At 61.0% G+C, this 230,686-nt stretch carries 170 protein-coding genes and 1 tRNA gene (2 of these 171 only partly in view); 73 read left to right on the forward strand and 98 right to left on the reverse strand.

Annotation, left to right across the window (positions count from 1 at the left end; genetic code table 11):
- The 4 genes from ABD937_RS20100 to ABD937_RS20115 form a co-directional block, all read right to left on the reverse strand.
- Positions 1-4,356, reverse strand: partial view of a nidogen-like domain-containing protein gene (locus ABD937_RS20100; RefSeq protein WP_345257712.1) — the 5' portion only. 1,599 nt of this gene lie to the left of the window's left edge; only the first 4,356 of its 5,955 coding nucleotides appear in the window; it begins with the start codon at positions 4,354-4,356; its stop codon lies beyond the left edge, outside the window.
- Positions 4,357-4,776: 420 nt separating this feature from the next.
- The gene (locus ABD937_RS20105) at positions 4,777-5,352 is read right to left on the reverse strand and encodes a pseudouridine synthase (RefSeq protein WP_345257713.1); all 576 of its coding nucleotides are present in this window, start codon (positions 5,350-5,352) and stop codon (positions 4,777-4,779) included.
- Positions 5,353-5,649: 297 nt separating this feature from the next.
- Entirely contained in the window at positions 5,650-7,032 is a 1,383-nt protein-coding gene (locus ABD937_RS20110) for a glycoside hydrolase family protein (RefSeq protein WP_345257714.1), read from the reverse strand.
- Positions 7,033-7,073: 41 nt separating this feature from the next.
- Entirely contained in the window at positions 7,074-7,736 is a 663-nt protein-coding gene (locus ABD937_RS20115; protein WP_345257715.1) for a hypothetical protein, read from the reverse strand.
- Between the two features lie 263 nt (positions 7,737-7,999).
- Here ABD937_RS20115 and ABD937_RS20120 point away from each other — a divergent pair, with 263 nt between their 5' ends.
- On the forward strand, positions 8,000-11,179 hold the full coding sequence (locus ABD937_RS20120) for a PAS domain-containing sensor histidine kinase (protein ID WP_345257716.1): 3,180 nt from the start codon (positions 8,000-8,002) through the stop codon (positions 11,177-11,179).
- Positions 11,180-11,929: 750 nt separating this feature from the next.
- On the opposite strand, the gene ABD937_RS20125 is transcribed toward ABD937_RS20120, so the two are convergent.
- On the reverse strand, positions 11,930-12,955 hold the full coding sequence (locus ABD937_RS20125) for a fatty acid desaturase (RefSeq protein ID WP_345257718.1): 1,026 nt from the start codon (positions 12,953-12,955) through the stop codon (positions 11,930-11,932).
- A gap of 344 nt (positions 12,956-13,299) precedes the next feature.
- On the reverse strand, positions 13,300-14,421 hold the full coding sequence (locus ABD937_RS20130) for an RtcB family protein (protein WP_345257719.1): 1,122 nt from the start codon (positions 14,419-14,421) through the stop codon (positions 13,300-13,302).
- Between the two features lie 238 nt (positions 14,422-14,659).
- On the opposite strand from ABD937_RS20130, the gene ABD937_RS20135 reads away from it, so the two are divergent.
- From ABD937_RS20135 to ABD937_RS20150, 4 genes are all read left to right on the forward strand, one after another.
- Positions 14,660-15,229 carry a dihydrofolate reductase family protein gene (locus tag ABD937_RS20135; protein ID WP_345257720.1) on the forward strand — a complete coding sequence of 190 codons (570 nt, stop codon included), beginning with the start codon at positions 14,660-14,662 and terminating at the stop codon, positions 15,227-15,229.
- 139 nt (positions 15,230-15,368) lie between these two features.
- Positions 15,369-15,839 (forward strand): VOC family protein, encoded by a 471-nt coding sequence (locus ABD937_RS20140; protein WP_345257721.1) that lies wholly within the window; start codon positions 15,369-15,371, stop codon positions 15,837-15,839.
- 290 nt (positions 15,840-16,129) lie between these two features.
- On the forward strand, positions 16,130-19,060 hold the full coding sequence (locus tag ABD937_RS20145) for a DEAD/DEAH box helicase (RefSeq protein WP_345257723.1): 2,931 nt from the start codon (positions 16,130-16,132) through the stop codon (positions 19,058-19,060).
- Positions 19,061-19,081: 21 nt separating this feature from the next.
- Entirely contained in the window at positions 19,082-19,675 is a 594-nt protein-coding gene (locus ABD937_RS20150) for a PhnA domain-containing protein (RefSeq protein WP_345257724.1), read from the forward strand.
- A gap of 103 nt (positions 19,676-19,778) precedes the next feature.
- On the opposite strand, the gene ABD937_RS20155 is transcribed toward ABD937_RS20150, so the two are convergent.
- The 10 genes from ABD937_RS20155 to ABD937_RS20200 all read right to left on the reverse strand — a co-directional run bounded on the left by ABD937_RS20155 (position 19,779) and on the right by ABD937_RS20200 (position 29,661).
- Positions 19,779-20,201: a response regulator gene (locus tag ABD937_RS20155; protein WP_345257725.1), complete on the reverse strand. Its 423-nt coding sequence runs from the start codon at positions 20,199-20,201 to the stop codon at positions 19,779-19,781.
- A gap of 4 nt (positions 20,202-20,205) precedes the next feature.
- Positions 20,206-21,840: an ATP-binding protein gene (locus ABD937_RS20160; protein WP_345257726.1), complete on the reverse strand. Its 1,635-nt coding sequence runs from the start codon at positions 21,838-21,840 to the stop codon at positions 20,206-20,208.
- Positions 21,837-22,853 carry a SpoIIE family protein phosphatase gene (locus tag ABD937_RS20165; protein WP_345257728.1) on the reverse strand — a complete coding sequence of 339 codons (1,017 nt, stop codon included), beginning with the start codon at positions 22,851-22,853 and terminating at the stop codon, positions 21,837-21,839. Before ABD937_RS20165 ends, ABD937_RS20160 begins: the two co-directional genes overlap by 4 nt.
- On the reverse strand, positions 22,846-23,259 hold the full coding sequence (locus tag ABD937_RS20170) for an anti-sigma regulatory factor (RefSeq protein WP_345257729.1): 414 nt from the start codon (positions 23,257-23,259) through the stop codon (positions 22,846-22,848). Before ABD937_RS20170 ends, ABD937_RS20165 begins: the two co-directional genes overlap by 8 nt.
- Positions 23,243-23,641 (reverse strand): STAS domain-containing protein, encoded by a 399-nt coding sequence (locus ABD937_RS20175; RefSeq protein ID WP_345257730.1) that lies wholly within the window; start codon positions 23,639-23,641, stop codon positions 23,243-23,245. Before ABD937_RS20175 ends, ABD937_RS20170 begins: the two co-directional genes overlap by 17 nt.
- Positions 23,642-23,647: 6 nt before the next feature.
- Positions 23,648-24,514, reverse strand: a complete 867-nt coding sequence (locus ABD937_RS20180) for an STAS domain-containing protein (protein ID WP_345257731.1) — start codon at positions 24,512-24,514, stop codon at positions 23,648-23,650.
- Between the two features lie 154 nt (positions 24,515-24,668).
- Positions 24,669-25,472: a PAS domain-containing protein gene (locus ABD937_RS20185; RefSeq protein WP_345257732.1), complete on the reverse strand. Its 804-nt coding sequence runs from the start codon at positions 25,470-25,472 to the stop codon at positions 24,669-24,671.
- Positions 25,473-25,802: 330 nt separating this feature from the next.
- Positions 25,803-28,040 carry a xanthine dehydrogenase family protein molybdopterin-binding subunit gene (locus ABD937_RS20190; protein WP_345257734.1) on the reverse strand — a complete coding sequence of 746 codons (2,238 nt, stop codon included), beginning with the start codon at positions 28,038-28,040 and terminating at the stop codon, positions 25,803-25,805.
- Positions 28,037-29,035 carry an FAD binding domain-containing protein gene (locus ABD937_RS20195; protein WP_345257735.1) on the reverse strand — a complete coding sequence of 333 codons (999 nt, stop codon included), beginning with the start codon at positions 29,033-29,035 and terminating at the stop codon, positions 28,037-28,039. The genes ABD937_RS20190 and ABD937_RS20195 overlap by 4 nt, the downstream gene beginning before the upstream one ends.
- Positions 29,032-29,661: a (2Fe-2S)-binding protein gene (locus ABD937_RS20200; RefSeq protein ID WP_345257736.1), complete on the reverse strand. Its 630-nt coding sequence runs from the start codon at positions 29,659-29,661 to the stop codon at positions 29,032-29,034. Before ABD937_RS20200 ends, ABD937_RS20195 begins: the two co-directional genes overlap by 4 nt.
- A gap of 250 nt (positions 29,662-29,911) precedes the next feature.
- On the opposite strand from ABD937_RS20200, the gene ABD937_RS20205 reads away from it, so the two are divergent.
- The gene (locus ABD937_RS20205; RefSeq protein WP_345257737.1) at positions 29,912-32,389 is read left to right on the forward strand and encodes a beta-glucosidase; all 2,478 of its coding nucleotides are present in this window, start codon (positions 29,912-29,914) and stop codon (positions 32,387-32,389) included.
- Between the two features lie 107 nt (positions 32,390-32,496).
- A complete protein-coding gene (locus tag ABD937_RS20210; RefSeq protein WP_345257738.1) occupies positions 32,497-34,770 on the forward strand; it encodes a VWA domain-containing protein in 2,274 nt (757 codons plus the stop codon).
- Positions 34,771-35,069: 299 nt separating this feature from the next.
- Here the strand turns inward: ABD937_RS20210 and ABD937_RS20215 are convergent, their stop codons facing one another.
- The 7 genes from ABD937_RS20215 to ABD937_RS20245 form a co-directional block, all read right to left on the reverse strand.
- The gene (locus tag ABD937_RS20215) at positions 35,070-36,875 is read right to left on the reverse strand and encodes a glycoside hydrolase family 2 protein (protein WP_345257739.1); all 1,806 of its coding nucleotides are present in this window, start codon (positions 36,873-36,875) and stop codon (positions 35,070-35,072) included.
- A 2-nt stretch (positions 36,876-36,877) separates the two neighbouring features.
- The gene (locus ABD937_RS20220) at positions 36,878-38,116 is read right to left on the reverse strand and encodes a glucuronyl hydrolase (protein WP_345257740.1); all 1,239 of its coding nucleotides are present in this window, start codon (positions 38,114-38,116) and stop codon (positions 36,878-36,880) included.
- A 144-nt stretch (positions 38,117-38,260) separates the two neighbouring features.
- Complete coding sequence (locus ABD937_RS20225) at positions 38,261-38,827, reverse strand: hypothetical protein (RefSeq protein WP_345257741.1); 567 nt, start codon at positions 38,825-38,827, stop codon at positions 38,261-38,263.
- Positions 38,824-41,169, reverse strand: coding sequence for a TonB-dependent receptor (locus ABD937_RS20230; protein ID WP_345257743.1), 2,346 nt, complete (start codon positions 41,167-41,169; stop codon positions 38,824-38,826). The genes ABD937_RS20225 and ABD937_RS20230 overlap by 4 nt, the downstream gene beginning before the upstream one ends.
- A complete protein-coding gene (locus tag ABD937_RS20235) occupies positions 41,166-41,591 on the reverse strand; it encodes a MerC domain-containing protein (RefSeq protein WP_345257744.1) in 426 nt (141 codons plus the stop codon). The genes ABD937_RS20230 and ABD937_RS20235 overlap by 4 nt, the downstream gene beginning before the upstream one ends.
- 80 nt (positions 41,592-41,671) lie before the next feature.
- Positions 41,672-42,004: a DUF2946 family protein gene (locus ABD937_RS20240; protein WP_345257745.1), complete on the reverse strand. Its 333-nt coding sequence runs from the start codon at positions 42,002-42,004 to the stop codon at positions 41,672-41,674.
- 127 nt (positions 42,005-42,131) lie between these two features.
- Positions 42,132-43,811, reverse strand: coding sequence for an alpha-amylase family glycosyl hydrolase (locus ABD937_RS20245; protein ID WP_345257746.1), 1,680 nt, complete (start codon positions 43,809-43,811; stop codon positions 42,132-42,134).
- Between the two features lie 14 nt (positions 43,812-43,825).
- On the opposite strand from ABD937_RS20245, the gene ABD937_RS20250 reads away from it, so the two are divergent.
- A complete protein-coding gene (locus tag ABD937_RS20250) occupies positions 43,826-44,068 on the forward strand; it encodes a hypothetical protein (protein WP_345257748.1) in 243 nt (80 codons plus the stop codon).
- Positions 44,069-44,093: 25 nt separating this feature from the next.
- On the opposite strand, the gene ABD937_RS20255 is transcribed toward ABD937_RS20250, so the two are convergent.
- The gene (locus tag ABD937_RS20255) at positions 44,094-45,419 is read right to left on the reverse strand and encodes a vanadium-dependent haloperoxidase (RefSeq protein WP_345257749.1); all 1,326 of its coding nucleotides are present in this window, start codon (positions 45,417-45,419) and stop codon (positions 44,094-44,096) included.
- Positions 45,420-45,642: 223 nt separating this feature from the next.
- On the opposite strand from ABD937_RS20255, the gene ABD937_RS20260 reads away from it, so the two are divergent.
- The 5 genes from ABD937_RS20260 to ABD937_RS20280 all read left to right on the forward strand — a co-directional run bounded on the left by ABD937_RS20260 (position 45,643) and on the right by ABD937_RS20280 (position 50,152).
- Positions 45,643-46,692, forward strand: a complete 1,050-nt coding sequence (locus tag ABD937_RS20260) for a sensor histidine kinase (RefSeq protein ID WP_345257750.1) — start codon at positions 45,643-45,645, stop codon at positions 46,690-46,692.
- Entirely contained in the window at positions 46,685-47,377 is a 693-nt protein-coding gene (locus tag ABD937_RS20265) for a LytR/AlgR family response regulator transcription factor (protein WP_345257752.1), read from the forward strand. Before ABD937_RS20260 ends, ABD937_RS20265 begins: the two co-directional genes overlap by 8 nt.
- A 213-nt stretch (positions 47,378-47,590) precedes the next feature.
- The gene (locus tag ABD937_RS20270; RefSeq protein ID WP_345257753.1) at positions 47,591-47,995 is read left to right on the forward strand and encodes a response regulator; all 405 of its coding nucleotides are present in this window, start codon (positions 47,591-47,593) and stop codon (positions 47,993-47,995) included.
- A 216-nt stretch (positions 47,996-48,211) separates the two neighbouring features.
- Positions 48,212-48,619 (forward strand): DUF1622 domain-containing protein, encoded by a 408-nt coding sequence (locus ABD937_RS20275; protein WP_345257754.1) that lies wholly within the window; start codon positions 48,212-48,214, stop codon positions 48,617-48,619.
- 240 nt (positions 48,620-48,859) lie between these two features.
- The gene (locus ABD937_RS20280) at positions 48,860-50,152 is read left to right on the forward strand and encodes an aminopeptidase P N-terminal domain-containing protein (protein ID WP_345257756.1); all 1,293 of its coding nucleotides are present in this window, start codon (positions 48,860-48,862) and stop codon (positions 50,150-50,152) included.
- Between the two features lie 468 nt (positions 50,153-50,620).
- On the opposite strand, the gene ABD937_RS20285 is transcribed toward ABD937_RS20280, so the two are convergent.
- Positions 50,621-51,139 carry a hypothetical protein gene (locus ABD937_RS20285; protein ID WP_345257757.1) on the reverse strand — a complete coding sequence of 173 codons (519 nt, stop codon included), beginning with the start codon at positions 51,137-51,139 and terminating at the stop codon, positions 50,621-50,623.
- 444 nt (positions 51,140-51,583) lie between these two features.
- Here ABD937_RS20285 and ABD937_RS20290 point away from each other — a divergent pair, with 444 nt between their 5' ends.
- Both ABD937_RS20290 and ABD937_RS20295 read left to right on the forward strand, forming a co-directional pair.
- Positions 51,584-51,772, forward strand: coding sequence for a hypothetical protein (locus tag ABD937_RS20290; RefSeq protein WP_345257758.1), 189 nt, complete (start codon positions 51,584-51,586; stop codon positions 51,770-51,772).
- A gap of 511 nt (positions 51,773-52,283) precedes the next feature.
- Positions 52,284-53,879 carry a PQQ-dependent sugar dehydrogenase gene (locus tag ABD937_RS20295; RefSeq protein WP_345257760.1) on the forward strand — a complete coding sequence of 532 codons (1,596 nt, stop codon included), beginning with the start codon at positions 52,284-52,286 and terminating at the stop codon, positions 53,877-53,879.
- A gap of 524 nt (positions 53,880-54,403) precedes the next feature.
- Here the strand turns inward: ABD937_RS20295 and ABD937_RS20300 are convergent.
- From ABD937_RS20300 to ABD937_RS20320, 5 genes are all read right to left on the reverse strand, one after another.
- Entirely contained in the window at positions 54,404-55,618 is a 1,215-nt protein-coding gene (locus ABD937_RS20300) for an aminopeptidase (protein ID WP_345257761.1), read from the reverse strand.
- A gap of 364 nt (positions 55,619-55,982) precedes the next feature.
- Positions 55,983-56,279 (reverse strand): RNA recognition motif domain-containing protein, encoded by a 297-nt coding sequence (locus ABD937_RS20305; protein WP_345257762.1) that lies wholly within the window; start codon positions 56,277-56,279, stop codon positions 55,983-55,985.
- 187 nt (positions 56,280-56,466) lie between these two features.
- Positions 56,467-59,322, reverse strand: a complete 2,856-nt coding sequence (locus tag ABD937_RS20310) for a type I restriction endonuclease subunit R (protein WP_345257764.1) — start codon at positions 59,320-59,322, stop codon at positions 56,467-56,469.
- A 115-nt stretch (positions 59,323-59,437) separates the two neighbouring features.
- On the reverse strand, positions 59,438-60,595 hold the full coding sequence (locus ABD937_RS20315; RefSeq protein ID WP_345257765.1) for a type I restriction enzyme HsdR N-terminal domain-containing protein: 1,158 nt from the start codon (positions 60,593-60,595) through the stop codon (positions 59,438-59,440).
- 4 nt (positions 60,596-60,599) lie between these two features.
- Positions 60,600-61,832: a PDDEXK-like family protein gene (locus tag ABD937_RS20320; protein WP_345257766.1), complete on the reverse strand. Its 1,233-nt coding sequence runs from the start codon at positions 61,830-61,832 to the stop codon at positions 60,600-60,602.
- A gap of 150 nt (positions 61,833-61,982) precedes the next feature.
- Between ABD937_RS20320 and ABD937_RS20325 the strand changes: the two genes are divergently transcribed.
- Positions 61,983-63,749, forward strand: coding sequence for an ATP-binding protein (locus ABD937_RS20325; protein ID WP_345257767.1), 1,767 nt, complete (start codon positions 61,983-61,985; stop codon positions 63,747-63,749).
- A 13-nt stretch (positions 63,750-63,762) separates the two neighbouring features.
- Here the strand turns inward: ABD937_RS20325 and ABD937_RS20330 are convergent, their stop codons facing one another.
- Genes ABD937_RS20330 through ABD937_RS20340 form a run of 3 tightly spaced genes read right to left on the reverse strand, consistent with a single transcriptional unit; the run spans position 63,763 to position 67,448 of the window.
- Complete coding sequence (locus ABD937_RS20330; RefSeq protein ID WP_345257768.1) at positions 63,763-64,911, reverse strand: restriction endonuclease subunit S; 1,149 nt, start codon at positions 64,909-64,911, stop codon at positions 63,763-63,765.
- Between the two features lie 9 nt (positions 64,912-64,920).
- A complete protein-coding gene (locus tag ABD937_RS20335) occupies positions 64,921-66,495 on the reverse strand; it encodes a type I restriction-modification system subunit M (protein ID WP_345257769.1) in 1,575 nt (524 codons plus the stop codon).
- 32 nt (positions 66,496-66,527) lie between these two features.
- A complete protein-coding gene (locus ABD937_RS20340) occupies positions 66,528-67,448 on the reverse strand; it encodes a GIY-YIG nuclease family protein (RefSeq protein ID WP_345257770.1) in 921 nt (306 codons plus the stop codon).
- 510 nt (positions 67,449-67,958) lie between these two features.
- On the opposite strand from ABD937_RS20340, the gene ABD937_RS20345 reads away from it, so the two are divergent.
- The 5 genes from ABD937_RS20345 (at position 67,959) to ABD937_RS20365 (ending at position 75,557) form a co-directional block, all read left to right on the forward strand.
- Positions 67,959-68,639, forward strand: coding sequence for a hypothetical protein (locus tag ABD937_RS20345; protein WP_345257771.1), 681 nt, complete (start codon positions 67,959-67,961; stop codon positions 68,637-68,639).
- 328 nt (positions 68,640-68,967) lie between these two features.
- Positions 68,968-69,339, forward strand: a complete 372-nt coding sequence (locus ABD937_RS20350; protein ID WP_345257772.1) for a hypothetical protein — start codon at positions 68,968-68,970, stop codon at positions 69,337-69,339.
- Positions 69,340-69,357: 18 nt separating this feature from the next.
- A complete protein-coding gene (locus ABD937_RS20355; protein ID WP_345257773.1) occupies positions 69,358-70,704 on the forward strand; it encodes a PAS domain-containing protein in 1,347 nt (448 codons plus the stop codon).
- 476 nt (positions 70,705-71,180) lie between these two features.
- Complete coding sequence (locus ABD937_RS20360; RefSeq protein ID WP_345257775.1) at positions 71,181-73,604, forward strand: PAS domain S-box protein; 2,424 nt, start codon at positions 71,181-71,183, stop codon at positions 73,602-73,604.
- A gap of 654 nt (positions 73,605-74,258) precedes the next feature.
- Positions 74,259-75,557 carry a sensor histidine kinase gene (locus ABD937_RS20365; protein ID WP_345257776.1) on the forward strand — a complete coding sequence of 433 codons (1,299 nt, stop codon included), beginning with the start codon at positions 74,259-74,261 and terminating at the stop codon, positions 75,555-75,557.
- Positions 75,558-75,676: 119 nt separating this feature from the next.
- Here ABD937_RS20365 and ABD937_RS20370 read toward each other — a convergent pair whose 3' ends face one another.
- Both ABD937_RS20370 and ABD937_RS20375 read right to left on the reverse strand, forming a co-directional pair.
- Positions 75,677-76,105, reverse strand: a complete 429-nt coding sequence (locus ABD937_RS20370; RefSeq protein ID WP_345257777.1) for a response regulator — start codon at positions 76,103-76,105, stop codon at positions 75,677-75,679.
- 29 nt (positions 76,106-76,134) lie between these two features.
- Complete coding sequence (locus ABD937_RS20375; RefSeq protein ID WP_345257778.1) at positions 76,135-76,314, reverse strand: hypothetical protein; 180 nt, start codon at positions 76,312-76,314, stop codon at positions 76,135-76,137.
- 231 nt (positions 76,315-76,545) lie between these two features.
- Between ABD937_RS20375 and ABD937_RS20380 the strand changes: the two genes are divergently transcribed.
- Positions 76,546-77,532 (forward strand): bestrophin family protein, encoded by a 987-nt coding sequence (locus tag ABD937_RS20380; protein ID WP_345257779.1) that lies wholly within the window; start codon positions 76,546-76,548, stop codon positions 77,530-77,532.
- Between the two features lie 82 nt (positions 77,533-77,614).
- A complete protein-coding gene (locus ABD937_RS20385) occupies positions 77,615-78,526 on the forward strand; it encodes an alpha/beta hydrolase (protein ID WP_345257780.1) in 912 nt (303 codons plus the stop codon).
- A gap of 335 nt (positions 78,527-78,861) precedes the next feature.
- Here the strand turns inward: ABD937_RS20385 and ABD937_RS20390 are convergent, their stop codons facing one another.
- Positions 78,862-79,257: a winged helix-turn-helix transcriptional regulator gene (locus ABD937_RS20390; protein WP_345257782.1), complete on the reverse strand. Its 396-nt coding sequence runs from the start codon at positions 79,255-79,257 to the stop codon at positions 78,862-78,864.
- Positions 79,258-79,358: 101 nt separating this feature from the next.
- Here ABD937_RS20390 and ABD937_RS20395 point away from each other — a divergent pair, with 101 nt between their 5' ends.
- Positions 79,359-80,222, forward strand: coding sequence for an SDR family oxidoreductase (locus ABD937_RS20395; protein WP_345257783.1), 864 nt, complete (start codon positions 79,359-79,361; stop codon positions 80,220-80,222).
- A gap of 269 nt (positions 80,223-80,491) precedes the next feature.
- Here the strand turns inward: ABD937_RS20395 and ABD937_RS20400 are convergent, their stop codons facing one another.
- On the reverse strand, positions 80,492-83,734 hold the full coding sequence (locus tag ABD937_RS20400; RefSeq protein WP_345257784.1) for a S41 family peptidase: 3,243 nt from the start codon (positions 83,732-83,734) through the stop codon (positions 80,492-80,494).
- A gap of 403 nt (positions 83,735-84,137) precedes the next feature.
- On the reverse strand, positions 84,138-86,432 hold the full coding sequence (locus ABD937_RS20405) for a PAS domain-containing sensor histidine kinase (RefSeq protein WP_345257786.1): 2,295 nt from the start codon (positions 86,430-86,432) through the stop codon (positions 84,138-84,140).
- Positions 86,433-86,659: 227 nt separating this feature from the next.
- Between ABD937_RS20405 and ABD937_RS20410 the strand changes: the two genes are divergently transcribed.
- The 5 genes from ABD937_RS20410 to ABD937_RS20430 all read left to right on the forward strand — a co-directional run bounded on the left by ABD937_RS20410 (position 86,660) and on the right by ABD937_RS20430 (position 91,468).
- A complete protein-coding gene (locus ABD937_RS20410; RefSeq protein WP_345257787.1) occupies positions 86,660-86,869 on the forward strand; it encodes a hypothetical protein in 210 nt (69 codons plus the stop codon).
- 247 nt (positions 86,870-87,116) lie between these two features.
- The gene (locus ABD937_RS20415; RefSeq protein WP_345257788.1) at positions 87,117-87,479 is read left to right on the forward strand and encodes a hypothetical protein; all 363 of its coding nucleotides are present in this window, start codon (positions 87,117-87,119) and stop codon (positions 87,477-87,479) included.
- Positions 87,480-87,494: 15 nt separating this feature from the next.
- On the forward strand, positions 87,495-88,820 hold the full coding sequence (locus ABD937_RS20420) for a PAS domain-containing protein (protein ID WP_345257789.1): 1,326 nt from the start codon (positions 87,495-87,497) through the stop codon (positions 88,818-88,820).
- Positions 88,821-89,159: 339 nt separating this feature from the next.
- Positions 89,160-91,061, forward strand: coding sequence for a PAS domain S-box protein (locus ABD937_RS20425; RefSeq protein WP_345257791.1), 1,902 nt, complete (start codon positions 89,160-89,162; stop codon positions 91,059-91,061).
- A complete protein-coding gene (locus tag ABD937_RS20430; RefSeq protein ID WP_345257792.1) occupies positions 91,058-91,468 on the forward strand; it encodes a response regulator in 411 nt (136 codons plus the stop codon). Before ABD937_RS20425 ends, ABD937_RS20430 begins: the two co-directional genes overlap by 4 nt.
- Positions 91,469-91,797: 329 nt before the next feature.
- On the opposite strand, the gene ABD937_RS20435 is transcribed toward ABD937_RS20430, so the two are convergent.
- Positions 91,798-93,090, reverse strand: coding sequence for an NAD(P)/FAD-dependent oxidoreductase (locus tag ABD937_RS20435; protein WP_345257793.1), 1,293 nt, complete (start codon positions 93,088-93,090; stop codon positions 91,798-91,800).
- Positions 93,091-93,534: 444 nt separating this feature from the next.
- Between ABD937_RS20435 and ABD937_RS20440 the strand changes: the two genes are divergently transcribed.
- The 3 genes from ABD937_RS20440 (at position 93,535) to ABD937_RS20450 (ending at position 96,668) form a co-directional block, all read left to right on the forward strand.
- On the forward strand, positions 93,535-95,373 hold the full coding sequence (locus ABD937_RS20440; RefSeq protein ID WP_345257794.1) for a UbiD family decarboxylase: 1,839 nt from the start codon (positions 93,535-93,537) through the stop codon (positions 95,371-95,373).
- Positions 95,374-95,551: 178 nt separating this feature from the next.
- Entirely contained in the window at positions 95,552-95,866 is a 315-nt protein-coding gene (locus ABD937_RS20445; protein ID WP_345257795.1) for a TlpA family protein disulfide reductase, read from the forward strand.
- Between the two features lie 103 nt (positions 95,867-95,969).
- On the forward strand, positions 95,970-96,668 hold the full coding sequence (locus ABD937_RS20450; protein ID WP_345257796.1) for a TIGR04283 family arsenosugar biosynthesis glycosyltransferase: 699 nt from the start codon (positions 95,970-95,972) through the stop codon (positions 96,666-96,668).
- 139 nt (positions 96,669-96,807) lie between these two features.
- Here ABD937_RS20450 and ABD937_RS20455 read toward each other — a convergent pair whose 3' ends face one another.
- The 3 genes from ABD937_RS20455 to ABD937_RS20465 all read right to left on the reverse strand — a co-directional run bounded on the left by ABD937_RS20455 (position 96,808) and on the right by ABD937_RS20465 (position 102,803).
- A complete protein-coding gene (locus ABD937_RS20455) occupies positions 96,808-97,893 on the reverse strand; it encodes a PepSY-associated TM helix domain-containing protein (protein WP_345257797.1) in 1,086 nt (361 codons plus the stop codon).
- Positions 97,893-100,265, reverse strand: coding sequence for a TonB-dependent siderophore receptor (locus ABD937_RS20460; protein ID WP_345257799.1), 2,373 nt, complete (start codon positions 100,263-100,265; stop codon positions 97,893-97,895). Before ABD937_RS20460 ends, ABD937_RS20455 begins: the two co-directional genes overlap by 1 nt.
- Positions 100,266-100,766: 501 nt before the next feature.
- Complete coding sequence (locus ABD937_RS20465) at positions 100,767-102,803, reverse strand: PAS domain-containing sensor histidine kinase (protein ID WP_345257800.1); 2,037 nt, start codon at positions 102,801-102,803, stop codon at positions 100,767-100,769.
- Between the two features lie 149 nt (positions 102,804-102,952).
- Here ABD937_RS20465 and ABD937_RS20470 point away from each other — a divergent pair, with 149 nt between their 5' ends.
- The gene (locus tag ABD937_RS20470; RefSeq protein ID WP_345257801.1) at positions 102,953-106,501 is read left to right on the forward strand and encodes a PAS domain S-box protein; all 3,549 of its coding nucleotides are present in this window, start codon (positions 102,953-102,955) and stop codon (positions 106,499-106,501) included.
- Between the two features lie 19 nt (positions 106,502-106,520).
- Here ABD937_RS20470 and ABD937_RS20475 read toward each other — a convergent pair whose 3' ends face one another.
- Positions 106,521-109,073 (reverse strand): PAS domain S-box protein, encoded by a 2,553-nt coding sequence (locus ABD937_RS20475; RefSeq protein WP_345257802.1) that lies wholly within the window; start codon positions 109,071-109,073, stop codon positions 106,521-106,523.
- Positions 109,074-109,398: 325 nt separating this feature from the next.
- Between ABD937_RS20475 and ABD937_RS20480 the strand changes: the two genes are divergently transcribed.
- The 6 genes from ABD937_RS20480 (at position 109,399) to ABD937_RS20505 (ending at position 115,494) form a co-directional block, all read left to right on the forward strand.
- Positions 109,399-110,007, forward strand: a complete 609-nt coding sequence (locus ABD937_RS20480) for a YdeI/OmpD-associated family protein (RefSeq protein WP_345257803.1) — start codon at positions 109,399-109,401, stop codon at positions 110,005-110,007.
- A 33-nt stretch (positions 110,008-110,040) separates the two neighbouring features.
- A complete protein-coding gene (locus ABD937_RS20485) occupies positions 110,041-110,394 on the forward strand; it encodes a nuclear transport factor 2 family protein (RefSeq protein WP_345257804.1) in 354 nt (117 codons plus the stop codon).
- A 181-nt stretch (positions 110,395-110,575) separates the two neighbouring features.
- Positions 110,576-111,166, forward strand: a complete 591-nt coding sequence (locus ABD937_RS20490; protein ID WP_345257805.1) for a Crp/Fnr family transcriptional regulator — start codon at positions 110,576-110,578, stop codon at positions 111,164-111,166.
- 307 nt (positions 111,167-111,473) lie between these two features.
- Positions 111,474-113,834, forward strand: coding sequence for a carboxypeptidase regulatory-like domain-containing protein (locus ABD937_RS20495; protein ID WP_345257806.1), 2,361 nt, complete (start codon positions 111,474-111,476; stop codon positions 113,832-113,834).
- 41 nt (positions 113,835-113,875) lie between these two features.
- Entirely contained in the window at positions 113,876-114,688 is an 813-nt protein-coding gene (locus ABD937_RS20500) for an SDR family NAD(P)-dependent oxidoreductase (RefSeq protein WP_345257807.1), read from the forward strand.
- A 44-nt stretch (positions 114,689-114,732) separates the two neighbouring features.
- On the forward strand, positions 114,733-115,494 hold the full coding sequence (locus tag ABD937_RS20505) for an SDR family oxidoreductase (protein WP_345257808.1): 762 nt from the start codon (positions 114,733-114,735) through the stop codon (positions 115,492-115,494).
- 141 nt (positions 115,495-115,635) lie between these two features.
- On the opposite strand, the gene ABD937_RS20510 is transcribed toward ABD937_RS20505, so the two are convergent.
- From ABD937_RS20510 to ABD937_RS20520, 3 genes are all read right to left on the reverse strand, one after another.
- Positions 115,636-117,978, reverse strand: a complete 2,343-nt coding sequence (locus ABD937_RS20510; protein ID WP_345257809.1) for a hypothetical protein — start codon at positions 117,976-117,978, stop codon at positions 115,636-115,638.
- Between the two features lie 98 nt (positions 117,979-118,076).
- Positions 118,077-118,502, reverse strand: coding sequence for a hypothetical protein (locus tag ABD937_RS20515; protein ID WP_345257810.1), 426 nt, complete (start codon positions 118,500-118,502; stop codon positions 118,077-118,079).
- A 109-nt stretch (positions 118,503-118,611) separates the two neighbouring features.
- On the reverse strand, positions 118,612-119,211 hold the full coding sequence (locus ABD937_RS20520; RefSeq protein WP_345257811.1) for a hypothetical protein: 600 nt from the start codon (positions 119,209-119,211) through the stop codon (positions 118,612-118,614).
- A gap of 889 nt (positions 119,212-120,100) precedes the next feature.
- Between ABD937_RS20520 and ABD937_RS20525 the strand changes: the two genes are divergently transcribed.
- From ABD937_RS20525 to ABD937_RS20545, 5 genes are all read left to right on the forward strand, one after another.
- Positions 120,101-120,421, forward strand: a complete 321-nt coding sequence (locus ABD937_RS20525) for a type II toxin-antitoxin system RelE/ParE family toxin (RefSeq protein WP_345257812.1) — start codon at positions 120,101-120,103, stop codon at positions 120,419-120,421.
- A gap of 63 nt (positions 120,422-120,484) precedes the next feature.
- Positions 120,485-121,588: a HigA family addiction module antitoxin gene (locus tag ABD937_RS20530; RefSeq protein WP_345257813.1), complete on the forward strand. Its 1,104-nt coding sequence runs from the start codon at positions 120,485-120,487 to the stop codon at positions 121,586-121,588.
- Between the two features lie 25 nt (positions 121,589-121,613).
- Positions 121,614-122,495, forward strand: a complete 882-nt coding sequence (locus tag ABD937_RS20535) for a nucleoside triphosphate pyrophosphohydrolase family protein (protein WP_345257815.1) — start codon at positions 121,614-121,616, stop codon at positions 122,493-122,495.
- A gap of 3 nt (positions 122,496-122,498) precedes the next feature.
- Positions 122,499-123,215 (forward strand): thymidylate synthase family protein, encoded by a 717-nt coding sequence (locus tag ABD937_RS20540; protein WP_345257816.1) that lies wholly within the window; start codon positions 122,499-122,501, stop codon positions 123,213-123,215.
- Positions 123,216-123,226: 11 nt separating this feature from the next.
- Positions 123,227-124,318, forward strand: coding sequence for a uracil-DNA glycosylase family protein (locus ABD937_RS20545; protein ID WP_345257817.1), 1,092 nt, complete (start codon positions 123,227-123,229; stop codon positions 124,316-124,318).
- Between the two features lie 85 nt (positions 124,319-124,403).
- On the opposite strand, the gene ABD937_RS20550 is transcribed toward ABD937_RS20545, so the two are convergent.
- Positions 124,404-124,475, reverse strand: a tRNA-Arg gene (locus tag ABD937_RS20550).
- A 146-nt stretch (positions 124,476-124,621) separates the two neighbouring features.
- On the opposite strand from ABD937_RS20550, the gene ABD937_RS20555 reads away from it, so the two are divergent.
- The 6 genes from ABD937_RS20555 (at position 124,622) to ABD937_RS20580 (ending at position 132,219) form a co-directional block, all read left to right on the forward strand.
- Complete coding sequence (locus ABD937_RS20555; RefSeq protein ID WP_345257818.1) at positions 124,622-125,209, forward strand: DUF2306 domain-containing protein; 588 nt, start codon at positions 124,622-124,624, stop codon at positions 125,207-125,209.
- Positions 125,206-126,063, forward strand: coding sequence for a YARHG domain-containing protein (locus ABD937_RS20560; protein ID WP_345257819.1), 858 nt, complete (start codon positions 125,206-125,208; stop codon positions 126,061-126,063). Before ABD937_RS20555 ends, ABD937_RS20560 begins: the two co-directional genes overlap by 4 nt.
- A 493-nt stretch (positions 126,064-126,556) precedes the next feature.
- Entirely contained in the window at positions 126,557-126,853 is a 297-nt protein-coding gene (locus ABD937_RS20565) for a hypothetical protein (protein ID WP_345257820.1), read from the forward strand.
- A 159-nt stretch (positions 126,854-127,012) separates the two neighbouring features.
- A complete protein-coding gene (locus tag ABD937_RS20570; RefSeq protein WP_345257821.1) occupies positions 127,013-129,541 on the forward strand; it encodes an Hsp70 family protein in 2,529 nt (842 codons plus the stop codon).
- Positions 129,542-129,707: 166 nt separating this feature from the next.
- Positions 129,708-131,345: a hypothetical protein gene (locus ABD937_RS20575; protein ID WP_345257822.1), complete on the forward strand. Its 1,638-nt coding sequence runs from the start codon at positions 129,708-129,710 to the stop codon at positions 131,343-131,345.
- 220 nt (positions 131,346-131,565) lie between these two features.
- Entirely contained in the window at positions 131,566-132,219 is a 654-nt protein-coding gene (locus tag ABD937_RS20580) for a tetratricopeptide repeat protein (RefSeq protein WP_345257823.1), read from the forward strand.
- A gap of 282 nt (positions 132,220-132,501) precedes the next feature.
- Here ABD937_RS20580 and ABD937_RS20585 read toward each other — a convergent pair whose 3' ends face one another.
- Positions 132,502-132,798: a DUF952 domain-containing protein gene (locus ABD937_RS20585; RefSeq protein WP_345257824.1), complete on the reverse strand. Its 297-nt coding sequence runs from the start codon at positions 132,796-132,798 to the stop codon at positions 132,502-132,504.
- Between the two features lie 230 nt (positions 132,799-133,028).
- Between ABD937_RS20585 and ABD937_RS20590 the strand changes: the two genes are divergently transcribed.
- Entirely contained in the window at positions 133,029-133,391 is a 363-nt protein-coding gene (locus tag ABD937_RS20590) for a BlaI/MecI/CopY family transcriptional regulator (protein WP_345257825.1), read from the forward strand.
- A complete protein-coding gene (locus tag ABD937_RS20595; protein WP_345257826.1) occupies positions 133,388-135,424 on the forward strand; it encodes an N-acetylmuramoyl-L-alanine amidase in 2,037 nt (678 codons plus the stop codon). Before ABD937_RS20590 ends, ABD937_RS20595 begins: the two co-directional genes overlap by 4 nt.
- Positions 135,425-135,656: 232 nt before the next feature.
- Here ABD937_RS20595 and ABD937_RS20600 read toward each other — a convergent pair whose 3' ends face one another.
- From ABD937_RS20600 to ABD937_RS20625, 6 genes are all read right to left on the reverse strand, one after another.
- A complete protein-coding gene (locus ABD937_RS20600; RefSeq protein ID WP_345257828.1) occupies positions 135,657-136,115 on the reverse strand; it encodes an SRPBCC family protein in 459 nt (152 codons plus the stop codon).
- A gap of 147 nt (positions 136,116-136,262) precedes the next feature.
- Entirely contained in the window at positions 136,263-137,795 is a 1,533-nt protein-coding gene (locus ABD937_RS20605) for an FAD-dependent oxidoreductase (RefSeq protein ID WP_345257829.1), read from the reverse strand.
- A gap of 297 nt (positions 137,796-138,092) precedes the next feature.
- Complete coding sequence (locus ABD937_RS20610; protein WP_345257830.1) at positions 138,093-138,398, reverse strand: hypothetical protein; 306 nt, start codon at positions 138,396-138,398, stop codon at positions 138,093-138,095.
- 10 nt (positions 138,399-138,408) lie between these two features.
- On the reverse strand, positions 138,409-139,173 hold the full coding sequence (locus ABD937_RS20615; protein WP_345257831.1) for a TIGR02757 family protein: 765 nt from the start codon (positions 139,171-139,173) through the stop codon (positions 138,409-138,411).
- A gap of 8 nt (positions 139,174-139,181) precedes the next feature.
- Positions 139,182-140,027 (reverse strand): alpha/beta fold hydrolase, encoded by an 846-nt coding sequence (locus tag ABD937_RS20620; protein WP_345257833.1) that lies wholly within the window; start codon positions 140,025-140,027, stop codon positions 139,182-139,184.
- 330 nt (positions 140,028-140,357) lie between these two features.
- Complete coding sequence (locus ABD937_RS20625; protein WP_345257834.1) at positions 140,358-141,497, reverse strand: cystathionine gamma-synthase; 1,140 nt, start codon at positions 141,495-141,497, stop codon at positions 140,358-140,360.
- 339 nt (positions 141,498-141,836) lie between these two features.
- Between ABD937_RS20625 and ABD937_RS20630 the strand changes: the two genes are divergently transcribed.
- Positions 141,837-142,277 (forward strand): hypothetical protein, encoded by a 441-nt coding sequence (locus tag ABD937_RS20630; RefSeq protein WP_345257836.1) that lies wholly within the window; start codon positions 141,837-141,839, stop codon positions 142,275-142,277.
- Between the two features lie 112 nt (positions 142,278-142,389).
- On the opposite strand, the gene asnB is transcribed toward ABD937_RS20630, so the two are convergent.
- From asnB to ABD937_RS20650, 4 genes are all read right to left on the reverse strand, one after another.
- Positions 142,390-144,228 (reverse strand): asparagine synthase (glutamine-hydrolyzing), encoded by a 1,839-nt coding sequence (asnB, locus tag ABD937_RS20635; RefSeq protein ID WP_345257837.1) that lies wholly within the window; start codon positions 144,226-144,228, stop codon positions 142,390-142,392.
- A gap of 6 nt (positions 144,229-144,234) precedes the next feature.
- Positions 144,235-144,867, reverse strand: coding sequence for a DUF2911 domain-containing protein (locus ABD937_RS20640; protein WP_345257838.1), 633 nt, complete (start codon positions 144,865-144,867; stop codon positions 144,235-144,237).
- Positions 144,868-145,353: 486 nt separating this feature from the next.
- The gene (locus ABD937_RS20645) at positions 145,354-145,935 is read right to left on the reverse strand and encodes a DUF2911 domain-containing protein (RefSeq protein ID WP_345257839.1); all 582 of its coding nucleotides are present in this window, start codon (positions 145,933-145,935) and stop codon (positions 145,354-145,356) included.
- Between the two features lie 56 nt (positions 145,936-145,991).
- A complete protein-coding gene (locus tag ABD937_RS20650; RefSeq protein ID WP_345257841.1) occupies positions 145,992-146,582 on the reverse strand; it encodes an acyl carrier protein phosphodiesterase in 591 nt (196 codons plus the stop codon).
- Between the two features lie 626 nt (positions 146,583-147,208).
- Between ABD937_RS20650 and ABD937_RS20655 the strand changes: the two genes are divergently transcribed.
- Entirely contained in the window at positions 147,209-147,652 is a 444-nt protein-coding gene (locus ABD937_RS20655; RefSeq protein ID WP_345257842.1) for a hypothetical protein, read from the forward strand.
- A gap of 478 nt (positions 147,653-148,130) precedes the next feature.
- Here ABD937_RS20655 and ABD937_RS20660 read toward each other — a convergent pair whose 3' ends face one another.
- Genes ABD937_RS20660 through ABD937_RS20670 form a run of 3 tightly spaced genes read right to left on the reverse strand, consistent with a single transcriptional unit; the run spans position 148,131 to position 151,023 of the window.
- Complete coding sequence (locus tag ABD937_RS20660) at positions 148,131-148,901, reverse strand: polysaccharide deacetylase family protein (RefSeq protein WP_345257843.1); 771 nt, start codon at positions 148,899-148,901, stop codon at positions 148,131-148,133.
- 40 nt (positions 148,902-148,941) lie between these two features.
- Positions 148,942-150,186: a glycosyltransferase family 87 protein gene (locus ABD937_RS20665; RefSeq protein ID WP_345257844.1), complete on the reverse strand. Its 1,245-nt coding sequence runs from the start codon at positions 150,184-150,186 to the stop codon at positions 148,942-148,944.
- Between the two features lie 45 nt (positions 150,187-150,231).
- A complete protein-coding gene (locus tag ABD937_RS20670) occupies positions 150,232-151,023 on the reverse strand; it encodes a glycosyltransferase family 2 protein (protein WP_345257845.1) in 792 nt (263 codons plus the stop codon).
- A 211-nt stretch (positions 151,024-151,234) separates the two neighbouring features.
- Between ABD937_RS20670 and ABD937_RS20675 the strand changes: the two genes are divergently transcribed.
- Complete coding sequence (locus tag ABD937_RS20675; protein WP_345257846.1) at positions 151,235-152,209, forward strand: deoxyhypusine synthase family protein; 975 nt, start codon at positions 151,235-151,237, stop codon at positions 152,207-152,209.
- 366 nt (positions 152,210-152,575) lie between these two features.
- Entirely contained in the window at positions 152,576-153,121 is a 546-nt protein-coding gene (locus ABD937_RS20680) for a tetratricopeptide repeat protein (RefSeq protein ID WP_345257847.1), read from the forward strand.
- Positions 153,122-153,273: 152 nt separating this feature from the next.
- On the opposite strand, the gene ABD937_RS20685 is transcribed toward ABD937_RS20680, so the two are convergent.
- The 7 genes from ABD937_RS20685 to ABD937_RS20715 form a co-directional block, all read right to left on the reverse strand.
- Positions 153,274-154,758, reverse strand: a complete 1,485-nt coding sequence (locus tag ABD937_RS20685; RefSeq protein ID WP_345257848.1) for a M28 family peptidase — start codon at positions 154,756-154,758, stop codon at positions 153,274-153,276.
- Between the two features lie 192 nt (positions 154,759-154,950).
- On the reverse strand, positions 154,951-155,406 hold the full coding sequence (gene rpiB, locus ABD937_RS20690; protein WP_345257850.1) for a ribose 5-phosphate isomerase B: 456 nt from the start codon (positions 155,404-155,406) through the stop codon (positions 154,951-154,953).
- 319 nt (positions 155,407-155,725) lie between these two features.
- The gene (gene tatC, locus ABD937_RS20695) at positions 155,726-156,586 is read right to left on the reverse strand and encodes a twin-arginine translocase subunit TatC (protein WP_345257851.1); all 861 of its coding nucleotides are present in this window, start codon (positions 156,584-156,586) and stop codon (positions 155,726-155,728) included.
- An 891-nt stretch (positions 156,587-157,477) separates the two neighbouring features.
- Positions 157,478-160,066, reverse strand: a complete 2,589-nt coding sequence (locus tag ABD937_RS20700; protein WP_345257852.1) for a zinc-dependent metalloprotease — start codon at positions 160,064-160,066, stop codon at positions 157,478-157,480.
- A gap of 512 nt (positions 160,067-160,578) precedes the next feature.
- Positions 160,579-161,847, reverse strand: coding sequence for a hemolysin family protein (locus ABD937_RS20705; protein ID WP_345257854.1), 1,269 nt, complete (start codon positions 161,845-161,847; stop codon positions 160,579-160,581).
- 225 nt (positions 161,848-162,072) lie between these two features.
- The gene (gene gmk / locus ABD937_RS20710; protein WP_345257855.1) at positions 162,073-162,669 is read right to left on the reverse strand and encodes a guanylate kinase; all 597 of its coding nucleotides are present in this window, start codon (positions 162,667-162,669) and stop codon (positions 162,073-162,075) included.
- Between the two features lie 54 nt (positions 162,670-162,723).
- Positions 162,724-162,990, reverse strand: coding sequence for a hypothetical protein (locus ABD937_RS20715; protein WP_345257856.1), 267 nt, complete (start codon positions 162,988-162,990; stop codon positions 162,724-162,726).
- A gap of 131 nt (positions 162,991-163,121) precedes the next feature.
- Here ABD937_RS20715 and ABD937_RS20720 point away from each other — a divergent pair, with 131 nt between their 5' ends.
- Positions 163,122-164,048: a winged helix-turn-helix domain-containing protein gene (locus tag ABD937_RS20720; protein WP_345257857.1), complete on the forward strand. Its 927-nt coding sequence runs from the start codon at positions 163,122-163,124 to the stop codon at positions 164,046-164,048.
- 41 nt (positions 164,049-164,089) lie between these two features.
- Positions 164,090-164,641, forward strand: a complete 552-nt coding sequence (locus ABD937_RS20725) for a hypothetical protein (RefSeq protein WP_345257858.1) — start codon at positions 164,090-164,092, stop codon at positions 164,639-164,641.
- A 49-nt stretch (positions 164,642-164,690) separates the two neighbouring features.
- Here the strand turns inward: ABD937_RS20725 and ABD937_RS20730 are convergent, their stop codons facing one another.
- From ABD937_RS20730 to ABD937_RS20740, 3 genes are all read right to left on the reverse strand, one after another.
- Complete coding sequence (locus ABD937_RS20730) at positions 164,691-165,077, reverse strand: MmcQ/YjbR family DNA-binding protein (protein WP_345257859.1); 387 nt, start codon at positions 165,075-165,077, stop codon at positions 164,691-164,693.
- 46 nt (positions 165,078-165,123) lie between these two features.
- Positions 165,124-165,621, reverse strand: a complete 498-nt coding sequence (locus tag ABD937_RS20735) for a DUF1579 family protein (protein ID WP_345257860.1) — start codon at positions 165,619-165,621, stop codon at positions 165,124-165,126.
- Between the two features lie 61 nt (positions 165,622-165,682).
- A complete protein-coding gene (locus ABD937_RS20740; RefSeq protein WP_345257861.1) occupies positions 165,683-166,228 on the reverse strand; it encodes a GNAT family N-acetyltransferase in 546 nt (181 codons plus the stop codon).
- Between the two features lie 176 nt (positions 166,229-166,404).
- Between ABD937_RS20740 and ABD937_RS20745 the strand changes: the two genes are divergently transcribed.
- Positions 166,405-167,325 carry a helix-turn-helix domain-containing protein gene (locus ABD937_RS20745; protein WP_345257862.1) on the forward strand — a complete coding sequence of 307 codons (921 nt, stop codon included), beginning with the start codon at positions 166,405-166,407 and terminating at the stop codon, positions 167,323-167,325.
- 340 nt (positions 167,326-167,665) lie between these two features.
- On the opposite strand, the gene ABD937_RS20750 is transcribed toward ABD937_RS20745, so the two are convergent.
- Complete coding sequence (locus tag ABD937_RS20750) at positions 167,666-170,134, reverse strand: TonB-dependent receptor domain-containing protein (protein WP_345257863.1); 2,469 nt, start codon at positions 170,132-170,134, stop codon at positions 167,666-167,668.
- Positions 170,135-170,693: 559 nt separating this feature from the next.
- On the opposite strand from ABD937_RS20750, the gene ABD937_RS20755 reads away from it, so the two are divergent.
- Positions 170,694-171,278 (forward strand): nitroreductase family protein, encoded by a 585-nt coding sequence (locus tag ABD937_RS20755; RefSeq protein ID WP_345257864.1) that lies wholly within the window; start codon positions 170,694-170,696, stop codon positions 171,276-171,278.
- A 163-nt stretch (positions 171,279-171,441) separates the two neighbouring features.
- Here ABD937_RS20755 and murA read toward each other — a convergent pair whose 3' ends face one another.
- Positions 171,442-172,746: a UDP-N-acetylglucosamine 1-carboxyvinyltransferase gene (gene murA / locus ABD937_RS20760; protein WP_345257865.1), complete on the reverse strand. Its 1,305-nt coding sequence runs from the start codon at positions 172,744-172,746 to the stop codon at positions 171,442-171,444.
- Between the two features lie 210 nt (positions 172,747-172,956).
- Complete coding sequence (locus ABD937_RS20765; protein WP_345257867.1) at positions 172,957-173,658, reverse strand: DUF4290 domain-containing protein; 702 nt, start codon at positions 173,656-173,658, stop codon at positions 172,957-172,959.
- A 516-nt stretch (positions 173,659-174,174) separates the two neighbouring features.
- Between ABD937_RS20765 and ABD937_RS20770 the strand changes: the two genes are divergently transcribed.
- The gene (locus ABD937_RS20770) at positions 174,175-175,320 is read left to right on the forward strand and encodes a glycosyltransferase family 4 protein (protein WP_345257868.1); all 1,146 of its coding nucleotides are present in this window, start codon (positions 174,175-174,177) and stop codon (positions 175,318-175,320) included.
- A 407-nt stretch (positions 175,321-175,727) separates the two neighbouring features.
- Here ABD937_RS20770 and ABD937_RS20775 read toward each other — a convergent pair whose 3' ends face one another.
- A complete protein-coding gene (locus ABD937_RS20775; protein ID WP_345257869.1) occupies positions 175,728-176,249 on the reverse strand; it encodes a 3'-5' exonuclease family protein in 522 nt (173 codons plus the stop codon).
- A 29-nt stretch (positions 176,250-176,278) separates the two neighbouring features.
- Positions 176,279-176,908 (reverse strand): hypothetical protein, encoded by a 630-nt coding sequence (locus ABD937_RS20780; protein ID WP_345257870.1) that lies wholly within the window; start codon positions 176,906-176,908, stop codon positions 176,279-176,281.
- Between the two features lie 71 nt (positions 176,909-176,979).
- Between ABD937_RS20780 and ABD937_RS20785 the strand changes: the two genes are divergently transcribed.
- Complete coding sequence (locus ABD937_RS20785; protein WP_345257871.1) at positions 176,980-177,642, forward strand: endonuclease III domain-containing protein; 663 nt, start codon at positions 176,980-176,982, stop codon at positions 177,640-177,642.
- Positions 177,643-177,864: 222 nt separating this feature from the next.
- Here the strand turns inward: ABD937_RS20785 and ABD937_RS20790 are convergent, their stop codons facing one another.
- The 4 genes from ABD937_RS20790 to ABD937_RS20805 form a co-directional block, all read right to left on the reverse strand.
- Complete coding sequence (locus tag ABD937_RS20790; protein WP_345257872.1) at positions 177,865-181,005, reverse strand: WD40/YVTN/BNR-like repeat-containing protein; 3,141 nt, start codon at positions 181,003-181,005, stop codon at positions 177,865-177,867.
- A gap of 468 nt (positions 181,006-181,473) precedes the next feature.
- Positions 181,474-182,028, reverse strand: coding sequence for a peptide-methionine (R)-S-oxide reductase MsrB (gene msrB, locus ABD937_RS20795; RefSeq protein WP_345257873.1), 555 nt, complete (start codon positions 182,026-182,028; stop codon positions 181,474-181,476).
- A 367-nt stretch (positions 182,029-182,395) separates the two neighbouring features.
- Positions 182,396-182,869, reverse strand: a complete 474-nt coding sequence (locus ABD937_RS20800; RefSeq protein WP_345257875.1) for a DinB family protein — start codon at positions 182,867-182,869, stop codon at positions 182,396-182,398.
- A gap of 100 nt (positions 182,870-182,969) precedes the next feature.
- Entirely contained in the window at positions 182,970-183,551 is a 582-nt protein-coding gene (locus ABD937_RS20805; protein ID WP_345257876.1) for an adenylate kinase, read from the reverse strand.
- A 229-nt stretch (positions 183,552-183,780) separates the two neighbouring features.
- Between ABD937_RS20805 and paaZ the strand changes: the two genes are divergently transcribed.
- From paaZ to ABD937_RS20825, 4 genes are all read left to right on the forward strand, one after another.
- Entirely contained in the window at positions 183,781-185,829 is a 2,049-nt protein-coding gene (paaZ, locus tag ABD937_RS20810) for a phenylacetic acid degradation bifunctional protein PaaZ (RefSeq protein ID WP_345257877.1), read from the forward strand.
- Between the two features lie 175 nt (positions 185,830-186,004).
- Positions 186,005-186,778 carry an enoyl-CoA hydratase/isomerase family protein gene (locus ABD937_RS20815; RefSeq protein ID WP_345257879.1) on the forward strand — a complete coding sequence of 258 codons (774 nt, stop codon included), beginning with the start codon at positions 186,005-186,007 and terminating at the stop codon, positions 186,776-186,778.
- A 321-nt stretch (positions 186,779-187,099) separates the two neighbouring features.
- Positions 187,100-187,732 carry a DNA-3-methyladenine glycosylase family protein gene (locus ABD937_RS20820; RefSeq protein WP_345257880.1) on the forward strand — a complete coding sequence of 211 codons (633 nt, stop codon included), beginning with the start codon at positions 187,100-187,102 and terminating at the stop codon, positions 187,730-187,732.
- A gap of 72 nt (positions 187,733-187,804) precedes the next feature.
- Positions 187,805-190,660 (forward strand): PAS domain-containing protein, encoded by a 2,856-nt coding sequence (locus tag ABD937_RS20825; protein ID WP_345257881.1) that lies wholly within the window; start codon positions 187,805-187,807, stop codon positions 190,658-190,660.
- 302 nt (positions 190,661-190,962) lie between these two features.
- Here ABD937_RS20825 and ABD937_RS20830 read toward each other — a convergent pair whose 3' ends face one another.
- Together ABD937_RS20830 and fabG are read right to left on the reverse strand one after the other, a co-directional pair.
- Positions 190,963-201,561 carry an Ig-like domain-containing protein gene (locus ABD937_RS20830; RefSeq protein ID WP_345257882.1) on the reverse strand — a complete coding sequence of 3,533 codons (10,599 nt, stop codon included), beginning with the start codon at positions 201,559-201,561 and terminating at the stop codon, positions 190,963-190,965.
- A 436-nt stretch (positions 201,562-201,997) separates the two neighbouring features.
- Positions 201,998-202,753: a 3-oxoacyl-[acyl-carrier-protein] reductase gene (gene fabG / locus ABD937_RS20835; protein ID WP_345257883.1), complete on the reverse strand. Its 756-nt coding sequence runs from the start codon at positions 202,751-202,753 to the stop codon at positions 201,998-202,000.
- Between the two features lie 85 nt (positions 202,754-202,838).
- Between fabG and ABD937_RS20840 the strand changes: the two genes are divergently transcribed.
- The 4 genes from ABD937_RS20840 (at position 202,839) to ABD937_RS20855 (ending at position 207,384) form a co-directional block, all read left to right on the forward strand.
- Positions 202,839-203,690 (forward strand): class I SAM-dependent methyltransferase, encoded by an 852-nt coding sequence (locus ABD937_RS20840; RefSeq protein ID WP_345257884.1) that lies wholly within the window; start codon positions 202,839-202,841, stop codon positions 203,688-203,690.
- A gap of 15 nt (positions 203,691-203,705) precedes the next feature.
- The gene (locus tag ABD937_RS20845) at positions 203,706-205,007 is read left to right on the forward strand and encodes a lipopolysaccharide biosynthesis protein (RefSeq protein ID WP_345257885.1); all 1,302 of its coding nucleotides are present in this window, start codon (positions 203,706-203,708) and stop codon (positions 205,005-205,007) included.
- Positions 205,008-205,102: 95 nt separating this feature from the next.
- Positions 205,103-205,939 (forward strand): GumC domain-containing protein, encoded by an 837-nt coding sequence (locus tag ABD937_RS20850; RefSeq protein WP_345257886.1) that lies wholly within the window; start codon positions 205,103-205,105, stop codon positions 205,937-205,939.
- Positions 205,939-207,384 (forward strand): O-antigen ligase family protein, encoded by a 1,446-nt coding sequence (locus ABD937_RS20855; RefSeq protein WP_345257888.1) that lies wholly within the window; start codon positions 205,939-205,941, stop codon positions 207,382-207,384. Before ABD937_RS20850 ends, ABD937_RS20855 begins: the two co-directional genes overlap by 1 nt.
- A gap of 444 nt (positions 207,385-207,828) precedes the next feature.
- Here the strand turns inward: ABD937_RS20855 and ABD937_RS20860 are convergent, their stop codons facing one another.
- Both ABD937_RS20860 and ABD937_RS20865 read right to left on the reverse strand, forming a co-directional pair.
- A complete protein-coding gene (locus tag ABD937_RS20860; protein WP_345257889.1) occupies positions 207,829-208,914 on the reverse strand; it encodes an ABC transporter permease in 1,086 nt (361 codons plus the stop codon).
- Positions 208,915-209,168: 254 nt separating this feature from the next.
- Positions 209,169-210,281, reverse strand: coding sequence for a glycosyltransferase (locus ABD937_RS20865; RefSeq protein WP_345257890.1), 1,113 nt, complete (start codon positions 210,279-210,281; stop codon positions 209,169-209,171).
- Positions 210,282-210,352: 71 nt separating this feature from the next.
- Between ABD937_RS20865 and ABD937_RS20870 the strand changes: the two genes are divergently transcribed.
- The 3 genes from ABD937_RS20870 (at position 210,353) to ABD937_RS20880 (ending at position 214,819) form a co-directional block, all read left to right on the forward strand.
- Positions 210,353-210,796: a MarR family winged helix-turn-helix transcriptional regulator gene (locus ABD937_RS20870; RefSeq protein WP_345257891.1), complete on the forward strand. Its 444-nt coding sequence runs from the start codon at positions 210,353-210,355 to the stop codon at positions 210,794-210,796.
- 190 nt (positions 210,797-210,986) lie between these two features.
- Positions 210,987-212,768, forward strand: coding sequence for an acyl-CoA dehydrogenase family protein (locus ABD937_RS20875; protein ID WP_345257892.1), 1,782 nt, complete (start codon positions 210,987-210,989; stop codon positions 212,766-212,768).
- Between the two features lie 578 nt (positions 212,769-213,346).
- Complete coding sequence (locus ABD937_RS20880) at positions 213,347-214,819, forward strand: outer membrane protein assembly factor BamB family protein (RefSeq protein ID WP_345257894.1); 1,473 nt, start codon at positions 213,347-213,349, stop codon at positions 214,817-214,819.
- 97 nt (positions 214,820-214,916) lie between these two features.
- Here ABD937_RS20880 and murI read toward each other — a convergent pair whose 3' ends face one another.
- From murI to ABD937_RS20950, 14 genes are all read right to left on the reverse strand, one after another.
- Positions 214,917-215,744: a glutamate racemase gene (murI, locus tag ABD937_RS20885; RefSeq protein ID WP_345257895.1), complete on the reverse strand. Its 828-nt coding sequence runs from the start codon at positions 215,742-215,744 to the stop codon at positions 214,917-214,919.
- A gap of 375 nt (positions 215,745-216,119) precedes the next feature.
- The gene (locus ABD937_RS20890; protein WP_345257896.1) at positions 216,120-216,680 is read right to left on the reverse strand and encodes an OmpH/Skp family outer membrane protein; all 561 of its coding nucleotides are present in this window, start codon (positions 216,678-216,680) and stop codon (positions 216,120-216,122) included.
- A gap of 82 nt (positions 216,681-216,762) precedes the next feature.
- Positions 216,763-217,278, reverse strand: a complete 516-nt coding sequence (locus ABD937_RS20895; protein ID WP_345257897.1) for an OmpH/Skp family outer membrane protein — start codon at positions 217,276-217,278, stop codon at positions 216,763-216,765.
- Between the two features lie 57 nt (positions 217,279-217,335).
- On the reverse strand, positions 217,336-220,065 hold the full coding sequence (locus ABD937_RS20900; protein WP_345257898.1) for a BamA/OMP85 family outer membrane protein: 2,730 nt from the start codon (positions 220,063-220,065) through the stop codon (positions 217,336-217,338).
- 335 nt (positions 220,066-220,400) lie between these two features.
- Positions 220,401-221,150, reverse strand: coding sequence for an undecaprenyl pyrophosphate synthase (gene uppS / locus ABD937_RS20905; protein WP_345257899.1), 750 nt, complete (start codon positions 221,148-221,150; stop codon positions 220,401-220,403).
- Positions 221,151-221,596: 446 nt separating this feature from the next.
- The gene (gene porG, locus ABD937_RS20910; protein ID WP_345257900.1) at positions 221,597-222,436 is read right to left on the reverse strand and encodes a type IX secretion system protein PorG; all 840 of its coding nucleotides are present in this window, start codon (positions 222,434-222,436) and stop codon (positions 221,597-221,599) included.
- Between the two features lie 335 nt (positions 222,437-222,771).
- The gene (locus ABD937_RS20915) at positions 222,772-223,662 is read right to left on the reverse strand and encodes an NAD kinase (RefSeq protein ID WP_345257901.1); all 891 of its coding nucleotides are present in this window, start codon (positions 223,660-223,662) and stop codon (positions 222,772-222,774) included.
- A gap of 22 nt (positions 223,663-223,684) precedes the next feature.
- Positions 223,685-225,145, reverse strand: a complete 1,461-nt coding sequence (locus tag ABD937_RS20920; protein WP_345257902.1) for a BamA/TamA family outer membrane protein — start codon at positions 225,143-225,145, stop codon at positions 223,685-223,687.
- 278 nt (positions 225,146-225,423) lie between these two features.
- A complete protein-coding gene (locus ABD937_RS20925) occupies positions 225,424-226,083 on the reverse strand; it encodes a CBS domain-containing protein (RefSeq protein WP_345257903.1) in 660 nt (219 codons plus the stop codon).
- Positions 226,084-226,112: 29 nt separating this feature from the next.
- Complete coding sequence (locus ABD937_RS20930) at positions 226,113-226,892, reverse strand: alpha/beta fold hydrolase (RefSeq protein WP_345257904.1); 780 nt, start codon at positions 226,890-226,892, stop codon at positions 226,113-226,115.
- A gap of 296 nt (positions 226,893-227,188) precedes the next feature.
- Positions 227,189-227,725, reverse strand: a complete 537-nt coding sequence (locus ABD937_RS20935; protein WP_345257905.1) for a CvpA family protein — start codon at positions 227,723-227,725, stop codon at positions 227,189-227,191.
- A gap of 186 nt (positions 227,726-227,911) precedes the next feature.
- Positions 227,912-228,364 carry a GatB/YqeY domain-containing protein gene (locus ABD937_RS20940; protein WP_345257906.1) on the reverse strand — a complete coding sequence of 151 codons (453 nt, stop codon included), beginning with the start codon at positions 228,362-228,364 and terminating at the stop codon, positions 227,912-227,914.
- A 129-nt stretch (positions 228,365-228,493) separates the two neighbouring features.
- A complete protein-coding gene (gene gldC / locus ABD937_RS20945; RefSeq protein WP_345257908.1) occupies positions 228,494-228,844 on the reverse strand; it encodes a gliding motility protein GldC in 351 nt (116 codons plus the stop codon).
- Between the two features lie 241 nt (positions 228,845-229,085).
- On the reverse strand, positions 229,086-230,686 hold the 3' portion of the coding sequence (locus ABD937_RS20950) for a CocE/NonD family hydrolase (RefSeq protein WP_345257909.1). It continues 712 nt past the right edge of the window; 1,601 of the gene's 2,313 nt are visible here — the last part of the coding sequence; its start codon lies off the right edge, out of view — the gene reads right to left on this strand; the stop codon is at positions 229,086-229,088.

The following is a 230,686-nucleotide window of genomic DNA, read 5'->3' on the forward strand; positions in this document are numbered from 1 at the left end:
GGTGCGGGAGATCGTGTAGTTGTAGTGAGCGGGGCTATTGACGTCGGCGCTCTGCGTGCTGACGTCGCTGTGCGTGATCGATACCGGCGCGCAGTTGTCGGTAGCCGTAGCCACGCCGTTGGCAGTGGTGGAGGCATCATCCTGGCAGTTCAGCGTCTTGTCGCCCGGGCAGGTCACCACCGGAGCTGTAATGTCCTGCACCGTGATCGTCTGCGTAGCCGAGGAAGTATTGCCTACATGGTCCGTAGCGGTCCAGGTACGCGTGATCGTGTAGTTGTAATGACCGGCTGCATTGGGGGCTGCATCCTGCGTGCTGGTCTCGGCCAGGGTTACGGCCGGGGCAGCGTCGCAGTTGTCGGTAGCGCCGGGCTGGGCAGCCGCAGGCACCGCATCACAGGAAACCGTAGTGCTGGCAGGAACATCCGTCAGTACCGGCTGCTCCGTATCGGCGATGGTCACGGTCTGCTGCTGTGTCGTCGAGTTGCCGTTGCCGTCGCTGTAGGTCCAGGTAATGGTATAAGTGCCTTGCTGCGTGTAGGTCACCGGGTCGGCCGTAGTAGCCACCACGGTGCCGGCGCAGTTGTCGGTAGCCAGGGGAGCCGTGGCCGTAGCGGAGCACTGGCCCGTAACAACGGGGAGGCTCGCCAGCTGGGGCACCGGCGCGATGGCGTCCAGCACCGTTACCGTAGAAGTACAGGTCGACACGTTTCCGTCGGCATCCGTCACCACGAGGGTCACGGCGTTGTCGCCGAGGTTGGAGCAGTCGAAGTCGCTGCTGGTGGAAACACCGGTGTAGTGGGCCTGGATCACGAGGCGCTTCACCGTGCCGAAGCAGGGATCGCCGAATACCAGGTTGCTGGCCTGTACCGAGAAGCTGTTCTGGTTGAGCGCGAGGCCTTCCACAACCGCTTTGCTGTTGCCGGCATGGCACCAGCCCTGCACGAAGTTGCCACAGCTGCCCGTGGGCGTGCCATAAGAGGCGAAGTCGATCCGGTCGATGACCGTACCGGCAGGCGCCTGGAGCGTAATGGTGCCGTTCTCTGCAGCGATGCCGCAGATGATGCCCGACTTCACCACCGACAGGCTCACGGGGCTGCAGTTATCGGAAGAATTGTTGTTCAGCTGTGCAGCGGTAACGGAGGCTTTACCATTGCCATCGAGATAAACCGTGGCGCTCTTGCAGCTGGCCACAGGCTTCACGTTGTCGACGACGGTAACATCGAAGGAGGCAGTTGCCGTGGCGCAGCCATTGGTCGCGGTCACTACTACATGCGTCACGCCCTTGTTGAAGGTGCGGCCGCTGCCGGTGCCATTACCCGAGCCGCTCGTAGCGCCCGTGAAGGAGTAGCTTACACCAGGCGCCGGGATGCCGGAGGCGGCAACCGGGTAGTTCACCACGGCGGTGCAGGAGTTGGCCGCTGTGAAGGCCTGCAGGTAGGGATTCACGCCGCTGATGGCCGGCGCCGTATTCTGCTTGATCTGCACCGAGGCCGGAGCGCCCGTGCAGCCGTTGCTGGTGCCGGTTACCGTGTAGGTGCCGGGGGCGGTCACCACGAGGGTAGCACCGGTGGCACCCGTATTCCATACATAGGTGTCGGCGCCGGACGCAGTGAGGGTCGACGAAGTGCCGGGGCAGATGTCGAGCGAGGAAGCGCTGACCGATGTTGTCGGCAGTGCCTTCACCGTAACGGTGACGGTGGCCGAAGCCGTGAGCTCGGGGATGCAGCCTTCAAGGCCGCCGTACTCCACCACGTAGCCGGCGATGTTGCCGCCTACGCTGTTGGGGAAGTCGTTCCAGATACCATCGCCGTAGAAGTGCGCGTAGTGCTCACCGCCGCGGTTTACGTTCATCGGATTGAACTGGCCCACGTTGGCACCGCAGTCGTTCGGCTCGCCGGCGGTGGCCCAGTTGGCGTAGTTGCCGTTGATGCCGGGTGCCCAGTTGGCGGAGCAGTTACCGGTTTTGCTCTGGTTGGAGAAGTGACGACCGGCGCCGTTGTTCTCGAGGCCTTCGGGGCCGGTGACCCAGCGCCACTGGCCTTCGAAAGCGAGGTCCGAAGCGCCCATCCAGCCGGAGCCCTGGAGCTTCGTGCGTACGAAGGTCATCTCGGCAGCCGAGGTGATGGTGACCAGGTAACCCTTGAGGCCGTTGTAGGTGCGGTTGGACGCTTGTGCGCGGGCGTTCGTCCAGGTGATGCCGGAAGAAGGCACCCACTCATAATAGTGACCGTTGCCGCTGAAGCCGATGGTGGCGTCGGAGGCTTTGGTGGTGTACGTAAAGGTAACCGGGCCCGAGTAGCCGGCGGGAGCCGTATACAGGAGCTTGTTGTCGGCGGTCTTCACCAGGGTGCCCACGGAGGGCGTAGCGAAGTCGTTCACCGAAAGGGAGCTGCCCTGAGGATGCGTGTCGTTGGCGAGCACGTCGATGGTCACGCTGCTGCCGCTGCACACCGAAGCGGCGTCGTTGCCGGCAACCGGGGTGATGTTGGGACGGGTGACCGTGAAGGTGCACGAATTACCCTGGTTTCCGGCGGCATCCTTGACCGTGAGCGTCACGGTTACCGTGCTGCCGGCGGCGATGGCGGTACCGGCTGCCGGCACCTGCGTGATAGTGAGGGCGCCTGCGGGGGTGCAGTTGTCGGAGGCTAGGGCGCTGAGGCCATAGGCGGGGATCGTTGTGGCGCAGCTGGCCAGCGTCTGGTTGCCGGGACAGGAGATGGAGGGCGGGGTGGCGTCAGTGGCGTTCACCGTAGCGGATGCCGTTCCCGAGCAGCCGTTAGTGGTGCCCGTTACCGTATACGTGCCGGTTTGGCCGGTGCTGATGGAAGCCGAAGTGGCGCCCGTGCTCCAGGAGTAGCTGTCGGCGCCCGAGGCAGTGAGCGTGACGCTGCCGCCGGGGCAGAAGCTCGTGGCACCGGAAGCGCCGATGGAAACCACAGGCTTGGGATGCACGGTCACGGTTACGGGATCCGAAGTGGAAGAGCAGCCGCCGGTGCCGGTTACGGTCACCGTATAAGTACCGGTCGCGCTCACGTCGATGGACGACGTAGTGGCGCCATTGCTCCAGAGGTAGCCCGCTGCTCCTGCAGGTGCGGAAAGCGTCACAGAGCCGCCGACGCAGAAGGTGGCCGGCCCCGAAAGCGTAATAGAGGCAGAAGGCGGGGGCAGTACAACTACGGTCAGCGTTTGCGTGGCTGACTTTGCTGGCGAGCCGTTGTCGGTGGCCGTGAAGGTGACCGTATGTGTGCCGACGTTGCTGGCCTGCCCGCTCACGGTGAGCGTGGCCGTAGACACGGCGCCATTGGTCACGTTGGCCGAAATGCCACTTACACCGCCCGTGTTGACCTCGGTAGTTACTACCTGGTTCACCTCGGGAGGCAGGGATTGGATAGTGAAGTTGGCCGTCTCACCGCAGTTCACCGTCACGGTGTTGCCCGTGGGGAAGCCGGAGAAGGACGGAGGAATATTACCGGCCGTGCTCACGTTGAACGAGAAGCACTGGTAGTCGAGGTAGTTGATGCCGTCGTTGGTGCCGCCGCCGCCGTCGTAGTTGGCGCCGTTGACGTTGAAGCGGCCGATCTGCACGTAGTTGACGTTGTCGCCCTTGTTGATGCCCACGGTGGCGGCGGTACCGCCGAAGCCGTTCTGCGAGCCCGAAGCCTGACCGGTGGTCCACTGCATGTCGCCGTAGTTGAACAGCACGTTCTGGCCGAGGCCGATCACGGGGTCGTTGGTGGTGCCGAACACCACCTGGAAGGTGTTGCGCATGCCGCACTGTACCGAGTAGTAGCCTACGTTTTCCCAGGTCACGATCATGCGGGTCGCTTCCTTTTTGTAATAGACGCCACCGCAGGTGCTCGTTTCCACGTCGGCCCAGAAAGGCGCGAGGATGGCCGTGTTGAACGGAAAGCCCGAGGCGTTGTAGGTGTTGAGCGCACCCGTGAAGGTGACGTTGCCGTTGGTGTTGATGTACACATTGCTGTACGACTGGCCGTAGAGGTCGAACGTAAAGCCGAGGGGGATCACGGCGCTGGAGTTGTCGTCGCCCACGGGGATCTGGATCCACGAGGCGTCGCGCGGGATGAGGCAGCTCTGCGAGGCGAGGCGCGCCGTGGCACTGCCCAGGCTTTTCGGAGCGGCCTTGGAGGGCGCTTCGGCCGTGGCGACGCTCATACGCGCCGCTGTCTGCCGCTTGGCCTGCGCATACTGCGCAAGGCCCTGCGCGTAGCGGGCCGAATCCTCGGTGGGGTTACCGGTGTCGGTGAACTGGGGATGTTGCTGTGCCGAAGCAGTCAGGGCACAACAGAGCAAGGGAAGCAACAGGCCATAAGCCCGCTTCTTGGTAAAAAAGCGCATAGTGCAATTTTTTGTGAACGAATGGTTTTTTGGTGGTATCGTTCGGTGGTTAGTTGTTGGTTAGTCGCAAGCAGTATGCATCCGGAAGGAGGCACAGCGCCGGATATTGGCGGTTTTAACTGGTAGGATGAGGGAGGAGGTGTTGAAAATAGATCACGCAGGAGCCGTGAAATAAGCGGTTCCGGGCAATAGCCGCAATAACCTATTTGGGGGATGCCGGGTATCCGAGGTAGGCGGCAGGGCCATTAACCCCCCTGAAACCCTGCAGGGACGGGCTTTTCTACGAATCAGGCCGGTGAATTCACTTAAGAATTCTAATCGACTTTTTAACTGTACTAAGTACAATTACTTAGAATTTCTGTCGCTACCTGATGACCGGAGCACTCGGCTGCGTCCTTTTTCCGGGTGCCAGCGGTCGGCTTACGAAAACTTTGGCGCCGCGATCGGGCGGACGGCGCCGGGTGCCAGGTCGCCGAGTTGCAGGCTGCCGATGGCGACGCGGATCAGGCGCAGGGTCGGGAAGCCCACGGCCGCCGTCATGCGGCGCACCTGTCGGTTCTTGCCTTCCACGATGCGCAGCTCGAGCCAGGACGTGGGGATGGCCTGCCGGAAGCGGATCGGCGGCTCGCGCCCGGGTACGGGTGGTGCGGGCTCCAGGAGCCGCGCCCGGGCGGGCAGGGTGCGGTAGGTGCTGCCGTTGACGCGGATGGTGACGCCCCGTGCGAGTTCCTCCAGCGCCGCGGGCGTAACGGCGCCTTCCACCTGTGCCCAGTAGGTCTTGGGCGTTTTGCTCTTCGGGTCGAGCGCGCGCGTTTTGAAGCGGTTGTCGTTGGTGAGCAGCAGCAGGCCCTCGCTGTCTTTGTCGAGGCGGCCTACCGGATAAACGTCGGGCGGGAAGGCATAGCCGAGATCGGCCAGCGTGCGGTCGCCGGGCGCGTCGGGCGTGAACTGCGAGAGCACGTCGTAAGGCTTGTAGACGAGGAAGTAGTGGAACATGCCGGGCCCGAAGGTCGGGGTTTCCGGTGGAGCATAGATACCACAAAGCGGCCCCGTTGGGGGCCGCTCGTCACTAGCTTGTAAACTGTCTCTTTTCTGAATGGCCGAGGTCGCAAGCGGCCTGTTCTTCGCGGCGAGGGGCGACGCAGCGAAGCAGCAATGTGACGCAAGTGCCGGTAAGCGTTCGTCGTCGCGCCGTCGCGTCGTTGTGCCGTCGCGTGCCAGAGGCCGCTTGCGGCCGACTGTTGTCGTGCTCCCGGATTATACTTTAACGTAACCAGACGCTACGCAAACGGATCACGAGAAATACAGGTCCGCCTCCTCGCCTCTCCGCTTCGAGAGCCCGTCGATCTCTACGAGCTTGCCGTCCACATGCGCTTTGTTCCACATCAGGAAGGCCTCGCGGATCGAAGGGTCGGAAGGGTTGGCGTTGACGCGCTTCAGCAGCGTGGACGAGCGCAGGGCGCCGGTGCCCACGTTGTAGGCGAACGACACGAGTGCGTCGAACTGGTTCTGCGTCAGCGAAGGGTTCTGGATCAGCTTGCGCACCGAGGCGCTTTTCTCTTCCACCTCCATCGCGAGCAGGGCCTCGGCCTTCGTCGGGTCGATCTGGTCGCCGGGCTTCACCGGGCTCTGGTCGGCATAGCGGATGGTGCCGTAGCCGATGGTCCAGATACCCGCCGAATCCTGGTAGGCTGTCAGCCGCAGGCCTTCGTGCGCCTTGATGAAGTCGATGCACCGCTTGTCCGGCTTGTATCCCGTCATCGGCACATTGTTCGTATTCGCCATCGGCGTTGCGGGACTCGCCCCCCCTTCCCTTTGGGAAGGGCTGGGGATGGGCGCTCCCCTCCCCTCCTGGGGAGGGGTCGGGGGTGGGGTCACCCCACCGCTCCAGCAATAGTTGCCGTTGCTGTCCTTGTACCACACGCGGTTGTTGTTCACGGGCTCGCCGTTGTCGACCCGAGCCACCACCCGGATGGGCGTGCGCGGCGGAAGCGTCTGCACGATGCCGCTCCGCGTGGCCGGCTGCTCGCGGATATTGAGCTTCACCGCGCTGAGCACTTCGGCAACAAACGGCACTTCATTGAACGTGGGCGCAGGCGCGGCGCCGGTGCAGTCGTTATACTCCGTCACCACGTCCTTGAGCAGGCGCTCATACGTGCGGCGGCTGTGGGCAAGGCCCGTCACCGGGTCGGTCTTGCGCTTCGGGTCGAGGAAGAAATGGCCCACCACGGAGGTGGCGGGGTCGAGCCCGAACTGGTGGCAGATCTTCGCCAGCACCCATACGTATTTCGCATAGGCCTTGTCGTCGTCGATGTTGCCGCCGTAGCACAGCTCCACGCCGATGGCGGCGTCGTTGGCATTGGCGCCATAGAGCTCGTTGTCCTTCGGCATGCGGTAGAGCACGTGCCAGGCCTTCTCAGGTGCGGCCGTCAGCGCCGGCACACACTCGAGGATCTCCTTATCGTCGACGAAGAGATGCGCCGAGGCGGTCTGCGCGGGCGGCACCGTCTGCGCCGTCTTGATATAGTAGTTGACGTTGGCGCGGGCCGAGGAGCCGGGGTTGCCGGTGTCGTGGGCCACGATGAACTTCACGGGACCGAGCATGGCGCCGCCGCGGCGGCGGGAGGGCTTCGGAAGATAGAGGGGGCTAACCGTGTATTTTTCCTTGAAGGGCATAGCAGTAAGGTTTTGGGGGTGAAGCAATCAAACGAACAGGATCAGCCGACGGCCGGCTCGATATCGAGATGCGCATCGGCGGCAGGCGCGGCAGGCGACGGGGAGGCCGCCGCAGCAGCCTCCTTGTTCTTCTTTTCCTGGTTCTCGGTGATCTTCAGCGCCGCATAGGTGGCCGAGGAGAGGCCCAGCAGCACGAGGTTGTTGTCGGTGATGACGGGGATCACCTTGTTGGGGAACAACGTCGGGTCGCCGAGGTTGGCCAGCACGTCGCGGATGAACCAAAGCCCGAACACGAAGTTGAACACGACGGTCTGGAAGCGCGAGATCGAGATACCCGAGTGATCGGAGAGGATGTCGAGGAAGAAGCTCTCCCCGCTGCCGTGCTGCGCCTGGCCACCGTTATTGTTGGCGTCGAGGGAGCGGGCGGCGATGGAGGTGAGGCCGCTGATGCCGAGCAGGATGATGGCCGACTTGTCGAGCTCCGGCGCGATGTAGAGCGTGCTGCCGTCTTTTAAGAACCCTTTCCACATCACGGCAATGAACGACGACAGCACGATGACGGTCCACCACGCGAGCTGCACGCGGCTCCAGCTGTAGGGTTGCGGCTTCGGCTGCGTGAGGTCGCGGAGCATGCACCACCGGCGCTCGCAGAACACGACGGCAAACGAGAGCAGGAGGAAGGGGATCCAGAACTGGTAATACATATGCAGGGTTTTTGGTTGCGGTCGGGAAGGCCCGGGCAGCGGGCGCCGCGGGTACGATAAAATTTGCACTTTCCCGACGACCGGGCAAGAGGGGAAACACGGTACTTTTTCTCCGTGTTTTTACGATGGCATTGAACCGGATCCCGGCTTGTTTGTTGAACCTTTTGCCTCCCGGAGCGACCCGGGGCTCAAACCCAGTAAAAATATAATATGAGAACGGCCGCGCTTGTCTGGAAATCAGTTTTATTTGTAGGCGCCTCCTCATGAACATACCTTCCCCCTTCAGCGGTACATCCCCGGCGAGCGATACCGAAAGCCTGGCACTCCGCACCATGGGAGGCAACGACCTTTCCGAACCAGGGGCCGGCAGGCCGACGCCGTCCCAGTTAGCAACCGCGCTGGAAGCCCTCTTTTCCGCTACTTTTCCCGCGCTGCTCTTCTGCGGTCCGGACGCCCGCTGCTTCTTCAACGACGCCTTTGCCACGCTCCACGCCCCCATGGGCGAAGCCCTCCCGGCCCCCGGAGCGCCCCCCGGCGAGCTGTGGCCGGAGCTCTGGGCCGCCACCGCCGCCCAGGTGCAGGCCATGCTGGCCGGCGGCCCCACCCTCCTGCTCGAAGACCTGCCCGTGCCGGCCGGGCGCCGCGGGCAAGCGCCCGACCGCTACTGGACCATCACCTTCACCCGCATCGGCGGCTGCCTGCTGGCCACCTTCCAGGAAACGACCCACAAGATGCACCTGCGGCAGCAGGTGGAAGACACCTCCGGCGACCTTCACTTTGCCCTCGAGGCCGGCGAGCTCGGCACCTGGGACCTCGACCCCGCCACGATGGTGTTCCGCTGCAACCGGCGCACCCGCCTGCTGTTCGGGCTCCCCGACGACGAAGCGGTAGACCTCGCAGCCGCCACCAGCGTCGTGCTCCCCGACGACCGACCGCGCGTGGAGGCGGCCATCACCGCCGCCCTCGCCGGCGCCAACGGCGGCAACTACGACATCCAGTATACCGTAGCCCACCCGGGCAAGCGGCAGCTCCTGCTGCGCGCACGCGGGCGCGCCTACTTCGATGCGGACGGAAAACCCTGGCGCTTCAGCGGCATCCTGCAGGATATCAGCACCGAGGCCGCCGCGCGCAAGCGCATGGAGAAGCTCCAGCAGATCATCGAGCAATCGCGCGACTTCGCCGGCATGGCCACCCTGGAGGGACAAATGGTCTATGTAAACCCGGCCGGCAGGCGCCTCATCGGCATCGCCCCCGACGCGCCGGTAACGGAGCTCCATATCCAGGATTTCTACCCGCCCTCGGAATTCGAGCGGGTGCGCGAGGTCATCGTCCCTGCCCTGTTCGAGCAGGGCCACTGGAGCGGCACGGTCACGCTGCGTCACTTCGCAACCGGCGAGCTCATTCCTTTCCATGGTGATTATCTCCTCGTGCGCGATGCCGAAACCGGTCAGGTCCTCTCGCGCGCCGTCACGCTCCGCGACCTGCGCCCCGAACTGGCCGCCCGCCGCGAGCTCCTCGACTCCGAGCAGCGCTTTACCAACCTCGTGCAGCAGGCCCCGGTGGCCACCAGTATTTATACGGGTCCGGAGATGACCATCCAGTGGGCCAACGACGCCATGATCCGCCTCTGGGGCAAAGACCCTTCGGTGATCGGCAACACCGTGCGCGAAGCCCTCCCCGAGCTCGAAGGCCAGCCGTTCCACGAGCTCCTCGCGCGCGTGTACCGCACCGGAGAAATGTACCAGGCTTACGAAGACCGCGCCGACCTGGTGGTGGACGGCAAGCTCCAGACCTTTTATTTCAACTTCTCCTATAAGCCCCTCCGCGATGCTGCCGGCAACGTGTACGGCATACTCAACATGGCCGTGGATGTGACCGAGACCGTGCGCATCAAGCAGCGCGCCGAGGCCAGCGAGTCCAACTTCCGGAACCTGATCATGAAGGCGCCCATCGGCATCTGCGTGCTCGGCGGGCCGGAGTACAGCGTCGACATCGTCAACGATCAATACCTGCGGCTCGTGGGCCGCGAGCGGTCCGTGTTCGAAGGACATTCCCTCTGGGATGTGCTTCCCGAGGCCCGCACACAGGGCTTTGAGGAATTGCTGGACGGCGTGCGCCAAAGCGGCCGGCCCTACTTCGGTGCCGAGCAGCCCGTGGACCTGCTCCACAACGGCCAGACGGAGCGCTACCACGTCAATTTCGTGTATGAGCCGCTGAAGGATGCCGACGGGCAGGTGCACAGCATCCTCGTGATCGTGATCGACATCACCCAGCACATCGAGGCCCGCCGCAAAATCCAGGAAGCCGAGAAGCGCGCCCAGATCGCCGTGAGCTCGGCCGACCTCGGCCCCTACGAGATCGACCTCGTTACGGGCACCGTGATCCCCTCGGCCCGCTTCCTCGAGCTTTCCGACGTGGACCCCGGAGCGGGCCACAGCGACTATATCGCCCGCGTACACCCCGACGACCTCGAGGCCCGGAAGCAGGCCCATGAGCGCATGATGGCCACCGGCCGGCTCGACTACGAATGCCGCGTCTGCCGCCGCGACGGCAGCATACGCTGGGTACAGATCGTGGGGCAGCTCATACGAAACGAGCGCGAGCAGCCGAGCCGCATCATCGGCATCATGCGCGACATCAACGCACACAAGCAGATGGAGCAGGAGCTCGAGCGCCGCGTACGCGAGCGCACCGAGCAGCTCGAGCGCCTCAACGAGGAGCTGCAGCAGTTCACCTACGTCTCGAGCCATGACCTGAAGGAGCCGCTGCGCAAGATCCACCTCTTCGCCCACAAGGCCTTCGAGGAGACCGCCGGCCTGCCCGACGTCCGCCGTAGCCTCGACAAGGTGATGGGCGCCGCCACCCGTATGACCCACCTGCTCAACGACCTGCTCCGCTACTCGATGCTGAGCGATCCCGACCAGCACTGGGAAACCATCGACCTCAACGACGTGCTCCACCGCATTACCGACGACACCGAGCTCCTCATCAAAGAGAAAGGCGCCCGCGTCCTGCATGGGGAGCTCCCGCCTATCGAGGGCATCTCCTTCCAGGTGACGCAGCTCTTCTTCAACCTGGTGGCCAATGCGCTCAAGTTCACGCGCCCCGGCGTGATTCCCGAGATCAGCATCACCGCAACGCTCCTCGACCCGGTCGAGAAGCGGCTCTATTACCCCCTCCTTCCCGACCTTACCTATTACAAGATCGAGGTGCGCGACAACGGCATCGGCTTCGATCCGGTGCAGTCGGAGCGGATCTTCGGGGCCTTCCAGCGCCTGCACGACCGCAGCGTCTTTTCCGGCAACGGCATCGGTCTCGCGCTGTGCAAGAAGATCGCCGAGATCCACCAGGGCAGCATCAGCGCCGAGGGTCGCCCCGGCGAAGGCGCCACCTTTACGGTGCTGCTGCCCGCGCGTCAGCAGGTGCTTGCCGCTACGCGATAAACCAGGCGTGCTTTCCGTGCGTAATGCCTACCCGATACACCCAACGAAACTTCTTGCGTATCCGCGCCAAAGATTTGCCGGCGTCGCAAGACCTTCCCGGACGACGAATGCATCCCGGATGCGTGCTTCCCGGATCGGTGCGTTACGCGAACGGATCGAAATGGGCACGGGGTATCCAGACAGCCCGCAGGGTGCGCGATCGGTAGAAACACGGTACGATCAAAGGAAACCGCACCCCGGAGGGGTGCCCGTCAAAGGTTTTGCGGAGGGCGTCATAGCACCGGACGAAACCCGCCACCGGCATCCATTCCGTTCGGATCGGCATATGCCATTATTGTTGGACCAACCCTATGGTGCTCGATTTTTGGTAACGCGCATCCCTCCGGGATGCTGACATATCGTGATACCTATGCATCGCTAACCCGGCATTGCATGCCGGGCTACTGAGCGCGCATCCCTCCGGGATGCATTAATCGCCAGCGCGTCGGTTGAGAAGGCGGCGCAGCTGATGACCGATCCCTTATAACCGCGGCGACGCCTTTGGCGCAGGCGTCCGGGATTTTCCCGTCGGCAGCGCGTCGGTTACGTTTATAGCGAAGGCATTGACCTACTTTCCCGGATTCCGCCATGCGCACCGGAACCGCTTACCACTCACCCCGGAGGGTTGGCCTCCCGGTTAGCCCGGACTGCAGTCCGGAGCATAAAAAAACCGGCCGCGATGCGGCCGGTCGATATCATCGGGATCCGTACTTATACAGCATCGGCAAGCACCTCGCGCGGGGCCGCCGTAAGGTCAGCGTCGGGCTTCGACACGTCGGTCAGCGGCACCTTGCCCCGGTTCTTGCGTACGATGCGCGAATACAGCGACAGCTCGCGGCTGAAGAGGAAGCGCAGCATCAGCAGCGTCCAGGATCGGTGCGACTTCAGCGAGTCGTAGTAGGGCAGCGCGGCCTGCTTGATCTCGGGGAGCTTGTTCCAGGGGATGGAGGGGAAGTCGTGGTGCTCGTTGTGATAGCCCACGTTGAAGGCGACCACGTTGAGCGGGCCGTAGTAGGAAAAGGTTTCCTGCTCCTCGTTGTGCGTGAGGTAGTGCTCCTGGATCCAGCGGCCACCCAGCGGGTGGAGGCCCACCGAGAAGAAGAACGACAGCGTGAGGAAGGCTACGGCCTTCGGACCGAAGAAATACCACATGGCGGCGGTGAACACGATCTGAGCGGCCCAGTTGGCGGCCGTCCAGGCGTCGAACGGCTTGATCTCCTTGAGGCGCGCCACGCGGAAGGCCTGGAAGATGGGGTAGAGCAGGAACCAGAGGGCCTTGCCTACGAAGTAGTTGTTGATGAGCTTCGCCTCCCACTTGTTCGGAAGGTCGGCATCGAGCTCGTGCACGCCCTGGAAGGAGTGGTGCTTGATGTGGTACTTCTCGAAGGAGATGGAGCTCGGGAAGATCTGGGGAAGGTTGGCGAGCATGCCGGCGAGGCGGTTGGCCACGGGGCTCTTGAACACGAGCTTGTGGGCGCACTCGTGGATCATTACGAAAAGGGCATGATCGGCAAAGGCGCCTACGAGGTAGGCCGCGCCGAGGATCCACCACCAGGAGGCGTCCTGCAGGAGAATGGCGCCGGCCACGAGGAGGCCGACGAGCCCGCAGATGACGAGAAAGGACAGCGGGTTCTTGCCGATGAGGTTACGGATCTCGGGGTGCTTGCGGAGGATCTCCTTGGTGCGGCCGCGGTGCGGCTCGGGGGCGTTGGAATAAACAAAGTCGGTACGCTTCATAAGTGGCTCCTGTTAATCGCCGGAAAATTACGCCAATCGGCGCAAACCGGGCGCTCCCGACCGTTAAACCGGCCCGATCAGGCGGTAATGACGCCCTTTAAGGTGTTGATTCCGAGCCAGCTCAACCGTAGAAAGAAGCGCGCAAAAGTTGGGTGAGGTGGCCGCAGGCGGCCTTAGCACGCGGCGGCGCGGCGGCGCGACGAAAGGTGAGGCAGGTGCTGCGCAAGCCCCCGAATGAAAAAAGCCCCCGCCAAAGGCGAAGGCTTTTGCTACCCAACTGAAGAAACCACCCTACCATAAGTACAGCGCCAACTTAAGTTCCCCCTTGGGGGGACAGGGGGCCGCTAGATCTCCGTGTACTTGATCGTGGCGATGGGCCGCGTGCGCGTCACGAGGCGCAGGTAGGGCTGGTAGCGGAAGATGTCGTCGTCGGGCTTGTAGGCGTAATCGAGCTCCTGCACCGTGCCCTTCGGGAACTCCCCGTTGTGCCCCAGCAGCTCGGGAAACTGCGCCCGGTAAGCCCGCCGCTCCTTTTCCTTCAGCACGGTGCGCCAGTGCTTCTGCGCGGCAAAGCGCGAGAGCTTGCGGCCCGCCCCGTGTGCGCACGACCAAAGCGCCTCCCCGGCGCGGCCGGTAGCCGTTACGAGGAGGGAACCGCGCGACATCGACAACGGCAGCACTGCCGTGCGGCCCGGCACGAGCTCGGTGCTGCCCTTGCGATGAAGCACCGTGTCGCCGTCGAAGCGCAGGTGGTTGTGCACCGAGTCGCCGAGCCGGTAGGGCGTGCCATGCAGCCGGCCTTCCTCGTCTCGCTCCGCAAACAGGCCCTGCCCATAATCCCGGGCCACCGGGCCGCTCGCCCCCACATACTGGGCGCCCTGCAGGAAGGCCATCGTTTGCAGGCAAAAGGCCTTGCGGCGCGCGTAGCCAAACCGCAGGGTGTCGGTATAATACGCCCGGAACGCATCATCGAAGCGACCGGCCGGCACCGACTCGCCATCGCCCCCCGCTTCCTGTGCGTACTGCCGGCACAGTTCCACGCAACGCTGGTACAGCGCGATGCCGCGGTTGCGCGTGCCGGTGTGGCAGATGACGTACACGGCCTCGTCGTCTTCCTCCAGCGAAAGAAAGTGATTGCCGCCGCCGAGGCCGTCGTCGGTCATGGCGCCGTGCGCCCGCTGCCAGGCGTCGAAGTGTGCGCGCTTGTCGAAAAGCTTGCGCCAATGCTCCTTGCCGATGCGGAGGTACATGACGCCGCAACCGATATCCTTCCCGGTAACCAGCGGAAAGACATGATTGGTAGCGGCAAAGGCAACGCCCACGGGCAGCGCCTTCTCGGCGCAGTAATGAATGTCGGTGAACGCGCGGAGCGCGCCGATCGCCGGCTGCTGTGCGTACCGCTGCAGTTCCGCATGTGCATGCGGCTCGATGCCTTGCGGATCGCAATAGTATCCAATAGAGGACATGTTCTTAGTGTTTACTAAAAAAATAAAAGGGAGAACAGGGGCTTTCGGAAACATCCGCCCCAGCAGGGATGTCAGCAGCCGGAGGAGATCCGGGACCACAAAAGTAGGGAATCCGTTCGTGTCGCAAAATTCCCCTGTCTTTGTCGCAGGCAGGGGCTGCCACCGCCGGCGCGAAAGCGTAGGTTTGCCCCATGATGCAGCCGGGAAACGGCAGCGCTCTGTGAAAAAGAAAACCATCATGAGAAAACTGAAGCTACAGGTACAAATGACGCTCGACGGCTTTATCGCGGGCCCGAACGGGGAAATGGATTGGGTATCCTTCAACTGGGACGATGCCCTGAAACAATACGTAACGGACCTCACCCAACCGGTGGACACGATCCTGCTCGGGCGAAAGCTCGCCGAGGGCTTCATCCCCTTTTGGGCCGGCGTAGCCGCCGACGATACGAACCCCGAGCAAGCCGCCGGCAGGAAGTTCACCGATACGGCCAAGGTGGTGTTCAGCAATACGCTGGAAGCCTCGGAGTGGGACAATACGCTGCTTGAAAAAGGCGACCTCGCAACGGCGGTCAATGCACTGAAGCAGCAGGCAGGCGGCGACCTCATCGCCTACGGCGGCGCCACCTTCGTCTCCTCCCTTATCCGCGAAAACCTCGTCGACGAATACCACCTCTTCGTCAACCCCGCGGCCATCGGCACCGGCATGCCCATCTTCCACACGCTCGAAGCCCGCCGCGACCTCGCACTCGTAACCGCCACTCCATTCGATTGTGGCATCGTAGTACTACAATACGCAGCAAAGCGATAAAAACCAGGAACACGCCCAAAGTTTCGGGGGGAACGGATAGAACCGACCGACACGGATCTGTCTTCATCCGCACCATCCGTTTCATCCGTGTTCCCGCTCTTCACGATAGCAAGACGTTCTTCTACTAAAACGATTCGATATGCCCCAGATCACGCCCTTTCTCTGGTTCAACGGCCACGCCGAAGAGGCCGCTACCTTCTACACCTCCGTGTTCCCGAACTCGGCCATCGGCCCCATCAGCCGCCCCGACCCTGCCGGGCCCGCATTGGTAGTTCCCTTCAGCCTCGACGGCAAAGCCTTCCTCGCCCTCAACGGCGGCCCGCAGTACACCTTCACCGAGGCCACGTCCTTCGTGATCTCCTGCAACACCCAACAGGAGATCGACCACTACTGGAACGCCCTCACCGAAGGCGGCACGCCCTCGCGCTGCGGCTGGCTCAAAGACCGCTACGGCCTTTCCTGGCAGGTAGTACCGGCACAGATGGGCGCGCTCATGAGCGATCCCGATCCCGCCAAAGCACAACGCGTGATGGCCGCCATGATGCAGATGGACAAGCTCGACATCGCAGCGCTCGAAGCCGCTAAAGCCGGTACCACAGAGGCAGTGTAAGGGTTCGCTCCGCTCACCGTCCGCCTGCGCCGAAACACGACGGCGCAACGAAACGACGGAGCAACGGGAGGTTCTTTGCCGCCCTTACGCTTCCTGCCGGGCCGGCCTCACTACAGGATCGGCGAATACCATTGACTACTCCTGTAACGAACAACCAAAGAACAGCCGGAACCAGGCGTCTGGCACTGACGTGATCTTTCGTCGTGCCGTTGCGCACTGCCGAAGGCAGACGTAAGCGTAGCGAACACCCGAACCGGCAACGCCGGAAAATCGCTAGCTTGGCGGCCTTCATGGCGCACACCTACTCCATCAAAGACCTGCAGGAAGCCCTCCTCGGCGGTGCTCCCCAACCCGCACCGGCCACCGGGGAGCGCGCCTTGCTGCTGGTGCTGCGGCACTACCGCTTTCACAAGGTGCTGAGCATCGAGCTGTACGAGGCCACGCTCACGGCCGCCGGCAAGCCGCGCAACCCGCTCCTGCCCGTCAACCCGCTCGACCGCATACCGCGCACCGGCGACCCCGCAGTACTACAGTTCCTCGCCGCCGTCAGCCGCTTCCAGAAAGACCCCACCGCACCACGTACCCCGGCCGATATCGAAGCCCTGCGCCTCGTGCTCCGCAACCCGGCCGGCCTGCCCATTTATGCACACGACGCCGGCTTTTCCGACAACCCCACGGCCGGCTCGCTGACCCCCGTCGGCTTCGGCGCCCCCATCACCGACGCCACGCTGCTCGTTACCCGCCGCGGCGACACCTACACCTGCACGCCGCAACTGCCGATCGGCGGGCGCATGATCCCGCTGGAGGAAACCGACATCGCCTTCGAGCACTTCGTGCGCGGCACCGAAGCATGGCACCTGCTTGCCTCCTTCCCCCTCTTCCGTCTCGTACGCTTCTTCCGCGGACTGCGCGGCCCGCTGCAACTGCCCGCCGCGCACTTTCCCGAGTTCCGCCGCCTCGTGCTCGACCCCCTCGGCGACCTGCTGACCGTGCACTACACCGGGGTCCAACCCGCCACCGAAGTCCAGCGCGCCGAAGCCGGTGGCGATGCCCCACCGGAGCGCTTCCTCTACCTCTCCGACTCTGGCGCCCACATCGCCCTCACGCCCGTAGCGCGTTACGGCAATACCGACGTGCCCGTGCTCTCGAAGCGGCAGGTATATGCGCAGGACCGCTCCGGGCAATGGTTCTGCCTCGAACGCAACGAGGAAGCCGAGGTCGCCTTCACGGCCCTCCTCCTCCGTCAGCATCCCGACTTCGAGCGGCAGCTCGACACCGATCCGCTCGCCTTCTACCTCCACCGCTCCCGCTTTCTCGAGAACGACTGGTTCCTCGGCGCCTTCGCCGACTGGCAGGAAGCGGGCATCACCGTGCTGGGCTTCGGCGACCTCAAAGGCATCCGCACGAGCCCCCACACGGCCTCTGTATCCGTTCAGGTGCGCAGTGGCATCGACTGGTTTGGCGCCACCGTGAAGCTGCGCTTCGGCAAACAAACCGCCGCCCTCAAGCAACTGCAGCAGGCCGTGCGGGCGAAGAGCCGCTACATTCCACTCGGCGACGGCACGCAGGGACTGCTGCCCGAAGCCTGGCTCGAGCGCTTCGCGGCCTGGTTCGAGGCAGGCGACACCGAATCCGAAGAACTACGGATCCCCAAAGTGCAGTTTGCCACGGTAGCAGAATTATTCCGGGAAGACGAGCTGGACCGCGAGGCGCTGGCGGAGCTGCGCTACTATCAGCAGCACTTCACGCGGCCGGAAGCGGTACCCAACGTGCCGGTGCCCGCCACCTTCCGCGGCACGTTGCGGCACTACCAGCAGGAGGGCCTCAACTGGCTGCAGCTCCTCGCCGCCGGCGGCTTCGGCGGCTGCCTTGCCGACGATATGGGCCTCGGCAAGACCGTACAGGTGCTTGCCTTCCTGCTCGCCGAGGCCGATACCGACGGGCCGCACACCAGCCTCGTGGTGGTGCCCAACTCCCTCCTCTTCAACTGGCAAGCCGAGGCGCAGCGCTTTGCCCCTACGCTCCGGCTGCACCTTCACTATGGCGAGCGGCGCCTCCGCCACATCCGCGATTTCGACCGCTTCGACCTCGTGCTCACCACGTATGGCACGCTGCTGCAGGATATTTCTTACCTGAAGAACTACGGGTTCCGCCACGTGTTCCTCGACGAGTCGCAGGCCATCAAGAACATCGAATCGCAGCGCTACGCGGCGGCCCGGCTCCTGCAAGCCCGCACGCGCTTCGCCATCACCGGCACCCCCGTGGAGAACAATACCCTCGATCTTTACGCCCAGCTCTCCTTTGCCTGCCCCGGCCTCCTCGGAAGCAAGCGCTCGTTCAAGCAGCTGTTCTCGATACCCATTGACCAGTTTCAGAGCAGCCGCCACGCCCGCCAGCTGCAGCAGCGCGTAGCGCCTTTCCTGCTGCGCCGCACCAAGAAGGAAGTGGCTCCCGAGCTGCCCGAGAAGACCGAGCTCCTGCTTTCGTGCCCGATGGACGAAAGCCAGCAGCGCATCTACGACGCCTGCGCCCGCGAGCTGCGCGACTTCATCGAGGGGAAGGCCGACGACGAGCTGAAGCGCTCCTCCGTATTTCTACTGCGCGGGCTCACGCGGCTCCGCCAGATCTGCAACGCACCGCAGCTGCTGCCCGAGGAAAAGCAATGGAACGGTACCTCTTCCAAGATCGAGGCGCTGGTGGAAGGCATCGTCAACAATGCACCGGGGCATAAGATCCTCGTGTTCTCGCAGTTCGTGTCGATGCTGGACCTGATCCGCGCCGAGCTCGAAAAGCGACAGATCCCGTCGGAGGTGCTCACCGGCAGCACCCGCGACCGCGCCGGCGCCGTGCAGCGCTTCGAGACCGACGAGCGCACGCGCGTCTTTCTGATCTCGCTTAAGGCCGGCGGCACCGGCCTCAACCTCACTTCGGCCGATTATGTGTACCTCGTGGATCCCTGGTGGAACCCCGCCGTCGAAGACCAGGCCATCGACCGCGCCTACCGCATCGGGCAAGACAAGAAAGTGGTGGCGGTGCGGCTGTATTGCCCGGGTACGGTGGAAGAGAAGATCCGCCACCTGCAGGCGGCGAAGCGCGCGCTCTCCGGCGAGCTGATCGGGGGAAGTCCGGGCTTTCTCGCGAGCATCACCCGCTCCGAATGGCGCGAGCTGCTCGGGCCCCTGGCGTCACCCACCGGAGGAGGGGGCCTCACGAAACGCTAACTTCGCGGCCAAAAACCGGCAATGATGAAACTGGAAGAGGTAGTAAAGGCGCGCAGCGGTGGCACATGCGAGCTCTGTACTGCAGTGAGCGACGTGCAACTGTTTGAAGTGCAGCCACAGGACGGCCGTGACGCCGACAACTGCATTGCGGCCTGCGCCAAATGCCGTGCGCAGGTGGAGCGGAAAGAGGAGTTGGATGCCGCGCATTGGCGGGTGCTTGGCGAAACGATGTGGAGCGAAGTGCCGGGCGTTCAGGTTACGGCCTGGCGCATGCTCAGCCGCCTCCGCAACGAAAGCTGGGCAGCAGACAGCCTCGACCTGCTCTACCTCGACGACGAGCGTCTCGCCTGGGCCAAAGCGACAGGCGACCATGAAAGCGACGGAACCGTGCACCTACACAAAGACGCCAACGGTCATGTACTTCAGAACGGCGACTCGGTAGTCCTCGTAAAATCGCTCGACGTGAAAGGCGCTTCCCTCACCGCGCGTGGCGGTACCGTAGTAAAAAACATCCGCCTCGTAGCTGATAACACGGAACAGATCGAAGGCCGCGTGGAAGGACAAATGATCGTAATCCTGACCAAGTACGTGCGGAAGCAGGGCGCCGGCGGGTGATCACGATAAAGCTAAAAAGTCAATAGCGCCAGCGATGCCAGGTTAGCGCAGGTAGCTGCGTTCGCCGGCGTCAGCCTTGGACGTTTGAATTTTTACTTTTGAATTACACCCCGCTTCGCAGGCTGCCCGCGAGCTCGTAGAATCGCCGCGCCACGTGGAGCGACTCCTTGAATGAGTTGGGCTTGACCTCGTAGGAGTGCGCGCCGAGCGTCAGGCACTCGTCGCGCTCGATGGGGTTGAGCGAGGTGGAAAAGATCACCACGGTCAGGTGCTGCAGCTCGGGGGAGGCCTTGATCTGGCGCAGCGTTTCGCGGCCGTTGAGCTTGGGCATGTTGAGGTCGAGGATCACGAGTGTGGGCAGCGCGCCGGAAGCCCGGGCACCGGCGAGGTAGCCCAGCGCTTTTTCGCCGTTGTCCTCGAAATGAATGCACTTACCGTAGCCCAGCTCGTCGAACGTGTCCTGGAGCAAAAACCGGTCTTCTTCATCATCGTCGACCATCAGGATCAGGGTATCCTCTGTGTTCATAGCGTCATTGATGGAGTGGCAAGGTAAGGATAAAAGTGGCGCCTTCGCCTACCTGGCTCTGCGCCCGGATGCTGCCGTGGTGTACCGCCACGATCTTCTGGCAGATGGCGAGGCCGAGTCCCGTGCCTTCGTATTTCTTTCCGGAATGCAGGCGCTGGAACAGCGCGAACATCTGCGGCAGGTATTTCTCGTCGAAGCCGATCCCGTTGTCCGCCACGCAGATCGTGCATTGATCGCCGTCCACCTCGGCATATACGCGCACCTGCGGCGGAAGGTCTTCGCGCGCGTACTTGAGTGAGTTGCTCAGGAGGTTCTGGAATAGTTGGTGCATCCTACCCGGGTCGGCATCGATCGTGGGCAGGTCAGCCACCTCCACGGCCGCGTGCTTCTCGGCGATGGGCAGCTCGAGGCCCTGCACCACCTGCTGTACGAGCTCGTTGAGGTTCACAGGCTTGAAGGTGATGCCCTCCCGCTCCACCTGGGCAAAGGCCAGCAGGTCGTTGATGAGGGTCCGCATGCGCCGCGCCGCCCGCTGCATGTGCCCGAGGTAGTCGCGTCCCTTCGGATCGAGCTGCCCCTCGTACTTGTTCAGGAGGTAGTCGCTGTAGAAGGAGATCTTGCGCGTGGGCTCCTGCAGGTCGTGCGAAGCCACGTAGGCGAATTCCTGCAGCTCGCGGTTGCTGCGGTTCAGGTTCGAGATGTTGGTCTCGAGCGCATCCTGGTGCTCGCGCAGCTGCTGCTGGGTCTCTTTCAGCTCCTCGTTGTTGCGGAGCGTCGTTTCCATCATCTTCTGCGCGTTGATGTCGACCAGGTAGCCGATCCAATACTGGAGGCGGCCTTCCTCGTCGCGCAGCGGTGAGATGGAGGCGAGGTGCCAGTAGTACTCATCCTCCGACCTATGCCGGAGGCGGCACTGGGTTTTGATGGTAGCGGCGCCGAGCGGCGGGTTGTGGTTGATGAGCAGGGCAAAGGAGTCGTAATCCTCGGGGTGCACCACGCCCCGCCAGCGCGTCTCGTTCAGCTCGGCGATGCCGGCGCCCGTGAAGCGGCGTAACCACTCGTTGGCGTATACCAGGTTGCCGGCCTCGCTGAGCGTAAAGATGATGAGCGGAAGTGCGTTGGTGAGTGTTTTGTATTGCTGCTCGCTTTCCTTCAGCTTCTGCGCCAGGTCCTGCAGCTGCTCGTTCTTGCGCTTGATCTCCTCGTAGGGCGAAAGCGCCGGCTCTTCGCGGAACTGCAGGCGCCAGCTGTCGATCCGGCGCGCGTCGAGCTTATCGGACAAGGGGATGTAGTAATACAGCTCGATCGATGTTTCGTTTCCCGAGGTGCTGATGTTGTACTTGCTTACGAGGCGCTTCGCATATTCGAGGCCCTCGTATTTCTGCAGCTGGGGCTCGTCGTCGTTGATGCGGGCGATGATGTATTTCTCCTTTTGCCCGGTGGTGACGCTGAGCACCAGACAGCCGTTCTTACCATGGTCGATGGTGTTGCGCGCCACTTCGGAAACGGCTGTGGCAAAGGTCGTTTGCGCCGACAGCGACAGGCCGGCGAGCTCTCCGAGCCGCATGCTCCGCTTGTGCGCGAGGATGAGGTCCATCTCGTTCTGCAGCGTCACCCGGATGATCTCCTGCGTTTTCATACGTTTATTTTACAGCTCGCCACCGACATGTCGTCGGTCTGGCGGGCAAATTCTTTGAATAAGGCGGCATTGAGCAGCGACAGGTCGTAGCGCTGAATGCCCGTAAGCCGGAGCAGGTCCCACTTCGACTTGAAGCCGTCGCTGCACATCACGATGGTCTGGCCTTTCTCGTATTCGAGCACCTGGTCGTTCATCGTGTTGGGCATGTTGAGACCGACGATACCGTTATATGGGTTGTGGTTGCGGGAGGCCATGGAGCTGTGCAGCCGCGTGGCGATATTGCCCACGCCGCAGATGCGCCACTGCTTTTGCTCCATATGGAAGATAGCCACGGTTGCCACGAGGCCGCGCGTTTTTTTGACGGCGCTGTTGATGAAGCGGAGGTTTTCCACGGCACTGTCTTCGGGGCAGGCCTTGAAGGCGTCGATGGCCGTGCGCACCGCATGGGCCGCTTCCGGTCCGTGTCCGAGGCCGTCGCCCAGAAACAGCTTCAGGTGCTCCGGCGTTTGCTTGAAGTAGAACCCGTCGCCGCATTCCGTTTCACCGGGCTTGGGCACCACCAGCGACCGTACTTCTACGGGCCCGGGCTTTTGCGCGGCGGTGGCGGCCCTGTTGTAGACGCGCACCAGCTGGAGGGTGCCCCAGTCTTTCTGTGTATAGATCTGCAGGAGGTCGGAGAGGCGGCGGATGGCGCCTAGCCCCTGTCCGAGGCTGTCCTTCGTGCTCGCGCCGTCCTGCATCATGCCCCTCAGGTCGCCGATGCCGGGGCCGCTGTCGATGGCGATGAGCTCGAGGCCCTGCCGGCCGTTGTCTTCGAACAGCTTGGCAAAGATCTCTCCGCCGCCGGCATGCCGCGCGAGGTTGGAGACGAGCTCCGCCACCACGATGTCGATCTCGGCGATCCGCTTCGCGGAAAAGCCGCCCTGGGCCGACAGCGCGTGCACTTCCTTTTTCAGGATGGCGAAGTAGCTGCGGTCGGCTGCGTTGAGCCGGAGGTTGACGGCGCTAACCATTTTTCCATTTTATGATCGTCACCTTCGTGCCTTTGCCGGGTTCACTCTCGATGTCGAATTCGGATACGAGGCGCTTGGTGCCGGGCAGGCCGAGGCCGAGGCTCTTGCCCGTGCTGAAGCCGTCTTTCATGGCCTGCGCAATGTCTTTGATGCCGGGGCCCTTGTCAGTAAAGGTCAGGCGCACGCCGCTCTCGCGGCCCTTGCTCACGACCTCGATGAGCGTGATGCCGCCGCCGGCGTATTTGAGCATGTTGCGCACGAGCTCGGATGCGGCCGTAATGAGCTTTGTCTGGTTCACGAGGCCCATGCCGATCTTCACGGCATACTCCTTCACGCGGTTGCGAAAGGGCACCACGTCCTGTTCTTTTTGAATGGGAAGACTGTCTTTGTTAAGAACCACGATCATCCTCGTCCTCCTCCGTGTCCTCTTCGGGACCGATTTTGGTTTGCAGGAGGGCCATGCCCCGCTCCACGTTCAGTGCGGTGCTGACGCCCTTCAGCTCGAGGCCAAGTTCAATGAGCGTGATTGCCACGGCGGGCTGCATCCCCACCACCACGGTCTCGGCATCCATGATCTTGCTCATGCTGCCGATGTTGCCGATGATGCGCCCCATGAAGGAGTCAACGATCGACAGGGCGGAAATATCAATGAGTACGCCGCGGGCGCCGGTCTTGTTGACCATCTGCACGAGGTCGCTCTCGAGGTTGAGAGCCAGGCGGTCGTAGAGGTCCACCTGGATGGTAACCAGCAGGAAGCGCCCCATTTGCAGGATCGGTATTCTGTCCATAGCAGGTTACATACTGTGTTTATCGCGCGATGCCTTGCGTACTTCGAGCTGAAGCATCGTGAACGCGTACTTGAGGGCGCTCGCCAGCGAGGCCTTCGTAATGATGTTGGAAAGGTCGATGCCGAGGTGCACCACCGTTTGGGCGATCTCGGGGCGGATGCCGCTGATGATGCATTCCGCGCCCATGAGGCGCGTGGCGCTCACGGTCTTGATGAGGTGCTGCGCCACGAGCGAGTCCACCGCGGGCACACCCGAGATGTCGAGGATGGCAATGGAGCTGCCCGAGTCCACGATCTGCTGCAGCAGGTTCTCCATCACCACCTGCGTACGCGCAGAGTCGAGCGTACCGATGATGGGGAGGGCGAGGATGCCGTCCCACACGCGGATCACCGGCGTCGAGATCTCGGAGATCTCGTCGGTCTGGCGCAGGATCACTTCCTCACGGCCTTTGATGAACGTCTCGAACGTGCCGATACCGAAGGTGTCGATCAGGCGTCCGATCTTCATGGATACGGTATACAGGGAGGCGGGATCGCTTTTGAGCTCTTCCTGCAGTACGCTGAGCAGGGCCTCTTTGAGGCCGAACACGTAGATGCCGGTTTCGCGGGGCGAGAATCCCTGGCGGGCCCGCGAGATCGAGATGCCGGAGAGGATCTCGAGCACCGGGTCGAAATCCGAAGACTGCACGTCGGTGAGGTTGCGGTCGTTGATGGTTTTCACCAACACGTCCACGAGTTCCTCCGACTGTGCACGCAATTCATCGTTGCTGAGCAGGTCGTCGCGGAGCCCCTCGTCGGCGAGCTGCGTATTCATCCAATGTTCTAAAACTTGCTTTTTCCTCTTGAGGAGGATCTTAGAAATGTCTGCTTTCATGTGTAAAGCGGTGGTTAAGTGCGGCTGTGTGGAATGAAATAAGGCGTAAAGTACCGAATATCCGGACAGCGCGACCGAAAAAGGACGCGCCGGAGCACAATTCGCCCCCAAACCGTAAAAACACGGTAGCAAGCTCTTCCGGAAGGGACAGCCCTTACCCGGCATTATCCTGGCGGAGGCTGTGCGCGATCACCAGCACGCCATAGATGTGCCCGCCATAGTCGAGGGGAAGAATGGACAGGTCGCAGTGCCCTTCCTTTAGGATGCGCGGAACGTTCTGCAGCTCCGTGCGCTTGCCGTCGAAGGCTGCATAGATGTATTCCAGCTGCGACGTCCCTGCGAGCGCGGGAAAGCAATCCAGTAGCCCCTGCCCTACCAGGTCGGACGCAGACCGGCCGCAATACTCCTGGAGGGCCTTGTTCCCGGCCGAATAGCGCAGGCCCTTGTCCACCACCATGATCAGGTCGCTGCTGGCGTCGATGATGGTCTCGGCCATCCGGGCGCGGCTCCCGAGCAGGAGGTCGCGCTCGAGCAGGGCCTGCTCCAGCGCGGTGATGCGTTCCTCGTGCCTGGCCGTCTCGCGCAGCACGCACAGCACCCCGTGGGTACTTCCGAACTTATCGGTCATGGGCCACAGCTGCCACGAGAGCCGGCGGCGTCCGTGCTGAAGGGCGCGCGCACCTTCCGGGCGCTCGCCCCTTAAGGCGGCACCGAGGTACTCGAGCCCGTCGTCGTCGCCGAGCTCGGGCAGCAGGTGAAAGAGGCTCTGCCCCAGCACCGCGCCACGCGTTTTGTGCAGGATGCGCTCCGCCGCATCGTTGAACAGTACGACCCGGAAACGGGTGTCGATGGCCAGCACCGCGTCGGCACTCGCTTCGAGGAGCAGCCCGCACAGGTCGGTCAGCGCGAACATAAATTCGGGCGCACCGTAAATGGTTTTGTCAGGTGTGTTTTTCATAGGCGCACATTTTCGTTGCTTCGTTGCCGGTAGGTCGCAAAGAGTTTGCCTCTTCCGGACGAGCGGCGATGGCGTTCCTTCTTTTTTAACACTTGTGCCCCACCGTTGGACACGGCGGCAACAGCTCCTGGCATGTAAAGCCCTGAGCCACACCGGTGCCCGGACGGACGCAAAAAGCGCGTTAAACCGGCACAGGGGTGACCTCGATTTAGTAAATGAAAATGCGTGCCAGAATTCCGGCGCCGGCATCCGCAGGTTGTGCACAACCGGTAGCACCGCCCGCAAAAAAGGCGGCCACAGGGCCGCCTTGAAAGCTAGTGCCGGTGCCCGCTAGCGCAGCACCTTATCGGGTGTGATCGGCAGGCTGCGGATACGCTTGCCCGTGGCATGATGCACGGCGTTGGCCATCGCCGCCGCAAAGCCGATGAGGGCGATCTCGCCGAGCCCCTTGGCGCCCGTAGGATTGAGCAGCGGGTCGGGCTTGTTCACGAACAGCACTTCAACCGGCGGTACGTCGGCATGCACCGGCACATGGTAGTCGGCGAAGTTGTTGTTGACCCAGCGGCCGTAGCGGTGATCCACCACGCCCTCCTCGGTCAGCGCCATGCCGAGGCCGCCCACGGCGCCCCCGATCATCTGGCTCTCGGCCTGCCGCGGGCTTACGATGGTGCCGGCATCGGCGGCGATCACGATGCGGTCGGTACGCACCACGCCGGTGCGCGGGTGCACCCGCACCTTCACGAAATGCACGGAGTAAGAGAAGGCGGAGTGATTCTTCATCGTGTCGCCGCCCTTCGATTCCTCCGTGGCTTCCAGCTGCGCCAGGCCCGCCGCCTTCAGCGCATCGCCATAGGTGATCCGGCGCGCCGGGTCCGACGCGAGCACAATGGCACCGTTCTCGAAGCGCAGGTCGGCGAGCGTTACGCTATGTACTTTATCGGTATGGAACACGGGACTTTCCTTGACGAGATCGGCGAGCTTTTGCTGCAGCGTTCTACAGACGTCGAACACCGCCGAGCCGAGCGTGGAGGTGGTGGTGGAGCCGCCCTGCGTGGGGCCCGGCGGCAGCGAGGAGTCGCCCAGCTGGAAGGTGACCTTACCGGGGGCAATGCCCATGCGGTCGGAGGCGATCTGCGTCATGGCCGTGGCCGTTCCCGGCCCGCTGTCGGCCACCGCGCTCTGTACCAGCAGCGTGCCGTCGGCATAGAGCCTTGCAGCAGCCTTCGCCACGTTGCGCGAGGCATGAAAGAGGCCGGTACCCAGGCCGTACCCGACGAGCCACCCATTCTGCTGCATGGAGCGGGGCGCCGGGTTGCGGTCCTTCCAGCCGATGCGGTCGGCCCCGAGCTGGTACGCTTCTTTGAGGAACTTGCTCGAGAAGGGCAGGTTGCGCTCCGGGTCGGTATCCGTATAATTACGTAGGCGCAGCTCCAGCGGGTCGATGTTGAGGCGGTAGGCGAGCTCGTCGAGCGCGCTCTCGAGCGCGAAGGCGCCGGTAGCCTCACCGGGGCCGCGCATCCAGGTAGGCGTGCTCAGCTCCAGCGGGTATACCTTGTAACGCGTGGTCACGTTGGGGCAGGCATACAACGAGCGGGAGATATTGACCGTGCCCTCGGTGAAGGTCTCGTAGTTGGAGGTCTGGCTCGTAGCCTCGTGCGTGATGCCTACGAGCTTGCCGTCGGGCGTGGCCCCGAGGCCGATGCGCTGCCGCGTTTCGGGTCGGTAGCCCACGAGCGTGAACATCTGGTCGCGGCGGAGCACGAGGCGCAGCGGGCGGTTCACCATCTTCGCCCCAATGAGGGCGGCGATAGCATGCGGCCAGGTGCGCAGCGCCGATCCGAAGCCGCCGCCCACATAGTGCGCGTACACCTGCACCGACGACTCGGGCAGGCCGAAGGCCTGCATGATGCTGCGCTGCGTGGACTTCACGCCCTGCGTTTTTTCCCATACCGTCACCTTCTCGCCCTCCCACTGCACCGTGGTGGCGTGCAGCTCCATCGGGTTGTGCACTTCGAGCGGCTGGAAGTATTCTGTCTCGAGCACCACGGGCGCCGTCTTGTACGCGTCCGGGATGCCGCGGATATTGTCCTTGAACCGGGGACCCTCGGCTGGCGTGCGCGTAGCACGCGCGCCTTCGAGATCCGTGAGGAAGGCTTCCTTGTCGTATTGCGCCTTCACCAGCGAGGCGGCATGCGTGGCCCGCTCGAAGGTGTCGGCCACCACGAGCGCGATGGGCTGTCCGTTGAAGCGGATGATGTTGTCGTTGAAGACCTGCAGTCCTGCACCGCCGGTGCGTCCCTTTGCGGGGTTGCCGCCCTGGTCGTAGCCGGGTACCTTGATCGAATTGACGTGCGAGATCACCGCCAGCACGCCGGGCGCCGCGAGTGCCGCCTTCGTATCGATAGCTTTGATCGTACCCTTGGTCACGTTGCTGCCCACGAGTACACCGTACACGAGGCCCGGCAGGTCTTTCTCGGCGGCATATTCGGCTGTGCCGGTCACCTTGGCCTTGCCGTCCACGCGATCGAGATCCGGGAGGCCGCTATTGTCGAAGAAAAAGGAATTCATCGTTGCTGGTTTTGGGTGGTGAGGGAAAGGAGGGTATCCATCAGCGCGCTCTCGGCCATCGGAATCTTGAAATCGTTGTGTCCATACGTCCGCGCATCTTTGAGTGAAGCGCGCACGGCCGTGTAGAACAGCTCCTCCGAAGGGGCCTTTCCTTCGAGCAGGACCTCGGTGGGCTTCAGGCGCCAGGGCTTGTGCGCCACGCCGCCCATGGCGATGCGGGCATTACGGATGCGGCCGTTGCCGTCGAGCGGCACCACGGCAGCCACCGACACGAGGGCAAAGGCATAGGAGGCACGGTCGCGCACCTTCAGGTAGCGGACGCGTTGTTCGCCGAAGTTGTTCGCTTTGAGCTCTACGCCCGTGATGATCTCGGTGCGTTGGAGGTTGTTGTCGATCTGCGGCGTATCGCCGGGCAGGCGGTGAAAGTCGCCGATGGGGATCCGGCGCTCGCCCCTGGGGCCCTGCACCAGCACCATGGCATCGAGCGCGGCAAGACCTACAGCCATATCGCTTGGGTGTACGGCGATGCATTTCTCGGAGGTCCCGAAGATGGCATGCATGCGGTTATATCCCTGGAGCGCGCTGCAGCCGCTCCCGGGCTGGCGCTTGTTGCAGGGCAGCGCCGTGTCGTAGAAGTACGGGCAGCGCGTGCGCTGCATCAGGTTGCCGCCCACGGTGGCCATGTTGCGCAGCTGCGCCGACGCTCCCGCCTTCAGCGCCTCCGCCAGCAGTGGGTACTGCGCCTTCACGATCGGGTGCTCCGCCACCTCGCTATTGAGGGCAAGCGCACCGATCCGCAGCCCGCCTTTATGCACCTGGATCCCTTTGAGCGGAAGCCCCGTGATGTCGATCACCCGCTGCGGCGTCATCACCCCGCGCTTCATCAGGTCCACCAGGTTGGTACCGCCGGCGATGAAGCGCGCGTTCGGGTCCTTGCCGATCGCATCGAGGGCGCCCTTCAGGCTCGTGGCCTTCGTGTAGTTGAAGTTGATCATAAGGCGCCTCCTTTCTGTTTGACCTCGAGGATGGCATCCACGATGTTGGGATAAGCACCGCAGCGGCAGATGTTCCCGCTCATGTACTCGCGCACCTCTTCGGCGCTGCCGGCATGTCCCTCGCGGATGCAGGAAATGCCCGACATAATTTGTCCGGGCGTGCAGTAGCCGCACTGGAAGCCGTCGTGCCTGATGAACGCTTCCTGCATCGGGTGCAGCACGTCGCCCTTGGCGAGCCCTTCGATGGTGGTCACCTTCTTCCCGTTTTGCATCACGGCCAGCGACATACAGGAAAGCACCCGCTGCCCGTCTACGTGCACGGTGCAGGCACCGCACTGGCCCCAGTCGCAGCCCTTCTTGGTGCCGTGCAGGTGCAGCTGCTCGCGCAGCAGGTCCAGCAGCGTTACCCGTGGTTCTACAGACAACCGGTGCGGCGTGCCGTTGACCTCGATGGAGAGGTTCATCTTTTCGAAAAAGCCGGCGGCCGTCTCGTCGAGGCCTTTTTCGGCGGCCTGCACTACGGCGGGCGGGGTGGCGGCGAGCGCCGCAAGGGCGGCCGACCGCTTCAGGAAGCTCCGGCGCGAGGCGCTACCGGGCGCGGGGTTTGTTTCGTTGTCGTGGGACATAGGTAAGTGGTTAGAGCAGAAGTTGTTTCCAGATCGATCACTTCGCTGCTGGTCGTCAGGCGTGAGGCATCAGGCGTGAGAGGACTTCTCCGGCAGGAAAAGCTTGCTGCTCACGCTTCACGCCTCACGCATCACGACTATTGATGTAGAGTCGGCTTCTGGTCCAGAAAGATAGGCATTTACCGGTGGCGCGCGGCTGCCGGTGTTGCATCAGGTGGATGTTGTACTTTGAGCGTGCAAATCCCTGTTTATGCGTTGCCTGGCCGTTCTGTTCCTGCTCCTCCTCTCCGCTTCCGCCTCCGCGCAAGTGTACCGCGATCCGAAAGCACCCGCCGACGACCGCGCGGCCGCGCTGCTGAAGGAAATGACCCGCGATGAAAAGATCGACTACATCGGCGGGTACAACGATTTCTACATCCGCCCCATCGAGCGCCTCGGCCTGCCCGCCATCAAGATGACCGATGGCCCCGTGGGTACGCGCAACGACGGGAAGACGACTGCCTACCCGGCCTCGGTGCTGACGGCCGCCTCCTGGGATACGGCGCTCGCGTATCGCCTGGGTGTAGCGCTGGGCAGGGATGCGCGCGCCCGCGGCGTGCACATCCTGCTCGCGCCCGGCGTCAACATCTACCGCGCGCCGATGAACGGCCGCAACTTCGAATACCTGGGCGAAGACCCCTACCTCGCCGCCTGCCTGGCCGTACCCTACATCAAGGGCGTGCAAAGCCAGCGCGTGGTAGCCACGGTAAAGCACTATGCCGCCAACAACCAGGAGTGGGACCGCCACCACGTTTCTTCCGATATGGACGAGCGCACGCTGCAGGAGCTCTACCTGCCGGCCTTCAAGGCGGCGGTGCAGGAGGCCAACGTGGGCGCCGTGATGAACAGCTACAACCTCGTGAACGGCGTGCACGCCTCGCAGCACGCTCACCTCAACAACACCATCCTCAAAGGCAAATGGGGCTTCGGGGGCATCCTCATGTCGGACTGGACCTCGACCTACGATGCGGTAGGCGCAGCCAACGGCGGCCTCGACCTCGAGATGCCCTCGGGGCTGTTCATGAACCGCAAGAACCTGCTGCCGGCCATTCAATCCGGCAACGTATCGGAGGCCACCATCGACGATAAGGTGCGCCGCATCCTCCGCACGATCTTCCGCTTCGGCTTCTACGACGGGCCCCAGAAAGACTCCACCATCGCCCTCAACGATTCGGCCAATGCCGCCGTGGCCCTCGACCTCGCGCGCGGCGGCATCGTGCTGCTGAAAAACGAGGGCGGCCTGCTGCCGTTCACAAAGAACATCAGGCGGATCGCACTGTTCGGACCCAACGCCGACCGCTACGTGGCGGGCGGCGGATCGTCGCAAACGGAGCCTTTCGCTTCCATAAGCCTGCGCACCGCACTACAGGCCCTCGGCGGATGGAGTACCCGCGTGCAGCTCGTGAAAGGCACCGGGGGACCCATGGAGGAGCACGTGCAAGGCTCGCCGTTCTATGTCGGTGCCGGGTCGTCCGAAAAAGGATTGAAGGCCGAGTACTTCAATAACCAGGACCTGTCCGGAACGGTCACAGCATCCCGGAACGAGCCTTTCGTCAACCACACCTGGGGCGATGCCCCCGATGTGCCCGGTATCGGTGCCGACCATTTCTCGGCCCGCTATACCGGTGTGTTGCGCCCGGCGAAGAGCGGCGCCTACAAGCTCGCCGTACGCGGCGACGACGGCTTCCGCCTCTGGGTGGCCGAACAAAAGGTGATCGACCTATGGAACGACCACGGCGCCACGCTCCGTACCTATACAATGGACCTGGAAGCAGGAAAGGAATACCCGGTGCGGCTCGAGTTCTACGAGAACGGTGGCTCGGCGCAGATCGCGCTGGCTGCCTTCATCGAGACCCTCGACTTCAGCGCCGCCACAGCTGCCGCCAAGGCTGCCGATGTGGCCATCGTGGCCGTCGGCTTCGATCCCACCTCCGAGAGCGAGGGCTTCGACCGTACGTTTACGTTGCCGGAATACCAGGACACGCTGATCAACGCCATCGCCAAAGCCAACCCCAACACCATCGTCGTGCTCAATGCGGGCGGCAACGTCGACATGCGCCGCTGGCTCCGCAACGTGAAAGGCCTCGTGCATGCGTGGTACCCCGGGCAGGCAGGCAACCAGGCCGTGGCCGAGATCCTCTTCGGCGACGTCAACCCGAGCGGCAAGCTGCCCGCCTCGTTTGAAAAGGCCTGGGAAGACAACCCCGTGTTCCCGTATTACTACGATGCCGATGGCGACAAGCGGGTGACCTATGGCGAGGGGCTCTTCGTGGGCTACCGCCATTACGACCGCAGTAGCGTAAAGCCACAGTTCCCCTTCGGCTTCGGGCTGTCGTATACTACGTTCGCCTACTCCGGCCTTCAGGTAACGCCCGGAGCGAAAGGCACTGCCGTGGTCAGCTTCACGGTGCGCAACAGCGGCACGCGCGACGGCGCCGAGGTGGCGCAGGTGTATGTGCGGCAGCCGAAGGCGCCGGTAGCCCGCCCGCTGAAGGAACTGAAAGGGTTCACCAAGCTGCAACTGAAGGCCGGCGAGTCGCGCACGGTCACAATCCCGCTCAGTGCCGATGCGTTCTCGTACTACAAGACCACAAAGGGCGATTTCGGTTACGACCCCGGCCGCTTCGAGATCGGGGTCGGGCCGTCGTCTGACAAGATGCTGCTGACGCAGGAAGTGACGATCCGCTAGCATCAATCCCGCACTCACTTGCCGCCCCGGTTTCCGCACCGATACTACGGGCGGCATTTCTGCGTTCTGAAGGAGGCGCCCTGCGCTCACTACCAAAAACCAACGCCATGCATCTTTGCTACCGGTTGCTACCCGCCCTGCTGCTCCTGATCCTGCACGTGCGGGTAAACGCCCAGACCAGCGTCGAAGTCGAGCTCTCCCTCTCCGACCCGCGCCAGCAGCCGCTGCGCGGCGCCGAGGTACAGCTCACGGAGCTGGGCAGCCGCGCATCGTTGAAAGGACGCACCGGCAACGACGGCACGGTGAAGCTGAACATCACTTCGGCCGGCGCCTGGGAGATCTCCGTCAACGGCACCCCGATGAAGCGGGAGCCCATCCGCGTAGCCCTCAACGAGACCAGCATCGTGCAGCAGGCCTTTACGGTAAACCCCGAGCTCGACGCCCGCATCCGTCGCCAGTCGTTTGTGCGGCTGGGATTCCGCGCGGGAGATGCCACGGCGCCACCCGACCCTCCTGCCGAAGGGTATAACCTCCTCACCATAAAAGTGGCAGGCAGCGACCGGCGCCCGGCAGCCGGCAAGACCGTGCGGCTGGTTGACCTTAAGGGACAACGTATTTATACAGCTCAAAGCGACGCGCAGGGGAATGCCCGCTTCCACGTGCCGGGGCGCACGCCCTACGACATCGACGTGGAGGAGCAGCTGAATGCCGGCTTCGTGCAGATGGACGACAAGGTGAACATGACCATCTTCCAGAGCGTGATGTACGATGCCTACGATATCGTGGAGACGCGCCGCAACGATACCGTGACTCAAGCGCTCCCGGCCAACCTGACCCAGCGGGCCTCCCGTGCGCGCTACCAGGTACAGGTGCACAAGGGCGGGCGGCCCTGGTCGTCCGGCACCGTGTACCTCGACGAGATCGGGAGCACCACGGTATACACGGCGCGCACCGATGCGGCGGGCGCCGCAACCTTCGTGCTGCCCTTCGGGAAGCGCTACATGATCCAGTTTCCCTACCAGCGCGATGTGGACGTCATCAACCTGGCCGATGTGCGGCAGCGCGGCTCCGGCAGCCGCACACTGTACTACGAGCCCGATCCCGCCCTCGAGTTCCCGGAGCGCTATATCCCGCCACCCGGCCGCCTCGTACTTACCGACTTCCCGTATTACCACCGCCTTCCGTACCCGCCGCCGGCCGATGGCGGCACACCCGGCATCACGCTGCGCACGGGGCGCGGCGCAGGCCCTGAAGCGCTGCTCGAGATCGGCCTCGCCACCGGCATCCCCGCCGGCCGCAGGCGTGCCCCCGTCAACATGTCGTTCGTGCTCGACGTCAGTGGCTCCATGGCGGGCGATGAGCGCCTCGAAAGCCTGAAGCGCGGCCTCCTGCAGCTGCTGCAGCTGCTGCGCGAAACGGACGTCCTCTCCATCGTGCTCTTTGCCGATGGGCCCCAGCTCCTGCTGCCTGCCCAGCGCCTCGGCCGCGACCGCGAGCGGATCAGCGCCCTCGTGCAGGCCATCGAGCCGCAGGGCGGCACCGATATGCGCGAAGCCCTCGACCGCGGCTACCGCGAGGCGCTGCGCTACCACGACCCCTCGGGCGCCAACACCGTGGTGCTCCTTACCGACGGCTACGACAGCAACCCTGTGGACACCCTGCTCGCCGTACAGGCGCGGTACCGCGGACGCGTTGCCTGCCGCGCCATCGGCGTAGGCAAAGACTACAACTACGATCTCCTGAAGAAGCTCGCTACCGAGGATGGAGACCTGCTGCAGCAGGCTCATGAGGGCAAGGAGCTGGAAACCCTGTTCGGCACGCGCCTCCTTGCACGCGAGCTGCCACTGGCGCGCGGCGTACGCATCACGGTACGCCATGGCGATGAGCTGCTGCTGCAATCCGCCTACGGCATTCGCGACGTGCAGCGAGGGGCGGGGCAATTCAGCGGCACGCTGGGCGCCCTCTTCCCGGAGCAGCAAGTACCCTTGCTGGCCGCCTTCGTTCCGAAAGGCGCCGTGCCGGCCAACGACTCCTACCCCGTTACGGTGGAACTGGCCTACACCGATCCCGCAACCGGCAAGCCGGCGCGGGTCACGCAACAAACGGAATTGCGCTTCGCTGCCGCGGGCACCGATGCGGCGGCTGCGGAACAGAAGAAAATGTACGCCGTAGCCTTCGCCAACAGCGCCCTGCTGCGCATGGCCACCGCCTTTGAAAAGGGAAAGACCGCCGAGGCGCAACAGGCCGTGGAAGCGGGCCTGGGCGGGCTCCAGCATTTGTACGGAACACCGGCCGACGCCGATATCAAGGCGCTTGTGGCGCAGCTATCCCTCTATCGACGCGCTTTGAAGAACGTAGTGAATAAGCAGCGCTTGAAATAGCGGTCGTTTCTGAGTTGATCTATCCGCTGGTGGTCGTGAGGCGTGAAGCGTGAGGCGTGAGGTGCCCCGTAAACGTCTTTGGGCGTGCAGCGTCCGGTCATTGCGAGCGCAGCGAAGCAATCTCCTCCGTTACGCAGAGTGACCAAAAAGGCCGTGGCTACAGGAACACTACGCAAGTTGTGGAGGTTGTCCCGAGGCTTCGGGACGCTACGCTCGCAATGACGGCGCCCGACTGCTACCGGCCTTGCTGACGACAATGGCAACTCAACACCAGCAGATCTTGTAGAAGTACGGAACATCTACCGGCGACTCATTTCCTCGTAATAGGCCTTGAGCACGTAGAACGCTTTCTTCTTCCGGCCTTTCTGGTCGTACAGGCCCTTGTTGTTCCAGCCTTCCTGGTATACGGGATGATTGCGGCGGGGCGAGCGGAAATCGTTCAGGATCCAGGGTGAGATCCCCACGTATTGGGGCGGCATCCGCTTCATCATGGCCACCTGCTCGCGGTAGAACCACTCCTGGTACTCTTCGCTCCAGCGCGTGAGGCTGTCGCCATGAAATCCGTGCAGGGCCTCGGCACCCGTTTCGCTGAAGAACAGCGGCTTGGCGTAGCGTACGTCCCACACGGCCTTGCGGGCATCGGAAGGCAGCCCGCCATACCAGCCCAGGTACTCGTTCACCGCTACGATATCGGTCTCCGCCCCGAGCGGATCGTCGATCGTGTGCTTCCCGTTGATCATATGCACCTCGAGCGCCGCGGAGATAAGGCGGCTGCTGTCGAGGGCACGGGCTGTGCGCACCAGCTCGGTCATGAAGCGGGTACGGGCAGGGTGCACCGGTGTTTCGTTGCCTACCGACCAGATGATCACCGAGGCGCGGTTGCGGTCGCGGATCACCATGTCGCAGAGCTGCGCCTTTGCTTTCCCGAGCACGAGCGGACTGTTGAAGTCGATGGTCCAGTATACGGGGATCTCCGACCACACGAGCAGGCCCATCGAATCGGCGGCGCGCACCGTGTGCTCGTTGTGCGGGTAATGCGCGAGCCGCACCATGTTGCAGCCGAGTTCCTTCGCCTGTCCCAGCAGCTGCAGCGCATCGGCGCGGCTGTGGGCGCGACGCGCCTGCTGGGGAATCTCCTCGTGCACCGAGATGCCGCGCAGGAACAGGGGCTTTCCGTTGAGCAGGAGGCTGCTCCCCTGTACTTCTACGGTACGGAACCCGATCTGATCCTCGACCCGGTCGCTCCCGTTAGAGAGAAGCACCCGGTAGCGCTTCGGCCGCTCCGGCGACCAGCGCTGCAGTCCTGCCGCCCGGAATCGGAACGCCGTACTGTCGCCCGTGGCGCGAAGCTCCTGCCGCAGGCCCAATTCGGGGATCTCGATCCGTACCGTGCTGCCCGGCGTCGCACGCACCCAGCCACCAATTTCGTCGACGGGTCCGCTGCCCCGCAGCAGCTGCAGCGAGTAGTCCTGGATAAACGACCGCGGCACGAGCACCAGCGACACGTCGCGCGTAATGCCCCCGTAGTTCCACCAATCGGTATTGAGCGTGGGCACTTCCTGCGCGCTCCGCTTGTTGTCGACCTTCACCACGAGGTTATTGCCCTTCTCTTTCAGGGCACTGTCGGCCACTTCGAAATGAAAGGGCGTGAAGCCGCCTTTGTGACTCCCGAGCTTACGCCCGTTGAGGTATACGTGCGCCTCGTAGTTCACCGCGCCGAAATGAAGGAACACGCGTCCGCCCCGCCCCTTCGGGTCGAAGTCGAAGGTGCGGCGGTACCATACCGTGCCCTCGTAGTAAAGGAATTTCGGCTGCTGCGCGTTCCAGTCGCCCGGCACCTGCAGCGTGTACTTATTGCTCCATCCGTGCTCCTTGCGGTCGGTGCGGTTGTCGGGCACGTCGCTGTTCCAGTAGGCCTCGCGGTCGTTGTAGGCGCGCTCCTGGTAGCGGTAGTTGTAGAAGCCGGTCTCGTAGGGGTCGACGATATAATTCCAGCGCCCGTTGAGCGATACGGTGCGCCGACCGGGAATATTGGCGAGCGACAGCTCCTGCGCGGCGGCGGCACCGCAAAGGAAAGGAAGCAGTAAGGAGTAAAGGAAGCGCATACTTATTTTTTTCGGGGGTGGTAAGTAAGGGCATCGCGGTAGCGGAGGAGCGCTTCCACGTAGTAATAGTCGGCATAGGTGATGGCCACATCTACCTCCGACTTCGCCGGCAGGTGGCCTACGCTGTGCCTGAGGAGAAATCCGCCGTTGGTACCCGCTGCCGCACGGTAGGCATCCGACGACAACGTGACCAGTATTTTCTCTGCGGCCTGTACGTATCGCGACGCGTTGAACGAGCCGTCTGCATAGAACCGTAACTCCAGCAAAGCCGAAGCCATGATCGCTGCAGCCGATGCATCGCGCGGCGCGTCCGGGATAGCCGGTGCGTCGAAGTCCCAGTACGGGATGCCATCGGCAGGCATCCGCGGATGACCGAGCAGGAAATCGGCGATGCGTACCGCCTGGTCCAGGTAGCGCTGGCCCTTCGTTTCGCGGTACAGCACCGTAAAGCCGTAGAGTCCCCAGGCCTGCCCGCGCGCCCAGGCCGATGCATCGGAGTAGCCTTGCGCCGTGCGCTTCTGCTTCACGGCACCCGTCTTGTCGTCGTAGTTCAGCACATGGTACGAGGAGCCGTCGGGGCGGAAGTGATTGGCGATCGTGGTATTGGCGTGTGTGAGGGCGATGTTGCGGAATGTGGAATCGCCTGTATGCTTCGACGCCCAGAACAGCAATTCGAGGTTCATCATGTTGTCGATGATCACGAGGAACTCGTCCTTGTTCGAATCCCAGGAGCGGATGCTGCGGGTGACGGGGCTGTAGCGTGTGGCCAGCGAGCGTGCCGACTGTACGAGGATGTCTTCGTATCCCGGCTTCGGCGCAATGCGGAGCGCGTTTCCGAAAGAGCAGAACATCATGAAGCCAAGGTCATGCGTGCCGGTGTTGTGCTGTTCCTTTTCGAGCAGTGGCAGCATACGGAGTGCCTCGCGGTAAAGGGCAGTGTCCTTCGTGCGCTCGTATAAATACAGGAGCGTGCCGGGATAGTAGCCGCTGCACCACCAGTCCGATCCGCTCGTATTCAGCTTCCCGGCCGCCGGGTCCCAGTTGCGCGGGAAGCGCCCGGCGGGCAGCTCCCGGGCAAGCAGGCGGTACTGCGCGGCGGAGGCCGTGAGGATGGAATCGATGCGGGATACGGGCAGGGGCGCAACGTAAGTAGTGACAGACCGGGAAGGACCGCAGGCAGCGAGCAGCAACAGAAGCGCCGGAAGGAAACAACGCCGGAACAAAAGACCTGGAAACAGCATGGAGAAAGCCGGGTTTAGGGCCCCTCAAGATACCCATTCACCGGTTACAGGCAGCAACGCTTTGCGGCAACAGGAAGGTAACAAAATGGAAGCAGGCCCCACGACAAGGGCCCGCAACCGGTGTTTGATACACACACAAAAAACTTATTGGATCGTGACGGGGAAGCTGGCCTCGATGTCGGTGGCCGACTTCGGACTGTTCACGGGATCGTTGGCGGCTTTGTTGGGCGGGTTGCCGGGGTAGTGCCGCAGCGTTACCTGCACGGTGGCGGCGCCGGCGGCGCCGGTGGTCCAGGTGCTGGCAAGGCCGAGGGGCAGCCCCGCGCCATCGGTGTCGAGGTTCGTGACGGTTACATTACCCGCCGGCACATAGTAAAAGCGGTGTGCTTCGCTCTCTTCTTCCACTTCGCCCGTCAGGTCCTCATCCGGGTTCGCCAGCTTGTTGAGGATCCGAGCCGACACATTGTAGGTGGTATTGGGCGCGAGCGAGATGGCATCGGTGGTAGGGTTGCTGCCGCCGGGACCATCCGGATCGTCGTAATCGAAGGTGAGCGCCGTGCCGCCGCCCTGCGGGGTGAAGGTGAGCTCCAGCGTGGTGATCACCTCTTCGTCGTTCGTTTCGCCGTCGTCGTTGTCCTTCTTGCAGGAGGCGAGCGTGAGGGCAGCTGCGCCGAAGGCGAGCAGCCCGAATTTCAGGAATCGTTGTTTCATGGTTGTACCGTTTTATGTGAGGATTTGGGTTGCAGGGAGATCTTGATCCGCAGGCTCAGGTTGCGGCCCATCTCGTCGGTGAAGTAGCGGAACGCATTGAGGTAGTCGCGGTATACCGTGTTGAGCAGGTTTCTTCCGGTAAGCCCTATCGTTATGGGATAGCGACCGGCCCGGACCGTGGTCGACAGGTCGGCATGCAACAGCGTGTAGCCGGGCGGCGGCGCCTTGTAATCGCGGGGGCCGGCGGCCTCGCCGGGCACGCGGGTCTGCTCCCATACGTGCTGCAGCTCCAGGGCAAGACGCGTATCCGAGAAGCGTGCGCCCTCTTTCAGGGTCCAGGCCACTTCCTGGCTGAGGCGGTCCGAAGGCATGCCGATGATCCAGTCGTTAGCACGCAGGTCGCGGGCACGCAGCAGCGCATAGCGGGTCGTCAGCGCAAGCGGGTCGAGGGGCCGTACTTCTACGGCGGCATCCACGCCCTGCAGGCGGGCGTCGGTAGCGGTATACGCCACCTTCCGGTAGATGCCACGGATCGTATACACCGGGTCTTCGGGCCGCGGCTCGGCATAGATGAAATTGTCGATCCGGTTGTGGTAGGCCGTTATGTCCACCGACAGCTTTTTGCTGCGACTGTCATAGTGCTGGTTGAGCGAGAAGCGCAGCGAGCGCTCCGGCTTCAGGTGGATGTCGCCCACCTCGAAGGTCGCCGTGCCCTGGTGGACGCCGTTGGCCAGCAGCTCGTTGACCTGCGGCGCGCGCGTGGCCATCGAGGCGGCTGCTTGCACGCGCCAGCCGGGAAGGATGCGGTAGCCGGCATGCCCGGCGGCGGCCAGCGTCGAGAAGTCGAAGCCGTAGTTGGTCAGCACGCGGCTGCCGGCCTCGATGCGGCGGGTATCGATGGTCTTGTGGTCGAAGCGGAGGCCGGCCTGCAGCTCCCAGGCATCCTTCTGCCATTTCTCGAAGGCCCAGGCGCCGAAGGTCCGTCCCGTATAATTCGGGATCAGGTAGCGACCGCTGTAGCGGTTCTCCTGCTGCTGTGCGGCAAGGCCCACGGAGCCGCTGAGCCGCGCGCTGCGCGGATGCTCCCAGGTGATCTCCTGCGACAAGGTAAGCAGTCGAAGGTCGAGCTGCGCGCCCTTCGTGGCGGCGCTGCGCACGATGTCATATTCGGCGCGGCGGTTGTATTGCGCCGCCAGCAGCACCGTAAACTTATGGTTGCCCGCGTCGAAGCCGGTGCGCGACTTCAGGAGGTCGTGCGTCACCTCCTGCCTTGGACGGCCGATGGTGTAGGAGTCCTGACCGGTGAAGGTGGGGTCGGGGCGCTCCGCGGCGATGGCGTTGTTGAAGTCGTTGAAGTTGCCGGTATGCGCTGCCGTGAAGAGGCCGATGCGCGTATGAAAGCGGCTGTAGTACAGCTCGGTGCGGAAGTGCTCGCGCTGCAAGGCGGCCGTGGCCGACCCGTTCAGCTCCGCGAGCGCCGTGTTGTTGAGGCGGTAGTGCGGCGTGGTCAAGTTGGCCCCTCTCCTGCCGGTGCCCTGCAGGCGCCAGCTGAAGTCGGACAGCTGCTGCGGGCGCCCTTCCACTACTGCCGAAGCGAGGTATTGCCGGTCGTTGGAGGAGTAGCCGAGGGTGGCTTCGGCCGCGGTGCCCGTGGCGGCGCGCAGCGGGCGCGGCTCCACCAGCACGGCGCCGCCGATGGCGTCGGAGCCGTAGCGCAGCTCCTCCACGCCCTGCACGAGCGAGAGCTTGCCGGCGATGAAGGGGTCGATCTCGGGCGCATGCTCGTTGCCCCACTGCTGCCCTTCCTGCCGCACGCCGTTGTTGATCACGAGCAGGCGGCTGCTGTGGAGGCCGTGCACCACGGGCTTCGTCACCGAGTTGCCCGTTTGCAGGAGCGTAACGCCGTTGATGCGCGACAGCGCCTCGCCGAGCGAGCGGCCCTGCGCCGCCTCGAGCGCGCGCCCCGAGAGCTGCGGAGGCGTCGGGATGCCGGGCCGCTGCGCCAGGATGCGCACTTCGCGCAGGAGCCCTTCGCCGGGCTTCAAATCGATGTCGAGGTGCAGCGGCTTGTCCAGCACAATGGTGCGCTGCACGGTATCGTAGGAGGTATGCGAGAGCAGCAGGGTATAGGTGCCGGCACAAAGCGAGTCGAACCGGAAGTCGCCGTTGGCGTCGGTGACGAGCGTCAGCGGCCGGCCGTCGAGCAGCACCGTGGCGCCCGGAAGGTTGCTGTGGTCGGCGGAACTGTGCACATGCCCGGAGAGCCGGAACGTACAGGATTGGGCCCGCACCGTAGAACTACCGGCGCCAAGGAGGAGGAAAACGTACAGTAGGTGCTTCATAGGGAATGGGGTTGGGTTGACCGGACGACGGGCAGGGCGCGCTGCGCAAGCCGGCTGTTATGCAGGTGGGCCATGATCAGCAGTAATGCCCCGAGGGCCTTGCCGGCGATCTCCACGCCCTCATGCCGGCTCCACCCGGCGAGCACGCACAGCCCGAGGCCGACACCAAACAGGCCCGCCGCGGAGCGGTGCCCGTGCCGCCGGTAGCCGCGGCCGATGGCCACGGTGCCCGCGATGGCCGACAGCAGGAGGGTGCTGCCTTCGATCCAGGCGTCGGCGCGCGGGTTCAAGGTCAGGAACGGGAGAAAAACGAGGGCGAGGGGCAGCAGCACGCAATGCACGAGGCAGAGCGCCGAGGCGAACATGCCGATGCGGTCGGCCAGCGCCCGGTACGCGGACGCCTGCGGAGAAACAGGATGCATCAATTGGAGTTAAAGGGCGAAGGGAATACCGGTGCGGAAGCACCTGCAGGGGAGGGACGGTAGTACGTCAAAAAAGGCGATCAGGAAAGCGCCGGTGGTCCCCGGTCGGAGGCGACGGGGCCGATGGAAGAATGCAGGCGGAGCGGCAGCGCTGCTGCAAAGGAGGGGCGGAGCGGCTCCGGAAGGTCATGGGTAGCAACGGCAGGAAGGAAGGAGCTTTCGTTTGCAGCCAACTGGTCGCACAAGGGGCAATCGGCCTCATCGGCAGACAGTTGCACGGCCGCTGTGCTGAGGGCAACAGACCGGCCGCGCTCGTGCCCGTGCAGCGCCCGCGCGCCCTGTGTGCACAGAAAAACCAACAGCAGCACCAGGGCGCTGACGAACTGCAGGGATATGGTCTTTCGTGCGTTCACTACCCCGAAGATAAGACGGGAACCAATAAATGCAACATAGTAACAAAACTTTTTGGTCCGGACAACAAAACGCCCCGCCTGTTTCTGTGGAGATCCAGGCGGGGCGGTTATTGTTTCAGAGACGTCTTTAATTCCGGAGCACCAGGTACCCATAGGCCATCAGCGGCACCTGCGTGGTCAGCGAGAGCGACGCGCCGGTCATCGCGTTGGTCCACGTACTGTTTTGCAGCTCCGCGGGCAGGTTGAGCACCTGGGCGCTGTTGCGCAGGTTTGCCACCACGAATACCCGCTCAGCACCGAGCACCCGGGTAAAGGCCGCTATATTGCTGTTGCTGTAGTTCGTGAGCGCACCGCGGCGCAGGGCCGCACTGGCTGCGCGGTAGCTGAGGATCCGCTTGTATTCCTCTTTCAGCAGCGGGTTCAGCGTCCAGTCGATATCCTGGCCGGTGAAGGGGAAGGTGAGCCGGTAGGGCAGTCCTACTTCCTGGCCGTTGTAGACCATGGGCACGCCTTTCATATAGGCGGCTACCACGAAGGCGGCCATCGACCCGGCCTGTCCGCCGAAGAGCTCGAGCGGCGTGCCGTCGGAGCCGTTGATGTCGTGGTTGCTCGTGTAGCGCACCACCTGCTGGTCGGCCGTGGCGCCCTGGTACTCGGTGGCATTCACGGCGTCGAGGCCGCTGCCCACGGCGCCGCCGCTGAAGATGTTGCGGAGCCTTCCGTAGAAGTTGAAGCCGAAGGTGTAGTCGAAGCCGGCGCTGTAGTGGTCGGCACGGTCGCCCTCGGCCAGGAGGATCAGCTTGTGCGTGGTGATGGCGCGCAGCGAATCCACGGCCTGGCGCCAGAACGAAGCCGGCGGGCCGTCGGAGTAGTCGAAGCGGAAGCCGTCGATATTGGCCGTATACACCCAGTACTTCATGCTCCGGATCATGGCCACGCGCATGGCGGCACTGTTGAAATTGAGCTGCGCCACGTCGGTCCAGTTGGTGCCGGGCGGGTGGATGATGACGCCGGTGTTATCGGTCTGGTACCAGTCGGTATGCTGCGCCAGCCAGGGATGATCCCAGGCCGTGTGGTTGGCTACCCAGTCGAGGATGACGCTCATGCCGCGGCTATGGGCGCCGTCTACGAGGGTACGCAGGTCGGCGAGGCTGCCGAACTCGGGGTTCACGGCGCGGTAATCGCGCACGGCATAGGGCGAGTTCACCCCGCGGTGTACACCCACCGGGTAGATGGGCATGAGGTAGATGACGTTGATGCCGAGGGCCTTGATGGAGTCGAGGCGGGCGGTGACGGCCGAGAAGGAGCCCGGGCCGCTGAAGGCGCGCATATTGACCTGGTAGATGGCCGCGTCGGGGCGGTCGGGAACGCCGGCGAAGGGCGTGCCGTACTGGGTGAAGTTGCCGTCGGCGCCTACGGTCAGCGAAAAGGAGCAGGATTGGCCGCCGAAGCTGACGGAGAATTGCGCGACCCCTTCGGATGCGGGGGTGCCCGTGATGGTGTAGGTGAGCGCTCCGCTGCCGCTCACGAGCGTGCCGCCCTGCAGCGTAGCGCTGAGGCCGGTGACGCCGGTTGACGCGACGGCCACGCCGGGTCCGTAGGAAGCGGCATTGCCGCCGGAATACGGAAGCGTGCCGGTGGCCGTAAAGGCAACCCCTGCCGTGGCCGTGCTGCTGAGGGTGGCCGAGGCGCAATTGAGGGCAGCTACCGAAGCCGTAGACGGCGGAGGGGTACCCGCATCATTGGCAGGCTTGCTACAGCCGAAAAGCAGGCTGAGGGAGAGGGCGAAGAGGAAGTGTTTGCTCACGGGTACGTTTTAGAATGTCAGCAAAGATCGGCGATTGCCTGTTGGCCAAACGTCAAAATTCAAAAGCCGGAAGCCGCAAAGCAAAAGTCGAAAGTCAAAAGCGCAAGCGCGGCCGGCAGGTACCAGCGCTGCGCGTTCAGCAACAACCGGCAACGAAACCCGAAACTGCCGGTTTGGAACGTGCGGCAACCAATATAGCGTCGATACACAAACGGGCGCTACCTGTAGGACACCGTGGATTAAAGCGGCGCTTTTGACTTTTGACTTTTGAATTCCGTATTTCTACCTGCCGGCCCAAAGCGGTGTACGATCCGCGCCATCGGCCTGCACCCGGCGCAGCACGGCATCCGCCACCCGACGGCCCAGCTCCAGGCCGGCCTCGTTATCGGTCCGGAAGTGGATGCCCGCCTGGAAGCGCGACTCGGCACCGTCCTTCGCCTTCTTTTCGAACAGCGCCTTCTCGGCGGGGAAGAAGTAGCTGTACAGGCCGCTCACCATCCCGCCCATCGCCGCATGCCCCGACGGGTAGCCCGGGAACGGAGGCGCCGGCATGAGGGGCTGGTAGGTAGTATCATATTGTTCAGGGCGCATCCCCCAATAGGCATACTTCGCGTCCCAGCAGGCGATGAAGGTATCGTAAGTAGCAACCGCCGTAGCCGCATAAATACGGGCCGCGCGCGGCGGGTTCAGCAGCAGGTTGTACTCGAACAGCTTCTGGTGCAGCAGCTCGTCGGTGAAGTTCTGGGTAGCATAGTAAAAGGCATTGGCCCGCGAGCGAAAGCTTTGCTTGTAGCTGCGGAGCTCCGCCATATCCTTCGCGAAGTCGGGCGGCGGACCGGGGCGCAGCTGGCTTGCGCTGTCGAGCACCACGGGGCGCGCCTTCGCAGCCATTACCAGCATGGGCCACTTCCCGTTCCAGACGCCGGGGCCGGCAGGCCGCTGACCATCCCAGCCGCCGGCGGGCAGGTAGCCCGCGGTGCGGGCGATGGCTTCCTCGGCCACGCGCTTGCCGAGGGCGAAGCCGGCGCGGGTGTCGGAAGGGAAGGCCGTGCCCGAGGCGATGCGGGCGGCGAGGCTGCGGGCAGCCATGCGCTCCACCGAATCGGCGAGCTGCGGGTAGAAGCGCGCGAAAATGGCCACAGCGGCACCAGCCGCCACCGAATGCTCGCAGGGCCACGACGGGCTTTCGGGCCGGGGGCCGAGTACACGGATGCGCCGGTCGGCGCTGAAGGGGCGCGGGCGGCGGTGGGCATACTTCGAATCCCAGGCGGCGATGGTGGCGTCGTAGATGGAGGTGGCGAGCAGCATCTGCGCCAGCACGCCCCGGCTGCCCGTGTCGGTGGTCCAGAGCTTGCCGAGGAGTGAATGCCACCGGAAGTTAGGCGCGCCGGCCGTCCAGTACTGCACCTGTTGGTACCCCTCTGCATCGAGGGCGCGCTGGGCAGCCAGCACGGTGTCGATCTCGCGTGTACCCGTCGGGGGAGCCGGAAGCCGCAAGGCGCGGGCCGAGGGAAGGAACCAGGTTTTCCAGGTGCCGGCGGTGGGTTCTACCTGGGCGGATGCCTGGAGGCCGGCAAGAAGGAGCAGGAGCAGGAGATTCTTTTTCATATGCAGTGATTTTCTGCAAGTGTACCCGCAGCGACGCGTCTGCGATGCGCCCCGTCAACAGACGACGCAACATCGTCAACCAACGACACGGATGCGGCAACGGCCCGCACAGGAGGGGCGCGAAGGCGGTCGTTCGTTGACGAACAAGCGCTGTTCGTTGACCTCCGCTCCTTTTCCCGGCCGGTGCTGGCGCTATCGGAAAAGTTTTCCCGAAATTGGACGCATGCCCGCTGCTGTCTCCCGCCAACGCCTCCGCCTGTACCTCCGCATCACGGGGGCCTGGATCGGGCTGTGGCTCTTTATCGACGCCATGACGAACCCGGGTATCTTCCTTCCCTTCATTCCCAATGAGCTGTGGCGCGCGGCCTTTCTCCTCACCCTCCACTACACGCTCTTCGAGCACCTTGTGCCCTGGTTCCGTAAGCGGCGGATGTTTCTCCCGCTGAAGATCCTACTGGCGCTGCTCGCCATCTGGGCAATCTCCATGCTCCTGTCTTTTGGCATCTATGCCTGGCGCAGCATCGGGGTGGCGATCGGTATCTATACGGAGGTGATGAAATTCAAATCGCACATGGCAGGCGTGCGCTTCCAGACTTCGTTCTCCTTCTTCTCCGTGGCCTTTTACGGGATCATAGTGCACATACACGACCACCTGAAGCTCCAGCGCACCGCCCAGCAGCTGCGCATCGAAAAGCAGGAGGCCGAGCTCAATTACCTGAAGGCCCAGACAAACCCGCACTTCCTCTTCAACACGCTCAACAACATCTACTCGCTGGCACGGCTCAAGTCGGACCTGGCGCCCGAGTCGATCCTGCGGCTCTCGAAGATCCTGCGCTTCATGCTCTATGAAACCGGTGGCGCGCACATCGCCCTCGAGCAGGAGCTGCAGGTCATCAACGACTACATCGCGCTCGAGCGCCTCCGCTACGACGACTCGCTACGGGTGTCGTTGCACCACGACGTGGAGTACCCGCAACAGGCCGTACCGCCGCTGCTGCTGATGCCGCTCGTGGAGAATGCCTTCAAGCACGGCGCCTCCGAAACGCGCGGCCATCCCTTCGTCGACATTCATCTTTCCGTAAAGGGACGCCTGCTCACCTTCATCGTGAAGAACTCGGCCGATGCGCCCGCTGGCCCTGTCACCGAGAACATCGGCCTCGCCAACCTGCGGCGCCAGCTCGAGCTCCTGTTCACCGACCACCACCTGCAGGTGCAACGCGGCACCGATACCTTCACCGCCACGCTCACCATCAACCTTGCCAGCCATGTCTAAGATCGCCTGCATCATCGTGGAAGACGAGCCGCTTGCTGCCCGGGTGCTGGCCGACTATATCGCCGACGTACCCTTCCTGGAGCTGTGCGCCTCCTTCCGTGATGCGCTGCTCGCCACCGAGTACCTGCGCACCCACCGTGTGGACCTGCTCTTCCTCGACATCCACCTGCCGAAGCTCAAGGGCATGGCTTTCCTGCGCACGCTTGCGGAGCCTCCGGCAGTGATCGTGACCACGGCCTACCACCAATATGCGGTGGAAGGATTCGAACTCAACGTTACCGACTACCTCCTGAAGCCCTTCGGTTTTGAGCGCTTCCTGGTGGCGGTGAACAAGGTGCGCGGCGGGGTGGAGGAAAAGGAGCTGGTACCGGCTGCCGCTTCCCCGAAAGACCATGTGTACCTCACCGTGCAGAAAAAAAAGGTGAAGCTGATGTTCGCCGACATCCTCTATATCGAAAGCCAGCGCGAGTATATCCGCATCGTGACCAGCAGGGGAGTCCTGCTTTCCAAAATGGGCACGCACGACATCGAGGCCCTGCTGCCCCCGGAGCAATTCCGTCGGATCCATCGCTCCTTCATCGTGTCCCTTGCGCGGATAGATGCCTATACGGCCGACGAGGTGGAAGTGGGCGGCCAGCGCCTCCCCGTGGGCCGTGGCTACCGCGACCGCCTCGGCGGACTTTGATTGTTCCCTCCCCTGGCATGACCAGCCTGCCGAAGTCAAAATTCAAAAGCCAATAACTCCCATCCCGAAAGCTCTTCTTTAAACTGCACGTGTTAGCCAGCCGGCGTCAGCCTTTTGAATTTCGACTTTTGACTTTTGACTTACCTGCCGGGCTTGGTGCGAAATTAGTAGCACTCCCCTGCCGGCCCTGCAGAAATGCCGGCATCTTTGCTCATGCACCAGATTCTTTGGGTAGACGACGATAAGGATGACCTTGAGCTGTTTTGCGAGGCGGTGCGCGATGTTTCGGAAGAGGCGACCGTTGTTCCCGTGCACAGCGGACAGGAGGCGGTGGATTACCTCGAGCGGAAAGAGGGTCACCCCGACTTCCCCTGCCTCATGGTGCTCGACATGAACATGCCGGGCCTCAGCGGCCGGGATACGCTCGCGCGCCTGCGCGGCAACGACCGGTTCAGCAACCTCCCCATCATCGTCTTCACCACCTCCAACTCGCCCCTCGACCGGATGTTCTGCGACAAGTTCGGCGTGGAGATGCTGACAAAGCCCGTCGAATACGATGCCCTCCGCACCCTTGCCCGCAAGCTGCTGCAGGTATGCCGCTGCCGGCAGGAATCGTGAGCGGGTGAGCGGGTGACCGGGGTCGCTTACGATGCGGTCACTCCGAATAGGTCTATTGGTCTATTAGTAATGAGTATAGAGGACGTTTCCGGCCTTTCTGTAACTAACTAGGCCCTTCTTCTCACTTGCTCACCCGCTCACTTGCTCACCCGCTCACCCGCTGACTTGCTCACCCCCTCACCACCCTTCGAGGAAAGCTTCGAATCAAAAAATACCATGGATCATTTCGCAAAGACCCTCACCCACCTCCTTGCCGGCGCCGTCGAGATCCTGGCGGCGCTCGTGATCGCGGTGGCCCTGCTGAAGTTCCTGCTCCGCTACGGCCGGCACCTCTTTCACCCCAACGAGGGAATGACCAACCAGGCCATCCGCATCCACTTTGGCTCGGCGCTGACGCTGGCGCTGGAGCTGCTGCTGGCCGCCGACATCCTGGCCACGGCCATCGCGCCCACCTGGGACGATATCGGCAAGCTCGCCGCCATCGCTGTACTGCGCACGGCCCTCAACTACTTCCTCGAGCGCGAGCTGAAGCAGGGCGGGCAGGATGGCGCGAAACATCCCGTAGGAATGCGGGACGGACCGGGGCAGCCAGGAGAACGCGACCGGCGAGAGAAGGAACGCTGATTTATATGATTGATACGATCGACGCAGATATAGTACGTCGTGGTTGCGGAACAAGCAGCCCACAGGCTTCCCGGTAAGATGCGCTGTACGATTAAGAAGGATGCGCGGCAGCCGCACCGCCGGAAAGTACAGCTCCATAAAAAGCAGGACCGCTCAGCACCTTTTTGAATTTTGACTTTTGATTTCTGAATTTCCCCGCCCTGGATTTCCCGTACTTTGGCCTCCATCAAAAGCGCACCCATGTACTTCACCCAGCAAGACATACAGGCCCGCCGCGACCGCCTCGCAGCGGCCTGGAACGAGCAGCTCGCGCCCGGCGAGGCGGTGCTCGTCTACTCCGGCGACCCCATCGGCAAGCCCGGCGGCCTCGACCAGACCTATCCGTTCCTCCCCCACCCCGCCTACTTCTGGCTTACCGGCCGCCGCCGCGAAAGCGAGGTGCTGCTCTACAGCCGCGACGGTGGCTGGGTCGAGTTCCAGAAGTCGGTAGGCCCCGACGAGGCCGTATGGGAAGGACCCCGAACCGACCTCTTGGTGGAAGGTCCGGGCAAGCCGCTCGAGTCTTTCGAAAGCGCCCTCGCCGCCAGTCATTTCTCGGCCGTATACGCACTCGGACAGATCGCCGGGCCGGTGGAGGGAAAAGCCTTCGCCCTCCGCACATCGCTCGACCGCGCCCGCCGCAAGAAGGACGCGGCCGAAGTGCGCCTCCTCCGCCAGCTCGCCGGCATTGCCGGTGCGGGCTATGCGAGGATCCAGGAAATACTACGCCCCGGCCTCACCGAGCGGCACCTGCAGGCGGCCTATGAAGGCGAGCTGCTGATCCAGGGGGCACATGCTGCTCCTTACGAGTGCATCGTGGGCGCGGGCCCCAACTCCGCCATCCTGCACGCCCTGCCCACGGAGCGCGTCATCGGCGAAGGCGAGTTCGTGCTGGTGGATGCCGGCGCCGCCATCTATGATTATTGTGTCGACATCACGCGGATGTTCCCCTCGTCGGAGCCCGTGTCGCAACAGCACAAGGACCTCTACCGCATCGTGCAGCAGGCGCATGCCGAGTGCATCGGGATGTCGAAGCCCGGCGTGCCCTGGCGCGAAGTGCACCTGCATGCGGCCCGCGTCATCGCAGGCGGGCTCGTGAGCCTCGGCATCATGAAGGGCGACCCCGCGGAGCTCGTGGCCAGGGAAGCCACCTCCGTCTTCTTCCCGCACGGCCTCGGTCACCTCGTGGGGCTGCGCGTGCGCGACGCCGGGCATGCCGACAACCTGCAGCCGAAGACCTATGCCGGCGCCCGCCTCCGCGTCGACATCGACCTCGAGGAAGGCCATTGCATCACCGTGGAGCCGGGTTGCTACTTTATTCCCGCCCTGCTCGACAATGCCGAAGTACGCGCCCGCTTCCGCGACGACATCAACTGGAACGAGGCCGCCAAATGGGCCGGCATCGGCGGCGTTCGGATCGAGGATAACATCCTCATCACCGCCGGAGGCAACGACAACCTCACGATCGGCGTGCCGAAGAGCAGCGCGTTCTGAGGACTTAGATTGAAGGCAGTGTGGTAGAAAAGGGCATCTTCTTAACGCGAAGGCGCGAAGAAATTTACCGGTTCGCGGCAACGAGTTGTTTATAGTGGGAAGACTCCGAATAACGGTAGCGACGCCTCCGGCAGGCAGCGGCTTTTTTTCAAGAGCGCAAAGCGACGGCCGCAAGCGGCCGTTAGCAGCGGCTCCCGCGCCGCAAGTCGTTGCGAAGGCTCCCGTCGTACGGTCTTCCGCCGATCTTCGTGATCGATCCTGTCGCAGTCAGGAAAGTTGATTTGCGTTCCCTGCGTTTTTGGATCTCCGCGAGAAACCCACGTGCCGCTTTGAGAAGAGCTAGCCGCTTGCGGCGATAAGATTTGAGAAAGCAGTTACCGTATCTCCGTGCCGCCAAAGCTTCGAGGCGTCCTGCCGCAGGCAGGACCAAACACATGGACAAAGGGAGCCGAACGGCTCCCTTTGTAGTTATACGGGTCGACTGGCTTCGGATCGCAGCGCGGGCTTTGCTGTGGCTACCGGCGCTTGCCGTGGTGTCACCTTGGCGAAGACGAGCGTGCCGGTGGAGAGCACAGCTGCCAGCACGGGGAGCGCGCCGATGGGGTTGAGTGGGATCACCGGAAGGAAGAGCGCCGCCGTGGCCGCGTTGAGCCCATACAGGACGGGGCGCTGCCGGGGCAGTCCCTTGATGTGCCGGCGCACATGGTGGATGTTGAACCCGCTGACCAGGATCGCCACCACGCCGAGCAGGAGCTGTCCGTAAAAAGCGAAGGTGTAGTAGAAGATGCCCGAGCGGTAGCGGTTCCAGTTCACGAGGGCCACGGCGATACAGTGCGCCCACATGTTGAGGAAGACCACCAGCGCGGCAAAGAGCAGCAGGAAGGAAGGCAGGTTGCCCGCGCGGCGCCGCTTCGTGGTCCAGGTGATGGCGAGGGCGCACAGGCAGGCCAGCGAGAGCAGCGTATTGTCGATCAGCGCCTGGTTCATGCATCCGTGTTTCTACAAAGAGCGGCATCCGGAAGCGCCTCGGCAAGGGAAGCCTGTACCAATTGCGGCAAGGGCCGGCTGAAGTGGTAATTGGTTTATTCGTTTATTGGTCTATTGGTCTATTGGTCTATTGGTCTATTGGTTTATTGGTCTATTAGTAAGGGGTCGCTTAAAGAGCGGAAGTCATTGCGAGTCCGACTTCTGCGGGATAAACTTCGCCAAGCAATCTTCTGCGTTTCGCGGAGTGATCGCGGCTGGCCTTGTTGTATCTTCCTCAGTTCATCTTCCCGCTCACCCGCTCACCCGCTCACCCGCTCACCCGCTCACCCGCTCACCCGCTCACCCGCTCACCCGCTCACCCGCTCACCCGCTCACCCGCTCACCCGCTCACCCGCTCACGATTCAACCCGGCTCTAATCCCATTTTAATCTTACCTTGCCGCCAATGCCGACCAAGGTTACCCTGCAATTCCAGACGCCCCAGGATTTCTCCAGGTTCCGCAGCCTTGTGTCGGGGCAGGTCACCACCATCGATATCGCCAACCTCTCCATCACCTGCCTCTGCTCCAGGGAGCTCGTCGCCCATGCCATGAATTACTTCGGCGGCAAGGTCATCAACGAGTTCGAGGTCTGAGGGCGCTGCCACGCTACCATCCCTACTATTGATCATTTAAGTTTAAAAGAAGCGCACGCCGTTTAGCGCAGGTTATTGCGAGCGCAGCGTGCCGAAGCTTCGGGACAATCTCCTCCGTTACGCGTAGTGATCCTAAAGCCGTAGCTGCAGAAACTTTTCGCAGGTTGTGGAGATTGCTGCGCTCGCAATGACTGTACTGCGCGGAGTTTACTCCTGCAGAATACAGGGCTCGCAAAAACAATGGCTCCCTTCCTCCGCCCCACTCGTTTAATACGGACAGTCGCCCGCACGGCAACACTTCCACGCAGCGCTCCTCCACCGCATCAGCTCCGCCGCAAGCGAATGGATTCACGGCAACGGACAACCTAACGGGCACAATTTTTTTACCCTTCCCCACGCGCTACAGGCATCAACCCTTGCCCTATGCCCGCAAACGCACCCCCACATTCCTGAGCTTTCCGACTGACCGTAGATCTACGGATCAACGGTCCCTCACCCAAAAACCCTGGCCATGCCCTTCAACGGTACCCGACCCGCCTCCCTGTCCCTGGCACTCCTCCTGCTGTTGGCACTCTCCTCCTGTGCCCTGCGCAAGACCTCCTTCCCTACCGGCATCTACCCGAAAGAGATCCCGCCCGTGCCGCCGCCCGACGCCGCGGCCGCCGGGGTGCCCGCCGGCTACACGGCCGAGGTATTCATGAAGGACCTCATCTGGCCCAGCAGCATCGAGTTCGACGACGCGGGCAACATCTACGTGGCCGAAGCCGGTTATGTCTACGGCGATCCCTACGCGCCGGCACAGGTGCTCCGCATCAGCCCCGCCGGGGCCATCACCCGCTATGCCGACGGCCTGCAGGGGCCCGTCACCGACATCCTCTGGCACAAGGGCCGGCTCTATGTATCGCACCGCGGAAAGATCTCCCTCGTAGAGACCAGCGGCGCCGTGCGCGACCTCGTGACCGGGCTGCCGAGCCACGGCGACCACTACAACAACCAGATGGCCGTGGGCCCCGACGGCAAGATCTATTTCGGCCAGGGCACCGCCACCAACTCGGGCGTGGTGGGCCTCGACAATGCCTATCCCTACGTATGGCTGCTGCTCCACCCCGACGTGTACGATGTGCCGGCGAAGGACCTGCGCCTCCGCCGCACAAGCTACCTCACCCCGCAGCCCAACAACGTGCTGGCCCGCCAGGGCTACCTCGTGGGCTTTATGCGCGACGTCACCTACGCCGTGGCCAGCGTCTTCGCCCGTAACAAAAGCACCTCGATGCTCGTACGCACCCGCGCCTTCCAGCCCTTCGGCGAAAAGGCACGCACCGTGAAAGCACAGGTGAAGGCCAGCGGCACCATCCTGCGCATGAACGACGACGGCAGCGGCCTCGAGATATATGCGTCGGGGCTCCGCAACCCCTACGGCGTGCTCTGGGGCCCCGACGGCAAGCTTTATGTGACCGACAACGGATACGACGACCGCGGCAGCCGCCCGGTGGCCAACGCGCCCGACCACATCTTCCAGGTGGTGCCCAACGGCTGGTACGGCTGGCCCGACTACTCCGGTGGCGTACCGCTCACCGACCCGCGGTTCCGCTCGGAGCGCGGCAAGAAGATCAAATTCCTGTTGCAGGAGCACCCGGCGGTGGAGGGGCCCTGGCTGTCGCGGCCGAAAAACGCCGCCGCCACCAAGTTCGACTTCAGCAAGAGCGACGCCTTCGGTTACAAGGGCCACCTATTCCTCGCCGAGTTCGGCTCGGGCACACCGCTCACCGGCGACTCCAACCGCAACGGGTACACCGTGATCCGCATCGACCCCGCCACCAAAGACGCGCAGCCCTTCCTCAGCAACCTGCGTCCCGGCCCCGCCGGCAGCGAGTTCGTGCAGACGGCCGGTCCGCGCCACCCGGTGCAGGCGAAGTTCTCCCCCGACGGAAGCACCCTCTACGTGGTCGACATCGGCGCCATCGGCTTCGCACGGGCCGGCGCAGGCCCCTTCCCGGTACCCACGCCCGGCACCGGCGTCATCTGGCGCATCCGCAAAGCCGGTAGCGCCGCGTCGGGACCGCCCGCCAACCTCACCTATATGCCGCCGAAGGCGAACGGGAAATGAGGAGTACCTACTAGATAACAAAGCCGGACCTGTTGGTCCGGCTTTGTTCTATCAAACTGTTTGGCCACTGCGCGTGCACGTAAAGATCATTGCGAGCGCAGCGTCCCGAAGCCTCGGGACCATCTCCAACGTTACGCGGAGTGATCGAAAAACCAAGCACTACGCAGCACCTGCCTAAAGAATAAGGCTTGCGTTGTTTCGCGAATGTCAGTATATACCTGACAGAAACGCATACCTCTCTTGCACATGCACGGCCATCATCGTCAAAGTCGCCAACGCATCATATCCCAATCCTACCTCCAAATCATATCCGCTTTGTACAAATACGGATGCCTCCGGAAGCAACACTCGTAACTATGCCAATGCGCACAAGGCAGCATCCGCGCCAATCATATAAATCCTGAAACCCCGAAGCTTCGGGGCTACGTTCCTTCCCTCCTCCTCGCGTACTCAAGTACTCATGTACTCAAATGCTCAAGTACTCCACCTCAACACCTCAAACCTCTCACCTCAAACCTCTCACCTCAAACCTCGAACTGCCCGTCTTTATAGATCACCCGCTGCGTCCCATCTTTCAACGTAGCCGTCACCGTGCGGTCCGACGTGCTGATGATATCGGTATGCACCTTAGGACAGGCGTTGTAGCCCATCGCGGCCCACTGCTCTTCGGAAACGGTGGACGGGTCGCCGGGGAAGGTGTCTTTGTACGCGTTGCCGAGGGCGATATGCGTGTTGCCGAAGGCGCCGCCCATGTTCTCGTCGTAGAGGGTGGTGGCCATGAAGCGGGTGATGCGCGAGTGGCGGCGGTCGGTGAGCGAGAACTCGCCGGCCTTGTCGGCGTTCTCCTGCGCGATCATCTCTTTGAGTGCTTCCTCGTTCTCGGTAGCGGTGGCCGACACCACGAGGCCGTTTTCAAATCGGAGCTCGATGCCCGCGATGCGCTTACCGGAATAATACAGGGGCTGGTTGAAGCGGATCCACCCCTGGGTGCCGCGCCAGTCGGGCGAGGTGAAGATCTCGAAGCTCGGGATGTTCTTGCCGCCTCCGGAGAGCCACTTGCGGTTGTCGCCGATGCGCACGATGAGGTCGAGGTCGGCGCCGGTGAGGTGGAGGCTTTCGATTTCGAGGGCGTCGAGCTTGTCCTTGATCGACTCGATCTCGGCCTGCACCTGCCGCCAGCGCGCTACGGGGTCTTCCTCCCGCAGGTAGCAGGCCTCGATGATCTGCTCCCAGTAGGCTTCGAGCGAGAGGCCCGCTTCTTTGGCCATCGACTCGGTGCCGTAGAGGCAGAGGGTCCACGACAGCTTGCCGGCGTGCTCCTTCTCCTCGCGCATCTTCATATAGGGTGCGCGGGCGCTCATCATCTTCGAGATGCGCGCGGCGGGGATGCCCTCGAGGTAGTGCACGTCGGGCTCCGACACGATGAAGAGGATGTGGTCGGTGGCCTCCACGATGCCGCGCCAGTAGGGTTCGGCGAAGAAGCCCACCTGCCCGTCGGAGCCGTGCTGCAGCAGGAAGCGCGCGAGGGAGTCGGCCTGGGTGTTGTTGGGGGAATAATGGGTGATGAGGTTGCCGCCGGCGGCGTACACTTCGCGGCCGAGGGCGAGGAAGAGGTCGCGGGTGATTTCCTGGCCGACGAGAAAGACGGTATCGCCGGGGGCCATGCCCTTGCCGTGGTTGAGGGCATAGCGGACCATTACCTGGGCGTATTTATCGAGGAGCTCTTGCGGGAGTTGCATGGGGAGGGGTTTGCGGCGAAGGTACTCCCTGGGCAGGCTCGGAGTTTTGCGTGGGTAGTGAGTGATACGGGCAACCCGGCGCAAGCGCCTGGCAGTTCCTATAGTACGACGCGGGTTTCACGCCAAGGCGCGAAGGCGCAAAGACGCAGGAAATGTGGCGCACGCGGAGTACTCGTCATTGCGAGGAGTGTCCCTGCCGCAGGCAAGGGACCGACGAAGCAATCTCCCCCGTTACGCGGAGGGCCTGCCGCGGGTAGGAAGCCCTGCAAACGGGCAAGAACGACCCACTGCAGCCATTCACCAGGAGTGCAGCAAAAAAAGCCCCGGCAAAACTGCCGGGGCTATCTATGGATAACACGTTGGATTAATAACGGTTGTTGTAACCACCACCACCGCTGAAGTTGCGGGCGGGACGGTCTTCCTTCGGCTTCGCTTCCATCACGCGGATGGTGCGGCCTTCGACTTCGGCATTGTTCAGCTCGGCGATCGCCTTCTGGGCAGCCGCGCTGTCGGACATCTCTACGAAGCCGAAGCCACGGGAGCGGCCGGATTCGCGGTCGTTGATGATTTTGGCGGAAGTCACTTCGCCATAGGGAGCAAAAAATTCTCTGAGATCTTCATCCTGCACGTTGAAGCTCAGGTTGGAAACATAAATGTTCATGTTCTTAAAATTGATAAGGTAAAAAATGCTTGAGAACAGCAAGAAGTAGAAGGCTAACTAAGGTGCAGTAGAAGCAGAATAGAGATCGATCACTAATGCGAGGCTCAAATAACGGGGTGAAGATAGGGATAAGAGTTGGTAGTAAATGAGAAATGTTTGGTAAAGGGGTCTCAGAGGATGAATATGGTCAATTTGTAGCCATGCCGTTGATAAACGTATCCACAAATCCAATGATTCGTTCCAAGATCCGCTCTCCTATTTTCTTCCTCGATAATACAGACGGCTTTTCTCCCTCCAGCAAATCAAGTACTTCATCCCGCAGTGGCTTTTGATCAGCATACAAGTAGTTCTCAATCAGCGCCTGGGTACGCTCCGCTGACAATGCCTCTTCCTTTACCAATGTATCAAAGGCTTTTTGCTGCTCAGTGCTCCAGAAAGAATCAAATGCATCAGTCACTTCGTCTGCATCCTCCACAACCGGCAGATTCTCGATGATAAACTTTTCGATCAGTTCGCGTTTGCTCCGAAGCGTGGCTTCGCTGCCCAAAAGATTGAAGATTTCTTTTTCCGCCTTTGCTGTATCCTTCTGCGCAGAAGCCTTCAACCTGATCAAAAGCTGAATAATATAAGCGACGTTGATTTCGTCGCGGTGGATCAACTCCAATTCGAAATCTACGTCATCGAGGATCGATACTTTCTCCTTCTGGTGATCGGTGCGCACCTTGTCGTACAGGTCGAGGTACTTGCTTTTGTAGTCTTCAAAAAGCTGCTCGTCCATTTCCACGCGGTCCCAGCTGAAGTCGGCAAAAGAAGCCAGTATGTTTTTGACGCGCACAAGGTCACGGAAGGCCTGCACGAACGCCAATTCATCGTTCTCAGTTTCCAGGTCGTTTACACTATCCACAGTAGGTGCGATAAGCTGCAACTTCTCAAACGCCTCGTTGAACTTCGCTACGTAGTCCTCAAAAGGTTTCATCACCACCACCTCAACAGCGTCCTTGTTGCTAAAAAGGGTGATGGCTTCGTCGGTTGCGTTCTTCAGGTTGCGGAACGCAATGATGTTCCCCTGCGACTTCTGCTCGTTCAGGATACGGTTCGTGCGCGAAAAGGCTTGTATGAGTCCGTGGTACTTAAGGTTCTTGTCGACGTAAAGCGTATTCAGGCCCGGGCTGTCGAAGCCAGTCAAAAACATGTTCACGACCAGCAGGATGTCGATCTTGCCCGACTTGACCTGACGCGAGATATCATTGTAATAGCTGTAGAAACTCTCGCTGTCCTTGGTGGTAAAGCTAGTGCCGAAGGTTTCGTTATAATGCCCGATGTAGGTCTCCAGCTTATCGCAGCTGTGGGCGTTAAGACCATAGAGCACCCGTGCTTCCTCTGCTATGGAAAGCTCCTCGGGCAGGAAGCCGTTGGCGTCAGCGTCCTCCTCGTTGGCGGCATAGCTGAAAATGGTAGCGACGCGCAGGTTGTGCACCCCTTCCTCCTTCTTCTTATGCAACAGATCGTAATAGCGGGTGAGCGTTTCCACGCTGCTCACGCAGAACATGGCAGTAAACGCCCGGTTATGGGTTTTTCGGCTATGGTTGGCAATGATGTAGTCAGCGATCTTCTTTAGGCGGGCCGGCGAGTCCATAAGCTCCTTGCGGTCGATATCCTCCACCTCGATGTCGATCTCAGTAGCGCTGTCTTTACGTTTATAGCGGCCCACGTATTCGATGGAGAATTTAAGCACGTTCTCGTCGCGGATGGCGTCGGTGATCACGTATTTGTGCAGGCAGTCGCCAAAAAGTTCCTTTGTGGTACGCTTACCGGCCTCGTTGCGCACGGCGTTGTCCGCAAAGATGGGCGTGCCAGTGAAGCCGAACATCTGGATATCGTTGAAAAAGGCTTTGATCCGGGCATGGGTATCCCCGAACTGGCTGCGATGACACTCGTCGAAGATGAACACGATGCGCTCGTTTTTCAGCTTACCCATAGCGCCGGCATACTGGCTTTTGCTGATCGCCGTATTAAGCTTCTGGATGGTGGTGACGATCAGTTTGTTGCTGCCGGCGAACTGGCGCACAAGCTCCCGGGTATTATCGGTACCGTCCACCGAGCCCTTGCAGAAGGAGTTGAACTCCTTGCTGGTCTGGTAATCCAGGTCTCGCCGATCGACCACGAAAACCACCTTCTTCACCTGCGGAAGGTCCATCAGCACCTGGCTTGCCTTGAAAGAGGTAAGCGTTTTTCCCGAACCCGTGGTATGCCACACGTACCCGTTCTTCCGGGCGTTCTGCACCCTGTCGATCAGGGCCTCTACCGCATAGAACTGGTAGGGACGGAGCACCATTAGCACCTTATGCGTTTCATTCAGCACGATGTACTTGCAGACCATCTTGCTGATGTGGCAGGGTTCCAGGAAGCTGCTGGTAAACCCGTTCAGGATATTAGTCAGCCGCTTGTTCTCCTTATCGGTCCAGTAAAAGGTCTGCTTGAAGCTCTGGTGCTTGTTGTTGGCATAGTACTTCGTGTTGACGCCGTTGGAAATAACGAACACCTGCACGTATTGGAACAGCGCCGCCCCTTCGCCGAACGAATGCCGTTGATACCGATTCACTTGGTTGAAGGCTTCCTTCAGCTCGAGGCCCTTCCGCTTCAACTCGATCTGCACGAGAGGCAGGCCATTGATCAGCAGGGTCACATCGTAGCGGTTCTTGTATTTGCCCTCCACGCTTACCTGGTGGGTGACCTGGAAGCGGTTCTGGCACCAGTGCTCCACGCTGATGAACTCGAAATAAAGGTTATCGCCGTTGTCGCGCTGGATATGCTGCTTCTCGCGGAGCGTCTTCGCCTTCTCGAAAACGGAGCCCTTACTCAGGATGTTCAATACCCGTTCGAACTCCGTTGTAGTGAACCGGATGCCATTATGCGCTTCCAGCTGCAATTTCAAGTTGGCGAGCAGGTCTTTCTCATCCCGGATCGGCGCAAGGGCGTAACCGAGCTTTTGCAGCTGCGCCACGAGTTGCTCTTCCAGTATTTGTTCGGGTTGTTTAGACATGAGAGGCTGCCGTAAATGGTTGAGCAAGCTAAGAAATCCGAAGCAAAAGCCTTTTTAAAGGTGTTGCCATTCAATACTAAACGAATGCCCCCTCGCGGGGGCCTTCCTTTCATAATTATTTGCCGACTGTTCTGCGGAACTGGTCGCGCAGAATAGCATAATCAGCCAGATTGCCGATCAGTTCCTGTACTCCTTTCGTTTGGATAGTATAGGGCGGTCCTGTTTCGATGCTTCCTAATACAATCCTGCCCTCCCGCACCAATTGAGGCTGGCGTTCGAACACAAAGTCAATGACATCGCTTCGCTTAACGCTGCCATTCTTCCCTGCAGTCAGCGTGCCGTCATGCCACACCTCGATCCTGTTGCCGGTGATTGTGATAAACCGGTCCAGTGCCAATTGCAGGGAGTGGTGGGTCTTTTCGAAATCGTCAATGGCTACCAAGAGCATGGTTTCCCCTTTCGAATTGCCATATACTGGATCATTTTCGGTTTTTGCCTTTCCCAGTATAGAAATGCTGACCACAGAATGGCCTCTGGTCATATCGTCGAAAATGAAATAGCGATATCTCCCGGTCCAACTTCCGCCCGTGACGTTTCCAAAGGTGGTATAGCGAAGTCCGCAGTCCCGCACAAACGTTGCCTGCTTCGTTTCCAAATTTTGGAGGCGATCCCGTGTATCGAGCAACATCTCCATCAAGCCATATGCGAATAAGGCTATAGGCTTAGGCGTATCTACGCCTGCCACCCCTTCAAGCCAGTGATAAAAGGCAGGCCCTGCCCAGCCATCGGCTTCTCTTTGAAACTCCGGAGTTGGTTTTGCCGGTCTCAATCCTTTTTGCTCCAGCAATGCGGAGTATGAAGGGAGCTTGGTCAAGGGCGCAAAATCTGCAGCCGGGTCCGTCCGGTACAGAACTACAGGCTGTAGGCCATTGGTCAGAACCAACAGGTTCACTCCCAATGCATCACAATACCGCTTTGCCTGCTTATGTACGGTGTCGATCAGCGGCCAATCCGGCCGCTTACATTCTACAACCAGCAACGGCTGCTCATCGGAACCGACACCGTGCGTGACAACGATGTCAGTCCTGCCAATTCTTGTCTCCCCTTCATATACCTGCACTTCTACCTGGATGTTTTCCGGTGGTACTCCGTACACTTCGATGAGTTTCTGGATAAAGTCCTGCCGCACACCTTCCTCGGGCGTAAGCTGGATCAGCTTTTTTCGGGAGGCGCAGAGAATGCAGGGCGCGCCGTTTCTGACCAATTGCTCCATAGCCTCACCCTTCAACTACTTGCGCCAAGAGACCCAGGTGCTTTTTCAATACCGGCTCGTACTCGTCCACGAACGCTTTTGTTTCTTCGATGATGCGGTTGATCAGCAGTTGGCGGGTAGCAGGATCAACGAGCTTTACCAGCAAGGCGTTATCGGAAAAGAAAACATCGGCGCCATCCAGCGTGATGTAGCGCTCCTGGTACCACCATTTAGCCCGTCCGCCCTGCTCTTTGGTGAACGAATTCTCTTTGCCGTCCTGGTTGAACATACCGACATAAAGCCGCCCGCCGAAATTCCCTTCGCCGTTGAAGCTCTCTATGCCAAAGCAAAGCGGGTAGTGCTGTAGCCCATCGAACTCGATCCACACCTGCGCATACTTCTGCGTCACCGGAACGCCCTCCGACACCTTATACCCTTTTCCCAAAACGGGTGTCAGGCGCGCGACTACTTCGCGGCGCAGGTTGGCCAGCAGCTCGAACTTCGCCTTGTTGAAATTGTTGACTACCCAAGCGGCCTCTTCGAAATGGGCCATCAGGGTCTCGGTCAGTTGCTGTTGCAGTTGGTCGTCGGTAGTCATGGTAATGCGTTTAATCAGTACGATATATTGCTTAATGGTTTCGCGGAGGATGGGCTTATCGGCCGCTTCGCGGAGGCAGCGCGAAAGCCATTCCGTGATGTGTTCTTTGTAAGAAACGAGGAAGAAGTGCGTGCCCGGCTCGAGCGAGCCGCGGCTATAGGAACTCGGCTCGCTGCCCTCGGGCGTTAAATAAAGCACCGTGTTGCGCGCGCTGTTGAAATTATGATAGCGCACCACCTGCTTCTTCTGCTCGGTATGCGGGTCGATCTTGTTCTCGAGGGTGATGGAGCGCTCGCGCCCGTCCTTGATATAAATATCCAGATATCCACCCGACTCCTGTCCGTCTGTCGTAACCACCGGGCCGATATAATAGTTAGGGATGACCCGGGCGCTGTTCCAATCGAAGCCGGCAAGATGGTCCATCTTGTCCGTGCGCACCGTTTCCACGAAATGCCGCAGGAACACGGCGCCCATATCGTGGCTACCCGCCGGGTTCAGGAGGTTGGCGAGAAAGGGGGTGTGCGCGGCAGTCTCATCCCGCTCCATATTGAGAATACGAAAGATGTTAAACCGCTCGCCCTTCAGCTTCTCGATCTGCTTCTGGTTAGCCACGATATTACGAACACCGGTGAAGAGCCGGATAAGGCTAGTTCTGCTCAAGTTAGTTTCGGTAGTCATTCTCAATAATACTACGAAAGAAGCAAGTATTCGTGTTACTACGTTGAATTTCTGCAAACTGAATAAAAAGGATATCATAAATTAGCCAGAGCCTTTCAAACATCCTCCCCGGATATCAAACCAAAACCAACCATGACAAAAACTGCCAATTTTCAGGTAGATCCCAAACTTGCGGAACTCTTAGGAGAAACCTATAAATCTACAGAGGACGCTACCAAAGAGCTTGTTGACAATGCTTATGACGCAGACTCTGATAACGTCTGGATAACATTACCAGATCCTCTCACACCGAATGGTGTTATCACAATTGTTGACGACGGAACAGGCATGAAAGAGCAAGAGGTACGTTCAGAGTATTTGAAAATTGCAAGCAGTCGCCTTTCTCGAAAAGGGGAGAAAACCTTCGGAAAGAAGCGAATGGTGAAAGGCAGAAAAGGTATCGGCAAATTCTCCGGCCTTATGATCGCCGAAATCATGGAGATCAAAACCAAAGCAGGGGGAAAAGAAACTACGATCACAATTATCAAACAGGATCTGGCCAAGGAGAAATACGACCTAGAGAAAGTCAGCCTCCCCATCGTCGTAACGGACTGCCCTCAAAACGAACACGGCACTACGATTACACTCAAAGGCTTGAATCAGAACTATAATTTCCCAAACGCGGATAGGCTTAGGCAGCTATTGATTTTAGACTACAGGCAAGTTGCCGACTTATCAATATATGTTAATGGAGAGAAGATAGGTGTACAAGATTATCAAGGAGCGACCAACGATAAGGTGTTAAAACTCTCGAATGGAAGATCGGCAAGACTAATTTTTACAGTAACTGAGAAGGCTGTGAAAGAGCCTGGCCTTGTGTATAGGGTTGGAAATAAGATTGTGGGCCGGCCAAATAGCTTTCTTAAAGAAGATGAACAGATTCCAGATAAACTAAAGAAAAGGATCGTCGGTGAAATAATCTGCGATGAATTAGAAGATTTCGTAACCGCTGATTGGGGTGCTATTGTGGAAAACAGCACATTAAAGGATGAAATAGAGGTCCTTGTTAAAGCTGAATTAGTCGACGCTTTAAATGTTGTTTTTAAGGCTGATATGCATTTAGCCAGACTACGCTACGACCAACGAATTGCACGGGAGTTGGAGAAATTGCCGGAACACAAGCGCGCTTTTGCTGAAAAGCACCTGCAACGAGTACTTGAAAAGTTTTATGACGAACCGGAAGAGAAAGTAAATACGATCATATCTGTGATGATAGACGCGGTTGAGAAGGATCATTATTGGAGCGTGATTCACAATATAGAGCAGACCAGAGATGGTGATGTTGAAAAGCTGGCCCTTGCATTGTCGGATTTTGGGTTTCTGGAAATGTCGTTGATTACCAGTCAAGCAATACACAGACTTCGGTTTTTGGACGAGTTGGATCTGCTCAACCGCAATCCGAAAACACTTGAGTCAACTATGCACAAAGCGCTCGAGTTCAACCTTTGGGTACTAGGTACAGAATATTCATTGACTTTTTCGAATAAGACTTTAGCGCTTGCAGTTGAAGATTTGGTAGGCAAGAGGTTCAAGGGTGATCGGGCGAAGAAACGACCAGATCTATTCTTGGGCGTTGATGTTTCCAGGTCTCATACCCTAATCGAATTCAAACGCCCCTCCGACACCATTGGTCGTGATGCTGAAAGTCAAGCCTTAAAATATCGGGATGACTTGAACTCCATTATTCACAATAAAAAAATAAGAATCCTTGTGATTGGCGGAAGGGTTGATACTGCCATCTCCTCTCATAATGAAAGAGAGGATGTAAAACTTCTTACTTATACAGATATTATCTCGAATGCACGGGCACAACTTGATTGGCTACTAGCTGAACTAAAACGAGACTTAAAATTGGGTTAGCAATTATAAAAGCTCATACAAACATCTTTTGCAACAACCCTTTTTTCCACTCCGTCAGCTTTTCCAGCTGCGCCTGCGCATGCGCGATCTTGGCGTCGATTGCAGAAAAGAAAGCGGAAATTTTGCTCTGTTCAAGTTTATTAGTTGGGATTGAAGTCTTTTGAACGTGAACATCATTTCTATTCAACGTCGGCACGCCAGAGCCTCCACCAAACCTACTTAAATCTAAATGCAGATACAAGTAATAAATAAATTTCGGATGATTTCCACAGAAGTCAGTCACCCAAAGCGAGGTGTTATGTGGCCAAAAGTTCTGTTCAACGAATGTTACTTTTCCAATTGTTCCAGACCTACCTGTAATCACTCCAGGACCCTGTACCTTATAATCTAAATGATACTTTAGTATCCCATTTGAGAAGACAACTGGATACCTTCCTTCTTTTATAGCAGTGACTGGCAAATCAAATCCTCTTTGAAGCGGAGCAATGTTTTCAATTGCTCTTTTCTCCCACTCCTCAAACTCCTTCCCTTCCTCATCCCGAAACCGCACCCGCTGCGAAAAGATCGTCTGCATCGCCCCGCGCTTGTACCGCTCCAGCGCTTCCTTCTTCCGGCGTAGCAAAGTCAACTTGCGGTCGATAGCGATGAAGAAGGATGCAATCTTTTGTTGCTCGGGGAGTGAGGGAATGGTAATCTTTATTTTCTCAAACTCTGCCTGCCCTAAGGTTTTGTTTCTTCCCGCGCCTCCCGGAGATGCAAGCTCCAAAAGCATTCTTCCTTTAGGTGTCAATAACAAATTAAGAAGAAAGTGAATATCTGCTTGGGTTTCATCTGCCAAATACATCGGAAAACGATGTGACGCTATCATACCTTTCTCTTTGTCTGATGTTATCGCGATCGCCTGCTCCCAAGCAAAAACAATATTCACAGTCAAAGCGTTTTCGACAACCCAGAAAACTCGCTTATTCCCGAGTTCTGTGCCGCTCACTGGCTCTTTGTGAAAAATGCCTTTTCCGTGCGAGCGAATACCTATTTGAGTATATGATTCATCTGCTTGAACCTTTACAGGATTTGATGCGCGTGTTAGCAAATCCTTCATTCTGAATTCTTCCCAAGCTCCGCGGGCTTTGAATCGCAGGCTTGGCTGTTTAGCTGTTTCCATTCATCAAGCTTAAAAAGGTGCGGCTATCCCAAGTTCTTTGCAGTATTCAGCTAGTTGTTTGTCTGTATCACCCATGCATCTATCCAATTCTCGAATCTCACTTGCAATTGCATCCAGATCAATCGCATCTTCGGCTTCGAAAGTGTCGACGTATCGCGGAATGTTTAGGTTAAAGTCATTCTCCTTCAAAAGCTTTATGCTAGCGCGAACACTATATCGGCTTTCCTCCTTACGTTCTCGATAATTGTTGATGATTCTCTCTATATCAGAGCTTCTTAAAAAGCTCTGATTTGTTGCTTTCTCGAACTCGCGGCTCGCATCAATGAACAGGATGTCCTCCGGGTTCTCCCGGCACTTCTTGAACACCATGATGCACGTCGGGATCGACGTACCGTAAAAGATATTCGCCGGCAGCCCGATCACCGCGTCGAGGTAGTTCTTCTCTTCAATAAGATACCGGCGGATGTGCTGCTCGGCACCGCCGCGGAAGAGGGCGCCGTGGGGCAGCACGAGCGCCATCGTGCCATTGTCGGCCAGGTGGTGGATCATGTGCTGCACAAAGGCATAATCGGCTTTCGACGACGGGGCGAGGCGGCCGTATTGGCTGAAGCGGTCGTCGGTGCTGAAGAGGGCATTGGCGCTCCACTGCGCCGAAAAGGGCGGATTCGCCACGATCGCCTCGAAGGTCATCCCGAGGTGCTGCGGGTGCTCGAGGGTGTCTTCCTGCCGGATGTCGAAGCGACGGTAATGCACCCCATGCAGGATCATGTTCATCCGCGCCAGGTTGTAGGTGGTGCGGTTCAGCTCCTGCCCGTAAAAGGCGCCCACTTCCTTCACCTCTTTTGCCACGCGCAGCAGCAGCGAGCCGGAGCCGCAGGTGGGGTCGTACACTGACTTCAGCTTTTTCTTGCCCGTGGTCACGAGGCGGGCCAACACCGTGCTTACGGCCTGCGGGGTATAGAACTCGCCCGCCTTCTTGCCCGCGCCCGAGGCAAACTGCCCGATCAGGTATTCGTAGGCGTCGCCGAGTACGTCGCGCTCGGTCTGCTCCAGCGCAAAGTCGATCTTGTCGAGATGCCCCAGCACTTTTGAAATCACCGCATTGCGCGCAGCGGGCGTTTTGCCCAGCTTGGTGCTATTGAGGTCCATGTCCTCGAAGAGGTTGTCGAAGTCTTCCTCGCTCTCGGTGCCCATGGTGGAGAGCTGGATGTTGGTCAGGATCTTCTGCAGGTCTTCGAGGATGAAGTTGGAGCCTTCGCCTTCGTCGGTGCCCGCGCCGCGCTTCGCCACTTCGCTGAACAGCTCGGAAGGCTTCAAAAAGTAGCCCAGCTTCTCGAGCGCTTCCTCGCGGATGGCGGCAATGTATTCCTTCCCTTCCTTCGTCCGTTCTCTGATGGCGCGGAACGTGATCTTGTCGGCCTTCAGGATGCCGTTGGCATAAAGCTCCATCCGCTCCGAGAGGTACTTGTAAAATATGAACCCGAGGATATAATCGCGGAACTCGTCGGCGTCCATCTTTCCGCGGAGGGTATTGGCGATGTTCCAGAGCTGCTGCTCCAGCACGCGTTTTTGGTCTTCAGACATTTTATGGAATTGCTTCGAAGGTTTATAGTGAATCAGGCGGTTTGCATCCGCTCGCTTTCGATCTCTTTAAAGGTTTTGCCGGCTTTATTTTTCCAGAGGGTCGTGCCGTTAGTAGGGTAGCCAAGGATCACGCAGGACGCGGCGGACGGTGAATTGAAAAGTGTATCGTCCTGGAACACCAGCTTTTCTTCGCTTCCCGCAAGTATCCCATTTTGAACAAGCCGCTCGCGCATTTCTTTATAGCCGGGACTAATGCTCGCGGTCGGATTTCGCGTGGCTTCCGAACCTTTCAGCACTACAATGCCTTCGTCCGTTTGCAGGGCACTGGCCCGTACTCCACCAACCGTAAGAAACAGCTGCGCATTCGGGTTGTTGGAAGCTGTTGATCCCGGCAGCGTGTTAACCGGACCCATCGCGTCCTCCTTCCGGGCGCCCGGAAACGTCGTGACCTCTTCCAGCAACTTATGTCCCATTACGCCGATGAGCAGCTTTATATAAGTGAGGAATTCCTCCATGGCATCGCGGTCGGCAAGAGGGAGTGAGCTGAGTTGCGGCTTCTTATCGTTCTCAGTTTTGTATCGCCTTGTTTGAAACGCAATCTGGATTAAGCGGCTTTCCAAGTATTTGACATGGCTCTTCGTCAGGTTCTCATCTTTACTCACGAAAAAGATTACCTCGTTCCAGAAGTCCTTTTTGTATACATGGTCCTGTAGCCGAACCCGCACGTTTTCTGCCTCACCGATGTACGCCTTTGCCTCACCTGTTTCCTCGTCTTCACCAAAAAGGAAGTATACCCCGGGCCGGTTCGCTTCAGGCAAATCAACCAGTTCGCCAACGCGAAGGCGCGGACAAGAAATACTCTGGATGGTCTGGTTCACGACCTCACCGAACTTGATGCCGGTTACGGTGCCGTCTTTGAGATAGATACGGATGCTCTTGCCAAAAGTGCTCATAAACAGAAGATTACAGCTAGTTTGGAATCCGCTAAAGATCGGGAAAGGCGCAGACCTGGCAAAACCACGTCGGCAAGTCAGATTCCCGGTAGCGGAGCGCTCTTAATCCAAATCTTGGCTTCAATTATTCCCTAACGCCCCCTCCGTGTTGCAAAATGCCGGCTCCCTGTTGCAAAATCCAATCTCCGCAGTCCAAAATCCCATCTCCGACCCCCAAAATCCCATCCCGTTGTTGCAAAATGCGCGCTCCCTGTTGCAAAATTGCTTCTCCCTGTTGCAAAATCACTCCTCCTTGTTGCAAAAAGCAATCTCCGCCCGCCAAAATTGCAACTCCGCCTGCCAAAACTGCAATTCCAAATCCCATTAAGCCTTCTCCGCTCCGATAACTGCTTTTCCGAAATAAAAAAAGCCCGAAAAGCGGCTAAAGTACCCCGTTAGAAAAAATCTGGCGCAGGAGCTCCGGGTTGAAACCGCACTTTTTAGATTAGGGGCACACTAAAACCTTTCCCCATGAATCAAGAGCAAAAGAATTTCTCGGAGATGCTGGGTGAACTGCAGCAGCATTTCGACGCCCATCGGCCGTTCTGGTCCTCCGTCGGCCCCGTGGCCGATTCGATCGATCGATTGGCCAACACCCGCCGCGAGCTCGCGCTGGGCGCACTCGTACAGAACGACGGCAGCGGCACGAAAGAAGCCAAGGACCTCGCCCTCGGGCTGGCCGCCGAAAAGAGCTACCTCATGGGCCGCCGCGTGCTGGCCTGGGCCAAGAAGAACGCCCGCGCCGACATCGCCACGGCCGTAGACCTCAACCGGGCCGAGCTGGCGCAAGGCGCCGAAGCGACGCTCCTCGAACGGCAGCGCCGCATCTTCCAGTACGCGAAAGACAACAGGGACCAACTGGCCGATTACAAAGTGACGGACGAGTCGCTCGACGCACTCGACAGCGCCCTCAACACTTTTGCCGCCCTTCGTGCCGGTCATAAAGAGAAAGAGAACCACCGCATCTACAGCACGGCCCGCATCGAGGAGCTCATCGACAAGGCCCGCGCCATCATCGACATTCTCGACGACGAGGTCGAAGGCCTCATCGACAACCGCGAATTCATCGACACCTACTTCATCGCCCGCCGCAAAACCGACCGCCGCGCCACCCGCGCCGCCATGTCCGACACTGCGGCACCAAGCGCCTGATCGTTCCATCGAAGAAGTTTTGTTACCGCCGGGAGTGTAGACTTCCGGCTTTTTTGTGGGAGCGGGTGAGCGGGAGAGTGAGCGGGTGCGTGAGCGGGTGAGCAAGTGAGCGGGTCAACGGGTGAGCGAGTCAGCGGGTGAGCGGGTCAGCCGGGTCAACGGGTCGGCCGGTTCAATGGCTCACATGCTCACTCGCTCACTTACTCACCTGTTCACCTCCTCACTTGCTCACCCGCCCGCCCCCGCCCGGAAATCCCCGCCCTGCCGCCGGGGGAAATGCCGTACTTTTATCCTTTGTTTCGCCATTAACCCCCCTATTTTCCCAACCATGCGCTATATCGATCTCAGTGCGATCACTCAGGAACACGTCCGGGGCTGCTGGGAGGTGGAAAGCCGTATGGTCAATCCAGGCAGCCAGCAGAACCTCTTCGCCGACGTCCGGATCATCGAGATCAAGCCCGACCACTACCGGTCGGTGAACGGAAAAGAGCGGCGCGGCCTCTGGCAGGTAGTGCGCGAAGAAGAGCTCATCTACAACCCGCAGCTGAAATTCTTCATCGAAGGCAACGAGGTCGGCAACGCCATCATCACCCGCCTCCGCGTAGACGAGGCCGGGCAAAGCGAGCTCTACAAGCTGACCCTCTACTTCCACACCGGGCTCGAGCTCACCCTTCAGAAAAACAGCCCCCTCCCCATCTAACCACCAGCGCCCTTCTCCATGAACCAGATACCTTTCGATTTCGAGCAGGCCCGGGCCAAGCATCTCCTCTTCAAATCCCGGCTGCGCTCCCTCCTCTATGGCCTGCCGGCCGACGTCACACCGGTGATCTCGCACACGGAGTGCCAGGTGGGCCAATGGATCTACAGCGAGGCACTGCCTGCGTATGGCCACATCCCCGAAATGCAGGACCTCGAGCGCGTACACCGCGACATCCACACCGTGGCCCGCACGCTCGTAGCGCTTTATAACGACGGCAAGGTGGAAGAAGCACGGGCAGGCCTCGAAGAAGTAGAGAAGACCGCGCAGCAGCTCACGACCCTGCTCTCGGCCGTGGAAGCGAAGCTGGGCGCCGGCGAAGGAACGGCCGGCGACAAGGCCGTGGATGCGCACATCAGCGAACTCACCAGCCTGGCGCGGGCCAACGAGAAGCTCGAAGAGGTCATCCGCAGCCACTCCGGCCGGCTCTCGGCCGAACGCCAAACCCTCTACGACGCGCTCATGCAGCTGCCGGCCACCATCGCGGTGCTCAAGGGCCCCGACCATGTGTTCGAGCTCGCCAACCCCGCCTTCCTGGCCGGCTTCCCCAACCCCGACATCCTCGGCAAGCCAGTGCGCGAAGTGCTCCCCAGCCTCGAGGGCCAGGGCTTTTTCGAGCTGATCAACCACGTGTACCGCACGGGCGAGCCCTTCACCGGCAACGAAATGAAGATCATCGTCAGCCTTGAAGACGGAACGAGGGCCGAAGCCTATATCAACCTCAATTACCAGGCGCTGCGCAACGCGCTCGGCGAGATCGATGGCGTCATCTCCTTCTCCTACAACGTGAGCGAAGCCGTGCTGGCCCGGAAGCAGGCAGAGGAAAGCGAGAAGCGCTTCCGCTTCCTGTCGAACGCCATGCCGGTGCAAACCTGGACCGCCGACGCCGCCGGCACACTCCAATACGTGAACGAAGGCTGGAGATCCTATTTCGGCAAGGACGCAGACGCATTGCAGGCCGAGGGCTGGAACCGCATCGTTCACCCCGACGACCTGGCCCAGGTGCGGGAAAAATGGGCCGCCGCGGCCGGCAGCCACAGCATCTTCGAGGCCGAAGTGCGGCTCCGGCAGCACACGGGCAACTACCGCTGGCACCTCGTACGGGCCGTCCCCTACACCAGCGATGACGTACTCACCTGGTACGGCACCAGCACCGACATCCACGACATGAAATCCCTGCAGGACCAACTCCGTCAATCCTACGAGGACCTGGAGGTGAAGGTGAAATTCCGCAACATCGAGCTGGAGCGCGCCCTTCGCGAGCTGCAGAAAGAAGTGGAGACGCTGCGGGCCGCGTCGACCCCGTAACCCGCCGGCCGCTCCAGCTGGCCGTGCGCTCCATTCAGCCATGAGGATGTACGGGCAGTAGCCCGGGCAGGGACGGCGGATGTTCATACCGAACATAGCTTCCGCAAGAGGCTGTTTGAGTTAAATGATCATCAGAAAGGGGGAAAAGGTCGGCCGCACGACGTCGCTCCCGAAGCGTCGGGAGGCACAACGGCGCGAGGTTGAAGAACAATCTGTTCTTTCCGTTTTCCGTCGTGCCTTCGTGCCATCGTGTCTTCGTGAAAAAGGGCGCCAGCCCCACTCTCCGCGCTTGCGCGGTCCGATGAACAGTGATCGAATAGTTCAAACAGCCTTTAAAGAGACGACTGTCCATACCAGTGGCCGCAACACCCCATCAGAACGATGCTGACCCGCTCACCCGCTCACCCGTTCACCTGCTGACCCGCTCACCCGCCCCCTAAACCTTTCTCCCGTACATTCGTTATTCATCCCCCGCTATGGACCCCTTGACCCTCGCCCCTGACTCTATCGACCTGCGCGTATTCCGGGCCGTGCCGGGCAACAGCATCGTGCTCCGCCCCGACGCGCCCGGCTTCACCATCGTTACCGCTACGGAAGACTACTGCCGCACCTCCGGGCGCAGCGCCGCCGAGCTCGCCGGCAAAGGCATGTTCGAAGCCTTTCCCGCACCACCCGACGACCCCGGGCACAACGGCACCCGCCAGCTCCGCGCCTCCCTCGACACCGTGCTCCGCGAGCGCGCCCCCGACCGCATGCCCCTCGTGCGCTACGACATCGAAAACGCCGACGGCAGCTTCGACGAGCGCTGGTGGTCGGCCGTCAACACCCCCGTGCTCGATGACGCGGGCGACGTGCGCTATATCATCCATACCGCCGAGGAAATGACCGAGAAGGTCAGGGCGGAGGAAACGGCCAACCGCATCCGCGACCTCGAGCAATCGCAGCAGCTGTTCCTGCAGGCGCCCGTGGCCATCGGTATCGTTAAGGGTCCCGACTACATCATCGAGCTCGCCAACGACAGCCTCCTCGAGGTCTGGGGCCGCACCGCCGCCGACGTGCTGGGGCGACCGGTGTTCGAAGCCTTGCCTGACCTGCAGGGACAGGGCTACCGCGAGCTGCTCGACGCCGTGCGCGTTTCGGGTGAGCCTTATTACGGCTACGAGTACCCGCTCCACATCACCCGCAACGGGCAGGAGGAGCTGGAGTATTACGATTTCGTATACAAGCCCTACTACGAGGAGGCGGCAACCGGGGCCGCCGGCGTGTTCACCATCGGCCACAACGTTACAGAGCGCGTGCTGGCCCGTAAGCGGCTCGAAGAGAGCGAGGCCGAGGCCGTGCGCACGGCGCGCCGGCTCGAGGAAAGCGAAGGCCGCTTCCGCCTCCTTGCCGACGCCTCGCCCATCCTCATCTGGATGCTCCGCCCCAACGGGGACTACGCCTATGTCAATAAAACGACCCTCGCCTTCCTGGGCGTCGCCCAGGAAGACATCGCCCGCGAAGGCTGGGAGCCCTACCAGCACCCCGACGACCTCGCGGAAGCCCGGCGCGTGCTCGGCGAGGCCATCGCCGCCCGCAAGCCCTACGTGCTGGAGCACCGCCTCCGCCACCACGACGGCGGCTACCGCTGGGTGCTCTCGCAGGCCACGCCGGCACTCGACTCCGGGGGCGAGGTGATCGCCTATGTCGGGTCGAGCATCGACATCCACGAGGCGCGGAAAAGCCGGCAGCAGCTCGAAACGGCGCTCGAGCAGGTACGCCTCTCGAAAGAGGCCGCCGAGCTGGGCACCTTCGACATGGACCTCAAGAAAGGCACCATGCACTGGGACGCCCGCTGCCGTACCCTCTTCGGCATCAGCCACGACGGGCCCGTCTCCTACGAGCACGACTTCCTGCATGGGCTGCACCCCGACGACCGCGACCGCATCACGGGGGTCATCGACGGCCTGTTCAACCACTCCCTCCCGGGCGGCGACTACGACGTGGAGTACCGCACCGTGGGCGCCACCGACGGCGTCGTGCGCTGGGTGCGGGCCAAGGGCAAGGTGTATTTCAACGCGCAGGATGCGCCCGTGCGCTTCATCGGGTCGGTGCTCGACATCACGCCCCAGAAAACGGCGCTCCAGCGCATCGAGCAGCTCGTGGACGAGCGCACCCGCGACCTCGCCGCTGCCAACGAGGCCCTTACCAAAAGCAACAGGGAGCTGAAGCGCTCCAACACCAACCTGGAGGAGTTTGCCCACGCCGCCTCCCACGACCTGAAGGAGCCCGTGCGCAAGATCCACTTCTTCACCAACCAGCTGCGCGACCAGCTGGGCAACCGGCTCAGCGAAAGCGAGCACCGCTCGCTGACCCGCATCCAGGGAGCCACCCAGCGCATGGGCAGCCTCATCGACGACCTGCTGCTCTACTCCCACGTCAGCCAGCGCCCCCTCGAGCGCGAGGCAGTAGACCTCAACACCCGGCTGCAACAGGTGCTCGAAGACCTCGACCTCGAGATCGAGGAAAAGGGCGCCACGATCCGCGTGGGTACGCTCCCCGTGCTGCCGGGCTACGGCCGCCAGCTGCAGCAGCTGTTCCAGAACCTGGTCAGCAATGCCCTCAAGTACAGCAAGGCCGGCGTGCCCCCCGTTATCGACGTAAGCGCCAGCGCAGCGGAACAGGCGGGCAGGCGCTACCAGGTGGTCACGGTCCGCGACAACGGCATCGGCTTCGCGCCCGAGTATGCCGACAAGATCTTCCAGATGTTCGCGCGCCTCCACGGCAAGGCGGAATACAGCGGCACCGGGGTGGGCCTCTCCATCGTGAAGAAAGTAGTGGAGAACCACGAGGGCCTCATCGAGGCCAACGGCACGCCGGGAGAAGGGGCGGAGTTCCGGGTGTGGCTGCCGGTGGGGTGAACGGGTGAACGGGTGAGCAGGTGAGCAGGTGAGCAGGTGAGCGTGCCTCCACAAGCCCGGGATGAATGGCGCCGAAGCTTTGACGCAGGCCGCAAGCGGCCTGTTTCACACGGCGGCACAGCGGCGCGGCGGCGCGGCGATACGAAGGGGAGATCATCTACACGAGGTAATTTCGACCGGATGCCCCATCACTTCCAAAAGCGACGAAGCAGGGCGCCGGTAGAGCAGGCCGCCCCGGCGGCCTTCCGCGTTTTATGGAACTGCTTCAAACTAAAGAAAACCCCGCACCGGGGAGCGGCCCCGCATCACGATCTCCAGCAAGAAAGAACGTAGCGGAATCAGTCTGAAATAATTTCCGCGCTTTCCGCGCATTCCGCGTGCCCTATTGTAACCGCGGCCGACCATTTGTTTTCGGGGGCTCATGTACGCAAACAGCCCCTAAGCAATCCCGTTCCGGCCGGTTCTCTCCAACAACGGCTAAAGGCCGAGCCGGGCCACCGCCGTATCCGCCAACGGGCGCCTTCCCACGGAGCGGGTGGGCAGGGCTAAATAAACCGGCCCATCCGGCCTGAAAAGCGTACCTTGAAAGATAGCTGCCCCAAGCGCCGCTACACTTCCGCCGCGCTCCCGGCACCTCCACTCTTAATCAGAAAAATGATCCCAACAGAAAATACGCACCGGCTACCGGCCGCCGCGCCCGAAGCGGCGCACCCTGAAAACGGCGCAGGTGCCGCCGCACTTGCCGCTGCCAGCGCCGAGATCGCGTTTCTCCGCAAGGAGCACGACAAGCGGGCCGCCGAGCTCGAACTCGCCCGGCTCGAGCTATCCTTCCAAAGCAAGCAGATGCAAAAGCGCGCCAATGAGCTGCGGCTCGCCAACCGAGAGCTCGTGCTGCAAAACCGTACGAAGGAGGCACGCGCCGCCGAGCTGATCATCGCCAACGAGGAGCTTGCCTACGAGAACGAAGAAAAAGAGCGGCGGGCAGCGGAGCTCGTGGTGGCCAACGAGGAGCTGGTACTCCAGAACCACGAGAAAGAAAAGCGGGCCGCAGAACTACGGATCGCCAACATCGACCTTGCCTGGGAAAACTCGGAGAAAGAGGCGCGGGCCGCCGAGCTCCACCTGGCCAACGAGGAGCTCGCCTTCCAGAACCAGGAAAAGGAGAAACGGGCAGCGGAGCTCGTACAGGCCGTAGCGGAGCTCGAAGCCTTCGCCTACGTGTCGAGCCACGACCTCCAGGAGCCCCTGCGCAAGATCCTGCTCTGGATCGACCAGGTAGACCCCCGGGCCGGAGAGGCCGGGATCGAAAAGAACGAGCGCCTCATGGGGCGTATCGCCCGGGCCGCCGGACATATGCGCCAGCTCATCCTGGACCTTTATACCTATTCACGCCTGAATGTCGGCGCCCTGCACTTTGAGCCTACCGGGATCGAATCGCTGCTCGGCGACGTGCAATCCGAGCTGGCCGGCGCCATCGCGGCCTCCGGGGCGGTCATCGAAACCGGTCCTATGTGCACCGCCGATATCGTGCGGCCGCAGTTCCGGCAGCTCCTCCACCGGCTCCTGTCCAACGCGCTGCTCTTTACCACTCCGGAACGAACGCCCCTTATCCGCGTCAGCTCCGTCATCGAGGGCGGGGAAGCGGCAGGTGCCGACGGGCCGGGGGGCCGCTGCATCCTCACGGTCAGCGACAACGGCATCGGCTTCGATTCCAGCCAGGCCGACCGCATCTTCAAGGTATTCCAGCGGCTGCATAGCGCGGACGCCTATGCCGGCACGGGCATCGGGCTGGCCATCGTGAAAAAGGTGGCGGAAGCGCACGGCGGCACCGTACAGGCAGCCGGAACACCGGGCGAAGGCGCTGTGTTCACGGTCTCCTTCCCGGCGACGCGGGGCGGCCTTTCAGCTGGCGGCCAACAGCTGTCCCTGAACGCTGAAGCCCGGCTTCCGTGAGGCGTCAGGCGTGAAGCGTCAGAAGAAAGCGCGCCACGTTCGGGGTGTTCCACCTCACGCCTGACGCTTCACGCCACACGATAGAAAGCAGGGCGCCCCATTGGGAACGACTTCTGACCTTACTTGTTGAAATTGTTGGGCGAGGAGCACTTTTTCCAGTAGCGCATGATGAGGTCGATGGTCTCCTTGAGTGCATCCATCGAATTCTCCTTTACAAAAAAGCCCTGCACCGACATGCTGTAGGCATCGATCACCGCCTGTTGCGAAGCCGAAGTCGTAAAGAACAGGTAGGGGATGCACTTCACCTGGAGCTTGGCGTCCATCTTCACCTTTTCGCGCAGCGCAAAGCCATCGATCTTCGGCATGTTCACATCGGAGAGGATCAGGAAGGGGATGACGTCGGTGCGGTTGAGGTAGTCGAGCGCCGCGTTCCCGTCGTGGAAGAAGCGCACTTCGTTGGGGTAGCCGAGCGCCTGGAATACCTCGGCCAGCACTTCCTGGTCGTCAATATCGTCTTCGATGATGATCACAGGACCGTTGCTGTTCATGATACCGGGCTTGAAGGTAAGCGGCTAAGCTACGCGATCGCGACTACACCCCCATAGATATTCCGGGCTACCTCGATCTCCCGCTTCGAGAAGGCAGCCGTAACGGTGATGTGGCTGGTATCAATGAGAAAGCCGGAGAGCAGGCGGCGCGTAAAGGCGGCAAGCTCGTGGAGGCTTCTGAACTGGAGGTGAGAGCGATTGGGAAGCATAAAAGGCATTTGAATGTTGGGCCGGGGCCCGTGGACAAGGTAGGTGGCGGGAGCACGCCCAATAACCGGGAGCGCCCCACCTATGGTAGTGAGACAAGAACCAGGCCTGTTTGACGAAGAAACCAACCGGAGCGTAACAGGAGCCCCCCAAAACCTCCAAAACCTCCAAAACCCCTTAAAACCCTCCCGACGCTTCCGCCCTACCTTTGGCCCGCCACCAAAACAGACCTTATGTACGTCGGTAAAGTCTTTACCCCGCGGCTGCTCTGGCACTTCGCCCGCCGCAACCTCCTGCGCAGCCTGCTCATCTCCGTGCTCGCCTGCGTGCTCCACCAGTATGCCGGCTGGCGCTGGCTCGGCATCTCCTTCATCCCCATCGCCACCATCGGCACCGCCGTGGCCTTCTACGTGGGCTTCAAGAACAACCAGGCCTACGACCGCCTCTGGGAGGCACGGCGCCTCTGGGGCGGCATCACCAACAACAGCCGCACCTTCGCCGCCCTGTTCATCTCGCTCGTGCCCGACAAGGCCCTGCAGCGCGAGTTCCTCTACCGCCACATCGCCTGGGTCAACGTGCTGCGCCTGCAGCTGCGCAAGACCATCCCCTGGGCCACGGGGCGCGAGCACCTGCACCAGACCTTCCTGGGCGAAAAGCACGAGCTCGAGCAGTTCGAGGCGGGCCTTAAAAAGATCTTCGGCGACGCGGGCACCGACGAGTATTTCGTGATGCTCCGCCAGCGCACCAACATCGCCAACCACCTGCTCAAGAAGCAGATCCACGAGCTCGGGCGCCTCAAGCGCGCCGGCCGCCTCGACGCCATCGAGCACAGCGACCTAGTGAAGCAGATCGGCGAATTCATCAACCACCAGGGCGGCTGCGAGCGCATCAAGAGCACCCCGCTCTACCGGCAATACAGCATCTTCAGCCGCGTGTTCGTGGTGCTCTTCATCTGCCTCCTGCCCTTCGGGCTGATCAACGAGATGTCGAAAATCGGCGCACACGGCGTATGGCTTACCGTGCCCTTCTCGATGCTCATCTCCTGGGTGTTCTACACGATGGAGCAGATCGGCGAGTTCAGCGAGAACCCCTTCGACAACAGCATGAACGACGTGCCGCTCAGCGCCATCTGCACCACCATCGAAACCGATATGCGCGAGTTCGTGGGCGATACGGAGATGCCGGCAAAGGCCGCACCGCTCGAGGATGTGCTGCTATAAGAACACGGATGGAACGGATCGGTGCGGATCTGACCCATCCGCCCCCTGCGCGTGCCCCTGGCGGCCGTATTTTTAACGCACGATGAAATCGATACTCGCCCTCTTCCTTCTCGCCACGAGTTCGCTGTCGCTCCAGGCCCAGGAGCAGCGCCCGATCTGGCCTGCGGGCAAGATGCCCAACACCCGCGGCCTCGTGATGCGCGACAGCATCGTGGACGGGTATGCGTACCTGCTGAAGGAGCCGCGCCTCGGCATCTATCCCGCCCCTAAAGAAAAGAATACCGGCACCGCCGTCCTCATCATCCCCGGCGGCGGCTACGCCCGCACCCAATTCGACCCGGACAAGATCGGGCTCGCGAAATACTTCCAGTCGGTGGGCATCAACGCCTTCGTGGTCTGGTACCGCCTGCCTGCCTCCGCCGACCTGCTGCAGCCCGAACTAGCGCCGCTGCAGGACATCCAGCGCGCGATGCGTATGATCAGGGCGGGTGCCAAAGAATGGGGTATCGATACGGCGCGCGTAGGCGTTTTCGGCACCTCCGCCGGCGGCCACGGGGCCACTACACTCGCCACGCATACGGCCGATCTGAGCGCCATCGGCGACGCAGCCGACCCGTATTCCTACAAGCCGGCGTTTACGATCCTCCTCTCCCCCGTCATTTCCTTTCGCGACGACATTGCGCACAAGGGCAGCCGCACCCGCCTGCTCGGTAAGCAGCCGCCGGCGGAACTGATCGCAGCTTACTCAAACGAAACGCGCGTCACCCGGGAAACCCCGCCGGCCCTGCTGCTGCATGCACAAGACGACAAGTCGGTATCGCCAGCCAACAGCATCGTGTATTATGAGGCGCTGCACAAGGCGGGTGTGCCGGCGTCGCTGCACATCTTTCCTTCCGGCGGACACCGGCTCAGCATCGAGTACCATCCCGGCTCCGCTGCCCTGTGGCCGGCGCTGATGCTGGAGTGGCTGCGGGAGTTGAAGTTCCTTCCCTGAAAGGCTGGTTGAGGTATTCTATGGACTAACAAGGCCGCACGCCGTCGGCCGAAGCCTATGGCGCGGCGGCCGCCAGCGGCCTGTTTCACGCAGCGCCACAGCGCCACGGCGGCGCGGCGATACGGGGCGAGCTTCACTTCCTGCAGCTCGCATCCAACGAACGCCCGGCGACGGTATCGCAGGCCGCCTGCGGCCTTCCGCGTTTTATCAAACTGCTTCTGGCTTGGGGAATCCCCCGCACCAGGGAGCGGCGCTTCCTCCAATTCAAAAAAGGAGCTTCCAAACAAGCGCTGAGTAGCTTCCGCGTGTTCCGCGCATTCCGCGTGCCCCTGTTGCTACTTCCGCGCGCGGCTGCCCACGATCTGCGCCGAATTGTTGCAGGCCCATTGCATCAGTTTCGTCAGGTGCCCGTGAAACTCGTGGCCCAGCGGCGTTAGGGCATACTCCACCCGCGGCGGTATCTGCGGGAATACCGTGCGCCGCACCATGCCGTTCTGCTCCAGCTTGCGCATCGTGGTGGTGAGCATCTTCTGAGAGATGCCCGGCACCGCCCCCTTCAGCTCGTTGAAGCGCAGCACGGGCTGCGTGCCCAGCTCGCGGATCACGAGCATGCTCCATTTGTCGGACAGGTGGTGCAGCACGTCGCGCACCGGGCAATAGGCCGCGGCGGCAGATTTTTTTTCAGATTTTTTTTTCGGCTGCGTTGCAGCACGGGCGGCAATGGTTTCCATGTGGTGACTGTGTTACGGTTTGGTGCCCTCTTTTCCGGCAGTTGTCCCGGTCGTTGCTTTACGGTCACTAAAGGTAACTAAAACACCTTTTGATACTTAGTATGGAAAAGAAAGTCATCCTGGTCACCGGTACCAACAGCGGCTTCGGCCGCCGCTATGCCGCCACCCTGAGCGCGGCGGGCCACCTCGTTTATGCCACCATGCGCGACGCCGACGGGCGCAACGCCGAAGCCGCGGCCGACCTGCGGCAGCTGCCCGGCGTGCGGGTGCTGGAGCTCGAGCTCGCCGACGCCGCCTCCGTGCAGCGCGCCGTGCACACCGTGGTGGAAGAGCAGGGCCGCATCGACGTGCTGATCAACAATGCCGGCACCTTCAGCGGCGGCCTCGCCGAAACCTTCACCGACGCCGACGTGGAGCGCCTCTTCGACGTACACCTCAAAGGCACCTGGCGTGCCATCCGCGAAGTGCTCCCGCACATGCGCCGGCAGGGCGAAGGCCTCATCATCAACACCTCGAGCGTGCTCGGCCGCTTCTCCTCGCCCTTCATGGCCTTTTACAACTCGGCCAAGTTCGCCGTGGAAGGCCTCACCGAAAGCCTGCACTACGAGGTGCGCCCCCTCGGCGTAGACGTGGTGCTCCTGCAGCCGGGCGCTTTCCCAACCGACATCTTCTCCAAGGCCGGCAAGGGCTCCGACGAAAGCGTGGCGGCCGCCTATGGCGCCCTGGCCGACGTGCCGGCACAGATCGGCGCGGGCATCGCGCAGCTCTTCGAAACCGTGAAGCCCGACCCGCAGGAGGTGGCCGACGCCGTGCTCCGCCTCGTGGAAACGCCCAAAGGCAAGCGCCCGCTGCGCACCGTTGTCGACCGCGTCACCGGCGCCCACGTGGAGGCCGCCAACGAAAAAGTGAGCGAGGGCTACCGGGAGTTCGTGTCGGCCTTCGGATTGGGGGCGCTGCTGCAATAGGCTCCCCGGGGAGAGAAGGAACGCAGATGTCTATGATTTGTTAGGATATCCGCCGATAGCGCCACCTCCAGCATCAATATCAATAGCATCAATAAACAGCCCCCGCTTATAGCAGGGGCTGTTTAGTTATAACAATCATCATTCCAGCGCGGTCGATCCAACCGATCGTACCGGCAGTCATACCTTCCGTAGATATACAATCGCTGTTACCAACCGTAAAAAAGATCCGCGCTGATCGTATTGATCATAAAAAATCTGCGTTCCTTCTCTCATTTCATCGCCTTCACCGGGAAGGTCGGCTGCGCCACTTTCTTCGGCGGGTTCGTCTTCAGCTGCTCCAGCACGATCTGGATCGCCTTCTCGAGCTGCGGGTCCTTGCCGGCGATGACCTCGGCGGGCCACTGCTCCACCTCCACGTCGGGCGGCGTGCCCTCGTTCTCGATGCCGAAGCCCTTCTCGTCGTAAAAGGCCAGGTTGGGCGCCGTTACCACGCCGCCGTCGATGAATTCGGGGAAGCCGAGGATGCCCACGAGGCCGCCCCAGGTGGTCTTGCCCACCAGGGTGCCCAGCTTCGCCTGGCGGAACAGGTAGGGCAGGTAGTCGCCGCCCGAGCCCGCGGTCTCGTCGATCAGCATCACCTTCGGTCCCTGGATCGACGCGTTGGGCGCCTTCTGGTCCTTGCCGTAGCGGTAGCGCCAGTAGCTCTGTGCCGGCCGCTTCAGCAGGTCGATGTAGTAGTCGGCGAGCTGCCCGCCGCCGTTGAAGCGCTCGTCTACGATGATGGCCGCCTTGTTGGCCTGCGGGAAGAAGTAGCGCTTGAAGTATTCGTGGCCGAGGGCCGCCGTATTGGGCACATACACGTAGGCCACCTGTCCTTTCGTGGCCTCGTGCACCTTGCGGATATTGCCTTCTACCCAGTCGCGGTTGCGGAGCGCCACCTCGGAGGCCACGGGCACCACCTTCACCGTGCGCGTGTCGGTGCCGGCCGTGTTGGCAGCTACCGTCAGCGTCACGATCCTTTCGGCCGTGTTCTCGAAATAGCTGTAGAAGTTCTTGTCGGCCGTAACGTCGGCGCCGTTCACCTTCAGGATGATGTCGCCGGCCTTTACGTTCACGCCGGGCTCGGTGAGCGGCGCGCGGAGCTCCGGCGTCCAGTTGAGGCCGCCGTAGATCTTCGTGATGCGGTAGCGGTTGCCCACGGTATCGTAGTCGGCGCCAAGGAGGCCACCGGGCACGGTCTCCAGGTTGGTGCGGCGGTCGCCCGGGGAGCTGAAGCGGTGGTGGCCCACGGAGAGCTCGGAGAACATCCATTGCATCATGCGGTAGAGATCGCCTGTGCTCGCCACGTCGGGCAGCAGCGCCTCATACTTCTTCTTCATGGCGGCCCAGTCCACGCCGTGCATGCCGGGGTCGTAGAAGTAGTCGCGGTTCACGCGCCAGGCCTCGTTGAAGATATTGGTCCACTCCTCTTTCGGGTTGATCTTGACCTGGATGTTGGCCGTGTTGATCATCGACTCCGGCGTCGGCTTCTGGCCGGTGGGCACGATGCCCCACTTGCCCTTGCTCATGAAAAGCGTCTTCTCTCCTTTCGCGGCGATGCGGAAGGCGTCGGCGGGCATGATGGGCTCCTCCTTCCGCTTTTTGAGGCTATAGAGGTGCAACATGGTGGGCGTAGCGTTGCGCGGCGCAGCGGCGAGGTAGAACAGCTCGCCTTCCTTCACCACCGCAAGCGAGCGGTAGCGGCCCCGCGCAATGGGTAGCGGCACCACGCGCTGCAGCAGTCCGTCCCAGTCGATCCACAGCTTCCGGCTGTTGGAGTCGGCCTTGTAGGGCCCGCGCGCCGTTGTGTCCGAACCCTCCATCTCGTTCTCCCGCGCAAAGGGCGAGGGCACGCTCTTCTGCAGCGTTACGAGGTAGATGGCGTTGGTGGACTCCATGTCGTTGGCCGACTGGTCGAACCAGTTGAGTACGGGCCCGGCGTCGGTGCTGGCGAGGAGGTAGAGGTATTTCCCCGAGGGGTCGAAGGTGGGGTCGGTGACGTTGGAGAGGGCGTCGCTCACGGGTCGCGACGTACCGTCGGCCACCGAGTAGATCCAGGCGCGCTGGAAGTTGGTCTCCGAAATGGTGGTATAGGCGAGGTGCGTACCGTCGTGCGACCAGGAGCCGAAAAGGTCGCGGAAGGCGCCGGGGATGTAGTGCTCGTCTTCGGCGATGCGTGTTACCGCGCCGGTGGCGATGTCGGCCACGTAGAGCCGGCGGGCATTGTCCACGAAGGCGAGCTTCCGGCTGTCGGGCGACCAGTGGGGATGGGCATAGAAGCCCGCGCCCTTGAGCGCGATCGGCCGGGCGGCGCCGCTGCCGTCGCTGTTGCGGATGTGGAGCGCGTACTCGCCCGAGGCGTCACTGAAGTAGGCTACGTGCTTCCCGTTGGGCGACCAGGCCGGGTCTTTCTCGTGCACGCCGGGTGTATGGGTGAGGTTCATCACGTCGCCTTTCTGCGCGGGCAGCGTGAGGATCTCGCCGCGGTAGTCCATCAGCACGCGGGCGCCGGAGGGTGAGATGTCGCCGCTACGGATGTATTGGTCGCCCTTCACGTAGCGCTCGCGCTGATCCAGCAGGTCGGCGGCGATGCCCACGGTGAGCTTCGCGGTGCTGCCGGAAGCGGGGTTGTAGAAATGCAGGTAGCCGGCCTGTGAAAATACGATGCCGTCGGTGCTGCCTTCGAGGCTCGAAATCGGAAAGCCCTTGAAAGAGGTGAGCGCCTTCACGGACTTACCGGCCACGTCGTAGGCATAGAGGTTGAATTCGCCGTCGCGGTCGGAGCGGAAGTAGACGGTGCCGCCGCGCCATACCGGCTTCGTGTCGTTGGCGCCGCTCTTCGGCCTGGGAATCTCGGTGACGGCATGCGTCCTCGTGTCATAAAACCAGATGCGCGACATGGTGCCGCCGCGGTACCCTTTCCACTGCTCGAAGGCATCGGGGATGGGTGTGTAGGCGATGCTCCTGCCGTCGGGGCTGTAGGAGGCCCAGAAAGCATTGGGCACCGGCAGCTGGTGCTCGGCGCCCGACCGTACATCTACGGTAAACAGCTTGTAGTAGCGGGTGGTGAAGGAGGTGCGTTGCGACGCGAAGAGCACGCGGGTGCCATCGGGCGAGAAGTCGCGCACGAGGTCGGTGCCGGGGTGCCAGGTGAGCCGCTTCGGAACGCCGCCGCGCGCGGGCACCACAAACACGTCGGTGTTGCCGTCGTACTGTCCTGTGAAGGCGATCATCGACCCGTCGGGCGAGAACACGGGGTTCGACTCGGTGCCTTCGCTCACGGTGAGGCGGCGCGGGTTGGAGCCGTCGCGGGCCGCTACCCAGAGGTCTTCGGCGTAGATGAAGGCAATGGCGTCTTTGGAGACGGCGGGCTGCCAGAGAAGGCGGGTGTCGGTGCTGTTCTGGGCAGCAGCGGTGGTGGCGCCCAGCAGGAAGAGCAATGCGGCAAGCAGGTGCGGGTGGGGTTTGTGCATATGGGTAACGATTGAAGTGATAGGTAAAGGATCCGCGGGCAGCGTGGCTGCGCGGGCCGTTAAATTAGTCGCTAGCCACCGAAACGCCAAGTGTCGCTCTGACGTTGCTCGCACTTCAACGACGCTCGTGTTGCCGGGATCGGTAACAAAGACTGCGCAGGCGCAGTCGACGGGGCTTGCGCCCCTTTTTCACGCGACGACGCGGCGGCGCAACGACGCTACGTTTCCGGCATCGACAAAAGAGCAAGCAATATTTCTGCGTCGGGCTACCGCACCGGCACACTCCTGCCAACAGCTTTGGGGAAAAGTTGTATTGTATTTCTCGTTGCGCCGCCGCGTCGTCGCGTGAAAAGGCTGCTTGCAGCCTGCACCAAAGTTTCAACGCACGGAGTGCGGTCGGCGCTTACGCGCCTGCGGGTGCGGGGAAATAAACCCGGAAGAGCGCGCCCTCGCCCGGCCTTCCTTCGGCCACGATATAGCCGTTGTGGTTGGTCACCACCTTGCGCACGATGGCCAGGCCCACACCGGAGCCGCTGTATTCGGCGTTGCCGTGCAGCCGGGTGAACACGTTGAAGATCCGCTCGGCGTCGTGCTGCTCGAAGCCGATGCCGTTGTCCTGCACGCGGAGCTCCCAGAAGCGCGCCCCCTGTTGCTCGGCCGTCAGGGGCAGCCCGGTGGCCGATCCCGGCACGAGGTCGGAGGAGATGCGGACCCGCGGCGCCACGTTGGCCTTCCGGTATTTGAGCGCATTGCCCACCAGGTTCTGGAGCAGCTGCTGAAACTGGCGCCGGTCGCCCTGGAGCACCGGCAGCTCGCCCACCTCCACGGTGGCGCCGCTCTCGCGGATCTCGAGCTCGAGGTCTTCGAGCACCGCCTGCAGCTTCTTATTGAGGTCGATGGCTTCCGCCGACACCGTGCCCTTCGTGGCCTGGGCATAGGCCAGCAGGTCGTCGATGAGGAGCTGCATCCGCCGGTTGGCGCGCTCCATCCGGTCGAACTGGCGGCGCTGCCCCTCGGTGAGCGTGCCTTCGAGCTGCTGCCGCAGCATATCGGAGAAATACTGGACCTTCCGGATCGGCTCCTTCAGGTCGTGCGAGGCCGCGTAGGCAAACTCCTCGAGGTTTCGGTTCGAGCGCGTGAGCTCGTCGATCATCAGCTGCAGCCGCTCCTGGCTTTCCTTTACGGGCGTGATGTCGGTGAATACGTTGATGAAGTGGTCGTCGTCCATCTTCGCCACGGCGAGCTCCAGCCAGCGGCCGCTCGGCGGAAGGTAGTATTCGGTGCGGAAGGTGTCGCCGATCTGCAGGCCTTTCGCTGCCTGGAACAGCGGGCTCTCGAGGATGCCGGGGTCGAGGGTGCCCATGGTGCTGCCCATGATGACATCGTTGGGCACGCCGTTGAAGCGCTCGCACGCATCGTTCATCATCACGGCGATGGCATCCACCATCTCGCCCTGCTCGTTGCGGATCGCCCGGGTGATGGAGAGGCCGTTGGGCGACTGCTTCATGATGGAGGCCAGCACGTTCTTCTGCCGCCCGATCTCGTTGAGCGCCAGCTTGTGTTCCGTTACGTCGTTCACGTTCACAAGCAGCGTTCGGGCATCCAGCTTCACGATGGAGAGGTCGTACCAGCGCTCCGGGTCGGTATAATGCAGCGTCTGGGCGCCAGGCACGCCGGTGTCGAGCACCTCCTGCGCGTACTGCAGGAAAGCACCCGGGTCGTCGTTGCCGGTAATGGTGCGGAGCGACTTGCCGATGATCTGCTCCGGTGTGGTGGCGAAGATCCGGTAGAAGCTGCCGTTGGCCCGTAGAAATACGAGGTCGGTAAGGCGGCCGCGGTCGTCGGTCACGGCCTGTACGGTATAGACGCCGCTGAGCGATCCTTCGAAAATGGCGCTCAGCTCGAGCGCGTTCTGCGCGTTCTGCTGCTCCAGCTCCTTCAGGTTGGTGATGTCCATGCAGCTGAGCAGGTGCCCGTCGTTGAACTTGACCACCGAGATCGATAGCCAGCGGCCTTTCGCTTCCGAGTAGTGCTCCAGGTGCAGCGGCCGGTTCTCGTACACCACCTGCTTGCAGCGCTCGAAATAATCGAGGCGCCCGTTTTCTTCCGCTAGGCTGCGCACCGAGCCGGCAGCGCCAGGGTCGATGCCGGTGAGCAGCACGCTCTGCTGGTTGGCCCGTTGCAGGCGGAAGTCGACGATCTCCCCGGCGGCGTCGCGCACCGATTCGTAGAGGCTCACGCCGTAGGGCAGGCTGTCGATCATGTGCTGAAGCATCAGGGTCTGCTGCTCCAGCTGCAGGTGGCTCTCGTATTCCTGCGTGCGGTTGTACACCGTGGTGAGCACCCCGCCGGAGGTTTTCACCCGTTTCAGCGACAGGTACTTCTTCAGGTTGGGACTGTAGTACGTATAGCTGACGGGAGCGCCTTCCTCGTATACCCGGACGCATTGCTCGAAGGTTACCCGGTAATGCTCGGGGTCGGGGAGGTGATCGGCCAGCACCTGCTTGCCCTCGAAGAAGGAAACCTCCCTTCCGGTGAGCTGGGTGATGACGGCATTGCAATAGGCAATCCGGAAATCGGTGATGGTGGGGCTTCCACCCGCGGTGTCGGACCACAGGGGCTCCAGGTAGAGGAAGGCGATGTCCTGGTCCTGGCCAATCATACGGATAAGGTCAAGTTCGATGGTCGGGTGGGCCATAAGGGATCTTTTTAGCCGGGCTTGTGCCGTAAAGATAGCCTACGGTTGTATCACCGCACGTTACTCCGGCCGGCGGCCACCCGTTCGTTTAAAACCCTGCACCAACGGCAACGCGGGAGTTCAACATGTATAAGTACAAGTGATTAGGCCCCTGAAAAAGACGCGGGGCACGATCGTACATTCCCGATCCTGGCGCAACTTGTAGCCCCTTTCAACCAGATGATCCCATGAACCAGCAAACGCTCCAAGAACAGCTCAGCCTCCTGGAAAGCCAATTTGCCGAATTGCTCACCGAAGGAGCCACCCCGCCCGTACTGCGGGCCACCTGGGCCCTCATCCGCCAGCAGCGCAGGCTCCTCGCCACTACGCAAGACCCGGCGGCATCGCCCGAAAACGCAGTCGCCAACACGCCGGTTTGCGGCCAGGCCTGCCCGTAAGCCGGTGCTTGGGGGTCGGTATGGTCACCCCGTGGCTGTCTATCGGTCTAGTGGTGACCGGGTTGCGGCGCGGCGCGTTGTCCGTTGCCGGTAGTTGCCTGCTACGACAAGACCACGCTCACCCATTCACGATTCACGACCAGGCGCGGAGGAATAGGTGCGGCAACAACCGCCGGTTGTTTCTTTGCAGCATCACCGCCGCGAAAGCCTACATTTGCCTGCACCCATCTTCTTTCAACCGCCTTCCATGCACTACATCGACCTGAACAGCATCACCGAGGAGCACGTTTGCGGCCATTGGGAGGTATTCAGCCGGGCCCTGGGCGGCACAGCTGCCAGTGTATTCTCCGACATCCGCATCATCGAGATCCGGCCGGGACACTACCGCTCCGTGAACGGTAAGGAACGCACCGGCGAGTGGCAGGTGGTGCGCGAAGACCGGATCATCTACAACCCCCAGCTCAAATTCTTTATCGACGGGCAGCAGGTAGGCAACGCCATCATCACCCGCCTGCTCTCCGAGCGCAGCGCCGGCGGCTGCGTCCATAAGCTCACGCTCTACTTCAGCACCGGCCTCGAGCTGCTGCTCCATAAAAAAGACAACTCCTAACCAGACGCTGCTTTTATGAACACGAACGATACCCGTCTTTACTTCGAGCAGGCCCGTGCCCATCACCTCGCCTTCAAGGCCCGGCTGCGCGCCTACCTCTACGGCAGCCCCGCCGACGATACCGCGCTCCGCGCCCCCCGGCAGTGCAGCCTGGGCAAGTGGATCTACGGGCATGCGTTACCGTTATACGGCGACCTGCCGGGCATGAAGGCCCTCGAGTCCGTACACAACCGCATCCACGAACAGGCCACGGAACTCATCGACCTCTATAACTCCGGCAACAAGGACCGCGCCCGCGCCGGCCTTGCAGACATCGAGCCCACTGCCGCGGAACTGGTGGACCTGCTCACGCAGGTGGAGCGGCAGGTAGCGGGCGACGCCGCACCGGGCCATTCCGAAACCTTCCGGGCATTCGGCGAGCTGATGCAGGCCAACCAGGAGCTGGAGCGTACCGTCCGCGCCTATTCCGACGCGGCCGTGAGCGAGCAGAAGACGCTGTACGAGGTGCTGATGCAGCTGCCCGCGCACATCTCGCTGCTGATGGGCGATACATTCGTTTTCGAGCTCGTGAATCCGCCCGCCCTCGCCGTGATCGGCGGCCGCGACGTGATCGGCAAACGATTGGGGGAAGCCTTCCCCGAGCTCGAGGAGCAGGGCTTCGGCGATCTCCTCATGCAGGTATACCGCAGCGGCGAACCCTATCTCGCCAAGGAGCTCCCGGCACGACTGAACTTTCCCGACGGCTCCACCCAGGAATACTTCGTGGACGTCACCTACCTGCCCTTCCGCGACTCGGCCGGCAGCATCGTGGGCGTCATTTCCTTCTCCTACGACGTAACCGACGCCGTGCGGGCACGCCGCCGGATCCAGGAAAGCGAGGAGCGCTTCCGCTTTATGTCGGACGCCCTGCCCAACCAGGCCTGGACCGCCCGCGCCGACGGATCCCTCGACTACGTGAACGAGCGCACCTGCCGGTATTTCAACCGGAGCGAGGAGGAGATCACCGGCGCCGGCTGGCAGCACGTGGTGCACCCCGACGACCTGCCCGGTGTGATCGAACAGTGGACCCGCAGCCTGCAAACCCTCGAGCCCTACCGCGTGGAGTTCCGGCTGCTTTGCCACAACGGCGAATACCGCTGGCACCTCGGCCAGGCCAATGCCTTCACCAGCAGCTCCGGCGAAGTGAAATGGTACGGCAGCAATACCGATATCCACGACCTCAAAACGCTCCAGGACCGCCTTCAGCAGGCCTACGACGACCTGGAGGTGAAGGTGCGGTTCCGCAACATCGAGCTCGAGCGGCTCAACCTGGAACTGCGCGAGAAGCTTGACGGGAAATAGCAGGACATCGCGTCCGTTCTGATCAACTTTTCCGCCGCCCGGGTCCGAAGCCCGGGCGGCGCCCGTTAACCCCTTCCCGGCGCCCCGGCACGAAGCGACCCGTTTTGCCCTATGAATCGGGCTATGCGATGCGCCGTCGGCGCGGATGATCCGGTGAGACTTTTCGTGAAGTATCTGGCACGGGCTCGCTCCTGCTGACGCGGCACGCTTCACGAATTTTCAGGGAGCGCCTGTTCTAGCGACAGCTTCTAACAACTCTTTTTGATTCGCTGAACTGGCCGCTGTTTAACTTTAACCCGTTTTATCAGCCCTTATTCCATACAACCCTTACCTATTATCGTGAATCCATCGCACCTGCTCCAACACATGCCGGAGGCCGTGCTGCAATTGGATGCAGACGGCTTTATCGGGTATGCCAACCCGATGGCGACCACCCTTACCGGCTATCCCCCGCAGGAATTGCTTAACGGCTCCCGTGTGCTCCTGTACGCCGGGCCCGAAGACAGTATCCGCGCCGAATACGAGTTCGGCATCGCCGCGCGTACCGGCCAGTACACCTCCGAAGGCTGGCGCCTCCGCAAAGACGGCTCCCGCTTCTGGGGGGAGCTGCTCATCTCCGCCCTCCGGAACGACGACGGGAGCACCTCGGCGTTCACCGTGCTGCTCCGCGACACCAGCGCCCGCAAGGAGGCCGAAGTGGAGCTGCGCAAGAGCGAGGAGCGCTTCCGCATCATGGTAGAGGGCGTGAGCGAGTATGGTATCTTCCTCCTCGACACCACCGGCCACATCCTGACCTGGAACGATGGCGCCGCCCGCATCAAGGGCTACTCGCCGAGCGAGATCATCGGCAAGCACTTCTCCACCTTCTACACCACCGAGGACCTCCAGGACGGAAAGCCCGCCCGCGAGATCCGCATCGCCGCCGAAACCGGCAAGTACGAGGAGGAAGGCTGGCGCGTGCGCAAGAACGGCTCCGTGTTCTGGGCCAACATCGTGATCACGGCACTGCTCAACGAGCAGAACAAGCTCGTGGGCTTCTCCAAGGTGACCCGCGACCTCACCGATCGCCGCTTCAATGAAGAGACGCTGCGCCAGAGCGAGGAGCGCTACCGCTCGCTCGTGGAGCAGGTGATCGACTACGGCATCTTCCTGATGGACGAAAAAGGCCGCATCGTTTCCTGGAACGAGGGCGCCCGCCGCATCTCCGGCTATGGCCCCGACGAGATCATCGGCAAGTACTTTTCCATCTTCTACCCCGAGGAAGACCTCCTCAACGGCAAGCCCGCCCACGAGCTCAAGGTGGCCCGCGCCGAGGGCAAGTACGAGGAGGAAGGCTGGCGCCTCCGCAAGGACGGCTCCCGCTTCTGGGCCTCCGTGCTCATCACCGCGGTATTCAACAACGACGGCACCCTCATCGGCTTCTCGAAGGTGACGCGCGACCTCACCGAGCGTAAGGAGTCGGAGCGCGCGCTGCGCGACTCCTTCGAGCGCTACCGCCGCCTGGCCGAGGAGCTGAAACTCACCAACCGCGAGCTGGTGGAAGCCAACGGCGAGCTCGAGCAGTTCACCTCCATCGTATCGCACGACCTGCAGGAGCCGATCCGCAGTATCAAAGGCTTTCTCCAGCTCATCGAAATGAAGCTGACGGAGGGCGCCACCGCCGACCTCGGCACCTATATCCGCAAGTCGATCGGCGCGGCCGACCGGATGCGGGAGCTCATCCAGAACCTGCTGCAATATGCCCAGCTGGGAAAAAGCGAGCTGGCGCCACAACCCGTAGACCTCAACGCCCTCCTCAACGAGTCGCTCCAGAACCTGCGGGAGGTGATCGAGCGGAGCAAGGCGCAGATCACGATCGAGAACGAGGTGGACTCCGTGCCCGGCGACCGGGTGCAGCTCGGACAGCTCATCCAGAACCTGCTCAGCAACGCCCTCAAGTTTACCGAAACCGAGTTCCCGAAGATCCGCATCCGCATCCGCCGCGCCGGCGACGAGGCGCACTTCAGTGTGTCCGACAACGGCATCGGCATCTCGCAGGGCGACCTCCTGAAGGTGTTCGAGATCTTCCGGCGCCTCCATACCAACAAGCCGTACCCGGGCACGGGCATCGGCCTTGCCATCTGCAAGAAGATCGTGGACCGCCACGGCGGGCGCATCTGGCCCGAGTCGGAGCCCGGAAAAGGCACCACCTTCCACTTTACCCTCAACGAAGCGATACAAGAGAAAATCCTGACCCCATGAAGACCTACAGAATCATACTGGTGGAGAACGACGAAGACGAGCAATTCTTTATGCGGGAAGCCTTCGAGGCGTCGGGACGCTTCGAAGTGCTGGCGCAGGCATCTAACGGCGACGAGCTGGTGACCTGGCTCCGCGAGCACCCGGGGCAGCTGCCCGACCTCATCCTCTCCGACCTCAACATGCCCGGCATGAACGGCATGGAGCTGCTGCATGCCCTGCGCGCCGACGCCCGCTACGCGGCGCTGCCGGTGGTGATCACGTCCACCTCCTCCACGCAATCCATCATCGACCGGGCGCTCGCGGCGGGCGCCAGCTGGTACCGCGTCAAGCCCGAGACCTTCATCTCCTACGGACCCTTCGCGGAGACGCTGTACCAGGAGCTGCAGGCGCGCCTGGCCGTTGGTTAAGGAGCGGGTATGTAGTGAGTAAGACAGACGGCCGCAGGCGGCCTCGCTTTTTCTAAAGCGGTACGAGGGTTTCACGCAGAGACGCAAAGACACGGAGCATGCCAAGAGTAAGGCCTGCCGTCGGCCGGGCGTTCTGACACGACGGCGCAGCACAAAGCGCTGCCCGTCATTGCGAACGAAGTGAAGCAATCTCCTCCGCCCCGAAGCTTCGGGGCGCGGAGTGTCCTTTAAAGCCGCAACCATAGCCCCCCATAGGTTATGGCGATTGCTAGCTGAATCATGCAAACAGCCCCTTCACGACCAATAAAGCCGTGAGTTGCACCTCATTTTCAACGCAGGTCTTCCTGGTAGCGCTTCATCTTGTTGGCCGGCCGGATGATAAGGCGCAGCGTAGGGTCGTTGGTGAGGAAGGACCAGAGCCAGGAGAAGGCGAGCTTTACCTTGTTGCGGAAGCCGATGAGCGGGATGATGTGGATGAAGAGCCAGATGAGCCAGGCGAAGAAGCCCCCGAACGACACCTTGGGAAGGTCCGCCACGGCCTTGTACTTGGAGATGATGGCCATCGAGCCCTTGTCGTTGTAGGCGAAGGGTTTTATCTCTCCGCCGGAGGCCAGCTGCCGCAGGTTCTTGCCGAGGAGCTCGCCCTGCTGGATCGCCACCTGCGCTACCTGGGGATGTCCTTTCGGGAAGGCCGGGTCGGTGGTCTGCAGGCACTGGTCGCCGAGCACGAACACGTTTTGCAGGCCCTGCACGCGGTTGTATTCGTCCACCAGCACGCGCCGTCCGCGGCCGATGGCCTCGGCCGGCAGTCCGGGCGCCTCACGGGCAATGACCCCCGAGGCCCAGATGACGGAGGCCGTGGGGATGGTGCGCCCGTCGGCCAGCAGCACGGAGCCGTTCGCGTAATCCTTTACCGCCATATTGGTAATGATGTTGACGCCCAGCTTCTGGAGCACGGAGCAGGCCTCGTCCTGCGCCTTCTTGCTCATAGGCCCCAGCAGCACCGGGCCCGCGTCGATGAGGTAGATGTGGCGCCCGAAGTCGGGGATCTCGGGATACTCCTTGGTGGCCACGTGCTGCCCCAGCTCGGCGAGCATGCCCGCCAGCTCCACGCCCGTGGGGCCGCCGCCCGCGATCACGATATTGAGGTATCGGTCGCGCTCGGCCTCGGTCTTGGCGCGGGCCGCCTCCTCCATGTTGAGCAGGAGGTGGTTGCGGAGGTTGAGCGCCTCGTCGATGGTCTTCATCGGCAGGGCGTCGCGCTTCACGTTCTCCATCCCGAAGAAGTTGGTCTCGGTGCCGAGGCCGAGCACGAGGTAGTCGTAGGGCAGGGTGCCGGTGTCGGTCTCCACGGTATTGGCCGCGGTATCGATCCGTACGAGGGCGCCCATATGGAAGCGGAGGTTTTCCTTTTCCTGGAAGAGGCGTCGGAACGGATAGGAGATGTTGGAGGGCTCGATAAAGGCCGTAGACACCTGGTAGAGCAGGGGCGGGAAGAAATGATAGTTGTTGCGGTCGACGAGGGTGATGTGGAACCGGTCGTCCTTCTGGAGCTTCTTGATCAGGTTGATACCGGCGAACCCGCCGCCTACCACCACTACTTTAATACTTCCGTTCTTCATGGGGATGTTTCTTCTGGGAGATGATAAACGCTTGCTACCGTGCAAAACTAATTCCAGACCAGAGGCAGGCACGGATAAGATTCAACGCAACTGCTCCGGGAATGGGCGAAGGCCGCAAGCGGCCTCGTTTCACACGGCGGCACAGCGGCACGGCGGCACCGCGTTTCCTGACAGGGAGGGCACGCCCCTGCTGTCTCGGCTGTTCGGTGCCGGCACATGACACGAGGTAACAGGGCGGGAAGAATGATTTGCTGCGTCCGTTCGATTTTTCTGCCGGTATGGTCGCCGTGGCTCCGTGTCGTCCTTCGACAAGCGCTGGACGCCGCCGTGTGCAACCCTCGTGCGCCCGGCCCGCGCCTGCGCGGGATTACCACACTGCCGGCCCGGCCGTACCTTCGCCACCGGTATTGAAAACCCTTTCGGTATTTAAAACGTTGTGTGGCTATGGGGTATCGTTCGTTGAGAGAATGCCTGACCGACCTGGAAAAACACGGGCACCTGGTGCGTATCAAAGAAGAAGTGGATCCGCATCTTGAAATGGCGGCCATCCACCTGCGGGTGTACGAAGCCGGCGGACCGGCGCTGTTGTTCGAAAACGTCAAAGGGGCCCGCTTCCCCGCGGCCTCCAACATCTTCGGCACGCTCGACCGCAGCAAGTTTCTCTTCCGCGACACGCTCGACAAAGTGCAGCGCCTCATCGCCCACCGCTCCGATCCCATCAAGGCCCTGAAAGCGCCGGTCAAGAACTTCTCGCTCGGCCTCGCCGCCCTCAAGGCGCTGCCGCTCAAAAATCCCTCCGACAAGCCGGTGCTGCAGCAGCGCATCCGCATCTCGGACCTGCCCCTTATCCAACACTGGCCCATGGACGGCGGCGCCTTCGTGACGCTGCCGCAGGTGTATACCGAGGACTTCGACAACCCCGGGATCATGAAGGCCAACCTGGGCATGTACCGCATCCAGCTCACGGGCAACGAGTACGAGCGCGACAAAGAGATCGGGCTGCATTACCAGCTCCACCGCGGCATCGGCGTGCACCAGACGAAGGCTAATAAACGCGGCGAGCCCCTGAAGGTGAGCTGCTTCGTGGGCGGGCCGCCCGCGCATACCCTGGCGGCCGTGATGCCCCTCCCGGAAGGCATCTCCGAGATGACCTTTGCCGGACTGCTGGGCGGGCGCCGCTTCCGGTATTTCTACGAGGACGGCTTCTGCCTCTCCGCCGACGCCGACTTCGTGATCACCGGCACCGTGCATCCCGGCGACAACAAGCCCGAAGGCCCGTTCGGCGACCACCTCGGCTACTACAGCCTCACCCATCCCTTCCCGCTCATGAAGGTGCACGGGGTGTATGCCCGCAAGGACGCGGTGTGGCCCTTTACCGTGGTAGGCCGGCCGCCGCAGGAAGACACCTCCTTCGGTGCGCTGATCCACGAGATCACGGGCGACGCGCTGAAGGACGAGATCCCCGGCCTCAAGGAAGTCAATGCCGTAGACGCCGCCGGTGTGCACCCGCTGCTGCTGGCCGTGGGCTCCGAGCGCTATACGCCTTATATGCCGGCCAAGCAGCCCTCCGAGCTGCTCACGATCGCCAACCACGTGCTCGGCACCGGGCAGCTGAGCCTCGCCAAGTTCCTCTTCATCACCGCCGACGACAACAATGCCGTGTCGGCCCATCATATCGAACCCTACTTCCGCTACGTGCTCGAGCGCCTTCACCTCGACCGCGACGTGCACTTCTACACGCATACGACCATCGATACGCTCGACTACTCCGGGCAGGGACTCAACAGCGGCAGCAAGGTGGTGTTTGCCGCCTATGGCGCGCCGGTGCGCGCGCTGTGCACCGAGGTGCCGGAAGCGCTGAAGGAGCTGCAAGGCTTCGTGAACCCGCAGCTGTGCCTGCCGGGCGTGATCGCATTGCAGGCCGCGCCCTTTACGGCGTACGATCAGGTGCCGGGCGAGATCAAAGCACTCGACGAGCAATTGCTGGAAAAAGTGGATGCGTTAGGATCGGCTCCCGTAATCATACTGTGCGACGATGCCTCCTTCACCGCCGCTACGGTCAACAACTTCCTCTGGGTAGCCTTCACCCGTTGCAATCCCTCGCACGACATCCACGGTATCGGCGCCTTCGTGCAGCACAAGCACTGGGGCTGCCGCGGCCCGCTGCTGATCGACGCGCGCGTGAAGCCGCACCATGCGCCGCCGCTTATCAAGGACCCTGCGGTGGAAAAGCGGGTGGACCAACTGGCGGCAAAGGGCGGCAGCCTGCACGGGATCCTGTAACGGCCGCATCGGTGTATTTGGTGCTGACCGGTGCGCTGGCAACCGATCGGAAGGGTTGCTGAAGTCTCCATGTACGTTCCCGGCAACCCGCTTCGGGCAGCCGGCACGCGGGCAGCCCCCGCTGCGCTTTCTTCGTGCGGCGGTATGCAAAAGTGCCCGCTGCTGCATCCCTGGTCAGATGACCCTGACCTCCCCCCTCCTGCGCCCCCTTCTGTGCCTCCTGCTCCTGGCCCCCTTGTGCGCCGGTGCCCAATTCAAGCCCTTCACGCTAACCGTCCGCACCGACCATTACGAGGGCGACTGGCTCCGGACGATCCGGAAATTCGGGCTCCCCTGGCCACAGTACCGCGACGTGGGCGGCAGCGAGGCCGCGCGCCTCAACATCGTCAGCTTCCCTTCCAACTTCCTCCTTGACGCGCAAGGCAACATCCTGAAAAAAGACCTTTCACCCACGGAGCTGGCAGTCTTCCTGAACGCGCAGGAACCGGACTGAATGAAGGGGCCGCGTTGCGGCGGGGAGATAGGCTTTTTATTTCCGGTTTTGCAACAGGGCAGGAAGCCCGTGCCGATCTTTCCACCCGCAAACCCCTCCCCGATTGATCACCGTCATCATTCCCACCTATAACGAAGCCGGACACATTGGCGCCACGGTCCGCACGGTGCAGCAGCGCGACCGCGCCGGCCTGGTACGCGCCATCGTTGTGGTGGACGGCGGAAGCACGGATGCCACGATGGAGCTCGCCCGGGCCGCCGGGGCCGAAGTGCTCCGGAGTCCGCGCAAGGGACGGGCCGCGCAGATGAATTACGGGGCAGCGGCCGCCCGGGAAGAAGTGCTGTATTTCCTCCATGCCGATACGCTCCCGCCGCCCGGCTTTTCCGAAGCGATCCGCGACGCCGTGGCAGCGGGTGCCGCCGCCGGCTGCTTCCTCCTCTCCTTCGACCACCCGCACTGGTTCCTGCGCGCCAATGCCTGGTGCACGCGCTTCGACGTGGACGCCTTCCGCTACGGCGACCAGAGCCTCTTTGTAACGAGGGAACTCTTTATGCGCGCGGGCGGATTTTCCGAGGCGCACATCGTTTTCGAAGACTACGCCCTCATCCGGAAGCTGAAGCGGCTCTCGCCCTTCCGCATCATCAAAAAGCCCGTGCTGACCTCCGCCCGTAAATACGTGGAGAACGGCCCCATCCGGATGCAGGCGATCTTTTACCTGATGTATTTTCTGTACCGCTCCGGAACGGGGCAGGCACGGCTCGTGCGCATCTACCGGCGGCTGATCCGGCAGGAAAAGATCTAATGGAGGTGAAGGGAGTACAGGGGGGCCGGCTGCTCCCGTTTGCGGGTTGCCGGTGGAGCAGGGCTGCCTCAGGTAACGCTGACGCACGGGTGCCGGCTATGGCCACGTCGCAAAAATGATCACGGTAAACAGTCTGGGATCAGCGTGCCGGCTTCTTGCGCCGCCCCCGGCGCTTCCGGTACCAGAGCACGAAGCCGGTGATGGCCAGCACGGAACCGCTGAGGGCAAAAAAGGAGTAGAGCAACTTGATACCGGTGCCGCCGTATTGCCCGTAATGCAGGGTATAGAGCGCATACCCGGCCTTCTCCCCGGCGCTCATATCACCCTGCCGGAACACGCGGCCTGCGACGCCGCTGCCGCTGTTGAATTCCACCTTGTTGGTAAGATCCCCCCAGAGCCAAAAGCCACCGTCGGTATACACCGTGAGCGGCTCGCCGGCCCGACGCGGGAAGTCGAGGTAGTGAAAGCGCCCTTCTCTCAGCAGGCCCGTCGCTTCCCGGATCAGCGTATCCACGTTGACTGAGACCGTCGGGGGCGGCTCTATCGCGGTGGACGCATTGCTGCCGAATTGCGCCTTCAGGTCGAAGGCATAGAGCATCATGTAAAAGCCGCTGCCGGCCAGCACGAGGTTAAAAAGGAGCGACCACACCCCGATCACCCGGTGCAGGTTCGACGAGATCATCCGCCAGTTGCGCCATTGCATCTTCATCCGGAACGTCAGGACCTTTACCAGATGGCGGCGATACACGATGAGCCCCGTGATCACCGAGCCGAGCAAGGCCAGCGCGAAAACGCCTGCCATCAGCTCACCTACCTTTCCGAGGAAGAACGTGAAGTGCATCGTCAGCAGCAGGTCGTACAGGCTGTTGTTCCAGGTGGTTCCCAGCACGGCACCGCTGTAAGGATTCAGGTACAGCAGTCCGTACTCCTTTTTCGCCGGGTCGTAAACCCGCATTTCTACGGTCTCGCCGGGGGCCTTGGGCACCTTCCGGAACGTATAGAGATACAGTTGGGGCGCCCTCCGCAGCGCACTGCGGTACAATGAATCGAACGGGAGCCGCGCGCCGGTATCCGTCACCGTATGCAGCTCCGGGTGTTGCCAGCGGTTCAGCTCCTTATTGAACACGATGACACTCCCGGTAAGGAAGAACGAGAGGATGAAGATCCCCGCAATCAGTCCCAGCCAGGAGTGCACGGAAAAAAGGAGTCGGCTTGCGCGGCTCATTACAGCTTGTACGATAAGGTCAGCACGGTGCGGCGGGTCCATTGCGGCTCCCAGCTGCCGAAGGCGCCCAGGTAGCTCACGCGGTCCGTAAGGTTGCTCACGTTGACCTGCGCGCTCCACTGCTTCCAGCTATAGCCGACAGAAGCATCCATCGTGTAGTTCGCCGGCACCTTGCCGCCGGCGGCGTTGGACGCATCGGCGAAGAAGGCTCCCTTGTAAAAGGCGCCGTAGCCGAGCGAGAGGCCTTTCAGCGCGCGGGAGAAGGTATAGTTGGCCCAGAGGCTGAACATCTCCCGGGGCTGGTTCGCGAGCCGGTTGCCCTTCTGGTACACAATGTCGTCCACGATCTCCGCCCTGATGTAGGAGCCGGTGGCGAGGATGTTGAGGTTGTCGTTGACCCTGCCGTTGATGTCGAGCTCGATACCGCGGCTGCGGTGCCGCTTGGCGAGGTAGGTATAATAGCCTTCCTGCGCCGACCAGGACACGTAGTCGATGCTGGGCGCGGTGGCCGACTCGGCCCAGCTGTATACGTTCTCCTTCTCGATGTTGAAGACGGAGAGCGTGACGCCGAGTCGCTTCTGCAGGAGGTCGGCCTTGATGCCCGCCTCGTACTGCGTGCCGAAGGTGGGCGGCACCTGCTTGCGCGCGTCGATCCAGTCGAAGCCGTTTACCTCGTAGCTCTCGGCGTAAGACGTGTATACCGACAGATAGGGCAGCGGCTTGTACACAACGCCGAGGCGCGGCACCAGGGGCTTCTCCACCACCTCCGTATAATCGGCCGGCTTGTCGGCCTTGTTGTCGTAGCGCGTGCCGCTTACGTAGCGGTTGTAGCGGACGCCCAGCAGCACCTGCAGCTTGTCGTTGAGGAAAGAAAGCTGGTCCTGCGCATACAGCCCGATGCGGCGCGTAAAGCCCGCGTTGTTGTCCCACACTAATGGCAGCGCCTTCAGCGATGCCTTGCCCTGCTCGGGTCGATAGAGGTTGATCGTGCCGGCGATATCGTCCTGCAGGAACCCGCCCATGCGGATGCCGTCGTCCATGAAGTCGGCGCCGACGAGCAGCTTGTGCCGGATGGGACCCGTCGCTACCTCGCCCACGGCGTCGAGCATGGCGGTCCTGGTGTTGAACTTCTGGCGGAAGAAGTACTGGTAACGCGTCACGTTGCCGGCGGCATCGGCGTCGTTGTTCACGTATACGTTGAGCGGGGTGCGGAGGGTCTGCATCACGCTGCTTGTTTGCTGGAGGTACCACTGCTTGCCGAGGTAGACCTTGAAGGTGGAGATCAGCGACGTGTTCTTGTAGCCGTAAGTGGCTTCGCGCTCGCCGAGGAAAGTCTTTTCGGAGATGCGGCGCAGGCCTTCGAAGGTGCCGTCGGGCGACACGAGGCCCGGGTCGCCAACGCGCTCGTCGTTCTTGTAATTGAGCTCCACGTTCCAGGAGGCCTTCGGCGAGATGTTCCAGGTGAGTGCGGGCGCCATCATCACCGTTTCGTTCTCCACCACATCGCGGAAACTCTTCGAGCGCTCGTACGAGGTATTGAGGCGATAGAGCACCTTGCCTTTGGCATCGAGGGGGCCGGCCAGGTCCACCGCGGGGCGTACCAGCCCGTATTCACCAACGCGCAGGTCGATGCGGCCGTAGTTATACGGGAGGGGCTTCTTGGTCACGAAGTTGATGACGCCGCCGGGCGCCACGTCGCCGTAGAGGATGGCGGAGGGACCTTTGAGGAACTCGACGCTTTCGTAGAAGTCGGCGTAGTGGTTGCCCATGTTCCAGAGCAGGGTGCCGTTGCGGCGGAAGTTGGTCCAGTTGTTCATGTCGAAGCCGCGGCTGTTGAAGAACTGGTAGCCGCCGTTGTAGGAGCCGGTCTGGTTAACGCCGCTCACGTTGCGCACGATGTCTTTTAGGTCGAAGGCGGCCTGCTGGCGGATGATCTGCTGGTCGATGACCTGGATCGACATCGGCAGGTCGAGCAGCGGGATATTGGTTTTGGTCACCGTCGACGTGCGGCGCTTCTGGCCGGTCACCACCACCTGTGCCAGCTGGCGGGCCGACTGCGCGAGCCGGAGCTCGAGCTGCAGGGTATTATCGGCGGCAACAGTCACGATTTGCTCGAGGGGCTCGAAGCCGATAGCGGTAAGCTGCAGGGTGTAGTTGCCCGGCGCTACCTGGAAAAGATGGAACACGCCGTCCTCGTTGGTGGCCGTGCTTTGCTTCGTTTCTTTTACCTGCACCGTCACGAAGGCGGCGGGGAGTCCTTCGGCGCTGCGCACCGTGCCGCTGATCTTACCGGGCGCCTCGGAGGCGGCGGCGGTCAGCAACACGAGGCAAGAGGAAAGGAAGAACAGGAAGCGGCGTGCGGTGGTACCCATGAGACGAGCAATTTTTTGCAAAAAGAGGGCATCCGGCCGGGCTCGTGCTTACGACATCCGTAAAACGCCTTACGGAGATGGGAAAACGTAAACCTCTGTTTTATAAACAAGGAGAACCGGGACACAACCGCTAAACAATAAGGACTGCAAGCGCAGTCGCGGGCTGATGCCCGTATTTCACCCGGCGGCACAGCGGCACGGTGGCAAGGAGATGCGGAGCCACGCTTCTTCCCGAGCCTTTAACGAGGTGATCGTTTTCTTGAACCTCGTTGTTCCAAGGGCTACCTAACGTCGCCGCAGCATACAATCCTTTCGCCGTGTCGTTGTGCCGCCGTGCCGCCGGGTGAAGTCCGAAGAGGCCGCTTGCGGCCGCTACCCAATCCTCAAGTCTCTGTTGGCGGAACAGGCCAGGCCAAGGCGCGAAGACGCAAAGGCGCAAGGAAAAAAAGCAGCGCTGTGCCGCCGTGTGAAATAGGGCCGCTTGCGGCCGTCCCAAAAGCACTACCGATCGCCCACCGGCAGCAGGAGTTCGAAGGTGGCGCCTGCGCCCTCGGTGCTGTGCGCTCGGATGCAGCCACCGTGGTTCTCGGCCACCTTGCGGACGATGGAGAGGCCCACGCCGGTGCCGGCATATTCGTTGAGCCCGTGGAGGCGCACGAACATCCCGAAGATCTTGTCCTTGTATTCCTCCGGGAACCCGATGCCGTTGTCGGCCACTGAAAGCAGGTGCCAGCGCTGCCCGTTCTCCTCGGTCATGGTGGCGGATATCCGCACCTCCGGTGCGGTGCCGGGCCTGCTGTATTTGAGGGCATTGCTCACGAGGTTCTGAAAGAGCTGCTGCAGCTGGCGGCGGTGGCCCTGCAGCACCGGCAGCGGACCGACCTCCACCCGCGCGCCCTTTTGGGTGATGTCGAGCTCGAGGTCGTCGAGCACACGCGCCACGGTCTGCGCCAGGTCCACTTCTTCGGGCTCCGGTGCCCGCTGGCTTACGTGCGAATATTGCAGCAGGTCGTCGATGAGGCTGCCCATCCGCTTCGCGGCCTTCTCCACCCGCTCGAAGGCGCGGCGCTGCGCGTCGTCGAGCCCGTCGGCGAGTCCATCTTTGAGCTGCGCGGTGAAGTAGTGGATCTTGCGGATCGGCTCCTTGAGGTCGTGCGAGGCGGCGTGGGCGAACTCCTCGAGGCGGTCGTTGGAGCGCTTCAATTCCTCGATGCGGCGCTCGAGCTCGAGCTGCAGGCGCTTGAGGCCCGTATAGTCGTTGAGGTGCACCACCACGTTGCCGTTCAGCAGCACCGCGCCCATCTCGTTGTAGATGTCGAGCCCGTCGGCGGAATAATGGTTCTGCCAGATTTGCTCCTTGCCGCTCAACGCCACTTCGCGGATGTTGCGGAACGTGTCGGTGCCGAAGTAGCCGGGGAAGAACTCGCTCACGCGGCGCCCCTCGAGCTGCGCGGGCGAAACGCCGGCATAGGCCGCATAAGCCTCGTTGGTGAGCTGGTAGGTAAAGTCGACCACGTCGCCCCCTTCCCACACGGGCTGCAGCACCTGCAGCGGCGAGTTGAAGATGTTGATGATCTGCTGCAGGTAGCGGTTGGAGGTCAGGAGGCGCTCATGGGTTTCCTCCAGCTCGCGGGTGCGGGCGCGCACCTGCCGCGACAACTCGGCGGAGAAGGCCTTTTGGGCCGTGATGTCCTGTACCACGGCGATCATGCGCTGGGGGGTGCCGGCATCGTCGAAGGTGAGGCTGCCCTTGAGGCGGATCCAGCGCTCCGGGCCCTGCGGGTGGTACACGCGCGACTCGTATTCGAGTTTGCCGCTGGCGGAGGCACGCTCGTAGGCTGCCTGGCGGAGCAGCACGTCGTCGGGGTGCATGCGCTCGAGGAAGGCGCCGCGGGCGCTGCCCGAGGGGAGCCCGAAGAGCTCCTCGATGCGGTGCGAGATGCGCACGTCCTCGGTGAGCAGGTCCACCTCCACCACGCCGAGGTCGGCCGACTCGATGGCGAGGCGGGCCTTTTCATTGGTGAGCTGCAGCTCCTGGATCAGGCTAACCGTCTTGGTGGTTTCGACGCAGGTCACGAACACTCCCCTGGGCTTGCCCGATTCGTCGAATACGGGGCTGTAGCTGTAGGTCCAGTACACGTCTTCGAGCGCGCCGTTGCGGTAGATCGGGAGGAGCTGGTCTTCGTGCCAGGTGGCGATGCCTTGTGTGAGGATGCCTTCGATCTGCGGGTATACGTCGGGCCATACTTCGGGCCACACGGTGGCGCCCCGCTGGCCAAGGGCGCCGGGGTGTTTGCCGTCTGCGCCGAGGCTCGGGCGGAAGGCGTCGTTATAAAAGAAGGTCAGGTCGGCACCCCAGAACAGGCACATCGGGAAGCGGGAGTGCAACAGGATGCCGAGGGTGGTGCGCAGGCTTTGCGGCCAGGCATCGGGCGGGCCGAGCGGGGTGGCGGCCCAGTCGTAGCTGCGGGTGAGGGCGCCCATTTCGCCGCCGCCCTGCAGAAAGGAGGGGACGGGGGATGTACGGAGGTGGTTCACGAAGATGATTAAGGTTCGGGTAGCTAATGTAGGCATTCCCGCACACCCTGGTATGGCTGAGGTGCGTACCGGCAGCGAGGGCGCTTCCGGAGCGCCGACGGGGCGTTCGGCGAATCCTTGTACCTTTCCACTCCACTCCCCCTGTGTTTATGCACGCCCCTCACTACGAACCCACCCCGCCCGGCAGCCCGGACACGGACAAACTGCGCAGCCTCTTCCAGCAAGCGCCCGCCGCCATCGCCCTGCTCGAAGGCCCGGCGCTCGTATACCGCTTCGCCAACCCCCTCTACCAGCAGATCTTCAGCCGCAGCGAAGCCGAGCTCCTCGGCCGAACGCCCCGCACCGTATTTCCCGAGATGGACGGGCAAGGAGTTTATGAGCTGTTCGACCGCGTGTACCAAAGCGGCGAGCCTTTTGTGGCCACCGAGTTTCCCGTCACCTTCCACGACGGCGCCGGGCAGCGCAGCGGCTACTACAACTTCGTGGTGCAACCCATCCGCAACGATGCCGGCACCATCACCGACCTGATGGTGCATGCGTACGAGGTGACCGCCCAGGTGGAAGCCCGCCGGCAGGTGACCGAAAGCGACAGCAAATACCGCAGCCTTTTCAACAGCATGGAGCAGGGCTTTTGCGTGATCGAGATGATCTTCGACGCGGCCGGCGAGCCGGTCGATTACCGGTTCGTGGAAGCCAACCCCGTGTTTGCGGCGCAGACCGGCCTCACCGATGCGGTGGGGAAAACGGCGCGTGCGCTCGTGCCGGCACTCGAGGCGCGCTGGTTCCGGATCTATGGCGACGTGGCGCGCACCGGCCGATCCGTGAAGCTGGTGGAGGGCTCCGAGGCCATGGGCCGCTGGTTCGAGGTGAACGCCTTCCGGGTGGCATCCGGCGGCAGCAACAAAGTGGCGATCCTCTTCACCGATATCACCGAGCAGCGCGCCGCCGAGCGGGCCCTGCGGGAGCAGCGGCAATTGCTCCAGGCCGTTTTCGACGCCTCGCCCAACTCGCTGGTGGTGCTCGCTCCCGTATACAACGCCGGAGGCGCCATCGAAGATTTTGAATACGTGATGGCCAATGCCGTCACCGCGCAGACCACCGGCCGCACCGACCTGGCCGGGAAGCGCCTGGCCGAAAGCTTCCCGAACGCGCGGACCACCGGCCTGCTGGAGCGCTTCATCCGCGTGGCGGAGACCGGCACAACGGAGGAATTCGAGCAGTGGTACGAGGGCGAAGGAAGGCACCAGTGGTTCCGGCTCACCGTGAGCCCGGTGGGCACGCTGCTCGTGGTTACTACCGAAGACATTACGGCGCGCAGGGAGTCGGAAGAAGGGCTCCGCAAAAGCGAACACTACTTCCGTCAGCTCACCGACACGGTGCCGGCCATCATCTGGATCACCCGCCCCGATGGCTACTGCACCTACCTGAACAAGAACTGGTATGCCTACACCGGGCAGACGGCCGGCGAGGCCGAGGGCTTCGGCTGGCTGGAGGCCACCCACCCCGACGATGCGGCCGAGGCCGGCCGCCGCTTTATCGAAGCCTCCGAGAAGCAGGTCCCCTACCACGTCCTGTACCGCCTGCGGCACCATAGCGGGGAGTACCGGTGGGCCATCGACAGCGGGCAGCCCAAATTCGGCGAGGACGGATCCTTCGAGGGCATGGTCGGCACCGTGATCGACGTGCACGAGCAGAAGCTGGCCGAAGACAAGATCCGCGAAAGCGAGCAGCGCTTCCGCTCCATGGCCGACGCCTCGCCCGTAATGATCTGGACCCTCGACGAGCAGGGCAACTCCACTTACTACAACCGCCAGGCCCGCGCCTTCACGGGCCATACTGAGCAGGACCTCGAAGAAGGGAAAAGCTGGCAGGTGGCCATCCATCCCGACGACATCGGCGACGCCGCCGCCGTGGTCGGCGATGCGGTGCAGCGCCGCGTTCCCTACGAGTTCGAGTGCCGGATGCAGAACGCCCGGGGCGAGTGGCGGTGGCTGCTCAACCACGGCACCCCGCGCTTCGGAAACGAGGGCGAATACTTCGGGTTCGTCGGCTCCTCCATCGACATCACCGCGCGCAAGGAGGCCGAGGCCGCCCTCGCCGGGAGCGAAGACCGCTTCCGGAGCATCTTCAATACGGCCGGTGTTTCGATCTGGGAAGAAGACTTCACGGCGGCCCACGCCGCCATCACCGGGCTGAAGGCGGGCGGCGTTACCGACGTTCCGGCCTATATGGCGGCGCACCCGGAGTTCGTGCAGCACTGCATCGGGCTCGTGCGCGTACTCGACGTCAACGACGCTACGATCGAAATGTTCGAGGCGCCCAACAAGGAGGCAGTGCTGGAGAACCTGGGAAATATCTTCCTGCCCGAAACGGTGCCGGTATTTGTGACCGAGCTGCTCCACCTCACCGAGGGGGCCACCAGCTATGCCTCCGAATGCCGCCTGCGGACGCTGAAAGGCAACTCCCTATATGTGCTCTTCAGCATGAGGCTCACGACGCCGGGGGCCTTCGACCGGGTGCTGTTCACCCTGCAGGACATCACCGAGCGCAAGGCGGCCGAAGAGACGATCCGGGAAAGCGAGCACCGCTTCCGCCTGCTGGTGGAAGCCTTCCCGCACCTGGCCTGGACGGCCTCTCCCGAGGGCAAGACCCTCTACTTCAACCAGCGCTGGTATACCTACACCGGGCTGCCGGAAACAGCGGCGATGGACAGCGGGAGCGGCGACGTGCTGCACCCGGCCGACCGCCCGCGTGCCACTGCCCTCTGGGAAGCCCACCTGCGCAGCGGCGCCCCCGCCGAGCTGGAGCTGCGCTACCGCGAGGGCGCCACGGGCGACTACCGCTGGTTCCTGGTGAAGACGGTGCCCGTGAAAAAGGACGACGGCTCCGTGCTGCTCTGGATCGGCACGGCCACCGACATCCACGAGCAGAAAATAGCCATGGAAGGCCTCGAGAGCCTCGTGGAGGAGCGTACGAAGGAGCTGCAGCGCTCCAACGACGACCTGCAGCAGTTTGCCCACGTGGCCTCCCACGACCTCAAGGAGCCGGTGCGCAAGGTGAAGACCTTCCTGAACCGCCTCGAGCAGCACCTCGAAGGCCGCCTCGACGAGACCGGGACGAGATACATCGAACGCATCCACAGCGCTGCCAGCCGCATGTCGACCATGATCGACGGGGTGCTGAAATATTCCACCTTCAACGCCGCCGTGGAGCTCGCGCAGCCGGTGGCCTTGTCGGAGGTGATCGCGAGCATCGAGACCGACCTGGAGGTGGCGATCCAGCGCACGGGTACCCGGATCGAGTACGCCGGCCTGCCCACCATCGAGGGTGCGCCGGTGCTGCTGTACCAGGTGTTCTATAACCTGGTCAACAACTCCATCAAGTTTGCGAAGGCGGGCGTAGCGCCGGTGATCAAGATCCGTTCGGAGCGCCTGCAGCAGGGCGACCGCTCCTTTGAAAAGATCGTACTGTCCGACAACGGCATCGGCTTCGAGGAGGAGCAGGCTTCGGCCATCTTCGACACCTTCAAGCGGCTGCACCCGAAAGACAAGTACGAGGGCACCGGTTTGGGCCTCGCCCTTTGCAAGAAGATCGTGGAGCGCCACGGCGGCTCCATCGTGGCGCATGGGGCACCGGGGGTGGGCGCCTCGTTCACCATCCTGCTGCCGTCGATCTCAGATCTCAGATCTGGGATCTGAGATCGACGGCGCCTGGCCGCTACAGCCTTGCCGGGAAAAGAATGGCTACCGCGCATCCGTTGCCGCTCGACGACTCGATGCGGAGAACACCCTTATAGGCATCGGCCCGGTTGCGGATGTTATTCAGCCCGATGCCGTTCCGGGCCGCCGAAGGGTCGAAGCCGCAGCCATTGTCCCTGAACTGCAGCACCACCTGGTCGTCCGTGCTCAGGATGCGGAGCTCCACGAGCGACGCCCCTGCGTACTTGACCGTATTGTTGAACAACTCCTGCAGGATCCGGTAGACGGCCAGCTTCAGGTCCTTGTCCATCAGCTCCTCGTTGGCCTCGTAGCGGAACTGCACCTCGAAGGTATTCAGTGCCTCGTAGTGCGCGATGAGCTCGTGGATCGTGGCCTCGAACCCGATATCGTGCAGCACCGGCGTCACCAGCTGCTTCGAAAGAAAGCGGATCTCGTTGATCGCCTGCTGCACGATCCGGATGCCCCGGTCGGCAAATTCGTCTTTGCGGTCGCCTAAGTATTTGATGTTCTCGAGGTACAGCTTCGCGGTGGTGAGCAGTTGGCACACGTTGTCGTGCAGCTCCTTGCCGACCTCGCTCCGCTCCTTCTCCTGCGTGTTGATGATGGCCCGCGACACTTCCTGCTGAGCCGCGATCTTCTGGGCGATGATCTCCTGCTCGAGCCCGATCTTCTCGGTCATGTCGATACCGGAGCAGATGATGTAGCAGCCGGTGGACATGGGCAGCAGGCGGCTCGTGACGTCGATCAGGAAGATGGTACCGTTTTTCTTTACGTGCCGGAGCAGCCCGTGGTACACCGGTGTGCGGCCGCTCCTGAGCTCCTCTACTACTTCCCGGAGCTTCGCCCCTGTCCCGGCCTCCTTGATGTCGGGCACGGTCAGCTCCAGGAACTCGGCGCGGCTGTACCCGTACAGCTCCACCGCCGCCTCGTTGACCTCCACGATCCGGAAGGTCTCCGCATCGAAGGTCCACTTGGGTTGCGGGCTTCCGTAGAACAGCTGCTTGTATTTCTCCTCCGACGAGCGGATGAGGGCCTCGGCCTCTTTGCGGCGGGTGATGTCGGTCTGGATGGCGAAGAATTGCTTCACGCCTCCCTCCTCGTTGAAGATCGGCTGACCCTTGATCTCGATCCAGTATGCGCGGCCGGATTTCGAATAGTTGACGAGCTCGCAATTGAACGGGACCTTTTCCGCGATGCGGGCGCGCAGATTGGCTACCGTTGCGCGACAGGTACGCTCACCCTGCAGCAGGTCGCCGGGCTTGCGGCCGATCGATTCCGCGAAGCCGAATTCCGTGATGTCGGTAAAGGCCTTGTTGACCCAGGTGATGCGCCCCTGCGGGTCGGTGATCACCACGGCATTGACCGTTTCCTTGGCTACCAGCGAAAGCCGCTCGAGCTCCTCGCTGGCCTCCTTCAGGCGCGTGATGTCCTGTATCGAGCCCACCATCCGCACGGCAGCACCGTTCTCCTCGCGGATGATAAAGCCGCGGTCGAGGATATGGGCGATGGCGCGGTCGGATTTGTAGAAGCGGTACTCTCCTTCCCACTGGGTCACGGCGGTATCGAGCAGGGCGTTGTCGACGGATTCGGTGACGCCGAGGATGTCGTCTTCATGAATGTTGCCCATCCAGTTGCGGTACACCACGTCCTGTGCATTCTCGTGGCCGAAGCACCGCGTAAACGAGGAGTTGAAATAACAGGTGCCCGACACGAGGTCCCAGTCCCAGAGTACGTCGCTGGTGGCCTGCGCGGCCAGCGTAAAACGCTCGTTGGCGAGCTTCAGCAAGGCTTCCTGCTGCTTACGGTCGGTAATGTCCTGGAAATAGATGTGCAGCCCGTCGATGGTGGGATACGCGCTGACCTGGTACCAGGCGCCCTGCGAGGGCAGGTATTCGTCGAAGTGGACGGAGGTATTCTCGGCAAGGGCCCGGTGGTACTCGGTGTAGAACTTCAGCGGCACCGCCTCCGACCACAGGGACCAGAGGTTCTTGCCGATCACGTCTTCCTTGCGCACGCCGAGGACTGCTTCGGCCCGGCGGTTCCAGAAGGTGATGGTGAAGTTCTTGTCTGCGGAGAAGAAGCAGTCCTGGATGCTGTTGTAAATGGCGTCCATCCGCTGCTGCTCCTGGTGCTCGGCGGCTCGCCTGTCGGTGAGGTCCTTGGCCACGCAATACATCAGCGCCTCATCGGCGTTCCAGCGGGCCGACCAGAGCACGGGCACCACCGCGCCGTCTTTACGCACATAGCGGTTCTCGAAGGTGGTGACGTTGACGCCCGCCGTGATCGCACCCGCCACGGTAATGGTCTTCGGGTGGTCGTCGGGATGTACGAGGCTCATATAGGGGATGCCGGCGAGCTCTTCGGGCGCGTAGCCCCACAGTGTTGCGGAGGCGGCCGACACATAGCGGAAGCGCCCGGCCGCATCGATCGAGCAGATCACGTCCAGCGAAGAGTCGAGCAATTTCTGAAGCTGGGCCAGCTTTTCCGAGTCGGAATGACCGGACCCGTAAGGAGATCCCTCCTGTTCCACGTGCACACCATGTTCCTTCATTGGATCTTGTTTAATTCTTGGCGCGCGGAAAGGGTAAAGATGTTCAACTAAAGATAGGCTTTATTTGCCCCCTAACCGCTTGATTGCTAATTCTTCGTACCTTTTTAGGTGTTTCTCCCGGAGGCAAGACTAATGGTTTTAGCGGACGGGGTGCCCCCTGGCGGCGTGCTTGCAGGCTCAGGGGCCGGCTGGCGGCCTGGCGCCCCGGGCCGATGCCGGTTCGCGGCAAGGTGCAGCCGGACCTTCTGCCGCCCGCTTCGGCTTACCTTTACTGGTTACCGGAAGGCCACTTCCCCGGGCGCGGCATTCTGCAACACTCCCGATTATGAAAGCGAACGAGGTACCGCAGTTCTATCCCAAAACGAAAAAAGCGTGGCGGCAGTGGCTGCAGCAGCATCATGACCGGGCCAACGCCGTGTGGCTCGTGCAGTACAAGAAGAGCGCAGGCATACCCACCATCTCCTGGAGCGACGCGGTAGACGAGGCGCTTTGCTTCGGGTGGATCGACAGTGTCAAGAAGAAGCTCGACGAGGAGCGCTCGATCCAATACTTTACGAAGCGCAAGCCCAACAGCACCTGGTCGAAGATCAACAAGGAAAAGGTGGCGCGGCTCATCACCGAAGGCAGGATGACGCCCGCCGGCCTCGCGCCCATCGAGGCGGCGCAGCGCAACGGCTCCTGGGAGCTCCTCGACAGCGTGGACCGGCTCGAGGTGCCCGAAGACCTCGCCACAGCATTGGACGCGGTACCCGGCGCCCGCGCGTTCTTCGAAGGCTGTTCGCCCTCCAACCGGAAGGCCCTCCTGCAATGGCTCGTGCTGGCCAAGAGCGCCGCCACGCGGCAAAAGCGGATCGACAGCATCGCGCAGCTGGCGGGGCAGGGATTGAAGCCCGCCTTCCTCACCGGGGGCGCCGCGCGCCCGAAGAAAAGCTGAGCGCCCCCAACTACAACCTTCAAACAGCTCCCGATGTCCGAACAGCACAAAGCCCTCCTGCTCGCCGGCAACGACGCGATCCGCGCCGGCAACTACGATGCCTTTGCCGACCAATGCACCGAGGATACCGAATGGGTCATCGTGGGCGACCGCACCCTGCGCGGCCCGGAAGCAGTACGCGCCTATATGCGAACGGCCTACGCCGTGCCCCCGGTGTTCACCGTAGATCTGCTGATCGCCGAAGGCGAACACCTGACGGCCCTCGGCCACATCACCCTCACCGACGAAAAGGGCAGCGCCACAAGCTATGCCTATTGCGACGTCTGGCGCTTCCGCGACGGAAAGATCGCTGGCTTGAAGGCCTTCGTGCTGCCGGCCGGCGGGTGAGGGGAAGATGACTGATGCAATCGAAAAAACCCGGGCAGCGCAACAGGAGCGCGGTGGCGAAGAAGCAGTTCCGCGCAACTCCCTTATCCTGGGCAGGGAACAAAAAGCCCGGCACCGGTGTTCTCTGCATTGCGACCGCGATCAGGGGCCGCTGTAAAGCACGCAAATCATAACTTGATGCATGTTTGAGTCCGTAAGAGCCTATTACCAGAAGTTGATCCCGCAGCTGCAAGACCACGAGTGGAGCGCCATCGAGTCGCGCTTTACCGTGCAGCACCTCAAAAAAGGCGAATTGCTGACCCGCCAGGGCGAGATCTGCCGGCAGGTGAGCTTCATCAACAAGGGACTGCTCCGGTTCTTCTACAACGTCGATGGCAGGTCGGTCAGCATCGGCTTCATGCCCGAGGGCGAATACATCGCGCAGTACGACAGCTTCCTGGTGCAGGCGCCCTCCAAGGGCAATATCGACGTGCTCGAGGATGCGGAGCTCGTGAACCTGTCGTACACCGACGTGCAGGAGTTGTACGCGGCCTACCCGGTGTTCCAGGTCTTCGGACGGAAGATCGCGGAGATGCTGTTCATGATGGTGGTGAGCCAGACCACCAGCCTGCTCACCCTGAGCCCCGAGGAGCGCTACCTCGCCGTGGCCGAAGAGGAACCCTACATCATCCGGCGCGTGCCCCAGTACCTGATCGCCTCCTACATCGGCATCACGCCCGAGCACCTGAGCCGCCTGCGCCGGAAGCTCGCCAGAAAGGCGGGCGTCGCATAGAAGTTGTTTGAGTTGTTGGGCAGGCTGCTTATCCAGCCGTGCAAGCACGGTACGGGGCTTCCGCCCCTTTGCACGACGGAGCAACGATCGAAATGAATCGTTTCCTTGTTTTTCGTCGTGCCTTCGTGTCGTCGTGCCATCGCGCAGGGGCCGCTTGCGGCCGACCTTCTCAGCGATTCCGGAAGACATATTTGCGCAAACGGCCCCTTAACAATTATCAAGAAAATAGACGGGGCACTTCATCTTAACAAAAGTCAACCGATAGCGGGAGCGTGCGCGCCAGCTTTGCCGGTATAAATCAACGGTAATGCGTAACCTGTTTTTGCTACTCCTGCTTCTTTCCGCGGGCCTGCGGGCGCCCGCGCAAACGCTGACGCAGACCCTGCGCGGCAGCATCACCGATAAGATCAGCGAACAGCCCCTTGCCGGGGCTACCGTGTCCGTGGAAGGCACCGGCCTCTCGGCCCTCTCCGACAGCCGCGGCGTCTTTGTACTCCCCGGCGTGCCGGTGGGACGCGTACGGGTAACCGTCTCCTACGCCGGCTACAGCGGCGTCTCGGTGCCGGAGGTGCTCGTGACGGCGGGCAAGGAAGTGGTGCTCGACGTATCGCTGGAGCAGTACAGCCGCGCGCTCAGCGAGGTGGTGGTGCAGGGCACCCGTACGAAGAAGGGCAACGTGGCCAACGAGTACGCCGGCAGCAGCGCGCGCAGCTTCAACATCGACGAGGTGAACCGCTACGCCGGCGGCCGCAACGACCCGAGCAAGCTGGTGAGCAACTACTCGGGCGTGATCTCCAACAACGACAGCCGCAACGACATCGTGGTGCGCGGCAATTCGCCCGCGGGCGTGCTCTGGCGCATCGAAGGGCTGCCGGCGCCGAGCCCGAACCACTATTCCACCCTCGGCACCACCGGCGGCCCCATCTCGGCGCTCAACACCAACGCGCTCAAGACCTCCGACTTCTATACCGGCGCCTTCCCCGCCGAATACGGTAACGCGCTGGCGGCGGTGTTCGACATCAACCTGCGCAGCGGCAATACGGCCCGGCACGAGCGCACCCTGCAGCTCAACCTGTTCAGCGGGCTCGAGGCGATGCTCGAAGGCCCCGTGGGCAAGAAGGGCGCCTCCTACCTCGCGGGCTACCGCTACTCCTTTGTGCAGATCGGGCAGGCGCTGGGGCTCGACGTGGGCACGCAGGCCGTACCCAAATACCAGGACTGGGTCTACCACCTGCAACTCGCCAAAACGAAGGCCGGGCGGCTGTCGCTCTATGGCATGGGAGGCACCAGCAGCATCGACTTCCTTGGCAGGGAGATCGACACCACCGACTTCTACAGCCGCAAAGACCAGGATGCCTATGTGCGGAGCAACTTCTACCTCGTCGGAGCGAAGCATACCATCGACCTCAATGCCAACACCTACCTGCGCACGTCGGTATCGTACAGCCGCACGAGCGCGACCTTCGAGAGCTACCAATACCCGATGCCGCTGCCGCCCTACAAGAACCGCTGGCAGGTGTCGGGGATCGACGACCGGCAGTCGGTGCTCCGCTTCGCCACGCTGCTCAACGCGAAAAGCAGCGCCCGCTTCTCGTGGCGCGCGGGTATTACCGGCGAGCGCTACGGGCTGCGCTCCTTCGTGCAGGACCGCGAGGGCAAGCCGGAGACGGAGCCCTTCGCCGTCAACCGCGACTACGACGATGCCTTCCTGCTGATGCAGTATTTCGGGCAGGCCCGCTACAAGCCCACCGGGCGCTGGACGGTGATCGCCGGGTTGCACGGCATGCACCTCACGTTCAACAACAGCGGCATGCTGGCCCCGCGGGCATCGGTGGCTTATACGCTCAACCCGAAGAGCAGCCTGACCCTGAGCTATGGCCTGCACGGGCAGCTGCAGCCCCTCCCGGTGTATTTATACAAGGGAACCGGCAGCAACCGCGACCTCGATTTTACGAAGGCGCACCACATGGTGCTGGGCTACGAAAACCGCTTTGCCGCCAACTGGCGCGTGAAGGCGGAGCTGTACCGGCAGCAGCTGTTCGACGTGCCCGTGGAGGCGGCGCCCTCCGGCTTCTCGATGCTCAACGCCGGCAGTGATTTCACCTTCCCGGAAAAGGGCGGGCTGGTGAACGCCGGCACGGGCACCAACAGCGGCGTGGAGCTGACGATCGAGAAGTTCCTGAGCGGCGGCTTCTACCTGCTCGGCACGGGCTCCGTGTTCGACAGCAAGTACAAAGGCAGCGACGGCGTGGAGCGCAACAGTACGTATAACTACGGGTATGCGGCCAACCTGCTGGGCGGGCGCGAATGGAAGCTCGGGAAAGGGTGCCGCAGCGTGTTCACGTTCGACCTGCGGCTGTCGACGATCGGCGGGCGCTATGCCACCCCGGTAGACCTGGAAGCTTCGCGCGCCGCCGGCAAGGAGGTGTTCGATGAGGCGCGGTACAACAGCGAGCGGCTCGGCAGCTACTTCCGGCTCGATACGAAGTTCGGGCTGCGCGTCAACTCGAAGCGGCGCAAGCTGAGCCAGACCTTCTACCTCGACCTGCAGAACGTGACGAACCGCGAGAACATCTTCCTCCGGCGCTTCAACCCGCTCTACGGCACCACGGGCAACGTGAACCAGATCGGCTTCTTCCCCGACATCCTCTACCGCGTGCAGTTCTGACCCCCGCGACTTTCTTCCCAAAAATGACAACCCGATACCCCATGCAACTACCCGCAACCGAAAGAGCCCGTCTCCTGCGCGGCTATGGTCCCTGGGCCCTGGTTACCGGCGCCTCTTCCGGCATCGGCCGGGAGCTCGCTACGCAGCTCGCGGTGGCCGGCCTGCACCTGGTGCTCTGCGCGCGCAGCGGCGCTGCGCTCGAGGCATTCAGCGAGGAGCTCCGGGCCCGTTACCGGATCGAGGTGGCCGTGCTTGCGGTGGACCTCGGCACCGACGAAGGGCCCGAAGCCGTGGTGGCCGCCACCCGCGACCGCGACATCGGCCTGCTGGTGTGCGCGGCCGGCTTCGGCACCTCGGGGCGCTTTACCGACACCGCGCTTTCCGACGAGCTCGACCTGCTCCGGTTGAATTGCCTGGCCTTGCTCCACCTCACCCATCATTTCAGCAGGCGCTTCGCCGCGCAGCGGCGCGGCGGCATCATTCTGCTCAGCTCCATCGTGGCCTTCCAGGGTGTGCCTTACGCCGCCAACTATGCCGCGAGCAAGGCCTATGTGCAATCGCTGGCCGAGGCGCTCGCCGTGGAGCTGAGGCCCGCAGGCGTGGCGGTGCTGGCGGCCGCGCCGGGGCCGGTGCGGAGTGGCTTCGGGGAGCGGGCCCATATGCAGATGGGCGCCGCGCTGTTGCCGAACGAAGTGGCCGTGCCTATACTACAGGCCCTTGGCCGTAGGACTACGGTACTGCCCGGCTTCCTCAGCAAGCTGCTCACCTGGGCGCTCCGCACGGTGCCGCGAGCAGGCAAGGTGCGGATCATGGCGATGGTGATGGGCGGCATGACGCGGCACCAGCGCTCCTGAGGCGGCCGCGGAACCCTTTTTGCAGCCCGTTTGTTTTTCACATCATGCAGACTACCAACAATACCGTGCTCATCACCGGCGGCAGCTCGGGCATCGGGCTCGCGCTGGCGGCAGCCCTGCTCGAAGCCGGCAACGGGGTACTCATCTGTGGCCGCGACGAAGGCCGGCTGGCCGAAGCAAAACGACAGTTGCCGCGCGTGCATACGCGGGTGTGCGACGTATCCAACAAAGCCGGGCGCGAAGCCCTGGCCGACTGGGCCACCGGCTCCTACCCGGCGATCAATATGCTGGTGAACAATGCCGGGATCCAGCGCGAGCTCGACTTCCTGGCCGGCGCGGCCGACTTCAACGACAGCGAGAGCGAGATCGAGACCAACCTCACGGCGGGCATCCACCTGTCGGCCCTCTTCCTCCCGCACTTCCTGCGGCAGGAGCGGGAGTGCGCCATCGTCAACGTCACTTCGGGGCTTGCGTTCATCCCGCTCAAGATCGTACCGGTGTATTGCGCCACGAAGGCGGCGCTGCACTCGTTTTCCATGTCGCTGCGCTCACAGCTGGCCGGCACCAACACGCGGGTATTCGAGATCGCGCCGCCCATCGTAAAAACGGGGCTGCACCGCGAGGCGAAGGCGCGCCGGCAGGCGGAGCGGGGCATCGCGCCCGAAGTGGTGGCACGCGAAACGCTTAAGGCCCTCGCCAAAGACCGCTACCAATGCATCGTCGGGCAGGCAAAGTCGCTCAAGGGCGCCGCGCGGATCGCGCCGCTGTTCTTTCACCGGTTGCTGAATAAGCTGGCGACGCGGTGAGCAGAACAGCCTGAAATTTCCGGATGATGCTTTAAGGGGCAGGTTCGGTGGGCCGCAGGGCACGACGGCACGACGAAAAGTAAAACCGATGTCTTGAGCGCTTTACCCAAGGAGGTTGTGCCGTTGCGCCGTGGCCCCCCTTCACTCCTTCACCGACACAAAAAAGTCGCGGATCCAGGCACCGAACTTTCCTTCCTTGTAGCCATAGCCTACATGGCTCATCTTTTCAAACACCGGTGCATACTTGCTGATGTCGATTACTTCTACCACGGTACCATTGATCAGCAGCTTCACCTGGTTGCCGTTCCGCTCGAACCCGATCTCGTTGGAACTGTAAAAGACGGAATTTACAGGGTTGATCGCTGTTGAATAGCCGTTGCCCATGTACTGTTTGGGCTTGTGGTAAGGTTCATACAACCGCCCATTGCCGCCTGCCCCGAAATAGTACTCCCGCCGGGCCGGGTTGATCATAAAGAATACGATCGGCACATCATTGGTGGGGCCGTGCCACGACAGGCCGAAGAAGCCGTCGGGCGACGGGTTTTGCACCATGCTGAAATTCATCTTGAAGGTATAGGCGCCCACCTTTGGATCGGGCAGTTGCAGGTCGCCCCAGCGGGCCCCGATCTGGAGGGTGCGGGGATAAACCACGAACGCTTCCTTATGCGGAAAGGAAATATCGGTTTTGGAGTCCAGGTATTCGTAGGTCAGCGACTTAAAGTTCGGAAGGGCAGTTACGGCAGCAGGCCAGCTGGTGAAGAGCGTGCGCTGTCCCGGCACCACGAGGCCCTCATATTTTCTACCCCAGTCTTTTTCCTCCACGATACCGGGCGTCATGGCAAGGTCCACCCAATCGGGCCGCAGGTTCAACGCCTGGCCGGCGGTATGCCCGCCATCGGCGGCCCATAGCGCCAGCGTTTTGGCCAGGTACACGTGTTTTTTATCGATGGACTTGTCTTCAAGCCGGGCTTTCAACTCCGCGGCCACCAGGTACTGGTAGTGGGCGGAAGCCCTTTCGAGCCTGCGCCGCACGTCCGCATAGGCAGAATCCGGATGGGGGGCTCCTTCTTTCTCCATTTCGGCAAGAAACAACAGGTTCAGCGGCGCCCACAGCACACCGGAATCCACGGCCTGCTGCAGGTAGGTAAACCCGCGTTTCCGCTCCTTCCCGGAACTCTTGCCATCACTGGCCAGCAAAAAGCCATAGGCGTTCATACACGAGGGCTCACCGGCCGCGGCGAGGTCGGCAATTTCCTTCCAGAGAAAACCGTAGGCATCCTGGAACTGGTTGTTGGTACGGGGGAGGCCTTTCTGGCCGGCTCCCAGCGCCAGCCTGTTTCGGGGCACGCCGGCCAGGCGCTCGAACACGGCGATCTGCGGGAGGTTCGCCATATCGGCAAGCGCTTCCCAATCCGCGTTGGTTTTTTTCTTCCAGTAATCCACCGACCAGCCCGATTCGAACATGACCTTCCGCCATTCGTTGCGGCGGTTGTACGGGCTGTTGTTGGTCGTTCCCAGCAGCAGCACCTCTGCCCAGCGCCGTCCTTCCTCCGTTTCCATTTTGTTGTAGATGGCCCCCATGTACAGCGGATGGTAGTAATCTACCGTAAATGCCCCCACCGACTCGATGGCGGCCGCAGGCTCCCGGGCAAAGAGCTCAAAGAACCGCCCGGTCGCTTTTTGCTGGAGGCCAGCCACATCCGGGTGCTCGCTGGGATGGCGGTCGAAGAGGGCGGCCATCGCCCAGAATTCCCACCGCTCGGTCTCCGACTTTTTTTCCGGGAAGCGCCGGGCCAGGTCCTGCCAGGCCTGCATGGACGTGGTGGAGGCGGCATGCATCGCAGGGATCAAGCTTGCCAGCTCTTCGTAGGTAGCGGTGTTCTTAACGGCGTTGTATTTTTTACGGGCCGCCTCCGCTTTTCGCGCCGCCACCCGATCGGCTTCCAGATACTTCGAATTCCTGCCGTCGGGGTAATTGGTGACCGCCTCGGCAAAACGGCGGGCTTCCTGGCCATGAAAGCCCAGGCCAACGTATTCAGCCACCTTTTTTTCGACCAGCGGCTTCCGGGCGGCTTCCTGGGCCTCCAGCCGGGCGGCCTCCTGCCTGGCGCGTTCCGCCGCTGCCGGGTCCACTTTCATCGACGCCAGTTTTCGTTCCCGTTCTTCGGCTTCCATCCGCTTCCGGTATTCCTCCCGGGCGGTAGCGCCGGCTTCCCATGCCCGCTGCTCCGCCTCGGTGCGGCGCCCGCTGTTGCGGCGCCACTGGTCGGCCAGTTGTTGCGCTGCGTCGCCGCTCCCGGAGCTGCTGCTGCTGCGGCTGGAGCTGTTCCGGTTATAGCGGGTTCCATCGATATAATCGCTCTGGTATTTCTTCGCATCCTGCTCCCGTTTCGTCTCCGCATAGGTCTTCCCGGTGGCTGGTTGCGCCAAGGCGCTATTGCAGATACCGACCAGACACAGCAGCAGGGGGGCGCACAAACGCATATTCGTTTTTTTAATGGGATGAAGGTAGGCAACCGGGGGCATCGGCCGATACCCCGGGGAGGGTATTTTGCCGCCCACGGGGCGCAGAAGCGGCGCCCTTATTCGACCCGTTTCATGCGCGAGAAGGGGTAGCCGTTGCAGCCTTTACGGGGGGCCGCGCGGTCGGCGGCAGCGGCCTGCCGGGCGGCGGCGAGGTCCTTTGCGTTGAACACCGTCAGGCAATAGCCCCAGAGGTAGGGCTCCATGCCGCGGAAGGGCATATAGTCGATCCGGGTGAACAGGCCCCCGTCGGTCTTGTTGGCGGGGTCGTTCTGCGCGAGCAGGTATTGCTCCTTTTCGTTCCATTCGAGGATGCGGTACCGTGCCGGGCCGTTCATGACGAAGAGGCTGTCGCTGATAGTGTAGCGGATGCCGTAGTCGTCGGTGAACGCGCCGGTCATCCATTCGGGCAGGCGCTGCCGGGCGGCTTTGGGGACGGTAGCGCAGGAGGCGATGCAGAGGGCCAGGAAGAGGAAGCGGTACATGGGTGCCCCGGTTGAAGGGGCTGCAAACATAGGCGCTCCCCACCCGGTGGCGCGCATAAAAACAGCCGCCCGTTTGGGGCGGCTTTTTGATGGGAATGGGGGGGCGGCGTTACCCGGCTACGGCTGCGGTAGTGGCTGCGGGCACGGCTCCGGCGGGCACGTCGGCCTCGGCCTTTTTGCGGCGGCGGGCCAGGAGCAGCGAGGGCTGGAAGAAGCTCAGGCCCTTTTTCGGATCGGACTTGTATTTCTTGGCCATGTCGTGCAGGGCGTCGATGAGGGCGAACTCGAGGGCGATGCGGGCGGCGTCGCGCTCGTTGCGGGTGGCGTCAAGCCCTTCTAAGGTGGACTGCTGCCCGCCGCGTACGGCAAACCAACCGGGCTCGAGGTCGGCCAGGCCGCGGCGCACGGGCTCGGCGATGCCGGCGCCGTACTTGGCCAGGGCCTCTTTGATGGACTTGAACGTTTCGGGCGCTTCGGTCTTGCTGAGCCGGAGGTAGCCGGAGAGCCCTTTCGGGAAGAAGGCGCGGTAGCCTTCGGAGTCTTCGCCGCCGGTGCCCACGGCGATGGCGGCCGCGTGCTTTTTCATGAAGGCGTGGGTGCTTTTTAGGTAGGCGTCCACCTTTTTGGTGTCGGAGCCGCCCTCGGTGCGGGTGAAGGCCACCTTACCGAGCGTGACGAGCACCGTTTCGATGTGGTCGTTGATGGTCACCGCCAGGTCCCGCGACTCGGTCTTGAGCGCCTCGGCGGCGTTCTACGCAAAGATGACGAGGCGGAGGGAGGTGATGCGCTTGTCGTCGAAGGGATTGCCGAAGAGAAACTGGATCGTTTTCATAACCGATTGATTTTTATGGTTAATAGAAAAAAAAGACAGTCGCTTGCGGTGTTGGGCACAGGTCGCTATGGTTACTCTTTTATTTCTGAACTGGATTCGGATGCCCTTCCATCCGGTGGAATAGGGTCTGAATCGGATTCGGATGCTATTCCATCACGTAGATAGGCATTTGAGTTTGATTCGGATGCTATTCCATCACGTGGAATCCGGTCCGAATCGGATTCAGAAAGTATTCCATCACGTAGGTATCGATCTGAATTCGATTCGGATGGTTTTCCACCGGGTGAAATAGGGTTGGAATCATATTCGGATCGGCTTCGCCATTAGGGACAGACGTTCAGTAAAAGATCGGGTTGCGGGCCTTGGGGAAGTCTGCTTTAGGAGTACTAGGCAGCGCAATTTACCGGAGGCGCGGGTGTTTGGCAGTTAGATGTTTTGGTTTTCCGAGGATGAGTGCATTTGTGTAAATCTAATTTACGAACGTGGACTAAGAAAACATCTTCATACCCACAATAATCAGCATTTGCGTTAAGTGCTAACACCAAAATACTATTCCTTCATTTCTTCTTTCTGATGATTCTCTATTTCTCGTAATATATCAGAAAGGGTTGCTCAGCAAAGTGTCTTTAAGTGCTTGTTGAGGCCCATCATCCAGACTTTTGCCTATATACTGCTCACCTACGAATATTCACCTTTTAGATAATTTGGCATATTTTTTTATTCACATTTATGTGAATTTATTATCTTTGAATTCCAATTATGAGAAATGGACATAGAGTTTGCTACCCAGATGTTAGCCGATTTGTATGCTGGTAAAGTTGAAAATTATAACGAGTTCAGGTCCAATCCAACCCTCGTCAAGCAATATATAAAAGCCATCACAATGTTGAGAGCGGCGCTAAGAATTGAGCAGCTCTTTCAATTTAATGGCTTAAGATATAAGAAATTATCAGGTGATCTCAAAGGCTATAGTTCAGTTAGGATTAATAAGCAGTATCGAATATTATTTACGGAAGTTGTTTCTGAAACAGACGCACCACAAATTAATTTAATAAGGCTCGAAGAAATAAATAAGCATTACGAATAGAGTTTTACTTATTACTCATCTGTCCTGGAGGAGCAACCAGATTCAAAAAGGGCTCAAAATATTATGGCAACGAAGATTGCAAATATAGTCCCCGCTCATGCGATCCACCCTGGGGAAGTTCTTAAAGATGAACTATATGCACGTGATATCAAACAAAAGGACTTTGCGGAATTGACAGGAATTCAACCTTCTCAATTGAATGAGATAATAAATAAGAAAAGGGGAATTAACGCAGAGCATGCACTATTAATTGGTAAGGCGCTTGAAATGGATTCACAACTTTGGTTAAATCTGCAAACGAACTACGATTTAGACTTAGCTAGAGTAAATGAAAAAATTCAAGCCAAGCTATCTGATATTGAAATGTGGCAGCAGATTCGCGCATTTGTACCTGAGAAATATTTACGGAGACTTGGATACTTTCATGGGAATCTGCGAGAGGATGTTAACATTCTAAAATCAATATATCACATCGATAATCTAGGTCAGTTGCAAGGAGCACTTGTTGCAATGAACCATGCACGTCTTAGGAAGTCACAGAACTTAGACTTTGACCCCAAAAACTTGTTTGCATGGCTTAAGATCCTAGATTTCGAGGCCGGTCAGATAGAAGTACCTCCGTTTAAAAAAGAGAGCGAAAGTCAATTGATTGACCTTCTACGTGATGCCATCTGGAAAAATAAAGATACAGTCCAGACAGTAAAACAGATACTTGAGAGCCATGGCATAAAAATGATAATATTGGAAAATCCAGAGAAATGCCCCATCGATGGTTGTGCATTTTGGAACGGTGAAAGCCCAGCGATTGGACTTACTATGCGTCACAATCGGATTGATAATTTCGCATTCACATTATTCCACGAGTTAGGTCATATCTTTTTACATCTCGCCAATAATAGACTGGCTGAATTTGTTGATTTTGATTTAGACTCAACCGCCGATCAAGGTTTAGAAGAGGAGCGGCAAGCTGACAACTTCGCTAAGGATATTTTGATAAATCCAGAACTATGGCTAGCTTTTTTAAAAAGCCCGGACAAGTTTCAGGAGAAAGCAATGATAAATATGGCGCGAAAAGCAAAGACTCATCCAGCTATCATCAAGGGAAGATTATCACATGAATTGCAGAATTACCGAATAAAAACCCGCTTCAACCACAATTTGAATTAAATTCAACCTACCAAAACTAACATCCATGAAGTTCGAAGATTATCAACAAAGCGCAAGTCAAACTATTCAACAATATATCAACGATGATCGTATAAATGAATTTATCCCGTTCCTTGGAATCATTGGTGAAGCCGGTTCAGTTTTGACTGAACTTAAAAAGAAACTTAGGGATGGGGATGGATATGGCGCTTTCAACGAAAAACTGAAAGAAGAACTTGGAGATGTACTATGGTATATCTCAACTATTGCTACACAACATCAAATCTCACTAGAAGAAATAGCAGCCAAAAATATCAGAAAGATTACGGATCGGTTTTCAGATGGAAACACTGAAAACTTTTACATATACGATGAGGCCTTCGCTTCAAATGAGCAGTTTCCAAGGGAATTCGAGGTGAGATTTGTCCCATTCATTGAGGATGGAAAAAATAAAATGAAGATTCTACATTCTGATGGTTCCCCAATTGGAGATCCTCTCACTGATAATGCCCACGAAGATGATGGGTACCGATTTCATGATATTTTTCACTTCGGTTATGTCGCCTACTTAGGCTGGTCACCAGTTATTAGAAAACTACTTGGATTGAAAAGAAAAAGCACGGCGACAATTGATGAAGTTGAAGATGGTGCAAGGGCTGCAATTACTGAGGAGTTAGTTACCCTCTATATTTATAATCATGCTCAAAATCACCGGCTGTTTAAATATAGTGATAGAGTAGACACCGATGTATTGAATACCGTACAAAAGCTTGTTAGCAAGATTGAAGTAAAAAATTGCACAGCCAAACAATGGGAGGTATGTATTATTTCTTCTTATAAGGTCTTTGACGAGTTAATGAAGAATGATGGAGGAAGGGTTTTGATTAGCATAAAAAATCGAAAGATGCTATACCTCGGCAAAAACTGACATATGGCAAATATTATCCGATCAGACACTTGCTTTTCAGCTTGGGTGGATGTGTTCGAACACCTCTCGCTCCAAGAAAATAAGGATGACACAAACCTTTTGGTTCAAATCAATGACCCAACGGACTTCTCAGGTATAGATACTTGGCTCACCGATTATGATCCCGAAAAATACGCACCTGGGAAGGGGAAAGTAAGGCACGTTGTAAATACAATCTTTCCTTTCAGACTAAAAAGTTACTTTCCGAACCGGGAAGATTTCTATAGAAAGTATGTTAGCATATTCAATAGTTCGACAGCCTACAAGAATTGGGGCACTTATTTTCAACGGCTGATTTCATTCGGCAGAGAATGCCAACCACAAGGAATAAATCAACTCGAAAGAGCTATTCAAGCTCTTCAAGGAGGTAGTCCTCAAAAATACTTCATTACATTCCATATTACGGCAGCAAACATTGAAAGTAATGTGAGACCTTTGGGCGGACCTTGTTGGCAATATGGTGAATTGATAATTAATGAATTGGGCGCTCTTGACCTTGTTGCAGTTTACCGAAACCATGATTATTACTGCAAAGCATTAGGAAACTTCATTGGTTTAGCCAAACTCTTGAACTTTATTTGCACTGAGAGTGGGAAGCGACCGGGAAGATTAATAATTCACGCAATTCACGCTTATTCTAGTCAACCAATGTCAAAACTTACGCGTTTAATAAATAGGTGAAAAACAGAACAGTGTCAGAAGTTAGCTATATAGAATTTGCAAACTTGTGCAAAGAGGTGAAAGAATGTTTACGTTGTCCTAGAATGGCTAACTCTTTAAGAGTTTTGAACAGTTCTTCAGGCTCAATTACATCAAGAGTTTTATTCATCGGCGAAGCACCCGGGCGCCTAGGGGCGGATGGATCCGGAATACCTTTTCATGGCGATAAGTCTGGGCACAACTTTGAAGCGTTACTAAGCGGAGCTGGACTGAGTAGATCAATTATCTTTGTAACCAATGCAGTTTTATGCAATCCTAAGGATGAAAAAGGCAACAACTCCACGCCTACGAAGCTTGAAACGGCAAATTGCGCTACATTCTTAAAAAAACAAATAGAGTTAGTCGATCCTACAGTTATCGTGACTCTAGGAGCAAGTGCCCTCAAAGCACTGGCAAATATTGTTGAACATAACTTTACCCTTAAGGATTCAGTCCGAAATGCCCTGTCATGGAATAGCCGAATCTTAGTACCGTTATACCATCCGGGCCAACGAGCTATGATGAGCAGGCCATTTGAGATTCAGCAAGAAGACTACAGATTTGTAGTTGAATGTTTAAAAGAAAATTTACAAGGGTTTCTTCCAACATCCAATGAAGAACACGTCGATTTGATGTTACTTGTCGATTATGTATTGAGCAAGGTAAGCACGGTAACGTATCAAGTTTTACATAAACTGATTTATCTCGTTGATTACAAGGCAATTTCAAAGATAGGACGTCGCCTTACATCGTCTCATATTGTTAAACAAAAAGAAGGACCATACTGCACTGATTTGCATTTATATAAAATACATCGCTCTCTTCCCTATATCAAATCACGAGTACTATCAAAAAACAATATAGTCCTATACGCTCCGTCGAATTCTCTTTTTGAGGACAGACTAATTGATCAATTTGAAATCTCGGACGACGCTAAGGGAATTGTTGACGATGTACTATCTACTTACAGCCAAAAATCGAATACAGCACTACGTAGGACAACGTTGTATACAAGGCCTATGCGTAAGGTGATTTATAGAGAGCTAAACGAGAACATTGATCTTAACAATAGCGTACTTTTTTGAATCAAGGCTTTCGATACCACTTTTCGACGCCGACACTCACCACTGGCTTCGATGTACAAACTACATCCTGCTCAGCATTTTTTTGTAGCCCCGCCAAGAATCGAACTTGGATCTAGAGTTTAGGAAACTCCTATTCTATCCATTGAACTACGGGGCCAATAAAACCGGGAACTAAATGAGCAGAATCCCGGCGGGCCCGCAAATTAGCCCGTTTTTGTAATTTAGACGTACCGAATTCAAAAACACCCCCTGCTCCTCCCCGCCCGATACCGCGCCCGCCTCCTGCCCGCCGCCCTGCTGGCCGTGTATGCCGCCCTTTGCGTGCCCATGACGGCCATCGTGCTCCAGTACCTCCCCGCCGGCACCGACACGGCCTTTCTCGGCATCAAGCAGGACTATATCGCCATCCCCGGCTACCTCGCCGCCTTTTACGTGCACGTGTTCACGGGGATCCTGGCCCTGCCGGCGGGGCTCACGCAGTTCTCCGGAACGCTGCGCAAAAGCTACCCCGGCCTCCACCGCGCGCAGGGCAAGTTCTATGTAGCCGCCATCCTCGGCCTTGCCGCGCCCTCGGGGCTTTATATCGGGATCTTCGCCAACGGAGGCCCCGCCTCGCAGCTCGCCTTCGTGCTCCTCGCCCTTCTTTGGTTCTGGACCACGCTGAAGGCCTATACCACCATCCGCGCCGGCAACGTCCGCGCCCACGAGGCCTGGATGCTCCGCTCCTTCGCCCTCACGCTGTCGGCCCTCACGCTCCGCGCCTGGAAGTGGGCGATCGTGGGCCTCTTCCACCCGCCCCCGATGGACGTGTACCGCATCGTGGCCTGGCTCGGGTGGACACTCAACCTCGCCATCGCCGAATACCTCATCTTCAAAAAGCAACGCCCATGACCCGTATTTCCACCGTCCTGCTCCTGAGCATCGGACTCGCCGCCTGCGGCGGCAACGCCTCGAAGCCCCTTGTGCAGGGCGCCAGCACCGAGAAGAAGCCCAGCAAACCAAAGGGGCCCTACATCCCCGAAGTGCGCGCAGGCTACGAAGGCTACTATACCGGCCTATTCGAAGCCGCCGATGGCAGCGGCGGGCACGACAACAACCGCATCTCGGTGCGCATCGACTCGGCCCGCGACGGGAAGGTCTGGGGCACCTCCATCGTAGCCGGCAACGAGCGCCCCTTTACCGGCAAAGCGGAGGACGTCGGGGGACGCATCTCCATCACGGCGCAGGAGCCCGGCACCGACAAATGGGACGGCACGTTCTTAATGGCCCTCGACGGCGACACCCTCTCCGGGCGCTGGGATGCGTTCGACAAGGGCCTCCCGGTGCCCGCCCGTACCTACCGACTCGCGAAGCGCGCCTTCCGCTACGACCCGTCGGCAACCTTCAACGACGAGGTGTTCGAGGGCTTCATGATCGCCACCTACGCCGAAAGCACCGACAAGGGCGAGCGCCTGTCTGAAAAGGTCCTTGAACTGAACCCCTCGAAGGTGCTCCTGAAAAGCAGGGACGTAGAGAACCTGTATAAATCCGACCTCGAGCTCCTGCGCAACTCCATCTACGCCCGCCACGGCTACTCGTTCCGCAACGTGCGGATGCGCCGCTTCTTCGACCATTACGTGGACTGGTACATGCCGGTAAGCACCGACGTCACCGCGCAGCTCACGCCCATCGAGCAAAAGAACATCGCGCTGCTGAAGCGGTATGAGGGGCATGCGACGAAGTACTATGACTCGTTTGGGCGATGACCCACCCCCGGCCCCTCCCAAAGGGAGGGAGTCGTGAGCCGTGAGGCGTGAGGCGTGAACGGGTGAGCATGTGAGCGGAGCGAACCTGTCATTGCGAGGCAGATGGACGCCAGGGGCGGACATCAACGAAGCAATCTCCCCCGTTACGCGTGAAGCCGAAAAGAGCGCACAATACGCTGACGCCTATACTGAATCTACGTTCCAGGCTTTGACACACTCCGCGTAGCGCGGATTTACGATCACTCCGCGTAGCGCGGATTTACGATCACTCCGCGTAACGCAGGAGATTGCTTCGCTGCGCTCGCAATGACGGCGTAGCTCCGCTGCTCACCCGCTCACCTGCTCACTCGCTGACCCATCGACCCGCTCACTTGCTCACCCGCTCACGCACTCACCTGCTCACCCGCTCACCCGCTCACCTGCTCACCCCATTCACGATTGACGATTCACGATTCACGATACCGTACCTTCACCCCCTGCGAAATCCCCCTACATGAAGCCCCTGATCAACATCATCAACCAGCTGCACGAGATCGAGAAAAAGCTTCCGGACGGCGGCAGCATCGGACGCCACCTCGAGCGGATCCGCCATGAGCTCGAAGCCCTCGGCTACTCCTGGCACGCGCCCACCGGCGAAAAATGGGACGCCACGCGCACCGACTGCGAAGCGTCCATCACCGGCACCCTCCGCGACCGCATGGTCATCACCGATGTCATCAAGCCCGTGATCCACCAGGAGCAGGAAGGCACCCGCAGGATCGTGCAAAAGGCCGTGGTGGTGGTAGCGTAAAGGCAAGAACACGGGTTGTACGGATGCCACGGATAAGCACCGATCATCCGTATCCGTCCGTACCACCCGTAACATCCGTAACATCCGTAACATCCGCGTTCCTTATCTCCCTCAGCGGCAAACACTCAAACGCTCAAAACACCGAACCCTATAGCCCCCATGCATTTCATCAACTTCGGTATCGACCTCGGCACCACCAACTCGCTCATCGCCCGCTTCGAGGGCGGCTCCGTGCAGGTATTCAAGAACCCGCGCGCCCACCGCGAAACGCTGCCCTCCGTGGTGGCCTTCCGCGGCGACCGCACCCTCGTGGGCGACAAGGCGCAGGAGCTCATCGCCAAGGACCCCGCCAACGTCATCGGCTCCTTCAAGCGCAAGATGGGCACCGACGAATCCTACTTCGTGCCGGCCACCGTGTCGTTCGTAACGCCCATCGAGCTCTCCGCCGCCGTGCTCAAGGAACTCAAAAGCTTCGTGCACACCGGCGAAGCCGTGGAGCGCGCCGTCATTACCATCCCCGCCTCCTTCGATACCATCCAATCCAACGCCACCAAAAAAGCCGGCTACGCCGCCGGCTTCACGGAGGTTGTATTACTACAGGAGCCTATTGCGGCGGCCCTCGCCTACTTCAACGAAAGCAAACGCGAACTCCCCGAGAGCGGCAACTGGCTCGTGTACGACCTCGGCGGCGGCACCTTCGACGTGGCGCTCGTGTCGATCGTGAACGGCGAGCTCCGCGTGGTAGACCACGAGGGCAACAACTTCCTCGGCGGCATCGACTTCGACCACCTCCTCATCGAGGAGCTCATCGTACCCGAGCTGGTGCGCCTTACCGGCAATGCCGCCATCGGCGAAGAGCTCCGCAACCGCGACGGCGCCCTCGAGAAGCTGTTCTACATCCTGCTCTATAAGGCCGAGGCCGCCAAGAAAGAACTCTCCACCGCCGACAGCACCGAGATCGAGTTCAATATTCCCGGGCAGGAAGAGGAAGTGGTGCTCACCCTGCGCCGCGCCGACCTGGAGCGCCTCCTCCACGACCGCATCGCCGGCACCACCGACCTCATCGCGGCCATCCTGAAGCGCAACGCACTCGCACCCGCCCAGGTGGAGCGCATCATCCTCGTGGGAGGCTCCACCTATATTCCCTACGTGCGGCGCCTCGTGGCCGAGCGCACCGGCATCACACCCGCCTTCGACGCCGACCCCACCACCGCCATCGCCGTCGGCGCCGCGTACTATGCCGGCTCGCGCCTCGCCGCTGCCGGTAGTGCTACGGCGACTGCCCCCGACGTTGCGACTCCGTCCGCCGAAGCCCCCGAAGGGGCGAAGGCGAGACGCATCAAGTCGGTGTTCCCGACCGTAAGCTCCGAAGAGGAAGAGCTCTTCATGGCAATGCCCGAGGAGGGCGACTTCAGCGGCCTCTCCTACCGCATCACCCGCAACGACGGCGGCTTCGACTCCGGGCTGCGCCCCGTGGGCACCCGCATCTCCGAGTTCCTGCCCCTGCAGAAAGGCGCGCCCAACAGCTTCACGCTCACCTTCACCGACGCCAGTGGAAATACGGTGCCGGTGGCGCACGGTCCCATCGAGATCATGCAGGGCAAGTTCAACGTGGCGGGGCAGCCGCTGCCCAACGACATCTGCCTCGAGGTCGACGATATCGAGAACAACCGCACGAAGCTGCAGGTGCTCTTCGAGCGCAACGCGCTGCTGCCGCTCAAGAAAACGATCTATAAGGAGATCACCCGCACCATCCCCAAAGGCTCGCCCGAGGTGCTGGTGATCAACGTGCTCGAGGGCACGCGCCACAGCCGCCCGCACTCCAACCTCGTCATCGGCGTCATCGAAATAAAAGGGGCCGACCTGAAGTCGGACCTCGTCAAAGGCTCCGACGTAGAAATACGGGTGGAGATGAACGAGTCGCGCGACCTCAGCATCAGCGCCTTCCTGGCCATGAGCGAGCAGGAGTTCAAGAACGTGTTCAGCACCTCCGAAAAGCAGGTGAGCCTTGCCCGCCTCCACGAAGACCTGCACGCCCTCCTCCGCGAGATGAAGCTGGAGCTCCGCGACGAGCGCGAGCGCGACGACGAAAGCGCCTGGACGAGCGAGTTGCGGCAATGCATCAGGGATGCCGAGCGCCTGCAGGCCCGCCTGCAGAAGCTCTCCGAAAAAGACCTGACCGACGCCAAGTGGGAGATCTCCGAGGAGCGCCGCCGCATCTCCGTCCGGTACGATGCCCTCGGCTCCGAGCAGCGCCTCGCCAACCTGCAGGAGGAGTACCTCGGGCACAAGCACTTCATCGAGGAGCAGCTTCCGTTCGTGGACCTCGACCAGGATAAGCTGCTTGCCGAATTCGACCGCATCACGCAAGACGAGCGGCACTTCCTCCGCGCCCAAAGCCCCGCCATCCTCCGGGCCAAGATCGAGGCGCTCGACAGCCTCCGGCGCAAGCTGCTCTCCAACACGAAGCACTGGATCACGCGCATCTTCCTGCAGCTCTCGAACCTGCCGCCTGACGCCTATACGAAACCGGCCGCCGCGAAGGCGCTCATCAGGCAGGGCGAGGAAGCACTCGAACGCGAGCACTTCGAAGGTCTGCGCAGCGCCGCCATCCAGCTGTCGCACCTCGTGCACGGCGCCTCCGACGAGCTCGACGCGGTGAAGATCAAGGGAACGGGGATCGGATAGGGTGAGCAAGTGAGCAGGTGAGCGGAGAGAAGGAACGCGGATGATGCGGATGCCGCGGATTTGAGCGGATGCAGTGATCCGTGTTTTATCCGCCCAAGCCGTGCCATCAGTGTTCCTGCTCTTTTTTCCGATCTTCGTGATCTCCGACGCAAGGAACCTGTGTAGCATGGAAACACCCCTCACAAAGACCCGCCTCATTCCCTACCGCTCGCCGGTGCGGCCCGTGCTGCATGCGGGCGAGCCCCTGGCACCCTTCTCCCAGCAGACGCTGCAGCGCGCCCGCAAGAAGCTCCTCGCCGAGCTTGCCCTCAGCAACGACGAATTGCAGCTCGACGGCCTTACCTATACACGCAACGACCTCACCGTGCTGTTCCAGGATATGACTGAAAGCGAATGGAGCGGGCACTGCCTCCTGTATTCGATCCCGGGCCTCCTGCAGTTCCTCGAGGAAAGCCGCTTCGACGCCGAGGCGATGGCTCCCGCGCGGCAGTATCACTATAAGCCCGGGTTCACCGCCTTCGTATCGGCCTGGTTTGCGCCGGCCTTCCGCGACGCGAGCGGCCGCTTCATCCGCGACTCGGCGCCCCGCCCGCTCGTGGAGCTGTTCCGCTTCGCCGACTTCATCGCCCCGGAAGACAGCACCGAGGCCTATGAGCGCCTCCGCATCTATTTCGAGGAGCTCGGCTTCCTGCTCCGCAACTGGACCTGGGAAAAGATGCAGGAAGACCCGAGCCGCATCGGCTGCCTTTTCGACCCCGACTGGATCGCTTTTCTCAATGCGCTGCCCGAGCCGCTGGCACCCGCGCGCGATGCGGTGGTGGAGCAGTTCCTCGGCATCGTGTACCGCCTGCAGCACAAAGCCACGTGGAAGCTGCTCCAGAAGATGTGCGCCCAGTTGCAGCAGGTGCGCTGCAACCCCGAGCTCCGCACGCAGGTAGACGAATACGAGTCGATCATGCGCGGCAACATGACGACCATCGCCACCCGGAACAGTAAGAGCAGCGGCGGCGGCTGGAGCCTCGGCCGCGGTGCCTGGGCCATTGGCTGGATCCTGCTGATGGTGATCCGCGCGCTCACGAGCGACTCCTGCAACCGCCCGAAGAGCTACCATAACCTGGAGTATGTGCCGCGGACGACCATCGTTCCCGCACCTGCAAGCGAAAGCGACCGGCCAGCCGGTAACAACGAGCGGCTCCGCCTCGCGCTTGCCGACCTCGTATCGGTGAAGGAGCACGCCGGCACCAGCCAAAAAATCGCTACCGGCACCGCGCCCTTCAATGGCATCAGCACACTCCCCACAGATTCCGGCGCGGCCACCCTGGCGGTGCACAATAAAACCGGCTACGACATGGTACTGCTGGTGATGAGCCCCAGGCGCCCGCTCCGCGACCGCTATGGCGGCCTGCAGGCCGTATATCTACGGAGCGGGGCCATGCATACGATATCGCTCAACCCGGAGGAGGACCTGCTGAAGGCGGTATTCGGCACCGGTTGGGTGCGCCTCGAGCTGCCGCGTCGCGTATTCCTGGTGAATGAGGAAGGTACCGGCTCGGCGCGCACGATCATGCCCATGTTCCCGATCAGTGAGTTTTTCCGCAAGCCGCTCGACGAGCGCCGGTTCCTGTCGGCCGACATCCTGCTGCACAAGGAGCCGGGGATCGGCGACCCGGCGAGCGTGCCCTTTCACACCCCCTCCCGAAAAGGCAAAGCGCCCAATGCGCTCACGTTCGTCAAGAAGGGAAGCCGCATCGACGTCCGCGGTGAAGGCACGTATTATATGTCGGTGAGCAAAACGCAAGACTAGGGAGGATTTCAGATCTGGGATCTCAGATTTCAGATGTATTGCTGACGCACGCTGGAAAGAGCTCAGATCTTTTGCTGCCGGGTGGCCCAAGATTATTCCTGTATTCTTGCTGGAAAGGGAGGATAAAACCCGGCCGCGTGGACCTGTAGATCTCAGATCCGAGATCACCGATCTGAGATCTCCCCCGGTTCGCTTATCTTTGCCGGCCTTTCGCCCCATTATGAAATATTATAATACCCTCATCAAATACCGTCTCCCGCTCGGCCTGCTGCTGATCGCCGGGGGCATCGCCCTCAATGTGACCATCAGCGGCTTCTGGCCGGTGTTCCCCCTTTACTTCGTGGGCGCCATCCTCATCTTCGGCCACTTCTTCTTCGGCCCGCTGCGCCTTATCCAGGAGCATATGGAAAGCGGCAACATGGAGGAAGCTCAGAAGGTGATCGACTCGGTGAAGTACCCCAACCTGCTCTACAAGCCGATCCGCTCGGTGTATTACACGCTGAAGGGCAACATCGACATGATGAACCAGAAGTTCGACTCGGCTGAGATCAACATGAAGAAAGGCCTCGACCTGGGCAGCCCCATGAAGGAAGCCGAAGGCGCCAGCCTGCTGCAGATGGGGATGCTGTCGCTCCAGAAGAACGACCTCCGCACCGGCGAGCGCTACATCCGCGAAGCGCTCCGCAAGGGCCTCCACGACAAAGACAGCCAGGCGGCCGCCTACCTGCAAATGAGCTCGCTGATGATGAACAAGCGCGAGTTCCGCGCCGCCAAGGACTTCTTCCGCAAGGCAAAAGCCCTGAAGCCCTCCAACCCCCAGATCGTAGACCAGATCAAGCAGGTGGAGAAATACATCGCCCGCATGCCGGGATAAGGTTTATTGGTCTATTAGTCTATTTGTTTATTAGTAAGGGTCGTCTTAGGACGACCCTTCTTTATTGCCTGGAAGATGCGGGTTATCTACGATGCCGCTCAAGGCTCACGGAACATAATGGTGGTAACTGAGGACCAGCGTCACCTCCGATTCCCACTGAAAAATCCGCAGGCTTGTAATAATTGAGGTCCCGGGTCACTCTGCGGACTCGGGGATGGCCGGTATAGGTACGTGAAACCAACCCCACAAAACCACCCAAAACCTCCCAAACCCTTCAAAACCTTAAACTGCCTCCACCTTCACTACCGCATCCAGGTTGAGTGGACCGTAGATATGCGGGAACTCTTCGCTGACGGAGGTGGCTACTTCCCATTTGAGCTCGTGCTCCAGCTTGTCGGGGTCGATGGAAAGCTTGACCAGATCGGTCTGGCCGGCGAAGTAGCGCTCAAGGACGCCGCGCACCTGGCGCTCGTCGGCCGAGGCATGGATAAAGCCTTCCACCGGCAGCGAGGCAGCCTCGTATTGTCCTTTCTCCTGTGCTGCCTTCCATTCAGCGGCCGTGGTCACGTGGTAGATCATGAGTGGTGTATTTGTGCAAAGATGCAGCCGGGCCCCAAGCCGCTACAGATAGGCAACAAAAGAATTTTCGTTTACAACTAAATTTTTAGTTGGTTAACTAAAATATTAGTTATAGGTTAGCGTTAGAGAAAAGGGTTTAGATAGGTTCAGAAGGGTTCAGAAGGGTATTGATAGGCAGGTAGTTCCTTACCAATAAACAAATAGACCAATAGACCAATAAACAAATAAACATGAAAACGTTGACGAAAGCCGAAGAGCAGGTGATGCAGGCGCTCTGGAAGATCGGCGAGGGGTTCATCCGCGATCTGCTCGACATCCTGCCGGAGCCGAAGCCGCACCAGAATACGGTGGCCACGCTCCTGAAGATCCTCGTGGAAAAGGGCTTCGCCGCCATCCGCGTGGTGGGCCGCCAGCACCAGTACTACCCGCTCGTTACGAAGGAAGCCTACTCGAAAGCCTCGCTCAAAACGATGGTCAAGAATTACTTCAGCGGCTCCTATACCGACGCCGTATCGTTCATGGTGGAAGAGAACGGCCTTTCGCTCGAAGACCTCGAAGCCCTTATCAAACAGATCAAAAAAGGAAAGAAATGAACGCGCTGCTCCCCTACCTGCTGAAGTCGGTGCTCTGCGCCGCGCTACTTTACGCCTATTACTACGCAGCCCTGCGCAACCGTGCCTTTCACCAGTGGAACCGGTTTTACCTCCTGCTCATCGTGCCGCTGTCGCTGCTGCTGCCCCTGGCACGCATCGAATGGCAGCGCCCGCAAGCCGTGGCCGACGGGCCGGTGCGCCTGCTCGAGGTCGTGAGCGGCGGCAACGAGCTGATGGATGCCGCCGAGCTCCCCGGCCAAGCGCCCTTCGACTGGACCCTGCTGCTCTACTGTATTTATACGATCGTGGGCGCCGTGCTGCTCGTTCGCCTCGCCCGCGCCCTCTGGCAGCTGCACCGCCTGTCGGTGCGCTTCCCCGCGCGACCCGTGGAGGGCATCCGCTTCATCGAGGCGCCGGTGCCGGGCACGCCCTTCTCGTTCTTCCGCACCATCTTCTGGAACCCCGCCATCGACCCCGCGTCGGGCAGCGGCCGGCAGATCCTGCAGCACGAGCTGGTGCACGTGCGCGAAGGCCACTCCTTCGACAAAGTATTTCTACAGGTGACCCTCGTGCTCTGCTGGTTCAACCCGGTATTCTGGCTCGTGCGCCGCGAGCTCGACCTCGTGCACGAGTTCATCGCCGACCGTAAGGCCGTGGCCGACGGCGACGCGTCCACGCTCGCGCGCCTCATCCTGCAGGTGGCCTCACCGCAACACTATGCGGGACTCGCCAACCCCTTTTTTCATAACGCCATCAAACGAAGGATCCATATGCTGAACAACACCCAGCGCGCCCGCATGCAGTATGCCGGCCGCATCCTTGCCCTGCCCCTGCTCGCCCTCGTGGGCTTTGCCTTTGCGCTGCGCAGCCCCTCCCACGCGCAGGCACCCATCAAAGGACCCGACAAAAAATTCGTCGTCGTGATCGATGCCGGCCACGGAAAGAACGCCAACGGCAGCTGGAACGGCGCCCGCGGCGGCGAGCTGTACGAAGACCAGGTGGCGCTCCAAATGGCACAGAAGATCCAGGCAGCCAACAGCGATCCCAACCTGCAGATCGTGCTGACACGCAGCAGCGACGCGATGGTGCCTCTGCGTGAACGCACCGGGCTCGCGCAGCAAGCAGGCGCCGACCTGTTTATCTCCGTGCATATGGCCGCCGTCACGGACCCTGCGTCTGCCACGGCCACCAAGAAGGGCGGCATCGAGGTCTATATCTCCGGGAAAGACGTCGTGCAAGCGAAAGAAAGCCGCCTCTTCGGCTCCATCGTGAAAGAATCGCTCAGTACCGTATACGCCACAGCCCCGCAGCTCATTACCCCGCAAAGAGGCATTTGGGTAGTGGACCAGGGCATCTGCCCCGCGGTACTGCTCGAACTCGGCTACATCACCAATGAGCGCGACCGCAACTTCTTTACGAATGTCGCCAACCAGGAGCAGGTGGCCCGCGCCATCCTGTCGGCCATTGCGCGCTACCGGAACGAAAGGGAAAAATCGACCGGCGCCGCGGGCATCGTGCCGCAGCAGACTTCCGGCATGGCCTTTACCCCGAATACCATTCACCTGAAAGGTGCGGTATCGCTCGAAGGGGAATTCCCGCTTATCGCAGTCAACGGCAAATTGTACCGCAGCAAGCAGGAATTGCGGAACGATCTGGTCCAGCGCTTCCCCGGTGTGCGCCCCGCCGATAACCTGGACCTCGAGCTCGAAGCCACCACGCTTACCGGAGCGGAAGCGGCCGCCAAATACGGGAAGGACGCTACGGGTGGCCTGATGGAGATCGTGATGACCGAAACGCAATTGAAAAAGTTCCTGGCGCAGCTCCTGCGGGCCGAAGGAGGCGAAACACCGGCGCAGGCAACCTCGGGCGGTGATGCTCCCGCGGCTGCCACTCCGGCGCGGACAGCCCTCCGCACGCAAGCATCCGCTTCGGCAACTACCCTGGATACCGTTCCGGCGAAAAAGCAAACCGTGGCGCTCACGGCACGGACCTACACCGCCGAAGAATTGCAACAAATCCCGCTGCAGCAGTAGCTGAAACCCGAAGGGCACGATCAAATCGACGCCTATGCCATCAACGCGGAGGACCGCAACGGCGACATTGTAGAATTACGGGGCACGGTATCACCCGGCACGTCCCTGGCAAACGACCTCTTTGCGAAGGCGAAACCCGGCAGCAGCGTCATCATCGATCAGCGAAAAGAAGGCAGAAAGGGAGAAAGCGTGCGGCTTCCCTCGCTCGTGTACCCCGTGAAGTGACCGGCCTTCAGGCACCGAACAGCTCCGTGATCTTCTTGCGCCGGTAGGCAAAGAGGTTCCGGAGCTCTTTTTTTACAAACCCGTGGCCGATGTTGCCGAGCGGCCCGAAGGGAAGCTTGTAGTGAATGATGTCGGTCATCTCCACGCCGCCGTTCTGCTCCACGAAGTGGTGCTCATGGTGCCAGATCGAGTACGGGCCCTGCCGCTGCTCGTCCACGAAAAAGCGGAGGCGCTCCACATGCGTGATCTCGGTCATCCAGAACATCGGGATCCCAAGCAGCGGCTTTACTTTATAGGTGATGATCTGCCCGGGGTAGATCTCTTCGCCGTGCAGCTCGTTGGTGAACTTCAGGTTCAGGTGCTCCGGTGTGATCACCGCAAGGTTCTTCGGGTGGGAAAAGAAGGCCCAGGCTTCCTCGAGGGAAAGCGGCAACTGCTGGACCTGCTTCAGTACATGTACGCTCATGACGCAATAACAAACGGTGCGGTGTAAAGTTCCGGGGCGTAAAGAGAAAGAACACGGATGTTACGGATCGAACGGATGCATACGAATCTTACCCGTGCTTATCCGTCCAACCTGTACCATCCGTGTTCCTGTTGTTTCCCGCCGCGATCAGGAATCCAGCTCTTCGAGGTCGATGGGCTCCAGGTTCTTGCGGGCGGGGCCCGTGAGCACGTCGCCGTTCACGTCGTAGCGCGCGCCGTGGCAGGGGCAATCCCAGCTCCGCTCGGCCGAGTTCCAGTCTACCACGCACTTCGCATGCGTGCATACCGGGTTCAGGGCGTAGAGCTTGCCGCCCGCGTCTTTATACAACGCGATGCTGGTGCCCTCGTACTTCACGAGCCGGCCTTCGCCGGGTGCGAGGTCGGCCAACTCTTTCAGCGTCGATGCCTTGAGGCGCTTGCCCACGAACTGGGCCACCACGTCGGCGTTCTCCTTTACAAAGTCCATAAAGCCGGCCACCGGCTTCACGCGGCCCGGCGCGAGGAGCTTCGCGTACCCGCTTTCGCCCTTCACGATGAGGTCGCTGAGGGTCATGGCGGCGATATGGCTGTAGGTCATGCCGTTGCCGCTGTAGCCGGTAGCCACGAGCACGTTGTCGGGATTACCCGGCAGGTGCCCGATGTAGGGCAGCCCGTCGGACGGCTCGAAGTATTGCGACGACCAGCGGAACGCTACCTCGGCCACGGGGAAGTGGTTGCGCACGTGAGCCTCGAGCTTGGCAAAGCAACCCTCCGTGTTCGTTTCGTGTGCCGTCTTGTGGTCTTCGCCGCCTGCGATGAGGTAGCGCTCGCCGTCCACTTCCTGCGTACGGTAGTAGTGATACGGGTCGTATAGATCGTAGGCGAGGCCTTCGGGGTAAGCCGCTTCGTCGGAGAGCTTCGCGGCGATGGCGTAGCTGCGGTAGGGCGCGTTGCGGAAGTGCAGGAGGTTGATGCCGGGCGGGATATGCGTGGCCCAGATGAGCCAGCGGGCAGTGATGCGGGTGAAGCTGGTGTTCACGTGCAACAGGTCGCCCTCGGATTCGAAGTCCTGTACGCGGCAGCCCTGCACGATGCGGCCGCCGAGGCTTTCAAAGGCTTTGGCGAGCGCCAGCACGTAGCGCGTGGGGTGAAACTGGGCCTGCCGGCGGTACACGATGGCCTTGCGGAAGGGCAGCGGCACCGGGATCGTGTCGGTATACTCCACCTCGGCGCCGGCATTCACGGACGACTGAAAGGTCTTGTCCAGTTGCTGCTCCTGCTTTTCCGTTTGCGCATATACATAACCGTCACGGTCGGAGTGGCCGCAGTCGATGCCGAACTCGGCGATGTTGCGCTTCACGAGGTCGAGGGCGGAGCGGGCGGCGGTGTGCAGGAGGCGTGCGCCTTCCTCGCCGAAGTCCGACTCCACCATATCGTAGGTGGTATCGAAGAAGGTGTTGAGGTGGGCCGTGGTGCCGCCGGTGGTGCCGTAGCACAGCGTATGCGCCTCGGCCACGAGGCATTGCTTACCCGATTGCTGCAGCAGCAGGGCCGTGGCAAGGCCGGTAATGCCGCCGCCCACGATCAGCACATCCACCGTGCCGGGCAGCGTTGCGCCGCCAGCGTTATGATCCGATACATTATGTTGCCAGAGGGAGGTAGTAGCGCCGTCGCGTTGCATAAGTTCCGTTTTGCCCGAACGCGCAAAAAACTCATACCAGAGGAGGAATGTGCTGATGGGGTAATGGGGGAATGGGGGAATAGGGGGCGTGTTGTGCGAAGGGTGTTTACTGTGATGCGACCTGCGTTCAACAACGGAGTGAATCGAAAATGCAGCGGATCAAAAGATGCCCCGCAGAACGAGGCAACGAACCAAGAGCAACAGGTGCGACCGCGCAAGGACCACCCCAAAATCAAAGCAGCCCCAGGTATGCGCGTTTGTTTCTCCATTACCCCATTCCCCCATTACCCCATTCGATTACCAGCGATCCTCCTCCGGGATGTCTTCATCCGGCATCCGGTAGCGGGCGCGGGAGGCGGCCTTCTCGCGCTCGCGCTCGAGGAGGAGCCGGGCGAGGATGGTGCCGGCATCGCCGCCGCCGGCAGCGAGGGCGGCGCGCACGCGCTTTTCCGGAACGTCCACGCGGTAGAGCAGGCGCACCACGGAGTCGAAGTCTTCCACGATACGCTCGTTGAGGCTAGCCGCGAGCCGCACGAAATGCGCGTCTTCCTCCGTCATAAGGGCGTTGAGCCCGCGGAGCTGCTGGTCGAGGGAGTCTGCCATATGGGGTAAGTTAAAACCGTTCTTCGGCACCGAGGCTGAAAAGCGCGAAATCGTATCTCACCGGGTCGTCCGGGTCGAAGCTCCTGAGTCGGTCGGTGAGCTCCACAGCTGCCTTCCAGTCGGTGGCGGGCCGCCCGAGGAGGCCGAGCTTGCGGGCTACGCGCGCCACGTGCAGGTCCACCGGGATCACGAGGGCCGAGGGCCGCACCGCCCGCCAGAGCCCGAAGTCGACGCCCTGCCGGTCGCGGCGCACCATCCAGCGGAGGTACATGTTGAGCCGCTTGCAGGTTGCGCCTTTGAACGGAGCAGCAATGTGCTTGCGGCTACGGGGCGGCGCATCGGGCAAGCTGAACACATACCCGTAGAAATGGTCAAGCGCCGCTTCCATCCCGATAAATTTCCCGCCGGGCAGGAAGGCCGTCTCCAGCGAATCGTGCTGCGCATAATGCTGCCGGAGAAAAGCGATGAGGTAGAGGACGTCGGTGGGGTTGAAGGTGCGGTGCTTGAAGCCGAGGAAGCGCCGGAGGTCGGTGTCGGCATGCTGCGTCACGAACTGGTGCGGCGCGTCGTCCATCAGCCGCATCAGCTCGCCCGACTTGCGGAGGATGGTAGTGCGGTTGCCCCACGCAAACAGTGCGGCAAAGAAACCGGCGATCTCGATATCGGCCGGTTGGGTAAAGCGGTGCGGGATCGATACAGGATCGGCGGCGATGAAGGCGGGCGTGTTGTATTCGCGCACCTTGCGGTCGAGGAAGGCCTTGAGGTCGGCAGGCACGGCAACGCTTATTTTGGAATGGTGTCGAGGAACTGCTCCCAGTGGGATAGATAGAAGAGGTGGCCCGCGCCCGGCACGGTGTGCCATGCGGAGCCCGGCAGGCGATCGCGGAGCCAGGCCGCGGTGGCCGGCGGCCACACGTTGTCGGCATCGCCGCTCCAGATCCGCACCGGCGCTTTGATGGCGCTCCAGTTGATGAGCGCCGTATCGAGTGCGGCACGGTCGGCCTGCACGCCGGCGCCCTGGTGGCTGTAGCCCTCGGAGGCCGAGCGGAGCAGCAGGTCGCGCCACTCGAGCGAGAGGGCGATGCGCTGGTCGGGCTCCGGCATACCGGCGGCGCGGTGCCGCAGCACCCGGTCGGGGTCGGCAGCGAGCGCGCGGGCGGCGCTGCGGAAGCGCCAGCGGCCAGCGGCCGGCAGCAGGCGCTCGAGGTGGCCCACTACGGAGCGCGTGCCGGGGAGCAGCGCCTGCGCCGCGGGGTCGCCGCCGGGCAAGGCGGGAGCAAGCAGGTGGATCCCGGTAACGAGCTGTGGGAAGGCGGCGGCAAAGCCGAGGGCATAAACGGCGCCCGCGGCCCATCCGGCCACTTCCACGCGGTCGACCAATAGCTGCTCCAGCACCCAGCGGGCATCCGCGGCAATGCCGGCGACGCTGAACGGCTTGGGAGTGGACGCGCCGGTACCCGGCCGGTTGAGCACGATGAGCCGCACGCCTGCCCCCTTCAGCGACTCGGTGGGGAAGGCACTCGCCGAGCCCCCGAAGCCATGGAAGAGCAGCAGGGGCCGTCCTTCCTTCGGACCGGCGTCCTTCACTTCCAGCGTTCGTTGTTCAGGGGTGCGCAGCAGGTGATACATGGATGTGGTTAGGTCAAGTAAGAAGCCAAAAGTAAAAAGTCAAAATCCAAAAGCCCGGGATACCTTTTTGACTTTTGAATTTTGACTTCCGGAAAATCGAAAAACCGTGTCTCTAAGGCTGATTGAATTAGCGAATGCGCTGTCAAGGCCGCAAGCGGCTTGTTTTACGCGGCGGCGCGGCGAGAGGCGGCGCAACGAAGCAGCATGTGCCAATAACTTCACCGTGTATTTCTTCGTCGCGCCGTCGTGCCGTTGCGCCGCTGCGCGCAGAGGCCGCTTGCGGCCGACCATTTCTGCGCTTCCGATAAGCACACTAGTTGACACCGTCGCTTAGCCGATGGCTTGCTGCAGGTCTTCGATGATGTCTTCCACGTCTTCGATGCCCACGCTGAGGCGGATGAGCGAGTCGTTGAGGCCGTTCCGGAGCCGCTCCTCGCGGGGGATGGAGGCGTGGGTCATGGACGCGGGGTGGTTGATGAGCGACTCAACGCCGCCGAGGCTCTCGGCAAGGGCGAACACCTTGGTGGAGGAAAGCACGCGCTTCACTTCGTCCAGCGAATCGTTGACCAGCTCAAAGGAGATCATGCCGCCGAAGTCGCGCATCTGCTTTTTGGCGATGGCGTAGCCCGGGTGGTCTTCGAAGCCGGGCCAGTACACCCTGGCCACCTTCGGGTGGTTGCGCAGCCAGTGGGCTACCTTGGCGCCGTTCTCGCAGTGGCGCTGCAGGCGCACGTGCAGCGTCTTGATGCCGCGGAGCACAAGGAAGCAATCCTGCGGGCCGGGTACGGCGCCACAGCTTTTCTGGATGAAGTAGAGCTCGTCGCGGAGCTTCTGGTCGTTCATCATCAGCGCTCCCTGGATCACGTCGCTGTGGCCGCCGAGGTATTTCGTGGCCGAGTGCATCACGATGTCGGCGCCCAGGTCGAGCGGGTTCTGCAGGTACGGAGAGGCGAAGGTGTTGTCGACGCAGAGCAGTACGTTCTTCTCTTTGGCGATGGCTGCCAGTGCCGCGATGTCGGTGATGTTCATCAGCGGGTTGGTAGGCGTCTCGGCCCAGATCAGCCTGGTTTTCTCGTTGATGAGCGGGCGGATGCTTTCCGCGTCCTGCATGTTCACAAAGTGAAATACGATGCCGAAGCGGGCGAATACCTTGGTGAACAGGCGGTACGTGCCTCCATAGAGGTCATTGCCGGTGATGACCTCGTCGCCGGGCTGCAGCAGCTTGATCACCGCGTCGGTGGCGGCCACGCCGGAGCCGAAGGCCAATCCGAACCTGCCGTTCTCGATGGCGGCGTAGGCGGCTTCGAGCGCGGTGCGGGTGGGGTTCTGGCTGCGGGCGTATTCGTAGCCCTTGTGCTCGGCGGGCGCCGACTGCACATAAGTAGAGGTCTGGTAGATCGGGGTCATGATGGCGCCGGTAGTAGGGTCAGGCTCTACGCCGGCGTGGATGAACTTGGTGCCAATACGCATATATATTTCTGTTTATCTCAGATGTCAGATCTGAGATCTGAGATCACACATCTGAGATCAACAAAGATGGCGATTTCCCATATACCCGCACCAGCGCTTTGCCGCTGCTCCCAATTAACGGCCGGTTAATGGGGCTTAACGAAATCTGGCACAACAACTCATACGCGCATTTTTCCGGTCATCCCCCGTTTTACACGCTTCAACGACAGTCTTCGTATATGCGCCGGCTGTTAAGGTCTTTTAACACACCGGTCGTGTAGGACCACTTGCCACCGGCCCTCAACACGAATAGTTTCGTATCAACAAATCGCACTTTTTAAAACCTAAAAAACCATAGTTATGAAAAAAGTTCTCCTCGCCGCCCTCCTCGTAGGTGCCCAGCTGCTCGCCTTTGCCAATACAACGCCGGCCGTCAGCGAAAAGGTGCTCAAGTCCTTTCAGCAGACCTTCCAGAGCGTATCCGACGTTACCTGGTCGGAGCTCGACCACGGCTACGAGGCCCGCTTCACCTTCAACGACATCCTGACCCGCGTGGTGTACGACCGCGACGGTGTTGCCGTGAAGACGATCCGCTACTACTACGAGCAGCAGCTTCCGCTCAACCTCCTCACCAAGGTGAAATCGAGCTACAGCAGCCACAAGATCCACAGCATCACCGAGGTGACTACGGGCGATGCCACCGACTACCACATCACGCTGGAGACCGAGAAGACCTGGACGATGCTCCTGGCCGACCAGAGCGGCAGCATGAGCGTACAGCAGCGCTTCACGAAAGCCTGATCAGGGATTGTCTTTTAAGTGGATCACTCCGCAGTTCGTCGTGAGGCGTGAATCGTGAGCAGCAAGCTGTTGCTATTGGAAGCTTTCCCTGGCGCCTCACGCCTCACGAGCTTTAGTAGAGATACGATAAGGACCAGTACCGCCAGTGCTGGGATACAGCCGCATATGCACTATGCGGCTGTATCTTTTTTTGCAGCACCGGGCCGTCGAGCACCCCGTGTGCAACCAGCTTCTCCATACCGGCGCGGATCGCCTCCTGCACCGCGGACGTTTCCATCCATTGCGCCTGCGGCGGCTCGAAGCCGGTTTTGCCGGCTTGCCAGGCAATGGGCGCGGGCAGCAGGTCGCGGACCGACTCGCGGAGGAGCCACTTCGTCCAGCCGCCGCGGATCTTGAATTGCGGCGGGAGGCGAAACAGGTATTCCACGAGCTCATGGCTTAAGAAGGGAAGCCGTACTTCTACGGAGTGCGCCATGCTGTTGCGGTCGGCGGTGCGCAGCAGCTCCTCGAGCCCGTACTGGAAGGTGTTGTAGGATAAGGCGCCGTTGAGCGTGAACTGCGCCGGTACGGTGTAATAGGATTCGCCCCGGTAGCGGGCCGCCCATTCGGGGTGGAGGCCCGGGGTGCGGGCGGCGGCCTTTCCCTTGCGCCCTTCGAGCAGGGAGGATGCAAGGTCGGGGAAGAGCGCGGCCACGCGGTGGATGCTTTCGAACGGCTCGGTGACGCCGTTGCGGCGCGCGGCTTCGAGCTCGCCGCTGGCGCCAAGGCGCCGCGCGCGGTACAGCTCCTGCCAGTACCAGCGGTAATACTTGTTGTAGCCTGCCAGGATCTCGTCGGCGCCCTGCCCGTCGAGGAGCACCGTGACGCCGCTGCGCTTCGCTGCCTCGTATACTTTGAACTGCGCCAGTGCGCTCCCCGACCCGATGGGCTCTTCCTGGTGGTGCATCACGCGGTCCATCAGCGCCGGCACCTCGCCTTCGTGAATGCGCACGAACTCCTGCTGCAGGCCCAGGTGCTGTGCCACGAGCCGGGAGCGTTCTTCTTCGTCCTTTTCGAAGCCCGGGAAGATCGCGGTGAAGGCCTTATGGGTGTAGGTGCCGCCGGCCTGTGTGCAGAGCGCGGCCACCGCGGCGCTGTCGATGCCGCCGCTGAGGCTGGTGCCTACCGGCACGTCGGAGCGGAGGCGGCGCGTTACCGAGGCGCTGAGCAGGGAGCGGAATTCTTGCACCGCCCGGTTGTCGTCCACCTGTATTTCCACGGTATCCGCTTCCGAGTATCGCTCCACGAGCGCGCCTTCGTCGCCGGGAGCGAAGTGGAGGCAGTGGCCGGCGGGCAGCTTCCACACATCCTGGTAAAAGGTTTCTTTCCCGTCGCGGGGGTTGCCGGTATAGCCGAGGGTCAGGAAGTTGAAGGCCATGGCGCTGTTGACCGTCTTCGGCACACCGAGGGTCCAGAGGGCTTTGAGCTCGGAGGCGAAGCGGAGCGCTTCCCCGTCGAACGCAAAGAAGAAGGGCTTTTCGCCGAAGCGGTCGCGGGAGGCAAAGAGTTGCTGCCTGCCTTCATCCCAGAGGGCGAAGGCAAACATGCCGTCGAAACGCTGTACGCAGCCGGCGCCCCAGGCGGCCCACGCGGCCAGCAGCACCTCGGTGTCGGAGCCGGTGCTGAAGGCATGGCCCAGCGCGCGGAGCTCGTCGCGGAGCTCTACGTAGTTATACAGCTCGCCGTTGTAGACGAGCGTGTAGCCCTTGCCGTAATGAAAAGGCTGCAGCGAGCGCGGGTCGGGATCGATGATCGAGAGGCGGTTGTGGGCGAGGGCGCAGCGTCCGGATGGGCCCTGCCAGCCGCGTCCGCCTTCGGGGCCGCGGTGCTGCAGGCAGCCGATCGCAGCCGTGAGCGGCGCTTCCGCCACGAGGCGGGTATTGGAGGAAACGATGCCTGCCAGTCCGCACATACCGGGTCAGAATTTAAACGGAAGGCGCGTCAGCACATCGTCCCAGGCCATCACGAGCTCGGCGCCGTCGTTGACAGGCTCAAACACCATCGTGAAGAACTCGAACGGCTCCGGCGCTTTCTGCACGGGGATGGGAAAGCGGTGCACGTCTTTGGCCGGATCGAACTTCAGTCCCCACGCGTAGAGGCCTTTGTTGAAGACGATGGTCCACTCGGTGGGCGTGGGAATGCAGTACAGCACGTAGCGCCCGGCGGGTACGCGCACGCCCTGGATGGTGGCGGGACTGAACAGCTCGAGCTCGGTGGCTTCGTTGGCGCCGAGGCGCCAGGGCTCGTTGTAGCGGAGCAGTGCGCCGAAGAGGGCGCGTCCGCCCTTATGGGGGCGGCTGTAGAGGACGCGCGCGAGGGGCACGTCGGGCGCCTGTCCCGAGGCGCGTACCTGCGGATGATCGATCGGGTAGTAGCTGACGTCCATGGGTGAAAGGTCCACCGGCGAGAGGCGGTTGGCGAACACGCTCTTGGGCAGGGGCGCGGTATCGCGCTGCACGAGGGAGTCGCTGGCCGGCACGCCCGGCGCCCGTTCGTTGGTACACGCAGCCATCAGCAGGATCAGTCCACAAAGCGCAGCGGCTGTTTTCATGGGGAAAAATTAAGGGATAAAAGCCAATCGGAAGGCGAGAGAAGGAAAAGAAGGGATTTTCACCGCTAAGCAGCGAAGGGGCTAAGGTATTCGCTAAGGAGAACGCGTTTATTGGTCTATTAGTTTCTTGGTAAGGGTCGCTTCGGTGCAGCATTCCTTAAAATAGCAGAAATCATCATGATGCCACGCAGATTTGGTCGCAGCCACTTCGATATTCGATATACCCTGTTTTCCCAAGGTTAAAGCCATGGGCTGGCTCAAATCGAAAACCCATAGCAAAGACTATGGGCTCGTAGGGCGAACCGTACCTTTTTCCTTTTTCAATTGTTCTCCCAACCGTAGGACGCACCCGGCATCGCTACCCGGAAATCAGAAATCTGAAATCACAGATCTGAAATCAAAAAGGCCGCGCGTCAGCGCAGCCTTTCACTTAGCGAATACCTTCGCCTCTTAGCGGTAAAAAAACGCTTATGCTCCTTTACCTTCTTACTTGAGCGAGATCGGCACGCTCACCCGGGCGGTATCCCAGGCGATGACGAGCGCGGGGCCGGCGGCGGTCTTTTCGAAGAGGAGCGTGAAGGGCTCTACGGGCTCCGACAGTCGCTCTACCGGCACGGTGATGCGGGCGGCGTCCTTTTTCTCGTCGTATTTAAAAGCGCCCCAGGTGTCGGTCTCCTTGTTGAAGATGACGGTCCACTGGTTGTTGTTGACGATGGCGTAGATGGTGTATTTGCCCTTGGCCAGCTTGCGGCCGCCAATGCGCACCTCGCGGAAGAACTCGATCTCCGAGGCTTCGTTGGCGCCGAGGCGCCAGACCTCGTTGAGCGGCACGAGCTCGCCGAACACTACGCGGCCGGACTTCAGCGGGCGGCTGTAAATGGCCCGGGCCAGCAGCGGCTCGGAGGCCTTGTCCTGGATCTTGAGCACCGGGTAGTTGGCCGGGTAATAGGCCATGTCCATGGGCGACTTATCGATCGGCGGGGGCGTCAGCTTGATGGGAGCGCTGGTTTGGGCACCGGCGGAAAGGGCGAGGCAGCAACATGCGAGGAAGGCGAGCAGGCGATTCATGAAAAAAAGCATTAGGGCACAAAAGTAAAAACGGGCGCCCCAAATAGATGCGCCGCTCAGCCAATAAGTTGCTCCAGCTGCCTTTTTGCGTAGTCTTTAACATCGGGTGCCAGCGCGGCATAGCAGGTGCCCAGGTGGTCGTAGTGCTCGTTGAAGAGGCGGAAGGCCGTTTCGGAGTCGGTGAGGTAGGCGGCACGGCGCACGAGTCCGCCGAGGCTCCGGGCGATCCCCTCGCGGAGCCGGTAGCCGTAGAGCCAGTTTTGTCCTTCCATATAAGGAAGCAGGGCGGCAAAGCGCGGGGGCAGCCCTTCGGCATGCTGTTGCAGCACGCGGTAGACGCTTTGGGCGAAGGGGGCGAGGGCGCCTTCGGTAAACTGCGCGGGGTCGTTGGCGAGAAAATGATCGTAAACGACATCCACGATGGGCCCGCTGTAGAGGCGGTAGTGGGCGCGGAACGGCTCTTTGGCGGCGGCGGTGGCGGGATGGGCGTCGGTAAAGGCGTCGATGCGGCGGTGCAGCTCCATGCCGGCCTGGACGCGCTCAGGGTAATCGTACCGGGTCCGGCCCTTCACGAAGTCGGCGATCATATTGCCCACGAGCACCTCGGGATGCCCAAAGGAGAAATACGCGTGGGCCAGGTAGTTCATGCCGTCAAGATACGGCGCGAAGCGCCGATTGCGCTTCGCGGATCTCAGATGGGGGATCTCGGATCTAAGATCTGGGCTGGCGCACGCTGGGGGATCTCAGATGTGTGATCTCAGATCTCAGATTTATTGCTGCCGCACGCCGGGAATCTCAGATGTGTGATCTCAGATCTCGGATGTATTGCGGACACGCGACAGGAAGATCAGCTGATCGGTAGGTCCAGGCGTGGTAGAATGCATACCTATATAGTAGGAGACGCGCTATGTCACCCAAATAAACCGGTTGGTAAGCGATAGGAACAGATCCAACTGGAACAGATCTCAGATCACCGATCCGAGATCTGAAATCCTCTTTGCCGTTTATCCCTAAAATCCGGCCTTTCTTACCGGAATTTTTCCGTTTTGCCTTCCGGAGGGTCGGGCCGGGCATTGGGGTGTTCATCAAAAAGCCGGGGGTATTCATACGGGCAATCCGGCAATTCATCCGCCTTAACAAATCAGCAAGCCCCGCGAGCGGGCGTTCTTACCGGTTCCGCTCCTACCAATTGGCTTGTGCCCCCCTGTAACGAAATCTACTTTTGACCCGTCAAACGAAGCAACGTAATTACAAAAAACTAAATAGAACCGTTATGAAATTTCTCTTTATCCTCCTCCTCGCCTCCCTGACCACTCTGGTGAGTAGCGCCCGTACCGTTACCGATGATGTGACTCCCGCTGTACTCGAATCCTTCAAGAGCACCTTCGGCGCCGCCAAGGAAGTGGGCTGGAGCACCTCGAGCCAGTACATCAAAGCCCAGTTCACGCTCGACGGCCAGCACATCAACGCCTTCTACAACCCCGCTGGCGAGCTCATCGCCCTCACCCGTAATATTACGGTGAGCCAGCTGCCCGTGATGCTCCAGGCCGCCCTGAAAAAGGAAGCCGCCGGCGCCTGGATCTCCGATCTCTGCGAGTACTCCACCGACGAGGGTACCGCCTACTATGTAACCTTGGAAAATGCCGATATGAAAATCACCCTGCGCTCCAGCTCCAACAGCAGCTGGACCAGCTTCCAAAAGATCCGCAAGATCTGAACGACGTTTTAGTGTGTGTTTTGGCGGCCCCGGTCTTTACCGGGGCTTCTCTTTGCCCCTGCTGCGCGGGGCAAAGGGAACAAGGAACAGGGGATGTGGGAAGGGATTTCGATGGGCGAGGCGGTATGCTGCCAGGGTCCGGTGAGAGAAGGAACGCAGATTATACGGATTGGATACGATGGGCACCGATGCGCTGGCCACAGCCGTTTCGCCACTACGGCCTTTAGATATGATCAGGTGGTACGATGGAGAAAGATAGCCTTGAAGCGACCAGCCGCATGCCGACAGGCTTCACCTGGCGAAAACCTTAGCCTCTTTCCCTGCCCGCCTTTGCTAAAGCCATGGCGGGCTATCTGAATGCTTAAAACACCTCCTTCACTTCACCCGCCTTCCGTTCCGTGTTCCCTGTTCCTTATTCCCTGTTCCATTGTTGTTCTTCTCCGGACCCTGGAGCAACCCGTATTTCTACATTCCTTGTTCAATATTGGATATTCCTCACGTATTCCGCCATCGTCACAAACTGCCCTTCCTTCCCGAGGTCCTTCACGAGGCGCTCCAGCTTCTGCACGAGCGCGGGGCCACAATCGCGGCGCACATAGCCCGGAAGCTGGTACCTGCGGATGTCGGTAAATTCCCAGGGATGGAAGTACAGGCACACGTAGCCTTCCTGCCGGAGTGTGTGCCGCACGAGGCGGAGGAAATACGCGTAGGGAAAGTTCTTGAAGGCCAGCCAGAACAGCGGGATGCGCCATTTCGGCGTTACCGACACCGGGAACTCCAGCAGCCCCTCTTCCCGGAACGGGCGCCGGGGCACCCGCAGGTTGTTGTACCGGCCCGGGATCCAGGTCGGGTTCACCGACGAATTGTACGTGTAGCCCGCTTCCAGCACCGCCGCCGGCCGCACGTCGCGCATCCGCGGCATCCGGAGCCCCGTTACTTCCTGCCCGCTCACCTCTTGCAGCAGCTGCCGCGACGCCAGCAAGTGACTTTCCTCAAAACGCGTATGGTAATACGTATGCGAGGCGATCTCGTGCCGCTCCGAAAGCCCACGCAAAGCCGGCGCATATTGGGAGGCAAAGTACGCCGTGGTGAACAGCGTCGCCCGCACTTCCTGCAGCAGAGGCTCCAGCGCCACCAGTCCCGCATAGCCCACACGCAACTGCTCCCCGATCGGGATCGACTGTCCGTATTCCAGCGGCAGGTCGAATTCTTCTACGTCGAACGAGAGCAGGATCTGGGGGGACAACAAGGGGGGAATGTTTTGGAGGTTTTGGAGGTTTTAAATGGTTCTAGGGGTGCGGTTGCGCGACGGGCGCCGGAACCACAATTGGCGCTTTGCTTTCGTCGGCAAAGGGCATGCGGGCTCTGAGAAACTGCCGGCGGTGGATCTGCACGAGGATGATGAACCAGGTAATGGTGGACGGGAGCGCCTTCAGCGAATAGGGCCGCAGCACGTGCACGCGCAGCCACGGAGTAAAGAGGTCGCTGTACGAAAACGTGGTGAGAAAGAGCGCGAACACGAAATAGGCGGTCGTCCATTTGTTGCGCGGCTGCAGCAGGTACCAGATGCAGATGCCCGGCAGCGCAATGATATAGGTGGGCGACTCTGCGCCGGAGCTGTAGATGACGGTGAACAGCAGCAGCGAGCAAAGCAGGTAGAGCCGGTAGCGCACATCGCTCCAATAGCGGAACGGCGCGTACTGGCTGAGGAATAGCAGGGCGGCGGGCGCCATCACCCAGAGGCTGTCGAAGCGCAGCCCGAAGATGCGCCGGATCATACCCATCACGGAGATGTCCTGGTACAGGTTGCCGATATTCAGGTTCACGTTCTTCAACTCCTTCAGGCGGATGGCTGTGCCCCAGTCGCGGTAACACTGCAGCAGGTATGGCCAGGAGATCAGGATCAGCGGGGAGACGAACAGCACCACGCTCCAGAGCGCGGCCCACCCGATGAAGGCGAGCTTGCGGCGGCTGAAAAAGAAAAACGCAAAGCCCACGATCCCGTAGATCTTGAAAAACGTAGCCGTCATGATGAAGAAGAGCGCGCGTCCTTCCTTGCCTTCGTGGATATACGAAAACCCGAAGATGATGCAGGCGCAGATAAGCGCGTTGATCTGCAGCCACGAAGAGGCGTTCATCAGCTCGTGGCTGCAGAAGATCAGCATGGCGTACTGCCACTTCGCGGGTATCGGTAACTTCCGGATCGCGGCAAAGAGCGCCGTGACGTTGAGCAACACCCAGCACACCGCCCCGATCTTGTCGGGCAGCCACGAGAACGGCAGCATCAGCACGGCGAACGCCGGACCGTACATATACTGGTCGTCGTACAGCTGCGGGTAAAAAAGATAGAGATTCTTTTCGTCGTGCATGTTCTGGATCACATACCGGTACAGCACATAAATATTGATTTCGTTGCGCGCCACCACGCGGAGCACCGCGAAGATCGAAAGCCCGAACCAGGCGAGCAGGGCAAAACGGCGGTCGTACAGAAAGCTCCCTGAGCGGAAGTAGTGAAGCGGGCGGATGGCGGTCATAAGCTGCGGTTCAGAGGAACGGGTAGCCCGGCCTCGCCCGCAAAACTATCGAAAACCTCTTTCACCGGCCATGACGCCCGGCTCGCTCGCAAGTTCAGCGTTCCCGTACCGGTAGCGGCGGTGCAGCTCGCGGTTGAGGCGAACGAGGCGCCACAGGTTGCGGGTCTCGGCGCGAAGCACCTTCCAGCCGAAGTTGGAGAAGGTGACGTGCGGGCGCAGATGCACCTCGATGACGCCCACGCGGAGCCGCTGCCGGGCGGCGCGGAGCAGGAACTCGGTATCGATCAGGAAGCGGTCGATGACGGTCTGCAGGAATACGGCGCGCCCGCTTCGGTTGAAGCCCTTGAGGCCGGATTGGGTATCGTACACCGGCAACTGGAACAGGAGCTGGTTGGCAAGGGAGTAGCCCCTCGAGATGAGCTTGCGCTTCAGCGGCAGGTTGCTGAAGTAATCGCTGCTGCGACGGCCTACCACCACGTCGGTTCCCAGCTGCAGGTCGGCCAGCACCGTCAGGATATTCTCCAGCGCGTAGGGGAAGTCGAAGTCGACCATGATGGTGTACTCCGTTTGCGACGCGCGCACGCCGTGGCGCAGCGCGAAGCCTTTGCCGCGGTTGGCGTGGTACTGGCAAAAATGCACCTCGGGCAGCACCTCGGCAATCACCTCGAAGGTGGAAACGACGTGCGGCGCCGCCGGACCATCATGCACCACGATATAGCGGATCCGTTCGGCCGGCAGGGCGGCATTGAGGTTGCGGACATGCTGTACAAAGCCTTCCGCCCAGGTCCCTTTCGGGTTATAGAGGGGCAGAACGACGGATACAGTATACGGGTTCATCGGGCAGCGCTAGTTGGTTGTGTTGAATAAATTTGGCGAATGGGCATACAAAGATGGAACAGCCCGGTAGCTTATGCAAGAGCTTTCGGCAGGAACTGCCGAAAAGCCGGCTAAAGGCCATAGTATGCAGTATAAGGCCGCAAGCGGAAGCGCGGCCGCGGGCCGGAGCGCCGCAAAAGCCTACTTTTGCCGTCTAAATTTTGCGCAGACCATGAACAAAGGACCCGTTTCGCAATTCATCACGCACCATTACCGCCATTTCAACGCGGCCGCCCTCGTGGATGCCGCCAAAGGATACGAGACCCACCTCCTGGAAGGGGGCAAAATGATGGTGACCCTCGCCGGCGCCATGAGCACCGCCGAGCTCGGCATCTCCCTCGCCGAAATGATCCGCCAGGATAAGATCCACATCATCTCCTGCACCGGCGCCAACCTCGAGGAAGACATCATGAACCTCGTGGCCCACGACCACTACGAGCGTCTGCCCAACTGGCGCGACCTCACCCCGCAAGAGGAGTGGGACCTGCTGGAGCGTGGCCTCAACCGCGTTACCGATACCTGCATCCCGGAGGAAGAGGCGTTCCGCCGCATCCAGAAGCACATCCACCAGGCCTGGAAAGACGCCGAGGCGAAGGGCGAGCGCTACTACCCGCACGAGTACATGTACCAGATCCTCAACAGCGGGGTAATGAAGGAATACTACCAGATCGACCCGAAGAACTCGTGGATGATCGCTGCGGCCGAGAAGAACCTGCCCATCGTGGTGGGCGGCTGGGAAGACAGCACCATGGGCAACATCTTTGCCTCCTACGTATACAAGGGAGAGCTGCAGGCGTCGACCATGAAGAGCGGCATCGAGTACATGGTGTGGCTCGCCAACTATTACAAGGAGAACAGTGCCGGCAAAGGCATCGGCTTCTTCCAGATCGGCGGCGGCATCGCCGGCGACTTCCCGATCTGCGTAGTGCCGATGATGTACCAGGACCTGGAGATGCACGAAATCCCGTTCTGGAGCTACTTCGCACAGATTTCCGATTCCACTACCTCTTACGGCTCCTATTCCGGCGCTACCCCCAACGAAAAGATCACCTGGGGCAAGCTCGACATCCATACGCCGAAATACATCATCGAGAGCGATGCGACCATCGTAGCTCCGCTGGTATTCGCGTACGTGCTCGGCTGGTGACGTTATGCGTCGTCTCCGACTACGCATACGGCGCCTGGCCAGCGCTTCGCGCGCAACCTTCGCCTCTGGCTCGGTTGTCCGAAGGAAAGGAGAGCAACAAGCACCTATTATGGAAGCCCCTCGGTACACGAGGGGCTTTTTTATGGAACCAACCAGCCCACGACTTTTGTCGTGGGGATCCAGGATCGCATCACCAGCATCATGGAAACGGCGAGGTACGCTGCAAACCGTGGACGATTGGGATGCGCTTGCAGGATGCAAAAACATCCGCCAACTGCTTATCTTGTATACAGAACACCTTTTTCACCAAAACGATAACTTAAGAACGCACAACTGTCTGAGCTGTACCTGGAGGCCGAGAACGACGTGAAGCAGAATAACTACACCGAGGCCTTCCGCAAATACGAGAGCATCCTCTTCGAAGAGCCGACGCACGCCGCCACCCACAACTCGCTGGGCTGGATCTACAAGACGCAGCTCGACGATTTCCGCAAGGCCGAAAGCCACTTCACCGCCGCCATCCGTAGCGAGCCCCACTACCCGCATGCCTACCTCAACTTCGCCGTGCTGCTGATGGACCTGGAGCGCTACGACGAGCTCGAGGCCCTCGTGCAAAAGGCCCTCGACGTGCCCGCCATCGAGAAGTCCTGGCTCTACCACCGCCTCGGCCTCGCCCGCGAGCTCCAGCTCCGCTTCGACGAAGCCGTGACCTATTACGAAAAGGCCATCCTCATGACCCTCAACGATGACAAGATCAAAGCCTACCGGCCCCCTGCCCCCCGTAGGGGGAACTTAGGACGAAGCTGTCCTTACCGTAGCTGTCATTCTTCAAATCAAAAAATGCCTGATGTCTTTTGCTCCGTTTTCAATGTTCGAATGAAACCATCTTCAGCAGTGGCTTTTGAATACTGAGTAGGGAACGTTCAAAGTAGAAAGCCCCCGCGATGCGGGGGCTTTCGTATATAGTGCTTTAAGAAAAGGCCTTAACCAATAAAGTATGCCCGACTTAAGTTCCCCCTTTGGGGGACAGGGGGCCGGGCGACAGGGGGCCGGGACAGGGGCCTTTATCTCTGTGATTTCGGAATACCGAGGTCGCGCTTCAGCATAGCATTGCGGTTGGCCATTTCCCAGGCGGTGTAGAACACCAGCTGGGCGCGCCTGGCAGCGAGCGGGTAGTTGATCTTGTCGGGCGTGTCGGTGGGCTTGTGGTAGTCGGCGCCGAGCATGCCGTCGTAATAGAAGATGATGGGCACGCCTTTACGGGCGAAGTTGTAGTGGTCGGAGCGGAAGTAGATGCGGTTGGGGTCGGCTGGGTCGTTGAACTTGTAGTCGAGCTCCAGCTTCGTATACTGGTTGTTGGCCGCTTCGGAGATCGGCTTCAGCTCGGAGCTCACCTTGTCGTCGCCCACGATGTAGATGTAGTTGGTGGTGTCGCCGGGACGCTTCTCGTCGGAGCGGCCGATCATGTCGATGTTGAGGTCGGCGGTCGTTTTCTCGAGCGGGAACAGCGGGTGTTCGGAATAATACTCGGAGCCCCACAGCCCTTTTTCTTCACCGCTTACGGCCATGAACACGATGCTGCGGCGCGGGCCGCGGCCAGCCTTCTTCGCGAGCATGAAGGCCTCGGCCATCTCCAGCACGCCTACGGTGCCGGAGCCGTCGTCGTCGGCGCCGTAATAGATCACCGAGTCGCCGCGCTTGCCGAGGTGGTCGTAGTGGGCGGTCACGAAGAGGTATTCATCCTTCAGGTCGGAGCCGGACACCACGCCGAGCACGTTGGTGGAAGGGAGCGCGCGGGTCGACTTCTGGGTCTCCAGCAGCACATTGGCCATCACGACTTTCGGCGCCGTCAGGCTATTGGCCTTGAGTGAATCGAAATCGGCACCGGTGATCGCGCGGGCCACGCCTTCCGACACCGCGTATTGCTGCGGGGCTATAGTGCGGCGGAAGCTGTAGATCGACTGGGCCCCGGTACGGTTGCCGGCATTGCGCGGGAAGTTGCCGGCCGTGGTCAGCACGGCGGCCACGCCTTTGGCGCGCAGGGTGTTGATGAGGGTGCTGCTGACGATGCGGCCCATGTTGGCGGGTCCGTACATGATCACGAGGCGGCCGGTGAGGTCGGCGTTCTTGACCACGGTGGTGTCGGAAGGAAGCAGCACTACTTCGCTGAAGCGGAAGGTACCCGAGATGTTGGCGGAGGTCACCGGGCTGAATTCCTTATCGATGGCGAAGGACTGGCCGTTCACTTCGAGGCGGGCGCCGGTGAGCGAATCCTGGTATACCTGGAACTCCTGCTGGTAGGAGCCGCCCGGTGCCGGCTCGAGGCCCAGCTGGCGGAAGTGGTTCTCGATATAGGCCGCAGCCTTGCGCTGGCCGGCTGTAGCGGTCTCGCGGCCTTCCATCTCGGGACCGGCAATGATGTAGAGGTGCTTCTTCAGGTCGGCCGCCGTGATGGTGGCCGCGAAGAGCTTCGGGTTGTTGGCCGCTTTCTTCTGCGCTCCCCCGGCAAGGGAAGCGAGCAGCGCGGTGGCAAGAAATAGTCGTTTCATATAGCGGAAATATAAGTGTTAATGGGAGAATGGGATGATAGGAGAATGGGGTAATGCAAGAAAGCCGGGATAAGCGTGCCTGATAATCCGGGAAGTATATCATTTACGACCTGCCTATATTCTATTTATAAAAAGCAGTTGAACGTCAGCGCGTATTATCCCATTACCCGATTACCCCATCACCCCATTCCTTCAGCAAGCCATCTTATCGACCCTATTCGCATGGCGTCCGCCTTCGAAGGGCGTTTCGAGAAAAAGGCCGGCCATGTTGCGGGCAGTATCGAAGTCTACGAAGCGGGCGGGAATGCAGAGGATGTTGGCGTTGTTGTGCTGGCGTGCGAGGGCCGCGAGCTCGTCCTGCCACGCGATGGCCGCGCGTACGCCGGCGTGCTTGTTGGCCGTGATGGCTACACCGTTGGCCGAGCCGCACACGAGGAAGCCGGCGCCGGCTTCACCGCTTTCCACGGCCGCTGCCACGGGGTGGGCAAAATCGGGGTAGTCCACGGAATCGGCGCTGTGCGTGCCGTAGTCTTTTACCTCGAGCCCCTTCTCTTTCAGGAAGGCTACGAGGCGCTGCTTGTATTCAAATCCGGCGTGATCGGCGCCGACGGCCACCGGCTTCGTAAGGTCGAACATGGGAGCGTGCATGGAGGGATGATTTGTGCAAAGATAGAAGGGTGAAGAAGATTACTTGATTACGCGAATACATGAGCAGTCGAATATGCGAGGGGAAGGAGACAACAGGGGAAGATCAGCAAAAGCAACAAAAGAAGTGATCGTACCGGATATCGTACGCGCAGCGCGCGAAGCTCCGGCAGCTACCCGCGCTCATCGTATCTGATCCGTGTCATCTGCGTTCCTTTTCTCGCCGCCCCAATCCGATCGCCATTGCCCATGAAAAAGGAGGAGCTCATCGCCCCTCCCGCACTTCTAAATTCGATATTCCTTGTTCCTGTTCTTCTGTTCCCTAGCTCCACTCCTCGATCTCTTCCTTCTTCTTTTCCTTCTCCACGCGGCGCGAGAGCAGGATCGAGATCTCGTACAGCAGGAAGAGCGGCAGGGCTACGGTCATCTGCGAGATGATGTCCGGCCCCGGGGTGATGATGGCCGCAATGATGAAGATGACCACGATGGAGTACTTGCGCACGCGGGCGAGGTAGGAGGCGGTCACGATACCCACTTTGGCCAGGAAGAAGATCACGAGCGGCAGCTGGAAGGCCAGGCCGGCGCCAAGTACGAGCGGGATGATGGTGTCGACGTAGCTCGAGATGGTCCAGATGTTCTCGATGTTCTCGTCGAGCTGGAAGCCGGCGAAGAACTTGATGGTATACGGTGCGATCACGAAGTAGCCGAAGGCAACGCCGAGGAAGAAAAGGAAGGACACCCAGAACACGGCGCCCCGTGTTTTTTTCTGCTCCTTGGGCGTGAGGGCCGGCTTCACGAAGCTCCAGAACTCATAGAAGATATACGGGAAGGCGATGATGATGCCGCCGATGAAGACGATGGTAAAGAACATGCTGAACTGCGCCCCTACCTGCGTGCTCTGCATCTTGATGCCGAGCCCTTCCATGCATAGCGAGTTGCCCAGGTTCAGCGCCTTGCCCACGCGGCAGAGCACGCCGTAGGTCGGGAAATCGGAATGCGTGGGCCCGAGCAGCACCTGCTTGATGAAGAACTTGTTGAATACACCCACGATCACCGACCCCACCAGGATGGCGATGACGGCACGGAACAGGTGGCCGCGCATCACGTCGAGGTGATCGATGAACGACATCTCGGCCCGCTCCCCGTTTCCACCCCTGCGAAAAAGTCCTCCCAACAACGCCATAGCTGTGTTTAAAAAGTGCGACAAAGATAGTCCCCGACGGCAACCGCGCTGAGGGGAAATTCCGGGCTATATACGGGGCAGGAAGGATTCGGGATGTTTAAGACAGCAGTGTATTTCCGGGTAGTTTTCTTGAGCAGTTGGGAACAAGAAGGCAAATTGAGGTGAATAAGGGTTTCTTACAGCTAAGAAAAGAAGGGGCAAAGGTTATCGCTAAGAGGGAGCGTTTATTAGTCTACTGGTCTATTAGTTTATTGGTCCCGGCGAAGCGAAGCTTGCCGGGATGCCGGCCGGAGTGCCGGCAGCTATTGGTAAAGGGTCGTTTCTGTGCCACATACCGGATCGTACAAACAGATCGTACAGGCGAAAGCGGATTACGGATGCGGGGGCTGAAGCCCTGAAAGCAACCATCCGCGGTCATCGTATCAAATCCGTATCCCCCGAAGCTTCAGGGTGCGCTCTTGCTCTCATCCCTGTCCATCGGCGCCACAATGCCGATAATAAAGAGATGGACTTGCCGCGTCTCTACCCATCGTATCCCCTGCCCAAAAATCCGAAATCGCACATCTGAAAGGAAAAGGCCGCGCGTCAGCGCAGCCTCTCACTCAGAGGCTGTTTGAATTATTCGATCACTGCTCATCGCACCGCGCAAGCGCGGGGAGCGGGGCTGACGCCCCTGTCACAACGACACGACGGCGCAAAGGCACGACGAAAAGTAAAAAGAACAGATTGTTTTCCTATGTCGCGCCGTCGCGCCTCCCGAGGCTTCGGGAGCGCCGTCGTGCATCGAGGCCGCTTGCGGCCGACCTTTTCACCCTTTCCTGATGATCATTTAACTCAAACAGGCTCTTAGCGAATACCTTAGCGACTTAGCTTCTTAGTGGTAAGAATCCCTTATTTCTCTTCCAGTGCCTTTCGAATCTGGTACACCAGGCTCGCGCGGTGCGCCTTTGTTTCGGCGTTCGGCGACGGCGCCACCGACTGCTCGCGGCGGATCTGCTGCACGGCCTCCAGGGCGGCCGCGCCGGCCACGGCATCGTACTGACCGTATTTATCCTGTACGATTTCGAGCAGGAAGCGCAGGTACTCGGTCTGCAGGTTCTGGCGGAACACATTTACGGCGCCCGCCTTGTCGGCTCCAAAGATGCCGGCGTGCAGGTCCTGGAGCAGGTCAGCTACCGCGTAGCGGTTGCCGTAGAGGCGGCTGTTGCTCATGCGCAGCAGCGTTGCCGGGTGCAGCAGGTGGGCCAGCGCGCCGTTCACCTGCTGGGCCAGCGCCGCATTGGTGGCCTTGTAATCATCGCCCCAGGCATTCTGGTTGAAGCCGCGGCGCTGCGGCTGCAGGTAGGGAAGCACGGCCGCATCGCCGGCGAAGGCGTCGGGCGCGAACACGTATTTATTCAGTACGCTCACGGCGCGCTTCTGCTCCGAAAGCGGCACCGGCGTAAACGGCTTTGTCTTCGCAGTGCCGCCCGGGAAGGAGCGATCTACGTACACGCCGCCCACGTAGCGGCTCACGGCACCGATCATCTGCTGGCGCTGCACCTGCAGCGATCCATAGCGGGCGCGCAGCTCGGCCCAGCTCTGGCCCGGCTTCGTATAGCGTTGTACAAGCTTCGGCAGCAGCCCGTTCACCAGCTGCAGGCGCGCGGCTGCGTAGCCGATGGCATCGGAGCTCATGTCGTTGGTATTGGCGCGGGGGTCCATGCCTTTGCCCGGCACGCGCATATCGTCGGCGTCGTTGCCGAAGGCGAGGCGCGGGTCGGAGGAGCGCGCCAGGATCTTCGCAAGCTCCGTCGCCTCACTGCTGTCGGGGAACGGCGTGTAGCCGAAGGCGATGGCCCAGTCGTCGTAGGGGCCTTCCTTCGTCGTATAGTAATCGCCCTGCTGCTTCGGGTCGGCGGCGATGTTGATGGCGGGATAATCCATCACGGAGCCCATGAGGCCATGACGGTGGGTGAGCTCGGTGTTGTGCAACTCCTTCGGCGACCAGAGCTGGCTGCCTTTCATATTGTGATTGAGCCCGAGCGTATGTCCCACCTCGTGCATGATGAGGTAAGTCAGGAACTGGCGGTGCACCTCACCCAGCACTTTGGGCGGGGCGCCGGCGGCCTCGAGCGCTGTGGCGCCGGCCATGTAGCCGGCCTTCAACTCACCGGCGAGGCTGCACAGCATATAATTGCCGCCTTCGGCAGGAGCGGCCGCCCGCGCGCCGGCACGTCCCAGCAGCAGCTCCTCCAGCACCGGCGCGGCCGAGCCGGTATACCACTCGATGGTGACGTCGGCGCCGAGGATCTCGCCCGTGCGCGGGTTGGTGGTGTATTGCCCGATGGCACCATAGGGCGGCGCGGCCGACGATACCCAGCGCACCACGTTATAGCGGAGGTCGGCGGGATCCCAGGTGGCGGTATCGGGCATCTGCTCCACGCGGATCGCATTGCGGAAGCCTGCCCCTTCGAAGGCCGTGTTCCATTGCAGGATGGCGGCCCTTACGGTTTCGCGGTATTCCAGCGGAGTCGTGTTCTCAATCCAGAAAGTAAGGGGCGTTTCGGGCTCGCTGACCGCGGCCGTGGAATCCTTCTTCACGAGGTGCCAGCGGTGGATGACGTCGCGCCAGGGCGTGGCCGAGATCGATGTCTGGTCGTTGACGGCGTGCATGAAGTAGCCGACGCGCGGGTCGTCGCGGCGCGGCCTGAAGTTGTTTTGCGGCAGCTCGATGAACGAGTGCTGCAGGCGCACGCGCACATAGCGCGGATCGGTGATGTCGCTGCCACCCGACACCGCGGCGTTCGGATTGTCGTAGGCGAGGTCCACCACCACGTCGGTATTGGCCGGGAAGGTCTTCACCGCCACGTACTTCGACTTGAAGGGGTTGAGGCTGCCCAGCGAAAAAGAGGGCAGGCTGAAAAACGACGGCACCGTCGGCGGCTTCACCGGGTCGAAGCGCTCGGAAAGAAAGAGGCCGTCGGCGCTTACCAGGTAGCCGCTGCTGTCTTCGCCCAGGATGCGCTCCGAAGAAACCACCGCCTCGGGCTTGTCGATATCGCGGGTGCGGCTCACCGGGCTTTCCGGGTCGTACCAGAAGGCGGTATTGACGCGGCTGAACTCCAGGCGATCGAAGGCCTTCGTGACGCGGAAGATGAAGTTGGAGCGGTAGATGCTTTGATTGAGCAGGAGGGCGGTGGGGCCGCTGAGCGCGTAGCTCTGGTAGATGTATTCTTTGGACAGCTGGTCTTTGCGGATATACAGCTGCAGGCCGCCGCTGGTGGTGTCCTGGTAAAGGGTGAAGAGGCCGTCGGTGCGGCGGCTGCCCTTCGTTTTGTCGGCAAGGGGCCACACAGGCTTTTTCGGCTTTGTGGTATCGGAGGCGCTCACGAGCTTCTGGAGGGCAGGCGGCAGCGCCGGCGTCTTCTGGGCACCGGCAGGCAGGGCGAGGGCAAGCAGCAGCGAAAAAGCAGCAAGGTGGCGGACGTTCAGTTGCATAGGATGACGCCGGTTGAGGCGGTCAATAAAATTACGACGCCCACGGCTGCGGGAATACCGGAAAAGGACAGACGGAGCACGTTTTAACAAAAGGGTACTGAGGGTGGCACGCAGAACACGCGGAAGACGCTGAAAGTACTTTGACCTAAGTGCGACGTTACTCTACACTTACACGTTGTCGTTCGGGGCGGGTGCTTCAGGTGGAACGTTCCTCTAAAATTACCGGCACTCCGACGGTGCAGGCTTTAGGGATAAAACGCGGAAGAGGGAGGATCTCCCCATCCATGTATGGACCAACCAGGATTAAGGTAATAACGTCTCCTTTGCCATCATCTGGAAACAACAATTCCGCGTTTTATCGCTACTGGTCAAGCGTTAGTGATGTTACCTACTTTATAGGAAACTCGCACCTTCAGCCGCCACAACAAGTAGGAGCGCCGGAACAGTAGTGAGTTTACCTTTGTAAAAGAAAAAGCATTTCCGCGTGTTCCGCGTGTTCTGCGTGCCCCTCCCTACTTCAAAATTTTCAGCTTTACCATCTCGATGCGCGTGTCGCCTACGTTGAGGATATCGAACTCGTAGTTGCCGATGATGATGCGCTCCTTTTGCTTCGGGATCGTTTCGTGGTGGTTGATGATATAGCCGGAGAGTGTTTCCGACTCTTCATCCTCAGGAAAGGAGAGCTCGTACTTGTCGCAGAGATAATCGAGCTCGAGGCGGCCGGAGAACATGTATTCGTTCTCGGCAAGGCGCTTCTCCACGAACTCCTCCATGTCGTACTCGTCCTGGATCTCGCCGAAGATCTCCTCGAGCACGTCTTCCATCGTTACGATGCCGGCGGTGCCGCCGAACTCATCCACCACCCAGGCAATGCTCTTGCCCTCGCGGGTGAACTTGTTGATGAGGTCGGTGGCGCTCATGCTCTCGGGCACGGCGGGGATGGGCAGCAGGATCTCCTGCACGGTGACGGGGTTCTTAAACAGGTCAAGCTGGTGCACATAGCCCACGATGTGGTCGATATTGCCTTCGAACACCACGAGCTTGCTGAGCTTCGTGTCCACGAGCTTGTTGCGTACCTCTTCCACCGACGCCCGTATATCTACGGCAATGATCTCCTTGCGCGGCACGAGGCACTGGCGGATCTTGGTCTTGGGCAGCTCCAGCGCATTTTCGAAGAGCTCCGTGTTGACGTCCTCGGGCTCGTACTCGTCGCTGTTGCTTTGCTGGAAGAGCGTGTCGAAGTCGGTGCTGCGGAAGAGGCCCTTCTTCTCGTCGAAGCGCACGCTGAAGACGTATTTGAGCACCCAGTTCGAAAGCCCGATGAAGGCGGTGGCGAGGGGCTGGAGGAGCCAGTAGAAGGGGCTGATGAGCCACACGAGGCGCGAGAGCAGCACGTTGCTCTTGGCGCGGAAGAACGCTTTCGGAATGAACTCGCCGAGCACCAGCACGAGGAAGGTAGCAAGAATGATGTCGAGGAAGAGGCGCACGGAATCGTACTTCTCGTGGCCGAGGCCGGTGAGGCGCCAGATGGGCTCGGTAACGGCGCCGAAGAGCAGCACGAAGTACACGAGGCATACCGTGAAGCCGAGGAGCATGACGCTCACGAAGGTTTCCGGGCTCTGGATGAACCGTGCCAGGGTATGGGCGCCGGGGCGGCCCTGCTTTTTCTTCAGCTCCACGCCAAAGCGGTTCACGCTGTAGAAGGCCATCTCGAGTCCCGAGAAGAAAGCCATCATCAGGAGGCTCACGAAAAACCAGATAATGACGGAAGATGCGATCATGGAACTAAGGTAAGGAGAATGCGGAATGTGGAGGGAAAGAGGGAGGAGGGGGATTACTTGAGTAATAGAGTACATGAGTACTCGATCAACTGAGGGGAGGTGCGAGCCTTTAAGGAAGAGGAAAAGAAGGATGGGGCGGATTCCGCTGCATTTCTTCCCTTTTCCCTGTCTCCCTTACCTCGCGTATTCGAGTACTCATGTACTCAATTATTCACGTATTCTGCCTCAGCCCTCCACCTTCCTGCCCTCGCCAATAAAGTCGAGTACGGCGCGCTCCGCGTCGGCACAGGCCGCCTCGAGGTTTTCGTTCACGATCACCTTGTGGAAGTGATCCTTGAACGAGATCTCGTAGGCCGCTTTGTTGATGCGGGCCTGCAGCGAGTCGGGGCTCTCGGTGCCGCGGCCGTCGAGGCGGCGCTTCAGCTCGTCGATGGAGGGAGGCTCGATGAAGAGCGACAGGATGTTCTCGGGGTACTGCTGCTGGATGTGAATGGCGCCCTTCACGTCGATGTCGAGCACCGGCACACGGCCTTCGGCCCAGATCCGGCGCATCTCCGACTTAAGCGTGCCGTAGTACTTGCCTTCGTACACCATCTCCCACTCCATGAACTCGTGCTCGTGGATCCGGCGCCGGAATTCCTCTACGCTCATGAAATGGTAGTCAACCCCGTCCTTCTCGCTGCCCCGGGGCGACCGCGTGGCCGCCGAGATGGAGAAAGCGAGCCGGTCGGGGTACTTGCCCAGCAGGTAGCGCGTAATGCTGGTCTTGCCCGCACCGGAGGGCGCGGTGAGGATGATGATCTTGCCGTATTCGGATGCCATGAGCTGCGGTTGAGTGCGGCGAAGATAGCGCCTGCGGCAGTATGACGTGCCCGGTCAGCAGCCGATCGGCCGGCCGTAGAGGTCTAGCTGCCGCCCGGTAGAGTCCTTCGTGCGGAAGTGGTTGAGCGGGAAGGGCAAGGGGGCGGGCTTCGGGGCCGCGGCCGGCAACACCCGGATCGCTTTGGGCGTTGTGGTATCCGCCGGCACACAGGTCGGTACGGAAGGCGGGGCCGGAGGCCGGTTGAAGGAAAGGAGGAACGAGGCGGCGGGAATGGCGAGGAGGGCGATCGAGCCGATCGCGGCTTTTTGCAGGGAGTGCATAAAATTCGTTTGGCGTCAAGGTAGGCCGGCCGGCGCCCGGCAAGCGTAAAGTGCCTGTAAAAAGAGCGTAAACAAGTGTAAATATTGCGGCGGCGGGTACGCCGAGCGGCCAGGAGGGCTACCTTTAACACATGAAACGAACCCCGCTTCTGCTGGCCGCTGTGGCGCTCCTGTCGGCGGTGCTGCTCGGTGTGCTCAGCTCTGCTGCCCGCCCCAAAACCGGGTTTGCCGACGCCGAAGCGCACATCGTGCTCCGCAGGGTAGGGCATGCCGTGCTCCGCAGCGTTGGCGACAGCAGCTCACCCCTGCCGCCGGTGGAGCAGCCGGAAGGGGGTAATTATGTAATCAGCTTTCCCCGGAGCTTCTCCTTTAGTCCCGATTCCCTGGTCGCCGTCATCAACCGGCACCTGGCTGCCGGCCTGCCGGGCTCCGATTATATCGTGAACGTCATCGAGCGGCCGGGTGAGCAGGTCGTGTTCGGCTATTCGGTGCTGCACCGCCAGAAGGACTCGCCCGTGCCCTGCCTGGGCCGTGTGCAGCCGGAGCGGTCCTATTCCATCAGCATCCGGTTTCGCGAGCCGTCGTTCCAGAGTGCGGGCTTTATCGGCGCGCTCGCCGCGGGAGGGCTGTCGATCGCACTGCTGGTGGCTGGTTTGCGCCGCTCCCGCCCGGCACTGCCGTCCGGCCCCCGCGAAGAACCCCCGGAAGTGGCCCCGGAAGAATCCCCGGCAGCGCACGCAGGCATCCCGCTGGGCCGCTACCTGTTCGTGCCGGCACAGCAATGCCTGCTTTTTGCCGGCCAGCGGATCGCCCTTACCGGTAAGGAATCCGCGTTGCTGCACCTCTTTGCCGCGCAGCCCAACCACATCCTCGACCGGGCACAATTGCAAAAGATCTGGGAAGACGAAGGCGTCATCGTAGGCCGCAGCCTCGACGTGTTCGTATCCCGGCTGCGCAGGAAGCTGGAGCAGGACCCGGCACTTTCGATCGTCAACATTCACGGGAAAGGCTACAAGCTGGAGATCGTCGCATCTCCCTCTACCAACGCTTCGGCGTAACTTGGCGCGGGGAAGGAGTATAGTACCTTCTGCAGCCATTCATGAAAAAGATCAGCACCTTATTCAAAAAGAACCCGGAACAGCTTGGCCGGATCATCCATGAGCCCGCCCCCGAGAACGAGTGGGTATTTCGCGGTGAAGGCATTGCCACCCGCAAATTCGACGGCACGGCGGCGGCCATTATCGGCGGCGCACTGTACAAGCGTTACGATGTGAAGAAAGGCCGTCCGGTTCCACCCGGCGCCCTACCCTGCCAAGAGCCCGACGCCATCTCCGGCCACCACCCGCATTGGGTCGAGTGTGTGCGCGGCACTCCCGAAGACCGGTATTTCTACGAAGCTTTCGATGCATTGGCGGATCCTGCCGATGGCACCTACGAGCTCTGTGGCAAAAAGGTGCAGGGCAATCCTGAAGGCATCGAAGGCCACCGGCCCATTCCGCATGGCAGCGAGGTACTGTCCCTGCCCGACCTCAGCTACGAGGGCCTGCGGCAATACCTGGAGCAACACGACATCGAAGGCATCGTGTTCCACCACGTGTCCGACGGGCGGATGTGCAAGATCCGGAAAAGTGATTTCGGTATCCGGCGCTGACCTCCGCGCGTACCCGTATAATTACGGATCCGCGCGAAGACCGCAGCGCCTATGCGCGTGCGCTGTCGAACTCCTTCAGCTGCTTCCTGCCGGCGAGCCCGCGCCAGCTGTGCTCGAGCACTTCGGCCAGCAGCGCCTTGTCGCGGCAATGAACCCAAAGACACACGTACGGATAGTTCCGGAAATGCTCCGGCAGGTGAAACACGTCGGGGTAGCGTTCCAGGTAGTCATCGCGCAGCGCAAAGTCGAGCCGGATCGGGATGAAGGCACCGCTGTCGTGCAGCCGGCACATCAGCTTTCCGCGCACGGTAACGGAGGGAGTGCCGGCGTGCGAGACGCCTTCCTCGGTGCCGGGAAAGCGCAGCGCGAGCCCTTTCACGAGGTCGAAGTCGTGGTAATTGAATGCGGGTGACTGCTCGTTTTTCCTGGGGGTCATCGCCATAATGTCTATCCGGTCTGGCACAGAGGCTGCTGCCGGTGCCTCAGCTTACTTTTCTGTACGCGAATTCGGTTGCCCGCGATTCCTCCCCTTCAGGAGAGATGTTGTAGGCCGTGATCAGGAGCTCCTCGCCGCGGAATTCGAGTTCCGTACGCCAGCCCCAGTGCTGCTCGGTTTCGGGCGTTACGTAGGCATAGGATCCGAGCACTCTCATGTCGGCGTCGGCCTTGGCGCTCTCGGAGAACAGGATGAAGGAGCCGCTGTGGAAGGAGTCGATCCAGGCACTCTGGAACTTTTGCGTGTCGAGGTTATAGGCATACAACGCCATCCCGGTAACGGGCTTTCCCTTGAAGGCTGTCTCGTATTCGTGCAGGATGTACTTGCCGTTCATCAGCGGCCGCATCGTACCGCGCACGGGCGATTCGTCTTCGAGTTCCGCGGGATCGAACCACACGCGGGAAGTGCCTTCCCAGGTGCCGGTCATCTTGTTCAGGAATGCGTGGGGGCCGGAGGCTTTGGATTGTTCGAGTTTGGAGCTCATGGCAGTTGGCTTTTGATGAAGGTAGGGAAACCCGTTGATGATGCCGGTGCGGGCCGCAACATCATTGCAGCGAGCGGGCCATCCAGGTGATCCGCCCGAGCTCGTACCAATGATGTGGCGTTCCATCATACACAAAAGTTTCGGTGCAGCGCAGGCCCACCTTCGTCAGCACCCCGTGTGAGCCACTGTTGGCGCAGTCGGCAATGGCGTATACGGCGGGCGCCTGCAACTCGTTAAAAGCATAGGCCACCCACGCGCACGCGGCTTCGGTGGCGAAGCCTTTTCCCCAGTGCTCCCGGAGGATCCGGTAGCCGAGGTCGTAATAATGGACCCGCCCGTTCACGGGTTCCGTGATCCATTTGAGGCCGGCCCAGCCCAGAAAGGCGCCGGAGGTACGCTCCATCACGGCCCAGCGCCCGATGCCGTGGTCCGCGTACTGGTTCCGGATAAAAGCGATCGCATCCCGTATTTCTTCGGTTCCCCGCACCGGGCGGCCGCCCAGGTAGCGATGCACCTCCGGGTCGGAGTCGAGCGCAAACAGGCCCGCCTCGTCGTCGGGCTGCAGCTCGCGGAGCAGGAGCCGGTCGGTATACAGGACTGCAGCCATGGGGTGGATGTTATCGGGCTGCCGCCAGGCGGACCCGGCAGCTAATTTAGGCTACCCCGGGTAAAAAACCCCTGACAGCGTCGGCCACCGCGACCACCGCAACCGGACCAACAATTCAAAGCCTGTTCGCTACGGTTGAACCCCGCTTTCATCCGGCCGGTACAGGTGTTTTGGATATGGCGCGCCTGATGATGCAGCAGGTGCCCGTCTTTTCGTCTCTTTGTAATGTGCAGCATGTAGAATTCTTCCACCGCGATCACTTCGAGCACCGCTACCTCCGGCGCCCCGCCGGCAGGTCACTGTCGTACTTTATCGACTTCTTCTGGGAAACCGATTTCGAGGAACTCTGGGCGCAACACCCCGAGGGGTTCTCCGACGCGCTCTTTCCCAACGTGGGCTACACCTATATGCTCAACCTCGGTACGCCCTTCGCCATGCAGCTCGGGAGCAGCCACTACCCGGTGAAGCTCGATATCTTCCTGCCTCGCCAGCAGTATATGATCTGCCACCATGGGGCCGGCAACCACATCTTCGGCATCAAGTTCCGCGTGTCGCCCATCGTGCTGGAGAAGAAGGTCAACTTTTCCGAATACCGCGAGTCGGTGCATCCCCTCTCCTACCTCATCGACCGCGAGGTGCTGCAGGCCGTCAAAGGAGCGGCCTCCTTCAATGAGCGCGTAGGGCTCATCAGCCAGTATTACCAGCGCATCATCGAGCAGCACAGCCAGGCGCGCGACCACGTAGCCCTCGTTACCGGCCTGCTGAAGCGCGCCACCGACGAGCAGGAGTTCTCCGTACCCATCGCGGACCTCGCGGCACGCCACGGCATCTCGCCACGCACGCTGCAGCGCTACTTCCTGGCCACCACCGGCGTCCCGGGCAAGCAGGCACTCCAGCTCCTCCGCATCCGGACGGCCGTAGAACTACTGGTAGCCCGCCCCGGCCGGTTCCGCTTCGAAGACTTCGGCTACTACGACTACAGTCATTTCCACAAACACCTCCGCGCCTTCCTGGGCCGGCACAGCATCAACATGATGCAGCCGCACCTGGAGTTGCTGAAACCCAACTCCCGGCCCTTTCCCGAGAGGAAGGGGTGACTCTGTGGCGCAGTCTTGTACGGTTGCTGTCTTTCGCTCTGTTTCAACGGCGTTATGTGCGCATGCCTTCGGCATGCGCACTCTCTTTCTGAACGCGCACAATAGCGATGCACAGGAATCAATGGAAACTGCCCGGGAGTCACCCCTTCCCTTGGGACAACCGAGCGAAGCGAAGGTTGCGCGCGTAGCGCAGGCCGGGGGATGGGCTGGAGAGGGGCCGGGGGAGAGGCAAAAAGCCCGCTGTAAACACAGCGGGCGTCGCACATATATGCACTGAGAAAGAGTTGGTCCGTATTTCTTCGACCCCTCCCCGGCCCTCCCCAAGAGGGAGGGGGAGGGCTTACCCGCCAGCGCGGCGGCGCTCTTCTTCGGAGGCGGTGCTGCGGCGGCGGGCGGCGGCCACCTTGTTGTTGCCGAAGCGGTAGTTGAAGCTCAGGGTACCCACGCGGCTGTCGCGCACGGCATTCCAGTGCTCGATATAGCGGCCTTCGTAGGTTACGGTGGCGCGCGGCAGGTTGGTAAGGAAGATGTCGTTCACGTTGAGGCGCACGGTGCCCCGGCCCTGCAGCACCGACTTCTGCACGCCGGCCGAGAGGCTCCACTGCGGCTGCATCACCATGTAGTCGGTACGGCCGCCGGTATTGACGAAGCCATTAACCTCCGCGCCCCAGCCCTTCGGCAGCGTGAGCGTATTGTTGATGCGGATGTTGGCGGCCGGTGCGCCGTTGGAGAGCTGCGCCCCGCCGATATTGCCGTTGAAGTGGGTGTAGTAGACGTTCACGTTGCCCATCAGGTTCCACCAGGGACGCACGCGCCAGGGCAGCGTCGCGGTCAGTCCTACGTAGTCTGACGAAACGAGGTTGACCGGTATTTGTACGGTAATGTTGGAATCCTTGCCCGCCTCGATCTCGAAGGTGGGGATCACGTCGAGGATGGGCGAGAGCACGGTCGACTGCGGGTTCTTCGTGCGGCTGTAGCCCAGGGTAAAGTTCAGGCCCTTTACGGTATAGCTCGCCTCGTACGACCAGGTGAACTGCGGCAGCAGCTGTGGCGCACCGGTGGAGTAGATGGTGGCATCGATCTGGAACAGGAAGGGATTCAGCTGGGAATAGCCCGGCCGGTCGATGCGGCGGCTCACGGATACACCGATCGTCTTATCGTCGGATACCTTGTAGTTCAGGAAGGCCGAGGGGAACAGCTGGAAATAGTCGTTGCGGAAGCGGCGCCCATCCTTGGCCTGGCGCGTGCGCACATTGGTCTGCTCGCCGCGGAGCCCCACCTGCAGCGACCACTTCTTCCATTCCTTGCTGCCATTGAGGTAGGCGGCGTTGTTGTATTCCTCGTAAAAGAAGCGGTTCGTTTTGGTAGTGTCCACCGGCCGGCTCGTACCATATACGTTGTAGAAGCGCGCATCATTATCCGACGATACGTAGGAGGTCTTGAGGCCCGCCTCGAGGCGCGCGCCTTTGCCCAGCGGGTGCGTATAATCCACCTTGGCGGTTGCCAGCCGCAGCGTTCCCTGCTGGTCGCCGTCGAGGATGTCGGGGGCGCGCTTCGGCGTGCCGTCGAGGTTGTAGAAGTTGCTGCCGGTGCGGGTGATCGAGCTCGTGCGGAAGGAGCCATAGTCGATGTCGGCGGTGAGCTCGCGGCCGTTGGAGTCGAGCTTCGTCTTCAGGTTGATGTTGCCGACGGCGTTGTCGTTGTGGTCGTTGTTGGTGCCCAGCGACAGGAAGTTGAAGTCGGGGCGGCCCAGCGAATCGAACACATTGGTCTTGATGTCGGCGCGGCGGCGGAAGTGCGTGAAGTTGGAGTTGACCACGAACCCGATGATGGTGTTCTTCGACGGGAAGAAGTCGGCACCCACGCGAACCGTGTGGTTGCTCACCGGCATCTTCGCGTAATTATCCTTTTTGTCGGAGCCTCTGGCCACACCCTCCTCGAAGAAGCGGCGGTGGATGAACAGGTGGTTGAGGTGCTCGCGGTACGCGAAATTGTAGTTGGCGAACAGGTTAACGGCCTTGTTGCGGTAGTTGAGCGAGCCGCCGGCTGCGGTCTTCGGGAGAAAGCCTTGCCCGTAGGAGGCAGTGAGGGTGCCGTTGGTGCCGAGGCGCTGGTCTTTGCGGAGGCGGATGTCGATGATGCCGGAGTTGCCGGCGGCGTCGTATTTCGCCGAAGGGTTGGTGATGATGTCGATCCGCTCGATGGCGCTGGAGGGCAGGCCTTTCAGGTAGTTGGCGAGGTCGGAGCCCGTCATGGGCGTCGGCTTGCCGTCGATCATGATGATGACGCCGCTGCGGCCGCGGAGGGAGATGGCGTCGTTCTGGTCGAGCGTAACGCCGGGTGCGCGCTCGAGCACCTCGAGGGCCGAGGCACCGGCGCTCAGGATGCTGTTCTCCACGTTCACCACGATGCGGTCGGAGAGTTTCTGGATAAAGGGTTTGCGCGCTGCCACCGTAACGCCCTGCAGCTCCTTGGCGGCACCGGCGGCGAGGCGCAGTGCGGGCACCGTGGTGTTGCCGCCTTCGGAAACAGAGAACAGGGGCGACCAGGCCGGTGCGTGGCCGGTCATCGACACGCGGAGCAGGTAGGTGCCGGCGGCGAGGCGCTCCACGGAAGCAGCCCCCGAGCGGTCAGTGAGGGCGGTCTTCACGAGCGCGGAGTCTTTCGATTTACGTATTTCTACGGTAGCGCCTTCGAGGGCGCTGCCGGCTTCATTGGTGACGGTCACAGACAGGTTGCCGCCCGGCGCCTGGGCAACGGCGGCGATCGCGGCTGCCTGCAGCACAAAGACCAGGGTCATCTTCTTCATCGCTTCGATTTGAGACAAAGCAACGCAGGCCGGTTACGGCCCCCTAGTTAATTGGTAGTCAAAGGCCACGGCTACCCACCAGCGGGCTTCTACGAAAAACATCGTGTCCGCTTTTTACATGAAGGGCACGCAGAAAGCGCGGAAAGCGCTGAAAAATTTTTTGCCGTAGCGCAGCAGTACCAAAGGGTTGTCGCGGCCCTGATGCGCAGGGCCTCAGTCCAATCATTTCGTATAAAGGCGGTAGCATCATGATGGAGCCCGTTTTTTTGATAAAACGCGGAAAAGCCGCCGCGAGGGCGGCGGGGTAAACGATTGCTGATCGCCCATCGGGAGGGTAGTCCTTTCTGAACCAGAACCGGCCATCTCTCTTTCCGCGTTTTATAATTAGAGCGGCCACCCTCGAACTGCTTCCATTTTTAGCGGAACTAATCGACCTAAAGCTGTCGGCGACGAAAGGCTGTACGAACAAAAAAGACAACTCCGAAAACAAATCAAACGTCTTCCGCGTTTTCCGCGTTTTCTGCGCGCCCCACCCGACCTTCGCGGCAAAACAAAACCCATGTCATTTCCCATCGACGATATCAACCGCCTCATCCGCGAGCGCCGCTCGGTGTTCCCGAAGCAATATGATCCCAACACATCCGTAGACGAGGCCGTCATTAAGCAGGTACTCGAGAACGCCACCTGGGCGCCGAGCCACGGCAACCTGCAGCCCTGGAAGTTCGTGGTGTTCACAGGCGACGGCCGCCAGAAGCTCGCGGAGTTCCAATCGGAGCTGTATAAGACTGAAGCCGGCGACAACTGCAAGCCCGCTACCTACGAGGGACTGCGTGCCAACCCGCTGAAAGCGGCTGCGGTGATCGCCCTTTGCCTGAAGCGCGACCCGAACAAGAAATTCCCGGAGATCGAGGAGATCGCCGCTGTGTCGGCCGCGGTGCAGAACATGTACCTCACCGTAACGGCCTACGGCCTCGGCGGCTACTGGACCACCGGCGGCGTCACGTACAAGGAAAGCGCGAAGTCGTTCTTCGGCCTCGGCCCCGACGACACCCTGATGGGCTTCTTCTACATCGGCGCCGTAGCGGCACCCTCTCCCGCCAAGGAGCGCGCTCCGCTGGAAGAGAAGATCGAGTGGGTGCGGTGATGTTTATTGGTCTATCCGTTTATTAGTAAATTAGTAAGGGTCGTCTCTGTGCGGCCCTTACTAATTATTCCTGCCGGCCTTCACAACGCACGGTACCTGCGGACAAAAAAGGGCCGCTTCGAAATGAAGCAGCCCTTTTGACCTTTTACTTTTGAATTTTGACTCACAGCCTCCGGATCTCGGCGCCCAGCGCGTTGAGGCGCGTGTCGATGTACTGGTAGCCGCGGTCGATCTGCTCGATGTTCTGGATCACGCTCGTGCCTTCGGCGGAGAGGGCCGCGATGAGGAGCGACACGCCGGCGCGGATGTCGGGCGAGCTCATGCTGATGCCCCGGAGGCGGTGCTGGCGGCCGAGGCCGATCACGGTGGCGCGGTGCGGGTCGCAGAGGATGATCCGGGCACCCATGTCGATCAGCTTGTCCACGAAGAAGAGGCGGCTCTCGAACATCTTCTGGTGCACGAGGAGCGAGCCCTTAGCCTGCGTGGCCACTACCAGGATGATGGAGAGCAGGTCGGGGGTGAGGCCGGGCCAGGGATGGTCGTACATGGTGAGCACGCCGCCGTCCATATAGGTCACGATCTCGTAGAGGTCCTGCGCGGGAATGTGGATGTCGTCGCCCACAAAATTCATCTGGATCCCGAGCTGCTGAAAGCGGTCGGGGATGACGCCAAGCTGGTCGAGACGCACATCCTTGATGGTGAGCTCGCTCTGCGTCATGGCCGCAAGGCCGATGAAGGAGCCGATCTCGATCATGTCGGGGAGCATCCGGTGCTCGGTGCCGTGCAGTGCTTCCACACCGTCGATCGTGAGCAGGTTGGAGCCGATGCCCGAGATCTTGCCGCCCATATTGTTGATCATGAGACAGAGCTGCTGGATATAAGGCTCGCAGGCGGCATTGTAGATGGTGGTGGTGCCTTCGGCGAGGGCGGCGGCCATGATGATGTTGGCGGTGCCGGTGACGGAGGGCTCGTCGAGCAGCAGGTAGGTGCCCTTGAGGCCTTCGGTGGTGAAGTAGAAGAAGCCGTCTTCGGGAAAGTAAGAGAATTCGGCGCCCAGCTTTTCGAAGCCGAGGATATGCGTGTCGAGGCGGCGGCGGCCGATCTTGTCGCCGCCGGGCTTCGGGATGAAAGCTTTCTTCCAGCGGCCCAGCATCGGCCCGGCAAACATCACCGATCCGCGCAGGTGTCCGCTCTTGCTCTTGAACTCGTCGCGCCGCAGGTAGTTGAGGTCCACGTCGTCGGCCTGGAAGGTGCAGGTCTGGCGGTCGATCCGGTTCACCTTCACCCCCATGCCTGCCAGCAGGTCGATGAGGTTATTGACGTCGAGGATATCGGGAATGTTGCTGATCGTGACGAGCTCGGGTGTCAGCAGCACGGCGCTGATGATCTGCAGCGCCTCGTTCTTGGCGCCCTGCGGGATGATGGAGCCCTGGAGGCGGCGGCCGCCTTGTACTTCGAATGAAGCCATGTGGAAGTGTGGTTTTGTGCGGGGGCAATATACGGCGGGAGCAGGGATCGTGAATCGTCAATCGTCAATCGTCAATCGTGAATCCGCGATGCGCGGTAACGAAGAACGGATGCCGGTGGCATCCGTTCTTCGTTATCAGGCGTAAGCTTTCACGATTGACGATTCACGTCCTGCGTCAGCCATTCACGATTGACGCTTCACGCTTCACGATCAGTAGCGCTTCTTGCCGTACTTGTTGTTGTTCCGCTTTCCGCCGCCGCCGCCGCTGTTCTGGCCCGGCTGCTGGGGAGGCTGCTGGTTGTTGCGCTTGAAGCCGCCGCGGTTCTGCTTGCCGTAGCGTTGCGGGGGCCGCTGCTCGCGGTCCTGCGAGGGATGGTATTGCTTTACGTAGCCCGAGTTGTTGAACTCCAGCTGGCCTTTCGTGATGTTGGCGAGCTCCTGCTGGATGGCGTCGTCGTGCACCGCGTCTTTGTGCCAGGTGTTGTAGGCGAGCTTCATGTAATAAGCGATGGCGTTGGCGAAGCCCTGACGCTTGTTCGGCTCTTCTTCGGCGAGGGCCTTGTCGATCACGAGCTCGATGTTCTTACCGAGGTGCGAGTAGCGCGGGTGGCGCTTCGGGTAAGGCAGGGGGTCAGGGCGGGCCATGAGCTCTTCGCGCGTCGGGATCGGGTAGGGAGAATCCACGTCGAGCTTGAAATCGGAAATGAGGAACAGGTGGTCCCAGAGCTTATGACGAAAGTCTTCGATGTTCTTCAGGTGCGGGTTCAGGAAACCCATGAGCTCGATCACCACGTTGGCCTGGCGCTGGCGGCGCTCGCGGTCCTCAATGGTCAGGAGATGGTCCACCATCTTCTGGATGTGGCGGCCATATTCACGGATGATCAGCGGTACTCTTCCGGTGTTATATTCCATGGTAGGGATAAAAGAATTTGGGAGTGTCGTCCGTTCGTGATCGTCGGCCTGCAGTTGTTAAAGATGGCCGCGAAAATAAAGTGGTACTGGAACGGTGTGCGGGCAAATGTAAGTAAATGTTGGTTTGTAGCGTCAAGATCTACAGATCGGCTTGCAGGAACAGAAAAAAGAAAGGGGCCCCGAACCAAGGCCCCTTTTACAAGCCACCATCCTCTTCCACCTAAGAGGCTCTTTATTACAAGGTTTGTAAGATTAAGGGTGAAGCACCAAAACTTCTGCAAGGGATAAAACAAACCCGGTGCCAATTTGTTAAAACGGGTTTTGCCCCTTCTGAAACCGGCAAGCTCAGCCATAAATGGGGAATTTATGGGACAACACGGCCTTAAAGAGGGATAATTTCCCCAAAATCAGCCCGTTACGCAACAGGGAGCGCCTGTGGATAACCCGTTTTTGGCACGGTGCCGATCGCCAAGTTCCGGTACCGCGGGAGGAGGGCCGCTTTATCTTTGCGCCCCGATGATCATTGCCGTCAATACCCGTACGCTGCTGGCCGACCACCTCGAGGGCGTCGGTTACTTCGTGCAGGAAGTGTTCCGCCGCATCGCTGCCGCCCACCCGGAGCACCGGTTCTATTTCCTGTTCGACCGCCCGTACGACCCGCGCTTTGTGTTCGGCCCCAATATCACCCCCATCGTGGTGTCGCCGCCGGCCCGCCACCCGATCCTCTGGCGCCTCTGGTTCGACCTGAAGGTGCCGCTGCTGCTGCGCCGCATCAAGGCAGACGTGTTTGTATCGCCCGACGGCTACGCCTCCCTCACCACCAAAGTGCCGCAATGCCTCGTGGTGCACGACCTTGGCTTCCTGCACCAGCCTGAGGCCTACAAACGCATCCACCTCGGCTACCTGCGCCGCCGCCTCCCGCGCTTCGTGCGCCGCGCCCGGCAGGTGGCCACCGTATCCGAGTTCTCCCGCCGCGACCTGCAGCAGCAATACGGGGTGCCCGATGAAAAGCTGACCGTCGTCTACAGCGCCGTCAAGGAAAGCTTCCGCCCCCTGCCCTATGAAGCGCAGGAGGCCGTGAAGGCACAGTACACCGAAGGCCGCGAATACTTCATCTATGCCGGCGCCCTGCAGCCGCGCAAGAACATCGTCAACCTGCTGAAGGCCTTCTCGCTCTTTAAAAAGCGGCAGCGCAGCAACTGGAAGCTCGTACTCGCCGGTCGCATGGCCTGGAAGAACGACGAGCTGATGAAGCTGCTCGCGACGTACAAATTCCGCGACGACGTGGTGCTTACCGGCTACGTGGACGAGGCCGAGCTCGTGCGCCTCATCGGAGCGGCCTATGCACTCGTATACCCGTCGTTCTTCGAGGGCTTCGGAGTGCCGGTGCTCGAAGCCATGAAATGCGGCGTGCCCGCGCTCACCTCGCAACACACGTCGATGAGCGAGATCGGCGGCGACGCTGCCCTCTACTTCGACCCTAAGGAGCCGGCCTCCATCGCGGAAATGATGATGTACATCTACAAGGACGAGGACGGCCGCGCCCGCCTCGTGCAGGAGGGCTTCCGCCAGGCGGAGCAGTTTACGTGGGAGCGAACGGCGGAAGGCGTCTGGAGCGCGATCGAAAAAACAATCGAACAGGGAACAAGGAACAGGGAATAGCGAACGAAAGGCGGGAAAAGGAGAAGAAGTGTTTTTTCACCGCTAAGACCCGCCTTCGCTAAGGCTACGGCGGACGGGGAAAGGGGCTAAGGAGACAGTGTCTATTCGTCTATTTTTCTATTTGTAATAGAAGTCGTTTCAGTCCAGCCTGCCTCATCGTACTAAAAAATCTTACAGGCGAAAAAGCTCGAGAGAGAAAGCGTTAAGCTATAGGAACGAATATCCGCGATCATCGTATCAATCATATATAATCTGCGTTCATTCGCTCCTGCCCGCCTATCATCGTCACAGTGCCTTCAATAGAATAGGGCTACTTAATGCGGGGCTTTCGCACAAAACCACTTTAGGAAAAGGTGTAGAAAGAAAAGACTGATCTACCTAAGTGCCCCCTTGGGGGGACAGGGGGCCTAGTCCAATTTGATCTTCAGCCCAAACGCCTCTTTCATCGCCAGCAGCGCCTCGGCATTGCCGGTGGCATCGTTCACGGGATGATGGTCGTGCACGGTGCGACGCAGGTGCTTGAAGTTCTTAAAGGTGTCGTGCACACAGCCTTTATAAAGCGAGCCGAGGTTCATGGAGGAATGCCCGAACGGGTTGCTGCCGGTGAAGCGGTGGAAGTACCAGCACATGAACATCCAGTCGAAGCCATTGTCGGACACGAAGCGCGGGCGGCCTTTCGGCGCCACTTCCTTTACCCAGGCCGCGAAGCGCGTCATCACATCCTGTGGGTCGTCGAAGCGGAGGGTCTCTTCGCGCGTGTGGCGCGATACGGCAAGGGCTTCCGGTATGTACTGGTCGGAAACCGGACGCAGCTGCCCGTAGAATTTTTTGTCGAGGGGGGCCTGCACCAGCACGGCGCCGAAGGAGATCATCGAGTAAGGTCCGGGGATGGGGCCATCGGCCTCCACGTCCACCATGATATAGGCCATGGGTATGAGGGTTCAGGGCGGAGAAGTGCTTATCGCTGCGCGGGCTTGTTGTTCAGGACTGCCTTGGGCCGCGCGGGCACTGCCGTAAATTTCGACGTGCGCAGTGCCGCCTCGATCTTCTGGCGGGCCGCTTCTTCCAGGGTCAGGTAGGTAATGCCCATATCGTAGCCGAGGTGCAGGCGCGAGTACACCACCATGTGCATCTTCTTGCCTTCCGTCATATGCACTACCACCGCATACCGGTCGAAGGGGAGGCCACCCACGAGCACCTGCGTCGTCGACGAATCGATCCGGACATCCGGGACCTGGTCGCGCAGGGTCTTGTAGAGCAGTGGCTTCATCTCGGCGGTAGCCTGCGGGTAGGGGCCTTCCGTAGTGGAGTCGAAAGGACGGATCGTCACGTTAAAGGAATTGTACTCATCGCGCGCTACGCTCAGCAGCGTCTTCATTTCCGAGTCGTCCAGCGTCAGTCCCGTCGATTCTTTGATCAGCGCAGCGCCTTCGCGTCCGTCGGCCTCTTGCTGCGCAACGCTCTCCGGCTTGAAGCCGGCGGGCACGCGCAGTGTCCAGCCGATCTCCTTGAGCACGTAGGTGCTGTCCTGGGCAGTTGCGGCAAAGGCGAGAAAACTGGCGAGGCAGGAGGCGAGCAAGCGGCGCATCGGGTCGGTTTAGGGTTAAAGATAGGACGGATGCCGCATGCAGGCGGCCCCATAGTTGCACACACCGGCTTATGGAGAAAAAGCCCTTCGACCTGAAGGTCATGTTGCAGCGCATCGAAAAGGCTATTGCGCCCTACCCGAAGGCGGCGATGTTCGCCCTCTACGAGCGCGGCTATACCACAGTCTTCGAGCAGCTGCTCTCCTGCCTCATCTCCATCCGTACCCTCGACGAGACCACCATCCCCCTTTCCGAGAAGCTCTACGCAAACGCCCGCACGCCGAAAGAGCTGCTGCGGCTGACACACGGCGAACTTGCAGACCTGCTCTACGGCACGCAGTTTCCCGGACAAAAAGCGGCAACGATGCTGGAGATCGCGCGCGTGGCCGAGGAACAATACGGAGGAGCGCTGCCCGCGGATTACCACGTGCTTACCTCGCTGAAAGGCGTCGGCCCCAAGTGCGCCAACCTGGCCATCGGCGTGTCTACCGGCAAGGGCGGCATCTCCGTAGATATACATGTGCACCGCGTGGTCAACCGCTGGGGTTATGTGCAGACGAAGACCCCGGAGAAAACGATGATCGCCCTGGAGGCACTCGTACCCGAGGCGCGCCGGGTCGACATCAACCGCCTGCTCATGCCCTTCGGCAAGCATATCTGCAAGGCGATCCCGCTCTGCTCCACCTGCCCCGTGCTGGAGTATTGCCGGCAGGTGGGCGTCGCGAAGCATAAGTGAGTGTATCGCTTCTGGCTGGGTCGAATAGGTCATTGAGAGCGCAGCGTCCCGAAGCTTCGGGACAATCTTCACAACTTGCGGTGTGTTCCATAGCGGTAGCACTAGGGAGCACTCTGCGTAACGGAGGAGATTGCTTCTCCGCCAGCTGGCGGATCGCAATGACGTCAAAGGCCGCCTCTTACGAGACGGCCTTTGACCAGTAAACTAATAAACCAATAAACTTTACCTGATCGGCTCATACTCTTTGAAGAGATTGACCTGCGTTGCCTCGTACTGCTTGCGGTACGTTTTCCAGTGCATGGCATAGAACGCGTTGACGCGCTCCACGGCGGCGTCGATCAGCTTGCCGGCGTTGGCCACGAGGGCGTGCTCCTGCTCGCCGGGCGCGGCGCTCTTGCTCATGATATAGCCTTGTGCCAGCTGGATGCCGGCAAGTACCGTCATATCGTTGTCGCGGGAAAGTCCCTGCTTCTCGTTCTTCTTGCCGCCGATGTATTCGCGCAGCACCTTGATGGAGTCCTGCATGCGCGTAGTGGCCTTGCGCAGCGAGTCGGTTTCCTTGCCTTCGAGGCCGCGGAGGCTGCTGCTGATCTTGCCCAGTGCCTCCTCCGACTCGGCGAGGCGGTCCATGGCCTCGGTAAGGCGATCCGTAGTTTTACGGAGCTCCTCCATCAGGCGGCGCTGAGACGCACGTGCGGTGGCGGGCTTGTTGAGCCGCGGGTCGTCGCGCAGCGTCACCATCGTGGAATCGGATTCCTTGCCCAGCGTCAGCACTACCTTATAGGTGCCGGGCATTGCCTGCAGGCCGGGGATCTCCGGCGCATTCGGGCGCGGCTTCTGCGAGCCCGGCGAGCGGTAGCCTTTTTCTTCCATGAACCAGGTACGGCGGTTGAAGCCGCTGTCGGCCTTCCACTTGAGGCTGCGCACAAGCTCGTTGCGGTCGTTGTAGATGCGCACGTTCAAGCTGTCCGAAACTTTCACGGCCGTGTCACGCGACGGGGTGACCCAGTAGGAAATTTGCGCGCCGCGCGGGCGGTTGGGTGCGTCGTAGATGCCGTAGGTGCTCCATTCGTAGCCGGGCGCGAGGCGGTACTGTGCCTGGATGGCGTCGGGCGCCGCATAGGCCATCAGCCGCTTCGGAGCCACGGTGCCATTGGCTGCGGCCAGCTGGCGCAGCGGACGGATATCATCGAGCACCCAGAGCGAGCGGCCGAAGGTGGCGATCACGAGGTCGGCCTCACGCTCCTGGATGGCGAGGTCGTAAGTAGACACGCTCGGGTAGCCGTTCTTCCATTGCTGGAAGTTGGCGCCGTTGTCGAGCGATACCCAGAGGCCGTGCTCGGTGCCTACGAAGATCAGGTTGGGCTGCGCCGGGTCCTGGATCATGCACAGCGCATAGCCGCGTACTTTCTTTTCGTCCACGAGTCTCGTCCACGTCTTTCCGTAATCGGTGGTCCGGAAAATATACGGCTTGAAGTCGCCGCGGCGGTAGTCGTTGGCCACCACGAACACTTCGCCGGCATTGTAGCGCGAGGCGCGTACCTGCGGGATCCAGGCGCCCACGGGCATACCGGGGATCTTGCCGCGGAAGTTGGTCCAGGTCTTGCCGCCGTCGCGCGTGAGCTGCACGTTACCGTCGTCGGTGCCCACCCACAGCACGTTGCGGTCGAGGCGCGAGGGCTCGATGGCGAGGATGGTGTTGTAGTTCTCCGCACCGGTCACGTCGAGCGTGAGGCCGCCGTTCTCGTCCTGGTTCTGCTGCGCGGGCACGTTGGTGGTGAGGTCGGGCGAGATGATCGTCCAGCTCGCGCCCTTGTTGGTGCTCTTGTGCACGTACTGTGAGGCGAAGTAGATCGTGTTCTTGTCGAAGGGATCCTGCGCGATGCCGGCGTTCCAGTTGAAGCGGAACTTCTGGCTGAGGTCCGTGGTGGGCGGGCGGAGGAACCAGCGCTCGCCGGTCTTCCAGTTCATGCGGTTGAGGTAGCCCTGCTGGCTCATGCTGTATACCCAGTCGGCGTTCTCGGGGTCGGGCATCACGTCGAAGCCGTCGCCGCCGCCCACGTTGTTCCAGTAGTAGTTGCGGATGCCGCCGTTGGTCCAGGTGTAGGCGGGGCCGTGCCAGGAGCCGTTGTCCTGCAGGCCGCCCATGGCATTGTACGGCATTTCGTTGTCGACGTTGACGTGGTAGAACTGCCCGAGCGGCAGGCCTTCGGGGAAGGTCCAGCTGCGGCCGCGGTCGCGGGTGATGCCCATGCCGCCGTCGTTGCCGTCGAGGATGAAGTTGGGGTCCTCGGGCGAGATCCACCAGGCGTGGTGGTCGGGGTGGATGCCGGAGTAGGGCAGCAGCGTGCGGAAGCTGCGGCCGCCGTCCTCGCTCACTTCCACGATGTCGTGTATCGAATAAATACGGTTCTCGTTCTTCGTGTCCACGGCGATGTCCTGGAAGTAGAAGGGACGGTTGGTAACGATGCGCGGCTCGGCGGTGATGAGCTCCCACTTGAAGCCGCCGTCGTCGCTTTTATACAGGCCGTTCTTTTCGGCTTCAACGAGGGCATACACGCGCGTGGGCTGCGAGCGGGCAAAGGCGAGGCCGCAGCGACCAAGGTTGCCGCCCGGGAGGCCGTCTTCCTTGCCGAGCTTCTTCCAGGTGGTGCCGCCATCCATGGTAAGGTAGAGTCCCGAGCCGGGGCCACCGCTCTTGAAGGAGTGCGGCGTGCGGCGGTGCTGCCACATGTTGACGAGGATCTTGTTGGGGTTGGAGGGGTCCATCACCATATCGCCGACGCCCGACGTGTCGTTGGTGTAGAGCACCTGCTTCCAGCTGTTGCCGCCGTCGGTGGTCTTGTACACACCGCGCTCGGGGTGCTCGGCGTAGGGGTTGCCGATGACGCCGGCATATACCACGTCGGGGTTGGTGGGGTCGATGAGGATGCGGTGGATGTTGCGGGTCTTCTCGAGGCCCATGCGCTTCCAGGTGCGGCCGCCGTCAAGGGTCTTGTAGATGCCTTCACCGATGTTGATGGAGTTGCGCGGGTTGCCTTCGCCGGTGCCTACCCACACGATGTTGGGGTTGGACTGCTGGATGGCGAGGGAGCCGATGTTGAGGGTGGGCTGCTCGTCGAAGAGGGGCGTCCAGGAGCCGCCGGCATTGGAGGTCTTCCACACGCCGCCCGAGGCCGCGCCGATATACCAGGTGTTGGGATCGCTGAGCACGACGTCGATGGTGGTGACGCGGCCGCTCATGGAGGAGGGACCGAAGTTGCGGGGCTTCCAGTTCTTGAACTGGTCGAGCGAGACGCGTTGTTGCGCGTGTGCCCCCAGGCAGGTGATCAGGGCAAGGAATGCGTACAGGATGCGGGTCATAGCAGAAGAGGGATTAGGGCATCTAACATACGGCATATGCGGGAATCGGCAATCGGGAATCGGCAATCGTGAATGGAGCGGTGAAGCGATGAGCAGCGATGGGCGTATCGGGAGTCGTGAAGCGTGAAGCGTGAGCGGGTGAGCAAGTGAGCGGGTGAGCGAGTGAGCGGGTGAGGCGTGAGAACGTCAGCCATGTGGGTTCAATCGCCCAGAGCATGGGCAAGGGAAGCGGCGGCAACAGTACGGATAGCGGCCAGACAGGGTGCGCATACCGGTGCGGAGATGGGATTGGTGGAAGACGTCGCGAATACAGCTATTCGAGACCGTGTTTCCCATCCCCGGCCCTGTCGTCCGGTTTCGAAGCAATCGCCGTAAGACGTACGAGGCCATACGCATAGCTGCCATCAGCACACCGCTCCCGATCGCCATAGGGACGCATTGCCGATTCCCGATTGCCGATTCCCGCTCTCACTGCCCTTTCTTCTCGTCGAAGGCCTTCGCGGCTGCTTCGGCCTTCTTGAAATCCAGCACCACGCCGTTGATGCAATAGCGCAGGCCGGTGGGCGGCGGGCCGTCGTCGAACACGTGGCCGAGGTGGGCCTTGCAGCGGCCGCACTGCACCTCGGTGCGCTCCATGCCGTGCGAGCGGTCGGGGGTATAGATGATGCTGCCCTTGCTCACGGGCTGGTAAAACGAAGGCCATCCGCAGCCGCTGTCGAACTTGGTATCGCTCACGAAGAGCGCGTTGCCGCAGGCGGCGCAGTAGTAATTGCCCTTCTCCTTGTTGCCTTCCAGCGGCGAGCTCCACGGCCGCTCGGTGCCTTTTTCCCGCGCTACGGCATAGGCGTCGGGCGAGAGGTACTTGCGCCAGTCCGCGTCTGGCAGCTGCACTTTCGACGTGTCGGTATTCGAGTATACCGGCGCTTTCTTTTCGGTAGACATGGCTTCTTTATTGCGTTTTTGCGAGTAGCTGCATTGCTGCATGAAGGTCGACAACAGCAGGAGGACAAGGATCCGTTTCATGGTATTCGTGTTCCCTAAAGATACGGCGCGTACGGCCCGGCAGATTGCTGTTGATGTGTTAATGTGCTGATGGGGTAATGGGGTAATGGGGTAATGCGCAAGGAGAGAAAGCACGCGGATCTATATGATCGATACGATCAGCGCGGATGCCGTGGCGACAGACCCACTACCGCCGTGATACGATCCGATTGGTACGATCATGAGGAGACGATGGACTACACTGGAGTGATGCTGGACATCGTAGGGCGCGCCAGGCGTGTTTTCTGAAAGAATGATCCCGCGGCGAACAGCTTGCAAACCGTAGTGAAGTACCACAGAGTCACCCCTTCCCTTTGGGAAGGGGCCGGGGAAGGGGCCGGGGGATGGGTCACCCGATGGTAACGCCGAACTGCCGCAAGTGGTGCGTGGCGTGCTTGTAGAGCAACTGCACGTTCTGCTGGAAGTTGAGGTCGCCGAAAAAGGGATTGAGCGTAGTGAGGTGGGGATTGGCCGCGAAGGTGGCGTCGAACTGATCGAGCGCGCCCTGGAGCTCGGCGAAGGCCTCTGCTATGGAGCGGTTGCGGACCGGGGCGGGCACTTCGGGCATCAGCGGGTTGGGGGTGTTCTCGCGGAAAGGCTTCTCGCTTTCCAGGAAGGCCAGCATCTGCGGCAACTGGGACGGCGGCGTCACCATTTCCTTCGGCACGATCTTGCCCGCGGCCAGCCGCACGTAATCGGAAAAATGCTCGGTCATCTGCTGCAGGGTCATCTTGCCCCAGTGCGGAAGCGTATCGGAAGGGATCTGTTGCAGCAGGGGCACGAACTGCCCGAGTAAAAACGTGCGCTTATTGGCGTGGTCCATCGAGGGAGTTTGATGTTTGATGTGTGGGGTTTGAAGTCAGGTGCCGCCCGCTAAATGGGTGCGGCAACATCAAACTTCAAACCCCAACCTTCAAACGTATTTATTCTTCCACCCGCACTGCTTCCATATACGGAACGATGCGCTGGCTGATGGCGGCGAAGATCTCCTCGACGGATCCCTCTCCCTGGATGTGCTCGAGCTTGCCGGCCTTGGCATAGTAAGAGGCCACCGGCTCGGTCTCGCTGCGGTACACGTTGAGGCGGTTCATCACGGTCTCGCGGGTATCGTCGGAGCGGCCACGGCTCAGCAGGCGCTGCACGAGCTCGCCTTCCGACACATCGAGGGCAAGGAGCTTGCTGATGGCGGTCTTACGCACGGAGAGCAGCTTGTCGAGGGCTTCGGCCTGCGCTACGGTGCGCGGAAAGCCGTCGAACAGAAACCCCTTCGCATCGGCGTGCTTCTCGAGGCAGGAATCGATCATCGCGATCACGACCTCGTCGGGTACGAGGTGGCCGCGTGCCATGATGCTTTGCGCCTCGAGGCCAAGCGGTGTCTTGTCTGCGATCTCCTGGCGAAGGAGGTTGCCGGTGGAGAGGTGCACGAGCCCGAACTTCTCTACGAGGCGCTCAGATTGCGTACCTTTTCCACTCCCCGGAGGGCCAAAAAGTATAATGTTAACCATGTTTGCTTGCTAAATGACTTCTAAACCGAAAGGACAAATATAATCAAAACCGGCGAAGAACCGGCTCCCGGAGCCACTTTTAGGCCCCTTCTCCCCTTACAAAAACACAAGTGCACCCCGGGCGCCGGGGCAGGCCACCGGGTAGCCCTGGAGGGGATCCGCGCACAGAAAAGGGCCCGGCCGGCGTTCTTTCCCGCCGTAAATTGCGCGCACTCATCACTCACGCTATATGAAAAAGCTCGAAAACTATGTCTCCGGACGCTGGATCACCGGCGACGGCGACGGACAGATACTCCTCGATGCCGTAACCGGCGCCCCCATCTACGCCGCCACTACCGAGGGCCTCGACTTTGCCGGCGCCCTCGAATACGGCCGCACCGTGGGCAACCCCGCCCTCCGCAAGCTGACCTTCCACGAGCGGGGCCGCCGCCTCCGCGCCCTCGCCACCTACCTCATGGGCCGCAAGGAAGAGTTCTACGCCATCTCCTACCACTCCGGCGCCACCCGCGCCGACGCCTGGATCGACATCGAAGGCGGCATCGGCAACCTCTTCGCCAACGCCTCGCTCCGCCGCAAGTTCCCCGACCTCCCCTGGTGCACCGACGGCGACCCCATCGGCCTCTCGAAGGGAGGCACCTTCATGGGCCACCACATCCTCGTGCCGAAGGAAGGCGTGGCCGTGCACATCAACGCCTACAACTTCCCCGTGTGGGGCATGCTCGAGAAGTGCGCCGTCAACTGGCTCGCCGGGATGCCCGCCATCGTGAAGCCCGCGCAGATGACCGCCTACCTCACCGAGGCCGTGGCCCGCGCCATCATCGAAAGCGGTATCCTGCCCGAAGGATCCCTGCAGGTGCTCTGCGGCGGCGCCGGCGACCTGCTCGACCACGTCACGAGCCAGGACGTAGTGACCTTCACCGGCTCCAAGAAAACGGGGCTCATGCTGAAGGCACACAAGCGCATCCACGAAGAGAGCGTCCCGTTCAACATGGAGGCCGACTCGCTCAACTGCATCGTGCTCGGCACCGACGTGGCGCCCGGCTCGCCCGAGTGGGACCTCTTCATCAAGGAAGTACGCAAGGAGATCACCGTCAAGGCCGGGCAGAAGTGTACGGCCGTGCGCCGCATCTTCGCCCCCGAGAACGTGCTCGAAGACGTGTATATCGCGCTTGGTAAGGCACTCGGGCAAACCGCCATCGGCAACCCGCTCAACGAGAAGGTGCGCATGGGCGCCCTCGCCTCCACGGGCCAGCGCGACGACGTGCGGAAGAACGTGCAGCAGCTGCTCGCCACCGCGCAGCTCGTGTACGGCTCGCTCGACTCCGTAGAAGTACTGGACGCCGACGCGCAGAAGGGCGCCTTCCTCTCCCCGCTCCTCCTGCTCGAAAGCGATCCCTTCCGCAACGAGGCCGTGCACGACATCGAGTGCTTCGGTCCCGTGAGCACCGTGATGCCTTATAAAGACGTCGACGACGCCATCCTGCTTTCGAAGAAAGGCAAGGGCTCGCTCTGCTGCTCCATCGTGACCGCCGACGCCCGCATCGCCACCGACTTCGTGGTGGGCGCGGCCACGCACCACGGCCGCATCCTCGTGCTCAACCAGGAGTGCGCGAAGGAAAGCACCGGCCACGGCTCCCCCCTGCCCCTGCTCGTGCACGGCGGCCCCGGGCGCGCCGGCGGCGGCGAAGAGATGGGCGGTACCCGCGGCGTGAAGCACTACCTGCAGCGCACCGCCGTGCAGGGATCGCCCACGATGCTCACCGCCATCACCGGCACCTACCAGGCCGGCGGCAAGGGTAAGGACCCCGGTGTGCACCCCTTCCGCAAATACTACGAGGAGCTCGAGGTGGGCGACCAGATCGTGACGGAAAAGCGCGTCATTACCGCCGACGATATCGACGCCTTCGCCGACCTCAGCGGGGACCACTTTTACGCGCATAAAAAAGACACCGACTTCAGCGGCACCATGTTCGAAGGACAGGTGGCGCATGGCTACTTCGTGCTTTCGGCCGCCGCAGGCCTGTTTGTGGACGGCTCCGACCTCGGTCCCGTGCTGCTCAACTACGGCATCGACGAGCTGCGCTTCACCAAGCCCGTGTACCCCGGCGCCGAGCTCACCATCCGCTTTACCTGCAAGGAGAAGATCCCGCAGGACCAGCGCGAGGCCACCGACATCCCGAAGGGCATCGTGAAATGGCTCGTGGAGATGCTCGACGAAACCGGCGAGCACACGGGCGTGGCGACCATCCTCACGATGGTGAAACGGCGCGAGGGGTAGCAAATTCAAAAGTCAAAATTAAAAAGTCAAAAACGGTTGCTGCAGCAGGCCCTACGAAACGGGACAGCCGCTTACCACCCGGAAGCTTTTTTGATTTTTGACTTTTGAATTTTGACTTCCCCAAAACGAGACGGGCCGCAACTAATTTTTAACTTCGAATCAAAGACTCCCTACCATGAGCAAGGACATCATCAACGGCTATGTGCACGTAGAGACACACAAGGGTATTACGACGATCGAGTTCTTTCATCCCCAGAGCAATTCGCTGCCGCGCCGCATCCTGTCGGCACTCGCCCACGAGATCCACGACGCGGGCCTGGATCCTGAAACCCGCGTCATCGTGCTGCGCTCGGCCGGCGAGCGGGCCTTCTGCGCCGGCGCCTCCTTCGACGAGCTCACGCAGATCCAGGACGAGAAAGCGGGCTTTACCTTTTTCAGCGGCTTTGCCGAGGTCATCAACGCTATCCGCAAGTGCCCGAAGCTCGTCATCGGCCGCATCCAGGGCAAGTGCGTGGGCGGCGGTGTAGGTCTTGCATCGGCGGTCGATTATGCCATCGCGCTCGAAGGCGCCGAGGTGAAGCTCAGCGAGCTCGCCGTAGGCATCGGCCCCTTCGTGGTGGGCCCGGCCGTGGAGCGCAAGATCGGCACCTCGGCCTTCAGCCAGCTCGCCATCGATGCCTCCATGTGGCGCAACGCCGAATGGGCCAAGCGCAAGGGCCTTTTTGCGGAGGTACACCCCACCGCCGAAGGCATGGACGAATCCATCGCCCGCCTCGCCAACCAGCTTGCACACTCCTCTCCCGAGGCCATGCGGGAGCTCAAGGGCATCTTCTGGAAAGGCACCGAGCATTGGGACGAGCTCCTCTCTTCCCGCGCCGAGATCTCCGGCCGCCTCGTGCTGAGCAGCTTTACGAAAGAGGCCATCGCCAAATTCAAAGCCAAGGCGTAGCGCTGCGCGCGTTTATTGGTTTATTAGTCTATTGGTTTATTGGCTCCGCCCGCAGAAGCGCAGCGGAGGCGGGTAAAGGGTCGTTTAAAGACGACCTTTTCTTTTGTTCGTCGGTTATACTAAAGGTGCCACCTCAAATGTCAGGATGGAGTTGCTTCCGCCGCCAACCTTCCTAAACCCTTCTGAACTTTTCTGAACCCTTCTGAACCGCTCAAACCTTCAAAACCTTAAGAACTTAACAACCTTAAAACCTTTCAAAACCAACCCCCTAAACCTTCTAAACCCCCTAAACCCCCTAAACCCCCTAAACCTCCTAAACCCTTGAACTCGTTCAACGCCGAAAACTTCCACCAACTCTGTGATGCCGTTGCGGAGCGCGATGCCGACCTGAAGACGGTGATCGACACCCATGGTTACCCGCCGCTTTGGACGCGGCCAAACCGATTTGCGACGCTCGTACTTACGATCCTGGAGCAGCAGGTGTCGCTGCAATCGGCCTATGCCGCCTTCAAGCGGCTGGAGGAAAAGATCGGGTTGCCGACACCCGTAAAACTACTGGCGCTCACCGACGAAGAGCTGCGCGCCTGCTCCTTCACCCGGCAGAAGATGGCCTACGTGCGCGGGCTCGCCGAGGCGCTGCAAAAACGGACGATCGTACTCAAAGACATGGAAGCCCTGCCCGACGACGAAGTGCGCCGCCGCCTCACGGCCCTTAAAGGCATCGGCGACTGGACCGTCGACATCTACCTGCTCCACTCCCTCGGACGCACCGACCTCTTCCCCACAGGCGACCTCGCGCTCATGAACGGGATCAAAATGGTGAAGGGCTGGGATACGATCAGCAAAGAGCGCGCACTGGAATGGGCAGCACCGCTCCGGCCCTGGCGCTCCATCGCCACCATGATCGTGTGGCATCATTATATCAGGAAGCGAAACATCCGGATCGTTCACTGAGCTCGTACCCAAATAATTGAGCGAAACGCCCGTCCGTGTTGTATTTTCGACTCCCCTTAATCAAACGAAAACGTGGAATCCCTCATCAAGTCGCTTATACCCGTTAACGACCCTGAGCGCCTCGAAGCCCTGCGTCGGTATCAGATCCTCGACACGCCGCCGGAGGCGGTGTTCGACAAGATCACGGAGATGATGGCCCAGGTATTCGACATGCCGCTCGCCTTTCTTTCCATCGTGGGCCAGGAGCGGGTGCACTTCAAGTCGCGCTATGGCGGGTTCCCGCTCCCGGAGGTCCTCCGCGAAGACAGCCTCTGCTCCCACACGATCCTCAGCCCGAGCCCCCTGGTGATCGAAGATGCACACGCCGACGCCTGCTTTGCCAACGGCACCTACGTAGCCACCGAAGGCGGGATCCGCTTTTATGCCGGCGCCCCGCTCATCACTCCCGATGGCCACCAGATCGGCACCGTTTGCCTCGTAGACACAAAGCCGCGCACGTTCTCGGAAGCCAACACCCGCCTGCTCGAGCAGTTTGCGTGGATGACGATGCACCAGATCGAAATGCGCGAAGCCCTGCTGCGGCAGGGGGCCATCGAAACGCAGCTGCAGGAGGCCAACCGCGAGCTGCGCTTCGTGACCGATATGATGCCCCAGCTCGTATGGGCCACCGAGTCCGACGGCTATGCCTCCTATTTCAACCGCATGTGGACCGAATACACCGGCGTGCCCTTCGGGGAGCTCACCGGCGAAGGATGGATCAGGACACTCCACCCCGACGACGTTGCCGATACCGCCACAGCCTGGCAAAACGCGTTGCGGCAGCAGGCCAGCTACGACGTGGAATACCGCGTACGCCGCCACGACGGCACCTACCGCTGGTTCGTGGCCCGCGGCACACCCATGAAAGACGCGTACGGCAACATCCTGCGCTGGTACGGGACCACCACCGACATCGACGAGCAGAAGCGCGCCGAGGAGCGCCTCGAGGAAAAGGTGGCCGAACGCACACAGCAGCTCACCGAGGCCCGGAACCAGATCCGCGGCGTCGTCGACAGCGCGCCCATCGGCATGATGGTGTACACCTCCATCCGCGACGAGGCGGGCCGCATCGTAGACTTCGGCATGCTCTACTACAACGCGCAGGTGACCGAGCTCACCGGTATTACTACGGAACAGCGCGAAAGCCTCCGCCTCACCGAGCTGCTCGGGCTGTACGGGCTGGAAGATGACTTCGGCCGCTACGTGGACGTGGTGGAGCAGGGACGCTCCGAAGCCTGGCAGCAACATGTGCCGGCCACCGGCAAATGGCTTTGGGTAACGGTGACGCCACTGCAGGATGGCTTTCTGCGCACGCTCTCCGACATCACGGAGCTGAAGGAATCGCAGGAAGCCGTGGAAAAACAATCCGAATTCGCCAACAGCATACTGGACGCCTCCATCAACGCCGTGATGGCCCTCGATGCGGTGCCGGGTCCGGCCGGAACGGTGTCCGACTTCCGCATCGTCAAGATCAACAAGGCCTTTACCACCATCGTGGGGCTCGACGAAAGCATCGTCGGGAAAAACTACCGGAGCTATTTCCCGGGCACCGACAAGAGCGGCGTTTTTGACCTGTACCGGCGCGTGCTCCAGACCGGGCAACCCGAGCGCAAAGAGATCTATTCGGCCGACCAGGATCTGAACTCCTGGTTCGATATATCGGCCGTAAAACGCGGCGATAACGGCGTCGTGGTCACGTTCAACAATATCTCCCCGCAGCGCCAGGCTGCCATCCGGATCGAGCAGCAGAAGAACATGCTCGACAACATCCTGCGGCATTCGCCGAGCGGTATTTCGGTAACCGAAATGATCCGCGACGCGGCCGGCACCATCGTGGACGCGCGCACGGTAATGGCCAACGAGATCTCAGCGAAGCACACCGGGCTGCCCCTTGAGCTGGCGCTCTCCCGCACCGTTTCGGAAAACCTGCCGGGCATTCTCGAAAGCCCGCTATTCGTGCAGGCACTCGAAACCCTGCGCACCGGCACGCCCTTCATCACCCAGTACTTCGTGGAGCCCACGGGCCGCTGGATCGAGCTCGCCGTGGCCAAGATGGACGAGGACCGCCTCATCAACGTATTTACAGACGTTACGCCGATCAAGGAGGCCCAGCTGCGGCAGGAGGAGCTGGTGGCCCGCCTGAAGCGCTCGAACGAGGAGCTGGAGCAGTTCACCTACGTGTCGCACCACGACCTGCAGGAGCCGCTGCGGAAGATCCTCATCTTCACCGACATGGTAAAGTCCGACACCCACACGCAGCTCTCGGAAGCGGCGGCGGCGCGCCTCGAGAAGGTGAGCGCCTCGGCCCGCCGCATGAGCGCCGCCCTGCGCGACGTGCTCAACTACGCCTCGCTCAACAAGGCCGAGCAGTTTACCGAGGTGGACCTCGACGAGGTGCTGGCCGCCGTGCAGTCGGACCTCGAGCTCGTGATCCAGGAAAAGGGCGCGCGGGTGAGCTCCGATGCGCTGCCCACGATGCGGGCCGTGCCGCACCAGATGCACCAGCTGTTTTACAACCTGATGAACAACGCGCTCAAGTTCGTGCTGCCCGGGGCCACGCCCGAGATCCGCGTCCGCTGCCGCATCCTCACCGATGCCGACCGCGCCGCGCACCCGGAGCTCGACGCGCACCGCACCTGGTACGGCATCTCGTTCAGCGACAACGGCATCGGCTTCAGCCCCGAATCCGCGGAGCGCATCTTCCTGATGTTCCAGCGCCTGCACCAGCGCGAAGCCTACGGCGGCACCGGCATCGGCCTCGCCCTCTGCCGCAAGGTGGTGCAGAACCACGGCGGCAGCATCTGGGCGGAGAGCAAGCCCGGCGAAGGCGCCACGTTTCACATATTACTGCCCGGCCCCGGCCCCCTGTCCCCCGAAGGGGGCACTTAGATCGATCCTTTTCTTACGAAGGGAGACTGTCTTAAAGCAGGAACTTGAATATATGACTACATGACCGACTTATTATATGGGGTAGATCCGCAGCCGGCGTCAGCCCCCTCATTTATTCAAATGCTCATGTATTCGAATGCTCTCTTGCTCCACCTCAATCCTTCCTCCGCTCCACCCTCTTTACGTAGAAAGCCCCGACGGTGTCGGGGCTTTCGTATAAACGTGCTTTGAGAAAAGGTCTAGTTCGAAAAGTATCTCCGGGCTAAGTTCCGCTTACCGGGGGACAGGGGGCCGGGGCCGGGTCAGAGCTTAATAACCTTTCGCTGTACCGAGCTTCCGCTCCGCTGGTCGGCAACCTGCACGAGGTAGGTGCCGGCAGGCAGGTGGCTCAGGTCGAGGGTATGGCTGCTGCCCGTGAACGGGAGCGCGTTGCCCAGCGCCTGGCCATACTGGTCGAGCAGGCGCAGTGTGTAGCTGCCCGGCTGCCCGAGGTAGATCGTCACGCGGCCGTTGGTCGGGTTGGGCCCGACGGTAAGGCCGGTGATGGAGTCCTCCGCGGCTGCCGGCTCCTTTTTCGGGATACCGATCCGCACGATGCAGCGGTTGATCACATAGCTGAACGTGACCGGGGTGGCCGGGCACTTGTTGGCCAGCGCCTGTACCGTTACCTGGGAAGTGAGCGTACCGGCCGTTGCATTCTGCGTTACGAACGACGGGATGCTGCCGGAACCCGTCGTGGCCGGAAGCCCGATGGCCGCTGTGGTGCGGGTCCATGAATAGGTGACACCCGTGGCCAGGTTCGCAGTAAAGCCGACCGGCGAAGCGCTTACACCCGGGCAATAGACCTGGTCCGCAACCGGCGTGATCACCACGTTCGGGTACACCGTGATGCGGAAGGTGATGGGCTTGCCCGACGGGCAGCCGCCGCTTCCGAGCGGCGTGACGGTAACCGAAGCCACGATACTCGCAGTGCCGTTGTTTACGGTAGTGAACGAAGGAATCGAAGTACCCGTGCCGGACGCCGCCAGCCCGATCGCCGGGTGGCTGTTGGTCCACGAATAGCCTGCAGCCGTGCCGGTAAAGGGCAGCACGGGAGTAGTCACACCGGCACAATACACCTTGTTGGGCATGGCCTCTACGGCTGACGCGGGAAGGATCGTGATCGAAGTGGTTGCCGTGCCCGGGCAACCGCTACTGCCGCTGCTTCCCGATACATAAGAAACCGTGTAGGTGCCGGGCGCAGAAAGGGCCAGGTTGACGGCGCCGCTGCTGCTGTCGATCACCAGGCCTGCCGGTGCTGCCGTGAACGTACCGCCCGCGTTTCCGGCACGTTGCACATAGGCCCAGCCGCTGGGGCAATAGGGCGAGCCGGTATAGGCGATCGTTCCCCCCGAAGGCGTCACGGTCAGTGTATAGAACAGGGGGGTGCCGGCGCAGCCGTTGGCCGATGGTGTGACGCGGATCGTAGCCACCTGGACCAGGCCCGTGCTGTTCACCGCGGTAAAGGAAGGAACGGATCCCGTACCCGAGGCGGCGAGCCCGATGGCGGGATTGGAGTTGGTCCAGGCGAAGGCCGCACCCGTGATGGCGCTGGAGAGCGTGACCGGCGGGACCGTGGTACCCGAGCACACGGTGCTGCTTGCCGGCACCGTAGCTACCGGCACGGGCTTCACCGTGATGGAGAAGGTGACGCGCTTGCCCGTGCATCCGCCAGCGCTGACGGGTGTGACGGCAATGGAAGCCACCAGGTTGGCGGAAGTAGTGTTCCGGGCCACGAAGGACGGAAGGTTGCCCGTGCCCGAGGCCGCGAGGCCGATAGCCGGGTTCGAGTTCGTCCAGGTATAACTGGCCGCACCGCTGAACGACGTCGCTGGTAGCGTGACCCCGGCGCACACGACCTTGTTGCCGCCACCGGTCATGGTGGTTGCCGGCTGCACCGTTACGGTAGTGCTGGTGGAGAACGCCGCGCAGCCGCCTGCAGGCGGCACCGAGTAGGTCACGGTGTAAGTGCCCGGGGTGGACGCCGCAGGATTGATACTGCCGCTTGCCGTATTGATACTGAGGCCGGCCGGCGCAGCCGAGTAGGTGCCGCCGCTCGCACCAGTGCGCGTAACAGAGGCCACGCTGCCGTTAGAGCAGAATGGCGAAGCCGCATAGCTGATCGAGGCCGAAGGCATCGGGTTCACCGTCAGCTGGAAGGTCTTCGGTGTGCTGCACAGGGGCGCCTGGCTCACCTGCGCGGTAAATCCGGCGGACCAGTAGAAGGGACTATAGAACGCGAGCAGCACCGTTTCACCGGGCGCTACTGTCACGGCAAAGCTACGGGTGCTGAAGTTGGCGGCTTCGCCACCGTCGCCCATATAATTCTCTTCGGGATTCAACGGGTTCATGCTTCCACGATAGGCAGCAACAAATACGTCGTAATACGTTGACGTATACGTGATCGTGGCACAGGTGGGCGTGGAAGAAGTGTTCGTGAAGCTTCGCGCCTCGTAAGGCCCATATCCATAGCCGGCGTAATAGCCGGCAAAGGTGCCGGGATAGGTCTTCCTGGAGCCACAGGAAGAGGCAAGGCCGTTCTGGCTTGGCCCGTAAGGGACATGCGAGTCATAATAGTCGATGAATCCGCTGAAGCTAGTGTCGGGAATGGCGGGCAGAACCGTGATCGTGGAGGCCTTCGGTGCTCCCGTTGCATTGGTGGCGGTAAAGGCCGGCAGGGGGCCGGTTCCGCTCGCGGGCAGTCCGATGGACGTGTCGGAATTCGTCCACGCAAAGGCCGGCGCGCCGGTGAAGGCGACAGCGGGCACGCTGCTTCCGTTGCAGACGGTGACAGCGGAAGGCTGGTCGACCGTCATGGATGCAGCGATGACGAGGGTGGTGGTGGCGGACGGCAGGTTGCAGCTGTCAGCGCCTGCAGGCTTGTAGGAGACTGTATAATTACCGGGCAGGCTCGTACCGATATTCACCACCCCGGTGGATGCATTGATCGTCAGACCGGCGGGCAGCGCGGAATAGACACCGCCGCCGGAGCCTGTACGGGCGGGGGTTGTGGTGCCACCTGCACTCCTGCAATAATACGGTTGTGCATAGCTGATGGTATTGGGCGCGACAGGTGTGATCGTTATGGCGCCGTTGGAGCCGCCACCACCTTCCGTAACGCGGAACTCGACGCGGTCGTTGGCACCGAGGAAGCCACGCCAGGCATTGCCATGGCTGTCGCAGCAGGCGTTATGCTCCCACACTTTTACGCCGTTGACCCACAGCTGGCCGGCATCGTCGTGCCCGTTGACATCGATGCGGTAGTAGCCGCAGGGGAAGCCCTTCCGCTTGGCGCTCCAGGAGTGGTTGTCGGCACCGACGGGGCAGCCCTGGTAGCCGGCCGCGTCGGACGGTGAATTGCTCCAATGGGTGGTGAAGCTGAGGCCGGTAGCGGTATAGTAGCCGCTGTAGTTCTGCGTCCAGGCCTCCGGGGTCAACTCATACGAACCAGCATTCCAGGCATATACGTTCCAGACGCCACTGCCGAACACCGAGGGGTTACCCCCCGGCGCGGTGACGTGGATGCTGGTGGAATCCAGCACGGTGGTACCGCAGGGAGTGGTTACCCGGTACCGGACCGTATACGTGCCGGCCCGCGAGGTGGCCTTGTTGATGGCGCCGGAAGCAGCATTGATGGCGAGACCGGCAGGCGATGCGCTCCAGGTGCCGCCGGTGAGGCCGGTGACGGATGGTTGCAGGGTGCCCGTTCCCACACAGAACTGCGTCACGGGGTAGCTGATGGAAACTTCGGGAACGAGGTCGAACTGGAGCAGGCCATAGGAGCCGAAGTAGCTGGCGCTGCGCACGCGGAAGGTGACGCGGTCGGAACCCGAAAGGTAGCCGCGCCACACGTTGTAGTTGCCGGAGCTTTGCCCGTTCTCGTACACCAGCGAATCATTGATCCACAGCTGCGACCCGGATGCGTTCTGGGGGATGCTCAGGCTGTAATAGCCGCAGGGGAATCCCTGGCGCCTGGCGCTCCACGAATAACTGATCCCATTTACGGGACAGCCCTGGTAGCCCGCTGCCTGCGAGGGTGATCCGATGCTGTACCAATAATTCCAATGATCATGCGAATAGAAGTTCAACCCCTGTGCTACAAAGTAGCCGGCATAGTTGGTATTCCAGGAATTGGCCGGATCCACGTCCGATCCACCGTTCCAGGCGTATACATTCCAGGCACCGTTGCCGTAAACGGCCGGGTTGCCCACTGCCTGTGTGATTACGAGTTGCGTCTGCGCATGAAGCGTGTCGCCGCAGGACACGGGTAGCTTATAATAGATCGTGTAGGTGTTTGCGGCACTGCTCTGCGGTGTGACCACACCGGTTGTTGAATCGATCTGCAGTCCGGCAGGCGTTGCGGTGTAGTATCCGCCTGCAGCCGACGTTGTGGAAGGTGCCATTGCCGGTGCGGAAGTGCATACTGCTGCGGCGCCATACTGCAATACCATACCGGCGCTGGCAGCGATAAAATTGAGCGTGCCAAAAGATTGACCGTTACCGCCTGTTGCGCGGAACTCAACGCTGTCGGCCGCACCCAGGGTGCCCGTCCACACGGCGCTATGGCTATCGCAGCAGTCGTCGTGTGACCACACTCTTACACCGTTGATCCAAAGTTCGCCCCCGCGGCTGTGGGCAGGCACGTTGAGTGTATAAACGTCGCAGGGGAAACCGCGGCGCCTGGCACTCCAGGAGTGGGTGTCAATAGTTACCGGGCAACCCATGTAGCCGGCTGCCGCCGAAGGAACGCCGCCCGCGGACCAATGCGCGATTGTATTGAAGCTTAATCCGGAGGCGACGTAGTAGCCGCTGTAGTTGGTATCCCAGGCGCCGGTTGGCGCCGACTGGCCGCCGCTGTTAAAGGCATAAACGTTCCAGGCATTGCTGCCGTATTCGGAAGGCGAGCCCGACACCAGGGTGATCGTAAGCGTAGTGGTAGCGTTAATGGGCTCACCGCATGCATTCGTAGCCGTGTACGTGACGGTATAGGTGTTGAGCGCGCTTGCCTGCGTGTTCACGGTGCCGGTGGCCGCATCAATGACAAGGCCCGCCGGGGTGGCGCTGTAGCTGCCGCCGGAAGGGCCGGTCTGAGCCACCATAACGTTGCCGGAGCCCTGGCAATAATTCTGGCTGGCGTAGCTGATAGAAGCCGTAGAACTACTGACCTGCACGAAGCTTATTGCTCCGTGAGAGGCGCCGCCGCCCTCAGTCACCCGGAACTCCACGCGGTCGTTGCCTCCGAGCAGGCCCTGCCACACGCCGGTGTGGCTGTCGCAGCAGCCCACGTGCTGGAACACGCGGACATCATTGATCCAGAGCTCCACATTGTCATCATGACCCGGAATGTCGAGGCGGTAATAGCCACAGGGGAAGCCCTGGCGCTTGGCACTCCAGGAGTGGTTGTCGTTGCCCACCGTGCCGCAGCCCTGGAAGCCCGTTGCAGCCGAAGGGGAAGTTGCCGCCGACCATTGACTTTCCGTATTGAAGTTGAGGGTGGAATCCGTGTAATAACCGACATAGTTGCTGCTCCAGTTGCTGCTGTTCCAGGCATACACATTCCAGCTGTTGCTGCCGAATACCGACGGATCACCGCTGGAGGAGATGCGGACCTGCGTGCTGGCCTGGTGGTCACCGCTGCAGGGGGACGTCAGTGTATAGGTAACCGTGTAGGTGCCGGGGGTACTGAACGCCGGGCTGATCGTGCCGGTGGCAGCATCAATAGACAGACCCGAAGGCAAGGCGCTGTAGGTACCGCCGGCAGCGCCCGTTAATTGCACCGGTACGGACGTTACCTGATTGCAGTAGGCAGCGTCCAACGTGACAGGTACCAGACGGAATTCCGGCCGTGTCGTCAAAGGCCCGACACTCACCTCGGTGGCGCTGGCGGCTGCGGATGCAGTCACGTTGTCGGCCCGGTAAACGATCGTGCTGTTGAACGGTGTAGTGGTGGTATACTGGATCGCAGCATCAGGGAAATTTCCTACGAAATTATTGGAGAACGTGGTCTCAATAACCAGGTTGCTGGTACCATTCCAGGTAAACGGAACGTTAAACGTATGGGTGTTGTTGTAGCCAACCGTCGGCGTAAAGTTCGACGGGGCGATCACCTGCGTCAGGCCGGACTGGAAGCTGCTCAGCGCGGTCAGCGCGGTATGGCCGATGCTCATCTGGAAGTTTCGCAGGCCCGTCAGTGGGCCGCTCCAGTGGGAACCCAGCGACTGTACCGGGAAGCTGATCGCCTTGATCCTCGAACCTGCTCCATATCCCTGTGCCGTCAGTTCGCTGGCACGTATCAAGAACTGCATGCGCTGGCCACCATAGTATGCAGAGTAGGGAGCTGGGTAGGAAGTGCTGGTATTGGTAGCGGACTGGCTGCCGGACGTCCAGGTGGTACCCCCTCCGTATTGAAGCGACAAGGCAGGTGCGGCCACGATGGTGAAGGTAAGCTGGCCGTAAGAGGCTGCCGTGTTATCCATGGAGCGCAACTCGACTTTATCCGTCGAAGACAGGTAGCCGGTCCAGACGCCGCTGTGGCTGTCGCAACAACCGTTATGCTGGAAGACGCGTGTGCCGTTGATCCAAAGCTCCACGTCATCATTATGATCGGGAATGTCAAGCCGGTAATAACCGCAGGGGAAACCCTGGCGTTTCGCACTCCAGGAGTGGTTGTCGTTTCCGACGGCGCAGCCCTGGTAGCCGGGCGCATCCGAAGGGGAGCCGTTGGCACCCCATTGGGCCTGGGTATTGAAGTTGAGCCCCTGGGCTACGTAGTAACCCGAGTAGTTACTGCTCCAGCCCTGGGCGCCGAATGCATAAACATTCCAGGCGCCGTTTCCGAATTGCGCCGTATCGCCGGTTGCTTTGCTGGCAACCGTGACCGTCTGGGAAACAGTACCCGTGCAACCCGGGTTAGACCCGGTGACCGTATAAGTGACAGGGGTGGTGCCCGCAGCAGCAAACAGCTGGTTGGGTGCGACGTAATAGCTCCAGATACCGGTTTCGGCGCGGGTGCGATCGGCAACCGGGAGCACCTGGTTATATACGATCACGTCGAGGAACTCGCAGTCGGAGCGCTCACCGGTTCCGAAGAAGCCGTTGAGCTGGATGCCGTTCGGACCGGTGGATCCGCCGGTACCGGAGGCGAGCAGGATGCCGTTCTCATACAGCGAGCCCGTGCCTGCAGCGGAAGTGCCGCTGACCACGGCAAACGCATTATCGGCCGAAGGGCCGTTCTCGCGGACCCAGCCTTCGAAGAAGGCCACCTGCTTGCGGCCGTTCCACCAGCCGAGCAGCCAGTTGTTGTTCGCTCCAGCCAGAACGCGCGCGCGGGTGCCGCCCGTTTGGCGGGCGCCGGCAATAATGGTAAACGGCGCCGGGAAGTTGGTGCCGACCTGCATGAACTGCGCCGTATTGAAACGCAACACCGGGCGCCCGTTGGTGCCGCCCAGGACCAGCACCGGCTGGCTGGCTGCGGTTGCCTGCGTGATGTGGTTGCTTTGTCCCGACTGGTCGTATAGCGTGACGCAATACGCCGTGGCGCCGTTGAGCCAGGCATTGATGGCGGCTATGTCCAGATCATTACCCGAGGCACCAAAGTCCTGCTGGGCGCCGTCCGTAGAGCGGCGCAGGCGCAGGAGGGGTCCCGTATAAGTACTGCCCAGGCGGCGCAGGCCAACGGCCATGCGGGCAGCAGTGGGAGCAAGGTCCACGGGAAGTTGCTGACCGCTCCAGGTAATCACCGAAGCGCCTGTGGCGGTAAGCAAGGTGCGCTGGTTTCCGCACAACAGCGAGTCGCCGGTAACGGTTAGTGTCGGCGGCTGAACGGCTGCTATCGTAAACGAGGTATCGAAGGGGCCGCAGGGCAGCTCGAAGCGGGCATAGTAGGTGCCCGCGCCGGCCCCGGAAAGCGTGTTACCTGTACCCAGGAGCGTGCCCTGGCCGCCGGCTGCCGTAAACCACTGCACGGTGCCGCCACCGGATTGCTGCAGCGTGAGCGTGGTGGTATCCGTACCGCACACCACCGGCGCCGCAGCGGATATATATGCCGAAGGCACTACCGTGACCGTGAACGAGCACGACTTCGTGTTGCTGGAAATGTCGCGCGCCGTGAACGTAACCGTGGATACGCCGATCGGGAATACCGATCCGCTTGCGGGCCCGCCGGTTTGTTGCACCTCCGCGAAGCCGCAGGCATCGATGGCATCCGGAGTGGCGAAGGAAACTACGGTTCCGCAGGTGCCCGGCACCGCCGTCGCCCGGAGGCTCGTGGCACAGGTGATGACCGGGGCCACCGTGTCGCGAACGATGGGCATCATCATGACCTGGGTGCTGTTGCCCGCCGAGTCGCGCACGGTAAACCGGACCAGTTCCGCCACGTCGATAGCTATCGGGGTTCCCGGCGCCGGCGACTGCGTGATGATCAGCCCCGACGGGCTGGTGCAATTGTCTGTTGCCGACACAAGGGAGCGGTAGTCGGGCAGCGTCGCCGAGCAGGTGCTGTTGACATAGATCGTTTGCCGGGGCACCGGCGCCACTACCGGTGCCTGCGTTTCGAGTTGGAGCGTTATCGATGCCTGGTTGGTGCAGCCATGGGCACCGGTGCCCGTAACCAGGTAGGTAGAGGCACCGCCACCGGGCACCACCACTATCGAAGCGCCCGGAATACCTCCCACTACGCCGTAATACCCACCGGTGTTCCGCTCCATGGCTGTAAGGTCGGTTGCCGAAAGTACCCCGTTGAAGAGCAGCACGTCGGTAAAGTCGGCATCCGACAGCTCATGGGCGCCGCCGTACCAGCCGTTCATCTGTACACCGTTGATGGAGCCGCCGCCACTGGCGTTGCTATACAATTGAACCCCGTTTTCATAAACGGTGGAGACCCCCGCGCTGCGGGTAGCCGTGTAGGTGTACGTGCCGTTGTCGGCGGGAATGGCGCCGGAAGGCGACACCCAGCCATCGAAATGGGCCATGCGCTTATTGCCGTTATGCCAGCCGAGGAGCCAGTTGCTACTGACGGCCGAGAGCATCCGGCCACGTGCCGGGCCGTTCTGGCGCGCCGTATAAATGGCCGTGTACGGAACGGGGAAGTTGGTGCTGTTGGTCATGAAGCGGGCCGGGTTGCTGCTGAAGCGCAATGCGGGTTTCCCGTTAATTCCCTGCACTACAAACAGGGGCTGCTGCGCGGTATTGTCCTGCACGAGGTGATTACCATTGCCTGATTGGTCGTAAAGCCGGGAGCAATAGCCGTCGGAAGCCCCGAGGAATGCAGTGATCGCAGGCAGGTCGAGGCCGGCGCCGCTGAATCCGAAATCCATGCTGCTGTTGTCGGACGCGCGGCGGATGCGGAGGGCAGGGCCGCTGTAACCGGAGCTGAGGCGGTGCATGCCCACGGCCATCCGCGCGGAGGCGGGCAGCGATGGGGCCGGCAGCCAGCTATAATTGTCCGCGCCGCTGGCCGTAAGGCTGACCGGCGTATTGGGGCAAAGGATATCGGAGGTTGACGCGCTGATGCTGACCACCGGTGCCGGAAGCTGGGTCACGGTAACGGGTACGCGCGAAGGAGCGGAGCAGCTATCGTAATAGCTGATGATGAGTGCGCCCTGGTCCTGGTTCATTCCTTGAGTATGGACAACATTCTGGAAGTGCGCGGGATTGGTGTAGGAGGAGCCGCCGCCGCCGCCGGCGTTGTTGATGGTACCGCCGCCGCCGTACCAGCCGCCGCCGCCGCTGCCGCCGTGAGAGCTCAGGGTCGATCCGGCCCCCTCGCCGCCCTGCCCGAAGGAGCCCGGCTGCGACATACCTGCCGTGCCGGAGCCGCCGGCTGTTTGCGTGCCGCCGCCACCACCGGGATTATAACCAGAAAAAAGGCCGCCGTTGATGTAGCCGCCGGCGGCGCCCGTAAGTCCGCCGCCGCCACCGCCCGCACCTGCGTTGCTGTACGTGCCGCCCGCACCGCCGCCGCCGCCCGCCACCAGCACCCGGTCGGTGAGCGCCGTGCCGCCGAGGCGGATGTCGGTGGCGCCGCCGCCGCCGCCCGTCTGCGTGCCGCGGGCGGCCGCGCCGCCGTTAAAGGAGGGACCGTGCGGGCTGCAGCCCCACGCGCAGCCTGGGTCGCCATAGCCACGCTCGCCCACAAAGATGTTCAGTACCTGGCCCGGCGTCACGCTCATCGTGGCCTGCACGCGGCCTCCGCCGCCACCGGACACGAAGCCGCCGTTCTCGCTGCCGCGGCCCCCGCGGGCGCCGCGCGCATCAATGCTGATCGAGGTGACGCCCGCAGGCACCGTAAAGGTCTGCATGCCGCCGGTGTAGTTGAAGGTCTGCGTCACTTTCTGCACCTCGCTCTGCGCATAGTACGTCGTCGTAGCCGTCGGCGACACCATAAAGGGGGCACCGCTCGCCGAAGAACCCAATAAATTACCGCCCGAAGGAGCATCATACCAGTATACGCGGTGATTGGCGGTAGCATCCACCACTGCCGAGAGGTTACTGCTAAAACCCTGGCAGATGGCCGCCGGGGTCGCCGTTACCGAGGCCGGCGTGCTCAGGTTGGGAACCGGGGTCACCAGCACGTACACTTCGGTGCGCGGGCTGGCCGTTCCGTTCAGCACCTGCTCCACGTAAAAATGAGTGGTCGCCGTAAGGTTTCCGGTGCTGTACGCCGCCGTTGCGGCCAGCTGGCTGCCGCCGGTGGCGGCGCTGTACCATCCGAAACTGGCGCCGGCCGCGCCGCTGGCCGTGAGCGTGGTGCCGGAGCCGGAGCAGACAAAGCGAAGGCCGGATACGTCGGGAGCAGACGGGGTTTGGGCAAGCACGCAAAGGGAGCTGGCCACAGCCAGCACGGCAAGGAGGAACTTTCTCATAGCAGGTTTTTGGTAACCGTCGGCTACCAACTGGAATACGGGGAAACCGGAGTGCATTTCCGGGTAAGCAGCGGGGAGTTTTCGGAGTATACCAAATCTACTATTTCCGGCAATGGCCGGATATCACATAAATGGGGGATGCCTAAGGCGCAAAGGCAGGCCCGGCCCGGCCCCCTGTCCCCCGAAGGGGGAACTTAGGTCGAGGCTGTTCCTACGGTAGCAGTTACTCTGTAAGCTGATAAATGTGTAATCATCAATACTCGATCTTCAATGATCAAGTGATTTTTGCTTCAAAATTGATCGTCGATAATTTTAAAATAGAAAGCCCCGACTCTGTCAGGGCTTTCATATAAAACAGCTCTAAGAAAAGGTCCAAGTAAGAAAAGTAGGTTCCACAGAGTCACCCCTCTCTCCCGGAGAGGGGCAGGGGGTGAGGTCACATCAGCAGTCCGCCATCCACATTCAGCACCTGGCCGGTGACGTAGTTGGCCATATCGGAGGCGAGGAAAAGCGTGACGTTGGCTATGTCCTCTGCGGAGCCGAAGCGGCCGAGCGGTATGCCGGCCTTGTACTTATCTGCCTGCTCGCCTTCTTTCAGGTACGAGGTCATATCGGTCTCCACGAAGCCGGGAGCGATGACGTTGCAGCGGATGTTGCGTGAGCCGAGCTCCTTGGCCACCGACTTGGAAAAGCCGATGAGGCCGGCTTTGGAAGCTGCATAGGAGCTTTGCCCCGCGTTGCCCATGACGCCGATCACGGAGCCCATGTTGATGATGGAGCCGCTCTTGGCCTTCATCATGGGGCGGATCACCTGCTTGGTCATGTTGAACACGCTCTTGAGGTTGGTCTGCATCACGTCGTCCCACTGCTCGGGCGTCATGCGCAGCAGCAGGTTGTCTTTGGAAATGCCGGCGTTGTTGACGCAGATGTCGACGGAGCCGAACTCCTTCAGCACATCGTTCACGAGGGTTTCGCACTGCGCGAAGTCACCCGCATTACTACGGTAGGCCTTGGCGTTGACGCCGAAGCCTTTCAGCTTTTCCTCGAGCGCGGCCGCTTTCTCGGCGCTGCCTTCGGAGACATAGGTGAACGCGACGTGGGCACCCTGCTCGGCAAGCTTCAGGGCGATGCCTTCGCCGATGCCGCGGGCGGCGCCGGTAACGATGGCGACTTTATTGGCTACCAGTTTCATGGCGCAAGGATACGAAAAAGCCCGGAAGCGGCCCCCACAGGCCCCATCCGCCCGACTTCGATATATTTGACGCTCAGAACAGCCCATGAAACAACTGCTCAAGCGCCTCTACTTCGCCCTCAGGCCCCAGGACCGTGTGATCGTGATGGACTACTCCATCCCGCCGAAGGCCATCTATAACAAGGAACGCCCGCACCGCGCCCTCTTCGACATGATCGCGGCCAACGACGGACAGTACCGGGCGCTGATGGAAAAGGCGCTCTCGCTGCAGCAACACTTCGTAGGCATCAAAGAGCAGGCGCAGGAGACCGACGCGGCGCAGCCCGCCTGGAACAACAACTTCGTACCCGGCCTCGACATCATCCTGCTCTATACGCTGCTCACCGACCTGAAGCCGAAGCGCTACGTGGAGATCGGCTCCGGCACCACCACCAAAACGGCGCTCAAGGCCCGCACCGAGCAGAAGCTGGACTTCACGATCACCTGCGTGGACCCGAGCCCGCGGCGCGAGATCAAGGCCATCGCCGACACCTGGCACCCCTCCCTCGTGCAGCACCATACGCTGGAGACGTTCAAAGCACTCGAAGCGGGCGACATCCTCTTCTTCGACGGCACCCACACGCTCGTGCCCAATTCCGACGTGATGTGGTTCTTCATGGAAGTGCTGCCCGTACTCAAGCCGGGCGTCATCGTGCAGGTGCACGACATCTACCTGCCCTACGACTACCCGCAGTTCATGCTCGACCGCTATTATTCCGAGAACTATATCCTGGGTGCGCTGCTGCTCAACAACCCGGAGAAATACACCGTGATCGCTCCGAACTACTACATCTCCGAGCAAGCACAGCTGGCGAAGATCCTCGACCCGCTCTGGGCGGCGCCCAACCTCCGCAACGTAGAGCGCCACGGGGGCTCGTTCTGGTTCCGGATCAACTAAGCGGCACCGCCCTGCATGAACCCGAAGCAATTTCTCCGAGGCCTCTCCTGGCTGGTGGTGCTCAACCTCCTGGTAAAGCCGCTGTGGGTGTTCGGCATCGACCGCAAGGTGCAGAACGAGGTGGGCCACGAAGCCTACGGCACGTATTTCTCCATCCTCAACCTCGCCATCATCCTGGCCATCATTGCCGACGCCGGCCTCAGCAACCTGCTCAACCGGCAGTTGGCGCTGCAGGAGCGAATGGCCGTACGGAGTCTCCTGCGCCTGAAGGCCGGGCTCTCGGCGCTGTACCTGCTCGTCTTCTGCGGCATCTGCTGGATCACGGGCGTGACGCGCTGGGACCTCGTGCTGCTCGTGGGCACCCTGCAGGTGCTGTCGTCCTTCTTCGTCTTCTTCCGCAACATCCTCACCGGCTACCAGCAGTTCCGCGCCGATGCCTGGCTCTCGGTGACCGATAAGGCCCTCACCCTGCTCGTATGCGCGCCGCTGCTTTACCTGCCGTTTGGGGGCGGGCTCTCGCTCACCGGCTTCCTGTGGATCCAGGCCGGCAGCACGCTCGTGGCTCTGCTCGTGGCCCTCTTCCTGGCGCGAAGGCACCACGAGGGCCCGGCGCAGGGTGCAGGGCTTGGAGAGGTACTGCAACTCAGCGCGCCCTTCGTGCTCGTGATCCTGCTGCAGGGCGCCCACACCCGCCTCGACGCCTTCCTGCTCGAGCGCCTGCACCCGCAAGGTGCGCTCGAGGCCGGCATCTACGCCGCCGCCTACCGCCTCCTCGACGCGGCCAACACCTTGGGCTTCATGACGGCCTCCTTCCTCGTACCCTTCGTGGCCCGCCACCTCTCCGACGAGGCCCTCATCGACCGCACGGTGCTGCGCCTGCGGCATGCGCTGCTGGCTACGGGTGCACTCTTTGCGGGGGGCTGCGCGGCCGCCGCTCCCTTCGTGAACGAGCTGTTGTACCATACGTCGGCACCCTACCCGGCCCAGGTACTGGCGCTCTGTGTGGCCGTGCTGCCCGCCTACTACGGCATTCACCTCTATGGCTCCCTGCTCTCTGCCTCCGGGCGCCTCGGCTATTTTGCGGGCACCATGGGGGCTTGTGTGGCGCTCAACGCGGCGCTCAACGCGGCGCTGATCCCCCGCTACGGCGCGGCGGGCTGCTGCGTCGCCGCCCTGGCGAGCCAATACACGGCTGCCCTGCTCCTCTTCGCGGGCGCCCGCCGCCGCTTTTCCCTCAGGGTCCATCCGCTGTCGCTGGTGGCCTGCCTGGCCGCAGGGGCGGCAGCCTTCGGCGCAGGCTGGTGGCTGTTCCGCTAGGCTCCGCGCGGCCCGTTGCCCGGCTTTTTTACCTATGTTTGTGCCCCTGCGCTCGAAAAGAGACCGAAACGCACCAACTAAAAGCCTGCTTCTTCATGCCCGATTTCCTGAGTATCTTCTCCCGCTGGTGGAAAATGATCACCGGCTTCGTGCTGGCCATCGCCGTCATTACCGTGATCCTGCTGTTGCAGGTCGACAAGCAATACGTCTCTACCGTCACCGCGCTGCCCGCCACCACCGTCAACTTCGATAAGTCCAGGATCTTCGGCGAGAACATCCAGGGCCTCTACTCCCCGCTCGGCGGCCCCGAAGACATCGACCGCGTGCTCGGCACCGCCGGCCTCGACACCATCTTCCTGCAGATGATCCGCGAGAACGGGCTCATCAGGCACTACAAGATCAAGGAGAAGAAGATCCCCGAATACTATGCCCTCAAGGAGTTCAGCGAAAACGTAGAAGTACTGAAGGACGAATACGGGCAGCTGCGCATCAAGGTGTGGGATAAGGACAAGTACCTCGCATCCCGTATGGCCAACGCGCTGTACGCCAAGTACCAGGACCTGCACCAGCGCCTCCAGAGCGAGACCAACGAGCGCATCCTCGGCAACCTGCGCCAGCACCAGGGCCGCCTGCAACAGGAATACGTGCGCAACTACGACTCGATGACGGTGACCGGCGCGGCCCAGCGCGACCTGCTGCGCGTACGCAACGAGTCGCTCATCAAGGAGCTCGCCGACTACGAGCGCCTCATCAACGAGTATGCCCTCGTGAGCAACACCCGCCCGAACGTGCTGCTGCTCGTGGAGCCCGCCCGCCCGGCCTTCAAGACCGACCGGCCGCGCCTGCTGCCCACCTTCATCACGGTGTGCTTCGTGGCCCTCATCTTCGCCCTCCTGCTCTCTCTTTACCTCGACAGCCGAAAGAAAGACTGATGGACCGCCTGGCGCTGAACCGGTTCTGGGGCTTCGGAATACTCTTCGCCGCCTGCGCCATTGCCTCGGTGCTGCTGTACCAGCCCCTGGTGCTTGCGCTCCCCTTCGGGCTGCTGGCCGGCCTCTGGGTGGCGCACAAGCCCTTCGTCCTGTTCTACGCGCTCATCGCGGCCATCCCCTGGTCCATCGAATACAACTTCACGAGTTCGCTCGGCACCGACCTGCCCACCGAGCCGCTGATGCTGCTGGTATCGTTCTCGACGCTTTGCTACCTCGCCTACCATGCGCGCAGCCGCCCGATGGCCGGCTTCTTCCGCTCGCCGCTCACGGTGCTCCTGCTGCTGCAGGCCTTCTGGTGGCTCGTAACGGCTTACTTCTCCACCGACTTCACGCGGAGCATCAAGTTCTGCATCGCCAAGACCTGGTACCTCGGCGCGTTCATCATGGCGCCCTTCCTCCTCTTCCGCAACCCGAAGACGCTCGTGCGCACGGCGCAGGTGCTTTCGGTGTCGATGCTGCTGCTCGTGGGCCGCACCATGATCCGCCACGCCGGCTACCGCTTTACGTTCGAGCGCATCAACGACAGCCTCTGGCCCAACTTCCGCAACCACGTGAATTACTCCTCGGTGCTCGTATGCGTCATCCCGATCCTCGTGGCGGCCTATGTGCTCGCAAAGCCGGGCTGGTGGAAGAAGGCGCTCATCGGCATCCTGCTGCTGGCCGGCGTTGCCTTGGTGCTCTCCTATGCGCGGGGCGCCTGGCTGGCGCTCATCGCCGGCGGGGTGCTGTTCTGGATGCTGCGCCGGAAGATGCTGCTGCGCGGCTACCTGCTGGTGCTGCTCGCGGCGGGCTTAAGCCTCTTCCTGCTGATCGACAACGACCGCTACATGAAGTTCGCGCACGACCACGACACCACGACCTTCCATACCGACTTCAGCGATCACCTGCAGGCCACCTACCAGTTCAAGGACGTATCGACCGCCGAGCGCTTCTACCGCTGGATCGCGGGCGTACGCATGATCCGCCACAACTGGGCAACCGGCTGGGGGCCACAGACCTTTTCGCAGAACTACCAGCGCTATACGATACCGGCCTTCCGCACCTGGGTGAGCGACAACAAGGACCAGAGCACGGTGCACAACTACTACCTCACCACCATCATCGAGCAGGGCGCCGCGGGCCTGTTCATCCTGCTCGTGTTCATCGGCTACGGGCTGCATGCCGGCCAGCGGATCTACCACGAGTCGAAGGACCGGCTCTGGCGCGCGGCGGGCGCGGTGGCGGCCGTCGTGCTCGGCATGCAGTGCACGTTCAACGCCCTCAACGACCTCGTGGAGACCGACAAGCTCGGGAGCCTTTTTTACTTGGCGATCGCAGTGTTGATTGCGGGCGAGGTGCATTTGCGGAGACAGGGAGAGCAGGAAGTGACTACCGTTGCTCCATAATCTTTGGGGCGTGCTTTTTCTTAACGGTTGCACGGCCGCAAGCGGCCTTTCTTTTCCCAAAGCGGGACACGGGTTTCTCGCAAAGACGCCAAGACGCAAAGCACGCAAAGCACGCAAAGCTTTGTTTGCGGAGTTCACCCCGCCATCGGCGGGGCTCACGAATACCGATCACACGGCGGCACAACGATACTTGCTAAAGCGCACAATGGCCTGCCGGCATTACGCAGCTATACGTCAAACGTTCCCCGCACAGGTGTTGTTATTGGGAAAGCCCATGAGAAAGATCCTACGCGCCGTAAGTAATAATGCGCTGTGTCTCCGTGTCGCTGTGCCGCCGTGCCGCCGTGTGAAACATTCCTGTCGCACGCAGGAAATTAAATTTGCGTGCTTTGCGTCTTGGCGCCTTTGCGTGAAAACGGTGAGCGAAGCGAACCATCGTTACCGTCACCCACGCACATCCAGCGCATCGCGCAGCCCGTTCCCCAGCAGGTGAAAGGCCAGTACCAGCAACATGATAGCAAAGCCCGGTGCAAGTGCCAGCACAGGATTGTTGGTGATGATGAAATTGTAATTCTCCTTGATCATGAGTCCCCAGCTCGGCTGCGGGGGCTGCACGCCCACACCGAGGAAGGAAAGACCTGCTTCGATCACGATGGCGGAAGCGAAGTTCGAAGCGGCGATGACGAGGATAGGACCAAGAATGTTGGGGAGGATATGCCGGAACAGCGTACGGAAATGCGAGTAGCCGAGCGCGCGGGCAGCCTCCACGTACGACAGCTCGCGCGTGGCCAGCACCTGCCCGCGCACGAGGCGCGCCACGTTGACCCAGAGCGTGAGGCCCACCGCGATGAACACCTGCCAGAAGCCCTTGCCCAGCAGCAGCGTGATCGCGAATACGAGCAGCAGCGTCGGGATGCTCCAGAGCACGTTGATGAGCCACATCACCACGGCATCGGTCTTGCCGCCGAAGTAGCCGGCCAGCGCGCCCAGGAAGATGCCGATGGAGAGCGATATGAGTACCGTCACGAGGCCGACGGTGAGGCTCACACGGGTGCCGATGATGAGCCGGCTCAGGATGTCGCGCCCGTATTTATCGGTGCCCAGCAGGAAGCGTTGACGCACCGTTGCCGACTTGCCGGCGAGGTCTTCCGGAACGTAGGAGCGCCGCTCGGTAAGGCCTTCGTCCACGTATTTGTCGACCAGCAGGCTGTCGCCCTGGTAGCGCCACCAGGTTACCGGAATGTAGTCGGCCCGATCGGGGACGCCGTTGAGGAGGCGCTCGAAAAACCCCACAGGGGCAGGCTCCGGGTTCTTACGCAGCAGCAGGAACTCCTGGGTGTAGCCGGGCTTGTTGCCACCTATTTCGAGGATGATCCGGTTGGCGTTCGGCGAGGGATCCGGCGCGAGGAAATAACCAAATACCGCCACCAGCACGGCGAGCCCGATCAGCACCATGCCAAACAGCGCTCCCTTATTGCGCAGGAGGCGCCGCCGGAGTGCCTGGCTAAAGCTGACGGTGGAGTCGTTCATTGGTTTATTGGTCTATTGGTTTATTAGTCTATTGGTAAGGGTCGCTTAACGTGTCGATATTCCTAAAGGTAGCAGATTTGTGATGTGGCCGGTATAACCCTGCTCCTTTCCACATCGACTGATGCACGGCGCTATCCTTCGGAATTGTTCTCTCCATTCCCCCATTAGCACATTAACCCGCCTTCGACTCCGCTGCGCTCCGCTCAGGATGACAAGTGCCCTTTGTCAGGCTGAGCGAAGTCGAAGCCAGCCCATTACTTCACCCTTCTTCCTTTCCATTCATACGTACCAAACGAGCTGAGGGCGCCGACGGCTACGGTATATATAATGTGCAGCGGCTGCAGCAGCGGGAACCATTGCAACAGGTGTTGCTGTCCGAAGAACCGCGCAACGGGGGCAAGGAACCAAAGCTCCACGACGGTCTTCAACAGTAGTAATACAAGGGTGCCTGTCCAATTATCCGTATTCCAGAAGCCGGCTATGGCCAGCACCAAGAACCACAGGTTGAAGAAATACACGAGCGCCAGTGCGGCCGTGATGCGCCTGTCGGTATAGTGTGCCGACTTGGAAGCCCAGCGCACGCGCTGCTTCCAGAAGGCACGCCAGCCGGGAGCCGCATCGGTGTCCACGATGGCATCGCGGTGGCGGAGGTAGTGCACCCGGCCCGGGTAGCGCAGGGCGATCTTGTGCATCAGGAAGAGGTCGTCGCCGGAGGCCAGCCGGTCCACACCACGATAGCCATCCACGGCTTCGAAGGCCTCTTTGGTATAAGCCAGGTTGGCCCCGTTGCACATGCTGTGCACACCCGTGCTCACCGATGCGGCGGTGATCCCCTGCAATGTCATGAAATCGAGTGCCTGGAAAATGGAGGATACCGTTTGGGGATCGCGGTACCGCACCGGGGCGGCGATGAAAGCGCTGTAGCCGGCAGTATGCTGTGCCACGAGCAGGGGCAGCCAATGCGGGCCCGGGACGCAGTCGGCGTCGGTGGTAACGATCAGCGAGCCCGCTGCGGCCTTTACGCCGGCCTCGATTGCGCGCTTCTTGCCCTGGGCGGCGGCGTCGAGCGACAGCACGGAGACGTTGCCGCCGGCGTTCCGCGCAACGGCGGCCGTATTGTCGGTAGAGTGATCGTCGAGCACCAGCACCGAGAATAAACCCCGATCGTATTGCTGTGCGCTGAGGGCAGCCAGCAGGGCCGGGAGCCGCTCCGCCTCGTTGCGCGCCGGCACCAGTACGGTAACGGGTATCCCTGCCGCGGGCGCCATCGCCGTTGCCTCCGGGCTCCGCTGCCAGCCCCGCCGGTAGAACGCGATCAGGGCGGCGTAGGCCAGCCAGAGGCAGAAAGCAACGGTCAGAAGGATCATTAAAATATTTTTCTCCGCGCGCCAAATTATAGGAAAAGCGCTTATATTTACTTGGTTGCATAAACAACTGTATGCCAAACAACCAATTCCGCAAGGGCGAGCTCTATAGCTTCATTACCGGCAAGGCGTCGACGGCCATCGCCCGCCGCCTGCAAAAGAAGTTCAATGGGGCCGGGCTGCCGCTCACCATCGAGCAGTGGAGTGTGCTGTACCACCTGTGGAAGGAAGACGGCCTCAGCCAGCAGGAGCTGTGCAACGCCACCTTTCGCGACAAACCGAGTATCACGCGCCTCATCGACAACCTCGAAAAAAGCGGTCTCGTGAAGCGTGTGGGCGACGAGAACGACCGCCGCATCAACAAAGTATACGTGACGAAGGCGGCCGCGAAATTGCAGGACCAGACGATGCAGCTCGCCGAAGAAACCCTCAACGAAGCCCTCGAGGGCGTGCCGCCGGATCATATCGAAATCGCGAAGGCCGTACTGCAGAAGGTATACGACAACCTTTCGCAATAGGTTCAGAAGGGTTCAGAAGGGTTCAGGAGGGTTGGCTAAGGAAAGAGCCTGCTGCAGCAATGGCAACCGCTTTTGACTTTTGAATTTTGACTTTGGATAGAGAAGCGATCCAACCGGAATGAAAACTTCCTCTGTGAACGACCCTTTACCAATAGACCAATAAACAAATAGACTAATAAACACACTTACCATGGAAGCAACAACGAACACGGCACTGAAAGGCGGCGAGTGGCTGGTACGCGAGAGCGATCCGGCGGCTACTTTCATCCCCGAGCACTTCAACGAGGAGCAGCTGATGATCCGCGACATGTGCAACCAGTACCTTGACACCGAGGTGTTCCCCATCCTCGAGCGCATCGACGACATGGAGCCCGGGCTCATGAAGTCGCTCGTGCAGAAAGCGGGCGAGCAGGGCATGCTGGCCACCTCCTTCCCGGAGGAATACGGCGGCCTCGGTAAAGACTTTATCACCTCCACCATCGTCAACGAGTACCTCGGCGCGGGCCATTCCTTTTCGGTGGCCATTTCCGCACACACCGGCATCGGTACGCTCCCGATCCTGTACTTCGGCAACGACGAGCAAAAGCAGCAATACATTCCGAAGCTGATCTCCGGCGAATGGACGGGCGCCTACGGCCTTACCGAGCCCAACTCGGGTTCCGACGCGCTCGGTGCGAAAACAACCGCACGCCTCTCCGACGACGGCACCCACTACCTCCTCAACGGGCAGAAGGCCTGGATCACCAACGGCGGCTTCGCCGATGTGTACACCGTGTTCGCCAAGGTAGACGGCGACAAGTTCACCGGCTTTATCCTGGAGCGTGGCTACGAAGGCTTCACCCAGGGCCCCGAAGAGCACAAGATGGGCATCAAGGGCTCCTCCACGGTGCAGCTCTATTTCCAGGATTGCAAGGTGCCCGTTGCCAACGTCCTCGGCGATATCGGCAAGGGCCATAAGATCGCGTTCAACATCCTCAACATCGGCCGCCTGAAGCTGTGCGCAGCAACGGTAGGCGGTGCCAAGCGCGCCATCACCAACTCGATCGTGTACGCCATTACGCGCGAGCAGTTCAAGACGCCGATCGCCAACTTCGGCGCCATCAAGCACAAGCTCGCCGAGATGGCCATCCAAACCTACGCCTGCGAGAGCGCGCTCTATCGCACCGCGGCCTGGATCGAAGAAAAGGAGAAGGATGACCTCGCCGCCGGCAAGCCCTTCAACGACGCGCTGCTGGGTGCGGCCGAAGAATACGCCATCGAGTGCGCGCTGCTCAAGGTGCATGGCTCCGAAACGCTCGACTTCTGCGTCGACGAAGGCGTGCAGATCCACGGTGGCAACGGCTTCTCGGCCGAATACAACATCTCGCGCGCCTACCGCGACTCGCGCATCAACCGCATCTACGAAGGCACCAACGAGATCAACCGCCTGCTGTCGGTAGACATGACGCTGAAGCGTGCCATGCAGGGCCGCCTCAACATGCTGGGCCCCGCCATGAAGGTGGGCCAGGAGCTCCTCGCCATCCCCGACTTCGGTAGCGAAGACGAAACGCCCTATGCCGCCGAGCGCAAGCTCGTGCAGGGCTTCAAAAAGGCGATCCTCCTCGCTGCCGGCGCTGCCGCGCAAAAGCTCATGATGGGCCTCGAGAAAGAGCAGGAGCTGCTGATGAACATCGCCGACATGACGATCGACACCTTCGTGGGCGAGAGCCTGCTGCTGCGCGTGATGCGCCTCGAGCAGGAAGGCAAGGCCACCCCGGTGCACCGCGACATCCTCGGCGCCTTCCTCTACGATGCCGCCGACCGCATCGCCAAGGCCGGTAAGGACGCGATCAACTCCTTCGCCGAGGGCGACGAGCAGCGCATGATGCTGATGGGCATCCGCCGCTTCACCAAGGCAGCCTCCTACAACGTGAAGGACGCCCGCCGCCGCATCGCCGACGCGCTGATCCAGGAACAGAAATACTTTCTTTAAAGAAAGGTTGGTATAGTTAGGAAAGGCCCGCTTCGGCGGGCTTTTTTCGTGTCCGAGGAGAACAGGGAACAGGGAATAAGGAACAAGGAACAGGGGAATGAAGGGCGGGGAAAGGAAAGAAGGGATTCTTACCGCTAAGAAAATAAGGGGCTAAGGTTTTCGCTAAGGTGAGGGAGCGTTTATTCGTCTATTGGTCTATTGGTAATGGGGTCGCTTTTGCGCGCCGAATACCTTATCGTACCGAACAATCATACCTGCCTGCGAATTGAGCTCGTGAAGAAAATAGTCCTGGTAATGATCATCTGCACTAATCGTATTAAATCCGTGTAATCCGCGTTCCTTCTCTTTTGGATGCCCCTCTTTACAGTGCAGCCTACAAAGAACAATCCATTACAGCGAGGTCACAACTGCATCACTCTATTGTTCAAGTGTTTCACCATTCGCGTCAGCATAATGCCACATGCGGTGATATCGCCGGATCGGGGGATGCTTTCGCTCCCCGTTACCGCCACAAGCGGACGCGGCACTACGTGTTTTGTCCTAAATTAGTGTTACCCCCGACAATCAAACCAAACACCATGACCCGGCAACTCGCATGTTTCAGTCTTCTTGTAGTACTCCTTTCTTTAAGCTGTCGTAAAAAGGGTGAAGAACCCGCTCCGCCCGCAACACCGACCCCAACCCCGACGGACACGCTTTCGAGCCAAAAAACGATTCTGCGCTTCGTACTGAAAGCGGCCGACAACGCCGGGTTGGCTGCGGACGACACCGCGCAGATGCTTGGCAACAACGAAATCCTGCTGACCCTGCCGTTTGGAACGAACGTAACCGCGCTGAAACCCACCATCACCCACACCGGCGCTTCCGTGACGCCAGGCTCAGGAGTGGCGCAGGACTTCTCGAGCCCTCGCCAATACGTTGTGACGGCGCAGGACGGAAGCCAGAATACCTATTCGGTATCGGTCCGCATCGCCGTCAACAGAACGGTGTACGCCGTCAACAGCGCCGGGAAGCTGTATGCCCTCAACGGCACCAACGGCACCGTGAAATGGCAGTATTCGGCCGGCGGCACCGTCGCGAGCGGTAGCCCTTGCTATCAGAACGGTACGGTTTACTTCGGGTCCTCGGACGGCTATATGAATGCGATCGACGCCAGCAACGGCGCGCTGAGGTGGCGCTTCCTGTCCGCAGGCAGTCTCGCCCACACAACACCGGTTGTCAGCAATGGCGTGCTGTACTTCGGCGGTCAGCGGGCCGGCGGCAGGGGCGCGCTCTACGCCCTCAACGCCAGCAGCGGGGCCCTCGTCTGGAACAACCTGCTCCCCCAGGCTCCCCTCGGCAATCCGACGGTGAGCAACGGCAAGGTGTTCGTATCGTACTTCTACGGGATGGTCAGCTTAGATGCCGCCACGGGGGCTTCCTTCCGCTCTTACAGCACGTCGATCTGCGGCATCAACCCACTCGTGGTAAATGGCTGGGTGTTTTCCGGCACCGAATCCACGGTCGTTTCGGCCTACAACGTCCAAACGGGAGCCAATGCTTGGCACTACCTCGACGTCCCCCCGGGAAGCCCGTCGGCCGGCGCGTCCTCCAGCCCGACGCTCCATAATGGTGTCATCTTCAACGCGGGCTACACCCGCTACCTCTACGCAATCGACAGCAGCAGCGGGGCGCTGAAATGGAAATACATCCTCGGCGGTGGTGCCAATACCGGCTATTTTTCCGCTCCCGTGGTGGGCAACGGGATTGTGTACGCCGGGAATACCGACAACAACGTTTACGCGATCGACGAACAAACCGGCGCGCTCCGGTGGCGTTTCAGCGACGCTCCGAACGTGGGCGGCACCCCCAACGTGGGCGGCATCAATTACTGTACGGTAAAAGGCACGATGCTTTATGTGGGCTATTCCAACGGCAAGGTTTACGCACTGAACGCCGTGACGGGCGGCACAATCTGGAGCTTCGACACGTCGGCGCCCATCTACGGAGGCATATGCGTCGAGGAAAACGGTAGTGTGGCCCATCCCGGCCACTCGGGCGAGCAGCAGTAAGGGCTCGCCGACGGCTCGACGTTCCTGTTGCGCGTGGCGCGATTGCACGGGCGACCCGAAGGAATGTGTAGCCTTCGCATTGAAGCCTGCCGGTGCGTCAGCGGAGATCCACATGCTGCGCGGAGACGGATTCCCCGAAGAAGATGCTGGCCTTGTTGTCGAAGTCGGCCGCTGCATCGGTCGTAAAAAACGTGCGGGCCTGCTCCTTCGAAAGCCTGGCCTCGATCTCGGGATGGCGCTGCAGGTAATCAGCAAGACTCTCAGCTACGATCTCGCCCTGGCCCAGCACCTGCACACCTTCGGGCAGCAGGGCCCTGATCTTGTCGCGCAGCAGCGGGTAGTGCGTGCAGGCTAGCAGCAAGGTATCTACGGACGGATGTTCCTGCAGCACCTTGTCTACATGGCGGCGTACGAAGTAATCGGCGCCCGGGCTTCCGTGCTCGTTGTTCTCGATGAGCGGCACCCACATCGGGCAGGCTTCCTGCACCACCTGCACCTGCGGAAAGAACTTCTCGATCTCCAGCAGGTAGGAGCCCGACTGCACGGTGCCATTGGTGGCGAGCACCGCGATGGCGCCGCTCTGCGAATGCTGCCCGATCACTTCGGCCGTGGGGCGGATGACGCCCAGCACGCGGGCCTTCGGGTCGAGGCGGGCGAGATCGTTCTGCTGGATGCTGCGGAGGGCCTTTGCGGAGGCCGTATTGCACGCAAGGATGATGAGCGGACAGCCTTGGCCGAGCAGCCATTCCACGCACTGCAGCGTATAGCGGTATACCGTATCGAAGGAGCGGTTTCCGTAAGGCGCGCGCGCATTGTCGCCCAGGTAGAGGTAATCGTACCCGGGCAGCCGGTCCACGAGCGAGCGCAGCACCGTAAGGCCGCCATAGCCGGAATCGAACACACCGATGGGAGCGGGAGTGGACATGGGGTAAAGATACGTCGCCGCTACGCGGCTGTTTATTGGTCTATTGGTTTATTAGTAATAGGTCGTTTACAGTGCAAAAGCCTTTGCGCATCGCGGTCATTGCGAACTTGGAAGTCATTGCGAGCCCCAGCCTTCTGCGGGGTAAATTCAGCGACGCAATCTCCACCGTTACGCAGAGTGTTCGCGGCTGGCCCAACGTTATCTTGACGTGTTCATCTTGGCTCACTTGCTCACTTGCTCACTTGCTCACTTGCTCACTTGCTCACTTGCTCACTTGCTCACTTGCTCACTTGCTCACTTGCTCACTTGCTCACCTGCTCACGAAAAAGCCCCGGCATTCAGCCAGGGCTCTTCTATGAACGGTGTTTTTACTGATTAATTTCTCGCGCCGGGACGGGGGGCAGGAGCACCGGTAGCCGGGGCATTCGGCAACTTGATACCGAGCTTCTTGGCTACGAGGGGCAGCAGGTCGTCGCCCTGGGGCGCCACGAGCAGCGTTTCCTTGTTTAGCACATAAGCATAGTTGTTCTCCTTGGCCACGGCGTTGAGGGCCGTTACCACGCGGCGGTAGATGGGCTCCAGCAGGGCCTGCTGCTTGGCCTGTACGGCCTGCTGCGACAGCTGCTGCCAGTTCTGGATCTCGTACACGAGCTGCTCGAGCTCGCCGCGGATGATGTTGCGCTGGGCGGCCGGCGTGCGCAGCGAGTCGCGGTAGAGGCTGTCCTTGCGCTGGTACTCAGCTACATTATACTGATAACGGGGAGCCAGCGAGTCGGTCTGGTAGCGCTCGATGAGGGAGTCCAGCTTACCGCTGTTCACCTCGGGAGTGAGGGCCACAACGTTATCGAGGCTGATGTAGCCGATCTTCTGGGCCTGGGCAGCCGATACGCTGAACAGCGCTACGAGGGCTACAACAAAAAATTTGATCTTGTTCATTGGGAGGTACTTGTATGTTTTGTTTTAGTTTGATGCGTCGTACCGCGGCATCGTTGGCAGGCGCCGCCGATTTCACGATTTCTTAATTCTTTACCCCGAGCTCCTTCAGGATGTCGTCGCTCTTTTCGAGTTTGGGGTCGGCAAAGATAACGGTTATTCCTTCGCTTTTATCGAGGATGAAGTCGTATCCACGAGTGGTAGCGAGGCGCTGCACCGCGTTGTAGACCTTGTCCTGAACGGGTTTCACGAGCTCCTGGCGCTTCTTGAAGAGGTCGCCCTCGAAGCCGAAGCGCTGGCGCTGGAGGTCGCGCAGGGTCTTCTCTTTTACGAGCAGCTGGTCTTCGCGCTTCTTGCGCAGGTCCTCGCTCAGCATCACCTGCTCGGCCTCGTAATCCTTGTACATCTTGTCGAGGTCGGCCTGCATCTTGTCGATCTCTTTCTGCCAGCCGGCCGCAACGTCGTCGAGGCTTTTCTGGGCCGACTTGTAGTCGGGCATCTTGTCGAGGATGTACTTGGTGTCGATGATGGCATAGCGCTGCGCCTGCACGGCCGCGCCCATAACGAGGCTGCAGACAGCCACCAGGAAGAATTTTTTCATATCGTGTCGGTTATACGAATGATGCGTACGGAAGGCAATGCGTTGCACCTCATTTTGTTATTCCGGCTCGAAACCGAGCATGAAGGTGAAGCGGCTCGCGTTCTTCAGGCTGCGGTCGGCGGGGCTCAGGCGGTCAAGCCCGATGCCGTAGTCGAAGCCCAGCATACCGAACATCGGCAGGAAGAAGCGCATACCGGCGCCCACGCTGCGGCGGAGGCGGAAGGGATTGTACTCCCCGAAGTTGCGCCAGCCGTTGGCCGCGTCGAAGAAGGTGAGTGCGTAGATGGTGCTGCTCGGGTTGCGCACGATGGGATAGCGCAGCTCGAGCTGGTACTTGTTGAAGATCGTGAAGTACTCGCTCACGCCCGAGATGTCGGGGTTGATCGACGGGTTCGGCTTGTCGAACACGGGGTAGCCGCGCAGAGCGATCACGTCGAAGCCGAGGATACCGAACGAGTTGGTAAGGCCGTCGCCACCGAGCTGGAAGCGCTCGAAGGGCGAGAAGTCGAGCTTCCGGTTGTAGCGGCCCATGAAGCCGTACTTGGCGGCGATCTTCAGCACGAGCTGGCGGTTGCGGTCGGCGCCGCCGGCACGGCCGATCGGCACGAACCACTCGGCGTTGAAGCGCCACTTGTGATATTCGGGGTTCTTATACGGGTAGGCAGAGGTCACGATGCTCTTGTCGATGAGCGAGTAGGGCGGCGTGAACTGCACCGAAGCCGTCATGTTGGAACCACCCGTAGGGTACTGCGGATCGAACACCGAGGAGCGCTGCAGGGCGATCTTGAGCGAGATGTTGTTGGACGTACCCGTCGTGAAGCCGAAGCCCTGGAACGCATAGTTCTTCAGCTTGTACTGCGTGTAGTTGAGCGAGTACAGGAGGCTGAAATAGTCGTCGGGCCACTTCAGCTGCTTGCCGAGCGAGATGCCCACGCCGATGGTGCGGAGGTACTGCTCTTTGGCCAGGCCCTTGTCGAAGGCGCCCGTGACGGGGTTATACAGGTTGGCGAACTTCGAGTTGAAGAACGAGATCGTGAAGGGATTGCGCTTGCGGCCGCCGAGCCAGGGCTCCGTGAAGGAGAAGTTGTAGGAGCGGTAGGCCGAGCCATTGCTCTGGATGCGGAGCGAGAGCTTCTGGCCGTCGCCGGAGGGCAGCGGGTCCCAGGTCGACTTCTTGAAGAAGTTCTTGATCGAGAAGTTGTTGAAGGTAACGCCGAGCGTACCGGTGAGGCCGATGCCACCACCCCAGCCGGCGGAGAGCTCGAGCTGGTCGGAGGATTTCTCCTCGAGCTGCCAGTTGATGTCCACGGTACCGTCGCTCTGGTCGGGTACCACGCCGGGGTTGATCTTTTCCTGGTTGAAGTACTGGAGCTGCGCCAGTTCGCGCTGGGAGCGAATGAGGTCGGAGCGGCTGAACTTCTCACCCGGCACCGTGCGCAGCTCGCGGCGGATGACGTAGTCTTTCGTCTTGTCGTTGCCGTAGATGTTCACGTTGCGGATGGTGGCCTGCGGGCCTTCCACGATGCGGATCTCGTGGTCGATGGTGTCGTTGTAGACGGCCGTCTCCACGGGGTCGGCGCGGAAGAAGAGGTAGCCGTCATCCATATAAAGGCCGGAGATGTCGGCGCCGCCTTCGGCAGAGAGGTTCTTGCCGAGGCGCTTGTTGAGCACGTCGAGGTTGTAGATGTCGCCCTTGTTGATGCGCACCACGGCACGCAGCAGGGAGTCGCTGTATTTGGTGTTACCGCGGAACACGAGGTTGCCGAAGTAGTAGCGGCGGCCTTCGTCTACCTTGATGGAGATGTCCACGTTGCCGTCGGGGCGGTTCACCACGGCGGTGTCCGTGATGCGGGCGTCGCGGTAACCGAGGGCGTTGTAATAATCTAGGATCTTCTCACGGTCTTCGTCGAACTTGTTCTGGTCGTACTTGGCGCCACCGAGCTTCACGCGCACAAACGGATCGAGGAAGGCGCGCGTCTTGGTGAGCGAGAGAAAGCCATAGTCCTTCACGTACTCTTTGAACGTGATGCGCTCGTTGGCGCCGAAGGGCGTGATGGGCGTGGTGGGGTGTACCGACAGGCGCATCATCTCCTTGGTGCCCTTCAGCTCTTTCTTGAGGCGGAGGTCGGTGGCGGCCTCGTTGCCGTAGAAGTTCACGGAGTTGACCTTTACCTTGGGGCCCTTGGTGATATGGAAAATGAGGTTGTTGGAATTGGCAGTACCGGGATCGGGCTTTTCCTCGAGGCGCACGCGCACGTTGCGGTAGCCTTTGCCGGCGAAGAACTTGCGGATCGCCTCGATGGCGTTGCGGCGGGTGTTCTCGGTGATGATGGTGGAGCGGGAAAGACCGACTTTCTCTTTGAGGTCTTCGCCCTCGGTCTTGCGTACGCCCTGGAAGCTGTAGTTGGACAGGCGCGGGCGCTCCTGCACGTTGAGCTCGAGGTGGATCACGTCGCCCTCGATGCGGGCGATGTAGATCTGCACGTTGGAGAAGAGGCGCTGGCGCCAGAGGTTCTGGATCGCCTTTGCAAATGCGTCGCTGCCGGGGATCTGCACCTTATCGCCCACCTGCAGGCCCGAGATCGAAGCCACGATCGCGGTATCGAGGTGGTTGGCGCCCGTGACGCGGATGGAGCCGATGGTATATTCCTTAGGCCGTCCGTCTTCGATGCCCTGGAGAGTGGGGTCCACGCCGGTTACCCGGGTGCTGTCCTGGGCGCTCACGGTCGAAACCAGGGCGCAGGAGCACAGGAGCACGAAGAAGAAACGGGAGCAAATTTGTCGCATAATGGATGGTTCAGTCAATCGGAAAGCAGCGTCGGTCAAAGCTTTGGGGAGGCAAATTAACGGTAAATTTCGTAGCTAATTGTTAAAACGACGCCCCGCGGAGGCGGGGCGGGTTTGGACTTTGGGGTTTCCAGTTTGAAGTCGGGAGCCGCTCACAGCGCAGGTTTCACTCACTTCCATCATCAGCGGCTACAGGACCCGGCATCGGGCGTTCGGCCTTCGAACCGGCCAGTCGGCCTTAATACCTCGCCGGAGCAAGTAGGGCATTAATAATCAAGGAGAAGCATCAAATTGAAACAGCCTGTCCCCGACAACTTCGAACCCGAACCTCAGCCTCACGAACTTTTGACCTGCTCCCCCGTCTTACCGAACCTGCGCTCGCGGCCCTGGTAGTCGATGAGGGCCTCGTAGAGGTTCTCCTTGCGGAAGTCGGGCCAGCGCACGTTGGTGAAATAGAGCTCGGCGTAGGCAAGCTGGTAGAGGAGGAAGTTGGAGATGCGGTATTCGCCCGAGGTGCGGATCATGAGCTCGGGGTCGGGGAAGGCGCTGGTGGTGAGGGCGGCCTGCAGGGTGCCCTGGTCGATGGCTTCCACGGCGAGGCGGCCCTGCTTCACATCCCAGGCGATGTTCTTGACGGCGTTGAGCAGCTCCCAGCGGCCGCTGTAGCTGAGGGCCATAATGAGGTGGAGGCCTGAGTTGTCCTTGGTAAAGTCGAGGGCTTCCTGAAGCTCCTTGCGGGCGTAGGCGGGCAGCATGCTGAGGTCGCCGATGACATTGAGCCGGATGTTGTTCTTGTGCAGGCTTTCCACCTCGTTGCGGATGGTGGTCACCAGCAGCTCCATGAGCCCGACCACCTCGTACTCGGGGCGGTCCCAGTTCTCGGTAGAGAAGGCATAGAGCGTCAGGAAGCCGACGCCGAGCTCGGCGCAGCCCTCCACGATGTCGCGTACGCTCTCCACGCCGTGGTAGTGGCCGAACAGCCGGTCCTTGCCCTGCTCCTTGGCCCAGCGGCCGTTACCGTCCATGATGATGGCGATATGCCGCGGCAGGCGGTCTTTGTCGATTTGGGTAAGGAGGTCGGACATAGGCGGCGAAAATACGATTCTGGGTTGAACGCCGCAAGCGGCGGGGAGGGCACGCGGAAAACGCGGAAAACGCTGAAGATACTTGGGGACAGTTCTTTTCATCTGCACCCTTTCTCACGGTACCGAGCCGCGGGTGCAACAGACTGCTAAAATAGAAGCTGCCCGCGGGTTGAATATTCCGGTTTAAAACGCAGAAAAGAAAAGGTTCCTGTAGAATTGCGGCGGCCGCCTGCGGCCGCTTCCGCGTTTTATCGGAACACTTCCACCTACAGCCGGCTTCGATATTTAGAGGAAATGACGCACCCGCAGCCCTACCAGTAAAATGAAACTTCCTCCTCCAAACGCAATCCCGCAGAGGAGAACAAGTATTTTCCGCGTTTTCTGCGTTTTCCGCGTGCCACAAAAAAAGCGCCCACCGGGCGCCTTCTCTATACGTTTGGATGGCCTCAATACGAGGGGCACTTATACGATTGCAGGTTGAACGACAGGTAGATGATGCCGGTCACGAACTGGTCTTTCTGCTTCGAATTGCCGCGCTGCACGCCCTTGGCGCCGATCGGGGCACCGGTTTCGTAGGAGCGGTCCGACAGCAGGAAGGCAGGCGAGGGCGTACCGTCGGGGTTCGGCGGGAACACCTCGGGCTCCACGAAGGTGGTGCTCACGTCGTCGAGATAATCGGTGTTGGTGAAGCGGTGCACGATCTCGAAGCCGATGTTCATGCGGCCGTTGATGTTGTACTTGATGCCGACGCCGAAGGGGATGGCAAGGGCCATCGTGCTGTAGGGCTTACGGTCGGGATAGGCCGCGGAGCCCTGGCCCTCGGTGCCGAGGGTGCGGAGGAAGTATTTGTCGCCGCCGAGGTAGGCGAAGGGGTCGTAGCTGAAGAGCGCCGCGCCGAGCGTCACGTAGGGCGTGAAGCGGAGCGTTTCGCTGTAGGGCTGGAACTTGAAGAAGTTGAAATCGCCCTGCAGCCCCACCTCCCAGATATTGGAGTTGAACGAGAGGTTGCGGCGCCGCATGTATTCGTTGCGGTCGTTGTACACGTCGGAATAGCCGACGCGGGCATAGGTGCCGCTGACGCGCAGCGCGATGTAGTTGCCGAAGTTCTTACGGAAAAACGCCATGGCGGCGATCTTGGGCCGGTTGATGTTGGCGCGGGTGTTCAGGTCGCCGAAGTAGTGGGCGGCGCCCACCCCGAAGCCGAATTCACCTTCCTGGACATAACCCTGCTGTGCACAGAGCGTGGCCGGTGCGAGAAAAGCGAAAAGTGCCAGTGTCTTTCTCATAGCGTTGCAAATTACGATATTACCTATTGCCTGAAACGGAAAATGGAGCGTTTTCGTGTGCGCCGGCGGAAGAAAAGGTTCTGAAAGGTTTTGAAGGGTTTTGTAAGGTTTTGAGGGGTTGTTGGGTTATCGCCCGGCCTGACTTAGCCTTAACGGAAGCGGTTTTTAGTGGTCAGATTGCTGGATGGAGCGGAGTCAGGCCGCTGAAAGTATCCTCGGTCATCTTGTCCGCCCGGAAAGGTGGTGTACCGAAGCTTCGGGGGGTACCAGTGCGAGCGTAGCCGAACTGGGCTCATGCTCCCATTACCCCATTATCCCATCACCCCATTAGCACATTACCCACCTCCCGGGTTCCGCTTGTCGAAGCCCCAGGAGAGCTTGTTGCGGAGGGTCTGGAGGAAGTTATTCTCGTTGAGGCGCACGAGGCTGATGGCAAAGCTCTCCTTGCGCACCGCCAGCTGCACGCTCTTGTGCACGAGCTCGCGGCGGGCGTCGAGGGCTACGATGATCTCTTCGGACCGGCTCTCGATCTCGAAGGAGATGATGGTATTGTCGGGGATCACGATGGAGCGCACGTTGAGGTTGTGCGGCGCGATCGGGGTGATGACGAAGGAACCGGAATCGGGGAACACCACCGGCCCCGCGCAGGAGAGCGAATAGCCCGTGGAGCCCGTGGGCGTGGCCACGATGAGGCCGTCGGCCCAGTAGGTATTGAGGAGCTCGCCGTTGATGTAGGTATGGATCTTCACCATCGGGCTCACGTCGCGCTTGTGGATGGCAAACTCGTTGAGCGCGTAGGGCACCTCGCTGAAGAGGGGGATGGAGGCATCGAGGTGGATCAGCGAGCGCTTGTCGAGCACGTAGGAGCGGCGCGAGAGGGCGCGCACCGCCTCCTGCATCTCGTTGCGGCCGATGGAGGCCAGGAACCCGAGGCGTCCGAAGTTGATGCCGGCGATGGGGATGTTCTTGTCGCGCACGAGCGTGGCGGTATCGAGCAGGGTGCCGTCGCCGCCGAGGGAGATCACGAATTCAATGTCATCGGAAAGATCGGAGGAGCAGGTAAAGACCTCGAGGTCGTCGGGCAGCTGCATGTGCTTGCGCGCCTCCTGGTAGAACTCGTCGAATACGACCGGCACGATCCGCTCCTTGCGCAGTTCATCGAAAAAAAGCTGTACATCGTCCAGCTGCGCCAGGTCCAGCACCCGGCTATAGATCGCTACTTTCAACAGGGCCTATTTACGGTTAAGTCTACCAACGGTTCTTGTTATGTAAATATAGGCCGTTTTGCCCGTTCCCATTGACGCTGTATTCAATGCGGAAGGTAACGTCGTAGAACAGTACGATGTCGAGGCCCAGGCCAGCCGAGCGGAGGAGGCGGTTATTGAGGAAGTTGGTGCCCGGGCGCTCGTTGTAGATATAGCCCGCGTTGGCGAAGGCCTTCGCATAGATCTTCACCGGCACGCTGCGGAGCTGCGGCAGGCGCTTGATACGCGGACCGGCGACCTTGCGGTCCACGATGCGCTGGTGGAAGGAGGCCTTCACGAAGCCGCCGGCCACGCCGTCGATGGTGTAGTCCTCATAACCCTGCAGGAACATCTCGTTATACCCCACGAACTGCTGCATCGGGTAGGGCTGGCGGAAGGGCAGCTTCACGAGGCCCGTGGCGAGCACGTTCACGAACGATTTGGCGGTAACCGGGAAATACCGGGAGGCGCGCGCCGAAAGCTGCCAGAGGTTTACCGGCGCCTTGATGCCTTTCTTGTGCACCATTACTTCGGCCCGCATGCCGCGCGTCGGGTAGGGCGCGAAGTCCAGGTCGAGGTACTGCATCTGGTAGAATATTTCGGGATACCGCACCGCGTTGCGCTCGAAGAGGTAGGCTTTATTGAGCGAGGCGATGGTATCGGCCACGCGCTCGTCGTGGTAGCCGATGCCGAAGATGTGGCGGGTCTTGATGGCGGGGCGGAAGGTCACGAAGGCCTGGGCGCGGCTGTACTTGTAGATGAACCGGTCGCCGTCGTGGAAGCCTACCGGCTTGTTGTATTCGGTGCCGTAGGTAACGTCGTGCTGCTGGCCGCGCTGCAGCGAAAAGCCGAAGGTCCAGTTGAGGTTGTTATCGAGCGGAAGTCCTTCGTAGATCAGCTGCGCCTCTTTCTGGTAGCCATTCGTGAGGTTGAGCGTCAGCTTGTCGTTGAGGCCGGAGATGTTCTTGTGCTTGATGCGGATGCCGTACTTCACGTTGGCGAGGGGCATGCCTTCCTTCACCCACTGCTGGTAGGGCATGCCTACCACATCTACAAAGGGAACCGGGAAGAAGTACCAGCGCTCCTGCACGGTCACCAGCACCCGGGCATCGTTGTCTTCGGTGCTGGCTACGCGCACGTCCACGTCGAGGAAGAGGCCGGTGTTCATGAGGCGCGTGCGCGCCTCGGTGCAGCGGGCCACGATCTCGTAAAGGGGAAGCTCCTCGCCGGTCTCGAAGGGCAGCTCGCGGTACAGCACTTTCTCACGGGTACGCCTGGCGCCCGTCACCTCTACGTCGGTGATCGTATAAATGCGGGTGGTATCGCCACCGCTGCTGGGCACTTCTTTCGTGGAGAAAAGGAGGGTTTCCTGGGCCAAAGCCGTCTGCGCCCTGCCTTGCAGGGAGCCTAGCAGCACGAACAGGGCCAGGAGGAGAAGTCGGGTATGTGTGTTTACGGTTAGCATGTCGGGGTTCCCCTACCCCTACCGTAAATACAAAAGCGTACCGGTTTTAGCATTTCCTTAAAATAGGTCATGCCGACGATGGTACGGGTGCAGGCGGGAGTGCAAGCAACGCGGGTGAGTAAGGTTGGGATCACGTCCCTCAAGCTACGGAATTATACCCGGAATTTCATCGGCGCCCGGCCCGGAAGTCGGCGGATGGGCCCGAAAAGGCGCCCGGCTACGTAGAAACCGGTAGCGGCGCCGGATGGATCGGTTGGAAAATAAGGGAGCGGGGAAACTCAGAGCTTCAGGTAGCTCATGAGGTTGTCGAAGTTGCGGCGGAGCTCGTTCTGGTACAGTTCTTCCCCAAAATAGTATTTCACGACGTACTCGTAGCGCTGCAGGGTGGCGATGATGTCCGACACTTCCATTTTCGATACGCGGATCGTGACCTGCAGGAGGCCCGTCTCGGGGTCGGCGAAGGAGTTGAGCTGCGTGATCATGGCATCGTTGGATTCCACGATGCGGTTGATCTCGGTAAACGCGTAGGCCTTCGGCTCCATCTCGAGCACGATGAGGCCGCCCGGCTGGTCGAGGCTCATAAAGTCGGAGGCGTTCTTGAGCAGGTCGTTGTAGGTAACAAGGCCGAGGATGTGCTTTTCCTCGCCCAGCACCGGCACTACGCTCAGCTTGTTCTGCACGGCCACCTGGATGGCTTTAAGGAAGTGGTCGTTGGCCTGCACGGCCGAGCCGCCATCGGAGATGGGGAGCTGCTTAAGGATCTCCTCCTCGTCGGAATGCAGGAGTTGCTCTTCGGAGATGATGCCCAGGTATTTCTCCTCCGCCACGATGGGAAGGTGGGCCACATGGTAATCGTTCATGAGCTGCAGGGCATGGAACACCTTGTCCTCCGGGCGCAGGTACGGGATGGAATTCGATATCAGGTCTTTGGTCAACATAGGTTATGCCCTTTCTTTAAAGACAGGTATCACCCCGCAACTGTTGCAGGCTGGGCCAGCTTTTGCAAAAATTTGTCCAGGATGGCATTGAACTCGGCGGGTTGCTCCATCATGGGCGCATGGCCGCACTGGTCGATGAAATGCAGCTCGGATGCGGGGATGAGGCGGTTGAACTCGCGGGCCACGAAGGGCGGCGTGATGGTATCGTTGTTGCCCCAGATGAGCAAGGTGGGTTGCCGGATCGCGTTGAGCTCGTCGCCCAGGTTGTTGCGGATGGCGCTTTTGGCGAGGGCGATGATCTTGATCACCTTGATGCGGTTGCGTGTGATCTCGAACACCTCGTTCACGAGATCTTCCGAAGCCATCTTGGGATCGTAGAAGGTAAGTTCCGTTTTCTTTTTGATATAGTCGTAGTCGCCGCGCTTCGGGTAGGAGTCGCCCATGCCGTTCTCGAACAGCCCCGAGGAGCCGGTGAGTATGAGCGACTTGACGCGCTCGGGATGCTTCAGCAGGTGCACGAGGGCCACGTGGCCGCCGAGCGAGTTGCCCAGGAGGTGGATGTTGGTATAATTACGGGCCTCGATGAACTTGTGTACGTGCTTGGCGAGCCCGCCCACGGTGGTGTGGAGGATGTCGAGGTCAAACAGCGGCAGCATCGGCACCACCACTTTATGGGAGCGCCGGAAGTACTCGATCACATCGCCGTAGTTGCTCAGCCCGCCGAAGAGTCCGTGCAGCAACACCAACGGCTCGCCTTCTCCTTCCTCGATGAACCTGAACTTGTCCTGTTGTTTAATTTCGTACTGCATCTGCTCTACTCTGTTCGCTAAAATACTCTATTTACCTAAAAGACACGAATTGTACCAATTCGGGAATCGGCAATCGGTAATCGGCAATGCGTCCCCGTGGCCGGTGCCGCTACGCGGTTATACCAGCGTTCCCAGGGAGGCATCTTGGTTGCCCGGAGTTGCTCATCTGCCCTGACGGCTTCGCTGGAACCAAAGGCTCCCGATGGGGGTCATCGATTACCGATTCCGGATTGCCGATTGCCGCCTACCGGTCCGGGCAAATATAAAGGTCTGCGGTATTGAGTGAGTTTATGAAATCAGGAAGCTTTCTGCGCCACGCCGCCGAAGAAATCGGAAAGCTGCCCGAACCCGTCACGAAAGAAGGGCAGTACGGCGCCGAGACCGGCGATGATCTTCGGCGCCAGCGGCGCGAGCCAGGGCCAGGTAACGGAGCTTTGCTTGAGGGAATCCTTGATGAGGTGCAGCTGGTCGGCATAGAAAAGTACGATGCTGCACACGAACAGGTAGAGCAGCGCATAGAACAGGAAGCCGCCGAGGCGGTTGAGCCAGCCCAGGAGCACCACCTGCAGCGCCCCTTCAATCAGCTTCGCGCCGAGGCGCACGAGCAGCAGCACCACTACGAATACCAGAAAGAACGCGAGTACCGGCAGCCAGCGCCCCGACACGTTGGTGCTTTCGCCGAGGTAGCCCGCCACGAGCGCGCTGAGCTTCAGGGCGGCAGCCAGCCCGATGATAAAGGCCAGCAGCGAGAACACGGCCAGCACGAGGCCCTTGCGCAGCCCCTTCAGGAGCGCGAGCACGAGGAGGCCCAGTACCAGGATGTCTATTCCCATAGCGCTGCGCGCGTTTATTGGTCTATTCGTCTATTGGTCTATTTCTACGGGGTCCCTTTGCTTCGAAGGGCTCTTTTGCCTGTTGGCGTTGCGAAGAGAACGAACACGGATAGAGCGGATGCTACCGATTGACACGGAACGGAGCTGTCTGCATCCGTTCTATCCGTTTCATCTGCGTTCCTTCTCTCACTTGGCGAGCAGCTCCTTCACGGCAGCCGAGATGGCCTTGCCTTCGGCGCGGCCGGCAAGCTGCTTGGAGGCAACGCCCATCACCTTGCCCATATCGGCCGGCGAGGCGGCACCCACCTGCGCGATGATGGCGCGGAGCTCGGTCTTCAGCTCGTCTTCGGAAAGCTGCTGCGGCAGGAAGCCGGCGATGACGTCGATCTCCTCCTGCTCCTTCTGGGCGAGGTCGGCGCGGCCCTGCTGCTGGTAGATCTCTAGGGCGTCGCGGCGCTGCTTCACCATGCGCTGGAGCAGCGGGATCTCCTTGTCTTCGGCGAGGGCGCCACCGGCGCCGGGCTCTGTCTTTGCCTTGATGATCTCCGCCTTGATGGCGCGCAGCGCGCGCAGGGCGCCTTCGTTCTTGCTGCGCATGGCATCCTTCAACGGTTCGGTTATTTTCTGTTCGAGGCTCATAAGTTTTAATGGGGGAATGGGGTGATGGGGTAATGGGATAATAACGATCAAAACAGGATAAGGAGCGAAGGTGCCTGGAGTATTTTCTTTCATTACCCCATCAGCACATCACCCCATTATCCCATTCGCTTATCCCGCTTTGTTATCGCGCTGCTGCTGCTCCTGGAACTTCTGGTAGAAGGTCTTGGCGAAGGACTTCATCTCGCCCACCAGCTCCTGGTTCTGCGTGGCGCGGCCGAAGGTGTCGGCCATCGTCATGAGGGTCTGGTAGTAGAAGTCGGCCATCTCGTCCACCATCATCTTCTGCGTCCAGAGGTCGATACGGAGGGCGGATTTGTCGGCGCTGTCCCACAGCGAGAGGATCATCGCCTTGGCAGCCTGCGGCACGGAGGCCGTGCTTTCGGTGGCTTGCCACTGGATGTGCTCGGGCACGCGGCCCTCGTCGAGTGTTACGTCTATGGTGATGGTGGACTTGTGCATGTTCGAAATTTGCCGCGAAGGTAGGGAAGGCCGCTTCGCGGCGGTTTATTGGTCTATTAGTTTATTGGTTTATTGGCCCCGACAAAGCGAAGCTTGTCGGGATGCCGGCCGGAGCGCCCGCATAAAGGGTCGTTCTCCGGCAAGCTCAGGATGACAAGAGATGAGCAATTCGTTTCAATCAAACGTCACAGAACCCCAACCTTTCAAAACCCCGCAAAACCTTTCCGAACCTCCGGAACCCTCATTGCACGGGAATCGCCACAGAACTGCCGCGGGCGAACACGCGGAGCTCGATGGGCCGCGGGCCGGTGGCGCGCTCCTCGCTTACCACGCCGCCGAAGCCCCAGTTCTTTTCGGTACCGGCGTCGTTGCGCAGCCGTACCTCGAGGCGCAGCCGCGCCCCCTTCGGCAGGTGCTGCACATTGTAAAAGGCGGTGCGGAAGGGCAGCAGGTCGGGCACACCGGGCCGCATCAGCACCGCGCGTCCGTCGCCGCGGCGATAGCGGAGGCGCAGCGCATCGTCGGCCAGAACATCCAACTTCCCCGAAGGATGCACCAGGATCCAGTTCACGTGCAGGTCGGCATCGGGAGTGCTGATGGCAGCCAGCAACTGCGCCGTGCAGGCGCCGGTAAGCACGTAGTCGCGGTCGAGGGGTGCCGACTCGAAGCGGAGGCCCGGATTGAACGCATACCAGGCCGAATCGTACGCCGGGGCAAAGAAGGAGGCCGAATCGCGCACGCTGAAGAGGTCGTGGGTATAGGCAAAGGAGCTGTCGCGGCCCCGGGCCGGCAGCAGCGTGGCGCCCGTTGCGGCGGCCGGCGCGGAGAGGTGGAGCCGCAGCGAGTCGCCGGTGCTGCGGAACAGCGAAGGCGCCCCTTTCCAGTTGCGGCCGGCCGGGTCGTAGTACATCGCCTTGTCGCGGAAGAACGCGGGCAGCGGGGTGCCCTTAAGGGCCCAGTCGAACCAGCCGATCACGTATTTATACAAGGGTATCTGCGCCTCCCGGTCGATGAGCCTCCCGGCCTGCGAAGCTGCCGGCATCCATTGCGCGCCGCTATGATCGAAAGGGCCGATGATCAGGTAGTGCGGGCTCTTTGGCCGGTGCTGCAGGTGCTGCCCGTAGTAGTGAAGCGCGCCAAGCTGGTCGCCGTCGTAATAGCCCGTGGTGGTCAGCACCGGAATATCGAGGGCGCGGTAGTCGGCTTCCTTCGGCAGGATGTTGCGCCAGTATTCGTCGAAGTCGGGGTGCTGCAGCCAGCGCGTGAAGTAGGGACTGGAGAGTCCGGCCACCGAGTCGAAGCGGGCAAACGGAATGCGGTTGCGGTACCACTCCCACTCCTTTTGCTGCCAGAAATGGTTGTTCTCGAACAGGGCCGAGTTAAGCGTGGCGCCCTGCACGTAGGTGGCCCAGCGGAGGATGTAGGGATAGAAGCTGCCGGAGATCCGCGGGAAGTCGACGCCAAAGCCCACCGACACCATCGGGTTGATAGCCTTCAGCGCCGGGTGGCGGTACTCGGTGCGGATTGCCTGCCACTGGGTAAAGCCCACGTAGGAGCCGCCCGAGGTGGCCGCCTTGCCGTTGCACCAGGGCTGCTTTACCGCCCAGTCGATGATGTCGTAGTAATCGCGTGCATCGTTCTCGTAGGGGAAAAAGGTCCCTTCCGACTTGCCGCGGCCGCGGCAGTCCACGTACAGCATCGCGTAGCCGTTCACGGCGTAGATGTTGCCGCTGCGGCCCTCATTGCCCGTGGGATACGGGCTCTGCATGATGACCACGGGCACGGGACCAAGCGCGGCCGAGTCGCGGAACAGGAGGCCGTGGAGCCGCACGCCGTCGCGCA

This window comes from Flaviaestuariibacter amylovorans, assembly GCF_039541815.1.
Classification (GTDB): Bacteria; Bacteroidota; Bacteroidia; order Chitinophagales; family Chitinophagaceae; genus Flavisolibacter; species Flavisolibacter amylovorans.

Bases quoted from the DNA above. Each gene is read 5' to 3' on its own strand.
- ABD937_RS20105 (WP_345257713.1), bottom strand. From the start codon at position 5,352: ATGTTCCACTACTTCCTCGTCTACAAGCCTTACGACGTGCTCTCGCAG.
- ABD937_RS20110 (WP_345257714.1), bottom strand. From the start codon at position 7,032: ATGCCCTTCAAGGAAAAATACACGGTTAGCCCCCTCTATCTTCCGAAG.
- ABD937_RS20115 (WP_345257715.1), bottom strand. From the start codon at position 7,736: ATGTATTACCAGTTCTGGATCCCCTTCCTCCTGCTCTCGTTTGCCGTC.
- ABD937_RS20120 (WP_345257716.1), top strand. From the start codon at position 8,000: ATGAACATACCTTCCCCCTTCAGCGGTACATCCCCGGCGAGCGATACC.
- ABD937_RS20125 (WP_345257718.1), bottom strand. From the start codon at position 12,955: ATGAAGCGTACCGACTTTGTTTATTCCAACGCCCCCGAGCCGCACCGC.
- ABD937_RS20130 (WP_345257719.1), bottom strand. From the start codon at position 14,421: ATGTCCTCTATTGGATACTATTGCGATCCGCAAGGCATCGAGCCGCAT.
- ABD937_RS20135 (WP_345257720.1), top strand. From the start codon at position 14,660: ATGAGAAAACTGAAGCTACAGGTACAAATGACGCTCGACGGCTTTATC.
- ABD937_RS20140 (WP_345257721.1), top strand. From the start codon at position 15,369: ATGCCCCAGATCACGCCCTTTCTCTGGTTCAACGGCCACGCCGAAGAG.
- ABD937_RS20145 (WP_345257723.1), top strand. From the start codon at position 16,130: ATGGCGCACACCTACTCCATCAAAGACCTGCAGGAAGCCCTCCTCGGC.
- ABD937_RS20150 (WP_345257724.1), top strand. From the start codon at position 19,082: ATGATGAAACTGGAAGAGGTAGTAAAGGCGCGCAGCGGTGGCACATGC.
- ABD937_RS20155 (WP_345257725.1), bottom strand. From the start codon at position 20,201: ATGAACACAGAGGATACCCTGATCCTGATGGTCGACGATGATGAAGAA.
- ABD937_RS20160 (WP_345257726.1), bottom strand. From the start codon at position 21,840: ATGAAAACGCAGGAGATCATCCGGGTGACGCTGCAGAACGAGATGGAC.
- ABD937_RS20165 (WP_345257728.1), bottom strand. From the start codon at position 22,853: ATGGTTAGCGCCGTCAACCTCCGGCTCAACGCAGCCGACCGCAGCTAC.
- ABD937_RS20170 (WP_345257729.1), bottom strand. From the start codon at position 23,259: ATGATCGTGGTTCTTAACAAAGACAGTCTTCCCATTCAAAAAGAACAG.
- ABD937_RS20175 (WP_345257730.1), bottom strand. From the start codon at position 23,641: ATGGACAGAATACCGATCCTGCAAATGGGGCGCTTCCTGCTGGTTACC.
- ABD937_RS20180 (WP_345257731.1), bottom strand. From the start codon at position 24,514: ATGAAAGCAGACATTTCTAAGATCCTCCTCAAGAGGAAAAAGCAAGTT.
- ABD937_RS20185 (WP_345257732.1), bottom strand. From the start codon at position 25,472: ATGAAAAACACACCTGACAAAACCATTTACGGTGCGCCCGAATTTATG.
- ABD937_RS20190 (WP_345257734.1), bottom strand. From the start codon at position 28,040: ATGAATTCCTTTTTCTTCGACAATAGCGGCCTCCCGGATCTCGATCGC.
- ABD937_RS20195 (WP_345257735.1), bottom strand. From the start codon at position 29,035: ATGATCAACTTCAACTACACGAAGGCCACGAGCCTGAAGGGCGCCCTC.
- ABD937_RS20200 (WP_345257736.1), bottom strand. From the start codon at position 29,661: ATGTCCCACGACAACGAAACAAACCCCGCGCCCGGTAGCGCCTCGCGC.
- ABD937_RS20205 (WP_345257737.1), top strand. From the start codon at position 29,912: ATGCGTTGCCTGGCCGTTCTGTTCCTGCTCCTCCTCTCCGCTTCCGCC.
- ABD937_RS20210 (WP_345257738.1), top strand. From the start codon at position 32,497: ATGCATCTTTGCTACCGGTTGCTACCCGCCCTGCTGCTCCTGATCCTG.
- ABD937_RS20215 (WP_345257739.1), bottom strand. From the start codon at position 36,875: ATGCGCTTCCTTTACTCCTTACTGCTTCCTTTCCTTTGCGGTGCCGCC.
- ABD937_RS20220 (WP_345257740.1), bottom strand. From the start codon at position 38,116: ATGCTGTTTCCAGGTCTTTTGTTCCGGCGTTGTTTCCTTCCGGCGCTT.
- ABD937_RS20225 (WP_345257741.1), bottom strand. From the start codon at position 38,827: ATGAAACAACGATTCCTGAAATTCGGGCTGCTCGCCTTCGGCGCAGCT.
- ABD937_RS20230 (WP_345257743.1), bottom strand. From the start codon at position 41,169: ATGAAGCACCTACTGTACGTTTTCCTCCTCCTTGGCGCCGGTAGTTCT.
- ABD937_RS20235 (WP_345257744.1), bottom strand. From the start codon at position 41,591: ATGCATCCTGTTTCTCCGCAGGCGTCCGCGTACCGGGCGCTGGCCGAC.
- ABD937_RS20250 (WP_345257748.1), top strand. From the start codon at position 43,826: ATGTCAGCAAAGATCGGCGATTGCCTGTTGGCCAAACGTCAAAATTCA.
- ABD937_RS20255 (WP_345257749.1), bottom strand. From the start codon at position 45,419: ATGAAAAAGAATCTCCTGCTCCTGCTCCTTCTTGCCGGCCTCCAGGCA.
- ABD937_RS20260 (WP_345257750.1), top strand. From the start codon at position 45,643: ATGCCCGCTGCTGTCTCCCGCCAACGCCTCCGCCTGTACCTCCGCATC.
- ABD937_RS20265 (WP_345257752.1), top strand. From the start codon at position 46,685: ATGTCTAAGATCGCCTGCATCATCGTGGAAGACGAGCCGCTTGCTGCC.
- ABD937_RS20270 (WP_345257753.1), top strand. From the start codon at position 47,591: ATGCACCAGATTCTTTGGGTAGACGACGATAAGGATGACCTTGAGCTG.
- ABD937_RS20275 (WP_345257754.1), top strand. From the start codon at position 48,212: ATGGATCATTTCGCAAAGACCCTCACCCACCTCCTTGCCGGCGCCGTC.
- ABD937_RS20280 (WP_345257756.1), top strand. From the start codon at position 48,860: ATGTACTTCACCCAGCAAGACATACAGGCCCGCCGCGACCGCCTCGCA.
- ABD937_RS20285 (WP_345257757.1), bottom strand. From the start codon at position 51,139: ATGAACCAGGCGCTGATCGACAATACGCTGCTCTCGCTGGCCTGCCTG.
- ABD937_RS20290 (WP_345257758.1), top strand. From the start codon at position 51,584: ATGCCGACCAAGGTTACCCTGCAATTCCAGACGCCCCAGGATTTCTCC.
- ABD937_RS20295 (WP_345257760.1), top strand. From the start codon at position 52,284: ATGCCCTTCAACGGTACCCGACCCGCCTCCCTGTCCCTGGCACTCCTC.
- ABD937_RS20300 (WP_345257761.1), bottom strand. From the start codon at position 55,618: ATGCAACTCCCGCAAGAGCTCCTCGATAAATACGCCCAGGTAATGGTC.
- ABD937_RS20305 (WP_345257762.1), bottom strand. From the start codon at position 56,279: ATGAACATTTATGTTTCCAACCTGAGCTTCAACGTGCAGGATGAAGAT.
- ABD937_RS20310 (WP_345257764.1), bottom strand. From the start codon at position 59,322: ATGTCTAAACAACCCGAACAAATACTGGAAGAGCAACTCGTGGCGCAG.
- ABD937_RS20315 (WP_345257765.1), bottom strand. From the start codon at position 60,595: ATGGAGCAATTGGTCAGAAACGGCGCGCCCTGCATTCTCTGCGCCTCC.
- ABD937_RS20325 (WP_345257767.1), top strand. From the start codon at position 61,983: ATGACAAAAACTGCCAATTTTCAGGTAGATCCCAAACTTGCGGAACTC.
- ABD937_RS20330 (WP_345257768.1), bottom strand. From the start codon at position 64,911: ATGGAAACAGCTAAACAGCCAAGCCTGCGATTCAAAGCCCGCGGAGCT.
- ABD937_RS20335 (WP_345257769.1), bottom strand. From the start codon at position 66,495: ATGTCTGAAGACCAAAAACGCGTGCTGGAGCAGCAGCTCTGGAACATC.
- ABD937_RS20340 (WP_345257770.1), bottom strand. From the start codon at position 67,448: ATGAGCACTTTTGGCAAGAGCATCCGTATCTATCTCAAAGACGGCACC.
- ABD937_RS20345 (WP_345257771.1), top strand. From the start codon at position 67,959: ATGAATCAAGAGCAAAAGAATTTCTCGGAGATGCTGGGTGAACTGCAG.
- ABD937_RS20350 (WP_345257772.1), top strand. From the start codon at position 68,968: ATGCGCTATATCGATCTCAGTGCGATCACTCAGGAACACGTCCGGGGC.
- ABD937_RS20355 (WP_345257773.1), top strand. From the start codon at position 69,358: ATGAACCAGATACCTTTCGATTTCGAGCAGGCCCGGGCCAAGCATCTC.
- ABD937_RS20360 (WP_345257775.1), top strand. From the start codon at position 71,181: ATGGACCCCTTGACCCTCGCCCCTGACTCTATCGACCTGCGCGTATTC.
- ABD937_RS20365 (WP_345257776.1), top strand. From the start codon at position 74,259: ATGATCCCAACAGAAAATACGCACCGGCTACCGGCCGCCGCGCCCGAA.
- ABD937_RS20370 (WP_345257777.1), bottom strand. From the start codon at position 76,105: ATGAACAGCAACGGTCCTGTGATCATCATCGAAGACGATATTGACGAC.
- ABD937_RS20375 (WP_345257778.1), bottom strand. From the start codon at position 76,314: ATGCTTCCCAATCGCTCTCACCTCCAGTTCAGAAGCCTCCACGAGCTT.
- ABD937_RS20380 (WP_345257779.1), top strand. From the start codon at position 76,546: ATGTACGTCGGTAAAGTCTTTACCCCGCGGCTGCTCTGGCACTTCGCC.
- ABD937_RS20385 (WP_345257780.1), top strand. From the start codon at position 77,615: ATGAAATCGATACTCGCCCTCTTCCTTCTCGCCACGAGTTCGCTGTCG.
- ABD937_RS20390 (WP_345257782.1), bottom strand. From the start codon at position 79,257: ATGGAAACCATTGCCGCCCGTGCTGCAACGCAGCCGAAAAAAAAATCT.
- ABD937_RS20395 (WP_345257783.1), top strand. From the start codon at position 79,359: ATGGAAAAGAAAGTCATCCTGGTCACCGGTACCAACAGCGGCTTCGGC.
- ABD937_RS20400 (WP_345257784.1), bottom strand. From the start codon at position 83,734: ATGCACAAACCCCACCCGCACCTGCTTGCCGCATTGCTCTTCCTGCTG.
- ABD937_RS20405 (WP_345257786.1), bottom strand. From the start codon at position 86,432: ATGGCCCACCCGACCATCGAACTTGACCTTATCCGTATGATTGGCCAG.
- ABD937_RS20410 (WP_345257787.1), top strand. From the start codon at position 86,660: ATGAACCAGCAAACGCTCCAAGAACAGCTCAGCCTCCTGGAAAGCCAA.
- ABD937_RS20415 (WP_345257788.1), top strand. From the start codon at position 87,117: ATGCACTACATCGACCTGAACAGCATCACCGAGGAGCACGTTTGCGGC.
- ABD937_RS20420 (WP_345257789.1), top strand. From the start codon at position 87,495: ATGAACACGAACGATACCCGTCTTTACTTCGAGCAGGCCCGTGCCCAT.
- ABD937_RS20430 (WP_345257792.1), top strand. From the start codon at position 91,058: ATGAAGACCTACAGAATCATACTGGTGGAGAACGACGAAGACGAGCAA.
- ABD937_RS20435 (WP_345257793.1), bottom strand. From the start codon at position 93,090: ATGAAGAACGGAAGTATTAAAGTAGTGGTGGTAGGCGGCGGGTTCGCC.
- ABD937_RS20440 (WP_345257794.1), top strand. From the start codon at position 93,535: ATGGGGTATCGTTCGTTGAGAGAATGCCTGACCGACCTGGAAAAACAC.
- ABD937_RS20445 (WP_345257795.1), top strand. From the start codon at position 95,552: ATGACCCTGACCTCCCCCCTCCTGCGCCCCCTTCTGTGCCTCCTGCTC.
- ABD937_RS20455 (WP_345257797.1), bottom strand. From the start codon at position 97,893: ATGAGCCGCGCAAGCCGACTCCTTTTTTCCGTGCACTCCTGGCTGGGA.
- ABD937_RS20460 (WP_345257799.1), bottom strand. From the start codon at position 100,265: ATGGGTACCACCGCACGCCGCTTCCTGTTCTTCCTTTCCTCTTGCCTC.
- ABD937_RS20470 (WP_345257801.1), top strand. From the start codon at position 102,953: ATGCACGCCCCTCACTACGAACCCACCCCGCCCGGCAGCCCGGACACG.
- ABD937_RS20475 (WP_345257802.1), bottom strand. From the start codon at position 109,073: ATGAAGGAACATGGTGTGCACGTGGAACAGGAGGGATCTCCTTACGGG.
- ABD937_RS20480 (WP_345257803.1), top strand. From the start codon at position 109,399: ATGAAAGCGAACGAGGTACCGCAGTTCTATCCCAAAACGAAAAAAGCG.
- ABD937_RS20485 (WP_345257804.1), top strand. From the start codon at position 110,041: ATGTCCGAACAGCACAAAGCCCTCCTGCTCGCCGGCAACGACGCGATC.
- ABD937_RS20490 (WP_345257805.1), top strand. From the start codon at position 110,576: ATGTTTGAGTCCGTAAGAGCCTATTACCAGAAGTTGATCCCGCAGCTG.
- ABD937_RS20495 (WP_345257806.1), top strand. From the start codon at position 111,474: ATGCGTAACCTGTTTTTGCTACTCCTGCTTCTTTCCGCGGGCCTGCGG.
- ABD937_RS20500 (WP_345257807.1), top strand. From the start codon at position 113,876: ATGCAACTACCCGCAACCGAAAGAGCCCGTCTCCTGCGCGGCTATGGT.
- ABD937_RS20505 (WP_345257808.1), top strand. From the start codon at position 114,733: ATGCAGACTACCAACAATACCGTGCTCATCACCGGCGGCAGCTCGGGC.
- ABD937_RS20510 (WP_345257809.1), bottom strand. From the start codon at position 117,978: ATGCGTTTGTGCGCCCCCCTGCTGCTGTGTCTGGTCGGTATCTGCAAT.
- ABD937_RS20515 (WP_345257810.1), bottom strand. From the start codon at position 118,502: ATGTACCGCTTCCTCTTCCTGGCCCTCTGCATCGCCTCCTGCGCTACC.
- ABD937_RS20525 (WP_345257812.1), top strand. From the start codon at position 120,101: ATGGACATAGAGTTTGCTACCCAGATGTTAGCCGATTTGTATGCTGGT.
- ABD937_RS20530 (WP_345257813.1), top strand. From the start codon at position 120,485: ATGGCAACGAAGATTGCAAATATAGTCCCCGCTCATGCGATCCACCCT.
- ABD937_RS20535 (WP_345257815.1), top strand. From the start codon at position 121,614: ATGAAGTTCGAAGATTATCAACAAAGCGCAAGTCAAACTATTCAACAA.
- ABD937_RS20540 (WP_345257816.1), top strand. From the start codon at position 122,499: ATGGCAAATATTATCCGATCAGACACTTGCTTTTCAGCTTGGGTGGAT.
- ABD937_RS20560 (WP_345257819.1), top strand. From the start codon at position 125,206: ATGACCCGTATTTCCACCGTCCTGCTCCTGAGCATCGGACTCGCCGCC.
- ABD937_RS20565 (WP_345257820.1), top strand. From the start codon at position 126,557: ATGAAGCCCCTGATCAACATCATCAACCAGCTGCACGAGATCGAGAAA.
- ABD937_RS20570 (WP_345257821.1), top strand. From the start codon at position 127,013: ATGCATTTCATCAACTTCGGTATCGACCTCGGCACCACCAACTCGCTC.
- ABD937_RS20575 (WP_345257822.1), top strand. From the start codon at position 129,708: ATGGAAACACCCCTCACAAAGACCCGCCTCATTCCCTACCGCTCGCCG.
- ABD937_RS20580 (WP_345257823.1), top strand. From the start codon at position 131,566: ATGAAATATTATAATACCCTCATCAAATACCGTCTCCCGCTCGGCCTG.
- ABD937_RS20585 (WP_345257824.1), bottom strand. From the start codon at position 132,798: ATGATCTACCACGTGACCACGGCCGCTGAATGGAAGGCAGCACAGGAG.
- ABD937_RS20590 (WP_345257825.1), top strand. From the start codon at position 133,029: ATGAAAACGTTGACGAAAGCCGAAGAGCAGGTGATGCAGGCGCTCTGG.
- ABD937_RS20595 (WP_345257826.1), top strand. From the start codon at position 133,388: ATGAACGCGCTGCTCCCCTACCTGCTGAAGTCGGTGCTCTGCGCCGCG.
- ABD937_RS20600 (WP_345257828.1), bottom strand. From the start codon at position 136,115: ATGAGCGTACATGTACTGAAGCAGGTCCAGCAGTTGCCGCTTTCCCTC.
- ABD937_RS20605 (WP_345257829.1), bottom strand. From the start codon at position 137,795: ATGCAACGCGACGGCGCTACTACCTCCCTCTGGCAACATAATGTATCG.
- ABD937_RS20610 (WP_345257830.1), bottom strand. From the start codon at position 138,398: ATGGCAGACTCCCTCGACCAGCAGCTCCGCGGGCTCAACGCCCTTATG.
- ABD937_RS20620 (WP_345257833.1), bottom strand. From the start codon at position 140,027: ATGTATCACCTGCTGCGCACCCCTGAACAACGAACGCTGGAAGTGAAG.
- ABD937_RS20625 (WP_345257834.1), bottom strand. From the start codon at position 141,497: ATGCGTATTGGCACCAAGTTCATCCACGCCGGCGTAGAGCCTGACCCT.
- ABD937_RS20630 (WP_345257836.1), top strand. From the start codon at position 141,837: ATGAAAAAAGTTCTCCTCGCCGCCCTCCTCGTAGGTGCCCAGCTGCTC.
- asnB (WP_345257837.1), bottom strand. From the start codon at position 144,228: ATGTGCGGACTGGCAGGCATCGTTTCCTCCAATACCCGCCTCGTGGCG.
- ABD937_RS20640 (WP_345257838.1), bottom strand. From the start codon at position 144,867: ATGAAAACAGCCGCTGCGCTTTGTGGACTGATCCTGCTGATGGCTGCG.
- ABD937_RS20645 (WP_345257839.1), bottom strand. From the start codon at position 145,935: ATGAATCGCCTGCTCGCCTTCCTCGCATGTTGCTGCCTCGCCCTTTCC.
- ABD937_RS20650 (WP_345257841.1), bottom strand. From the start codon at position 146,582: ATGAACTACCTGGCCCACGCGTATTTCTCCTTTGGGCATCCCGAGGTG.
- ABD937_RS20655 (WP_345257842.1), top strand. From the start codon at position 147,209: ATGAAATTTCTCTTTATCCTCCTCCTCGCCTCCCTGACCACTCTGGTG.
- ABD937_RS20665 (WP_345257844.1), bottom strand. From the start codon at position 150,186: ATGACCGCCATCCGCCCGCTTCACTACTTCCGCTCAGGGAGCTTTCTG.
- ABD937_RS20670 (WP_345257845.1), bottom strand. From the start codon at position 151,023: ATGAACCCGTATACTGTATCCGTCGTTCTGCCCCTCTATAACCCGAAA.
- ABD937_RS20675 (WP_345257846.1), top strand. From the start codon at position 151,235: ATGAACAAAGGACCCGTTTCGCAATTCATCACGCACCATTACCGCCAT.
- ABD937_RS20685 (WP_345257848.1), bottom strand. From the start codon at position 154,758: ATGAAACGACTATTTCTTGCCACCGCGCTGCTCGCTTCCCTTGCCGGG.
- rpiB (WP_345257850.1), bottom strand. From the start codon at position 155,406: ATGCACGCTCCCATGTTCGACCTTACGAAGCCGGTGGCCGTCGGCGCC.
- tatC (WP_345257851.1), bottom strand. From the start codon at position 156,586: ATGGCGTTGTTGGGAGGACTTTTTCGCAGGGGTGGAAACGGGGAGCGG.
- ABD937_RS20700 (WP_345257852.1), bottom strand. From the start codon at position 160,066: ATGCAACTGAACGTCCGCCACCTTGCTGCTTTTTCGCTGCTGCTTGCC.
- ABD937_RS20705 (WP_345257854.1), bottom strand. From the start codon at position 161,847: ATGATCGCATCTTCCGTCATTATCTGGTTTTTCGTGAGCCTCCTGATG.
- gmk (WP_345257855.1), bottom strand. From the start codon at position 162,669: ATGGCATCCGAATACGGCAAGATCATCATCCTCACCGCGCCCTCCGGT.
- ABD937_RS20715 (WP_345257856.1), bottom strand. From the start codon at position 162,990: ATGCACTCCCTGCAAAAAGCCGCGATCGGCTCGATCGCCCTCCTCGCC.
- ABD937_RS20720 (WP_345257857.1), top strand. From the start codon at position 163,122: ATGAAACGAACCCCGCTTCTGCTGGCCGCTGTGGCGCTCCTGTCGGCG.
- ABD937_RS20725 (WP_345257858.1), top strand. From the start codon at position 164,090: ATGAAAAAGATCAGCACCTTATTCAAAAAGAACCCGGAACAGCTTGGC.
- ABD937_RS20730 (WP_345257859.1), bottom strand. From the start codon at position 165,077: ATGACCCCCAGGAAAAACGAGCAGTCACCCGCATTCAATTACCACGAC.
- ABD937_RS20735 (WP_345257860.1), bottom strand. From the start codon at position 165,621: ATGAGCTCCAAACTCGAACAATCCAAAGCCTCCGGCCCCCACGCATTC.
- ABD937_RS20740 (WP_345257861.1), bottom strand. From the start codon at position 166,228: ATGGCTGCAGTCCTGTATACCGACCGGCTCCTGCTCCGCGAGCTGCAG.
- ABD937_RS20745 (WP_345257862.1), top strand. From the start codon at position 166,405: ATGGCGCGCCTGATGATGCAGCAGGTGCCCGTCTTTTCGTCTCTTTGT.
- ABD937_RS20750 (WP_345257863.1), bottom strand. From the start codon at position 170,134: ATGAAGAAGATGACCCTGGTCTTTGTGCTGCAGGCAGCCGCGATCGCC.
- ABD937_RS20755 (WP_345257864.1), top strand. From the start codon at position 170,694: ATGTCATTTCCCATCGACGATATCAACCGCCTCATCCGCGAGCGCCGC.
- murA (WP_345257865.1), bottom strand. From the start codon at position 172,746: ATGGCTTCATTCGAAGTACAAGGCGGCCGCCGCCTCCAGGGCTCCATC.
- ABD937_RS20765 (WP_345257867.1), bottom strand. From the start codon at position 173,658: ATGGAATATAACACCGGAAGAGTACCGCTGATCATCCGTGAATATGGC.
- ABD937_RS20770 (WP_345257868.1), top strand. From the start codon at position 174,175: ATGATCATTGCCGTCAATACCCGTACGCTGCTGGCCGACCACCTCGAG.
- ABD937_RS20775 (WP_345257869.1), bottom strand. From the start codon at position 176,249: ATGGCCTATATCATGGTGGACGTGGAGGCCGATGGCCCCATCCCCGGA.
- ABD937_RS20780 (WP_345257870.1), bottom strand. From the start codon at position 176,908: ATGCGCCGCTTGCTCGCCTCCTGCCTCGCCAGTTTTCTCGCCTTTGCC.
- ABD937_RS20785 (WP_345257871.1), top strand. From the start codon at position 176,980: ATGGAGAAAAAGCCCTTCGACCTGAAGGTCATGTTGCAGCGCATCGAA.
- ABD937_RS20790 (WP_345257872.1), bottom strand. From the start codon at position 181,005: ATGACCCGCATCCTGTACGCATTCCTTGCCCTGATCACCTGCCTGGGG.
- msrB (WP_345257873.1), bottom strand. From the start codon at position 182,028: ATGAAACGGATCCTTGTCCTCCTGCTGTTGTCGACCTTCATGCAGCAA.
- ABD937_RS20800 (WP_345257875.1), bottom strand. From the start codon at position 182,869: ATGGACCACGCCAATAAGCGCACGTTTTTACTCGGGCAGTTCGTGCCC.
- ABD937_RS20805 (WP_345257876.1), bottom strand. From the start codon at position 183,551: ATGGTTAACATTATACTTTTTGGCCCTCCGGGGAGTGGAAAAGGTACG.
- paaZ (WP_345257877.1), top strand. From the start codon at position 183,781: ATGAAAAAGCTCGAAAACTATGTCTCCGGACGCTGGATCACCGGCGAC.
- ABD937_RS20815 (WP_345257879.1), top strand. From the start codon at position 186,005: ATGAGCAAGGACATCATCAACGGCTATGTGCACGTAGAGACACACAAG.
- ABD937_RS20830 (WP_345257882.1), bottom strand. From the start codon at position 201,561: ATGAGAAAGTTCCTCCTTGCCGTGCTGGCTGTGGCCAGCTCCCTTTGC.
- fabG (WP_345257883.1), bottom strand. From the start codon at position 202,753: ATGAAACTGGTAGCCAATAAAGTCGCCATCGTTACCGGCGCCGCCCGC.
- ABD937_RS20840 (WP_345257884.1), top strand. From the start codon at position 202,839: ATGAAACAACTGCTCAAGCGCCTCTACTTCGCCCTCAGGCCCCAGGAC.
- ABD937_RS20845 (WP_345257885.1), top strand. From the start codon at position 203,706: ATGAACCCGAAGCAATTTCTCCGAGGCCTCTCCTGGCTGGTGGTGCTC.
- ABD937_RS20850 (WP_345257886.1), top strand. From the start codon at position 205,103: ATGCCCGATTTCCTGAGTATCTTCTCCCGCTGGTGGAAAATGATCACC.
- ABD937_RS20855 (WP_345257888.1), top strand. From the start codon at position 205,939: ATGGACCGCCTGGCGCTGAACCGGTTCTGGGGCTTCGGAATACTCTTC.
- ABD937_RS20860 (WP_345257889.1), bottom strand. From the start codon at position 208,914: ATGAACGACTCCACCGTCAGCTTTAGCCAGGCACTCCGGCGGCGCCTC.
- ABD937_RS20865 (WP_345257890.1), bottom strand. From the start codon at position 210,281: ATGATCCTTCTGACCGTTGCTTTCTGCCTCTGGCTGGCCTACGCCGCC.
- ABD937_RS20870 (WP_345257891.1), top strand. From the start codon at position 210,353: ATGCCAAACAACCAATTCCGCAAGGGCGAGCTCTATAGCTTCATTACC.
- ABD937_RS20875 (WP_345257892.1), top strand. From the start codon at position 210,987: ATGGAAGCAACAACGAACACGGCACTGAAAGGCGGCGAGTGGCTGGTA.
- ABD937_RS20880 (WP_345257894.1), top strand. From the start codon at position 213,347: ATGACCCGGCAACTCGCATGTTTCAGTCTTCTTGTAGTACTCCTTTCT.
- murI (WP_345257895.1), bottom strand. From the start codon at position 215,744: ATGTCCACTCCCGCTCCCATCGGTGTGTTCGATTCCGGCTATGGCGGC.
- ABD937_RS20890 (WP_345257896.1), bottom strand. From the start codon at position 216,680: ATGAACAAGATCAAATTTTTTGTTGTAGCCCTCGTAGCGCTGTTCAGC.
- ABD937_RS20895 (WP_345257897.1), bottom strand. From the start codon at position 217,278: ATGAAAAAATTCTTCCTGGTGGCTGTCTGCAGCCTCGTTATGGGCGCG.
- ABD937_RS20900 (WP_345257898.1), bottom strand. From the start codon at position 220,065: ATGCGACAAATTTGCTCCCGTTTCTTCTTCGTGCTCCTGTGCTCCTGC.
- uppS (WP_345257899.1), bottom strand. From the start codon at position 221,150: ATGTCCGACCTCCTTACCCAAATCGACAAAGACCGCCTGCCGCGGCAT.
- porG (WP_345257900.1), bottom strand. From the start codon at position 222,436: ATGAGAAAGACACTGGCACTTTTCGCTTTTCTCGCACCGGCCACGCTC.
- ABD937_RS20920 (WP_345257902.1), bottom strand. From the start codon at position 225,145: ATGCTAACCGTAAACACACATACCCGACTTCTCCTCCTGGCCCTGTTC.
- ABD937_RS20925 (WP_345257903.1), bottom strand. From the start codon at position 226,083: ATGTTGACCAAAGACCTGATATCGAATTCCATCCCGTACCTGCGCCCG.
- ABD937_RS20930 (WP_345257904.1), bottom strand. From the start codon at position 226,892: ATGCAGTACGAAATTAAACAACAGGACAAGTTCAGGTTCATCGAGGAA.
- ABD937_RS20935 (WP_345257905.1), bottom strand. From the start codon at position 227,725: ATGGGAATAGACATCCTGGTACTGGGCCTCCTCGTGCTCGCGCTCCTG.
- ABD937_RS20940 (WP_345257906.1), bottom strand. From the start codon at position 228,364: ATGAGCCTCGAACAGAAAATAACCGAACCGTTGAAGGATGCCATGCGC.
- gldC (WP_345257908.1), bottom strand. From the start codon at position 228,844: ATGCACAAGTCCACCATCACCATAGACGTAACACTCGACGAGGGCCGC.